Below are 227,070 nucleotides of genomic sequence, written 5' to 3' on the forward strand. Positions count from 1 at the left end.
TACATTCAACTGCCGGAGATCGGCGAAACCTTCAAGGCCAAGATGGACACCGGCGCGCTGACCGCCTCGCTGTCGGCCCGCGACATCGACACCTTCACCCGTGATGGCGATGACTGGGTGCGCTTCCGTCTCGGCGGCAAGGACGCCTCCGATAAGGTCTACGAACACAAAGTCTCGCGCATCAGCAAGATCAAGAGCCGCGCCGACGAAGACGACGACAAGGACGAAGCCAGCGTCGCCAAGCGCCCGGTGATCGACCTGGAAATGTGTCTGGGCAACGTCAAGCGGACCGTCGAGGTCAACCTGACCGACCGCAGCAGCTTCAATTATCCGTTGCTGATCGGCGCCAAGGCCTTGCGTGAATTTGGCGCAGCGGTAAACCCGGCTCGTCGGTACACTGCCGACAAACCGGACTGCTGATTTGAACCCATGCCCCACATCCTGATTGTCGAAGACGAAGCGGCGATAGCCGACACGCTGATATTCGCCCTGCAAGGCGAGGGCTTTACCACCACCTGGCTGAGCCTCGGCCAGGAGGCATTGGCCCATCAGCGGCAGACGCCCGCCGACCTGATCATCCTCGACATCGGCCTGCCCGACATCAGCGGTTTTGAAACCTGCAAGCAATTGCGCCGTTTCACCGAAGTGCCGGTGATGTTCCTCAGCGCGCGCGATGCTGAGATCGACCGGGTAGTGGGGCTGGAAATCGGCGCCGATGATTATGTGGTCAAGCCGTTCAGCCCACGGGAAGTGGCGGCGCGGGTCAGGGCGATTCTCAAGCGGGTCGGCCCCGGCGTTGCACCGGCGGTGTTCCAGGTGGACCTGGAACGGATGCAGATCACCTATCGGGGCCAGCCCCTGAGCCTCACGCGCCATGAATTCCGCCTGCTGCAGAGCCTGCTTGAACAACCCGAGCGGGTGTTCAGCCGCGAGCAATTGCTGGATGCCGTAGGCGTACCGGCGGATGCCGGCTACGAGCGCAATATCGACAGCCATATCAAAAGCCTGCGCAGCAAACTGCGTAGCGTGGCGGCGGACGCCGAACCGATCCAGACCCATCGCGGCCTGGGCTACAGCTACAGCCCGAGCAACAGCTGATGCGCCTGGGGCTGCGGATTTTCCTGGTGTACGCGCTGTTTATCGGCCTCACCGGTTACTTCGTGCTCAGCACGGTGATGAAGGAAATCCGTCCCGGCGTGCGCCAGTCCACCGAGGAAACCCTGGTGGACACCGCCAACCTGTTGGCCGAGATCCTGCGCGATGACGTCAAAAACCGCACCCTCGGCCAAAGCCACTGGCAGGAATTGCTCAAGGCCTACGGGAACCGTCAGCCGGGCGCGACCATATGGGGCCTGCCGAAAAACCAGGTCAACCACCGCATCTATGTCACCGACGCCAAAGGCATCGTGTTGCTCGACTCCACAGGCGAAGCGGTGGGCCAGGACTACTCCAAATGGAACGATGTTTACCTGACGCTGCGCGGCGAATACGGCGCCCGCTCCACCCGCAGCCAACCGGATGACGCCACTTCATCAGTGATGCACGTAGGTGCACCGATCCGCGACAACGGCCAGATCATCGGCGTGGTCACCGTGGCCAAGCCCAACAGTTCATTGCAGCCTTATGTGGATCGCACTGAGCGGCGCCTGCTGTGGTACGGCGCCGGATTAGTCATCCTGGGCCTGCTGTTGGGCGCGCTGTTGTCGTGGTGGTTGAGCGTCGCGCTACGACGGCTGACGGCCTATGCCGAGGCGGTCAGCGAAGGCCGGCGCGCCGAGTTGCCTCACTACCGTGGTGGCGAGTTGAAGCAGTTATCCACTGCTGTGGAGCACATGCGCACGCAACTGGAGGGCAAGGCCTACGTCGAGCATTACGTGCACACCCTGACCCATGAATTGAAAAGCCCATTGGCGGCGATTCGTGGCGCGGCAGAGCTGTTGCAGGGTGATATGACCCGCGAGCAGCAGCAGCGTTTTGTCGGCAATATCGACAGTGAAAGCGCACGCCTGCAGCAGTTGATCGAGCGTTTGCTGAACCTGGCGCAAGTGGAACAACGCCAAGGCCTGGAAGAGCAGGTGAGTATCCCGCTGGCAGCCTTGGTCGACGACGTGCTCAAGGCCCAATGTGCGCGGATCGAAGGCGCCGGCTTGCAAGTGGAGCAGACGATTGCGGCGGATGTGAAGGTGTTCGGCGAGCCCTTCCTCCTTCGCCAGGCACTGGGCAATCTGCTGGAGAACGCCTTGGATTTCACCCCCCCTGGCGGCCTGTTGGCATTCGCTGCACAGACGCACCATAACGATGTGCAGGTGAGCCTGTTCAACCAGGCCGCACCGATTCCCGACTACGCGTTGCCGCGCCTGAGCGAACGTTTTTATTCCCTGCCACGCCCGGCCAGCGGACGCAAAAGCACGGGGCTGGGCCTCAACTTTGTCGAGGAAGTGATGAAGCTTCACGGCGGCGCATTGCAGATCGGTAACGTCCCCGGCGGCGTGCGCGTAGAACTGCATCTCCACACAGTCTCCACATTGCCCACATAAATCCCCCACATGCGCGGCCCACTCTCTCTCCATCAAAACAGGGAGAGACCCATGAACCGCAGCCTGCTTTTCAAACTTGGCGCGATTGCGCTGCTGATCCTGCTGTTGCTGATTCCGTTGCTGATGATCAACGGCATCATCAGCGACCGCCAGCAACTGCGCGACGGCGTACTGATGGACATCGCACGCAGCTCCAGCTACGCCCAACGCCTCACCGGCCCGGTGATGGTGGTGCCCTATCGCAAGACCGTGCGTGAGTGGAAGCTCAATGAAAAGCTCAACAAGCGCTACGAAGAAACCCGTGAAGTGCGTGGTCGTTTGTATTTCCTTCCGGAGCGTTTTGAACTCGACGGCAAGGTGCAGACAGAACTGCGCGCACGGGGCATTTACCAAGCTCGGCTGTTCCACGCCGACAATCGCATCAGCGGGCGTTTTGTGCTGCCGGAGCAATGGGGCATCACCGAGAACTATGCCGATTACCGCTTTGAACCGGCGTTTCTGGCGGTGGGCATCAGCGATATTCGCGGTATCGAAAACGCGCTGAAACTGGAGCTGGGCAGCCAGCGCCTGGAGTTCTCGCCGGGCAGTCAGGTCGGTTGGTTGGGTGAAGGTGTACACGTCGAACTGCCGGCGCAGGACAACAAGAAACCGGCCGCCATGGACTTCGCCTTTGACCTGCGCCTGCAGGGCACCGAGCAACTGCAAGTGGTGCCGGTGGGCAAGACCAGCCAGGTCTCACTCGCGTCCAACTGGCCACACCCGAGCTTTATCGGCAACTTCCTTCCGGCTCAGCGTGAGGTCACCGACCAGGGCTTCACCGCCAACTGGCAGACTTCGTTCTTCTCCACCAACCTTGAAGAAGCCCTGCGTGGCTGCTTGTCCGAAAACAGCTGTGAGGACTTCAACAGCCGCAGCTTCGGCGTGAACTTCATCGATCCGGTGGACCAGTACCTCAAGAGCGACCGTGCGATCAAATACGCGCTGCTGTTCATCGCCCTGACCTTTGCCGGCTTCTTCCTCTTCGAAGTGCTCAAGAGCCTGGCAGTGCACCCGATTCAATACGCCTTGGTGGGTGTGGCGCTGGCGTTCTTCTACCTGCTGCTGTTGTCGTTGTCCGAGCACTTGGGTTTTGCCCTGGCGTACCTGATCTCGGCGAGTGCCTGTGTGATGTTGATCGGCTTTTATGTGTGCCATGTGCTGCGCAGCGTCGCCCACGGCCTGGGGTTTTCGGCGGGGTTGGCGGCGTTGTACGGCTTGTTGTACGGGCTGTTGAGCGCCGAGGATTACGCGCTGCTGATGGGCTCGCTGCTGTTGTTCGGCCTGCTGGGAACAGTGATGGTGCTGACGCGCAAACTGGATTGGTACGGCGTGGGCAAGCGCAAGGTGGTCGAGCCGTTGGCGTTTGATCTGGAGGCGGTGCAATGAGTGGGTTACGAGAGGATCGGCAAGAGCGGTCGCAGTTGGTGGAGAAAATTAACGCGCTGTTTTCCGCTGTTGTGGTGAGTGAGGTTTGCGTGGTGAGCGGGCGGGCTGTGGAGAGTGAGCGGTCTGTGGTGAGTGAGCGGTCTGTGGTGAGTGGACGGTCTGTGGAGAGTGGATTTTTGGGGTGAAAGGGCTGTCTGTGGAGAGTGGATTTTTGGGGTGAAAGGGCTGTCTGTGGAGAGTGGATTTTTGGGGTGAAGGGGCTGTCTGTGGTGAGTGGATTTTTGGGGTGAAAGGGCTGTCTGTGGTGAGTGGATTTTGGGATGAAGGGGCTGTCTGTGGTGAGTGGATTTTTTGGGGTGAACGGGTTGTCTGTGGTGAGCGGGCTTGCCCCGCGCTGGGCTGCGAAGCAGCCCTAATCCAGACACCGCGTTTTTTCAGCAATACCCGATTGGCAGGTTTTGGGGCCGCTTCGCAGCCCAGCGCGGGGCAAGCCCGCTCACCACGGACAGCCCACTACCACAGACCGTCCACTCACCACAGGAAAGCTGAGCGGTTTGCTAGACCGGCGGCTGGGTCTCCAGCATCGAAGGTCGCTGGCTGACTTCGGCGTACCAGCCGGCAAGCTTAGGGTTGTCGACGCGCCACTGCATGTCCGGATGACGGAAGTCGAGGTAGCCCAGGGCGCAGGCCACGCTGATCGAAGCAATGTCGAAGTGGCTGGTCAGCTCGGCGATGGCATCCTGTTCCAGCTCGGCGAGGGCGCGGCGGATCTTGTTGCGCTGCTCGTCGAGCCAAGGCGCCCAATGTTTCTCCACCGGACGCAGGGTCGATTCATAACGCACCAGCACGGCGGCATCCATGATGCCGTCGGCCATCGAGGCCAGGGTCAGACGGCGCCAGCGGGCCGCGCCGTCGCGGGGGATAAGCGGGTTGCCCACATGCTGGTGGTCGAGGTAATCAAGGATCACCCGGCTGTCGTGCAACGTGCTGCCGTCCGCCAGGCGCAGGGCCGGGATCTTACCCACGGGGTTGCCTTGCACCACCTGCGCGTCCGGGTTGACCGGGGTCGGCATGCACCCTTGCAGGGCCACGCGATCCTGCTGGCCGGTTTCGATCAGCAGCACGCGGACCTTACGAACGAACGGTGACGCGGGGTTATGGAACAAGGTCATGCTGGGAGTGGACATGGGTAAACCTCAAAATTGACTGTGGCTAGCCTAGAGGGTTGCGCGGTGGCTAGCGAGGGGGAGTGCGGGTGTTTTTGAGGGCCTCATCGGGGCAAGTCGAATCGTCGCACCGCCCCTCCCACGGTCGACCGAGTTGTCATGACGAACGCGGAACACCTGTGGGAGGGGCTTGCCCCCGATAGCGCCCTCAGCCACGCCGCTTGAACAACGCCCACATGCCAATGGCGGCCGGTATCCCCAACCCCACCCAACTCAACGAATCCCACAGCCCATCACCCAGCAACGCCGCAAACAAACCGGCGGCGCTGAGCAGGCCAATCCCCAGCGGGATGCCAAATACCTTCCAGAAACTCGACTGCCTTGGCTTCATGCCTTGCCCGCCTTGCGCCGGACGATCCACAGATAAATCCCGCTGATCAGCACAACGATGGTCAACACATCCAGCACCGCCCACAGGATTTTCATCGGCATGCCGCCGTAGTCACCGAAGTGCAGCGGCTGAGACATGCCCATGGCGTCCATGTACCACGGCCGTTCGGCAACGGCGGTGACGGCCAGGGTGCTGGCGTCGATCAGCACCGGCGTGAGCAGGTGCGAGGTCAGGTGGGTGCTGCCTTTCATGAACACCGCGTAATGATGCTCGCTGGAAAAGCGTGTACCAGGAAAGGCGATAAAATCCGGCTGCATACCAGGGGCGGCCTTGGCGGCGATGGTCAGCAGTTCCGTTGCTGGGGCACGCTGGGTCAGCGGCGGGGCATTCTTGTACGGTTCGATCATCGCGCTGAGGCTGTCCTGACGCCACGCGGCGATGATCAGGTCGGCGCAGGCGCTGATCACGCCGGTCACGCCCACCACCAGCGCCCAGGTTAGGGTGACCACGCCGATCAGGTTGTGCAGATCCAGCCAGCGCAGGCGGGTGGATTTGTCCTGGCGCACAGTGGCGAACTTCAATCGGCGCATAAACGGCAGGTACAACACTGTGCCGGAGATGATCGCCAGCACAAACAACACGCCCATGAACGCCAGCAGCAACTTGCCCGGCAGCCCGGCGAACATGTCCACATGCAGACGCAGCAGGAACAGCGTGAAACCGCCATTGGCCGAAGGCATCTCCACCGACTCGCCGGTGCGAGCGTCGAGCATAAAAGTGTGGGACGAATTGGGCTCAGTGCCCGCAGTAGCGGCCATGATCGCGATCACACCGTTCTTGTCGTCCTCGTCCCACGCCAGGTATTGCATGGCTTCACCGGGGCGATGGGCCTGCGCCTTGGCGACCAGTTGCTCAAGGTTGAGCTGCGGCGTATCGGCAGGCATCTGCGCTAGTGTGGGCTCGTTGCCCAGCAGATGGTCGATCTCATGGTGAAACACCAGGGGCAGGCCGGTGAGGGCGAGCAGCAGGAGGAATACGGTGCAGATCAGGCTGGTCCAAGTGTGGATGAAGGACCAGCGGCGGATGGTTTTGCTTTTCATCACGGCTCCAAAAGGCAAAAGGGCCGCAGTTCAGGCGGCCCTTCATCAGCGGTTTTTCACCGTCTTAAAATTTGTAGTTCACGCTGGCGACCACGTTACGCTGGTCGCCGTAGTAGCAGTAGAAGCCGTCGCAGGTCGACAGGTAATCCTTGTTGAAGATGTTCTTGGCGTCGACCGCCACCGTCACACCTTTCATAGAACTGTTTACGCGGCCCAGGTCGTAGTGCACGGAGGCGTCATATACGGTGTAGGACCCCACATGACCGAGGTCGGTGTTGGCAGCATTGCCGTAGGTGTCGCCGACGTAGCGCACACCTGCACCCACGCCGAACCCGTCCAGCATGCCGCTGTGCCAGGTGTAGTCGGCCCAGCCTGTGGCTTGGTTGCGAGGCAACTGGTTCAGGCGATTGCCTTTTTCTGCCGCAACCCCTTCGGTGATTTCACTGTCGTTATAGGTGTAGGAACCTACGAGCTTGAGGCTTTCGGTGACGTCGGCACTGGCTTCCAGTTCAAGGCCTCGAACCCGTACCTCACCGACTTGGCGAGTGATGCTGCCTTCGGTGACCGAGGTGTTTTGTTGTGTCAGGTCGAACACTGCAGCGGTGAATAATGCTTTGGTGCCGGGAGGCTGGTATTTGATACCGGCTTCATATTGCTTGCCTTCGGTGGGCTTAAATGCTCCGGTGCTGGCTACTTGTGTACCCGAGCCGGCCTGGAATGATTCAGCATAGGACAGGTACGGAGTGATGCCGTTGTCGAAGACATAGCTCAGCGCCGCGTTACCGCTGAAATGTTTGTCACGCTGAGTATTGGTTGCGTCGTTGAGGTTATGAAACGTGGTGCCGGTATGGACCCAGTCTTCACGCCCGCCGAGGGTCAGGCGCCAGTTGTCGAGGGCCATTTGGTCTTGAAGGTAGAGGCCGGTCTGCTGGGTCTTCTGGTTGTAGTCATACATGGTGAAGTAGGTGACTTTCGAGAAGTCCTGCCCATACACCGGACGGTTGAAGTTGATGGTCGGCACGCCCGCCGATCCCCACAACCAGCGCGCATCGCTGTCGGAGCGCTGGTGGTCGAGACCCAGCAGCAGGGTGTGATTGATTGCGCCGGTCTTGAAGTCTGCCTGGAAGTTGTTGTCGACGGCGAATTGGCCGATGTTTTCATCGACCTTGCCAGCGGAACGACTCACGTTGCCATCGGCATCAACCGCAACTTCAGGCCCATTTGGAAAGAACGCGCCACCGGCGGTAATGCCCTGGAAGGACAGGTCATTCTTGGTGTAACGCAGGTTTTGGTGGAACTGCCAGGTGTCGTTCAGGCGCGTCTCGAACGCGTAACCCAGCGCGTAGTAAGTGCGGTCATAGAATTCCCAGTCCGGATCGCCAAGGTTTTTGTGGTGGGAAATCTTGCCGGCCGGTGAACTCAACTTGGTGCCTTGCAGTGGCAGGAACTGCCCGGTGATACCCGTATCGTCGCGGGTGAACTGGGTCAGCAGCGTGAACCTGGTGTCGTCGTTGATATTCCACGTCAGGCTGGGTGCGACGTTGTAGCGCTTGTCCGGGATGTGGTCGACGGCGGTGTTGCTGTCGCGCACCACGCCGCTTACGCGGTAGAGGAACTGTCCTTCATCGTCGATCTTGCCGGTGCTATCGAAGTTGATCTGTTTGTGGTTATTGCTGCCTGCCTGAACTTCAATTTCGTTCGAGCTTTCGGCCTGGGGGCGGCGACTGACCATATCCAGCAAACCGCCGGGTGGGGTTTGCCCGTAGACCGACGAGGCCGGACCTCGGAGGACTGCGATGCGTTCCAGGTTCCAGGTGTCAATCTTCGGCGTGGCGTAGTTGCCTTTGGGCAATGGCAGACCGTCAAGGAATTGGGTTGGGACAAACCCGCGTACCAGCAGCCAGTCACTGCGCGAGTCTGATCCGTAGCCACTGCTCTGCACGCCAGCGGTGTAACGCAGTGCATCGTTAAGGTTGAGAACGGAGCGGTCTTCCATTTGCTGGCGAGTGATCACCGTGACCGAGCGAGGCAACTCGGCGATAGGAGTATCGGTCTTGGTGCCAGCCGCTGTGCGGGTGGCGACATAACCATCCACCGGCCCCCATGCGCTTTCATAACTGCCCTGTCCGGTGATGCTGGTCTCTGGCAGCGCCACAACCCCCTCAGGAATCGCCACCAAGGTAAACGTCCCCGCACCACCCTGTTCCAATTGCAACCCAGTCCCACGCAACGCCTCGCGCAGTGCACCTTGTGCATCGAACTGGCCCTGGACCGGCGCCGAGGTCTTGCCGGCGGCCAGCGACGGGTTGAGGGTCAGCGCGAGGCCGGCCTGGCTGGCGATTTGGTTCAGGGTGGTGGCCAGCGGTGCAGCCGGCAGGTTGTAGGCGCGCACGCTGGGCGCTTGTTCGGCGGCAAACAGTGAAGGGCTGGCCAGCGGGGCGCTGAGGGCTATGGCCACGGCTAACAGGCTGGGGCGCAACAAGGTGTCTAGCGTGCGGGACATGGGGCGGCTCCTGAATGGAAGTAATTCGCAATTGCCTATGTGCCGAACGAGAATCGAGAAGTGATAGGGCAGGATCAAAATATTTTTGCGGTGGGTGTGAGGGCCTCATCGGGGGCGAGTCGAATCGTCGATAGCGATAGCCCAGCCACCCCAGAACCTATGGCTTACCCGTGACCGTTACCCACCACGGCGTGTGCTGCTCGATCCGCACCGGCAGGGTCGGCAGCAGAGCGTTGAGCGCAAGGGTGGTGTCGTGCAGCGGGAAGCTGCCGGTGATGCGCAGGTCAGCCACGCTTTTATCCACACCCAAGTAGCCGGTGCGGTAGCGGCTGAGCTCATCCACCACATCGCCCAGGCGGGCGTTGTCGACCACCAGCATGCCGCGGGTCCAGGCGTCGGTGGCAGGGGTGACGGCCAGTGCTGGGCCGAGGCCGTCGCCACGCATCAGCACTTGCTGGCCTTCCTTGAAAATCTGTTCTTGATGCAATGCTTGCGGCTGCGCCGCGACTGCCGATTGCAAGACGCTCAACCGCGTGGCGTCGTCTTCGCGCCTGACGATAAACCGCGTGCCCAGCGCCCGCAGGCTGCCGTCGCGGGTTTGCACGTAGAACGGGCGCGCGTCGTTGTGGCCGGTCTCGACGAGAATTTCGCCTTCCTGCAACACGATCAGCCGGCGTTTTTCATCAAAGCGTACGTCGATGGCGCTGTGGGTATTGAGGTTGATCTGCGTGCCGTCCGCCAGTTTCAGCGTGCGCTGTTCGCCAGTGGCGGTGCGTTGGTCGGCCAGCCAATAGTGGATCGGCACATAACGCTCGCCGGCAAACAACGCCAAACCGCACACCAGCGCGATACTCGCCAGGCCAGTACCGAGCTTGCGCACCCGTTGGCGAATACCTTCACGCGATTGCAACAACGCCGCCCGCGCCGGGCCCGAGGCTACGCCAAAACGCTGGTCGAGCATCCCCAACTGGCGCCAGGCGCGAGCGTGTTCTTCATTACTGGCCAACCATTTGCTGAACTCTTCACGTTCCACCGCGCTGCCGTCGCCGGAATCCAGGGACAGCTGCCAGGCAATCGCCGCATCCAGCACACGGGCCGAGACCGGTTTTGAGCTGATCGCACTCACAACGGTTCGCCATACAACGCGATGTAGCACTGGCGAATGCCCTGGGCCAGGTATTGGCGCACACGGGGTACTGACACGCCGAGGCGCTGGGCGATTTCCGCGTGGCCCAGGCCGTCGAGGCGGTTATAGAGGAACGCGGCGCGGGCCTTGCTCGACAGCTTGCCGAGCAGGCGGTCGATGGCCTTGAGGTCTTCCAGGATAAGTTGCTGTTCTTCCGCAGAAGGGTGTTCGCTTTCCGGGACTAGCATTAATTCGGCGAGATAGGCCTGTTCCAAGGCGGCGCGACGGAAGTAGTCGAACAGCAAGCCTTTGGCGATCGCCACCAGAAATGCCCGTGGCTCGCGGGGGGCGCGCAGCTCGTCACGGCCCAGCAGGCGCATGAAGGTGTCCTGACTCAGGTCTTCGGCGCGACTCGGGCAGGCCACATTACGCCGCAGCCAGGCCAACAGCCAGCCACGATGGTCGCGATACAACGCGCCAACAAGCTCACTGTGTGGGTTCTGGACCGACGACAAGGCATCACCGAATAAACAAGGGGTTTAAACTAACGAGAATTATTCGCGATTGTGTCAGAGGCGTGGGATGGGCGCAATTGGCGTCCGTCGGGTTGAAGGCTTAATGACATCTCATTGGTAGATGAGCGTTGCCTGGTGAGACGGGCTCTTTGTGGTGAGGGCTTTCTGTGGTGAGCAGGTTTTCTGTTGTGAGGGGGCTTTCTGTGGTGAGTAGGTTTTCTGTGGTGAGCGGGCTTGCCCCGCGCTGGGCTGCGAAGCGGCCCCAACACCTGTCAATGGGTTATGACTGAAGAAACGCGGTGCCTGGATTGGGGCTGCTCCGCAGCCCAGCGCGGGGCAAGCCCGCTCACCACAATGAAAGCTCATTCACCTAAAGGTCATTTATTTAAGTGGTTAGAAAGAGGCGCTTGCTTGCGCCGTTTCCATTGGCTCAAGCGTGGTGAGGGGGCTTTCTATGGTGACTGGGCTTTCTTTGGTGAGTAGGCTTTCTGTGGTGACTAGATTTTCTGTGGTGAGCGGGCTTGCCCCGCGCTGGGCTGCGAAGCGGCCCCAACACCTGCCAATGGGTTATGACTGAAGAAACGCGGTGCCTGGATTAGGGCTGCTCCGCAGCCCAGCGCGGGGCAAGCCCGCTCACCACAATGAAAGCTCATTCACCTAAAGGTCATTTATTTAAGTGGTTAGAAAGAGGCGCTTGCTTGCGCCGCTTCCATTGGCTCAAGCGTGGTGAGGGGGCTTTCTTTGGTGAGCAGGCTTTCTGTGGTGACTAGATTTTCTGTGGTGAGCGGGCTTGCCCCGCGCTGGGCTGCGAAGCGGCCCCAACACCTGCCAATGGGTTATGACTGAAGAAACACGGTGCCTGGATTGGGGCTGCTTCGCAGCCCAGCGCGGGGCAAGCCCGCTCACCACAATGAAAGCTCATTCACCTAAAGGTCATTTATTTAAGTGGTTAGAAAGAGGGCGCTTGCTTGCGCCGTTTCCATTGGCTCAAGCGCTCCTGAAGCGCCTTCGGGGAGTCGATCTGCTGTTGTCGCGCACGACTGAACAAGATAAGCATCAGCTCCGCCGTGGCCAGGGCGTCGGCGCTGGCGTGATGGCGTTCGCCCACGTGCAGTTTGAAATGGTTTATCCAGTCGTCCAGCCCGGCTTCGCGGATAGGCGCCTCGGGGCACAGCAGTGGGGCGATGTCGGCCACATCCAGAAACGGATGCGCCAGGCGATAACCCAGGCTGTCCTTGAGTGCGCGGCCGAGCATGTGCTGGTCGAACGGTGCATGGAATGCCAGCAATGGGCTGTCGCCGACAAATGCCATGAAGTCCAGCAGCGCTTCCACCGGATCACTGCCAGCGGCGATGGCGCTGGGCCCCAGACCATGGATCAACACGCTGGGGCTGAGCTTTGTTTCGGCGCGCTGCAGGGTGCGTTCGAACAGCTGTGAAAAGTCCACCGCGCCGTCTTCGATCACCACCGCGCCGATGGACAGCACTTGGTCACGGTTGAGATTCAGGCCGCTGGTTTCCAGATCCACCACCACCCAGCGTTGGGTACGCAGTGGGTTATCGCCCAATGCCGCGGGCTTGGACAGTTGCTCCAGGCGCCGTTGTTGCGCGGCATCAAGGCCAGGTTTTTTCGCACGTAACCAGTCGAATAAACTCACAGTTGATACCGCAACGTCAGGCTGCTTTGCAGGCGTTGGGCCTGGCGCAGGGATTCGCGCAGAATGCGGCGGTCCAGGTGGTTGAGGCTATCGGGGTCGACGCGGTTGGAATACGGCTGGTTCTCGCGGGTCTGTAACTGGTGCTGCTGCATGCGGGTTTGCTGGATAAAGTGGTACGCCTCCTCATACGCGGCGCCGTCCAGCGGTTCGATGACTTCCTTGGCCACCAACTGGCGCAGACGCTCCAGGGTGTTGTTGGCGTGGATGCCATTGGCCAGCGCCAGCAGGCGCGCGCCGTCGACAAACGGTGTGAGGCCCTGCACCTTGAGGTCGAGCGTGGCTTTTTCACCGCTTTTGCGTGTCAGCACGAATTCGCGGAAACGTCCTACAGGTGGCCGTTGGCGCAAGGCGTTCTCGGCAAGCATGCGTTGAAACAGCCGGTTATCTGCGACCTGATCCAGGACGTTTTGGCGCAAAAAATCGCCCCCCTGTTCATCGCCCCACACCACCCGCAGATCAAAATAGATGCTCGAACCCAACAGGTTCTCCGGCGTTGCTTCACGAATAAACGCCGCAAACCGCCGCGCCCATTCCGCCCGCGATAGGCACAGCTCGGGGTTGCCGGCCATGATATTGCCCTTGCACAGGCTGAACCCGCACAGCGCCAAGCTCTGGTTGATCTGCTGCGCCAGGGGCAGCAACCGACCGCGAATCTCGGCGGCCTCCACCGCGTCCTTGGCCTCGAACAGAATGCCGTTGTCCTGGTCGGTGTACAGCGTCTGCTCGCGGCGGCCTTCGCTGCCGAAACACAACCAACTGAACGGCACGCCGGGGTCGCCTTTTTCGGCGAGGGTCAACTCGATTACTCGACACACCGTGTGATCGTTGAGCAGGGTAATGATGTGAGTGATCTGGGTGGATGACGCGCCATGGGCGAGCATCCGCTCGACCAACTGGCCAATCTCGCCGCGAATTGCCACCAGGTTCTCCACCCGGGGCGCATTGCGGATGGTGCGGGCCAGGTGCACCAGATCGACCCGTTGCAGGGAAAACAGATCGCGTTCGGATACCACGCCACACAGGCGCTGGTCCTTGACCAGGCACACATGGGCGATATGCCGTTCGGTCATGGCGATGGCGGCGTCGAATGCGCTGTGGTCCGGGGTCAGGAAAAACGGCGCCTGGGTCATGTGACTGTCGATCGCCTGGGTGAAATCGCTGGTGCCGTCGGCGACCACTTGGCGCAGGTCGCGCAGGGTAAAAATCCCCAGGGGCGACTGATGGACGTCGACGATCACAATGCTGCCCACCTGTTGCTCGTGCATCAGCGTCACGGCTTCGCGCAGCGGCGTGTCCGGGCTGCACATTACCGGGTGGCGCATGGCCAATTCGCCCAGACGGGTATTGAGCGAATACTGCGTGCCTAGGGTTTCCACGGCTTTTTGCTGCACTTGCTGGTTGACCTGATCCAGCAGGCTGCTGACGCCGCGCAGGGCAAAGTCGCGAAACGGGCTGGAGAGGGCAAACAGTTTGATAAAGGCGGGCTTGTTCAGTTGCAGGCAGAAGGTGTCTTCGGCGGCTTTATGCTCGGTGCGCGTGGCTCGTTCACCTAAAAGCGCAGCAAGGGGGAAGCACTCGCCAGTGGTGATTTCGAAGGTGGTTTCTGCCGAGTCCGGTCGTTCGCCCACGACGCGGCCTTGTTTGACGATGTAAAAGTGCTCCACCGGCCCGCCCGACGGCTTGAGAATGCTCTCGCCAGGGCCGAAGAAACGTAATTGACACTGTTCAACCAGAAATGCCAGGTGCGCATTTTCCATTTGATTGAATGGCGGGAAACGTTGCAGGAATTGCAAAGTGCCGTGGATGTTCTGCAACACGGCGGTTTTACCCGCCTGCGTGAAAGCATCAGCTTTACTCATAACAGTGACCGCAGTTTTTTTGTCGTTATCGTCCTGCATGGTCGACTCCTACGCGATAGGTGCCCATTGGACGTAAGTCTAGGTCGATGAAAACAGCGTAGAGCTAGGGAAAAACCTTACATGAATATCGTCCAAACCCCGTGGAACACCCACTAGTCAAACTTTCCGACGAAGTGCACATTGATCGCCCTTCCGCAGATGTCTGACGAGTGTGCTGGGAGATTGATGAAAATTGTTGAGAACCGTATGTCCGACCACGATATTTTGAGTGATGCCGAGCGCGAGGCCCTGAGCGCCGTGATGCTGGAGCCTGATTTACCGCCGCAACGCGTGCTGATTGTCGATGACGACAAGGATGCGCGAGAACTGCTGGCGGAGATCCTTGCTCTGGACGGTATTCGCTGCATGACTGCCGAGAGTGGTGAGGCAGCGTGGAATTTGTTGAAATCCAGCAGCTCCATCGGTTTGCTGATCACCGACTTGCGCATGGCACCGAGCAATGGCCTGGAGTTGATCCGCAAAGTGCGCGAATCCACCCGCGCGGCGCTGCCGATCATCATCATGTCGGGGGACGCCGAAGCGCCGGATGTGATCGATGCGATGCATTTGAGTGTGGTGGACTTTTTGCTCAAGCCGATCGACAGCGTGAAGTTAGCGAAACTGGTCAAGCGTGAGTTGGGGATGGCTTCCTGATTTTTGCGGTATCTGCACGGGCTTCATCGGGAGCACGCCCCGTCCCACAGTTGACCGCGTACATCCACAACACAGCCCCAAAGAAAAAGCCCTGATCTCTCGATCAGGGCTTTTTCATTTACAGGCCGTTTTTAGCCTTGAACTCCCGACGCCGACGGTGCAACACCGGCTCGGTGTAACCGTTGGGTTGCTTGGTTCCTTCAATCACCAACTCCACCGCTGCCTGGAACGCGATGTTGCTGTCGAAGTCCGGGGCCAGTGGGCGATACAGCGCGTCCCCTGCGTTCTGACGGTCCACCACTGGCGCCATGCGCTTGAGGCTTTCCATCACCTGGGCTTCGTTGACGATGCCGTGGCGCAACCAGTTGGCGATGTGCTGGCTGGAAATACGCAGGGTGGCGCGGTCTTCCATCAGGCCCACATCGTTGATGTCCGGCACTTTGGAGCAGCCGACGCCTTGGTCGATCCAGCGGACCACGTAGCCGAGGATGCCCTGGGCGTTGTTGTCCAGCTCGTTGCGGATTTCTTCCTCGGACCAATCGGTGTTGCTGGCCAGGGGGATGGTCAGGATGTCGTCCACCGAGGCGCGCTCGCGCGTGGCCAGTTCGGCTTGGCGGGCGAATACGTCAACCTTGTGATAGTGCAGGGCGTGCAGCGCAGCCGCCGTAGGCGACGGTACCCAGGCGGTGTTGGCACCGGCCAATGGGTGAGCGATTTTCTGTTCGAGCATCGCGGCCATCAGGTCGGGCATCGCCCACATGCCTTTACCGATCTGTGCGCGGCCTTGCAGGCCCGTGCTCAAGCCGCTATCGACGTTCCAGTTCTCGTAGGCGCCGATCCATTTTTCGGCTTTCATGGCGGCCTTGCGCACCATCGCGCCCGCTTCCATGGAGGTGTGGATTTCGTCGCCGGTACGGTCCAGGAAGCCGGTGTTAATAAACACCACGCGCTCGCTGGCCGCCTTGATGCAGGCCTTGAGGTTGACCGTGGTGCGGCGCTCCTCGTCCATGATCCCGACCTTGAGGGTGTTGCGCGGCAGGTTCAGCACGTCTTCGATGCGACCGAACAGCTCGTTGGTAAACGCGGCTTCTTCCGGACCGTGCATTTTCGGCTTCACGATGTACACCGAGCCGGTGCGGCTGTTCTTGCGGGTGTTGTTGCCGTTGAGGCTGTGGACCGCCGCCAGGCTGGTGACCAGGCCGTCGAGGATGCCTTCCGGCACTTCATCGCCGTTCTTGTCGAGGATCGCGTCGATGGTCATCAAGTGACCAACGTTGCGCACGAACAATAGCGAACGGCCATGCAACGTCACGTCCTGACCGTCGATGCCGGTGTAGACACGGTCAGGGTTCATGGTACGGGTGAAGGTCTTGCCGCCCTTGGCCACTTCTTCGGCCAAGTCGCCCTTCATCAGGCCGAGCCAGTTGCGGTAGATCACCACTTTGTCGTCGGCATCCACGGCGGCGACGGAGTCTTCGCAGTCCATGATGGTGGTGAGCGCAGCTTCCATCAGTACGTCTTTCACGCCGGCAGCGTCGGTCTGGCCGACCGGGGTGCTGGCGTCGATCTGGATTTCGAAGTGCAGGCCGTTGTGTTTGAGCAGGATCGCAATCGGCTCGGCCGCCGGGCCCTGGAAGCCGATCAGCTGCGCATCGTCACGCAGGCCGCTGTTGCTGCCGCCTTTGAGGCTGACGATCAACGTGCCGTCGACGATCTTGTAACCGGTGGAATCGACGTGGCTGCCGGCGCTGAGCGGCGCGGCTTCGTCGAGGAAGGCACGGGCGAAGGCAATCACTTTGTCGCCACGCACTTTGTTGTAGCCCTTGCCCTTCTCGGCGCCGTCGGCTTCGCTGATGGCGTCGGTGCCATACAGCGCGTCGTACAGCGAACCCCAACGCGCATTAGAGGCGTTGAGGGCGAAACGGGCATTCATCACCGGCACCACCAGCTGTGGGCCGGCCATACGGGCGATTTCGTCATCGACGTTTTGGGTCGAAGCCTGGAAGTCTGCGGCTTCTGGCAGCAGGTATCCGATGTCTTGCAGGAAGGCTTTGTAGGCCACCGGGTCGTGAGCCTGGCCGGCATGGGTCTGGTGCCAGGTATCGATGCGCGCCTGGAAATCGTCGCGTTTGGCGAGTAGGGCTTTGTTCTTCGGTGCCAGGTCATGGATGACCTTGTCGGCGCCGGCCCAGAACTGGTCGGCAGTGATGCCGGTACCGGGAATGGCTTCGTTGTTCACGAAGTCGAACAGGACTTTGGCGACCTGCAGGCCACCGACTTGAACGTGTTCAGTCATTGCTTGCCTCACTCTGCGGAGCTTATGCGCTTTTTCAGATTTTCATTATGTAGTGCACGGTTGCGCATACTACATGATGACTTGCGGTTGTGAAAATTAGACTAAATACGTCGTTTAGCGACCCACTTTGGTCGTACGGTCACAGCGGAGAACAGGATGTTCTCAAAAAACTATTGGATTGTTCCAGATAAATATAAAAATGGTACACGATTTGTTTTCGTGGGCCCCCGGGTCCACCTTGTAGATTGAATTCAGAGGGCTTCGCCATGGACCATCTTGTACTCACAATTATCGCCGCCGACAAACCCGGCCTGGTCGAGCGCATCGCGCAGAACATTGCCGCCCACGGTGGCAACTGGCTGGAAAGCCGCATGGCCCATATGGCCGGGCAGTTTGCCGGGATCCTGCGGGTCAGCGTACCTACGGAAAGCCGTCAGGCGTTATTGGGGGCGCTGGAGGACTTATCCACACACGGCATTCGCGTGCTGGTGGGTGAGGGCAGCACTGGGCAGGCCTCGGCGTCCAAACCAATTGTGATGACATTGGTGGGCAATGACCGTTCGGGCATCGTGCGTGAGATCACAGCGTTATTGAGTCAGCAGGGCGTGAACCTGGAGCGCTTGAGCACGGATGTGCGCCCGGCCCCTATGAGTGGCGACCCGCTGTTCACGGCTGAAGCGTTGTTGCAGGTGCCACCATCGTTGTCCTTGGAGAGCTTGCAGCAATCCCTGGAAACCTTGGCCGATGACTTGATGGTGGAGCTGCGTAACGAGGAATAACTTGTCCACAAGGTTATGCATGGAAATCTTGCATGGGCCTGTGGATAACCTTGGGGTGAATGCCTGCAAGCCATGCCGGCTGTGGCTTGCAGGATGCTGTACGTTATTTGATCAGCGTTTGCGCACGGTCAGCCAGGCGTCCACGCTGTAGACCACCAACCCAGCCCAGATAAAGGCGAAGGCAATCAGCGTGCTTGGCGCCAGGTGTTCGCCGAACAGCAGTACGGCTTCGAGCAACACCAGGGTCGGCGCGACGTACTGCAAGAAACCTAGCGCGGTGTACGGCAAATGCCGTGCGGCGGCGTTGAAGCACACCAGCGGGATGAGCGTTACCGGACCCGCGGCCACCAGCCACCAGGCTTCGGACGTACTCCAGAACGCCAGTTGCGCACTGTGGGCGGAGGGGTTGAACAGCAGCCACGCGACGGCAATTGGCACCAGCATCCAGGTTTCCACCACCAGCCCTGGTAGCGCCTTGACCGGTGCCTGTTTGCGGATCAGGCCGTAGAACCCAAAGGTCAGCGCCAGCACCAACGACACCCACGGCAAACTGCCCACTTGCCACACCTGTTGCGCCACGCCCACTGCGGCCAGGCCCACGGCAGCCCATTGCAGGCGACGCAAGCGTTCGCCGAGAAGCAACATGCCCAGCAGTACATTCACCAACGGGTTGATGTAGTAACCCAGGCTGGCTTCCAGCATGCGGCCACTGTTCACCGACCACACATACGTCAGCCAGTTACCGGCAATCAACGAACCGCTGAGGGCAAGGATCGCCAGACGCTGGGGGTTGTCGCGCAGCTCGCGGAACCAACCGGGATGCTTCCACACCATCAACAGCAAACCGCCGAACAACGCCGACCACAGCACACGGTGAACGATGATCTCGGCGGCGGGTACGCTGGCGATGGCTTTGAAGTAGAGCGGGAACAAGCCCCAGATGACATAGGCGCTCAGGCCCAGGATGTACCCCTTGCGGGGGTTGGCGGCGTGCATTGCAGAATCCTTGCTTAGGCAGCTAACAAAGCGCGATTGTAAGGATATTTGTCAGGCAATGGGACTGGCTTGGTAATGCGGTCTGCTTTGTGTAGGAGGGTGCAAGCCCCCTCCCACGTTCGAAAGCAATCAGAAGAGTTTGAGCGGCTCTTCATTGAGCGCCGAAAGCTGCTCGCGCAGTGCCAGCACCTGATCACCCCAATACCGCTCGCTGCCGAACCACGGGAAGCTGTGGGGGAAGGCGGGATCGTCCCAACGCCGCGCCAGCCAAGCGCTGTAGTGCATCAGGCGCAGGGCGCGCAGCGGTTCGATGAGTGCCAATTCCCGCGGGTCGAAATCGTGGAACTCCTGATAGCCGTCCATCAACTCGGACAGTTGGCCCAGGCATTCCTGACGGTCGCCAGCGAGCATCATCCACAGGTCCTGCACCGCCGGTCCCATACGGCAGTCATCCAGGTCGACGATATGGAACATCTCGTCGCGGCACATCATGTTGCCGGGGTGGCAATCGCCGTGCATGCGGATGTTCTTGTGCGGTGTGGCCTTGTAGACCTCTTCCACACGCTTGAGCAGGTCGCGGGCAACGGACTCGTAGGCCGGCAGCAGGCTTTTGGGAATGAAATTGCCTTCAAGCAGCGTGTTGAGTGAATCGTGACCGAAGTTCTTCACGCCCAGGGCTTCACGGTGTTCGAACGGGCGGGTCGAACCCACCGCGTGCAAACGGCCGAGCAGTTGCCCGAGTCGATACAGTTGATCAAGGTTGCCGGGCTCTGGCGCACGGCCGCCACGGCGAGGGAACAAGGTGAAGCGGAAACCGGCGTGTTCGAACAGGCTCTCGCCGTTGTGGATCAATGGCGCGACTACTGGCACTTCGCAGTCGGCCAGCTCGAAGGTGAAGCGGTGTTCTTCAAGGATCGCGTCGTTGGTCCAGCGTTGAGGGCGATAGAACTTGGCGATCAGCGGTTCACCGTCTTCGATACCCACCTGATACACGCGGTTTTCGTAGCTGTTGAGCGCCAGAACACGAGCATCGCTGAGGAAACCGATGCTTTCGACGGCGTCGAGCACGAGGTCAGGGGTGAGGGTTTCAAACGGATGGGCCATGGGAACTCCTGCGGGCAGCAGGGCGCCGCTTCCGGCCGGGTATGGTAACGCACCAGGCTTGAGATAGGGGGCGCCTGTGCCATTGTCATCGGGGGCAAGCGCCCTCCCACAGGTGACCGCGTTTATCCTGTAGGAATGCGGTCTGATGTGGGAGGACGCTTGCCCTCGATAGCGGCCTATCAGGCGCCGACAATCCCGCCATCATCTCGCCGAATCGCTATCACCGACGAACGCGGCTTGCCATTCGGCAGATGCTCCGGCCAAGTCGAGCCGCCGGTTTCCCCCGGATGCTGAATCCCCACAAACAACGTCTTCTGATCCGGTGAGAAGCTGATACCCGTCACTTCACACGCCACCGGCCCGACCATGAAGCGGCGGATTTCTCCGGTGACTGGGTCGGCGCAGAGCATCTGGTTGTTGCCCATCCCGGCAAAGTCGCCCGCGTTGCTGTAATCGCCATCGGTGAGGATCCACAGGCGTCCGGCCTTGTCGAAGCCCAGGCCGTCGGGGCTGTTGAACATGTTCTGCGGGTTGATGTTGGACGATCCGCCCTTGGGCTTGCCCGCGTGCACCCCGGGGTTGCCGGCGACCACAAACAAATCCCAGCTGAAATCGGCCGCACCGTGGTCATCGGCATTGGCTTTCCAGCGCAGGATCTGGCCGTAGACGTTCTTTTCCCGTGGGTTGGGGCCGCCTACCGGTTGGCCGTCTTCGCCGCGCTTGGCGTTGTTGGTCAGGGTGCAGTAAACCTGGCCATCGGTGGGGCTGACCACGATCCATTCCGGGCGGTCCATGCGCGTGGCTTTGACCACACTGGCGGCCAGGCGCGCGTGGATCAGCACTTCTGCCTGGTTGGCGAAACCGCTGCTGGCATCGATACCGTTTTTTCCATGGGTCAACTCGACCCACTGGCCTTTGCCCTTGGGATGATCGGCATCGCCGTTGCCCGCGTCGAAGATCGCCACGTACAAGGTGCCGTGGTCGAGCAAGTCTTTGTTGGCCTTGGGGTTCTTGTGGTTGATCTTGTCGCGGCTGACGAACTTGTAGATGAACTCACCGCGCTCGTCGTCGCCCATGTACACCACCGCGCGGCCGTCGCGGGTTTCAGCGAGGGCGGCGTTTTCGTGTTTGAAGCGGCCCAGCGCCGTGCGTTTGGCCGGGGTGGATTGCGGGTCGAATGGGTCGATTTCCACCACCCAGCCATGACGATTGAGTTCGTTGGGGTTCTTGGCCAAGTCGAAGCGTGGGTCGTGCTGGTGCCAGTTGATGTCTTTACTGGCGGCCACCACGCCGTAGCGTTTCTGTGCGGCGTCGAAGGTTTGTTGTGGGTCGCTGCTGCCGAAGCAGTCGGTGAAGTTTTCTTCACACGTCAGATAAGTGCCCCAGGGTGTCTTGCCGTTGGCGCAGTTCTGGAAGGTACCGAGGGCTTTCTTGCCGGATTTGTCGGCGCTGGTTTTCAGCCAGTCGTGGCCAGCAGCAGGGCCGCTCAGGCGGATTGGCGAGTTGCCGTGGATACGGCGGTTGTAACGCGAGTCCTGGACGAACTGCCAGGTGTCACCCTTGCGCCGCACTTCAATTACCGACACGCCTTCGCTGGCCTGGGCCTTGTGCACATCTTCCGCCGATTGCGGCGCGCCGCCGTGGGCGTAGAGATAGCGGTAATTGGTGTATTCGTTGTTGATCGCCATCAGCGCGCGGTTGTCGTCGCCGGGGAAGGCGAACAGGCTCATGCCATCGTTGTTGTCGCCGAATTGTTGTTCCTGGGCCTTGGCCGTGCCGTTGCCGGAAGGGTCGAAGGCCGGCGCGCTTTTGTGCAGCGGCTGGCCCCAACTGATCAGCACCGAGGCGCTGTAGCCCGGCGGCAAGGTGATGGTGTCGCTGGTGGCGGCAACGATGCTGGCAAACCCCAGCAGCGGGCTGGCGGACGCGGCGTTCACGGCCAGGGCGCTGCGGCTCAGCAGGTTGCCGCCCAGGAACATCGCGGCACCGCACAGGGCGCCGGCGCCGATGAAGCGGCGGCGGGTGAGGCCAACCATCTGTTCAAGGTCGGTGGCTTGGTTTTCTTCTAATAGGCTCATCTCAGGCTCCCTGCGGTTTTTGCAGACACCATAAGGAGCGGGTGTGACGAAGTTGTTGCAGTTTGAAGAACTCTGCGGCTCAGACCGGTGTGCCGAGCAGCACATGACTGGGGGCAAATTGCACTTGGATCGCCTGGCCTTCGGCGGCGTCCAGGGCGATGAGTACGTCGGGCTGCGCCAGGGCGCATAAAACCTGGCCATTGGGCAGGGCGATACGCACTTCGCTGGGACCGTCCTCGGCGTGGAGAATGGCGTCTAGTGTCCCGCTCATACAATTGTGTCCGAGTGTTACGGCGCCATCCGGTGCCAGCAATTCCAGCCAGCCAGCCTTGATCAGCGCGACGACTTCCACGCCGATCTCCAGCTCCAGCCGTTGTGTGCTGTCGTGGGTGATTTGCGCGGCGAGGGTCAATCCACCCGCGAGTTGCAAATGAATCAGGTCGTTGCGGCCATGGCTTTCAATTCTGATGACCAGGCCATGCAACTGATTGCGCGCGCTGGTTCGTAGCATCAGACGGCCCAGCAGATTGAAGTCACTGGCGGCTTCGTCCGAGCCCAGCACCTCAGCCTGCAAGGCTTGCAGGCGTTGATAGAGGCGCAATACCCGTTCCCCTTCAGCCGTGAGCCTGGCGCCGCCGCCGCCTTTGCCGCCGACGCTGCGTTCTACCAGCGGTTTTTGCGCGAGGTTGTTCAGTTCATCAATGGCATCCCAAGCGGCCTTGTAGCTCAAGCCAGCACTCTTGGCGGCGCGGGTGATGGAGCCCTGTTCGGCGATATGCCCCAGCAGGGCGATGCGTTGGGGGCGGCGGACGATATGTTGGCTCAGTAAAGTCGGAAGAGACATGGGCATACGCTGTGTTGGGATGAGCGGACGTTGCGGCTGTGAGGCATGAGAGTCAAGTGCCGGGCTTGGGTGTGCGGGCCAAGCAGTACACGTCCACCTGTCGCGCGCCGGCGTTGATCAACAGCCGCGCCAGGCTGTGGGCGGTGGCGCCGGTGGTGAGCACGTCGTCCACCAGCGCCAGGTGGCGGCCTTGTACAAGGGCGTCAGGGGTCAGGGCGAAGGCGTTGAGCAGGTTGCGTTTGCGCGCCTTGGCGTCGAGGGTCTGTTGCGCCATGGTTTCATGGGGGCGTAATAACAGGTGTTCATCGTAGGGGATATTCAGGTCGGCACTGAGCCAGCGCGCCAGCATCAGCGCCTGGTTATAACCACGCTCGCGCAAGCGCTGGCGGGCCATGGGTACCGGCAGCAGAACGTCTGGGCGGGTGAGTTCGTTGTTGTCGAAGCGATCCCGCAGGTGTTGCCCCAGCAAGTGCCCCAGTAGATGCCCGAGGGGCCAGCGCGCCTGGTGCTTGAAGCGACTGATCAAGGTGTCCACGGGAAAGCTGTAGGTCCAGGGGGCGATTACTTGTTTAAAGGCGGGGGGGTGTTTCACGCATTGGCCGCAGATCAAACCGTCCATCGCCAAAGGTAGCGCGCAGGTCTGGCAGTGCTCCATCAGCCAGGGCAGCTCGGTTTCGCAGACGTTGCACACACAATCGTCTGTTTCTGTGGCCTCATCGCAGATTAAACAGGTGCGTATGTTTTTTAACCAGATGTAAACTTCGTGTTTGTATCTTGGTTGACAGTGCATGAATCTTCCTTAAATATGCCGAGCATCCGTGTCGCGCCTGTGGGTATTGCCCTTCCCGCAGCGTTTGCCAAAGCATAATCAAGGAATCGCCCATGAGCGCCAGCATCACCGCCACCTTGCGTCACGATTGGTCCCTGGCTGAAGTCAAAGCACTGTTTGTGCAGCCGTTCAATGACCTGTTGTTCCAGGCGCAGACCGTACACCGTGCGCATTTCGACGCGAACCGTGTGCAGGTGTCGACCCTGCTGTCGATCAAAACCGGCGCCTGTCCGGAAGATTGCAAATATTGTCCGCAGTCGGGCCACTACAACACTGGCCTGGAAAAAGAAAAGCTGATGGAAGTGCAGAAGGTCCTCGAAGAGGCTGCCCGCGCCAAGGCCATCGGTTCGACGCGCTTCTGCATGGGCGCCGCCTGGAAACACCCGTCGGCCAAAGACATGCCGTACGTGCTGCAGATGGTCAAAGGCGTGAAGGCCATGGGCCTGGAAACCTGCATGACCCTCGGCCGTCTTGACCAGGACCAGACCGAAGCCCTGGCCCAGGCCGGCCTCGACTACTACAACCACAACCTGGACACCTCGCCGGAGTTCTACGGCAGCATCATCACTACCCGCACCTACAGCGAGCGCCTGCAAACCCTGGCCTATGTACGTGATTCGGGGATGAAGATCTGTTCCGGCGGCATCCTCGGCATGGGCGAGTCCCTCGACGACCGTGCCAACCTGCTGATCCAGTTGGCCAACCTGCCGGAGCATCCGGAGTCGGTGCCGATCAACATGCTGGTGAAAGTGGCCGGTACGCCGCTGGAAAACGCCGAAGACATCGACCCGTTCGACTTCATCCGGATGCTCGCCGTGGCGCGCATCCTGATGCCTCAGTCCCATGTGCGGCTGTCCGCCGGCCGTGAAGCCATGAACGAGCAGATGCAGGCCCTGGCGTTTTTCGCCGGCGCCAACTCGATTTTCTACGGCGACAAACTGTTGACCACCGCCAACCCGCAGGCCGACAAGGACATGCAACTGTTCTCGCGCCTGGGCATCCTGCCGGAAGCCCGTGAAGAGCACGCCGATGAAGTGCATCAAGCGGCGATTGAGCAGGCGTTGGTCGAGCAGAAGAGCAGCGAGCAGTTCTACAACGCTGTCGTCTGATTGAAATGAAAGGCCAATGTGGGAGGGGGCTTGCCCCCGATTAGGGAGTGTCAGTCGATAAATAAAGTGACTGGCCCACCGCTATCAAGGGCAAGCCTCCTCCTACAATTTGATCGAGTTAATCCTGCTAGTCCGAGGCCTGCATGTCTTTTGATCTATCCGCGCGCCTCGCTGCCCGCCGTGCCGAACACCTTTACCGTCAGCGGCCACTGCTGCAGAGCCCCCAAGGCCCTGAAGTGGTGGTCGACGGCCAACCGTTGCTCGCCTTCTGCAATAACGACTACCTGGGCCTGGCCAATCATCCTCAAGTGATCGAAGCCTGGCGTGCCGGTGCGTCCCGTTGGGGCGTGGGCGGTGGCGCATCGCATTTGGTGGTCGGGCACGCCACGCCGCACCATGAACTGGAAGAGGCCCTGGCTGACCTGACCGGTCGCCCCCGTGCGCTGCTGTTTACCACGGGCTACATGGCCAATATGGGCGCAGTCACGGCGCTGGTGGGGCAGGGCGATACGGTGCTGCAAGACCGTCTCAATCACGCGTCCTTGCTGGATGCGGGCTTGCTGTCCGGTGCGCGGTTCAATCGCTACTTGCATAACGACGCCGCCAGCCTGGCCAAGCGCCTGGAGAAAGCCACCGGTAATACGTTGGTGGTCACCGATGGCGTGTTCAGCATGGACGGCGATTTGGCCGACTTGCCCGCGCTGGCCCGTGAGGCCAAGGCCAAAGGCGCCTGGCTGATGGTGGACGACGCCCATGGTTTCGGCCCGTTGGGGGCCAACGGCGCAGGGATCGTCGAGCATTTTGGCTTGAGTCAGGAAGACGTGCCGGTACTGGTCGGCACCCTGGGCAAAGCCTTCGGCACCGCCGGCGCGTTTGTGGCTGGCAGTGAAGAATTGATCGAAAGCCTGATCCAGTTCGCCCGGCCGTATATCTACACCACCAGCCAACCACCCGCGTTGGCCTGCGCCACGTTGAAAAGCCTGGAGCTGCTGCGCACCGAACATTGGCGGCGTGAGCACCTCAATGGCCTGATCCGCCAGTTCCGACAGGGCGCCGAGCAGCTCGGCCTGGACTTGATGGACAGCTTTACGCCGATCCAACCGATCCTGATCGGCGACAGCGCCAGAGCCGTGCGTTTGTCCCAGATGCTGCGCGAGCGCGGCTTGATGGTCACCGCGATCCGACCACCAACGGTACCCGTCGGCAGCGCCCGTTTGCGCGTGACATTGACGGCGGCCCACAGCGAGGCGCAGGTGCAGCTATTGTTAAACGCATTGGAAGAGTGTTTCCGCTTGCTAGGCGCCCTGGAGCCCGACCATGCGTGATCGACTGATATTGCTGCCCGGCTGGGGCCTCGGAGTATCGCCGCTGGAACCTTTGGCCGCCGCATTGCAAGGGCTGGACGAACACCTGCACGTACAGATCGAGCCGTTGCCGGTGCTGGACTCCAGCGATCTCGGCGAATGGCTGGATGAACTCGACGCCATATTGCCGGATGACGCCTGGCTCGGCGGCTGGTCCCTGGGCGGCATGCTGGCTTCGGAATTGGCGGCGCGACGTGGCGAACGCTGCTGCGGGTTGCTGACCCTGGCGAGCAATCCATGTTTTGTCGCCCACGAGGGTTGGCCGAGTGCGATGCCTGCGCAGACGTTCGATTCCTTCCTCGCCGGCTGCCACGCCGATTCCCAGGTCACCCTCAAGCGCTTCGGATTGTTGTGCGCCAAAGGTGCCGAAGACCCTCGCGGGCTGGCGCGTTTGTTGGTCAGCGGCGCGCCGCAGACGCCGTCCGGCGCGTTGATGACCGGTCTTGAACTGCTTGCGCAATTGGACACCCGCGAAGCCTTGCTGGCCTATCGCGGCCCGCAGTTGCATCTGTTTGCCGGTATGGACGGGTTGGTGCCTGCCGAAGCCGCCAGCGACCTGCTGACGCTGCTCCCCGATGTTGAAATCGGTCTGATTGAACAGGCCGGTCACGCTTTTCTTCTGGAGGACCCCCACGGAGTAGCGGGGGCCATCCAGGCTTTTTTGCATGAGTGCGTTGATGACTGATTTATCCCACCCCCCTCTGCCGGGTGCCTTGCCGGACAAGCGCCAAGTAGCGGCGTCGTTTTCCCGTGCGGCGGCCAGTTACGACAGCGTCGCCGAGCTGCAGCGAGCGGTGGGGCATGAACTGCTGTCGCGCCTGCCGTCAGCGTGCGCGCCACGACGTTGGCTGGATATGGGATGCGGCACTGGGTATTTCAGTCGCGTGCTGGGTGAGTTATTGCCGACCAGCGAGGGCGTGGCGCTGGATATCGCTGAGGGCATGCTCAACCATGCGCGGCCTTTAGGCGGCGCGGCGCATTTCATCGCGGGAGATGCCGAGCGTTTGCCCGTGCACGATGCAAGCTGCGGGCTGATCTTCTCCAGCCTTGCGGTGCAATGGTGTGCCAACTTCGATGCAGTGCTCAGCGAGGCCCATCGCGTGCTGCAACCGGGCGGGGTATTGGCCTTTGCCAGTTTGTGTGTGGGTACATTGGATGAACTGCGCGAAAGCTGGCGCGCCGCCGATGGCCTGGTGCACGTCAATCGCTTTCGCACCTTTGAGGCTTACCAGCAACTGTGTGCGGCCAGCGGCCTGCGTGTGGTCAGCCTGGAGCGCCAGCCCCATGTGCTGCATTACCCGGATGTGCGCAGTCTGACCCATGAATTGAAGGCTCTTGGTGCACACAATCTCAACCCCGGACGCCCCGGAGGGCTGACGGGCCGCGCGCGAATTGTTGCACTGGTCGAGGCTTATGAGCGATTCCGCCAGTCCCAAGGCCTGCCGGCGACTTATCAAGTGGTGTACGCCGTACTGGAGAAACCTCTATGAACGCCGCTTATTTCATTACGGGCACCGACACCGATGTCGGCAAGACCACCATCGCCGCCGGCCTCCTGCATGCAGCCGGCCAAGCCGGCAAAAGCACCGCCGCTGGTAAACCTGTCGCCTCCGGTTGCGCAGTAACCCCCGAGGGCCTACGCAATGCCGATGCACTGGCGCTGCTGGCCGAATGTTCATTGCCGTTGAGTTATGCCGAGGTCAATCCGGTGGCTTTCGAGCCCGCCATCGCCCCGCACTTGGCGGCAAGGGAGGCAGGGGTTTCGCTGACGGTGCAATCGCTGCTCAAGCCCATGCAGCAGATTCTGGCGCGGCAAGCGGATTTCACCTTGATCGAGGGCGCAGGTGGCTGGCGCGTGCCGTTGGCTGACCAAGCCAATCTGTCGGACCTGGCCATCGGGCTCAAACTGCCGGTGATCTTGGTGGTAGGCGTGCGCCTGGGTTGTATCAGCCATGCTTTGCTCACCGCCGAAGCCATCGCAAGGGATGGTCTGTCGCTGGCGGGCTGGGTGGCGAACATCATCGATCCCAAGACCTCCCGTCTGGAAGAAAACCTCGCCACCCTGGCCGAACGACTGCCTGCTCCGTGCCTGGGTCGAGTGCCGAAACTCAAGCACGCCAGCGCCGAAGCCGTGGCGCAATACTTACAGTTGGACTTGCTTGACTGATTTTGGCTATCGCTAAGGCATTATGCCATTAGTGTTTTTGACGGGCGTTTTGCCAGGTTCTCTGCTTCAATCAGCATTCACGATTCTCTAAAGGCAGGCTTACGCCATGGAAATCTCTGGAAGCAGCGCGTTTTATTCGGGCCTGAACACCATTCAGTCCGGGCAGAGCCGTGTCGACCAGGCCGCTGGCAAGATCGCCAGCGCAGCCACCAGCCAACCTTCCGATGCCCAGAATGATCGCTTGCAGGCGATCAACCGTGGCCAGCCGACCGATTCCGCCAGCAATATGGTGGAACTGGCAGAAGGCAAGTTTCAGGTGGAGCTAGGCGTCAAGGTCGCCAAGGCTTCCGACGAAATGCTCGGCACCTTGATCGACACCTACGCCTGATCTGCTGGCGCTCGAAATGTGAGAGGGGCTCGTCCCCCTCCCACATTTGTCCTGTTTTATTCTGATCCCTCTCTACACTCTCCCCGATGTGGCATCTCGCCTCAGGCCTTGTTGCGCCTGGGTTGACGTGCGTCATGACAGACGGCATCTGCCCGACGCTTGACATCCCCAGGTCGTAAACGTATGTTTCAAACACCTGTTTGACCGCCACAACAAATCCACGCGGTTGTTCATTCCAGCTACATCAGCAGAGGTTTATCGCTATGCCTGACTACAAGGCCCCCTTGCGTGATATTCGCTTCGTTCGTGACGAACTGCTCGGTTATGAAGCGCACTATCAGAGTCTGCCGGCTTGCCAGGACGCTACTCCGGACATGGTTGACGCCATCCTTGAAGAAGGCGCCAAGTTCTGTGAACAAGTGCTGGCACCGTTGAACCGCGTGGGCGACATCGAAGGGTGCACCTGGAGTGAGTCAGGCGTTAAGACGCCGACGGGTTTCAAAGAAGCCTACAAGCAATTCGTCGAAGGCGGCTGGCCTAGCCTGGCCCACGACGTGGAGCACGGCGGCCAAGGCCTGCCGGAATCCCTGGGTCTGGCCGTGAGCGAAATGGTCGGCGAAGCCAACTGGTCGTGGGGCATGTACCCAGGCCTGTCCCATGGTGCGATGAACACCATCTCCGAGCACGGCACCCCCGAGCAGCAAGAGGCCTACCTGACCAAGCTGGTATCGGGCGAATGGACCGGCACCATGTGCCTGACCGAGCCACACTGCGGCACCGACCTGGGCATGCTGCGCACCAAGGCCGAGCCTCAGGCCGACGGCTCCTACAAAGTCTCCGGTACCAAGATCTTCATCTCGGCCGGTGAACACGACATGGCCGACAACATCGTCCACATCGTATTGGCCCGCCTGCCGGACGCACCGGCCGGCACTAAAGGCATCTCGCTGTTTATCGTGCCCAAGTTCATGCCTAACGCCGACGGCTCGGTGGGTGAGCGCAACGCGGTGACCTGTGGTTCCCTGGAACACAAGATGGGTATCCACGGCAACGCCACCTGCGTGATGAACTTCGACGCGGCCACCGGTTTCCTGATCGGCCCGGCGAACAAAGGCCTGAACTGCATGTTCACCTTTATGAACACCGCTCGCCTGGGCACTGCGCTGCAAGGCCTGGCCCATGCCGAGATCGGCTTCCAGGGCGGCCTGAAATACGCCCGCGATCGCCTGCAAATGCGCTCCCTCACCGGCCCGAAAGCACCGGACAAGGCCGCTGACCCGATCATCGTGCACCCAGACGTGCGCCGCATGTTGCTGACCATGAAAGCCTTCGCCGAAGGCAATCGTGCAATGGTGTACTTCACGGCCAAGCAAGTGGATATCGTCAAGTACGGCACCGATGACGAAGCCAAGAAACAGGCCGATGGCCTGCTGGCTTTCATGACGCCAATCGCCAAGGCATTCATGACCGAAGTTGGTTTTGAATCGGCCAACCATGGCGTGCAGATCTACGGCGGTCATGGCTTCATCGCCGAGTGGGGCATGGAGCAGAACGTTCGCGACAGCCGCATTTCGATGCTGTACGAAGGCACCACCGGTATCCAGGCGCTGGACCTGCTCGGCCGTAAAGTGCTGATGACCCAAGGCGAGGCGCTCAAGGGCTTCACGAAGATCGTGCACAAGTTCTGCCAGGCCAATGAAGGTAACGCGGCCGTTCAGGAGTTCGTTACACCGCTGGCTGCACTGAACAAAGAGTGGGGCGAGTTGACCATGAAGGTCGGCATGGCCGCGATGAAAGACCGTGAGGAAGTCGGTGCCGCTTCGGTGGATTACCTGATGTATTCCGGTTACGCCTGCCTGGCTTACTTCTGGGCCGACATGGCACGCCTGGCGGCCGAAAAACTGGCTGCCGGCACGACCGAAGAGGCGTTCTACACCGCCAAGTTGCAGACTGCGCGCTTCTACTTCCAACGCATTCTGCCGCGTACTTTGGCGCACAAAGCCACCATGCTATCGGGCGCCAACAACCTGATGGACATGAAAGAGGAAGACTTCGGCCTGGCTTACTAAGCCTCACCGGGCTTCCCTGAACCGCCGCTTCCCTTGGAAGCGGCGGTTTTTTATGGGCGATAAAAAACACAGCGCAGCGCTCAGGGATTGTCGCCGCCTGCCGTTAAAGTGATGGCAATGTGATACGTGACAGGCAGGGTGTGCTTAACTGTCCGCGCTAAGGCACATAGCCATCATTTTTGCGGGTCGGAGTTCTACCCTTGTCACGCGTGTCCGCTGTTCGTTTCAGTCATTTCCTCCCTTCGTTGCTGCTCTTGCTGGCCGGGCTCTCGGCTGCGTACGTCAAGGACCTCAACGTCTTCTTCACGTCACTGTTCAATGTGTTGCCAACCTTGGTGCTGTTGCTCGGCGGTTCGTACTGCGCTGTGTATCGGCGCCAGCGTGAGCTGTTTTTGATGATCACGGTGTACATCGCCTACTTCCTGCTCGATACCCAGACCGATTTCTATCGCGACAACGGCCGCGTGCGCGAAGACGCTGCCGTGGTGTTTCATCTGTGTTGCCTGCTGTTGCCGCTGCTGTTCAGCATCTACGCGCTGTGGCAGGAGAAAACCCATCTGTTCCGCGACTTCGTGGCCCGTTGCGCTGTGGTACTGGCGATAGGCAGCGTGGCGCTGGCCCTGGAGCAAAGTTATCCCCAAGCGGTGTTGAACTGGCTGGCGGAGATTCGCTGGCCGGCGCTGCACGGGACCTGGATGAGCCTGATCCAGTTGTCGTATCCGATGTTCCTGATCGGTTTTCTCACCCTCGCCGCCCAATACTGGTACCAGCCGCGCCCGCTGCACGCGGCGCAATTGGTGGGATTGCTGGGGCTGTTCTGGATGCTGCCGAAAACTTTCATCCTGCCGTTCACCCTGAACATCATGTGCAGCCAGGTGATGTTGATGATCGCGGCCGGCGTGGCCCATGAGGCCTATCAAATGGCGTTCCGCGATGAGCTGACCGGCCTGCCGGGACGCCGCGCCCTCAACGAGCGCATGCAGCGGCTGGGGCGCAACTATGTGTTGGCGATGACCGACGTCGACCACTTCAAACGGTTCAATGACACCCATGGTCACGATGTGGGTGACCAAGTGCTGCGCCTAGTGGCGAGCAAGTTGTCCAAGGTCAATGGCGGTGGACGCGCCTACCGCTACGGCGGTGAAGAGTTCGCCGTGGTGTTTGCCGGCAAAACCCTGGATGAGTGCATGCCGCACCTAGAGGAAATCCGCGAAATTATCGCCAACTATGACATTAAGCTGCGCAACTCGGACCGTCCCCAGGATGATCAACAAGGCCGTCAGCGCCGGGCGGGCAGCGGCGCGACGAGTGTGTCGGTGACGGTCAGTATCGGCGTGGCCGAACGCCAGGCCGAGCAGCGCAGCTCCGAAGAAGTCCTCAAGTCCGCCGACCAGGCGCTGTATGCGGCCAAGGGCGCCGGGCGTAACTGCGTGATCGCCGCCGGGCAGACGCGCCGTGGCGCGGTGCGTATGGACAGCGCTGCCGGTTAAGTAATGGCGGTGTATTCAGCGGTTCTACAGTGATTGTTTGCGACGCTGGCCAGCAGTAGGTTGAGACCATCTGCTGCCGGAGACATGACCATGCCTGAGTACAAAGCTCCCCTGCGCGACATGCGCTTTCTGATCGACAACGTATTTGATTTCCACGGTCACTACGCCACGCTGGGCGCAACCGACGCCAGCCCGGACATGGTCAGCGCTATCCTCGAAGAGGGCGCCAAATTCTGCGAGAACGTGCTCTCGCCACTCAACCGCAGCGGTGATGAAGAGGGCTGCCATTTCGACAATGGCGTCGTGACCACGCCCAAGGGCTTCAAGGAAGCCTTCGCCCAATACGTCGAAGGCGGTTGGCACGGTGTGGCGTCGGATCCGGCCTACGGCGGCCAGGGCTTGCCGCAATCGTTGGGCCTGGTGCTCAGCGAGATGATCGGCTCCAGCAACACCTCATGGGGCATGTATCCGGGCCTGACTCACGGCGCGATGTCGGCGATCCACGCCCACGGGACGGAAGAGCAGAAGGCCACGTTCCTGGGCAAACTCACCGCAGGCGAATGGACCGGCACCATGTGCCTCACCGAAGCCCATTGCGGCACCGACCTGGGCCTGATCAAGACCCGCGCCGTGCCCCAGGCCGATGGCAGCTATGCGATCACCGGCAGCAAGATCTTCATCTCGGCCGGTGAGCACGACATGAGCGCCAACATCATCCACCTGGTGTTGGCCAAACTGCCGGATGCACCCGCGGGCACCAAAGGTATCTCGCTGTTTATCGTGCCCAAGTTCCACGCTGACTCCGGCGAACGCAACGCGGTGCACTGCGGCTCCATCGAGCACAAGATGGGCATCAAGGCCTCGGCCACCTGCGTGCTGAACTTCGACGGCGCCAAGGGCTTTTTGATTGGAGAGGCCAATAAAGGCCTCAATTGCATGTTCACCATGATGAACCACGCGCGGCTGGGTACCGGCATGCAGGGCCTGTGCAACGGCGAGGCGAGCTTCCAGGGCGCGATCAAATACGCCAACGACCGCCTGCAAATGCGCTCCCTGACTGGCGCCAAGGCGCCGAACAAAGCCGCCGACCCGATCATCGTGCACCCCGATGTGCGTCGTATGCTGCTGACCATGAAAGCCTTCAACGAAGGCAATCGCGCGCTGACCTACTTCACCGCGCAATTACTCGACACTGCACACCTGAGCAGCGACGCCGCTCAACGCCAGGAAGCCGAAGACCTGCTGGCGTTCCTCACGCCGATCTGCAAAGCCTTTATGACCGACACCGGGCTGGAAGTGACCAACCACGGCATGCAGGTATTTGGCGGCCATGGCTATATCCGCGAATGGGGCATGGAGCAGTTGGCTCGCGATGCGCGGATTGCGCCGATCTATGAAGGCACCAACGGCATTCAGGCACTCGACCTGCTGGGGCGCAAGGTGCTGGGCAGCCAGGGCAAGTTGCTGCGCGGGTTTACCAAGATTGTGCATAAGTTCTGCGCCGCGAATGCCGAACATCCGCAGTTCAAGGCCTATGTGGCGCAGCTCAATCAGTTGAACCAGGAGTGGGGCGAGTTGACCACCCAGGTCGGCATGGCCGCGATGAAAAATCCCGACGAAGTGGGCGCCGCTGCCGTGGATTACTTGATGTACAGCGGTTACATCGTCCTTGCCTACCTGTGGCTGCGCATGGCGATTGCGGCGCAGGCCCATGACGATGTCGAGTTTGCCAAGGCCAAGCTGGCCACGTGCGAGTTCTACTTCAAGCGTCTGCTGCCGCGTACCACAACCCACCGCGCCGCTGTGCAAGCGGGCAGCGAATGCCTGATGAGTCTGCCAGCGGAGGCATTTGCACTGTAGTGACTTAAAAATACCAATCAGTCACAAGTGGACCCTATGTGTCTGAAAAGTTGTTCGGGTACACTCGGAGCCTGTAAAACCGATCCTATCGAATCACTTTTCCCGTTCTCACGAGGTTTGCCATGGCTGATTACAAAGCGCCGCTGCGTGATATGCGCTTCGTCCTCAACGAAGTTTTTGAGGTCGCCAATACATGGGCCCAATTGCCGGCATTGGCAGACAGCGTTGACGCCGAAACTGTCGAGGCGATCCTCGAGGAAGCCGGCAAAGTCACCGCCAAATCCATCGCCCCGCTGAGTCGCGGTGGCGATGAGCAAGGCTGCCGCTGGGACAACACGGCGGTGTTTACCCCGGACGGTTATCCACAGGCCTACAAAACCTACGCTGAAGGCGGCTGGGTCGGTGTCGGCGGCGATCCGGTGTTTGGCGGTATGGGCATGCCCAAGGCGGTGTCGGCCCAGGTTGAAGAGATGATCAACTCGTCGAGCCTGGCGTTTGGCCTGTATCCGATGTTGACGTCTGGCGCGTGCGTATCGATCAACACCCATGCCAGCGAAGAGCTCAAGGCTGCCTACCTGCCGAAGATGTATTCCGGTGAATGGGCCGGTTCCATGTGCCTGACCGAGGCCCATGCCGGCACAGACTTGGGGATTATCCGGACCAAGGCCGAGCCTCAGACGGACGGCTCCTACAAAATCAGCGGGACCAAGATCTTTATCACCGGTGGCGAGCACGACCTCACCGAAAACATTATCCATCTGGTCTTGGCCAAGCTGCCGGATGCGCCGGCCGGGCCTAAGGGGATCTCGCTGTTCCTGGTGCCCAAGTTCATGGTCAATGCCGACGGCAGCCTCGGCGCGCGCAACCTGGTGAGCTGTGGTTCCATTGAACACAAGATGGGTATCCAGGCGTCCGCTACTTGCGTGATGAACTTCGACGAAGCCGTGGGTTACCTGGTGGGCGAGCCTAACCGTGGGCTGGCGGCGATGTTCACCATGATGAACTACGAGCGTCTGGGTGTGGGTATCCAGGGCCTGGCGTCCGGCGAGCGTTCCTATCAAAACGCAATTGAATATGCGCGTGATCGTCTGCAAAGCCGCTCACCGACAGGCGCTCAGGCGAAAGACAAAGCCGCTGACCCGATCATCGTCCATCCGGACGTGCGCCGCATGCTGCTGACCATGAAAGCTGCGAACGAAGGCGGCCGCGCGTTCTCCACCTACGTGGCAACGCAGCTGGATATCGCAAAGTTCAGCGAAGACGCCGCAGCCCGTGAGCGTGCGGATAACCTGGTGGCATTGCTGACGCCGGTGGCCAAAGCGTTCCTCAGCGACCTGGGCCTGGAAACCACGGTGCTCGGCCAGCAGGTGTTTGGTGGCCACGGGTACATCCGCGAGTGGGGCCAAGAGCAATTAGTGCGTGATGTGCGTATCACCCAGATCTACGAAGGCACCAACGGCATTCAGGCCCTGGACTTGATGGGGCGCAAGATCGTGGGCAGCGGCGGGGCGTTCTACACCTTGTTTGCCGACGAGATCCGCCAGTTCATTGCTCACTCGAACGCCGACCTGGCTGAGTTCACCAAACCGCTGAGTGCGGCGGTGGACAACCTCGATGAGTTGACGGCCTGGGTGCTGGATCGCGCCAAGACCAACCCGAACGAAATCGGTGCGGCCTCAGTGGAGTATTTGCATGCGTTTGGATACATGGCCTACGCCTACATGTGGGCGCGTATGGCCAAGGCCGCGTTGGGCAAAGCGGCTGAAGAAGACTTCTACGCCAGCAAGCTGGGGACCGCGCGCTTCTACTTTGCGCGCCTGCTGCCGCGTATTCACTCGCTGAGTGCGTCGGTAAAGGCCGGTAGCGAATCACTGTTTTTGATGGATGAGGCACTGTTTTAAGGGGGGCGAGGGCGTGTAAGCATTCTCTTACATGACGTGCTGCTATTCGTCCTCTATCGCCAAATTGGATCCACGGATAATCTACTTCACATGGACGTCGCGCAGGAAGCGCAAAGAAACAACACGGACACGTAGGATTCTGCCAGGACGGCGGAGTGAAATGGATGTCAGGGAAACAGTCTGCAAAGCCCCGCTTCGGCGGGGTTTTCTTTTGCCCGCGAAAAAGTCAGGCCGGCGCCTGCGGGGCATTCATCACGTCTTCAAGCAAGGTGCGCAGCAGCGCCACTGTTGCTTGCTGGCGCTGCACGTCACGGCACACCAAGCCTACTTTCAGCGGCACCCTCGGTTCACTCAAGGGTTTCCACAGCAGCATCTGGCTGTTGTGTTCGTCCTGGGAGCGCCCCGGCAGCACCGTTGCCAGTTTGGTATGGGGCAGGCTGTCGAGAATCCCCACCATGGTGTTGAGCTCAGCCTGGACTTGTGGCCGTCGCCCAAGGTTGGCGAGTTGGCCCTGCCAGATCTGCCTGATTTGAAACTCTTCCCCCAGCAACAACATCGGCAACTCGGCCGCCTGTTTCAGCGAGACTTTCTTGAATTCGCGCAGGGGATGATCGTCCGGAATGACCACTTTCAACTCATCTTCATACAGCAGCACGCCATGTAATCCCGGCTGACGGGGTGGCAGGTAACTGATGCCGATGTCCAGCGAACCATTGAGCAGCCGCCGTTCAATCTCAAGCCCGGTCAATTCGTAAATCTGCACCACCAGATGCGGCTGGGCCTTGCGTACGCGCTCAAGCATCTGCGGCACCAGGCTGGTGTGCACGGTTTGCAGCACGCCGATAGCCAAGGTGCGCAGGGCCTGGCCCTTGAAGTTGCGCAGCGCTTCGACGGCTTGCTGCATGCCATCTATCAACGGCAACGCGTGGTTGTACAGCGTGTGAGCGGCCAGGGTTGGCAGTAGACGTTTGCTGCTACGCTCGAACAAGCTCACATCCAGGTTCTGCTCCAGTTGGCGAATCTGTTGCGACAAAGCTGGTTGGGAAATCGACAGACGTTCGGCGGCACGGCCTACATGGCCCTCTTCATACACCGCGACGAAATAACGCAGTTGCTTGAAATCCATAAGTCTTTCTTATCGAAAAAGCTGAAAAATCGAAATGGCTGTTAGCCCTTTAGGCGCCTAGTCTAGCGCCTATTCGCAGGGCTTACAGGGCCAGATCAGGCAATGAACAGTGTTTGTGTTGATAGCGTTTACATAGGCAACTCAAAAAATTCACAGGCAGTCTTCGCGACTTGCTCGGTTGCTATCGCGGGGGATCTGTGAATTTGTTCTCTATTCGCCGCCCCGCGCCTAGCCTGGACGATTTGGTCTTGGATACGCAGCACGATGATCCTTCCAGCGAATCCTTGATGCCCACGGTGGCGAGGCCGCCGCAAGTCTTCGTGCGTGGCCAAGGTTCCTGGTTGTGGGACAGCGACGACCGCGCTTACCTGGACTTCAGCCAAGGCAATGGCGCCAATAGCCTCGGCCATAGCCCCCAGGTGTTGATCAAAGCGCTGAGTGACCAGACCCAAGCGTTGATCAACCCCGGCGTGGGTCTGCATAACCGTGCCCAACTCAGCCTCGTCGACCGTTTGTGTCACCGTACCGGCAGCGACCAGGCTTATCTGCTCAACAGTGGCGCGGAAGCCTGTGAAGCGGCGATCAAGCTGGCGCGCAAATGGGGTCAGCTGCATCGTGGTGGCGCGTACCGCATCATCAGTGCCAGCAACGGTTGCCATGGCCGCAGTTTCGCGGCGCTGGCTGCATCGGCCGGTACTTTGGAAAACCGTTTCGAACCGCAATTGCCTGGTTTCAGCCATGTGCCTTTCAACGACCTGCCGGCGCTGCACGCTGCTGTCGATGCTCAAACCGTAGCCATCATGCTCGAACCGATCCAGGGTGCCGGCGTAACCCCTGCGACGGAGCGCTACCTCAAGGGCGTTGAGCGCTTGTGCCGTGAACTGGGGATCCTGCTGATCCTTGACGAAGTGCAGACAGGCCTCGGTCGTTACGGAACGTTGCTGGCTGAACAACAGTACGGTGTACGCGCTGACATCATCACCCTCGGCAAAGGTCTGGGCGGCGGCGTGCCCCTGGCGGCGCTGCTGGCGCGTGGCAAGGCGTGTTGTTTCGAAGTAGGCGAATTGGAAGGCACGCATCACGGCAATGCGTTGATGGCGTCAGCCGGCGCGGCGGTACTCGATACAGTGCTGGAGCATGGCTTTCTTGAGCATGTGCGCGAGTCCGGCTTTTATCTTGGCGAAGGCCTCACTCGTCTGGCCTATCGCTACGACCACGGCCAACTGCGCGGCCAGGGCCTGATGTGGGGGCTGACGTTGTCGGATGATTCTGCCGATGCTGTAGTAAGCGCCGCACTGCAAGAAGGCCTGATCCTCAACGCCCCGCAACCTGACTGCCTACGCTTCACGCCAGCGCTGACGGTGAGCAAAAGCAACATTGACGAAATGCTCCTGCGCCTTGCTCGCGCCTTCTCCCGCGTGCGTACCGCACAGCTGCAATGCCGCAAGGGCATCGCTGTTTAACCCCATTTTTCTGAACCGTCTCGCGGTATACGCGGCGCCTCCAGCCTGATTCTTTTGGCTGGGGGCGTTTTTTTGCCTGCTCGTTACAGGATGGCTCAATGCCAGAATTCACTGAACCCTCACGAATGGCAAAGGTCGATTAGCTACACGGCTCACACGAGCCGATTTTTTGGAGCTGACCCATGGACATCATTCGTATCATCATCGCCATTCTGCTGCCGCCACTGGGTGTGTTTCTGCAAGTGGGCTTCGGCGGCGCGTTCTGGCTGAATATTCTGCTGACGTTGTGCGGTTACTTCCCTGGGATCATCCACGCGGTGTACATCATCGCCAAGCGCTGAGGCTGTTAGCCTTTTGCGATGAGCCTTGAATTGCGCTCATTGCGAAAGGCCAGTTGCTCGATGGTCTGGGTGGCGTGTTCGGCCTCTTCCCGCGCTTGCAGGATGATGCCGTGCTGCTCGGACTTGCTGCACACTGGGTCGGCATTGCTCGCATCCCCCGTGAGCATGAAGGCCTGGCAACGGCAGCCGCCGAAGTCCTTTTCCTTCTCGTCGCATGAGCGGCATGGCTCCGGCATCCAGTCGTAGCCGCGAAAGCGGTTGAAGCCAAACGAGTCGTACCAGATGTGTTGCATGCTGTGGTCGCGCACATTCGGAAACTGCACCGGCATCTGTCGGGCGCCGTGGCAGGGCAGGGCGGTTCCGTCTGGCGTGACTGTAAGAAAGATACTGCCCCAACCGTTCATGCAGGCTTTCGGGCGTTCTTCGTAGTAATCCGGCGTCACGAAGATCAGCTTGCACGGATGGCCTTCGGCTTCGAGCTTGGCGCGGTATTCGTTGGTGATGCGCTCGGCGCGCACCAACTGCTCCTTGGTTGGCAACAGCCCAACACGATTGAGCTGCGCCCAGCCGTAGAACTGGCAGGTCGCGAGCTCAACAAAGTCCGCTTCCAGCGCGATGCACAACTCGATGATGCGGTCGATCTTGTCGATATTGTGACGATGGGTGACGAAGTTCAGCACCATCGGATAGCCGTGGGCTTTCACCGCACGAGCCATTTCCAATTTTTGCGCGAAGGCTTTTTTCGAGCCGGCCAGCAGGTTATTTACCTGTTCGTCGCTGGCCTGGAAGCTGATCTGGATATGGTCCAGGCCGGCCTTCTTGAAGTCGCTGATCTTCTGCTCGGTGAGGCCGATGCCGGAAGTGATCAGGTTGGTGTAGAACCCCAGTTTGCGAGCCTCGGCGATCAACTCGGCCAAGTCCTGACGCACCAGCGGTTCACCGCCGGAAAACCCCAGCTGCGCGGCGCCCATTTCCCGGGCTTCGCGAAATACCTTGATCCACTGCTCGGTGCTCAGTTCCTTGCCCTGCTCGGCAAAGTCCAGCGGGTTGGAGCAATACGGGCACTGCAGCGGGCAGCGGTAAGTCAGCTCGGCCAGCAGCCACAGCGGCAGGCCAATGGCCGGCTTTTCAGGCAAGGGTGATCCAGTGCTCAGCACGGGCGACCTCCATGAATTGCTCGATGTCATCACCGAGCTCAGGCACACCTGGGAATTGTTTATCCAACTCGGCGATGATTGCGGCCACGTCGCGCTCGCCGTCGATCAAACCACCGATCAACGCGGCGCTGTCATTGAGCTTGATCATGCCCTCTGGGTAGAGCAGCACATGGCCCTTTTGCGCAGGCTCGTACTGGTAGCGATAACCCTGGCGCCAGGTCGGTGTTCTGCTGCGATCAAAGCTCATAGGGTGATCCCTTTATGCCAGACCCGCTGCTCGGTCACGCTGTGATACGGCGGGCGTTTGAGTTCGTAGGCCATGCTCATCGCATCCAGCATGCTCCACAGGATGTCCAGTTTGAACTGGAGAATTTCCAGCATGCGCTCCTGGCCTTCGCGGGTGGTGTAGTGCTGCAGCGTGATCGCCAGGCCGTGCTCCACATCGCGACGGGCCTGACCCAAGCGAGTGCGGAAATATTCGTAGCCGGTTGGGTCGATCCACGGGTAATGCTGCGGCCAACTGTCGAGGCGCGACTGGTGGATCTGCGGCGCGAACAGTTCGGTCAACGAGCTGCTGGCGGCCTCCTGCCAACTGGCGCGACGGGCAAAGTTGACGTAGGCGTCCACCGCAAACCGTACGCCGGGCAGCACCAATTCCTGGGAGCGCAGTTGGTCCGGGTCGAGGCCGACTGCCTCGCCCAGGCGAAGCCAGGCTTCGATACCGCCGTCCTCACCGGGAGCACCATCGTGGTCGAGCAAGCGCTGGATCCACTCGCGACGGATCTCGCGGTCCGGGCAGTTGGCCAGAATCGCGGCGTCCTTCAGGGGAATGTTCACTTGATAGTAGAAGCGGTTGGCGACCCAGCCCTGGATTTGTTCGCGGCTGGCACGGCCTTCGTACATCGCCACATGGTAAGGGTGATGGATATGGTAGAAGGCGCCCTTGGCGCGCAAGGCGGCTTCGAATTCGGCGGTAGTCAACGGTGTGTCAGTCATGTCGTCTGCTCCTACAATTCAATGCTCAAGCCGTCGTAAGCCACTTCGACATTGCGCCGCACCAGCTCCGCCCGCTCGGGAGAATCTTCATCGAGGATCGGGTTGGTGTTGTTGATGTGGATAAGCACCTTGCGCTGCTCCGGCAGTTGCTCCAGCACTTCCAGCATGCCGCCGGGGCCGTTTTGCGCCAGGTGGCCCATCTCGCGACCGGTGCGGGTACCGACGCCACGGCGCTGCATTTCATCGTCGTCCCACATCGTGCCGTCTACCAGCAGGCAGTCGCTGCCGGCCATGATCTCCAACAGTGGCGCGTCGACTTTGCCCAGGCCCGGGGCGTAGAACAGTTTGCCGCCGGTGCGCAGGTCTTCAACGATCAGGCCAATGTTATCGCCGGGGTGCGGGTCGAAACGGTGCGGCGAGTAAGGCGGCGCAGCGCTGCGCAGTGGCAATGGAGTGAAGCGCAGATTCGGGCAGGCCGGGATGGTGAAGCTGGCGTCCAGTTCGATGCGGTTCCAGGCCAGACCGCCGTTCCAGTGGGTGAGCATGGTGAACAGCGGGAAGCCGGTGCTCAGGTCTTCATGGACCATGTCCGTGCACCACACCTGGTGCGGGCAGCCTTCGCGCAGGCTCAAGAGGCCCGTGGTGTGGTCGATTTGGCTGTCCATCAGGATGATCGCACTGATGCCGGTGTCGCGCAGGGCACGGCCCGGTTGCATCGGCGCAAAGCCTTGCAGCTGTGCGCGAATATCCGGGGAGGCATTGCACAGCACCCAATTCACACCATCGTCGGAGATCGCGATGGACGACTGGGTACGTGCCTGGGCCCGCAGGCTGCCATCACGAAAACCTGCGCAGTTCACGCAGTTGCAGTTCCACTGCGGGAAACCACCGCCGGCGGCGGAACCTAGAATCTGGACGAACATGGTTACTCCATCACGCAAAGCTCAAAACAAAAACGCCCCGGGCGAACCGAGGCGTTGTATTACCCAGCGGATTAACGGCTGGCGAAGTACATGGTGACTTCGAAACCGATGCGCAGATCAGTGTAAGCAGGTTTGGACCAAGTCATATTCTTACTCCTACGAAGTGATGGGACGTTTACTACCAAGTAATACATATAGTCCACCTCCAGTCGGAGATGTTCAGATGTGTGCGTAGGAATGTTACTCAATTCTTGTCAGGTTAGCGCTGTCTTGGTGGAAAAAGCCTGTTGCAGGGTTGGCAATGATCAGCCTGCTGGCGTTCAGGCGCTCAACGTCTCCGGGCCGTTGGCTACGTAGCGCCAGCCACCTAGGGCGTCATTCAATTGCTGGGCGGCCCGCAGCAGGTCTTCACGGCTAACGCTGTGGATCAGTTGCTGAATGTGCGTGAGATAACCCGACGGATGGCCGGCCAAGTGTGCGTGCCACAGCAGCTCGGCAGCTTGGGCGACCGGCAACGCCTGAGGTGAAAATTGTTGAGCCAGGGCAAGGTTGCCCAGATCTTCGAAACTGCCGACCAACGCAGGCAGTTGGGCCAGGAAAGTTTCCAGGTGTTCAACGATGCCTTCCAGGGACACGCTGGGAGACTGCACGCCAAACAACAGGCCGGTTTGCCCGTTTATCTGTCGGACTGCGCTGAATACTGCGTAGCCCAACTGCAGCTCAACCCGCAGGCGTTGGTAGAAAGGAGCTTGGAGCAGGTGTCCAAGCAGTCGCCACGACGCTTCATCGGCCAGGGATTGGCTCGGGGTCGGGCAAAACAGCAGCAAGGCGGCTTCGGTGGAGCTGGTTTTTATCTCATGCCACACGCGTTGACCACTGAGGTTTTGCAGTGTTTGTTCGATGTGGGCAGGTTGCCCAGGCAGACGGGCGGCGGCCGCTTTGATCAACGCTTGAGTTGCGATGGGTAAACCCAGGCCCAGGCCATGCCAGCGTGCGGTGGCCCAGGATGCAGGCTGCTCGTGGGGGGCGACATTACCAGCGGCGCAGCACGAGGGCAGCGCCTTGAGCAACGCTCGGATTGGGATCATGGGCGGTGGCGCGATGACAGCTTCTTGCGGCTGATTCAGGCTTTGCGCCAAGACCTCCAGCACGGCCGGCATGGGCTCGTGCAGGCCGGTCATTTTCACCAGCCAGTCACTACCGGTGGCTTCAAAGGACACTTCAACACCCGCCTGACGTGCATTTTCAAGCAAGGGCTGCAAGCTGCTTTCCACCCCGGCGGCAACTGGCGAGCCAAACCGCCATTGCAGGTACAGCGCGCCTTCGTCGCTGTCATCCGCCAAGGCCTGGCTGAATGTTAGCGCCGCTACCTCCCGGCGACCCCGCGAGCGATCCTGGGCAAAGGTTCGCAGCCCTCGGTGGGCGCTGGTTTGGCCGCGGATCAGGCCTGCGCGCTCTTGCTTGACCGGTGGGCGCAGGAACGGATTGTTCGATGGGAGTTGCCAGCGATGTTCAGCGGGCGGTAGTTGCAGTGATTCAAGCAGGGCCTTGAGCGCGGCGATGCCTTGTTCACCCAGATCGTCGCTGTCGTTTCGGGCCAATGTCAGGGCGCCTTGGATCTGTTGTTGTCGCACGTTCAGCAGCGCGAACTCTTCGCGCAGCGGAGTCCAGTCGCTGTGTGAGAAAAAGCTCAGCCAGTCGTGCAACAGTGCCTCAATGTGTGTCGCCGGTTTGTCTGCGGTCCCGAGCGTAAATTCGATATCCAGCACTGCTTGTCCGACGGCGTGGTACAGGACTGACGCCTGCAGTGCGCTGACCAATTGCCGTGCTTTCAACTCAGCGAGCAGCCCGCCCGGTGCAGAGGCGTTTAGCCAAGTGCAGAGGAAATCCAGTGCTTCGCGGGGTACGTCACAGGTGATGACGTGGTGCAGGTGGTCGCCTTCGGTGTGCTGATACCGCCGAGCCTGGCCTTGCATCAGGGCCGGTGGCGACGCCTGCGGATGTTGCGGGCCAGAGACCAGTTGCACACTGAACTGCTGCGCCAGGGCTTCCAGCTCTTGCAGCGACTGCGGACCGGCAAGGCTCAAAGTCATCTGCCCGCTCTGATAGAAATGTGTGTGGAATTCCCGCAAGGCTTGTTGAAACGCCTCGCGCTCCACCGGCAGGCTGTCGCGGTTCCCGGCATGAAAACCACGCAACGGATGATCCGCCGCCAAGCCTTCGAACAGCGCCACCTGTTGCTGAGCCTTGGCATCTTGAGACCAGGCGACAAACTCTGCGTGCAGCACTTCGCGCTCGCGCAGTTGATCCTCCAGCGTCAGGCGCGGATGGGTCAGCATGTCGGCCAGCCGTTCAAGTCCCTCTGCAAAGGTCGGAACGGGCAGTTCAAAGAAGAAGTCTGTGGTGCGTTCGCGGGTGCTGGCATTCACTTGGCCACCGTGACGTTGTACGTAGGCCATCAACCCTTCGCCGCTGGGAAACCGCTCGGTGCCGAGAAACAACAAATGCTCAAGAAAATGCGCCAGACCCGGCCAAGCCAACGGTACGTCATGGCTGCCGGCAGCCACCCTTAACGCTGCGGCGCAACGCTTCAAACGTGGCGCATGGCGCAGGCAAACCCGCAGGCCGTTGGCCAGGGTCAAATGAACGGGATAAGGGTGGGCCGGGACAGGCATGGGCACTTCCAGAACGGGGCAAGTGCCTATGCTAACAAACCCATCGGATCAGGGCTTGTGCAGCGGGCCGTAAAGCTCGGGGCGACGGTCTTGCAGGTAGTGATTGGCGGCGCGGGCGTCGAGGATCGATTGGTGATCCAACGTGCCGACAATCAAGGCTTCATCCAGACCGGCCTGGGCGATGCGCTGGCCATCCGGTGCGGCGATGCTGCTTTGGCCACAGTACTGAATCTCGCCTTCGTGCCCGCAATAGTTGGCATAGGCCACGTAGCACTGGTTTTCAAAGGCCCGCGCCCGCACGGTGACGTCGGCAACGAAATCGAACGGCACCATGTTGGCGGTGGGCACCAGTATTAATTCGGCCCCGGCCAAGGCCAGGCGCCGGGTGTTTTCCGGGAACTCCAGGTCGTAGCAAATCAGGAATCCCAGCTTCCAACCGTTGAGCTCCACCAGTGGGAAGTCATCGTCGCCGGCACTGAACATCGAATGGTCCAGATCCCCGAACAGATGGGTCTTGCGATAGTTGCAGAGGCGCTGGCCGTTGGCGTCTATCAGCTGCACGGCGTTGTAGATCTGCCCATCGTCGGCCCGCTCAGGATAACCATACAAAATGGCCAGTCCGGCGCTTTGCGCGATGTCGGCAATGCTCTGGGCAGACTCGCCATCCTGCGCTTCGGCCAATGCCCCGACGGCTTCTGCGCCGATGTTGTAACCGGTCAGGAACATCTCCGGCAGCACTAGCACATCGGCGCCGGTCGCTTCGTGTGCGAGCTGGCGCAGGCGCTTGAGGTTGCCCGCCACTTCCAGTGGCAGCGGCGGGCATTGGTACAGGGCGACACGCATGGCGTAACTCCTTATTCGGCCAGGGCGATTGGTCCGATGTCATCGAACACGTCGCCCGGCCCTGGGTTCTCGGCGTGAGTACTGCCACCGAAGTGGGTCATGATGCCCCACACCGCGTTCAGCGAGGTTTGTACTGCGCCTTCCACCCACGCAGGTGTCCAGGAAACGTCGTCGCCGGCGATAAAAATCCCACGCTGTTCGGCCGGCATGTCCTTCTGCATAAAGTGCGCATACATACGCTGGTTGTAACGATAGTGGCCAGGCAGCGCGCCTTTGAAGGCCCCGAGGAAATGCGGGTCGGCCTCCCAGGACACGGTGATCGGATCACCAATGATGCGCGCCTTGATATCGACTTTCGGGTAGATCTTGTTCAAGGCATCCAGGGCCAGCTTTACCCGCTTTTCGATAGGCTGCGGAAGCATTTTCAGCGCGTCGCTCATCCACGAGTACGACAAGCAGATCACCCCTGGTTTGTCGTCGCCGTTGTCGAACAGGTAAGTGCCGCGGGTGAGGCGGTCGGTGAGGGTCATGCTCATGAGGTCGCGGCCGGTTTCCGGATCTTTGTCTTTCCAGAAGGGGCGGTCGACCATCACGAAGGTTTTCGAGGATTGCATGTAGCGGGTGCGGTCCAGGGCCATCCACATCTTTTGCGAGAACAGGGTTTCATCGCATTCGATTTGGGTGGTCAGCAGCCAGCTTTGGCAGGTGGTGAGGACGGCGGCATATTCGCGGGTGTCGCCGTAGTTGTCGGTCACCGCGAAACGGCCATCGGCTGCGTGTGCAATGCGCTTGACCCCGGCTCTCGGCGCGCCGCTGTGCAACGAGCTGAGGCTGGTGCCGGCCGGCCAGTGGGCGCAGCGTTCCGGTACATGGCGCCAGATACCCATTGGCACTTGGGCCACGCCACCGACCACCAGGTGTTGGTGGTCGTCGCAGTTGGTCATCACTACGCGGAAGATTTCCAGCATCGAGTTGGGAAAGTCCGAGTCCCAGCCGCCGGTGCCGAAACCGACTTGCCCAAACACTTCACGGTGATGAAACGACAACTTGGCGAACGCCTTGGACGTGGCGACGAAATCGTAGAAGGTGCGGTCGTCCCACAGGGGCACCAGCTTATTCCACAGCGCTTTGAGGCGCGGTACGTCGCGGTCGCGAATGGCTTGCTGGATATCACCGAACTGCGAGCCGGCTTCCAGGGCGTCGGCCCAAGCGTCAGCCACTTCCTGGAACAGTGCAGGCAAGTCGGACAGCTTTTGTGCGTAGTGGGTTTGGCCTTCGAGGTCGATCACGGTGCTGCCGGAGGCCGGCGTCAGTGGGTTGGGGAACGGTTTGGTTTCCAGTCCCAGCTTGTCCACATAGTGATAGAAGGCGGTGGACGACACCGGGAAGCGCATGCCGCCCAGCTCGGCGATGATGCCTTCGGCACCTTCGAAAGCCTGGGAGCGCAAACGGCCACCCATTTTCGAGGCTTCGTACACCACGGGTTTGAGGCCCAGCTTCATCAGCTCATAGGCGGCAACCAGCCCGGCGATACCTGCGCCGATGATGGCTACTTCTGCACCATGGTTGGCGGCGGGGATGCTGCCCAAGCCTGCGGGGTGCTCGATCCAGTCATCAAAGGCAAACGGAAAATCCGGGCCGAAGATGGTGATGGGCTTTTTACCGTCTGCAGGGTGGCGACTGTTTTTGTTCGACGTATTCATGGCTGACCTGGCTGGATACCCGGCGGGGCACGACCCGCTGAGTATAGGAAAAGATGGCAGCCAGTTTAGGGAGCGTTGCGCTCGTTAATAAGACGCAATGTGTCGTCGGAATGAATTGTTTTCAGTCGAAGTGACGAGGTTGCTGGTCATATTGGTTGTCCGCGATCCAATTTGTTACTGAGGATGATCGAGGTGGTGGTTTTCTCTACACCATCGACACTGCCGATCTGGTCCAGTAACTGATCCAGTTGCTCCGGCGAATCCGTCCGTAGCCAAGCCACGTAATCAAACTCGCCGCTCACCGCGCACAACTGTTGCACCTGAGCCATGGCACTCAGCCTGCGCAACACTTCTTTGCCTGAGCGAGGTTGCACAGTGATGCCCACGTAGGCCTGCAAACCACCGTCCGCCACCCGTTGGCCCAAGCGCACGCCATAACCGGTGATCACTTGGGTTTTCTCCAGGCGCGCCAGGCGGGAGGTCACCGTGGTGCGCGCGATGCCCAACTGCCGCGCAAGCATGGCTACGCTTTCGCGGGCGTTGATCTGCAAGGCGGCGATCAGTTGGCGATCGATTTCATCGAGGACAGGCAAGGGAGGCTCCGTGACGGGCTGCAATGGGAACGCATGTTACAGGCTTGAATCGTCCAGCAGGCAGCGGGCAAACAGTTGTGGCACTGGTAAGTGCCGTTGGCTATAGCGACTCAGTAGGATGACCTCTCGGTAAAACGTCAGGTTGCCCAGCGGGATTATTCTTACTTGGGGCGAGCGCTCCAGCCACAGTCAGAGTTTCTTCGGCCACCCATTGGTCATCCCCGAACATCCGAAAACCGCCTTCCAGGACGCGGCCCACACCAATGCCGTCGACGTCCACGATGTCCCCGTGCCGTATTTCGGCGTGGTATTGGGCTGTGAAGATTGGCACGTACTGGCGGAACGCTTGCAGGCGCGAGGTACGACGTTTGCGCTGGAGTTGCATATTTGGTTCAAGGGCCAAGTAGGAGGGTGGCGACATTGTTCCTGTTTGACCCGTGCGTTAATGCGCTTGATTTCAAAGCATCCAGGGATATTGGTCCGTTGTTTGCGAAGTGAGGCGGTGGACGTTGTGTGGACAGTCCGGACACTGAGAGTGGGTCTTCAGACACACAAAAGCCGCGCAATGCGCGGCTTTGGAGTTGGTGGGCCCACACGGACTTGAACCGTGGACCAAAGGATTATGAGTTGCTGGACGAGGTGATATGCCTAGAGAAATCGTTCGTAGGTGAACGTAAGTTGGCATAGCTGGAGGCCCCGTAGTACGTGGTGTTAAGCGTAATTTTGAAAAGGTTGCTCAAGCTGAGTACTGTACCGTGGTTGTACTGATTTTGCGCCCTTTGAGTTTCGCAATTTGCCCCGCAGTGAATTCTTCGCCCACGATCTTCTGTAGTGCCCCCGGGCTAATTCTCTTGCATCTCAAAACCACGTTCCATTCACAGATCGAGAAGCAAAGCGCGACTTGGCCTAAGGCATGCGTATAGTCTGACTTTAAAAGGTTGGCGATTGCGGTGACCTTTCATGTGCGCTAGATCCGTGCTTTCTAGGATCAGAATTAGGCCGCGCCCGCAGAGTTGGCGAGGCTGGTCAATGTGGCATTACACATTTCCGACTGCACCTGGTCTGCGTTACAGCCGCCACCCATCATTTATCAGTGATTTTGGCGGCATCTAACCTACGTTAGGAGTTACCAGTATGTTCAAAGTAACCCCCCAATCCGCTTGCAAGGTCCAACGCTAAGATTATCGATCAACGCGCTGTTGATCGACTGTTGTCCCATATGATTTTGGGTCAGAGACGGCACCGAGAAATCGTGCCAGGGCTTCAGTCCCCCCCCGTGAACCGCCGCCGCGTCAGGAAAAGCACCACGCCCAGCGGCACGGCCAGCAGTGCTAGCAGCTCCAGGTCAAAGCCCAGCACCTGCTGCTCACCAACCTTGAAGATGCTGACCAAGCCCGTTGCCAGCAGCGCCAAACCCAGCCACTTGCGCAGCGGGTATGGTTTCAGAAACTGAACGAGGATCGCGCCCAGCACCAGAAGGAAGACAGTTTGCATGATGTAGGGCATGTGCAGTTCCTCAGACCTTGATGACCAGCGTCACGACAGAGCGCTGTGGGCCAATCCCGCCATGTACCTCTCCCTCGATGCTGACCAGCACGTCACCTGCATGAAGGTTCGGTAGGGCCCCTTTGAGGTACCAGTTGACACCTGTCGTCACGACTGCACCTGAAGCCCAACCAATGAGCGGCCCGCCCAACGCACCTACCTTCCCGGCAACGCCACCTGAGGCCGCAGCAATTCCCTTGGCGACGTTGCCGCGCATAGTAGTGATAGCGTCGGCCTGCTGCCGGGTCAGGGGATTGGAAATGCAGACTGTCAGCAGGCATGGCAGGTTTCGAGCCTGCATTCGGTCGTACATATCGACGACGATGCTGTTGACTTGGTAATGGGCGCGTTTCGCTTCGCCAAAGTGCAGCTCGCGCAGGCGACCTCGGTCGCTTTCCATGAGGGTGATTTGAGACAGATTGAAGACGATCCCTTCCTCGGACCTGTACTGCGTGGTCTTCTCGAACTTCATGCGCGTATCCATTCGTGCAAAAAGACGATGATTTTCTACAAGCGGTGACTAAGATGCAAACGGTCTGTGATGTGAGGCCCCGGGGAATTTGACGTCTGCACGGGTCTCATCGCCAGCAAGCCAACTCCCCGGTAACAACACATCGAGCGCGTCGGTTTTGGAGACGTTAGGCCGAGGCGCCTCCGCACGAGGCACTGGCCGGGGTATGTTGTGACCGTGTAAAGCTCCGTCGACAACTTCTGCATTGCGCTGAGGGTTAAGGGCGTGCAATCAAACTGCAATCGCGGAATCCCGCCGCACCTCTCTCACGAGCCTGAAGGCGGCGGGTGATAATCGGGGTGCCCCTCGGTGCGCTCACCACGTGCAGAAGCCCAGAAGTATTTCGCGTGATGCTTGTAGACGTCGGTGACTTCCGATAGGTCTAAGCCCAGACCTTGAACCAAACTCTGTTGTCGCTGATGCCCAATTGACCCGGCTACCGAAATTTGGCTGACCCAAGCCTTGGCGTTGTAAGTATTAGCAGGTCTGACTTTGAGCGGATCACTGATGGAGCGGCTTTAAGTCGGCATCTGGGTTAATTCTGCATCAGCGATAACAAATGGTGGGTTTCTTGGTGGGGGTTATGCCGCTCAGATAGCGCTTGAGTGCAGCCTCTAGCGTCATTTTCTCCGAGCCGCTACGTCGGATGTACACGCCACGCACCATTTCTTCTTCGGTACGCCTCGACCAGTCCTCCGCATCACGCTTTGTGCGGAAGGTTTTGGAGACTGTGGGCCAGCCATTTTTACGAATGAGCGCCTTCAGGTGCCGGAAGGAGTTTTGACGAGAGTAGCCATGAGAGGGTGCTCCTAGGCGGCTGGCGAACCAGCACTGTACCTAAATTGTACCCTTGGACCATAGGACTGTATCTGTGGTGGACCAGCCAGAAACGCGAAAGCCGCGCAATGCGCGGCTTTGGAGTTGGTGGGCCCACACGGACTTGAACCGTGGACCAAAGGATTATGAGTCCTCTGCTCTGACCAACTGAGCTATAGGCCCTTAACAGGTCGCGGATTATAACGATGGTTTCTTCTGTGTGCTATCCGAAAAATCCTCAATGCTCATACGAAGGAAGGTAGCGACAAAAAGCTCCGGCGGCAGTGGCAAGCTGACGATGTAGCCTTGCATCTGTTCGCAGCCCTCAGCTGCCAGGAAGGCTTGCTGCGCGGGGTTCTCCACGCCTTCGGCGATGATGGTGAATTGCATGCTGTGGCCCAGGGCGATGATAGCGCGCACGATGGCGGCGTCGTGGGGGTCGTCCGGCAGGCCGCGGACGAAGGATTGGTCGATCTTCAGGAAATCCAGCGGTAGCCGTTTGAGGTAGCTGAGGGACGAGTAGCCAGTGCCGAAGTCATCAATTGCCAGCTGCACGCCCAGTTGTTTGAGTTGGTGTAGCACCTCAAGTGCTTCTTCGGCCTGGCTCATGATGAAATTTTCAGTGATCTCCAGTTGCAGGTGACCTGGGTCGAGGTGGTAGTCGCGCAACAGTTGTTCTATTCGACTCAGCAAGCCGGGATGGCGTAGCTGCGCACCGGCGAGGTTGACCGACAGCGGGCCGAAATCTTCGTAGGTGCCCTGCCACGCGTGCAGTTGTCGGCAGGCCTGTTCCAAGACCCAATCGCCAATTTGCAGGATCGTGCCGTTCTCTTCGGCCAGGGCAATAAAGTGTTCTGGCGGTACGTCGCCAAAGGTGGGGTGATGCCAGCGGATCAGGGCTTCGGCACCGATCAGTTCTTGTGTTACCAGGCTCAGTTTCGGCTGGTAATACAGGCTCAGCTCTTTACGTTCGATGGCTCGCCGCAGTTCATGCTCCAGTGCCACACGCTCGTTGGCCTGAGCCGTCAGGTCGCGGGTGTAGCTTTCGACCCGGTTACGTCCCTTGGCTTTGGATCGATACATCGCAGCGTCGGCATTCTTGACCAAGGTGGCGACATCCGTACCGTCCTGCGGGTAAAGGCTGGTGCCGATGCTGGCGCTGATGAAGAACTCGTGCTCGCCAGCCTGGAATGGCGGGGTGAAGCAGGTCAGTAACTTGTTGGCCAATTGCTCGGCGTCATTGGCGTGTTGCAGGCCGGGCAGCAGGATGATGAATTCATCGCCGCCCAGGCGCGCTACGGTATCGATGTCTCGCAGTTGGTCCTTGAGGCGCACGGCAATGTCTTTGAGCAGCAGATCGCCGATCGGGTGGCCGAGGCTGTCGTTGATGTGTTTGAAGCGGTCCAGATCGAGGAACAACACCGCGCCCTGTTTGCCAGTCTCTTGATGGCCGTTTAGGGCTGCCTGCAACCGGTTTTCAAATAGAGTGCGGTTGGGCAGCCCGGTCAGTGGATCGTGGTGCGCCTGATAATCGAGGCGCGCCTGGGCCAGTTTGAGGCTGGAGATGTCTGCAAACACCGCCACAAAGTGAGTGATCAATTGATCCCGGTTGCGCACGGCGCTGATGGTCAGCCAACTGGGGTACAGTTCGCCGTTCTTTCGACGGTTGGAAATCTCGCCCTGCCAATGACCTTGGGCCGTCAATTGGTGCCACATCGCGGCGTAAAACGCGCTGTCATGCAGGCCAGAGGCGAGGAGGCGGGGTGTTTGGCCGAGGGCTTCGGCTTCGCTGTAGCCAGTGATTTCGCTGAAGGCGCGGTTGACGGCGCTGATGTTCTGCCGGGTGTCGGTGATCAACACCCCTTCAGCGGTACTCTCGAATACCGTCGCGGCCTGTTGCAGTTTTTCCTGCATCAATTGACGTTCGGTGATGTCGCGGGCGATGGTCAGCATGCAGTCTTCCCCGGCGATCGGCAGCGGGCGACTGGACACTTCACACATCCGAATTTCACCGTCGCTACGGCGTATGTGGCAGATGAAATCACGCACAAAGCCATCTCGCTGCATCAGTTCCAGCATGTGTTTGCGTTCGTTGAGATCGACCCAGATGCCCAGTTCCAGTGTTGATTGGTCGAGAGAGGTGGCGCTGGTGTAACCGGTCAGGCGGCTGAAACCTTCGTTGACTTCAATCAGCAGGCCGTCGCGTTGGCGGCTCAGCAGCAAGCCGTCGGGCGAAGCATGGAAGGCTTTGGCGAACTTCTCTTCGGAGGTTTGCAGCAGTTGCTGGGTTTCCTTGAGTTGGGTGATATCGCGCACCACCACCACGATGGCTTCAATCGCGTCGAGCTGGAAGGGCTCCGCGGAGATAAGCCCGGTGAAGGCTTGGCCGTTGCTGCGCAAAAACGGCATTTCAAGGTTGCGAATACTGGTTGTCTGGACGCGTTGCAACAACTCCGGACCGATGCCCGGGATGCCCCATATCTCCAGTTCCGTGCCGGTTCTGCCGATCACTTCCTCGGCGGTCAGGCCGATTTGATCTTCGAACGCTTTATTGACCTCCAGCAGACAGCCATCGGAAAGCCGCGCGATCACCAGGATGTCGGGGCATTGCTGGAAGACCGAGGCAAACTTCTGCTCGGATAGCTGCAGCGCCTCCTCGGTGCGCTTGGCCTCGCTGATATCAATCATCAAGCCGCGCAGCACCGGCTCATGGCCGTGTTCGATCAGGCTGACAATATCGCGTACCCACAAACAGCGGCCGTCGGCGGTGATCACTCGGTAATCAATGCTGTGGTCGCGGTTGGCGCGGGTTTCGCGATAGCAATAGGCTTCGGTGCGGATCAGGTCGGCGGGGTGAATGATGTTGCGCCAGAAGCCCGGAATCAGCCAATGGGCTCGTGGGTAACCCAGCAGGTCCTCGGCGTGGGGCGACACGTAACTGTAGGTGAAATCGGTGATGCTGGCTTCCCAGGCAATAGCGGACAAGCTTTCTACCAGGCCGCGATAGTGGTACTCGCTGCTGCGCAATTCTTGTTCAAGCGCGACGCGGCGGGAAATTTCCGAACTCAGCCGGCGATTGATCCGAATCACGACGGCCAATACGGCGATTAGCAGCAGCACGGCGGGCAGGCCGTACATCAGCAGGTCGCGCCAGAACGTGCGGTTATCCGTGAAGTTGCCTACCCAGTGCTGTTGGATGGCATTGGTTTCATCGGGGCTGAGGTCGGCCAGGACTTTATCCAGGATGCCCACCAGTATTTTGTCGTCCCGTGGCACTCCCATCGCCAATTGATAACGGTAAGGGGTATCGCCGCTGACGTATAGACCATCGAGTTTTAGTTCGCGCAGGCTCCAGACGCTGGACGCCAGGTCGCTGACCACGGTATCGACTTCGCCGGTCGCCAAGGCCTGCAGCGTGGAACTGACGTTGGGCATCGCGACCAGGTTGAGGTCAGGATGGTGGGTGCGCAGCAACTCGTGAGGGGCGTAGTTCTCCACCACGGCAACCTTCAATCCGTAAAGGTCCTTGAGATTACGCGGCCGTGCCCCGCCTTCGTGGGCAAGAATCACCATCGGGAAGTCGATGTAAGGCCGGGTGAAGGCCAGATAATTCTGGCGCTCCGGTGTCGACATGATGCTGGGGATAAGGTCGAGCTGATTGCTTCGAGCCATCTCCAATACGGCACCCCAGCTCGGCGGCTCGATTATCTTGACCCTGACGCCCAGGCGATCCTGGATCAGACGCACGTAATCCGCCGACAAGCCTTGGTATCGACCATTTTCATCACGGTATTCGAAGGGTGGCCACGAGGGGTCCACTCCCAGTCTCAGCTCCTGATGGTCCGCCAGCCAGCCACGCTCATCATCAGTAAGAGTCAACGCGCCAGCCGTTGCGGTCCAGTTCAGCAGCGACAGCAGTATCACGGTCGGCAATCTGGGCATAACGGTCTCGTTATGGCACGGGGGAATGTGTCGAGTGTAGACGGGCATTGCGGGGGGAGTGGGGCAGTACGGGATTTTATCTATGCAAAACAAAACCCCCGGCATGGGCCGGGGGTTCTGGTATCACTCGTCGAGGAAGGAGCGCAGATGCTCGCTTCGCGTCGGGTGGCGCAATTTGCGCAGCGCCTTGGCTTCGATCTGACGGATCCGTTCACGGGTCACGTCAAACTGCTTACCGACTTCCTCAAGGGTGTGGTCGGTATTCATGTCGATGCCGAAACGCATGCGCAGTACCTTGGCTTCACGGGCAGTGAGGCCGGACAGTACGTCGCGAGTCGCTTCTTTCAAGCTCTCAACTGTGGCGACATCGATTGGCGACTGCATAGTCGAGTCTTCGATGAAGTCACCCAGGTGGGAGTCTTCGTCATCACCGATCGGGGTTTCCATGGAGATCGGCTCTTTAGCGATCTTCAATACCTTACGGATTTTATCCTCAGGCATTTCCATGCGTTCGCCCAGCTCTTCCGGGGTCGGTTCGCGACCCATTTCCTGCAACATCTGCCGGGAAATACGGTTGAGCTTGTTGATCGTCTCGATCATGTGCACCGGAATACGAATGGTGCGGGCCTGGTCGGCGATCGAGCGAGTGATCGCTTGACGGATCCACCAGGTGGCATAAGTCGAGAACTTGTAGCCGCGACGGTATTCGAACTTGTCCACAGCCTTCATCAAGCCGATGTTGCCTTCCTGGATCAGATCGAGGAATTGCAGGCCACGGTTGGTGTACTTCTTGGCGATGGAGATCACCAGACGCAAGTTCGCTTCTACCATCTCTTTCTTCGCGCGGCGGGCTTTAGCCTCACCGATCGACATGCGACGGTTGATGTCCTTGATCTCGGCAATCGTCAGACCGGTTTCGGTCTCAAGTGCAGTCAGCTTCTGCTGGCAGCGGATGATATCCGGCTGCAGGCGACCAATGGCTTCAGCATACTTCGCCTTGCCTTTGGCCAGAGCGTCGCTCCAGCTTTCGTCAACTTCGTTGCCCGGGAACTGGCGCAGGAAGTCAGTACGCGGCATGCGAGCATCACGAACACAGAGCTGCATAATCGCACGCTCTTGTGCGCGCAGACGCTCAAGGGCGCTGCGAACGCGTTCAACCAGGCCTTCGAATTGCTTCGGAACCAGCTTGATTGGCATGAACAGCTCAGCCAGCGCCAGCAGCTCGGCAATTGCCAGCTTGTTGGAGCGACCGTGCTTTTTCAGGGCCTTGCGGGTGACTTCCATTTGATCGGAAACCGCACCGAAACGCTGGGCGGCGATGATCGGGTCTGGACCGCTTTCGACTTCTTCTTCGTCGTCGGTGCTGGCTTCAGCCTCGTCGTCTTCGGAGTCGTCGTCCGCTTTCGCGGCTTTCGCATCGACAGGCGGCGGTACTTCGGCAGCAGGCGGCGCAATACCGTCGTCCGGGTCGATATAACCGCTCAGGACGTCGGACAGGCGGCCACCTTCGGTGGTGACGCGAGTGTACTCGGAGAGAATGTGGTCAACCGTGCCAGGGAAGTGCGCGATTGCGCCCATCACTTCACGGATGCCCTCTTCGATACGCTTGGCGATTTCGATCTCGCCTTCGCGTGTCAGCAACTCGACGGTACCCATTTCACGCATATACATGCGCACAGGGTCAGTCGTGCGACCGATGTCGGTCTCCACCGCGGCCAACGCAGCAGCGGCTTCTTCAGCGGCTGCCTCGTCGGTATCGGCGTCGGCCAACATAAGGGCGTCCGCATCCGGAGCACTCTCGTGTACGGGGATCCCCATGTCATTAATCATGCGGATGATGTCTTCCACCTGCTCAGGATCTGAAATATCCTCAGGCAGGTGGTCGTTGACCTCTGCGTAAGTCAGATACTTCTGCTCACGACCAAGGGTGATCAACTCTTTGATACGAGACTGCTGTTGCGCTTTTCCGGACATAACACCCTATCCACTGAAGGTCTTGGCGGGCAAAAAACAAGCCGAGGATTATACCCGAGCTATGACCTCACACGCCAGCTGAGGTCGGGTTTGATGCGGAAACATTCTGTTTTAAGAGGTCGCGCATCTGTTTTGCTATCTGAATTTGCTCTTCAGCCGATAATCCTGGCTGCCTTGCTCTTTTGATGAGTTCATCGAGGGTTTGCGTATGCTGACCCGCAGATAACCTAGTAATGGTGTCTAAAAACTGTTGTTCAAGGTTATCGCCGTCAATTAGCCACTCCTTTTCCGCAAGTGCTTTCAACAAGCGCCCTTGTTCTGTGCCGTGCCAGCGTGCCATCAGCTGAATTGAGTTTAGCTTAGGATTTTTCTGCACGGCTTCGATCAGCGCGATCAGCACCTGAGCGTAGGTATTGCTCGCATTGGCAAAATGGTCGGCACTTTCGACCTTGCCCGCCAGTTGCGGGTGGTGAATGAGCGTGCGCAGGGCGATCAGCGTGGGCGCTTCTACGGCAACTGGCGTGCGTGGGGCGTAGGCCTCATCGCGATCGCCACGCTTGCCGTTCTTGCTCCACGGTTTCTTGTCCCATTTCTTGCCGCCGGCACCGGGCTTCTTCGGCGTCCATTCCTGCTGGGGCGCGTAGGCCTCCTGCGGCTGGAAGTCGGCATAGTCCGGCATGGCGTCGTAATCCATGCCCGGGTCGTAGGCGGGCGGAGCATCCTGCGGTGCGCTGTGCACCAGCTGACTGACGGCTTCGCCGCTTAGCCCGGTAATTTCCAGCAGGCGTTGGCGCATCAGGGTGCGCAGGTTGGCGCCAGGCACCTTGTCGATCAGCGGCGCTGCGAGGGTGGCCATATGGGCCTTGCCTTCAAGGGAGCGCGGATCGGCTTCCTCAGTCAGTTGCTGGAAAAAATAATCGGCCAGCGGCTGCGCATGTTGGTTGATGCGTGCGCGGAATGCGTCAGTGCCTTCGGAGCGCACCAGGGTGTCCGGGTCCTCTCCCTCGGGCAAGAACAGGAAGCGCGCGCGGCGCCCATCCTGCAGGCTCGACAGCGTGGCTTCGAGTGCGCGCCAAGCGGCGTTGCGGCCAGCCTGGTCGCCGTCGAAGCAGAACAGCACGCTGGGCACGACGCGAAACAGGCGCTTCAGATGTTCTTCGCTGGTGGCGGTGCCAAGGGTGGCGACGGCGTTGCGCAAGCCTTGCTGGGCCAGGGCGATCACGTCCATATAGCCTTCAACCACGATGATTTCATCGAGGTTGCGATTGTTCTTGCGCGCTTCGAACAGGCCGTAGAGTTCCTGGCCTTTGTGGAATACCGGGGTTTCCGGGGAGTTCAGGTACTTGGGTTTGTCGTCGCCCAGTACGCGGCCACCGAAGGCGATGATACGGCCGCGGCTGTCACGGATAGGGAACATCACGCGGTCGCGGAAGCGGTCGTAGCGCTTGCCGGTCTCGGCGTTTTCCACCAGGAGGCCTGCGTCGATCATCGCTTTTTGCTGCAGAGTGTCGCTGCTCAAATGTTTGTACAGGTTGTCCCAGCCGGGTGGCGCGAAGCCGAGACCAAAGTCGCGAGCGATTTCACCGGTAAGGCCGCGGCCCTTGAGGTAATCGACTGCTGCCTTGCGCTGAGGATGACTCTTCAGTGCCTGCCGGTAAAAGTCGGCGGCCGCAGTGAGCAGCGGGTATAGCGGCGAATCGGTGGGTTGCCGTGGTTTGTGCGGGCGGCCACTTTCTTCGCGGGGGACTTCCATGCCGGCGGCTTTCGCCAGGTCCTCGATTGCCTGGGGGAAGTCCAGGTTGTCGTGGTCCATCAAGAAGCCGAGGGCGTTACCGCCTGCGCCGCAGCCAAAGCAGTAATAGAACTGCTTGTCTGGGCTGACGCTGAACGACGGGGTTTTTTCTTTGTGGAACGGGCAGCAGGCGGTGTAATTCTTGCCGGCTTTCTTCAATTGCACGCGCGAGCTGACAACATCGACGATGTCGGTGCGGTTCAGAAGGTCGTCAATAAAGCTCTGGGGAATTAGCCCGGCCATGGCGTTCTCGTCATCACTGCGTGTAAATGAGGGCCCGTGAAGTGCTCAAGCGCTTGGGTCGAGTGGCTCGACCATCAATCGTCTGCTTGGGCTGTATGGAAGTGTATCTGCCGAACATTCACTGACGTTAATTTCTATCAGTCTTCGGCGAAGAAATGTTGCCCCTGGCTCCGGTCTTGGCCGCTGGCGGCCTCGGAAGCTCATCGATGGGCACAGCCGACCGTTGATCGCCTGTTTACAGAATAAGTGTGCTCGTCAGTAGCCTTGTTAGGCTCGTCAGAAGAGACGTGCACCGCTGGCAAAAGAGCCAGTCCTGACGTGTGAAGCAGTTGTCTCAGTCGCATGTGCGGCTTCGACGATGAAGCATCAAGCGATATCTGCAAATGCCAATAGCCCGGCTGAAGGGCCGGGCTTGGCAGAAGCTTGCTACGAACGTCTGTGTATTAGTACAGACGAACGGCGCGGCGCTGCTCGCGCTGAACTTTCTTGGCGTGACGCTTAACAGCGGCTGCTGCTTTACGCTTACGCTCAGAAGTTGGCTTCTCGTAAAATTCGCGGCTACGAACTTCGGCCAGTACACCGGCTTTTTCGCAGGAGCGCTTGAAACGACGCAGAGCTACGTCGAAGGGTTCGTTCTCTTTAACTTTGACGGCTGGCATCCAGAGCTACCTTCTTTCATTACCGGGATCAACGTTCTCGTCGCAAAAAATTCGCGGCTGAGGTCGTCGGTTTTTAAGGGTTGCGGATGTTAACCCCTCATTGACCGGAATGCAAAGCCTCTGATCGAAAACCGCTAGTCGGGAGGGGGAGTGGCGACTATTATGCGCGCCTTCGAATTTAGCCTCTACAAGGCGCAAACCCATGCTAGTACTGGGACTTGAAACCTCCTGCGACGAAACCGGTGTCGCACTTTACGACAGTGAACGCGGGCTTTTGGCCGATGCACTGTTCAGTCAGATCGACCTGCACCGCGCTTATGGCGGCGTGGTGCCGGAGCTGGCCAGCCGTGATCACGTCAAGCGCATGCTGCCCTTGATTCGCCAGGTGCTGGACGAGGCCGGTTGTGTGCCGACCGAGATCGACGCGATTGCCTACACGGCGGGCCCTGGATTGGTCGGAGCCCTTCTGGTTGGGGCCTCTTGCGCACAGGCGCTGGCTTTCGCCTGGGGTATTCCAGCCCTGGGTGTGCACCATATGGAAGGCCATTTACTGGCGCCGATGCTGGAAGAAAACCCGCCGCAGTTCCCGTTCGTCGCTTTGTTGGTTTCGGGGGGGCATACGCAGCTGGTTCAGGTCGACGGAATCGGTCAATACACGCTTTTGGGCGAGTCGCTGGACGACGCCGCCGGCGAAGCTTTCGACAAGACTGCGAAGATGATGGGCCTCAATTACCCCGGCGGACCGGAAATCGCCCGTCTCGCCGAAAAGGGCGTTGCTGGTCGCTACACCTTCCCGCGTCCGATGTGCGATCGCCCCGGTTTGATGTTCAGCTTCAGCGGTTTGAAAACCTCTGCGCTGAATACCTGGCAGCACAGCGTCAGCGCCGGGGACGACAGCGAGCAAGCCCGTTGCGACATCGCTCTGGCGTTCCAGCAGGCCGTGGTGGAGACTTTGACCATCAAGTGCAAGCGTGCTCTGAAACAGGCTGGCATGAAGCGTCTGGTGATCGCTGGCGGCGTCAGCGCCAACAAGGCGCTGCGCAGTTCATTGGAAAAAATGCTCGGTGATATGAAGGGGGATGTGTTCTACGCGCGCCCTGAGTTCTGCACCGACAATGGCGCCATGATCGCCTATGCCGGTTGCCAGCGTCTGCTGGCGGGGCAGCACGAAAGCCTGGCGATCAGCGTGCAGGCACGTTGGCCGATGGAGCAGCTGCCGCCGTTGTAGGCCGTTATTTGGGCGCGACGTGAGCCAGGTTCATCTGGGGGATTTAAAAATGCCGTTCGCGCCCGGCAAACAGGTCGCGTAAATTGCCCCGATGGCGCCAGACGATCAGCAATGTCAGCACGCTCATCGGCAGCAGCGCCGCCGGTTCCTGCCAGGCCAGCAATGGCAGGGTGAGCGGCGTGGCGATCAGTGCCGCCAGTGAGCTGGTTCGGGTCAGGTAGAACGTCAGCAGCCAGGCAAGCACGGCCAGTAGTGCCGCCGGTGGGTAGATCCCCAGCAGCATACCGGCCGCCGTGGCGACACCTTTGCCGCCGCGAAATCGGAAGTACAGTGGAAACAGATGGCCCAGGACGGCGCACACGCCCACCCAGGCCTGCTGTTGCAGGGTAAGGCCGGCGGTGCTGGCGATCAGCACGGGCAGCAAGCCCTTGCACAGATCGCCCAGCAGCGTCAGCACGGCGAGCTTCTTGCCGGCCAGGCGCAACATGTTGGTGGCGCCAGCATTGCCGGAACCACTCATTCGCGGGTCGGGGTTTCCCGTCAGGCGGCTGAGCAAAATGGCGAAGGACAGCGAGCCGAGCAGGTAGGCGAGAATCGCCAGTGACCAAAACATGCTAACTATTCCGGGCGAGGACGCCCTGATTCTAACGGGGCATCGCGCCCTTGTCGTGCTGCGGAGAAGAGCTTGGACAGAGTGTTTATCGAAGGCCTGGAAGTCGACACCGTGATCGGGGCCTACGACTGGGAGCGCGGGATCCGCCAATGCCTGCGTCTGGACCTGAGCTTTGCGTGGGATAACCGCCCGGCCGCCGCAGGTGACGACCTGACCTTGGCGCTGGATTACGCCAGCGTTTCGGCGCGTATCCAGGCGTTTGCCGAACAGTCCCAGTACCAACTGGTGGAAACCTTTGCTGAGCGCTTGGCCCAAGTGTTGATGAGTGAGTTCCAGATTCCCTGGCTGCACCTCAAGCTGACCAAGCCCGGCGCAGTACCGGCCGCCAAAGGTGTGGGCGTGGAGATTGAGCGCGGATGTCGCTAACTCAGGTTTACCTTGGCCTCGGTAGCAATATCGAGCGCGAGCTCCATCTGTGCGCCGGGCTCGACGCGTTAGCGAGCTTTCTGACGGATATGCGCTGCTCGGCGGTGTTTGAAAGCCAGCCGGTGGGCATCAAAAGCGGGCCGTTCTTCAATCTGGTGGTGTCGGCCTATACCGACCTGTCGTTGACAGAATTGGACCGCCGTCTTAAGACCATCGAAGCTGAAAACGGCCGCTACGCGCCGGACCGCAAAGGCCTGCCATTGGACATCGATGTGCTGCTGTACGGCGAGTTGGTGGGGGATTTCGACGGTTTGATTCTGCCCCGTGCGGAAATCCTGAAAAACGCCTTTGTTTTGTGGCCACTGTCGTTGATGGCGCCGGACCGCGTGCATCCTGAGGTGGGTAAAACGATGGCTGATCTGTGGCGGGATGCGCAGATCGATCAGTTGCTGGCGCCTGTCGCCTTTGAGTGGCAGGGCCAGCACCTGACGCCGAATGCGCTTCTAATTCGATAGGGCGCGTTGTTCCTTGTAGGCCTGCAACGCCTTGAGCCGTTCGCGCTTCAAGGCTTCGCCCAGCTCAGGGCCTTTGAAACCCTTCTCCACCAATGGCGCCACCGCCACCTCGCGTGCTGTCTGCGCCGCACCGCGCAAATAATCTGCCTGTGGATAACTGCGTTGCTCGAAGCCCTTGCGGCCCCGGGCATCCATTTCACAGGCGACCACAAACTCCTCAAAGCGCTGCGGTCGGCGATATACGTCAAAACTTTGCAGTAACTCCAGCAGCGTCGAGGCTTTCAGCTCCAGCGCTCGATGGCCGTGGGTGTGATATTGACCCACCAGCAGCGCCAACTCCTGGCAATCCCTTGGCACTTTGAAACGTTCATTGACTGCCTTGATCAACTTCAAGCCCCGATGCTCATGGGCGATATGCTGTGGCAACTTATCCACAGGCGTTAGACCTTTGCCCAGGTCATGCAGCAGGCAGGCCCAGCGCACGGTCAGTGGCTGTTTGTGCAAGGCGGCCTGCTCCAGCACGCTCAAGGTATGCACGCCAGTGTCTATCTCGGGGTGGTGGGCCTCGGGTTGGGGGACGCCGAAGAGTGCATTCACTTCCGGCATCAAGGTTTTCAGTGCGTCGCAGTCGCGCAGGACCTGAATAAACACCTGAGGCTGATCTTCCATCAGCGCTCGGGAGATTTCCTTCCAGCTGCGCTCCGGCGTCAGGGCTTCCAATTCGCCTGACTCGCTGAGTTGACGCATCAGTTCCAGAGTCTGCGGTGCCACTGTAAAACCAAGATGTGCATAGCGAGCGGCAAAACGTGCGACGCGCAGAACTCGCAGGGGATCTTCGGCGAAAGCGGGGGAAACATGGCGCAGAACGCGGGCTTCGAGGTCACGCTGGCCGTTGTAGGGGTCGGTCAGGTTGCCGTCATCGTCTTCAGCCATTGCGTTGATGGTCAGGTCGCGACGGATCAGGTCTTCTTCCAGCGTGACCTCGGGGCTGGCGTGAAAGACAAAACCGCCATAGCCCCGGCCGCTCTTGCGTTCAGTGCGGGCCAAAGCATATTCGTCGCCGTTCTTCGGGTCCAGGAACACCGGGAAGTCAGCGCCTACCGGCTTGAAGCCCTTCGCCAGCATCTCCTCGGTGGTCGCGCCGACAACGACGCGGTCGATATCAGTGACCTTGATGCCCAGCAGGCGGTCACGCACGGCGCCGCCGACTTTGTAGATTTTCATGAAAAAGCCTCCATTAGCGGCACAGGATACCGCCTGTGCCTGACCAATGGAGGCTTTGCTGTTTCAGAGGTGAACGACGGCCATGTCCAGGCGACCATAGTCGTTATCGTTGTGATCACTGCGCGGTGGAACATGGTGAGTTTTCATCACCTGATCGCCTTGCAGTGTTTCCAGATGGATGTCGAAGCCCCACAACCGGTGTAAGTGCTTGAGTACTTCCTCGGTGGATTCGCCCAGGGGTTTGCGGTCATGTTGCTGGTGACGCAAGGTCAGCGAGCGGTCGCCGCGGACATCAATGCTGTAGATCTGTACGTTGGGCTCCCGGTTGCCCAGGTTGTACTGCGCGGCCAAGGTTTCACGGATGATGCGGTAGCCGGGCTCATCGTGGATGGCCGGGACCACCAAATCGTCCTTGAGATCGTCATCGAGGATGCTGAACAGCTTGAGGTCGCGGATCACCTGGGGTGACAGGTACTGCAGGATAAAACTCTCGTCCTTGAAGCTGCTCATGGCGAACTTGATGGTGGACAGCCAGTCGCTGCCGGCGATTTCCGGAAACCAGCGGCGGTCCTCTTCGGTCGGGTGTTCGCACATGCGCCGGATGTCGCGGTACATGGCAAAACCCAGAGCGTAAGGGTTGATGCCGCTGTAATACGGGCTGTCGAAGCCAGGCTGAAATACCACACTGGTGTGGGAGGTGAGGAACTCCATCATGAAGCCGTCGGTGACCAACCCCTCGTCGTACAGGTCGTTCATGAGCGTGTAGTGCCAGAACGTCGCCCAGCCTTCGTTCATCACTTGGGTTTGGCGCTGTGGATAAAAGTACTGGGCGATTTTGCGCACGATGCGCACGATTTCCCGTTGCCATGGTTCCAGCAGTGGGGCGTGTTTTTCCAGGAAATATAGGATGTTTTCCTGAGGTTCGGCGGGGAAGCGTGCATTGTCCTTGTCGCTGTTTTTGTCGGCGCGTTTAGGAATAGTGCGCCACAGGTCGTTGATTTGCTTCTGCAGGTGCTCTTCGCGCTCCTTCTGACGCAGGCGTTCTTCCTCCGCGGAAATCGGGTACGGGCGCTTGTAGCGGTCGACCCCGTAGTTCATCAGGGCATGACAAGAGTCGAGCAAGTCCTCCACTGCGTCGATCCCGTGGCGCTCCTCACACTGCATGATGTACTGCTTGGCGAACACCAGGTAATCGATGATCGAACTCGCATCGGTCCAGGTGCGGAACAGGTAGTTGCCTTTGAAAAAGCTGTTATGCCCATAGCAAGCGTGGGCCACCACCAATGCCTGCATGCAGATGGTGTTTTCTTCCATCAAGTAGGCGATGCATGGGTCGGAGTTAATCACAATCTCGTAGGCCAGCCCCATCTGGCCACGGGTGTAGGACTTCTCGGTGCTGAGGAAGTGTTTACCGTAGGACCAATGGTGATAACCCAGCGGCATACCGACAGACGCGTAGGCATCCATCATCTGCTCAGCGGTGATCACTTCGATCTGGTTGGGGTATGTGTCCAGGGCATAACCCGCCGCGATCCGACTGATTTCCTTGTCATAGGCCTGGATCAGCTCAAAGGTCCACTCGGAGCCGGTGGAAATGGGTTGGCGCTTAGTCTCTTTTTTGGCGGTCATGTCACTAACCTGCGCTGGAAGAGTTCACGGAAGACCGGATAGATATCGCCGGCCGAGACCAGTTGCTGCTGGGCGAACGTGTCGGCAAAAGCTTCGCCGATGCGCTCATATTCGAACCACAGGGCCTGGTGCTCACGGGGGGTAATTTCAACGTAAGTGTAGTACTGCACGAACGGCATGATCTGGTTGATCAGAATGTCGCGGCAGATGGGCGAATCATCATTCCAGTTGTCGCCGTCAGAGGCTTGAGCGGCGTAGATATTCCATTCGTTGGCCGGGTAGCGCTCGGCCATGATCTCCTGCATCAGCTTCAGGGCGCTGGACACGATGGTGCCGCCGGTTTCCCGCGAGTAGAAGAACTCTTCTTCGTCGACTTCCCGGGCGCTGGTGTGATGGCGGATGAACACTACGTCGATCTTGTCGTAGTTTCGCTTCAGGAACAGGTAGAGCAGGATGAAGAACCGTTTGGCGATGTCCTTGGTGGCCTGGGTCATGGAGCCGGAAACGTCCATCAGGCAAAACATCACCGCCTTGGAACTGGGGTTCGGTTGTTTGACGAGCAGGTTGTATTTCAAGTCGAAGGTGTCGAGGAACGGCACACGATGGATGCGCGCACTGAGTTTCTCGATTTCCGCCTCGATTTCCTGGATATCGCCGAAGTTATCCGGTTCTTCGCGCTTCAAGCGCGCCAACTCTTCCTTGGCCTCTTTCAATTTGGCGCGGCTGCTGCCCGACAGGGCGATACGCCGTGCATGGGCCGAGCGCAGGGTACGGATGATATTGATCCGTGACGGGTTGCCCTCGTTACTGATACCTGCCCGCACGGTCTTGAAGGTGTCGGTACCGGTCAGGTTTCGTTTGACGAGGTTGGGCAATTCCAAGTCCTCGAACATGAATTCGAGGAATTCCTCCTGGGTAATCTGGAACACAAACTCGTCCATGCCTTCGCCAGAATTGCCGGCTTTGCCTGGACCTTTGCCGCCACCACCGCCTTGAGGTCGCTGGATATGTTCGCCGGTGGTGAACTCCTTGTTACCAGGGTGCACGACGGTCTGTTTGCCGCCGCGGCCATGGTGCAGGACCGGTTCGTCGATGTCCCGTCCGGGAATGCTGATTTGCTCACCATGCTCCATGTCGGTAATGGAGCGGCGGCTGACGGCCTCTTCGACGGCCTTTTTGATGTGGTCACGGTAACGCCGCAGGAAACGCTGGCGGTTTACCGTGCTCTTGTTCTTGCCATTGAGGCGTCGGTCGATCACATAGCTCATGAGGAGCCCTCCGGGCAGCTTCACGTTACAAGCTTCAAGCGGCGAGCTGGAAGCTTAGAGACAAGCGGTCAACTGCCAGGCCCATGACCTGGCAGTGCACGCCTATCGCTGCCTTACTGCGATTTGCGAACCCGCAGATACCACTCGGAGAGCAGTCGTACCTGTTTGTCGGTGTAGCCACGCTCGACCATTCGTGTGACGAAGTCGTTGTGTTTTTGCTGGTCCTCCTTGCTGGCCTTGGCATTGAAGCTGATGACCGGTAGCAGATCCTCGGTGTTGGAGAACATTTTCTTCTCGATGACCACCCGCAGCTTCTCGTAGCTGAGCCAGGTAGGGTTCTTGCCGTTGTTGTTGGCACGGGCACGCAGTACGAAGTTGACGATCTCGTTGCGGAAATCCTTCGGATTGCTGATGCCAGCGGGTTTCTCGATCTTTTCCAATTCCTCGTTGAGGGCTACGCGGTTGAGGATCTCGCCGGTTTCCGGGTCGCGGTATTCCTGGTCCTGGATCCAGAAGTCCGCATACAGCACATAGCGGTCGAAAATGTTCTGGCCGTACTCGCTGTAGGACTCCAGGTAAGCGGTCTGGATTTCCTTGCCAATAAACTCGATGTAGCGTGGCGCGAGGTACTCCTTGAGGAAGCGCAGGTAGCGTTCACGGGTTTCCGCCTGGAACTGTTCCTGTTCGATCTGCTGCTCCAGCACATAGAGCAGGTGCACCGGGTTGGCGGCGATCTCGTGCGGGTCGAAGTTGAAGACTTTGGACAGGATCTTGAACGCAAAGCGCGTCGATAGGCCGTTCATGCCTTCATCCACGCCTGCCGTGTCGCGGTATTCCTGGATTGACTTGGCTTTAGGATCGGTGTCCTTGAGGTTTTCACCGTCGTACACGCGCATCTTAGAGTAGATGTTCGAGTTCTCCGGCTCCTTGAGGCGCGACAGCACGGTGAACTGGGCGAGCATCTTCAGGGTGTCGGGTGCGCAATGGGCCTTCGCCAGGGAGCTGTTGAACAGTAGCTTGTCGTAGATCTTGATCTCATCGCTGACTCGCAGGCAATAAGGCACCTTGACGATGTAGATCCGGTCGATGAAGGCTTCGTTGTTCTTGTTGTTACGGAAGGTGTGCCATTCCGATTCGTTGGAGTGGGCCAGCAGGATCCCGGTGAACGGAATCGCGCCCAAGCCTTCGGTGCTGTTGTAGTTACCTTCCTGGGTCGCGGTAAGCAGTGGGTGCAGCACCTTGATCGGAGCCTTGAACATTTCCACGAATTCCATCAGGCCTTGGTTGGCCCGGCACAGTGCGCCCGAGTAGCTGTAGGCGTCGGCGTCGTTTTGCGGGAATTCTTCGAGTTTGCGGATATCGACCTTGCCCACCAGCGCCGAAATATCCTGGTTGTTCTCATCGCCCGGCTCGGTCTTGGCAACGCCGATCTGGTTGAGGATCGAGGGGTAGAGTTTCACCACGCGGAACTGGCTGATGTCACCGCCAAACTCGGCCAGGCGCTTGGTGGCCCAGGGCGACATGATGGTGTTGAGGTAGCGGCGTGGGATGCCGAAGTCTTCTTCGAGGATCGCGCCATCTTCCGTGGCGTTGAACAGGCCCAGTGGCGACTCGAAGACCGGCGAGCCCTTGATCGCGTAGAAGGGCACTTTCTCGATCAGCTGTTTGAGCTTTTCGGCCAGGGACGATTTACCGCCGCCGACAGGGCCGAGCAGGTAGAGGATCTGTTTCTTCTCTTCCAGGCCTTGGGCGGCATGGCGGAAGTAGGAGACGATCTGATCAATGCATTCTTCCATTCCGTGGAAGTCTTCAAAGGCCGGGTAGCGGCGGATCACCTTGTTGGAGAATATTCGCGACAGGCGCGAATTATTGGCGGTTTCCACCAGCTCCGGCTCACCAATCGCCAATAGCAGGCGCTCGGCGGCAGATGCGTAGGTGCTGCGGTCCTGCTTGCACAGCTCAAGATACTCTTGCAGCGTGAGTTCTTCCTGCTGTGTGGACGCGAAGCGTTGTTGGAAGTGGCTAAAGATACTCATGACGTCGTCACCTCGCTCGATACGTGGAGCCGACGCCGGATCTATCAGTCGATGCTGGCAGTCATTGACGATCGCCAATGGCCGTTTTCCCCCCAGAACACCCTAAACGCTACCGATGACCCGCACGCCGGTGTACCGGCTCTCCCCTGATTCGGATGGCCTGCGCTTAAGGATAGTTCGGAATCTGGGAGGTCAAGGCGTGATACGCAATTAGTTTGCCTGCGCCGTTCGTCAGAAACGGCGCGAGCCCAAGCGTCACGCGGGGTAGCGGGGTTTGAAAATATTTATTGCGAATCGCCCGAAGAAATTTCTGCAGGATAAGTCGTACGCCACAGCTCAAAACCACCGTCCAGGCTGTAGACGTCGGAGAAGCCTTGGCTGATCAGGTAGGCGGCGGCGCTTTGGCTGGAGTTGCCGTGGTAGCAGGCCACGATCAGTGGCGCGTCGAGGTCGGCGGCGCGGATGAAGTCGGCGATGTTAACGTTATCCAGATGCTGGGCGCCGGTGATATGGGCTGCCGAGTAAGTAGGCTGGTCGCGGATATCAACCACCACCGCGCCTTGCTCGCGCAGGGCTTGGGCTTGTTCGGGAGGGATACGTTTGAATTCGCTCATGGCGGGCTCCTTGTCTTGGCGGTGCTTAGCGTCTAGCGCTTGGCGGCAGCCGGCAGTGTAATGGGAAGGGGAGATTCACACTGGCAGCTGTGGCGCTCGCCAGTGTCGATGTTCATCAGGGTCATGGCGCCGCCCCACACGCAACCGGTGTCGAGGGCGAATACGCCGGGTTCGTTGCACTTGCCTTCCAGGGCGGCCCAGTGGCCGAAGATGATCTTCGTATCACGGGTCTTGCGTTCCTTATGGGCAAACCACGGCTTGTAGCCGGGCAGGGCGGTGTCGGCACCTTCTTTGCTCTTGAGGTCCAGCTTGCCCTCGGCGGTACAGAAGCGCATGCGTGTGAAGTAGTTGGTGATCACCCGCAGGCGGGCGACGCCCGTCAGGTCGTTATCCCACTTCACCGGTTCGTTGCCGTACATGCCGTCCAGGTAGGTGGTGTACAGGCTGTCATCGGCCAAGGCACTTTCGACTTCGGCTGCGCACTTAAGGGCTTTCTTCAGCGTCCATTGCGGCGGGATACCCGCATGCACGAGGGCCATGTTGCGGCCTTCGTCGTAATGCACGATCTTTTGCCGGCGCAGCCAGTCGAGCAGCTCGGCTCGGTCGGGCGCTTCGAGAATTTCCCGCAGGGTGTCGCCCTTTTTCAGGCGCTCGATATTATTGCCGGCCGCCAACAAGTGCAGGTCATGGTTGCCCAGCACGCACACCAGGGAATCACGCAGGCTATATAAGTAGCGCAGGGTTTCCAGGGACTCAGGGCCGCGATTGACCAGATCACCGACTAACCAAAGCCGATCATTGGCCGGGTCGAAGGCCACGCGCTCAAGCAGGCACTTGAGCGGCTCCAGGCAGCCTTGCAGGTCGCCGACTGCGTAGGTCGCCATCAGTGCAGGGCTCCCGGTACGGCAAGGCGAAATGGCTTGATGATGGCGTCGAACAGTTGGCCATCGGTGGCTTTCATCTGATACGAGCCTTGCATGGTGCCGACCTTGGAGGTCATCACCGTGCCGCTGCTGTAGGTGTGGCTGGCGCCAATGTCGATCAGCGGTTGCTGGCCAACCACGCCTGCGCCGCGCACTTCTTCCACTTGGCCGTCACCGTCGGTGATTACCCAATGGCGTGATAGCAACTTGGCCGGCACCTGCCCGTTGTTCTTCACCGTGATGGTGTAGGCAAAGGCAAAGCGGTTCTGTTCAGGTTGCGATTGGTCCGCCAGGAAGCGGGTCACGACGCTGACGTCGATCTGGTAGCGAGGATCGGACATGCAAGAGGCCTTAAAAGCAAAAGCGGAGGACAGCAGATGCGGATCAGTCTAGGCCAAGAGGTGGGCACTAGGCCAGACATGTGTCTGGCCATGCCTGGGTGCTTCAGTCGACTGCTGGAGCAGGCTGGATGGCAAGCTGGTCTGCCAGGCGCACGAACGCGGCCAGGTCCAGTTGCTCGGGACGCAGGCTACCGTCGACGCCGGCGGCTTCGATTTCAGCTTGGCTCAATAGGGCCTTGAGCGTGTTGCGAAGGGTCTTGCGGCGTTGGTTGAACGCTTCGCGCACGACACGTTCCAGCAACTTGTGGTCCTTGGCCGGGTGGGGCAGAACGGCATGCGGTATCAGGCGAACAATGGCCGAGTCGACCTTTGGCGGCGGGTTGAATGCACCCGGACCCACGTTGAACAGGTGTTCAACGCGGCAGTGGTACTGAACCATGATCGACAGACGGCCCCAATCACCACCACCTGGGCCTGCGGCCAGGCGTTCCACCACTTCTTTCTGCAGCATGAAGTGCATGTCGCGGATGATCCCGGCGTTGTTCAGCAGGTGGAAAATCAGCGGTGTGGAGATGTTGTACGGCAGGTTACCGACCACGCGCAGGCTGTTAGGCGCGGCGTTGAGGGAGTTGAAGTCGAACTTCAGTGCATCGCCCTGGTGCAGGTTGAAGTTGGATTTTCCGGCGAACTGCTGGTTGAGGATAGGGATCAGATCCTTGTCCAGTTCAACCACGTCCAGCTGGCCACCGCTGGCCAGCAGGCCTTGGGTCAATGCGCCCTGGCCTGGGCCGATTTCCAGCAGGCGGTCTTCGGGCTTGGCATGGATGGAGCGCAGTATGCGGTCGATCACGCCAGCGTCGTGCAGGAAGTTTTGCCCGAAGCGCTTGCGCGCCCGGTGTTGGTAATGCTCAGTCATATACGGGTCTCGGCCATCTGATAGGCGGTTTCCAGGGCCACGTGCAGGCTGCCGGTATCGATCTTGCCGCTGCCCGCCAAGTCCAGGGCAGTGCCATGGTCGACGGAGGTGCGGATGATCGGCAGGCCCAGTGTCACGTTGACGGCGGCGCCGAAGCCTTTGTATTTCAGCACCGGCAGCCCCTGGTCATGGTACATCGCCAACACTGCGTCGCAGTGCTCCAGATATTTGGGGGTAAACAGAGTGTCCGCTGGCAGTGGGCCACGCAGGTCCATGCCTTCTTGGCGCAGACGCTCCAGGGTTGGTTCGATGATGTCGATTTCTTCATGGCCCAAGTGCCCGCCTTCACCTGCATGGGGGTTGAGCCCACAGACCAGGATACGCGGTTGAGCGATGCCGAATTTTTGCTGCAGGTCGGCGTGCAAGATGCGCGTGACGCGCTCCACGCGTTCGGCGGTGATGGCGTCTGCGACGTCACGCAGCGGCAGGTGCGTAGTCACCAGGGCGACACGCAGGCCGCGTGTGGCCAACATCATCACGACTTGTTCAGTGTGTGTCAGTTCGGCGAGGAATTCGGTGTGGCCGGAAAAGGCGATGCCGGATTCGTTGATCACGCCCTTGTGGACCGGTGCGGTGATCATGCCGGCGAAGTCACCGTCGATGCAGCCTTGCCCCGCACGAGTCAGGGTTTCGAGCACAAAAGCCGCATTGGCCTTGTCCAGTTGCCCTGCAACCACCTTGGCCTGCAGTGGGGTGTCCCACACATAGAGGCTGCCCGCGGGCGCCGGCAGGTCAGGCCAGTTGCCCGGCGCCACGTCCAGCAGGTTGATAGCCACACTCAGTTGCGCGGCCCGCTCAAGGAGCAGGTCGCGGCTGGTAATGGCAATCAGGGGGTATGGCTGAGGCTGCGAGGCGAGCAGCAGGCAAAGGTCTGGACCAATGCCGGCCGGCTCGCCGGGTGTTACCGCGAAACGCTGGGGTTTCACTGTGCTGCCTGGTCGGTGCCTGTTTGCTCGGCGCCTGGCAGCTTGTTTTCCACGTAGGCTTCGTCACGGATCTGACGCAACCAGGTTTGCAGCTCTTCGTCGTACTTGCGGTTACGCAGTACGTTCAGCGCTTGTTGCTCGCGGGCCTGGCTGGTGTTGTCAGTGGCGCGGCGGCCAAGGACTTCCAGTACATGCCAGCCATATTGGGTCTTGAACGGCTTGGACAGTACGCCTTGCGGAGTATCGGCCATTACCTGTTGGAACTCGGGCACCAGCGCTTTCGGATCGATCCAATTCAGGTCGCCGCCGTTGAGGGCTGAACCTGGGTCTTCCGAAAAGCTCTTGGCCAAGGTGGCGAAGTCTTCACCGCTTTCGATGCGGTCATAGATCTTCTGGGCCAGCTCCTTGGTTTGCGCCTCGGTACGGATTTCGCTTGGTTTGACCAGGATATGACGAACATGAACCTCGTCTTTCAGCGAGGTCTCGCCACCGCGACGTTCCAGCAACTTCAGGATAATGAAGCCACCTGGGGTGCGGGCTGGCTGGGTGATACCGCCCACTTCCATGGCACTCAGTTCACGGTCGAACGGAGGTGGCAGTTGAGCGGCTTTACGCCAGCCCATATCGCCGCCTTCAAGGGCGTTGTCGCTGCCGGACTGGGCAATGGCCATCTGAGCAAAGTCAGCACCGCCTTTCAGGCGATCATAGATAGCTTGGGTTTTCGCCGCCGCCGCATTCAGTTGCTCGGAGTTGGCACTGTCCGGGGTCGGGATCAGGATATTGGCCAGGTGCAGTTCTTCGGAAAGCTGCATCTTGCCCAGGTCGGAGGCCAGGAAGTTCTTCACTTCCTGCTCGGACACCTGCACTCGCTCGGCAACACGACGCTGACGCACACGGCTGATGATCATCTCGCGGCGGATCTGGTCGCGGGCGTCTTCGTACGAAAGACCGTCGCGGGCCAGGGCTGAGCGGAACTGGTCGATGCTCATGTTATTGCGTTGAGCGATGGTGCCGACGGCCTGGTTCAGCTCTTCGTCCGAAATACGAATACCGGAACGATCACCGATCTGCAGTTGCAGGTTTTCGACGATCAAGCGTTCAAGTACCTGTTGGTCCAGGACGCTGGTAGGCGGTACACCACCGCCACGCTTGGCGATGGTTTGCTGAACTTCCTTGACCCGTTGGTCCAGTTGGCTCTGCATGATCACGTCGTTATCGACGATGGCCACTACCTTATCCAGCTGTTGAACCGCAGCGTGTGCCGATGCGGTCCCCAGGAACAGTGCGCCCAGCACTAGCGGGCGCAGACAATCAGAAAGCTTGGTCTTCACGTTCACGATAACCTTCAATGCCTTTGTCGAGGAAGCTCTCTACCTTGGCGCCGGTCAGGCCGCCGAGTCCTTTGAGGACGATCTGCAGGAAGAGCCCGTGGTCACCCTTTTCGTTCAGCGGGGCGATCTGGCTGTATTCGTCGTTGGAAACCCAGTAACGGTTGATGACGCGCAGTTTCCAGCAGCAGTTGTCGTACTCGAAACCACCAAAGGCTTCCAGGGTACGGTTGCGTGCGTAGTCATACTGCCAGCGGGTGATCAGGTTCCACTGGGGAATGATCGGCCACATCATCGAGAAGTCGTGTTGTTGGATTTTGTAGTAATCCTTCACGTAGTTCTGGTCGCCTGGCTGACCGTAGTCGCCACCGAACTGCCACTTACCGGTCAACTGGTTGTAGACAACCTGGTCGTTACGATAGCGGTAACCAACGTTGATGATCTTGTTCGGGTTGTCTTCCGGCTGGTAGTGAAGCATCGCGCTGCCGGAGCGAGGGCTGTGCTCTTCGGTGTCCCAGTTGTAGTCGGCCGTGGCGCGCCAGTCGCGGTTGAAGCGGAACTCGTAGTCCAGGGCAACCGGGGACACGTCGGACTGTGCATCGGCACGGTCGGCAGCCAGGATGCCTGGCAGTTGAACTTCACGATCCTTGAAGTACACCGCCTGGCCCACGGACACGCGTTGACGCTCGAAGCCGTTTTCTTCGATCCAGCGGCTGGTCAAGCCAAGGGACAGCTTGTTTTCGTCGCCGATACGGTCGGAGCCGCTGAAGCGGTTGTCGCGGAACAACGACGCGTAGCTGAACGAGTACTCGCTGGTGTCGAACACCGGAATATCGCTTTGGTCCTTGTTCGGCACGTACAGGTAGAACGCGCGCGGCTCAAGGGTCTGGCGATAGTCTTTGCCGAACCAGTTGGTATTGCGATCGAAGTACAGGCCGCTGTCGACGCTGGCCACAGGAATTGCGCGGTCCTGGGAGCTTTTGAACGTGCCGCCGGCATACGGATTAGCTGCAGTCGCGTTTGCCTGGGCAACAACAATGTCGTTCTTGCCTTTGCTGTCCAGATCAAGATCGTACTTCGTGTATACGTACTTGAGCTTCGGCGTCACAAAGCCGTAGGTCCAGTTCATCGGGTATGAAACGGCTGGCGCTACGTTCAGGCGAGTACCGTTTGCACGGGTCAGGCCGTTGACGTAAGTGTCCAGGCGACGCTCGGAATCACCGTTTTCATTGATAAAGTTGCCGCTTTCCAGGCTGCGTTCAAACCGAACTGCTTCGGTTTCGTAGCTGAAGTTCAAACCACCTGGGTGGTATGGCAACTGACCATTGAAGGTGATCTGTGGCAGTCGGTCATACGGTGTGATCTGGGAGATCGTGGCCAGCTGGTAAGCCTGGACATTCAAGCGCGCCTGGTAGGAGTCGCCGCGATAACTCACGGAGCCCTGCTGGTTGACGTAGTCCCGGCTCTCGACACCTTCCTGATAGGACTTGAGGTCCTGGAAGTAATAAGGGTCGCTGATTTTGGTGTAGTCGACCTGGGTCAGTACACGCGAATCCAACCCGCCTTTATGCTGCCAATTGAGCATGTAGCGGGTTTTTTCGTAATCGGTCTGCAGTTTGCGTTCGTCGTTGTCGTCGTTGAGGTACGCGCCGCCGAACTGGCCTTCGCTGGACTTGGTGAGGTAGCGGAATTCGCCTTCCATCATCATGCCGCGCTTGGTCATGTATTGCGGGTACAACGTGGCGTCGTAGTTCGGCGCCAGGTTGAAGTAGTACGGCGTAACCAGGGTGAAGCCGGTTTCGCTGCCGGTGCTGAAGCTCGGCGGCAGGAAGCCGGACTGACGACGGTCGTCGATCGGGAAATAGATGTAAGGGGTGTACAGGATCGGGATGTTCTTGATCCGCAACGTCGCGTTGGTGGCCGTACCGAAACCGGTGGCTGGGTTCAACGTGATGTTGTTGCCCCGAAGCTGCCAGGCGTTGCTGTCCGGCTCGCAGGTGGTGTACGTACCGTCCTTGAGACGGATGATCGCGTTTTCGGCGCGCTTGGCGTACAGCGCGTTACCGCGGATACGCGACTTGTGCAGCACGTATTCGGCGTTGTCGATCTGGGCCGCGCCGGTGTCCAACTGAACCTGAGCGTGGTCGCCGACGATCAGTGCACCGTTGTCACGCAGTCGTACGTTGCCGTTCAGCTCGCCGCGGCTTTCGGCCTGGTACAAGCTGGCTTCTTCGGCTTCAAGCTGCATGCTGCCCTGACGCATGACGACGTCACCTGCCAGGGTCGCGACTTGTTGTTCCTGCTCGTAACGAGAGGCCTTGGCACCGATGAAGGTGGGCGCATCGCTCTTGTTCGTCTTGTCGTTCATGCCAGGACGAGTCGGCTCGATGTACGCACCGCCGCAATAAGGACCGGTTTCGGCCAACTGGGCTGCGGTCAACTTTTCGCGAGGTACCCAGTCCAAGTGGCTGTAGTCGGCGCTGCGTGAGCGCAGGCCACGGCCCTTGGATTCTGTGACCAGTGCGGTCTTGGGTTCGGCCGCGGCAGTGCCACCAGCTTCGGCCTGTGCCGTGCTGTTGGCCGAGCTGACGGCAGCGCCGTCATGCACCGGGCGCGGTGGCAATGGGGCTGCGGCGGTTTTCGGCGCGCAATCCCAGGCACCCGAAGCAGAGACTGAGCAGTCATACTGTTCCGCGGCGACCACGAATGAGGTGGCGAAGGGTTGCATGGCCAGCAGACTGCCGGTTACCAGCAACGGAAATTTTCTACGAAACGCGGGGGATTTCAATGCCATCTTATTAGTCCGGGCTTCCTGCGTGCCATCTGCCCGCGGTTTGGGCCGCACGCCTCTCGATGGTCTGAAAAAGATGCGTGATAATAAAGCATGACCCGCTTGACGGCTAGCGCCGTCGGAGACCCTTGTAATGCCTGAGCAAGATCTACGTTTACAACAGCTGGAAGTCTGGCTGGATGAGCAGTTGCCGATCCTTTTCAACGCTCAAGACTGGGGCTCCGTACCCCCGGCCACACTGACTGCGGCCAGCAGCGACGCGAGTTTCAGGCGTTACTTCCGTTGGGAGGGTGGCGGCCGGACTTTCGTGGTGATGGACGCTCCACCCCCCCAGGAAAACTGCAAACCCTTCGTCGATATCGCCCATTTACTGGCGAAGTCGGGCATAAATGTTCCAAAAATTTATGCAGAAGATCTGTCGCGCGGCTTTCTTTTGCTCAATGACCTGGGCAGAAAAACCTACTTGGACGTGATTGACGAACAAAACGCCGATCAGCTGTTTGCCGACGCCATCGACGCCTTGCTGGCATTCCAGCAGTTGCCGATGGACGCACCACTGCCCAGTTATGACGTTGCCTTGTTGCGCCGCGAGCTGGAACTCTTTCCCGAGTGGTACGTACGGCGCCATTTGGGTGTCGAGTTGGATGCAGAACAACAATCCCTCTGGCAGCGCGTCAGCGACCGACTGATCGACAGCGCCCTGGCGCAGCCGAAAGTGCTGGTGCATCGCGACTATATGCCGCGCAACTTGATGATCAGCGAGCCGAACCCCGGCGTGCTGGATTTCCAGGACGCGGTCTACGGCCCGGTCACTTATGACATTACCTGTCTGTTCAAGGACGCTTTCCTCAGTTGGCCCCAGGCGCGCGTACGCGATTGGCAGCGCGGTTATTGGGAGCGTGCGGGCCAAGCGGGCATCCCGGTGCAACCGGATTTTGATGACTTCCTGCGTGCCAGCGACCTGATGGGTGTGCAGCGCCACCTCAAGGTCATTGGCATCTTCGCGCGTATTTGCCATCGCGACGGCAAGCCACGCTACTTGGCCGACGTGCCGCGCTTCTTTGCTTATATAGAAGCAGTGCTCGCCGATCGCCCGGAGTTGAGCGAATTGGCTGAGCTGCTGACCAGTCTGCGCCAACCCGCTGAGGCCAGCGTATGAAGGCCATGATCCTGGCCGCCGGCAAAGGTGAGCGGATGCGTCCGCTTACCTTGCACACGCCCAAGCCGCTGGTGCAGGCCGGCGGCAAGCGTCTGATCGAATACCACCTGGAGGCGCTGGCCAAGGCCGGCTTCACCGATATCGTGATCAACCACGCCTGGCTCGGCCAGCAGATCGAGAGCTATTTGGGCGATGGTGCGCAGTTTGGCGTACGCATCCGTTACTCCCCGGAGGGCGAACCGCTGGAAACCGGCGGTGGGATTTTCCAGGCGTTGCCGTTGCTGGGGGACGAGCCTTTTCTGGTGGTCAATGGCGATATCTGGACTGACTACGACTTTACCCAACTCAAGCAACCGCTCAGCGGCCTGGCTCACCTAGTGATGGTCGACAACCCAGCGCATCATCCCTCGGGCGGTGATTTCTTCCTTGATGAGGGTCTGCTTCATGATGCGACGCCCGGTGCCGATAACCTGACCTTCAGTGGCATTTCAGTGCTCGACCCCCAGTTGTTCGCGGGTTGCAGTGCCGGTGCCTTCAAGCTGGCGCCGCTGCTGCGTGCGGCGATGGCCAAGGGTCAGGTAACGGGGGAACACATGGCGGGACGCTGGATTGATGTCGGCACGCTGGAGCGCTTGGCGCAAGTCGAAACCCTGCTGACAGCGGGGCAGTAGCATGTTGTGGCCAGGGACGCTGATCGGCGCCGGGGCTGGCTTTGCCATTGCCAGTATTCCGGGGGCCTTGTTGGGTGCATTGTTGGGACAGGCGTTGGACCGCCGAATGCAACTGCGCAGCTGGGCTCAGTTGCGCGAGCGCATGGGCGGCCGCCCGGTGCTGCGCAATGATGAGTTGTTGTTTGTATTGCTCGGGCGCCTGGCCAAAAGCAACGGGCGCGTGGTGGACGGGCATATCCAGCAGGCGCGTCAGGAGATGCGCTCGCTGGACATGACCGAGTCCGCCCAGCGCCGCGCGATTGCGGCGTTCAATCGCGGTAAATCGGGCTCCGACCGTATGCGCAGTTATCTGCGCGTGCTCAAGGCTCAGCCCCATGCGGCGGAAGGTGTGTTGCGCGCCTGTTGGCGGATGGTGTGGGCGGACGGCAAGGCGGATGATGCCGAGCGCGACTTGATCAACCTGTGGGGCAAGTGGTTGGGCTGGACGCCGCAGCAGCTTCAGGCCTTAGCGGCCGACTACACGCCTGAGCGCAAGCCGCTGGTCAATCGAGGCACGACCTACCAGGAAGCGTTGCGACTGCTCGGCGTCACCGCTACCACCGAGCCGTCGGTCATCAAACGTGCCTATCGCCGCCTGCTGAGCCGTCACCATCCGGACAAGGTGGCCGGCAGTGGCGCCAGTCTCGCGCAAGTGCGTGAGGCGACCGAGCGAACCCGTGAATTACACAATGCTTACTCGTTGATTCGCGAGCGCCGGGATTTTCGCTAGATGCCGCTCTTTCACGGATAATCACATTCCGATGTGGGAGAGGGGCAAGCCCCTCCCACATTGTTTTTGTGCTGTTCTTCAGTCGGCGCTGGCCTGCGGGCTCAACCACCCGCGAATCCTGCGATACAACTGCTCCTGCTCGGCTGCGCTATTGCCGGGCACGGTTTTCAATGACACCTGCTTATAGCCATCATTCTTCAATCGCTTGGCAGCCTGCGCACGGGCCTGAGCGTTTTTGCGTGCCTGCGCGTTGTCTTGATAGAAGACATCGGCAGTCGGCAGTTTCAGGCCGGGCGCCAGTTGCTGCACGTCCGGATGGCGTCCGTTAGGCGTCTGCGCCGCGACCATCACAAATTTCTGCACCTGGGACGGTTGTTTCTCGGTGAGATAACGCGCGGCCCACCAGGCGCCTGTGCCATGACCCAGCAGCACCACACTGCGTGCGTTCTGCGTCTGGGCGAAGGCTACGGCAGCGTCGATGCGGTCGAAGATGCGCGAGGCGTCGGTCTTGTCCTGCTCGTCGGGGCCCGGCACCACTGACGGATCGGTGCCCTCGGCTTCGGCGCTGGCGGCTTGTTCGATCGGTTTGTCGGCGGTGCTCGCTTCTTTGCTGCTGGTGTCGACAGTGGCTTTGGGTGCTTCCATAACGCGCGGCGGCAGGGTATCTACGCTCACATCCGGCAATGACAGGCTGAGGCTGCCCCAATTGGCGTCGGGAAATTTGCGCCGCAACGGGCCGATTGCTTGCGGCCAGTCAGCACTTTCACCGCTGCCCGGTACGATAATCACCACACCTTCGGGTTCGGCGCTGTTGGCCGGTTTCCACAGGGCGAGGAATGAGTCGCTGCCAGCCTGCAATTGTTGCTGTTCCTGCTGAGGGATGGTGCGCTCCAGCGCGGTGGCGTCTTCCTGGCTGCGCTCAAGCAGAGGCTGGCGCTCGACGGGTTTTTCGTCGGCCGGCGCGGGGGCGTCGGCGGCCTGTACAGAAAAGGCACTGGTAAACAGCAGCGACAGGCACAATGCTGGCAGTGCCGAACGGTTTCGATAGGGCATCGTAGATTTCCGGCCAGAAGAGATTCCAGCAGCCTAATGGGTTGGTCAGTTTTTGTCAGTGATGTGAGACGTGGATCATGGGTTTTCGCTGTCTGCTGGTTATCGGCTGTTTGTGCGTCGCCTTGATGGCGAACGCCTCCCCTACGCCTGCCGCCCCGCAGGCGCAGCTCAATGCGCAGCAGCGCGAATGGCTGGCCCAGCACCCGGAATTGCGGGTGGGCGTAGTGCTGCAGTTGCCTTACGCGCAGTACGACCGTCGCTTGCAGCGCTTGTCCGGGGCCAATGTGGAGTTGATGCAGTGGCTGGCCAAGGCGCTGAATATCGAGCTGACCTGGCGCAATTTCCCCAACCAGGAGCAACTGGAAGCCGCCGTCCGCGACGACGAAGTGGACATTGCCCCCGGCCTGCAACAAACCCCAGCCGGTTTGCGCCTGTGGTTATTCAGCGACCCATATATGCGTGTGCCCCAGCATATCGTCGGCATCCGCGAGGGCGGCGGCGCGGTTGAGCTGGAAAAACTGGACGATCAATCCCGCGTCGCCGTGCGCATGCCCAGCGCCGTGGCCGATTACTTGCGCAGCACTTATCCCAACCTCAACCTGCAAGGTGTGCCCATTGAGCGCCAGGCCTTGCAGTTGTTGGTCAGCCAGCAAGCGCGTTATGCCGTGGTAGATGAAGCGCAATTAAGCCGATTATCCGGCGAGGCCGAGTTCGCCGGTTTGGCGGTGGTGGGGGACATCGGTCTGCCGCAATTGTTGCGGGTGGCCACACGGCGCGATTGGCCCGAACTGGCGGGCATCATGGAAAGTGCCTTGGGCGCTATCCCCGCCCGAGACCTTGACCAACTGCATAGCCGCTGGCTGCAACCCAAATACCCACGGTTATCGGAGTCGCCTGGGTTGTGGCAGAACCTCAGCCTGTTACTGAGCCTGCTGCTGCTCGCCAGTTTGGCGACCGTGTTCTGGCAGCGCCGCCAGCAACGAGTGTTGGAGCATGGCCTGCTGGCCGCCCGTGAAGAAAGCGCCGCCCGCGCTGCCGGTGCCGAAGCGCTGCGGTTGACACAGTTTTCCATCGACCAAAGCACCGTCGGCATCCTGTGGGTCAACTGGGACAGCCATGTGCGCTACGCCAACCACGCCGCCGAAAGCATGCTCGGTTATGCTCCTGGCGCACTGATCGAGCGGCCGCTGGTTGACCTTGACCCGACCCTGGACATGGACCGCTGGCTCAATTTGTGGAAGCGCGCACGGGCCAGCGAAGAGGGGCCACAGAACTTCGCCACCGATTGTTTGCGCGCCGACGGGAGCATCCTGCCGGCCAACGTGTCCTTGAGCTTTTTGCGGTTTGCCGAGGCTGAGTACTTGGTGGTTTACCTGAACGACGTCACCGAGTTGCGCCGCACGCTGGCCGCGTTGATGCAAAGCGAAGCGCAACTACGCGAACTGTCGGCCCACCTGGAAACCGTGCGCGAGGAAGAAAAAGCCCGCATCGCCCGGGAAGTGCATGACGAACTCGGTCAGATGCTCACTGTGCTCAAGTTGGAAACGTCCATGTGCGAGCTGGCTTATGCGCAACTGGACCCTGGCCTGCACGAGCGCTTGAACAGCATGAAGCGCCTGATTGCTCAACTGTTCCAACTGGTGCGGGACGTCGCGACGGCGCTGCGCCCACCGATTCTCGATGCTGGCATTGCCTCCGCCGTTGAATGGCAAGCCCGTCGTTTTGAAGCGCGCACGCAGATTCCCTGTCTGGTTCAGGTGCCGGATAACCTACCGACCCTGAGCGACGCCAAGGCCATCGGCCTGTTTCGTATCCTGCAGGAGGCGCTGACCAACGTGATGCGCCATGCCCAGGCGCATACTGTGGAGCTGACGCTGGCTATAGAAGGCTCGGATTTGCGGTTGACCATCAGCGACGACGGCGTGGGGTTCGTCCAGCCTGAAGGGCGTGCGGTATCGTTTGGCCTGGTCGGTATGCGCGAGCGGGTGCTGATCATGGGCGGGCAATTGAGCCTGCACAGCGAGTTGGGGGAGGGCACCACCCTGAGTGTGACGGTGCCGCTGGATGCATAACGCCAAGAGGAAGTCCCTGTGATCCGTGTACTGGTAGCCGAAGACCACACCATCGTTCGTGAAGGCATCAAACAACTGATCGGCCTGGCCAAAGACCTGCTGGTGGTGGGGGAGGCTAGCAATGGCGAGCAGTTGCTGGAGACGTTGCGCCACGTGCCGTGCGAGGTGGTGTTGCTGGACATCTCGATGCCCGGCGTCAACGGCCTGGAAGCGATTGCGCGCATCCGTGCGTTGAGCAACCCGCCGGCGATCCTGGTGCTGTCGATGCACGACGAAGCACAAATGGCCGCCCGTGCCCTGAAGGTCGGTGCCGCCGGTTACGCCACCAAGGACAGCGACCCGGCGCTGTTGCTGACGGCGATCCGCAAAGTCGCGGCCGGCGGGCGTTATATAGACCCGGACCTGGCCGACCGTATGGTGTTTGAAGTCGGTCTGACCGACGCCCGGCCATTGCATTCGTTGCTGTCGGAACGGGAGTTCTCGGTGTTCGAACGCTTGGCGCAGGGCGCCAACGTCAATGACATCGCCCAGCAACTGGCGCTGAGCAGCAAGACCATCAGCACTCACAAGGCGAGATTGATGCAAAAGCTCAATATCACCTCCCTGGCTGAGCTGGTGAAGTACGCCATGGAACACAAGCTGTTGTGATGACATGCCTGTTTGCGACCTGCTTCAAACCCCGCTGACGCCATTCCCGGCGCTTCGCACTGCAGCACTGTTCCATCCCCGCCATACGTGTAGGGCAATCCCTACCCCCAAGCTTCCATCCTGCTGATGCAATTCTCTCCTGGCCCCCGATTTCCGGGGCCTCGCGCCTGGACTACGCTTGTGCCACAGCAGTCCAAAACACAAAGGTGCGGGTATGAGCGAGGTGGATTCAAATGATGTGCTGGTCAGCTTTCGTGGCGTGCAGAAGAGCTACGACGGCGAGAACCTGATCGTCAAAGACCTCAACCTGGAAATTCGCAAGGGCGAGTTCCTCACCTTGCTCGGGCCTTCCGGTTCGGGCAAGACCACCAGCCTGATGATGCTCGCCGGGTTTGAGACGCCGACTGCCGGTGAAATCCAGCTGGCCGGGCGCTCCATCAACAACGTGCCGCCGCACAAGCGCGACATTGGCATGGTGTTCCAGAACTACGCGCTGTTCCCGCACATGACCGTGGCCGAGAACCTGGCGTTTCCCTTGTCCGTGCGCGGTTTGAGCAAGACCGATGTCAGTGAGCGGGTCAAGCGCGTACTGAGCATGGTCCAGCTCGACGCGTTCGCCCAGCGCTACCCGGCGCAACTGTCCGGCGGCCAGCAACAGCGTGTGGCCCTGGCCCGCGCGTTGGTGTTCGAACCGCAACTGGTACTGATGGACGAACCGCTCGGCGCTCTCGACAAGCAATTGCGCGAACACATGCAGATGGAGATCAAGCACCTGCACCAACGTCTCGGCGTGACAGTGGTGTACGTGACCCATGACCAGGGTGAAGCCCTGACCATGTCCGACCGCGTGGCGGTGTTCCATCAGGGCGAGATCCAGCAGATCGCCCCGCCGCGCACGCTGTATGAAGAACCGAAGAACACCTTCGTCGCTAACTTTATTGGCGAGAACAACCGCCTCAACGGCCGCTTGCACAGCCACACCGGCGACCGCTGCGTGGTCGAGCTGGCGCGCGGCGAGAAGGTTGAAGCACTGGCGATCAATGTCGGCCAGATCGGTGGCCCTGTAACGCTATCGGTGCGTCCGGAACGGGTCAGCCTCAATGGCTCCAGCGAAAGCTGCATCAACCGCTTCTCCGGGCGGGTGGCCGAATTTATCTACCTGGGCGACCACGTGCGTGTGCGCCTGGAAGTCTGCGGCAAGACCGATTTTTTTGTGAAACAACCGATTGCCGAGCTGGACCCAGCACTGGCGGTCGGCGACGTGGTACCGATTGGCTGGCAAGTCGAGCACGTTCGCGCACTCGACCCACTTCTAGAGGCGAATTGATCGCCCCATGGCTTCACCAACCCTGCACGTGGAGAGAACAACAATGTTGAGATCCCTGAAGTATTCCGTCCTGGCCTTGAGCTTGATGGGCGCGACACAGGCCATGGCCGGCCCGGACCTGACCGTCGTGTCCTTTGGTGGCGCGAACAAGGCTGCACAGGTCAAGGCCTTCTATGCACCGTGGGAAAGCGCGGGCAACGGCAAGATCGTCGCCGGTGAGTACAACGGTGAGATGGCCAAGGTCAAAGCCATGGTCGACACCAAAAGCGTGTCCTGGGACCTGGTAGAAGTGGAATCGCCGGAACTGTCCCGCGGTTGTGACGAAGACATGTTCGAACCGCTGGACCCGAAACTGTTCGGCGACAGCGCCAACTACGTGAAGGGTGCGATCCAGCCATGCGGCGTGGGTTTCTTCGTGTGGTCGACTGTGTTGGCGTACAACGCCGACAAACTGGCTTCCGCGCCAACCAGCTGGGCGGATTTCTGGGACACCAAGAAATTCCCGGGCAAGCGCGGCCTGCGCAAAGGCGCCAAGTACACCCTGGAATTCGCCTTGATGGCCGACGGCGTAGCGCCGAAGGACGTGTACAAAGTGCTGGCCGGCAAAGATGGCCAAGACCGTGCGTTCAAGAAACTCGACGAACTCAAGCCGTCGATCCAATGGTGGGAAGCTGGCGCACAACCGCCGCAGTACCTCGCATCGGGTGACGTGGTGATGAGCTCGGCTTACAACGGCCGAATCGCTGCCGTGCAGAAAGAAAGCAACCTGAAAGTGGTGTGGAACGGCGGCATCTACGACTTCGATGCATGGGCGATTCCAAAAGGTCTGGCCAAGGATCGCGCAGAAGCGGCGAAGAAATTCATCGCCTTCTCGGTCGCACCGCAGCAGCAGAAGACCTACTCGGAAAACATCGCCTACGGCCCGGCCAACACCCAAGCCGTACCGTTGCTGGCCAAGGACATCCTCAAGGACATGCCGACTACGCCAGAGAACATCGCCAACCAGGTGCAGATCGACGTGAGCTTCTGGGCGGACAACGGCGAGCAGCTTGAGCAGCGCTTCAATTCTTGGGCTGCCAAGTAACCCGCCTGCTGTGTTCAATGGGCTTTTGTGGTGAGCGGGCCTGCCCCGCGCTGGACTGCGAAGCAGTCCCAAACCAGGCGCCGTGTTCTGTCTGAAAGAACGCGGTGACTGTCAGAGGGGCCGCTTCGCCACCCTGCGCGGGGCATGCCCGCTCAACACAGCGTCTGAGCCCAGGCACAGGTTTGTCGTCACTTTCAGATTTTCGGAGTTAGCCATGGCCATCGCCGTTCCCTCGAACGAGGTCAACAGCCCCACCCTCAAGCAGCGCCTGGCGCGTGCCGAGCGGGTCAATCGCTGGAAGGCCCAGGCCTTGATTGCACCGCTGGTGCTGTTTTTGCTGCTGGTGTTTCTGGTGCCGATCGTCGCGCTTTTGTTCAAGAGCGTCGGTAATCCGGAAGTGGTGGGCGGCCTGCCGCGTACCGTGGTGGCGGTGACTGCCTGGGACGGCCGTGGTCTGCCGGGTGAACCGGTGTATCAGGCTCTCAGTGAAGACCTGGGCGAGGCGCGCAAAAACCAGACCCTGGGCGATCTGTCTAAACGCTTGAACATGGAGCTGGCCGGCTATCGTAGCCTGCTGACCAAAACCGCGCGGGCGCTGCCGTTCACCGAAGCGCCTGCCTCCTATAAAGAAGCGCTGGAAACCCTCGACGAACGCTGGGGCGACCCGGCGTACTGGCAAGCGATCCGGCGTAATACCAGCAGCCTGACACCGTTCTACCTGCTGGCGGCCGTCGATCACCGCATCGACGACCTCGGCGAAGTGGCCCCGGCAACCCCGGATCAGGCGATCTATCTGGATATCTTTGCCCGTACCTTCTGGATGGGCCTGGTGATCACCGTGATCTGCCTGTTGTTGGCCTATCCCCTGGCGTATCTGCTGGCCAACCTGCCGGCGCGTAAAAGCAACCTGCTGATGATTCTCGTGCTGCTGCCGTTCTGGACCTCGATCCTGGTGCGAGTTGCAGCGTGGATCGTGCTGTTGCAATCCGGCGGTCTGATCAACAGTGCGCTGATGGGCATGGGGCTGATCGATAAGCCCCTGGAGTTGGTGTTCAACCGCACCGGTGTCTACATCTCCATGGTGCACATCCTGCTGCCGTTCATGATTCTGCCGATCTACAGCGTGATGAAAGGCATCTCGCCGACCTACATGCGTGCGGCGATTTCCCTGGGCTGCCACCCGTTCGCCAGTTTTTGGCGCGTGTACTTCCCGCAGACCTACGCCGGCGTTGGCGCTGGTTGCCTGTTGGTGTTCATCCTGGCGATTGGTTACTACATCACCCCGGCACTGTTGGGCAGCCCGAACGACCAGATGGTCAGCTACTTCGTGGCCTTCTACACCAACACCAGCATCAACTGGGGCATGGCGACGGCGTTGGGCGGCTTACTGCTGCTGGCGACCGTGGTGCTGTACCTGATCTACAACCGTTTGGTCGGCGCCAGCCGCCTGCGCCTGAGCTGAGGAGACCTTGCGATGCTGAGCCCTTATATGTCGCCCGTTGAGCGGGTTTGGTTCTACAGCTTGCGGATCCTCTGCGGCTTGATTCTGCTGTTCCTGATCTTGCCCGTGCTGGTGATCATCCCGCTGTCGTTCAACAGCGGCAGTTTTCTGGTGTACCCGTTGCAGGGCTTCTCGCTGCACTGGTACCAGGACTTCTTCGCTTCAGCTGAATGGATGCGAGCGCTGAAGAACAGCATCATCGTCGCCCCGGCGGCCACCGTGCTGGCCATGGTGTTTGGTACGCTGGCGGCGATTGGCCTGACCCGTGGCAATTTCCCCGGCAAAGCACTGGTCATGGCGCTGGTGATTTCGCCGATGGTGGTACCGGTGGTGATCATCGGCGTGGCCAGCTACCTGTTTTTTGCGCCGCTGGGTTTGGGTAACAGCTTTTTCTCGCTGATCGTGGTGCACGCGGTGTTGGGTGTACCGTTTGTGATCATCACGGTGTCGGCGACGTTGCAGGGGTTTAATCACAATCTGGTGCGTGCTGCGGCCAGCCTGGGGGCTTCGCCACTGACTGCGTTTCGTCGGGTGACCTTGCCGTTGATTGCGCCGGGGGTGATTTCCGGGGCGCTGTTTGCGTTCGCGACCTCGTTCGACGAGGTGGTGGTGACGCTGTTCCTCGCCGGCCCTGAACAAGCGACCCTGCCACGGCAGATGTTCAGCGGTATCCGCGAAAACCTCAGCCCCACTATTGCGGCGGCTGCGACGTTGCTGATTGCCTTCTCGGTGTTGCTGTTGCTGACCCTGGAATGGCTGCGCGGCCGTAGCGAGAAACTGCGTACTGCCCAAGTCTAAAGCCCAGCACAGAACCCGTGTGGGAGGGGGCAAGCCTCCTCCCACACGGGTTCTGTGACCATTCAGCTGCTGAATGAAAGACAACCTGTTTCGGTCAGCTACTCTTGTGCCAGCCCATCGACTAATAAGAGGCCGCGCACATGAGTACTTCCTCATTCAAGATCGCCCACAAATTGCTGACCGGCGCTGGCGCCATCGAACAACTGGCCTTTGAACTCACGCGCCTGGATGTGGATAACCCGCTGATCGTGACCGACGCCGTGCTGGTCAAATCCGGCACCGTGGCGCTGGCGCTTGAACACCTGGGTGAACGCCCCTACGAAATTTTTGATCGCGTGCTGCCCGACCCGGAAATCGCCATCGTCGAAGACTGCATGCAGGCTTATCGCGACGGCGGGCACGACGGCCTGATTGGGCTGGGCGGCGGCAGTGCCATCGACATCGCTAAAAGTGTGGCCGCCTACGCCGGTTACCATGGCGCCCTGGCCGACTTGTTTGGTGTCGACCAGGTACCGCGCAAGGGCCCGCCGCTGATCGCCATCCCGACTACGGCCGGCACCGGCTCGGAGGTGACCAATGTGGCGATCCTCTCCGACAAGGCCGCACAGCTGAAAAAAGGCATCGTCAGCGACTACCTTTTGCCGGATGTGGCGCTGATCAGCCCGCAAATGACCCTGACCTGCCCACGCAGTGTCACCGCCGCCAGTGGTGTAGATGCGCTGGTGCATGCCATTGAGTCCTACCTGTCGCTGAATGCCTCGCCGATCACGGACGCCTTGGCCATCGGCGCAATCAAGCTGATCGCCAAGGCGCTGCCCAAGGCCTACGCCAACCCCGCCAACCTCCAGGCCCGCGACGACATGGCCACCGCCAGCCTGATGGCCGGCATGGCGTTCGGGAATGCCGGGGTGGGTGCGGTGCACGCGTTGGCTTATCCACTGGGCGGGCGTTTCAATATCGCCCATGGCGTGAGTAACGCGCTGTTACTGCCCTATGTGATGCACTGGAACAAGCTGGCGTGTGTCGAGCGGATGCAGGACATTGCCCAGGCCATGGGCGTGAATATCACTGGGTTAAGTGCCAATGACGCGGCCGACCAGGCGGTCGAGGCGATGACGCGACTCTGCGCCGCAGTGGAGATCCCGGAAGGGCTTCACAGTTTCGGGATTCCCGAAGGCGCAATTCCCACCATGGCTGCCGAAGCGGCAGGTATCGAACGGTTGATGCGTAACAACCCGCGCAAGCTCAGCGTGGCGGATATCGAGAAAATCTACCGGACCGCTTACTAGCCATTGAGCCAGGTCACGGTGCGCGCAGCAAAGCATGAGGTATACAATGCGCGCCATCGTGATTTAGCTCAAAAAAGGTGCGTCATGCAGCCCTTCGTCATTGCTCCATCGATTCTCTCCGCCGATTTTGCCCGCCTGGGTGAGGAAGTGGACAACGTGTTGGCCGCCGGTGCCGACTTCGTGCACTTCGATGTCATGGACAACCACTACGTGCCCAACCTGACCATCGGTCCGATGGTCTGCGCAGCGTTGCGCAAATACGGCGTTACCGCGCCGATCGATGCGCACCTGATGGTGAGCCCGGTAGACCGCATCATCGGCGACTTCATCGAAGCCGGTGCAACCTACATCACCTTCCACCCGGAAGCCTCGCTGCACGTCGACCGTACCTTGCAACTGATCCGCGAAGGCGGCTGCAAGGCGGGCCTGGTGTTCAACCCAGCTACCCCGTTGGACGTGCTCAAGTACGTGATGGACAAGGTCGACATGGTGTTGCTGATGAGCGTCAACCCAGGTTTCGGCGGGCAGAAGTTCATCCCCGGCACCCTCGACAAGCTGCGCGAAGCCCGCGCGCTGATCGATGCGTCCGGTCGTGATATCCGCCTGGAAATCGACGGTGGGGTCAACGTCAACAATATCCGTGAAATCGCAGCGGCTGGCGCCGATACGTTCGTGGCCGGTTCGGCGATCTTCAACGCGCCGAACTACCAGGAAGTCATCGACAAGATGCGTGCCGAACTGGCGCTGGCACGTCCATGAGCGGCTTTGAGCAGCTGTTTCCCGGCAAACTGCCACGGTTGGTGATGTTCGATCTGGACGGTACGCTGATCGACTCGGTGCCAGACCTGGCGGCGGCGGTGGACCAAATGCTGCTCAAGCTGGGACGCAAGCCGGCGGGGATCGAGTCTGTACGCGAATGGGTTGGCAATGGCGTGCAGATGCTGGTGCGCCGGGCCCTGGCTAACCATATCGACGCTGAAGGCGTCGATGACGTGGAAGCCGAGCATGCGCTGGAGTTATTCAATGTTGCTTATGAGGACGGCCACGAACTGACCGTGGTTTACCCCGGCGTGCGCGACACCCTCAAATGGCTGCACAAACAGGGCGTGGAAATGGCCCTGATCACCAACAAGCCGGAGCGCTTCGTAGCGCCGCTGTTGGACCAGATGAAAATCGGCCGGTATTTCCGCTGGATCATCGGTGGCGATACCTTGCCACAGAAGAAACCCGACCCGGCGGCGCTGTTTTTCGTGATGAAAATGGCCAATATCCCGGCGTCCCAGTCGCTGTTTGTCGGCGACTCGCGCAGTGATGTGCAGGCGGCAAAAGCCGCGGGTGTTCAGTGTGTAGCCCTAAGCTACGGTTATAACCATGGCCGGCCGATTGCCGAAGAGTCGCCGGCGCTGGTCATTGATGACCTGCGACTGCTAATCCCCGGTTGCTTGGGAGCGGGCGCTGAGATAACGTTGCCCGACATCGATAAGTCCCCTTCTGGAAATTCCATCGTGGTGGTCACTCGCAAACTCTGGATGAAAGTCATCAAGGCCCTGGCCCGCTGGCGTTGGCGCGCCTGACTGATCCTGGCCGCGCCCTGCGGCACGTTTGCATACCTGACTGTTAGACCCTCACGCCACGAGGCACATCATGATCCGCGAAGAATTCCTGCGTTTGGCCGCTGCCGGCTATAACCGTATCCCCCTGGCCTGCGAAACCCTGGCCGACTTCGACACGCCACTGTCGATCTACCTGAAACTGGCCGACGAGCCCAACTCCTATCTGCTGGAGTCGGTACAGGGCGGCGAGAAGTGGGGCCGTTACTCGATCATCGGCCTGCCATGCCGCACGGTGCTGCGGGTACACGACCATCATGTGAGCATTACCCATGATGGCGTCGAGATCGAAAGCCATGACGTTGAAGACCCGCTTGCCTTCGTCGAAGCCTTCAAGGCGCGCTACAACGTGCCGACCATTGCGGGTCTGCCGCGTTTTAACGGCGGGCTGGTGGGTTACTTCGGCTACGACTGCGTGCGTTACGTGGAAAAACGCCTGGGCAAATGCCCGAACCCGGACCCGCTGGGCGTGCCGGATATTCTGCTGATGGTGTCTGACGCGGTGGTGGTTTTCGACAACCTCGCCGGCAAGATGCACGCGATTGTGCTCGCTGACCCATCCCAAGCTGACGCCTTCGAACAGGGCCTGGCCAGCCTGGAAGCCCTTCTGGAAAAACTGCGGCAGCCGATCACCCCGCGTCGCGGCCTGGACCTCAGCCGTCCGCCGGCGGCTGATCCGGTGTTCCGCTCCAGCTTTACCCAGGATGACTATGAGCGCGCGGTCGATACCATCAAGGAATACATCCTCGCCGGTGACTGCATGCAGGTGGTGCCGTCGCAACGCATGTCCATCGACTTCAAGGCTGCGCCCATTGACCTGTACCGGGCGCTGCGCTGCTTCAACCCGACGCCGTACATGTACTTCTTCAACTTTGGCGACTTCCACGTAGTGGGCAGCTCGCCGGAAGTGCTGGTGCGTGTCGAGGATAACCTGATCACCGTGCGCCCGATCGCCGGCACTCGTCCGCGTGGCGCGACTGAAGAAGCGGATCTGGCGCTGGAAGAAGACCTGCTCAGCGACGATAAGGAAATCGCCGAGCACTTGATGCTGATCGACCTGGGCCGTAACGACACCGGGCGCGTTTCGGAAATTGGCTCGGTGAAGCTGACCGAGAAGATGGTCATCGAGCGTTATTCCAACGTGATGCACATCGTGTCCAACGTCACCGGTGAACTGAAAGCCGGGTTGACGGCAATGGACGCACTGCGGGCGATTCTGCCGGCGGGCACGTTGTCGGGCGCGCCGAAGATTCGCGCGATGGAAATCATCGACGAGTTGGAACCGGTCAAGCGTGGTGTCTACGGCGGCGCCGTGGGGTATTTCGCCTGGAACGGCAATATGGACACCGCTATTGCGATCCGCACGGCAGTGATCAAGGACGGGGAGCTGCATGTGCAGGCCGGTGGCGGGATCGTCGCCGACTCGGTACCGGCCCTCGAATGGGAAGAAACCCTGAACAAGCGCCGCGCGATGTTCCGCGCTGTTGCGCTGGCTGAACAGACCCCCAATTCCTGAGGTTTCCCCATGTTGCTGATGATTGATAACTACGATTCCTTTACCTACAACGTTGTGCAGTACCTGGGCGAACTCGGTGCCGAGGTCAAGGTGGTGCGCAACGACGAGCTGACCGTGGCCGAGATCGCCGCGCTGAATCCCGAGCGCATCGTGGTTTCGCCGGGCCCGTGCACGCCGACCGAGGCGGGTATTTCTCTCGAAGCCATCAAGTACTTCGCCGGCAAGCTGCCAATCCTGGGTGTATGCCTGGGCCACCAATCCATTGGCCAGGCCTTTGGTGGTGACGTGGTGCGTGCGCGCCAAGTGATGCACGGCAAGACCAGTCCGGTGTTCCATAAGGACCTGGGCGTATTCCAGGCACTCAACAACCCGGTGACTGTGACTCGCTACCACTCGCTGGTGGTCAAGCGCGAAACCCTGCCGGAATGTCTGGAGCTGACTGCCTGGACACAGCTGGAAGACGGCTCGGTCGACGAGATCATGGGCCTGCGTCACAAGACACTGAACATCGAAGGGGTGCAATTTCACCCCGAGTCGATCCTGACCGAGCAGGGCTACGAGCTGTTCGCCAACTTTCTCAAGCAGAGCGGCGGCACGCGCTAAGGACTTTCCATGGATATCAAGACTGCCCTGAGCCGTATCGTCGGCCATCTGGACCTGAGCACCGCTGAAATGAGCGATGTGATGCGCGAGATCATGACCGGCCAATGCACTGACGCGCAGATCGGCGCGTTTATGATGGCAATGCGCATGAAGAGCGAGAGCATCGACGAGATCGTCGGCGCGGTTTCGGTGATGCGTGAGTTGGCCGACAAGGTCGAGCTTAAAACCCTCGACGGTGTGGTCGATGTGGTTGGCACCGGCGGCGACGGTGCGAATATTTTCAACGTGTCGACGGCTTCATCCTTTGTGGTCGCGGCGGCGGGCTGCACCGTGGCCAAGCACGGTAACCGTGCGGTGTCCGGTAAGAGCGGCAGTGCCGACCTGCTGGAAGCGGCCGGCATCTACCTGAACCTGACACCGGTACAAGTGGCGCGCTGCATCGACAACGTCGGCATCGGCTTTATGTTTGCCCAGTCCCATCATGGTGCAATGAAGCACGCCGCCGGTCCGCGCAAAGACCTTGGCCTGCGTACGCTGTTCAACATGCTCGGCCCGCTTACGAATCCGGCCGGTGTAAAGCACCAGGTGGTGGGCGTATTCAGTCAGGCGTTGTGCAAACCGTTGGCTGAAGTGCTGCAACGCCTGGGCAGCAAGCATGTGCTGGTGGTGCATTCCAAAGATGGCCTGGATGAATTCAGCCTGGCCGCGCCGACCTTTGTGGCGGAGCTGAAGAATGACCAGATCACCGAGTATTGGGTCGAGCCAGAAGACCTGGGCATGAAGAGCCAGAGCCTGCATGGCTTGGCGGTAGAAAGCCCGGCGGCGTCCTTGGAGTTGATTCGCGATGCCCTGGGGCGGCGTAAGACTGAGAACGGTCAAAAAGCTGCGGAAATGATTGTTCTGAATGCTGGCGCGGCACTTTACGCTGCCGACCATGCCTATAGTCTTAAGGAAGGTGTCGAATTGGCCCACGATGCGCTGCACACCGGTCTGGCTCGTGAAAAGCTCGAAGAGCTGGGAGCATTCACCGCTGTATTCAAGATGGAGAATGAAGGATGAGTGTTCCGACCGTTCTGGAAAAGATCCTGGCCCGCAAGGCTGAAGAAGTCGCCGAACGCCGTGCCCGTGTGAGCCTGGCCGAGCTGGAAGCCCAAGCGAAAGCCGCTGACGCACCGCGTGGATTTGCCAATGCACTGATCGCCCAGGCCAAGCTCAAGCATCCGGCGGTGATCGCGGAGATCAAGAAGGCTTCGCCGAGCAAGGGTGTTATCCGCGAGCACTTTGTGCCAGCGGAAATCGCGGTCAGCTACGAAAAGGGCGGGGCGACATGCCTGTCCGTATTGACTGATATCGATTATTTCCAGGGTTCCGACCTGTTCCTGCAGCAGGCCCGTGCGGCGTGCAAGTTACCGGTGATCCGCAAGGATTTCATGGTCGACCCGTACCAGATCGTCGAAGCCCGTGCCTTGGGCGCCGACTGCGTTCTGCTGATCGTCTCCGCTCTGGATGACGTGAAGATGGCCGAGCTGGCGGCCGTGGCCAAAAGCGTCGGCCTGGACGTGCTGGTGGAAGTGCACGACGGCGATGAGCTGGAGCGCGCACTCAAAACCCTCGACACACCGCTGGTGGGGGTCAACAACCGTAACCTGCACACCTTTGAAGTCAGCCTGGAAAACACTCTCGACCTGCTGCCGCGTATTCCACGCGACCGCCTGGTGATCACTGAGAGCGGCATTGTTAACCGCGCCGACGTGGAGCTGATGGAAATCAGCAACGTGTACTCGTTCCTGGTGGGCGAGACCTTCATGCGCGCCGAGAACCCGGGGGCGGAACTGCAGCGTCTGTTCTTCCCGGAGCGTGGCGTGGCGGTCAGCGGTTCAACTCTCGATTGATTTGACCCACGGTCAATATTTGAAATGCAGTCAAATGTGGGAGGGGGCTTGCTCCCGATAGCGGAGTGTCAGTTGACTTGTTCATCAACTGACAGAATGCCATCGGGAGCAAGCCCCCTCCCACATTGGGTCCTGTGGTTATGCCGATAGGTAGGTGTTAGATGACTCAGCCAGTAAAGATGACCGTCGAAGCAGGCCTTGCCGCCGAGCAAGCCTTGTTGGCTGCCGTTTGTGCTGGTGACCAGGAGTTCGGCCTGCTGTTCTGGCAACCCAGTGATCAAGCCTTGGTGATGCCGCGTCGTCTGAGTCGGTTGCCGGCATTCGAAGCCGCCAGCCAAGTCTCGGCCGATTACGGTTGGCCGGTGTTGCTGCGTGAGACCGGTGGCGAACCGGTGCCGCAGTCCAGCGCTACGGTCAATATCGCCCTGGTCTACGCTCCGCCGCGCAGTGAAGGCGATCAAGGCCGCATCGAAACCGGTTACCAGCGCCTATGCCAGCCGATCTGCGATTTACTCATCGAGTTGGGCGGCGATGCCTCCGTCGGGGAAATCGAAGGTGCATTCTGCGACGGTCGTTACAACGTCAACCTGAACGGGCGCAAAATGGTCGGCACGGCCCAGCGCTGGCGGCAAAGCGGTGGCCGACCGGTAGGGTTGGTGCACGGTGCGTTGTTGCTGGATAACGATCGCGAAGAACTGATCGCGGCGGTCAATCGCTTCAACGAAGCCTGCGGTCTGGAGCAACGGGTTCGTGCCGACAGCCATATCGCCTTGCACGAAGCTTTCCCCGCGCCGGATGCCATCAGCCGATTGGATACCTTGTACCGTCAGATGCTGGCCAGCTTCCTGCCGGGTTAGCGAGTACCGAACACCACCATTGTCTTGCCTTTGACGTGGACCAGGTTGCGCTCTTCCAGGTCCTTGAGCACGCGGCCGACCATCTCTCGTGAACAGCCGACAATTCGCCCGATTTCCTGACGGGTGATCTTGATTTGCATGCCGTCGGGATGAGTCATTGCATCGGGCTGTTTGCACAGCTCCAGCAGGCAACGGGCCACGCGACCGGTAACGTCGAAGAATGCCAAGTCGCCGACCTTGCGCGTGGTGTCACGCAGGCGCTGGGCGATCTGACCGCTGAGTGCGTAGAGAATGTCGGGATCGTGTTGAGCCAGCTCGCGAAATTTGGTGTAACTGATCTCGGCCACTTCGCACTCGACCTTGGCCCGCACCCAGGCGCTACGCTCCTGTTCCTTGCCGGCTTGCTCAAACAGCCCCAGTTCCCCGAAGAAATCCCCCGTGTTCAGGTAGGCGATGATCATCTCGCGGCCGTCTTCATCCTCGATCAGAATGGTGACTGAGCCCTTGATAATGAAGAACAACGTTTCGGAGCGCTCGCCGGCGCAGATGATGTTGTGCTTGGCCGGGTAACGTCGGCGCTGGCAATGCATCAGCAGCTTGTCGAGATTCTTGATCTTGGGTATGGGCGTCAGAGCAACCATGGTTGTATCCCGAAAGGCAGCGCGAGGTGGTTGGAATTGTTGTACTCGGCGGTATCGGCATTGATACACGCTTTATAAAGGGTGGCAATGCGCCACTCATTTGGCGTCAGCTTAACAGACACATTCTGACTCGATTAGCCAATTTACCGAGCAAGCCCCGTTATTGATCACATAGATGGGAAACGCTGTCGCGCTCAGGCCCTGTGCTAAGCTGGCGACCCTTTTTTAGCAGTGGAGTCTGGGCGATGAAGGCACGCATCCAATGGGCGGGCGAAGCCATGTTCCTCGGTGAGTCGGGCAGTGGCCATGTAGTGGTCATGGATGGCCCGCCTGAAGCCGGTGGCCGCAACCTGGGCGTACGTCCGATGGAAATGCTCCTGCTGGGCGTGGGCGGTTGCAGCAATTTCGACGTGGTCAGCATCCTGAAAAAATCCCGACAGGCCGTGGAAAGCTGTGAAGCCTTCCTGGAAGCCGAGCGCGCCACTGAAGATCCCAAGGTGTTCACTAAGATCCATATGCACTTCGTGGTGAAGGGCCGAGGGCTGAAGGAGGCTCAGGTCAAGCGCGCCATCGAGCTGTCGGCAGAGAAGTACTGCTCGGCGTCGATCATGCTCGGTGCGGCCGGCGTGGCCATTACCCATGACTACGAGATTATCGAGTTGGGTTAATCGTCGATTGGCAAAAGAAAAGGGCGCTTTGAAAGCGCCCTTTTTTTCGGCTGCAGGTTTGCTCAGACGCGGTAGGTGCTTTTGGTCATGACCTTGGCAAGTAGGCTCATGCCGAAACGCACTGGCGCCGGGAAGCGGAAGCCGCCTGCATCCAGTGCGCTTTCAGCGTGGTGTTCTTCATCGATACGCATCTGCTCAAGAATGGCCCGGGATTTTTCGTCTTCGGCCGGCAATTGTTCCAGGTGTTCATCCAAGTGCTTGCACACTTGATGTTCAGTCGCGGCGACAAAACCGAGGCTGACCTTGTCACTGATCAAGCCGGCAGCAGCGCCAATGCCGAACGACAAACCGTAAAACAGTGGATTCAGCACGCTGGGATGGCTACCCAGTTGACGGATGCGTTGCTCGCACCAGGCCAGGTGGTCGATTTCTTCCTCGGCCGCGTGCTCCATGGCGGCGCGTACCTGCGGCAGCTTGGCAGTCAGTGCCTGGCCTTGGTAAAGCGCCTGGGCACAGACTTCGCCGGTATGGTTGATGCGCATCAGGCCGGCGACATGACGAGTGTCGGTCTCGCTCATCTGCGCGTCAGGTTGCAGGATGGCGGGCGACGGACGGTACGGTTGGCCACTGAAGGGCAGGAGTGTGCGCATGGCCGTGTCGGCTTGCAGCAATAGGCGATCAATCGGCGAGTAGTGACGTTGGGTAGTCATGCTGACCTCCGGGAAGAATCTCGGCGGCCAGTTTACCGCAAGAGATGGGCAAGCGTTTGCCCTGAGTCAATTTGCCTTTGTGGCGAGGGAGCTTGCTGCCGTCCGGCTGCGTCGCAGTCGCAAACTCCCCAATAATCCTCAGCCCGGTGGCCAGTTCATCTGGCGCTGACCCAGCACGTGCATATGGATGTGATAGACAGTCTGTCCGCCATCCTCATTGCAGTTCATTACTACGCGAAACCCTTTCTCGCAGCCTTGTTCCACGGCGAGGCGCTGGGCGGTAAACAGAATGTGCCCGGCCAGGGATTTGTCATCTTCCGTGAGGTCATTGAGGGTGCGGATAGGCTTCTTCGGGATCACCAGAAAATGCACTGGTGCCTGCGGGGCAATATCGTGAAAAGCGAGGACTTGATCATCTTCGTAGATGATCTTCGCGGGTATTTCTCTGTTGATGATCTTGGTGAACAGAGTATCCACAGCTGTTTCTCCATTATGAGCGTGCAGGGGTGAGTGTACCCACGCGGTCAGCGTGGGCAATAGGCCTTGTTGATGGCACCGGCTATTTTGCGCGTCAGCCAGCGCGGGCTTAGACGTGGGCTGAAGGCCAGCCAGCGATTACGGCGGCCGGGGATGATGATGGCTTTGTTCTTTTCCAATGCGCGTACGGTGTAGAGCGCGACCTCTTCCGGGCTCATCAGTTGTTCGCTGCGATCAAGCTTGGCGGTGTCCATTTGCGCGGTACCGAAGAACGCGGTGCGTGTCGGGCCAGGGCAAAGGACCGATACCTTGATGCCGCAGGTCTTCAGTTCTTCGCGCAAACCCTCGGAGAAATGCAGCACATAGGCCTTGCTGGCGTAGTAACTGCTCATCCACGGACCGGGTTGAAACGCGGCAATCGACGCAACGTTAAGAATTTGTCCGCCGCCCTGCAGCGCCATGGTATTGCCCAGGGCGTGACACATGCGGGTGAGGGCGAGGATGTTGACTTCAATAAGGTCTTGCTCGGTCATCCAGTCCTGGGCCAGGAATGGTCCGCTTGTGCCGATGCCGGCGCAGTTGACCAGCAAATCAATCTGCCGCTCGCCTTCTTCAAGCTCCAACAGGAATCCGGACAAGCGCAGCGGCTCGCCCAGGTCGCAGGCACGAAACAGCACCTCGACGCCGAAGCGCTGAGTCAATTCGAGTGCAATGCTTTCCAACTGATCACGCTGGCGGGCCACCAGAATCAAGCTGCGGCCGCGACGGGCCAGGGCTTCTGCCAAGGCGAGGCCAATGCCGCTGGAGGCACCGGTGATCAGAGCGTAACGGGTCATGCCTTTCTCCATCGCAACGCCCCCATCAATGATGGAGGCATCACGGATGGGGGCGTTTCTTTACTGTTCTTCTGCAGAGTCTACAGGTTCGGCCGCTTCGTCAGCACTTTGGGCGTCTTCTTCATCAACGATGACGCTTTGATCGGCGTCTTCATCGGAGGTGATGGAGCTGCTTTCGTAGCTGCTGTCGACGTTGGATTCGAGTTGGTCCAGGTAGCCGTTCATGCCCAGCGACACGACGAGGATGAGCATCAGAGGAATGAATGCCAGCCACAGAGAGGCCAGAACCTTTACCGCAGTGGAGTTACGCGGTGGCGGTGCGCCGTATTGGTTGGCACCCGAGTTACCTGGCACTACCAGCAGCAACAGCGGGAAAATGCTGTTTACCAGCGGCACGAGGTTCAGCAGGTACAGCCAGCCAGACCAGCCCAGGTCGTGCAAGCGCTGGACCCCGATTTGCACACTCACGACTACAACCGCAACGAACAGCGCTAAACCGAGCAGCGAGCCAACAATGATGGCTATCGTCGGTGACGCGGTCGCGATGGCGAAGCCTACAGTACTAAGGATGCCTGCTGCGACGAGCATTGCGACGGTCAGTACCAGCGTCCATGCCAAATACCGCAGACGGCCAATACGGCCATTGATCGTGAAGATCTTGAGATCGGCGTATTCAGGGTGGCTGTCACCCACGGCAGCACGCGGAGGCGCGTACGGTGAAGCGGCTGGGCGAGAGAAGTCTGTTGCACCAGAGCTCGTCTCGTGTGTTTCGGCAAGGCTGAAGGCTACGGGCTGTTCGGCCTCGATGCGCGCGTCGACGCCAGCGTTCTTCAGAGCGGTGAGGTAGGTTTCGGCGTCGGGGCGTGACAGGTCGCGTTTTAGTGCAACCGGGCGACCGGTGAAGAGTTTCTCGATGTCCTCGACGGTGCTTTTGAACAGCTCAGCCAGGTTCAGCTTGGCCGTGGTGCTTTCGACACCCGGGAGCAAGGCTCCATCAAAAACAATCTTGAAGCGGTTGTCGCTCATGCGGGCTTCCTTGTCACTTATTCAGGTGGGGGTGCGGGCCTGCTCAATTGGCAGGCCTGTCGGTTGGGTCAGCGTGGCCAGCGCAATTGTGCGGCCTGCTCGCGCGCCTTGCGGTATTCGGCATCGAGGCGGGCAACGAGTTCATCGACGCTGGGCAAATCATTAATCTCACCGACGCCTTGGCCGGCGGACCATACGGTCTTCCATGCTTTGGCTTCGTCGCTCAGCGGTTTGAGCTTGGAACCGAAGTTCACTTCGCCTTTGCCTTGCAGGGCGGCGAGGTCGAACCCGGCATTTTCCAGGCTTTGGCGCATAAAGCTAGCGGGAACGCCGGAGACTGCGGGAGTGTGCACGATGTCGGCGGCGCGCGATGTGAGCAGCATCTCTTTATAGGCATCTGGGGCGTGGCTTTCGGCGGTACCGATGAAGCGCGTGCCGAAATATGCCAGGTCTGCGCCCAGTAACTGGGCGGCGAGGATTTCGTGTCCATGATTGAGGCACCCGGCCAGCAGCAGGGTTTTGTCGAAGAACTGTCGAATCTCGGCAATCAGCGAGAACGGGCTCCAGGTGCCGGCATGGCCACCGGCACCGGCAGCCACAGCAATCAGGCCATCTACACCGGCTTCAGCGGCTTTTTCGGCATGGCGCCGGGTGGTGACATCGTGGAACACCAGCCCGCCGTAGCTGTGCACGGCATCTACCAACTCCTTCACCGCGCCCAAACTGGTGATCACGATCGGCACCTTGTGCTCAACGCAGATCGCCAGATCCGCCTCCAGGCGAGGGTTACTGTTGTGCACGATAAGGTTGACGGCGTACGGCGCTGGATTGTCCAACTGCGCAAGGCCCGCTTCGATTTCCTCCAGCCAGGCTTTGAAGCCACTGCTCTCGCGCTGGTTGAGCGCAGGAAAGCTCCCGACCACGCCATTGCGGCAGCAGGCCAGGACCAGTTGTGGATTGGAAATCAGGAACATCGGCGCAGCCACCACGGGCAGGCGCAGACGTTGTTCAAGCAGAGCGGGCAGCGACATTGGAGGTACCCCGAGTAATTGAAGTTAGAACGGTTTGACTACGACCAAAATTACGATAGCCAGCAATATCAGAACCGGGACTTCATTGAACCAGCGATAAAAGACATGGCTGCGGGTGTTTTCGCCACGGGCGAAACGTTTTACCTGTGCGCCACACATGTGGTGATAGCCGATCAACAGTACAACGAGGGTCAGCTTGGCGTGGATCCAGCCGCCGGACTGAAAGATGCCGGGGTTGAGGGCAATCAGCCAGATGCCGAATGCCAGGGAGGCAATCATCGCCGGGCCCATGATGCCGCGGTACAACTTGCGCTCCATGATGCTGAAGCGCTCCTTGCTGACGGTGTCCTCGCTTTGGGCGTGGTAGACGAACAGGCGCGGCAGGTAGAACAGCCCGGCAAACCAGCAGACGATGCTGATGATGTGGAAGGCTTTGACCCATAGATAAAGCATTTTTAGTTATTCCCAGGTTCACGGTAGCGAAGATAGTAGTGGCTCATGCGCCCATACGTCACGTTGACGGTTGTCGCAGGGCGATACGGCCCCTATTATCGACGGCTTTCCAGTGGTTCGTTGAGGGCAGGTTTATGGTCAAGGTCGGTATCGTCGGCGGCACGGGTTACACCGGTGTCGAATTGCTGCGTCTGTTGGCTCAGCATCCGCAAGCTGAGGTGGTGGTCATCACCTCTCGATCCGAGGCAGGCCTGGCTGTGGCCGATATGTACCCGAACCTGCGAGGCCACTACGACGGCTTGGCGTTCAGTGTTCCGGACATCAAGACCCTTGGCGCCTGCGACGTGGTGTTCTTCGCCACGCCACATGGTGTTGCCCATGCGCTGGCCGGTGAGTTGCTGGCAGCTGGCACCAAGGTCATTGACCTGTCGGCAGACTTCCGGCTGCAGGACGCCGATGAATGGGCCAAGTGGTACGGTCAGCCACACGGCGCGCCGGAGTTGTTGGAAGAGGCGGTGTACGGCCTGCCTGAAGTCAATCGTGAGCAAATCAAGCAGGCGCGCCTGATCGCGGTGCCGGGTTGCTACCCAACCGCTACGCAGTTGGGCTTTCTGCCGTTGCTTGAAGCTGGGTTGGCGGATGCGTCGCGCTTGATTGCAGACTGCAAGTCTGGCGTCAGCGGTGCAGGCCGTGGTGCCGCGGTAGGGTCGCTGTACTCCGAGACTTCGGAAAGCATGAAGGCCTATGCGGTAAAAGGGCATCGCCACCTGCCGGAAATCCGCCAGGGCCTGCGCCGTGCTGCCGGTAAGGATGTGGGCTTGACCTTTGTGCCACACCTGACGCCAATGATCCGTGGTATCCACTCCACGCTATACGCAACCGTGGTCGATCGTTCGGTAGACCTGCAGGCGTTGTTTGAAAAGCGCTACGCGAATGAGCCGTTCGTCGACGTAATGCCGGCGGGCAGCCACCCGGAAACCCGTAGCGTGCGTGGCGCCAACGTGTGCCGGATTGCTGTGCACCGTCCGCAGGACGGCGACCTGGTGGTCGTGCTGTCGGTGATCGATAACCTGGTCAAGGGCGCGTCGGGCCAGGCTGTGCAGAACATGAACATCCTATTCGGCTTGGATGAGAAGTTGGGCTTGTCCCATGCCGGCATGCTGCCTTAAGGCGGTTTGTTGATTGCGCAAAAGGCCCGTTGATCGGGCCTTTTGTGTTTCTAATGGCGGCGATGCAGATTGATATACCGTAACAATAGTTGACCGATTTTCTAGGAGAAGCGGATAATGCCCGCCATTACGCATATGGCGGCTCTACGCCGGGAGATTATCAGCATGAGCGTTGAATCCTTCACCCCCACGGCTTTGCAATTCACTCACGGTGCTGCGCACAAGGTGAAGAGCCTGGTCGATGAAGAGGGTAATGATCGCTTGAAGCTGCGCGTATTCGTTACGGGCGGCGGTTGTTCAGGGTTTCAGTACGGCTTTACCTTCGATGAAGATGTGGCTGACGATGACACTATCGTTGAGCGCGAGGGCGTGAGCCTGGTTGTAGACCCGATGAGTTTCCAGTACTTGGCGGGCGCCGAGGTGGATTATCAGGAAGGTCTGGAGGGTTCGCGTTTCGTGATCAAGAACCCTAATGCCACCACTACATGTGGTTGCGGGTCTTCGTTCTCGATCTGATCGAGAGTGGATACAAAAACGCCGCTTGGCTTTCATGGGCCACGCGGCGTTTTGCTGTCTGCGGATTAGTCAGGCGGGGTAGATTGCGCCCAGTAACCGCAGTCCGCGCGCGCCAGTGACGCTGGGGCGGTTGGCGGCAATGCCTTCCAGGCAGCAATGGGCCAGCCAGGCGAAGGCCATGGCTTCGACCCAGTCGGGGTCTACGCCGTGAGTGGCTGTGCTGCTGACCTGGGTGGATGGCAGCAGGGCGGCCAGTCGCTTCATCATTGCGGTGTTATGGGCGCCGCCGCCACAGATCAACAGCGTTTCTGTCTGCGATTGTGCGGTTTGCAGGGACTCAACGATGGTCAGGGCGGTCAGTTCCAGCAAGCTGGCCTGCACGTTCTGGGGTTCGAAGGCTGGCAGGCGGCTAAGGTGCTGTTGCAACCATCCCAGGTTGAACACTTCTCGGCCGGTGCTTTTTGGGCCTTTTGTCAGGAAAAACGGGTCGCCGAGCAGAGCGTTGAGCAACTGAGGTTCTACTTTGCCGCTGGCTGCCCACTGGCCGTCGCGATCAAAGTGTTCGCCGCGTTGTAGATGAATCCAGGCATCCAACAGGACATTGCCCGGGCCGCAGTCGAAGCCGGCTACAGGTTTGCCGGTCTCAATCAGGCTGAGGTTGCTGAAACCGCCTATATTCAACACCGCACGGTTGCCGGTGCTTTCGCCAAACAATGCTTCATGAAACGCAGGGACGAGCGGTGCACCCTGGCCGCCGGCGGCTACATCGCGGCTGCGAAAGTCGCTGACCACGGTGATGCCCGTCAGCTCAGTGAGCAAGGCCGGGTTTCCGATCTGCACCGTAAAACCTCGGGCGGGTTCGTGGCGGATAGTCTGACCATGGCTGCCGATCGCGCGGATATCTTGAGGCTTGAGGTTTTGCTGGTCGAGCAGTGTGTGAATGCCTTGAGCGGCGAGGGTAACCCAATGCTGCTGGGCGATCGCTGAACGGGCAATCTCATCCGGGCCGCTAGCGCACAGGCTTAGCAGCTCTGCGCGCAGGGTGTCCGGCATCGGAGTGTAGTGGGTGGCGATCAGATTGACCGCTGCACCTTGTTCGATCAGGGCGATATCCAGGCCGTCGAGGCTGGTTCCGGACATCACACCTATATAGAGCGGCATGACTTAACGCTTCGCCGAAGCCAGAAGGGTGGAACGCTCCTGGTCCATACGTGCCATCAGGGGCTGGCTTTGTTGCATGAAGCGCGCGCGCTCTGCTTTGGCGATTGGGTCGGCCATCGGCAGTTTCTGGCCCAGTGGATCAACGTGTACGCCATTGACCTGGAACTCGTAGTGCAAATGCGGTCCGGTGGAGAGGCCGGTAGTGCCGATATAGCCGATCACCTGACCTTGCTTCACATTACCGCCCGTCTTCACGCCCTTTGCGAAGCCTTGCATGTGGCCATACAAGGTTCGGTAGGTGTTGCCGTGCTGAATGATCACCGTGTTGCCGTAACCGCCGCGACGGCCGGCCAGCAGGACCTTGCCGTCTCCCGCTGCCTTGATAGGCGTACCACGAGGAGCTGCGTAGTCGACGCCCTTGTGTGCGCGGATTTTGTTCAGGATTGGATGCTTGCGCCCCATGGAGAAACGCGAGCTGATGCGAGCGAAGTCCACTGGGGTGCGGATGAACGCTTTGCGCATGCTATTGCCATCAGCCGTGTAGTAGCTGCTATTGCCTTGCTTGTTGGTGTAGCGCACAGCGGTGTAGGTCTTACCGCGGTTGGTGAAGCGTGCAGAGAGAATATTGCCAGTGCCGACCACTTTGCCGTTGGCGACCTTCTGCTCGTAGATCACGTCGAATTCGTCACCTTGGCGGATGTCTTGGGCGAAGTCGATGTCGTAGCCAAATACGCTGGCCATGTCCATGGTCATGCTATGCGACAACCCCGCGCGCGCAGCGGATTGCGACAGCGAGCTGTTGATCACGCCGTGAACGTAGGCGGAGCGCATCACTGGTTTGGTGGTGATGCGATTGAACGCGAAACCTTTAGCGCCCTTAGTCAGGGAGATGCTTTCGAGGTCGCTGACGTTGCTGTGCAGGTTGTTCAACTGGCCGTCAGGCGTCAATTCGAACTCAAGCTTCTGGCCGTGTTTCAGTTGGGTGAACTGCTTGGCTTGTTTGTCGCTGGCCAGCACGTCGTTAACGGTGGCGGCAGGAAGACCAACCTTCTCGAAAAGGGTAGAAAGCGTATCGCCTTTTGCGACGATCACTTCGCGGTGCTGAGGATTCTTAGCTGCGTCTGCGACTGGCTTTTGCAGTTCCTTTGCCGCTTGCTGGGTATCTTCGGGCGTGTTTTCTATCTGGGCAAACGGCGATTCAGATGGGGCATTTGTGGCTTGTTGAGCGTCGGCAGCGTCTTGATCTTGTGTCAGTTGTTCAACTGGACTCTCCAAGTCGAGGCTCAGGGATGTTCGTTTGGCTTCTACGTCACTGGAAGGGAATACCAGGAGTGCCAGGCTAAGAAGGGCGGCGATACCACTTGCGGCGAGCAGGTGGGTCTTCGGGTAAAGCGGCGGCGCTTTAGACGGTTCAGTGGTCATAGGTAATTTGACTTTGAAGATGAAATGGAAAAGATGAATGACATGATGAAGATGAAATAACTGTATAAAATATAACCAAATCATCTGTGGCGCAAGCTCGCGAATGCTGGGCTTGCTGAACGGTGTCCGTGCGCAGGGCAAAACTTGTAATTAGTCCCTGATCTTGTATGGTTGGTTCCCTTTTGAATCTGAGCCTTGCGGGTCTGTTATGAAGTCGGTTGAAGAGCAGCTAGCGCTGATAAAACGTGGTGCGGAAGAACTGTTGGTTGAGGCCGAGCTGATCGAAAAGCTCAAGCGTGGCCAACCCCTGCGTATTAAGGCTGGTTTCGATCCGACAGCGCCGGACCTGCACCTGGGTCACACCGTGCTTATTAATAAGCTACGTCAGTTCCAGGAGCTGGGGCATCAGGTCATCTTCCTTATAGGTGACTTCACTGGGATGATCGGCGACCCGAGTGGCAAAAGCGCTACGCGCCCGCCGCTGACCCGCGAGCAGGTTCTCGACAACGCCGAGACCTACAAGACCCAAGTATTCAAGATTCTTGATCCGGCTAAGACCGAGGTGGCGTTCAACTCCACCTGGATGGATCAGATGGGGCCGGCCGACTTTATTCGTCTGACATCTCAGTACACCGTTGCGCGAATGCTTGAGCGCGACGACTTCGATAAGCGCTACTCCACCAATCAGCCGATCGCTATTCATGAGTTCCTGTATCCGCTAGTCCAGGGTTATGACTCGGTGGCGCTGCGTGCCGATGTGGAGCTGGGTGGTACCGACCAGAAGTTCAACCTGCTGATGGGGCGTGAGCTTCAGCGTGCGTATGGGCAAGAGGCTCAGTGCATTCTGACCATGCCATTGCTGGAAGGGTTGGATGGCGTCAAGAAGATGTCCAAGTCTCTGGGTAACTATGTAGGTATCCAAGAGGCGCCAGGCGTGATGTACGGCAAGCTGGTTTCCATTCCTGATGCGCTTATGTGGCGTTACTTTGAGCTGTTGAGCTTCCGCTCGATGGACGAGATCAATGCGTTGCGCGCTGACGTCGAGGCTGGCGCCAATCCGCGTGATGTGAAAATCAAGCTGGCAGAAGAGATTGTTGCTCGGTTCCATGGTGAAGAGGCAGCGGCCAGTGCTCACCGCGCGGCGGGCAACCGCATGAAAGATGGCGAGTTGCCGGATGATCTTCCTGAGGTTGAGCTGACTGCTGCTGAGGCGATGCCGATTGCGGCCGTTCTTAATAAGGCGGGCTTGGTGAAAAACTCCGCCGTGGCTCGTGACCTTCTGGGTTCGGGTGGTGTGCGTATAGATGGTGAGGTGGTAGATCGCACCTTTATATATGAGCTCGGAGCGACCCACGTTTGTCAGGCGGGGAAGAAGGCCTTTGCACGCATTACGCTCAAATCTGAATAAGGCTGAAATTAAGTGTTGACGGCGAATTATATCTGTCTATAATTCGCCCCACTTCCGGTGCAGTCGAAACGGAAAACTCCTTGGTAAACAACGAGTTACGCAGTTTTCGGCGGTAAGTTGCTTCAGTTCATCGAAGCCAAAAGGAAGTTGAAAAAGAGGTGTTGACAGCAGCGTGTAACGCTGTAGAATTCGCCTCCCGCTGATGAGAGATCAGAAGCGCAAGTGGTTGAAGTTGTTGAAGAAATCTTCGAAAGCTTCTGAAAATAATCACTTGACAGCAAATGAGGCTGCTGTAGAATGCGCGCCTCGGTTGAGACGAAAGATCTTAACCAACCGCTCTTTAACAACTGAATCAAGCAATTCGTGTGGGTGCTTGTGGAGTCAGACTGATAGTCAACAAGATTATCAGCATCACAAGTTACTCCGCGAGAAATCAAAGATGTAACCAACGATTGCTGAGCCAAGTTTAGGGTTTCTTAAAAACCCAAAGATGTTTGAACTGAAGAGTTTGATCATGGCTCAGATTGAACGCTGGCGGCAGGCCTAACACATGCAAGTCGAGCGGTAGAGAGAAGCTTGCTTCTCTTGAGAGCGGCGGACGGGTGAGTAATGCCTAGGAATCTGCCTGGTAGTGGGGGATAACGTTCGGAAACGGACGCTAATACCGCATACGTCCTACGGGAGAAAGCAGGGGACCTTCGGGCCTTGCGCTATCAGATGAGCCTAGGTCGGATTAGCTAGTTGGTGAGGTAATGGCTCACCAAGGCGACGATCCGTAACTGGTCTGAGAGGATGATCAGTCACACTGGAACTGAGACACGGTCCAGACTCCTACGGGAGGCAGCAGTGGGGAATATTGGACAATGGGCGAAAGCCTGATCCAGCCATGCCGCGTGTGTGAAGAAGGTCTTCGGATTGTAAAGCACTTTAAGTTGGGAGGAAGGGCAGTTACCTAATACGTGATTGTTTTGACGTTACCGACAGAATAAGCACCGGCTAACTCTGTGCCAGCAGCCGCGGTAATACAGAGGGTGCAAGCGTTAATCGGAATTACTGGGCGTAAAGCGCGCGTAGGTGGTTTGTTAAGTTGGATGTGAAATCCCCGGGCTCAACCTGGGAACTGCATTCAAAACTGACTGACTAGAGTATGGTAGAGGGTGGTGGAATTTCCTGTGTAGCGGTGAAATGCGTAGATATAGGAAGGAACACCAGTGGCGAAGGCGACCACCTGGACTGATACTGACACTGAGGTGCGAAAGCGTGGGGAGCAAACAGGATTAGATACCCTGGTAGTCCACGCCGTAAACGATGTCAACTAGCCGTTGGGAGCCTTGAGCTCTTAGTGGCGCAGCTAACGCATTAAGTTGACCGCCTGGGGAGTACGGCCGCAAGGTTAAAACTCAAATGAATTGACGGGGGCCCGCACAAGCGGTGGAGCATGTGGTTTAATTCGAAGCAACGCGAAGAACCTTACCAGGCCTTGACATCCAATGAACTTTCTAGAGATAGATTGGTGCCTTCGGGAACATTGAGACAGGTGCTGCATGGCTGTCGTCAGCTCGTGTCGTGAGATGTTGGGTTAAGTCCCGTAACGAGCGCAACCCTTGTCCTTAGTTACCAGCACGTAATGGTGGGCACTCTAAGGAGACTGCCGGTGACAAACCGGAGGAAGGTGGGGATGACGTCAAGTCATCATGGCCCTTACGGCCTGGGCTACACACGTGCTACAATGGTCGGTACAGAGGGTTGCCAAGCCGCGAGGTGGAGCTAATCCCATAAAACCGATCGTAGTCCGGATCGCAGTCTGCAACTCGACTGCGTGAAGTCGGAATCGCTAGTAATCGCGAATCAGAATGTCGCGGTGAATACGTTCCCGGGCCTTGTACACACCGCCCGTCACACCATGGGAGTGGGTTGCACCAGAAGTAGCTAGTCTAACCTTCGGGAGGACGGTTACCACGGTGTGATTCATGACTGGGGTGAAGTCGTAACAAGGTAGCCGTAGGGGAACCTGCGGCTGGATCACCTCCTTAATCGACGACATCAGCTGCTCCATAAGTTCCCACACGAATTGCTTGATTCATTGAAGAAGACGATAAAGAAGCAGCCCGAAATTGGGTCTGTAGCTCAGTTGGTTAGAGCGCACCCCTGATAAGGGTGAGGTCGGCAGTTCGAATCTGCCCAGACCCACCAATTTTGTGTGGGAAACGCCTGTAGAAATACGGGGCCATAGCTCAGCTGGGAGAGCGCCTGCCTTGCACGCAGGAGGTCAACGGTTCGATCCCGTTTGGCTCCACCACTACTGCTTCTGTTTGTTGAAAGCTTAGAAATGAGCATTCCATTGTGATGATGGTGAATGTTGATTTCTAGTCTTTGATTAGATCGTTCTTTAAAAATTTGGGTATGTGATAGAAAGATAGACTGAACGTTACTTTCACTGGTAACGGATCAGGCTAAGGTAAAATTTGTGAGTGGCTCGAAAGAGCCAAATCGAATTTTCGGCGAATGTTGTCTTCACAGTATAACCAGATTGCTTGGGGTTATATGGTCAAGTGAAGAAGCGCATACGGTGGATGCCTTGGCAGTCAGAGGCGATGAAAGACGTGGTAGCCTGCGAAAAGCTTCGGGGAGTCGGCAAACAGACTTTGATCCGGAGATGTCTGAATGGGGGAACCCAGCCATCATAAGATGGTTATCTTACGCTGAATACATAGGCGTAAGAGGCGAACCAGGGGAACTGAAACATCTAAGTACCCTGAGGAAAAGAAATCAACCGAGATTCCCTTAGTAGTGGCGAGCGAACGGGGACTAGCCCTTAAGTGGCTTTGAGATTAGCGGAACGCTCTGGAAAGTGCGGCCATAGTGGGTGATAGCCCTGTACGCGAAAATCTCTTAGTCATGAAATCGAGTAGGACGGAGCACGAGAAACTTTGTCTGAATATGGGGGGACCATCCTCCAAGGCTAAATACTACTGACTGACCGATAGTGAACTAGTACCGTGAGGGAAAGGCGAAAAGAACCCCGGAGAGGGGAGTGAAATAGATCCTGAAACCGTATGCGTACAAGCAGTGGGAGCCCACTTTGTTGGGTGACTGCGTACCTTTTGTATAATGGGTCAGCGACTTATTTTCAGTGGCGAGCTTAACCGAATAGGGGAGGCGTAGCGAAAGCGAGTCTTAATAGGGCGTCTAGTCGCTGGGAATAGACCCGAAACCGGGCGATCTATCCATGGGCAGGTTGAAGGTTGGGTAACACTAACTGGAGGACCGAACCGACTACCGTTGAAAAGTTAGCGGATGACCTGTGGATCGGAGTGAAAGGCTAATCAAGCTCGGAGATAGCTGGTTCTCCTCGAAAGCTATTTAGGTAGCGCCTCATGTATCACTGTAGGGGGTAGAGCACTGTTTCGGCTAGGGGGTCATCCCGACTTACCAAACCGATGCAAACTCCGAATACCTACAAGTGCCGAGCATGGGAGACACACGGCGGGTGCTAACGTCCGTCGTGAAAAGGGAAACAACCCAGACCGTCAGCTAAGGTCCCAAAGTTATGGTTAAGTGGGAAACGATGTGGGAAGGCTTAGACAGCTAGGAGGTTGGCTTAGAAGCAGCCACCCTTTAAAGAAAGCGTAATAGCTCACTAGTCGAGTCGGCCTGCGCGGAAGATGTAACGGGGCTCAAACCATACACCGAAGCTACGGGTATCACGTAAGTGATGCGGTAGAGGAGCGTTCTGTAAGCCTGTGAAGGTGAGTTGAGAAGCTTGCTGGAGGTATCAGAAGTGCGAATGCTGACATGAGTAACGACAATGGGTGTGAAAAACACCCACGCCGAAAGACCAAGGTTTCCTGCGCAACGTTAATCGACGCAGGGTTAGTCGGTCCCTAAGGCGAGGCTGAAAAGCGTAGTCGATGGAAAACAGGTTAATATTCCTGTACTTCTGGTTATTGCGATGGAGGGACGGAGAAGGCTAGGCCAGCTTGGCGTTGGTTGTCCAAGTTTAAGGTGGTAGGCTGAGATCTTAGGTAAATCCGGGATCTTAAGGCCGAGAGCTGATGACGAGTTAACTTTTAGTTAACGAAGTGGTTGATGCCATGCTTCCAAGAAAAGCTTCTAAGCTTCAGGTAACCAGGAACCGTACCCCAAACCGACACAGGTGGTTGGGTAGAGAATACCAAGGCGCTTGAGAGAACTCGGGTGAAGGAACTAGGCAAAATGGCACCGTAACTTCGGGAGAAGGTGCGCCGGTGAGGGTGAAGGACTTGCTCCGTAAGCTCATGCCGGTCGAAGATACCAGGCCGCTGCGACTGTTTATTAAAAACACAGCACTCTGCAAACACGAAAGTGGACGTATAGGGTGTGACGCCTGCCCGGTGCCGGAAGGTTAATTGATGGGGTTAGCTAACGCGAAGCTCTTGATCGAAGCCCCGGTAAACGGCGGCCGTAACTATAACGGTCCTAAGGTAGCGAAATTCCTTGTCGGGTAAGTTCCGACCTGCACGAATGGCGTAACGATGGCGGCGCTGTCTCCACCCGAGACTCAGTGAAATTGAAATCGCTGTGAAGATGCAGTGTATCCGCGGCTAGACGGAAAGACCCCGTGAACCTTTACTATAGCTTTGCACTGGACTTTGAATTTGCTTGTGTAGGATAGGTGGGAGGCTTTGAAGCGTGGACGCCAGTCTGCGTGGAGCCAACCTTGAAATACCACCCTGGCAACTTTGAGGTTCTAACTCAGGTCCGTTATCCGGATCGAGGACAGTGTATGGTGGGTAGTTTGACTGGGGCGGTCTCCTCCTAAAGAGTAACGGAGGAGTACGAAGGTGCGCTCAGACCGGTCGGAAATCGGTCGTAGAGTATAAAGGCAAAAGCGCGCTTGACTGCGAGACAGACACGTCGAGCAGGTACGAAAGTAGGTCTTAGTGATCCGGTGGTTCTGTATGGAAGGGCCATCGCTCAACGGATAAAAGGTACTCCGGGGATAACAGGCTGATACCGCCCAAGAGTTCATATCGACGGCGGTGTTTGGCACCTCGATGTCGGCTCATCACATCCTGGGGCTGAAGCCGGTCCCAAGGGTATGGCTGTTCGCCATTTAAAGTGGTACGCGAGCTGGGTTTAGAACGTCGTGAGACAGTTCGGTCCCTATCTGCCGTGGACGTTTGAGATTTGAGAGGGGCTGCTCCTAGTACGAGAGGACCGGAGTGGACGAACCTCTGGTGTTCCGGTTGTCACGCCAGTGGCATTGCCGGGTAGCTATGTTCGGAATAGATAACCGCTGAAAGCATCTAAGCGGGAAACTAGCCTCAAGATGAGATCTCACTGGAACCTTGAGTTCCCTAAAGGGCCGTCGAAGACTACGACGTTGATAGGTTGGGTGTGTAAGCGCTGTGAGGCGTTGAGCTAACCAATACTAATTGCCCGTGAGGCTTGACCATATAACACCCAAGCAATTTGCTTGCTTCGAGCTGAAAAGCGAAAGAGCACCAGATTGCGGTGTGTGAAGACGAAATGAACCGAAAGTTCGACTCTTGCAAACACCGAAAGCTATCACATACCCAATTTGCTGAAGCGAGGCCAGCTGGTCGCGACTCAGTACCCGAATTTCTTGACGACCATAGAGCATTGGAACCACCTGATCCCATCCCGAACTCAGTAGTGAAACGATGCATCGCCGATGGTAGTGTGGGGTTTCCCCATGTGAGAGTAGGTCATCGTCAAGATTAAATTCCGAAACCCCATTTGCGAAAGCAGATGGGGGTTTTGTTTTGGGCGGGCGGAAAGTGCCGGCAGGTTTTCTCATGGACGCCTTCAGGGCTAAACGCCTGCCTTTCTATGCAATGGTCTTTCGCATGGCTATCATGCGTTCCTCATTGTGAGGCGATACTTGCATGCTGACGTTGTTAGAACTTCTGAAAGATGGCCGATTTCATTCCGGGGAAGCACTTGGCGCCGCCCTGGGCGTCAGTCGCAGTGCTGTCTGGAAGCAACTCCAGCACCTTGAGGCCGAATTGAATCTGCCTGTTCATAAGGTTCGTGGAAAGGGGTATCAATTAGCATCCCCATTGGTTTTCTTGAGTGCTGCGGAAATTGAGCAGCATGCCCCTGATTTAGCATGGCCTATCCATATCTACGATTCCATTGACTCAACAAATGCCGAAGCTTTGCGTCTTGCTGGGGTTGAGTGCGCGACGCCCTTTCTGGTGCTTGCGGAGCAGCAAACGGCGGGAAGAGGCAGGCGTGGTCGAAAGTGGGTCAGTCCATTTGCCCAGAATGTCTATTACAGCCTTGTATTGCGTATTGAGGATGGTCTTCGGCAGTTGGAAGGCTTAAGTCTTGTGGTTGGATTGGCGGTCATGCAAGCCCTGCGTGAGTCTGGAGTTCAGACTGCGACTTTAAAATGGCCAAACGACGTTCTCGTAGGGCAAAAGAAAATTGCCGGGATTTTGCTGGAGCTCGTAGGGGATCCTGCTGATATCTGTCACGTTGTCCTTGGAATAGGCATCAACGTCAATATGCAGAAGGCTGACGAGGTTGATCAGCAATGGACATCAGTGCAGTTAGAGACGGGTTTTCCTGTTGATCGAAACGCCCTGATTGCCCGGCTGGGTTTGCAGTTGCAAGGCTACTTGGGTCGACACCGGGTGCTAGGTTTTGCCGAGCTTCAGAATGAGTGGGAGAAAAATCACGCTTGGCAGGGGAGGGCTGTGTCGCTTATAGCCGGTGTCAACCAGGTCGATGGAGTGGTGCTGGGTGTTGATCGTCAAGGTGCTTTGCGTTTGAGTGTTGATGGTGTTGAGAAAATATACAGTGGTGGTGAGCTAAGCCTGAGGTTGCGTGATGATTCTTGAGCTCGACTGTGGGAATAGCTTTATCAAATGGCGTGTGCTTGATTCGAGCGGGGTGAACGCCTCGGCTGAAGGTGTTGCAGGTTCGGATGCTGCCTTGATTGATAGCCTGCTGGCGCTGCCTGAGTTGTTGCTGACGCGTTGCAGGTTGGTGAGCGTCCGTGCGCAGGAAGAGACGGAAAAACTGGTTGAAGCGCTTGTGGAGACATTTGGTGTTGTTGTTACCAGTGCTGCTTCAGCTCGTGAAGTGGCTGGGGTACGTAACGGCTACGAAGATTTTGAGCGCCTTGGTCTGGATCGCTGGTTGGCAATGCTCGGTGGATTTAAATTGGCCTCGGGTGCCTGCTTGGTGCTCGATTTTGGCACTGCGGCGACTGCAGATTTTATAGCTGAGGATGGCGAGCACCTGGGAGGCTTTATTTGTCCGGGCATGTCTCTCATGAGGAATCAGCTGCGTACACATACACGAAAGATAAGGTATGGCGATGCCGCTGCTGAAAGGGCTTTGGAGTGCCTCTCACCAGGTCGTACAACAGTTGAGGCAGTAGAGCGAGGCTGTGCGTTGATGCTTCGAGGATTTGTTCTGACCCAGGTAGAGCTCGCGCGCAGCTACTGGGGCGATGACTTCAGTATATTCCTGACTGGCGGAGATGCTGATTTGGTATTGGGCTCTGTGCCGCAGGCTCGACTCGTTCCTGATTTGGTTTTCGTTGGTCTGGCGATGGCGTGCCCGTTATCTTGAGGTGTTTATGCGTTGGCTGTTTTTGCTTTTACTGATCCTCAACGCCTTTTACTACATATGGCACCAGCAAGAGGCCCCGCTGCGCGCTAAAGACGTTACTCCTCTGAGTCTCTATCGAGGTGCTCAGCAGGATATTCGTCTGCTGAGTGAATCTTCGGATGCAGTGATCCGCAGGGAGCGGGCAAAGGTATCTGATTCGCAAAATACCTGTTTGTACATTGGTGGATTTACAGACCAGCGCCAAGCGCAATCTGTCGAGCAGCGTCTCACTAGCTTGGATATAAAGGTCAAGGTTCAACTGCTGAGTACGCCAGATGCTCAAGGTTACTGGCTCCGGGTGGCCCCGGAAAGCCGGCGCCTGGCTGAAGATCTGCCCTTTGAAAACCTTGTTAAGGAATTCAATGAGTTAAAACATAAAATAATGCTGTGCGAAGGCATTGCAACTGTCGAATAGTTTGCATAGAATGGCGCCCGCTTCGCAGTGAAGACCTTTAGGGGGATTTAATGAGATGCGGCGTCAATGCAGCTAACCTCATAATTTAAATGAGAAAATGCTTGACAGAAGGTCGGCGTAATGTAAAATGCCGGCTCGCTTAGGAGGGGTTCCCGAGCGGCCAAAGGGATCAGACTGTAAATCTGACGTCTACGACTTCGAAGGTTCGAATCCTTCCCCCTCCACCATTTTTAGCGTGAGCTGCAAGCTCCGCGGGTATAGTTTAGTGGTAGAACCTCAGCCTTCCAAGCTGATGATGCGGGTTCGATTCCCGCTACCCGCTCCAAGTTTGCAGGTTGTGCATGTGTTTTGCTCTTGTAGCTCAGTTGGTAGAGCACACCCTTGGTAAGGGTGAGGTCAGCGGTTCAAATCCGCTCAAGAGCTCCATATAACAAGGCAGATATGAAAATATCTGCCTTTGTTTTAACAGCTGCCTCGGCTTGAGTGTTTTGTATCTGGTGGTTTTGCCAGGTTGTATCAAGTCTGTTGGGGTTGGTTGTTGTAAAGTCTTTTTCAGGCCTGCATAATGGTCGGCCTGATTTTGTTTTAGGTCAGTAGCTCAATTGGCAGAGCGACGGTCTCCAAAACCGTAGGTTGGGGGTTCGATTCCCTCCTGACCTGCCAGATTCACGTGGTGTGTCTGGCTTTCTTTTCACAGGATCTTCATAGATGACTCCTAAGGCTGAAGCTCAAAGCTCTCGTTTCGATCTCGTCAAGTGGCTAGTTGTTGTAGCGTTGGTGGTCGTAGGCGTAGTTGGCAATCAGTACTATTCTGCTTCGCCGATCCTGTACCGTGTGCTCGCTTTGCTTGTTATTGCTGTTGTGGCTGCCTTTGTGGGCTTGCAGACTGCTAAAGGCAAGTCTTTTGCGGTACTGGTAAAGGAAGCTCGCACCGAAATCCGTAAAGTCGTTTGGCCGACTCGCCAAGAAACCACGCAGACCACGTTGATTGTTGTGGCTGTTGTTCTGGTTATGGCGTTGCTGTTGTGGGGGCTTGATTCCCTGCTCGGTTGGCTTGTTTCCTTGATTGTTGGCTAAGGGTGTCCCGTGGCTAAGCGTTGGTACGTTGTTCATGCTTACTCGGGTTACGAGAAGCATGTTATGCGCTCTTTGCTAGAGCGCGTGAAGCTGGCAGGCATGGAAGATGGCTTCGGCGAAATTCTGGTTCCCACTGAAGAAGTGGTTGAAATGCGGAATGGTCAGAAGCGTAAAAGTGAGCGTAAGTTCTTCCCTGGCTATGTTTTGGTTCAGATGGACATGAATGAAGGTACTTGGCATTTGGTCAAGGATACGCCTCGTGTCATGGGTTTCATTGGCGGTACCGCTGATAAGCCTGCTCCGATCACTGATAAAGAGGCAGAAGCAATTCTGCGTCGCGTTGCTGATGGTAGTGACAAGCCTAAGCCGAAGACTTTGTTCGAGCCGGGTGAGGTTGTTCGTGTTACAGATGGTCCGTTTGCTGATTTTAACGGCACTGTCGAAGAGGTTAACTACGAGAAGAGCCGGATCCAAGTGGCAGTGCTCATTTTCGGTCGCTCTACTCCTGTAGAGTTGGAGTTCAGCCAGGTCGAGAAGGTCTAGCTGGCTAAGCATCCCAACCCCGCAGCCTTAGGCTGTGGGGTTTTGTCGTCACTGGGATAAACGCGCAAGTAACCGGGGAGCCTTTCGAGGCGTTTGAACCCGTAATTGGAGTGCCTCATGGCCAAGAAAATTACCGCTTACATCAAGCTGCAAGTGAAGGCCGCTCAGGCCAACCCAAGCCCACCTGTTGGTCCAGCTCTGGGTCAGCATGGCGTGAACATCATGGAATTCTGCAAGGCCTTCAACGCCCGTACTCAGGGTCTTGAACCAGGTCTGCCGACTCCAGTGATCATCACTGTATACAGCGACCGTAGCTTCACTTTCGAAACTAAGTCGACCCCGGCTTCGGTTCTGCTGAAGAAGGCTGCTGGTCTGACTAGCGGTTCCGCTCGTCCTAACACCGTTAAAGTCGGCACTGTAACTCGTGCTCAGCTGGAAGAAATCGCGAAAACCAAAAACGCGGATCTGACTGCAGCTGATATGGATGCAGCCGTGCGTACCATCGCCGGTTCTGCTCGTAGCATGGGCCTTAACGTGGAGGGTGTGTAATGGCTAAGCTGACCAAGCGCCAAAAGGCTATCGCCGGCAAAATCGAAGCAGGCAAGGCCTACAGCTTTGTAGACGCTGCAGCCCTGTTGACCGAGCTGTCGACTGTCAAATTCAGCGAGTCCGTTGACGTTGCTGTAAACCTGGGTGTGGACCCGCGTAAGTCCGACCAAGTCGTTCGTAGCGCTACTGTGCTGCCACACGGTACTGGCAAGACTGTACGTGTAGCCGTCTTCACCCAAGGCCCGGCAGCTGAAGCTGCTCTGGCCGCTGGCGCTGATCGCGTTGGCATGGACGACCTGGCTGCCGAAATGAAAGGCGGCGACCTGAACTACGACGTAGTTATTGCCTCCCCGGATGCAATGCGTGTTGTAGGTCAGTTGGGTCAGATCCTTGGTCCACGTGGCCTGATGCCTAACCCTAAAGTCGGCACTGTAACGCCAGACGTAGCTACCGCGGTTAAAAACGCCAAGGCTGGTCAGGTTCGTTATCGCACCGACAAAAACGGCATCATTCACACCTCCGTTGGCAAGGTCGGTTTCGACGCCGTCAAGCTGAAGGAAAACGTTGAAGCCCTGATCGCTGATCTTAAGCGTATCAAGCCAGCTTCTTCTAAAGGTATCTACGTCAAGCGCGTTACCCTGAGCACCACTATGGGCCCAGGTCTGGTCATCGACCAAGGCTCGCTGGACGTATAAGACACAGATTGACGCAAGCGATTGCGTCAATTGAAAAAATTGGGGTCCCTGCCTGGCGGGGGCTATCCAAGACCGTAGGCGACGCAAGTCTTAAACCAAAAGCCTACGCAGATGGTGCTCCCGGTTCCTTACCGAATCAGACACCAAAACGACATCCGGCCTAGGCCAGATGAAACGGTAACAAGCAGGAGTTAAACCCGTGGCAATTAATCTCGAAGACAAGAAGGCCATCGTCGCTGAAGTCAACGAGGCTGCCAAAGCTGCCCTGTCCGCTGTCGTGGCTGATGCCCGTGGTGTGACAGTAGGCGCTATGACCGGACTCCGTAAAGAGGCTCGTGAAGCTGGCGTATACGTACGTGTTGTACGTAACACCCTGCTCAAGCGCGCTGTTGCTGACACTGAATACAGTGTTCTCAATGACGTGTTCACCGGCCCGACTCTGATCGCTTTCTCCAAAGATCATCCAGGCGCTGCTGCCCGTTTGTTCAAGGAATTCGCCAAGAGTCAGGATAAGTTCGAGATCAAGGCAGCTGCGTTCGAGGGCAAGTTCCTCGCAGCTAACCAAATCGACGTACTGGCAACATTGCCGACCCGCGACGAAGCCATTTCGCAGCTGATGAGCGTGATTCAAGGCGCTACCAGCAAGCTGGCTCGTACTCTGGCTGCAGTTCGCGAGCAAAAAGAAGCTGCCGCAGCCTAAGGCTGAGCGACTTCTCTCGCGTATTTTTGTTTATTTCGATGGCCGCGTAGGCCGTCCCCCAATTCAGGAAATACAGCAATGTCTATCTCCCAAGACGATATCCTCAACGCCGTAGCTGAAATGTCGGTTCTGCAGGTTGTTGAGCTGATCAAAGCTTTCGAAGAAAAATTCGGCGTTTCCGCTGCCGCTGCTTCCGCTGGCCCAGCAGTTGCTGCTGTTGCTGCTGAAGAGCAAACCGAATTCAACGTCATGCTGCTGGAAGCTGGCGAGAAGAAAGTAAACGTGATCAAGGCAGTACGTGAACTGACCGGTCTGGGCCTGAAAGAAGCCAAGGCTGTAGTTGACGGCGCTCCTGCCCAGGTTCTGGAAGCAGTGTCGAAAGACGCAGCTGACAAAGCCAAAGCTACTCTGGAAGAAGCAGGCGCTAAAGTCGAGCTGAAGTAAGCATCGACTTTGCGTCTCCAGCCCAAGCGTTAAGCTGAAGGCTGATGGCTGGTGGCTCTTGCCACCGGCCTTTTTCCGTTATTGGCTGTCGACTCGGTCGCCGCCATTAACGCGCTGTAGCCATCCGAAGCGGTGGTGCAAACCATGGGGTTTGCAAGATTTTCTGGCTGCTCCCGTCGGAGGGGCCAAACAAGCAGGTGACCAAGCTGGGGAACGCTGATGGCTTACTCATATACTGAGAAAAAACGTATCCGCAAGGACTTTAGCAAGTTGCCGGACGTCATGGATGTCCCGTACCTTCTGGCTATCCAGCTGGATTCGTATCGTGAATTCTTGCAGGCGGGAGCGACCAAAGATCAGTTCCGCGACGTGGGCCTGCATGCGGCCTTCAAATCCGTTTTCCCGATCATCAGCTACTCCGGCAATGCTGCGCTGGAGTACGTCGGTTATCGCCTGGGCGAACCGGCATTTGATGTCAAAGAATGCGTGTTGCGCGGTGTTACGTACGCCGTACCTTTGCGGGTAAAAGTCCGTCTGATCATTTTCGACAAAGAGTCGTCGAATAAAGCGATCAAGGACATCAAAGAGCAAGAAGTCTACATGGGTGAAATCCCACTGATGACTGAAAACGGTACCTTCGTTATCAACGGTACCGAGCGTGTTATCGTTTCTCAGCTGCATCGTTCACCGGGTGTGTTCTTCGACCACGACCGCGGCAAGACGCACAGCTCCGGCAAACTCCTGTACTCCGCGCGGATCATTCCGTACCGCGGTTCGTGGTTGGACTTCGAGTTCGATCCTAAAGACTGCGTGTTCGTGCGTATCGACCGTCGCCGCAAGCTGCCAGCTTCTGTGCTGCTGCGCGCGCTCGGCTATACTACCGAGCAGGTGCTGGACGCTTTCTACACCACCAACGTATTCAGCCTGAAGGATGAAACCCTCAGCCTGGAGCTCATCGCATCGCGTCTGCGTGGTGAAATTGCTGTCCTGGATATCCAGGATGAGAATGGCAAGGTAATCGTTGAGGCTGGCCGTCGTATTACTGCGCGCCACATCAACCAGATCGAAAAGGCCGGTATCAAGTCGCTGGAAGTGCCTCTGGACTACGTCCTGGGCCGCACTACCGCCAAGGTCATCGTTCACCCGGCTACAGGCGAAATCCTGGCTGAGTGCAATACCGAGCTGAACACTGAGATCCTGGCCAAAATCGCCAAGGCTCAGGTTGTTCGCATCGAGACCCTGTACACCAACGATATCGACTGCGGTCCGTTCGTCTCTGACACGTTGAAGATTGACTCCACCAGCAACCAACTGGAAGCGCTGGTCGAGATCTATCGCATGATGCGTCCTGGCGAGCCACCAACCAAAGACGCTGCTGAGACCCTGTTCAACAACCTGTTCTTCAGCCCTGAGCGTTACGACCTGTCTGCGGTCGGTCGGATGAAGTTCAACCGTCGTATCGGTCGTACCGAGATCGAAGGTTCGGGCGTGTTGTGCAAAGAAGACATCGTTGCGGTACTGAAGACTCTAGTCGACATCCGTAACGGTAAAGGCATCGTCGATGACATCGACCACCTGGGTAACCGTCGTGTTCGCTGCGTAGGCGAAATGGCCGAGAACCAGTTCCGCGTTGGTCTGGTGCGTGTTGAGCGTGCGGTCAAAGAGCGTCTGTCGATGGCTGAAAGCGAAGGCCTGATGCCGCAAGACCTGATCAACGCCAAGCCAGTGGCTGCGGCGGTGAAAGAGTTCTTCGGTTCCAGCCAGCTCTCGCAGTTCATGGACCAGAACAACCCTCTCTCCGAGATCACCCACAAGCGCCGTGTTTCCGCACTGGGCCCGGGCGGTCTGACCCGTGAACGTGCTGGCTTTGAAGTTCGTGACGTACACCCGACGCACTACGGTCGCGTTTGCCCGATCGAAACACCGGAAGGTCCGAACATTGGTCTGATCAACTCCTTGGCGGCCTACGCGCGCACTAACCAATACGGTTTCCTCGAGAGCCCGTACCGTGTGGTGAAAGACGCTCTGGTCACTGACGAGATCGTGTTCCTGTCCGCCATCGAAGAAGCTGATCACGTGATCGCTCAGGCTTCGGCCACGATGAACGACAAGAAAGTCCTGATTGACGAGCTGGTAGCTGTTCGTCACCTGAATGAGTTCACCGTCAAGGCGCCGGAAGACGTCACTTTGATGGACGTTTCGCCGAAGCAGGTAGTTTCGGTTGCAGCGTCGCTGATCCCGTTCCTGGAGCACGATGACGCCAACCGTGCGTTGATGGGTTCCAACATGCAGCGTCAAGCTGTACCGACCCTGCGCGCTGACAAGCCGCTGGTAGGTACCGGCATGGAGCGTAACGTAGCGCGTGACTCCGGCGTTTGCGTCGTGGCTCGTCGTGGCGGCGTGATCGACTCTGTTGATGCCAGCCGTATCGTGGTTCGTGTTGCTGATGATGAAGTTGAAACTGGCGAAGCCGGTGTCGACATCTACAACCTGACCAAATACACCCGCTCGAACCAGAACACCTGCATCAATCAGCGTCCGCTGGTGAGCAAGGGTGATCGCGTCCAGCGTAGCGACATCATGGCCGACGGCCCGTCCACCGACATGGGTGAACTGGCACTGGGTCAGAACATGCGCATCGCGTTCATGGCGTGGAACGGCTTCAACTTCGAAGACTCCATCTGCCTGTCCGAGCGTGTTGTTCAAGAAGACCGCTTCACCACGATCCACATTCAGGAACTGACCTGTGTGGCACGTGACACCAAGCTTGGGCCGGAGGAGATCACTGCGGACATCCCGAACGTGGGTGAAGCTGCACTGAACAAGCTGGACGAAGCCGGTATCGTTTACGTAGGTGCTGAAGTTGGCGCAGGCGACATCCTGGTTGGTAAGGTCACTCCGAAAGGCGAGACCCAACTGACTCCGGAAGAGAAGCTGTTGCGTGCCATCTTCGGTGAAAAAGCCAGCGACGTTAAAGACACCTCCCTGCGTGTACCTACTGGTACCAAGGGTACTGTCATCGACGTACAGGTCTTCACCCGTGATGGCGTTGAGCGTGATGCTCGTGCGCTGTCCATCGAGAAGACTCAGCTCGACGAGATCCGCAAGGACCTGAACGAAGAGTTCCGTATCGTTGAAGGCGCGACCTTCGAACGTCTGCGTTCCGCTTTGGTAGGCCACAAGGCTGAAGGCGGCGCAGGTCTTAAGAAAGGTCAGGACATCACCGACGAAATCCTCGACGGTCTTGAGCACGGCCAGTGGTTCAAACTGCGCATGGCTGAAGATGCTCTGAACGAGCAGCTCGAGAAGGCCCAGGCGTACATCGTTGATCGCCGCCGTCTGCTGGACGACAAGTTCGAAGATAAGAAGCGCAAACTGCAGCAGGGCGATGACCTGGCTCCAGGCGTGCTGAAAATCGTCAAGGTTTACCTGGCAATCCGTCGTCGCATCCAGCCGGGCGACAAGATGGCCGGTCGTCACGGTAACAAAGGTGTGGTCTCCGTGATCATGCCCGTTGAAGACATGCCGCACGATGCCAATGGCACTCCGGTCGACGTGGTCCTCAACCCGCTGGGCGTACCTTCGCGTATGAACGTTGGTCAGATCCTTGAAACCCACCTGGGCCTCGCGGCCAAAGGTCTGGGCGAGAAGATCAACCGTATGATCGAAGAGCAGCGCAAGGTCGCAGACCTGCGTAAGTTCCTGCACGAGATCTACAACGAGATCGGCGGTCGCAACGAAGAGTTGGACACCTTCTCCGACCAGGAAATCCTGGATCTGGCGAAGAACCTGCGCGGTGGCGTTCCGATGGCTACCCCGGTGTTCGACGGTGCCAAGGAAAGCGAAATCAAGGCCATGCTGAAACTGGCAGACCTGCCAGAAAGCGGCCAGATGCAGCTGTTCGACGGCCGTACCGGCAACAAGTTTGAGCGCCCGGTTACTGTTGGCTACATGTACATGCTGAAGCTGAACCACTTGGTAGACGATAAGATGCACGCTCGTTCTACCGGTTCGTACAGCCTGGTTACCCAGCAGCCGCTGGGTGGTAAGGCTCAGTTCGGTGGTCAGCGTTTCGGGGAGATGGAGGTCTGGGCACTGGAAGCATACGGTGCTGCTTACACTCTGCAAGAAATGCTCACAGTGAAGTCGGACGATGTGAATGGTCGTACCAAGATGTACAAAAACATCGTGGACGGCGATCACCGTATGGAGCCGGGCATGCCCGAGTCTTTCAACGTGTTGATCAAAGAAATTCGTTCCCTCGGCATCGATATCGATCTGGAAACCGAATAACACGTGACGCGAATCGAGAGCGGGGCTGTTTAGCCCGCTCTCTGCTCCGCCAGGAGGAAAGGCCTTGAAAGACCTACTGAATTTGCTGAAAAACCAGGGTCAAGTCGAAGAGTTCGACGCCATCCGTATTGGGTTGGCATCGCCTGAGATGATCCGTTCGTGGTCGTTCGGTGAAGTTAAAAAGCCGGAAACCATCAACTACCGTACGTTCAAACCTGAGCGTGACGGCCTGTTCTGCGCCAAGATCTTTGGCCCGGTAAAGGATTACGAGTGCCTGTGCGGTAAGTACAAGCGCTTGAAACACCGTGGTGTGATCTGCGAGAAGTGTGGCGTTGAAGTTGCACTGGCCAAGGTTCGTCGTGAGCGCATGGCGCACATCGAACTGGCTTCCCCGGTTGCCCACATCTGGTTCCTGAAATCGCTGCCGTCCCGTATCGGTTTGCTGATGGACATGACCCTGCGTGATATCGAGCGCGTTCTCTACTTCGAGAGCTATGTCGTTATCGACCCAGGCATGACCACCCTTGAAAAGGGTCAGTTGCTGAACGACGAGCAGTACTTCGAGGCGCTTGAAGAGTTCGGCGACGATTTCGATGCCCGCATGGGTGCCGAAGCGGTCCGCGAACTGTTGCACGCTATTGACCTGGAACACGAGATTGGCCGTCTGCGTGAAGAAATTCCGCAAACCAACTCCGAAACCAAGATCAAGAAGCTGTCCAAGCGTCTGAAGTTGATGGAAGCCTTCCAGGGTTCCGGCAACTTGCCAGAGTGGATGGTGCTGACCGTTCTGCCGGTTCTGCCGCCAGACCTGCGTCCGCTGGTACCGTTGGACGGCGGTCGTTTTGCGACCTCCGACCTCAACGACCTATACCGTCGCGTGATCAACCGTAACAACCGCTTGAAGCGCCTGCTTGATCTGTCCGCTCCGGACATCATCGTGCGCAACGAAAAGCGTATGTTGCAAGAAGCGGTTGATGCCCTGCTCGACAACGGTCGTCGTGGTCGCGCTATCACGGGTTCCAACAAGCGTCCTCTGAAATCCCTGGCCGACATGATCAAGGGTAAGCAAGGTCGTTTCCGTCAAAACTTGCTCGGTAAGCGTGTTGACTACTCCGGTCGTTCGGTAATTACCGTAGGCCCGACCCTGCGTCTGCACCAGTGCGGTCTGCCTAAGAAGATGGCTCTCGAGCTGTTCAAGCCGTTCATCTTCGGCAAGCTGGAAATGCGCGGTCTCGCGACCACCATCAAAGCGGCCAAGAAAATGGTCGAGCGCGAACTGCCAGAGGTTTGGGACGTTCTTGCTGAAGTGATTCGCGAACACCCGGTCCTCCTCAACCGTGCACCGACCCTTCACCGTCTGGGTATCCAGGCGTTTGAACCGGTACTGATCGAAGGTAAGGCTATTCAGCTGCACCCTCTGGTCTGTGCTGCGTACAACGCCGACTTCGACGGCGACCAAATGGCCGTGCACGTACCGCTGACGCTGGAAGCCCAGCTGGAAGCGCGTGCGTTGATGATGTCGACCAACAACATTCTGTCGCCAGCCAACGGTGAGCCAATCATCGTTCCGTCGCAGGACGTTGTATTGGGTCTGTACTACATGACGCGTGAAGCGATCAACGCCAAAGGCGAAGGTCGTGTATTTGCGGACTTGCAGGAAGTTGACCGTGTGTTCCGTGCCGGCGAAGCCGCATTGCACGCCAAGGTCAAGGTGCGGATCCACGAAACCGTCAACGATCGTGATGGCGGAAGCGTGAGCAACGTTCGTATCGTCGACACTACTGTCGGCCGTGCACTGTTGTATCAAGTTGTGCCAAAAGGTCTGTCGTACGATGTCGTCAACCTGCCGATGAAGAAAAAAGCGATCTCCAAGTTGATCAACCAGTGCTACCGCGTGGTTGGTTTGAAAGAGACTGTTATCTTCGCTGACCAGTTGATGTACACCGGTTTTGCTTATTCGACCATTTCCGGCGTTTCCATCGGTGTTAACGACTTTGTTATCCCGGATGAAAAAGCCCGCATCATCAGTGCTGCTACTGACGAAGTGAAAGAGATCGAAAGCCAGTACGCCTCGGGCCTGGTAACACAGGGCGAGAAGTACAACAAAGTGATCGACCTTTGGTCCAAGGCGAACGATGAAGTTTCCAAGGCGATGATGGCCAACCTCTCGAAAGAGAAAGTCATCGACCGTCATGGCGTCGAAGTCGACCAGGAGTCCTTCAACTCGATGTACATGATGGCCGACTCGGGCGCACGGGGTTCTGCTGCGCAGATCCGTCAGCTCGCCGGTATGCGTGGCCTGATGGCCAAGCCGGACGGTTCCATCATCGAAACGCCGATTACTGCGAACTTCCGTGAAGGTTTGAGCGTACTTCAGTACTTCATCTCCACTCACGGCGCTCGTAAAGGTCTGGCGGATACCGCGTTGAAAACCGCTAACTCCGGTTACCTGACACGTCGTCTGGTAGACGTTGCACAAGATCTGGTTGTAACCGAGATCGATTGCGGCACCGAGCACGGCCTGCTCATGACTCCGCACATTGAAGGCGGTGACGTTGTAGAGCCGCTGGGTGAGCGCGTATTGGGTCGTGTTATTGCGCGTGACGTGTTCAAGCCAGGTACTGAGGAAATCATCGTTCCTGCCGGCACTCTGGTTGATGAGAAGTGGGTCGAGTTCATCGAACTCAACAGCATCGACGAAGTGATTGTTCGCTCGCCGATTAGCTGCGAAACCCGCTACGGTATTTGCGCCAAGTGCTATGGCCGTGACTTGGCTCGTGGTCACCAGGTGAATATCGGTGAAGCGGTCGGCGTTATCGCTGCCCAATCCATCGGTGAGCCGGGTACCCAGCTGACCATGCGTACGTTCCACATCGGTGGTGCGGCAAGCCGGACCTCCGCAGCTGACAGCGTTCAGGTGAAGAATGGCGGTACTGTCCGTCTGCACAACCTGAAGCACGTTGAGCGAGTGGATGGTTGTCTGGTTGCGGTATCCCGTTCCGGTGAGCTGGCAATCGCTGACGACTACGGTCGTGAGCGTGAGCGTTACAAGCTGCCGTATGGTGCTGTGATTTCGGTTAAAGAAGGTGACAAGGTCGACGCTGGCGCAATCGTGGCCAAGTGGGATCCGCACACTCACCCAATCGTTACCGAAATGAAAGGTACCGTGACCTACGTGGGCATGGAAGAAGGCATCACGATCAAGCGTCAGACTGACGAATTGACCGGTATGACCAACATTGAAGTACTCGACGCGAAAGATCGTCCCGCTGCCGGTAAAGACATCCGTCCTGCCGTTAAGATGGTCGATGACAACGGCAAGGACTTGTTGCTGCCAGGCACTGACGTAATCGCTCAGTACTTCCTGCCAGCTAACGCCCTGGTCGGTGTAGCGGATGGTGCGAAGATTGCGATCGGTGATGTTATCGCTCGTATCCCGCAAGAAACTTCGAAGACCCGTGACATCACCGGTGGTCTGCCGCGTGTTGCCGACTTGTTCGAAGCTCGTCGTCCGAAAGAAGCATCGATTCTGGCTGAAGTCAGCGGCACCATCGCGTTCGGTAAAGAGACTAAAGGCAAGCGCCGTCTGGTTATTACCCCGAACGACGGTAGCGATCCGTACGAAGAGCTGATTCCGAAGTGGCGTCACCTGAACGTCTTCGAAGGCGAACAGGTAAACCGCGGCGAAGTTATCTCCGACGGCCCGAGCGATCCACACGACATCCTGCGTCTGCTGGGTGTGAGTGCGCTGGCCAAGTACATCGTTAACGAGATCCAGGATGTTTATCGTCTGCAAGGCGTGAAGATCAACGATAAGCACATTGAGACCATCCTGCGTCAGATGCTGCGTAAAGTTGAAATCGCTGAATCCGGCGATTCCAGTTTCATCAAGGGCGACCAGATGGAACTGACTCACGTACTGGTAGAGAACGAGCGTCTGGCTGGCGACGAGAAATTCGTATCCAAGTTCACTCGTGTCCTGCTGGGTATCACCAAGGCGTCGTTGTCCACTGAGTCGTTCATCTCGGCGGCCTCTTTCCAGGAGACCACTCGCGTACTGACCGAAGCAGCGGTAACCGGCAAGCGCGATTACCTGCGCGGCCTGAAAGAAAACGTGGTCGTGGGTCGTCTGATCCCGGCTGGTACCGGTTTGGCTTACCACAGCGAGCGTAAGCGCCGCCGTGATGCTGACAAGCCGCTGCGCGTAAGCGCCAGTGAAGTGGAAGCTGCACTGACCGAAGCGCTGAACTCAAGCGGTAACTGAGTTCTGCAATAAATAAGTCTGGGCCCTGGCAGTCCCATTCGTCGGATCGAGGCAATTCTGCCCCGGTTCGACGAGAGGGGAGGTCGGGGCCTTGCCTTGACTGGGGGCAAGATCCTCTTTAGACTCTTGTACCCCTAAATTTGGCGGGAACTCGTTCCTGCCATTTTTGCTTTTCTTGCAAGACAATAGCGTCGCAAGACAACAGTGGAGCTAGTAGATGGCAACTATCAACCAGCTGGTACGTCAGCCGCGTAAGCGTATCGTCGAGAAATCCGACGTGCCTGCGCTGCAGAACTGCCCGCAACGTCGTGGCGTATGCACTCGCGTGTATACCACTACGCCGAAAAAACCTAACTCGGCACTGCGTAAAGTGTGCCGTGTGCGTCTGACCAACGGTTTCGAGGTTTCCTCGTACATCGGCGGTGAAGGCCACAACCTGCAAGAGCACAGCGTGGTGCTGATTCGTGGCGGTCGTGTAAAAGACTTGCCAGGTGTTCGTTATCACACCGTACGTGGCTCCTTGGATACTTCCGGCGTTAAAGGTCGTAACCAGGGTCGTTCGAAGTACGGTACCAAGAAGCCTAAGTAGTAGCGGCTTTTTGTAAAACTGAACCATCTTATTTTCTGAGTCGATAAGAGTAAGGTCGGAGGCGTCCCGAAAGGGCACTGATTCCGAGCGAACCTGAAGACCGTTTGAGGGCTTATCCATGCCAAGAAGACGCGTAGCAGCCAAGCGCGAAGTGCTTGACGATCCAAAATACGGAAGCCAAATCCTGGCCAAGTTCATGAACCACGTGATGGAAAGCGGCAAGAAAGCCGTTGCCGAGCGTATCGTTTATGGCGCGCTGGAAAAGGTTAAAGAACGCAAGAACAGCGACCCCCTGGAAATCTTCGAGAAAGCTCTCGACGCCATCGCTCCGCTGGTCGAAGTGAAGTCGCGCCGTGTGGGCGGCGCTACTTATCAGGTTCCGGTTGAAGTTCGTCCGTCCCGTCGTAACGCCCTGGCAATGCGCTGGTTGGTAGACTTCGCCCGTAAGCGTGGCGAGAAGTCTATGGCTCTGCGTTTGGCTGGCGAACTGTTGGACGCTGCTGAAGGTAAAGGTGCTGCTGTTAAGAAGCGTGAAGACGTGCACCGTATGGCTGAAGCTAACAAAGCTTTCTCGCACTACCGCTTCTAATCTTAGCTTCACTAATTTTGCGAGGGCTTTATGGCTCGTACTACTCCGATTAGCCGCTACCGTAACATCGGTATCGTTGCTCACGTGGATGCTGGTAAAACCACCACCACCGAGCGCGTACTGTTTTACACCGGCAAAAGTCACAAAATGGGCGAGGTGCATGATGGCGCCGCGACCACAGACTGGATGGTTCAGGAGCAGGAGCGTGGTATTACCATTACTTCTGCTGCTATTACCGCCTTCTGGAAAGGTTCTGAGAAGCAGTACAAAGACGAGCATCGCTTCAACGTAATCGATACCCCGGGCCACGTAGACTTCACCATTGAAGTTGAACGTTCCCTGCGCGTACTCGATGGCGCTGTCGTTGTGTTCTGTGGTACTTCGGGTGTTGAGCCTCAGTCGGAAACCGTATGGCGTCAAGCCAACAAATACGGCGTTCCACGTCTTGTTTACGTAAACAAGATGGACCGTGCTGGTGCCAACTTCCTGCGCGTGATCGGTCAGATCAAGCAGCGTCTGGGTCACACTCCGGTGCCAATCCAGCTGGCTATCGGTTCCGAGGACAACTTCCAGGGTCAGATCGATCTGATCAACATGGAAGCGGTCTACTGGAATGATTCCGACAAAGGTATGGTTCCTGTTCGTAAGCCTATCCCTGCTGAACTGCAGGAACTGGCTGACGAGTGGCGCAACAACATGGTTGAGGCTGCTGCCGAAGCCAGCGAAGAGCTGATGAACAAGTACCTCGAAGGTGAAGAGCTCACCAACGTGGAAATCAAGGCCGCTCTGCGTCAGCGTACTATCGCTGGTGAGATCGTCTTGGCTGTTTGCGGTTCCTCGTTCAAGAACAAGGGTGTTCCCCTGGTTCTCGATGCTGTGATCGACTACCTGCCTGCTCCAACCGACATTCCTGCTATCAAGGGTACCAACCCTGATAACGAGGAAGAGGAAATGGAGCGTCATGCAGACGACAGCGAGCCGTTCTCGGCCCTGGCGTTCAAGATCGCTACCGACCCATTCGTGGGTACCTTGACTTTTGTCCGCGTTTACTCGGGCGTGTTGGCGTCCGGCGACGGTGTGATCAACTCGGTTAAAGGTAAGAAAGAGCGCGTGGGTCGTATGGTGCAAATGCACGCAAACGCCCGTGAAGAGATCAAGGAAGTGCGCGCTGGTGACATCGCGGCCCTGATCGGCATGAAGGATGTCACCACTGGTGAGACTTTGTGCGACGCTGCTAAGCCAATCATCCTGGTTCGCATGGACTTCCCGGAGCCGGTTATTTCGGTTGCCGTAGAGCCTAAGACCAAGGATGACCAGGAAAAAATGGGTATCGCTTTGGGCAAGCTTGCTCAGGAAGATCCATCTTTCCGCGTTAAGACTGATGAAGAGACTGGTCAAACGATCATCTCTGGCATGGGCGAGCTGCACCTGGACATCCTGGTTGACCGGATGCGCCGTGAGTTTAACGTCGAAGCCAACATCGGTAAGCCTCAGGTTTCCTATCGTGAGCGCATCACGAAAAACTGTGAAATCGAAGGCAAGTTCGTTCGTCAGTCCGGTGGTCGTGGTCAGTTCGGTCACTGCTGGATCCGTTTTGCTCCTGCTGACGAAGGTCAGGAAGGTCTGCAATTCGTGAACGAAGTAGTGGGTGGTGTTGTTCCTAAGGAATACATCCCTGCTATCCAGAAGGGTATCGAAGAGCAGATGAAGAACGGTGTTGTTGCCGGCTATCCGCTGATCGGCCTGAAAGCAACCGTTTTTGACGGTTCTTACCACGACGTCGACTCCAACGAGATGGCGTTTAAGGTGGCTGCTTCCATGGCAACCAAGCAACTGGCCCAAAAGGGCGGTGGTGAGTTGCTTGAGCCAATCATGGCGGTAGAAGTTGTTACACCTGAAGACTATATGGGTGATGTCATGGGCGACCTTAACCGTCGTCGCGGCATGATCTTGGGTATGGAAGACACGGTTTCCGGCAAAGTGATTCGCGCCGAGGTTCCGTTGGGTGAGATGTTCGGTTATGCGACCGACGTTCGCTCCATGTCCCAGGGTCGCGCAAGCTACTCTATGGAATTCAAAAAATACAACACAGCTCCGGCGCACATCGCTGAAACTGTATCTAAAAAACAAGGCTGATTCAGTCCTTTAGGCAAGGAGTTAATTGTCGTGGCTAAAGAAAAATTTGATCGTTCCCTACCGCACGTCAACGTTGGCACCATCGGTCACGTTGACCACGGTAAAACCACTCTGACTGCTGCTCTGACTCGCGTTTGCTCCGAAGTGTTCGGTTCCGCAATCGTTGATTTCGATAAAATCGACAGCGCACCAGAAGAAAAAGCTCGTGGTATCACCATCAACACCGCGCACGTTGAATACAACTCGCTGATCCGTCACTACGCTCACGTTGACTGCCCAGGTCACGCTGACTATGTGAAGAACATGATCACCGGTGCTGCTCAGATGGACGGTGCAATCCTGGTTTGCTCGGCCGCTGATGGTCCGATGCCGCAAACCCGTGAGCACATCCTGCTGTCCCGTCAGGTTGGCGTTCCGTACATCGTGGTTTACCTGAACAAGGCTGACCTGGTAGACGACGCTGAGCTGCTGGAACTGGTTGAGATGGAAGTGCGCGATCTGCTGAGCACTTACGACTTCCCAGGTGACGACACTCCGATCATCATCGGTTCTGCTCGTATGGCTCTGGAAGGCAAAGACGACAACGAAATGGGCACCACGTCCGTTCGTAAACTGGTTGAGACTCTGGACAGCTACATCCCAGATCCAGTTCGTGTTATCGACAAGCCGTTCCTGATGCCAATCGAAGACGTATTCTCGATCTCCGGTCGTGGTACTGTTGTGACTGGTCGTATCGAGCGCGGTATCGTTAAGGTTCAAGATCCACTGGAAATCGTTGGTCTGCGTGACACTACCGTCACCACCTGCACCGGTGTTGAAATGTTCCGTAAGCTGCTCGACGAAGGTCGTGCGGGCGAGAACTGCGGCGTTCTGCTGCGTGGTACCAAGCGTGACGACGTTGAGCGTGGCCAGGTTCTGGTTAAGCCGGGTTCGGTTAAGCCGCACACCAAGTTCGAAGCTGAAGTGTACGTGCTGAGCAAAGAAGAAGGCGGTCGTCACACTCCGTTCTTCAAAGGCTACCGTCCACAGTTCTACTTCCGTACTACCGACGTTACTGGTAACTGCGAACTGCCGGAAGGCGTAGAAATGGTAATGCCAGGCGACAACATCAAAATGGTTGTCACCCTGATCAAAACCATCGCTATGGAAGACGGTCTGCGCTTCGCAATCCGTGAAGGCGGCCGTACCGTTGGTGCTGGCGTTGTAGCTAAAATCATCGAGTAATTATCTCTTCTGAGATAGCTCTGATGTTTTGAGGAGGCCCCCGCTTAGCGGGGGCCTTTTTTATTGGGTTGACACCCATCTGGGCCGTCTATAGAATTGCGCCTCCTTTTAACGGGCGTATTGCGCTCGGTGGGAATAGCAGCCGGAGTCTGAAATCCAATGCAAAATCAGCAAATCCGTATCAGGTTGAAGGCTTTTGACCATCGCCTGATCGACCAATCCACCCAGGAAATCGTGGAAACCGCGAAACGTACTGGTGCTCAAGTGCGTGGTCCAATTCCACTGCCTACCCGTAAAGAGCGGTTCACCGTTCTGGTCTCCCCGCACGTCAACAAAGACGCGCGTGACCAGTACGAGATCCGTACTCATAAGCGCGTACTGGACATCGTCCAGCCAACGGATAAAACCGTTGATGCACTTATGAAGCTTGATCTGGCGGCCGGTGTGGAAGTTCAGATCAGCCTCGGCTAAGACTTGGGTCTTAGTCGTGTAACGCTCTGAAATGGGCGGCCATAGCGGGTGAAAGCCCCGTACACTCATGAGGTTTACAACATGACTATTGGTGTAGTCGGTCGTAAATGCGGTATGACCCGTATTTTCACCGAAGAAGGTGTCTCCATTCCGGTTACGGTCATTGAGATCGAACCGAATCGCGTCACCCAGTTCAAAACTGAAGAGACCGATGGCTATCGTGCAGTGCAAGTCACTGTCGGCGAGCGTCGTGCTTCGCGCGTGACTGCTGCTCAAGCAGGTCACTTCGCTAAAGCAAACGTTGCAGCTGGTCGCACTGTTATGGAGTTCCGTCTTGAAGATGGCGACTACCAGGCTGGCGATCTGATCAACGCTGAAATCTTTGCCGCTGGTCAACTGGTTGATGTAACCGGTCAGTCCAAAGGTAAAGGCTTCCAGGGTACGATCAAGCGTTGGAATTTCCGTGGTCAAGATAACACTCACGGTAACTCCGTCTCCCACCGCGTCCCGGGCTCTATTGGCCAGTGCCAGACTCCTGGTCGTGTATTCAAGGGCAAAAAAATGTCCGGTCATATGGGCGCTGAGCGCGTGACCGTGCAGTCCCTCGAAGTAGTGCGCGTCGACGCTGAACGCAATCTGTTGTTGGTCAAGGGTGCTGTTCCTGGCGCTACTGGCGGCAACCTGGTTGTACGTCCAGCGGCCAAGGCTCGCGGTTAAGGGGAAGCTGACATGCAATTAAATGTAAATGACGCTCAAGCGATCGAAGTTTCCGAACTGACATTTGGCGGCGAATTCAACGAGACGCTCGTTCACCAAGCAGTCGTGGCCTACATGGCCGGCGGCCGTCAAGGTAGCAAGCAGCAAAAGACCCGTTCCGACGTTCGTGGTGGCGGTAAGCGCCCATGGCGTCAGAAAGGCACTGGCCGTGCTCGTGCCGGTACTATCCGTAGCCCAATCTGGCGTGGCGGCGGTACCACTTTCGCAGCTCGTCCACAGGATCACACTCAGAAGCTCAACAAGAAGATGTACCGCGCAGCTCTGCGCTCCATCCTTGCTGAGCTCGTGCGTACTGATCGTCTGGTCGTGGTTCAGGACTTCGCTGTTGAAAGTCCAAAAACCAAAGATCTGCTGGGCAAACTGAACAACATGAGCCTGACCGATGTTTTGATCGTGTCTGAAGCTGTTGATCAGAACCTGTACCTGGCTGCTCGCAACCTGCCACACGTTGATGTACGTGACGTGCAAGGTTCCGATCCAGTTAGTCTGATCGCATACGACAAGGTGTTGATCACCGTGTCGGCCGTGAAGAAATTCGAGGAGCTGCTGGGATGAACCAGGAACGCGTATTTAAAGTTCTGCTTGGCCCGCACGTTTCCGAAAAGGCTACGGTTCTGGCTGACAAGAAAGGCCAGTTCGTTTTCAAGGTTGCAACTGACGCAACCAAGCTGGAAATCAAGAAGGCCGTCGAAAGCCTGTTCAGCGTGAAAGTAGAGCGTGTTACTACCCTGAATGTTCTGGGTAAGAGCAAGCGCACTGCTCGCGGTCTGGGCAAGCGTAATGACTGGAAGAAGGCAGTTATCTCCCTTCAGCCAGGCCAAGATCTCGATTTCAGCAGCAGTGCTGAGTAAGGAAGGGGTGCATCATGGCAATCGTTAAATGCAAACCGACTTCCCCTGGCCGCCGTTTTGTGGTCAAGGTGGTCAACCAGGAGCTGCATAAAGGCGCTCCTCACGCACCGCTGCTCGAGAAAAAATCGAAGACTGGTGGTCGTAACAACAATGGTCGTATTACCACTCGTCACATCGGTGGTGGCCATAAGCAGCATTATCGTTTGGTCGACTTCCGTCGCAACGACAAAGATGGCATCACTGCCACTGTTGAGCGTATCGAATACGATCCAAACCGTACTGCTCACATCGCTCTGCTGCTGTACGCAGATGGCGAGCGTCGCTACATCATCGCACCTAAAGGTGTGAGTGCTGGCGACCAGCTGATCGCAGGTGCCTTGGCGCCGATCAAGCCGGGCAACGCTCTGCAGCTGCGTAACATTCCAGTTGGTAGCACCGTACACGGCATCGAATTGAAGCCAGGTAAAGGCGCGCAAATCGCTCGTTCCGCTGGTGCTTCGGCTCAGCTGATCGCTCGTGAAGGTGTCTACGTGACCCTGCGTCTGCGTTCTGGTGAGATGCGTAAAGTTCTGGCTGAATGCCGCGCGACCCTAGGTGAAGTCTCGAACTCCGAGCACAGCCTGCGTTCGCTGGGTAAAGCTGGTGCCAAGCGCTGGCGTGGCGTTCGCCCAACCGTTCGTGGTGTTGCCATGAACCCGGTTGACCACCCACACGGTGGTGGTGAAGGTCGTACCTCTGGTGGTCGTCATCCGGTATCGCCATGGGGCTTCCCGACTAAGGGCGCGAAGACTCGTGGTAATAAGCGTACCGACAAAATGATCGTCCGTCGTCGCAAGTAAATAGAGGGATACGACAGTGCCACGTTCTCTGAAAAAAGGTCCTTTTATTGATCTTCACCTACTGAAGAAGATCGAAGTGGCGGCGGAAAAGAACGATCGCAAACCGGTGAAAACCTGGTCGCGTCGTTCGATGATCCTGCCACAAATGGTCGGTCTGACCATCGCTGTACACAACGGTCGCTTGCACGTCCCAGTTCTCGTGAACGAAGACATGGTCGGCCACAAACTAGGCGAGTTTGCCGGTACCCGCACTTATCGTGGGCACGTGGCAGACAAGAAAGCCAAGCGTTAAGGGGTTAGGAAATGGAAGTAGCCGCTAAGTTGTCGGGCGCTCGAATCTCCGCCCAGAAAGCCCGCTTGGTCGCCGACCAGATCCGCGGGAAGAAGGTGGGCGAAGCGCTCAACCTGTTGGCTTTCAGCAGTAAGAAAGCCGCCGAGATCATGAAGAAAGTGCTGGAGTCGGCCGTAGCCAACGCCGAGCATAACGAAGGCGCAGACGTTGATGACCTGAAGGTCAGCACCGTTTTCGTCAACGAAGGGCGTTCGCTGAAGCGCATCATGCCACGTGCCAAAGGCCGTGCTGATCGCATCGTCAAGCGGTCTTGCCATATCACTGTCAAGGTTGCTGACAAGTAACGGAGTCGAAGAGATGGGTCAGAAAGTACATCCCATTGGCATTCGCCTGGGAATCGTCAAGGAGCACACCTCCGTCTGGTACGCAGACGGTCGGACTTATGCGGACTATTTGTTCGCTGATCTGAAGGTGCGTGAGTATCTCCAAGACAAACTAAAAAGCGCGTCCGTAAGCCGTATCGATATCCATCGTCCGGCACAAACTGCACGTATCACCATCCACACCGCTCGTCCAGGTATCGTTATCGGGAAGAAAGGTGAAGATGTTGAGAAACTGCGTCAGGACCTGACCAAGCAAATGGGTGTGCCTGTGCACATCAATATCGAAGAGATCCGTAAGCCGGAGCTCGACGGTATGCTGGTTGCGCAGAGCGTAGCTCAGCAGCTGGAGCGTCGCGTAATGTTCCGTCGCGCTATGAAACGCGCCGTACAGAACGCCATGCGCATTGGTGCCAAAGGCATCAAAATCCAAGTGAGCGGTCGTCTCGGCGGTGCTGAAATCGCACGTACTGAATGGTATCGCGAAGGTCGTGTGCCACTGCACACCCTGCGTGCCGACATCGACTATGCCAACTACGAAGCTCACACCACTTATGGTGTGATCGGTGTAAAGGTTTGGATCTTCAAAGGCGAAGTAATTGGTGGTCGCCAAGAAGAACTGAAACCACAAGCACCAGCGCCTCGTAAAAAAGCTGCTAAGTAAGGGGTACGCCAAATGTTGCAACCAAAGCGTACGAAGTTCCGCAAGCAGATGACAGGCCACAACCGTGGTCTGGCTCAGCGCGGTAGCAAAGTCAGCTTCGGCGAGTTCGCGCTGAAGTCTGTAGCTCGTGGTCGTCTCACCGCTCGTCAGATCGAGTCAGCGCGTCGTGCACTGACCCGTCACGTTAAACGTGGCGGCAAGATCTGGATCCGTGTATTCCCGGACAAGCCGATCTCCAAAAAGCCCCTCGAAGTTCGGATGGGTAAAGGTAAGGGTAACGTGGAATACTGGGTAGCCCAGATTCAGCCAGGCAAAGTCCTGTATGAAATCGAGGGTGTAACTGAAGAGCTGGCGCGTGAGGCTTTTGCCCTGGCTGCTGCAAAGCTGCCGCTCGCCACCGCCTTTGTTAAACGGACGGTGATGTGATGAAAGCGAATGAACTTCGTGAAAAATCCGCACAGCAGCTGAACGAGCAACTGCTCGGCCTGCTGCGCGACCAGTTCAATCTGCGTATGCAGAAAGCAACTGGCCAGTTGGGGCAGTCTCATCTGCTCTCGCAAGTTAAGCGTGACATTGCTCGCGTGAAGACTGTGCTCAACCAGCAGGCAGGTAAGTGATCATGGCTGAAGCCGAAAAGACTGTCCGTACGCTGACTGGCCGTGTTGTCAGCGACAAGATGGACAAAACCATCACCGTTTTGATCGAGCGTCGCGTTAAGCACCCGATCTACGGTAAATATGTTAAGCGTTCGACTAAGCTGCACGCGCACGACGAAACCAATCAGTGCCACATCGGCGACAAGGTCACTATTCGTGAAACTCGTCCGCTGGCCAAGACCAAGTCTTGGGCGCTGGTTGATGTTCTCGAACGCGCTGTGGAAGTCTAAGGACTAGGGGTCGGAGAAATTATATGATTCAGACTCAATCCATGCTCGATGTGGCCGATAACAGCGGCGCTCGCCGTGTTATGTGCATCAAGGTGCTGGGTGGCTCCCATCGTCGTTACGCTGGTATCGGTGACATCATCAAAGTTACCGTGAAGGAAGCAATTCCTCGCGGTAAGGTGAAAAAAGGCCAAGTGATGACTGCTGTTGTAGTCCGCACTCGTCACGGTGTACGCCGTGCAGACGGCTCTATTATCCGCTTTGATGGCAACGCTGCTGTTCTTCTGAACAACAAGCAAGAGCCGATCGGCACCCGTATCTTTGGGCCAGTGACGCGTGAACTTCGTACTGAGAAGTTCATGAAGATCGTCTCGCTCGCCCCAGAAGTGCTGTAAGGAGATCCGACATGCAAAAGATTCGTCGTGACGACGAGATCATCGTGATCGCCGGCAAAGACAAAGGTAAGCGCGGTAAGGTTCTTAAGGTTCTCGCTAATAACCGTCTGGTTATTGGTGGTCTGAACCTGGTTAAGCGCCATACCAAGCCTAACCCTATGTCGGGCGTGCAGGGCGGTATCGTCGAAAAAGAAGCTCCTCTGGACGCTTCTAACGTCGCCATTTTCAACGGCGAAACCAACAAGGCTGACCGCGTTGGTTTTAAAGTAGAAGATGGCAAGAAAATTCGTGTCTTCAAGTCGACCCAAAAAGCGGTTGATGCTTGAACACTGCTAGGTAGAAGACCATGGCACGACTAAAAGAGATTTACTGGAAAGAAATCGCACCGAAGCTTAAGGAAGAACTTAAGCTCTCGAACGTGATGGAAGTTCCACGCGTTACCAAAATCACCCTGAACATGGGTTTGGGCGAAGCGGTCGGTGACAAAAAAGTCATCGAGCACGCTGTTGCTGACCTGGAAAAGATCACCGGTCAAAAAGTCGTTGTGACTTACGCTCGGAAATCCATCGCTGGCTTTAAAGTCCGTGAAGGTTGGCCGATCGGCGTCAAAGTGACTCTGCGCCGTGAGCGTATGTACGAATTCCTGGATCGTCTGCTGTCGATCTCCCTGCCTCGGGTTCGCGACTTCCGCGGCCTGAATGCCAAGTCCTTCGATGGTCGTGGTAACTACAGCATGGGCGTGAAAGAGCAGATCATCTTCCCGGAAATCGACTACGACAAGATCGATGCTCTCCGCGGTCTGGACATCACCCTGACCACCACTGCCAAGAACGATGATGAAGGTCGCGCTCTGTTGCGTGCTTTCAAATTCCCGTTCCGCAACTGATTGGAGTAGGACCATGGCCAAGATGAGCATGAAAAACCGCGAGCTGAAGCGTCAGCTCACGGTTGCCAAGTACGCCAAGAAGCGTGCAGCACTGAAAGCAATCATCGTTGATCTGAACGCAAGTCCAGAAGCGCGTTGGGAAGCTACAGTTGCTTTGCAGAAGCAGCCACGTGACGCAAGCGCTTCGCGCATGCGTAACCGCTGCCGCCTGACCGGTCGTCCACACGGCGTTTACCGCAAGTTCGGCCTCGGCCGTAACAAACTGCGTGAAGCGGCAATGCGTGGTGACGTACCAGGTCTGGTTAAAGCTAGCTGGTAAGTACTTTCAGCGTCTAGGGGGTCTGCATCGCAAGATACTGACCGCCGGTGACCTTGAATCTGGAACAAGCCCCTTTTGGGGCTTGTTTCATTTCCTGAGTGTGTCTAAAATACGCGGCTCGCCTGAGCCCGTGTTTTTTACGCTCGGAGATTCTCGGCGACATATGTAGCCGCAAGGCTAATTTTTTTGTATTAGGAGCGTCTAGCCCATGAGTATGCAGGACCCGTTAGCGGACATGCTAACTCGTATCCGTAATGCCCAGATGGCTGAAAAGTCCGTCGTAAGCATGCCATCTTCCAAGTTGAAGGTAGCTGTTGCCAAAGTCCTGAAAGACGAAGGCTACATTGCGGGTTATCAGATCAGCAGCGAAACCAAGCCACTGCTGTCCATCGAGCTGAAGTACTTCGAAGGCCGTTCGGTCATCGAGGAAGTGAAGCGCGTTAGCCGTCCAGGCCTGCGTCAGTACAAGTCCGCTGAAGATCTGCCGAAAGTTCGTGGCGGTCTTGGCGTGTCTATCGTCTCCACCAACAAAGGTGTGATGACGGATCGTGCTGCGCGCGCTGCCGGTGTCGGCGGCGAAGTTCTTTGCACTGTGTTCTAAGGGGGGATAAGCATGTCTCGCGTCGCTAAGAACCCCGTTAAGCTGCCAGCCGGTGTCGAAGTCAAATTCGCAGGCCAACAGCTTTCGGTGAAGGGTGCCAAGGGCACTCTTGAACTGAACATCCATTCGTCCGTTGAGATCGTTGAAGAAGCTGGTGAGCTGCGTTTCGCTGCTCGCAATGGCGATCAACAAACTCGCGCAATGGCCGGTACCACGCGTGCGTTGGTAAACAACATGGTCCAAGGCGTAAGCCAAGGCTTCGAGCGCAAGCTCCAGCTGGTCGGTGTTGGTTACAAAGCGCAAGCAAAAGGCACGGTTTTGAACCTTGCCCTTGGCTTCTCGCACCCAGTGGATTACGAACTGCCGGAAGGCATCACCGCTGAGACCCCTAGCCAAACCGATATCCTGATCAAGGGTATTGATAAGCAGCTGGTAGGTCAGGTGGCCGCTGAGATCCGCGACTTCCGTCCACCAGAGCCTTACAAAGGCAAAGGTGTGCGCTACGCGGACGAAGTCGTCCGTCGTAAAGAAGCCAAGAAGAAGTAGGGCATAGCAAATGACCGACAAAAAAGTTACTCGACTGCGTCGCGCTCGCAAAGCACGCCTGAAAATGCACGAACTCGAAGTCGTGCGTCTCTGCGTGTACCGCTCGTCGCAGCACATCTACGCCCAGGTCATCTCGGCCGACGGCAACCAAGTCCTGGCAAGCGCCTCGACTTTGGATAAAGAACTGCGTGATGGTGCCACTGGCAACATCGACGCGGCCACTAAGGTTGGCCAGCTGGTCGCTACGCGTGCTAAGGCCGCGGGCGTCTCGCAAGTGGCTTTCGACCGCTCTGGCTTCAAGTACCACGGCCGCGTGAAAGCGCTGGCTGATGCTGCTCGTGAAGCTGGGCTGGAGTTCTAAGTTATGTCAAATAACGACCAAAAGCGCGACGAAGGCTACATTGAGAAGCTGGTTCAAGTTAACCGCGTAGCTAAAACCGTTAAAGGCGGCCGTATCTTCACTTTCACTGCGTTGACCGTGGTAGGTGATGGTAAAGGGCGCGTTGGCTTCGGCCGTGGCAAGTCACGTGAAGTGCCTGCTGCGATCCAGAAGGCAATGGAAGCTGCTCGTCGCAACATGATCCAAGTTGATTTGAACGGTACCACTCTGCAGTACGCAATGAAGTCCGCCCATGGCGCTTCGAAGGTGTACATGCAGCCTGCCTCTGAAGGTACCGGTATCATCGCTGGCGGCGCTATGCGTGCTGTCCTCGAAGTTGCTGGTGTTCAGAACGTTCTGGCCAAGTGCTACGGCTCGACTAACCCTGTAAACGTGGTTCACGCCACTTTCAAAGGTTTGAAAGCCATGCAATCTCCTGAGTCCATCGCTGCTAAGCGTGGTCTGACTGTCAAGGAGATCTTCTGATCATGGCTACCGTTAAAGTAACGCTGATCAAAAGCATGACCGGCCGCATTCCTAACCACAAACTGTGTGTTAAAGGTTTGGGTCTGCGTCGCATCGGTCACACTGTAGAAGTCCAGGATACTCCCGAGAATCGCGGGATGATCAATAAGGCTTACTACATGCTGCGTGTAGAGGGTTAATCGATGAAACTCAATGATCTGAGTCCAGCGCCGGGCTCCCGTCGCGAAAAGCATCGTCCGGGCCGTGGTATCGGTAGCGGTTTGGGTAAGACTGGTGGCCGTGGTCACAAAGGTCAAACCTCCCGCTCCGGTGGCACCATTGCTCCAGGCTTTGAAGGCGGTCAACAGCCGCTGCATCGTCGCCTGCCTAAGTTCGGTTTCGTATCCCTGAAAGCTATGGATCGCGCAGAAGTGCGTCTGTCCGAGCTGGCTAAAGTGGAAGGCGACATCGTTACTGTGCAGACCCTGAAAGATGCCAACGTGATCAACGTCAACGTACAGCGTGTGAAAATCATGCTGTCCGGTGAAGTGACTCGCGCTGTCACTATCGGCAAGGGAATCGGCGCCACCAAAGGTGCGCGTTCGGCTATCGAAGCAGCTGGCGGCAAGTTCGAGGAATAAATGGCTAAGCAAGGTGCTCTCTCAGCGCTCGGCAAAGGCGGTATGTCTGAACTTTGGGCTCGTCTGCGTTTTCTGTTCCTGGCGATTATCGTCTACCGAATAGGCGCACACATCCCGGTTCCAGGTATCAACCCGGACCGACTCGCAGACCTGTTTCGACAGAATGAGGGGACCATTCTTAGCTTGTTCAATATGTTTTCCGGCGGCGCGCTGGAGCGGATGAGCATCTTTGCACTGGGGATCATGCCGTATATCTCGGCATCGATCATCATGCAGTTGATGACCGCCGTCAGCCCGCAGCTGGAGCAGTTGAAGAAGGAAGGTGAAGCTGGCCGTCGCAAGATTAGCCAGTACACCCGCTACGGCACTGTTGCTCTCGCTCTGGTTCAGGCTATCGGCATGTCCGTTGGCCTGGCTGGGCAGGGCGTTGCGTTCACTGGTGACTTTGGCTTCCATTTCGTCGCGGTATCCACATTTGTGGCTGGTGCGATGTTCATGATGTGGCTGGGTGAGCAGATTACTGAGCGCGGTGTTGGTAACGGTATCTCGATGTTGATTTTCGCAGGTATCGTCGCCGGTCTTCCGAGAGCGATTGGGCAGTCTTTCGAGTCTGCACGTCAGGGTGATATCAATATCTTCGCCCTAGTTGCTATCGGTTTGCTGGCAGTAGCGATTATCGGTTTTGTGGTGTTCATTGAGCGTGGCCAGCGTCGTATTGCTGTTCACTACGCCAAGCGTCAGCAGGGCCGTAAGGTCTTTGCTGCGCAGACTAGCCACTTGCCGCTGAAAGTGAATATGGCCGGTGTTATTCCGGCAATTTTCGCGAGCAGCATTTTGCTGTTTCCGGCTTCGTTGGGTACCTGGTTTGGCCAGTCTGAAAATATGGGCTGGCTGCAGGACCTCTCTCAGTCGATCGCTCCTGGTCAGCCGTTGAATATTCTGCTGTTTAGTGCAGGGATTATTTTCTTCTGCTTCTTCTATACGGCGTTGATGTTCAATCCGAAAGACGTAGCGGAAAACCTGAAGAAGTCCGGTGCCTTTATTCCGGGTATCCGTCCAGGTGAGCAGTCTGCGCGCTACATTGATGGCGTTCTGACTCGTTTGACCCTGTTCGGTGCTCTATATATGACGGCCGTCTGCCTGTTGCCCCAGTTCCTTGTGGTTGCAGCAAACGTTCCGTTCTACCTTGGCGGGACCTCGTTGCTGATCGTGGTCGTGGTTGTGATGGACTTCATGTCCCAAGTACAATCGCACCTCGTTTCGCACCAGTACGAATCCCTGATGAAGAAAGCCAACCTGAAGGGTTACGGCAGCGGCATGTTGCGCTGAGTACCCATAAGGTTCGAGGAGTTGGTGATGAAAGTTCGTGCATCGGTGAAAAAGCTGTGCCGTAACTGCAAGATTATTCGCCGCGAAGGTGTTGTTCGAGTAATTTGCAGCGCGGAACCGCGTCACAAACAGCGCCAAGGCTGAGTGTGATCCGCTTGAAGCCCGGCAGCTAGTGCGCTGCCGGGTTGATTATTTGTTATTACAGCGATATTATCTCGCGCCCTATTTCTTGGCTTCCGGGGCGTAGGTAGCTGTCAATTGGAGTCCCACTGAATGGCCCGTATTGCAGGCGTTAACATTCCAGATAACAAGCACACTGTTATCTCGCTGACCTACATCTATGGTGTTGGTCGCACTACTGCGCAGAAAATTTGCGCAGACACTGGGGTAAACCCAGCCGCTAAGATCAAGGATCTGAGCGACGAGCAGATTGAGCTGTTGCGTGGCGAAGTGGCGAAGTTCACCACTGAAGGTGACCTGCGTCGCGAAATCAACATGAAAATCAAGCGTTTGATGGACCTCGGTTGCTACCGTGGTCTGCGTCATCGTCGTGGTCTTCCAGTACGCGGTCAGCGTACCAAGACTAACGCGCGTACCCGTAAAGGTCCGCGTAAGCCGATCCGCAAGTAATCGCCCACGCGAATCGACAGGAAATTAATCATGGCAAAACCTGCTGCTCGTCCTCGTAAAAAAGTTAAAAAGACAGTGGTTGATGGCATCGCCCACATCCATGCATCTTTTAACAACACAATCGTGACCATCACCGACCGTCAAGGTAACGCGCTTTCTTGGGCTACCTCCGGTGGTTCGGGTTTCCGCGGTTCCCGCAAGTCCACCCCGTTTGCTGCTCAAGTAGCTGCTGAACGTGCTGGTCAAGCTGCGCTGGAATATGGCCTGAAAAACCTCGACGTTAACGTCAAAGGTCCAGGTCCAGGTCGTGAGTCTGCTGTCCGTGCTTTGAACGGCTGTGGCTATAAGATCGCCAGCATCACCGACGTGACGCCAATCCCGCACAACGGGTGCCGTCCGCCGAAGAAGCGCCGCGTGTAATCCAGGAGATTGTAAAGAATGGCTCGTTACATTGGTCCAAAATGCAAACTCGCTCGTCGCGAAGGCACCGATCTCTTCCTGAAGAGCGGCGTGCGCGCGATCGAATCGAAGTGCAACATTGAAGCAGCACCTGGTATCCACGGCCAACGCCGCGGTCGCCAGTCCGATTACGGCACCCAACTGCGTGAAAAGCAGAAGGTTCGTCGTATCTACGGCGTTCTCGAGCGTCAGTTCAGCGGCTACTACAAAGAAGCTGCTGGCAAGAAAGGTGCAACTGGTGAAAACCTGCTGCAACTGCTCGAATGCCGTCTGGACAACGTTGTATACCGTATGGGCTTTGGTTCGACTCGTGCCGAATCCCGTCAGCTGGTATCGCACAAGTCGATCAGCGTTAACGGTCAGACCGTAAACGTTCCGTCTTATCAGGTTCGTGCTGGTGACGTGGTCGCAGTTCGCGAGAAAGCAAAAAACCAACTTCGCATTGTCCAAGCTCTCGATCTGTGTGCCCAACGTGGCCGCGTAGAATGGGTAGAAGTAGACACTGAGAAGAAGTCGGGCGTTTTCAAGAACGTTCCTGCTCGCAGTGATCTGTCCGCCGACATCAACGAAAGCCTGATTGTCGAGCTCTACTCCAAGTAAGGGCTAGAAAATAGGTGCATCCATGCAGATTTCGGTAAATGAGTTCCTGACACCCCGCCACATTGATGTGCAGGTTGTCAGTCCAACCCGCGCCAAGATCACACTCGAGCCTCTCGAGCGTGGTTTTGGCCACACCCTGGGCAACGCGCTGCGCCGCATCCTGTTGTCCTCAATGCCCGGCTGTGCAGTAGTCGAGGCCGAGATTGACGGTGTGCTCCACGAGTACAGCGCCATCGAAGGTGTACAGGAAGACGTAATTGAAATCCTGTTGAACCTTAAAGGTCTGGCTATCAAGCTGCACGGCCGTGACGAAGTTACGCTGACCTTGTCGAAGAAGGGTTCGGGGGTGGTTACCGCTGCCGATATTCAGCTGGATCATGATGTCGAGATCGTTAATCCCGATCACGTAATCGCTAACCTGGCGTCTAACGGCGCCCTGAACATGAAGCTCACTGTAGCTCGTGGTCGTGGTTATGAACCGGCCGACTCGCGTCAGAGCGATGAAGACGAAAGCCGCAGCATTGGTCGCTTGCAGCTCGACTCTTCGTTCAGCCCGGTTCGCCGTATCGCATACGTGGTGGAAAACGCCCGTGTCGAACAGCGTACTAACCTGGACAAGCTGGTTATTGATCTGGAAACCAACGGTACTCTGGATCCTGAAGAGGCTATCCGCCGCGCTGCAACCATTCTGCAACAGCAGTTGGCTGCGTTCGTCGACCTCAAAGGTGACAGCGAACCAGTGGTAATCGAGCAGGAAGACGAGATCGATCCGATCCTGCTTCGCCCGGTTGACGATCTGGAACTGACTGTACGTTCGGCTAACTGCCTTAAGGCGGAAAACATTTACTACATCGGCGACCTGATTCAGCGTACCGAAGTAGAACTGTTGAAGACTCCGAACCTGGGCAAGAAATCCTTGACTGAAATCAAGGACGTTCTGGCCTCCCGCGGTCTGTCCCTCGGCATGCGCCTCGACAACTGGCCGCCTGCAAGTCTTAAGAAGGACGACAAGGCGACTGCCTGATCGTCGTAATCACCGAACGTGAGTTTGGTAAGGAATGAACCATGCGTCATCGTAAAAGTGGTCGTCACCTGAGCCGTACCAGCTCGCACCGCAAGGCCATGTTTCAAAACATGGCGGTGTCGCTGTTCGAGCACGAGCTGATCAAAACTACACTGCCGAAAGCTAAAGAACTGCGTCGCGTTTGCTGAGCCGCTGATTACTTTGGCTAAGACAGACAGCCTGGCTAACCGCCGTCTGGCTTTCGACCGTACTCGTTCGAAAGCTATCGTTGGTAAGCTCTTCAACGACCTGGGCAAGCGTTACGCTACCCGTGAGGGTGGCTACCTGCGCATCCTCAAGTGCGGTTTCCGCGCTGGTGACAACGCGCCTATGGCGTACGTTGAGTTGGTTGATCGTGCTACTGCCGGCGAAGCTGTAAGCGCCGAGTAAGACGACAAGCTGTAACAAAGAACCGGGCCTAGTGCCCGGTTTTTTGTGCGCGTAACAAAAGCGCGATTTGTACAAGTTTTCGGGGTAGGGGCTTGGCACTATGCTGTTGAGGTTGTTGGTAGTAATTTTCTATTGATGCGTGAAATTTAATGAATTTGTACGTGTCATGTTGCTGATCAATAATCCTCCCAAGCCGATTAGCCGGCAGTTCTAAGTCCGACCTGAGGAAAATTGAGCATGAGCCAGAATAAAATCCTTACTACCGCCAGCGGTGCTCCCGTTGCAGATAACCAGAATTCCCGTTCTGCTGGCCCGCGTGGCCCGCTGTTGCTCGACGATTTCCATCTGATCGAGAAGCTCGCTCACTTCAACCGTGAAAACATTCCTGAGCGCCGCGTACACGCCAAAGGGTCGGGTGCCTACGGAACGTTTACAGTCACCCAAGACATCACTCAGTACACAAGCGCCAAGCTGTTTGAATCTGTGGGTAAGCAGACCCCGACCTTCCTGCGCTTCTCAACTGTGGGAGGTGAGCGTGGTTCTGCTGATACTGAGCGCGACCCACGTGGTTTTGCCTTGAAGTTCTACACTGAGGAAGGCAACTGGGACATCGTGGGGAACAACACTCCGGTGTTCTTCATTCGCGATCCGCTGAAATTCCCTGACTTCATTCACACTCAGAAGCGTCTGCCGCAAAGCAATCTCAAAAGCGCACAGATGATGTGGGACTTTTGGTCGCACTCCCCTGAGGCGCTGCACCAAGTGACCATCTTGTTTTCGGACCGTGGCATTCCAGACGGCTACCGTCACATGCACGGCTTTGGCAGCCACACTTACAGCCTGATCAATGCTAATGGTGAGCGTCACTGGGTGAAATGGCACTACAAAACCAAGCAGGGGATCAAGAATCTGGCTCCAGCCGATGCTGCACGCTTGGCCGGTTCCGACCCCGATTACGCCCAGCGTGATCTGTTCGGTGCGATCGAGCGCGGTGATTTCCCGAAATGGCGCGTCTGCATCCAGATCATGACTGAAGCCCAGGCTAACGCTCACTACGAGAATCCTTTCGACGTGACCAAAACCTGGTCGCAGAAGGAATTTCCGTTGATCGAAGTTGGTGAGCTTGAGCTCAATCGCAACCCGCAAAACTACTTTGCTGAAGTTGAGCAGGCAGCATTCGGCCCGAGCAATATGGTCCCAGGTGTTGGCCTGTCCCCAGACCGCATGCTGCAAGGTCGGGTTTTTGCCTACGCTGATGCCCACCGCTACCGTGTTGGCACCAATCACCAGCAGTTGCCGGTAAATGCGCCGCGCAACCCGGTAAATAGCTACCAGCGTGACGGGTCGATGGCTTTCGGCAACAACGGTGGTGCCGCCCCTAACTACGAGCCAAACAGCTACGCCGATGCACCTAAGCAAGCTCCGCAGTACGCCGAGCCAGCCTTGGCCCTGAGCGGTGCCGCTGATCGTTACGATCATCGGGAAGACACTGACTACTACAGCCACGCCGGTGCGCTGTTCCGCCTGATGAACGATGATCAGAAAGCCCTGCTCACCGATAACATCGCGGGTGCAATGGCTGGGGTTTCCAATGATGTGGTTCAGCGTCAATTGGCGCACTTTTACAAAGCGGACCCTGCATATGGAGAAGCAATCGCAAAGGCATTGGGTGTATCGCTTAACTGACTCTAAACGATAAGCAGAACCGCCCTCATTTGGGCGGTTTTTGCGTTATTTCCGCTACTTTTCTCCGGAAATCTTCACTTTTATGCCGTTAGTCCCGTGACCTCCGAGTCATCATGGTTCAAACTACAGACTTTCAAGCAGGGAGATGTAGGGCGATGCAAGGTCACCCCGACGTAATCGATTACCTCAACACGTTGCTGACGGGCGAACTGGCAGCTCGTGACCAATATTTCATCCACTCGCGTATGTACGAAGACTGGGGTTTTACCGAACTCTATGAGCGTATCAACCACGAGATGGAAGAAGAGGCACAGCACGCTGACGCGCTGATGCGTCGTATCCTGATGCTCGAAGGCACGCCGCGCATGCGTCCCGATGATCTGGACGTGGGCACCAGCGTACCTGACATGCTCGCAGCCGATCTTCGCCTTGAATACAAGGTGCGTGCTGCGCTCTGCAAGGGCATCGAGCTCTGCGAGCAGCACAGCGACTTCGTCACGCGGGAAATCCTGCGTGTGCAGTTAAACGACACCGAAGAAGATCACACCTACTGGCTGGAAAAGCAGTTGGGCCTGATCAAGTTGGTAGGGCTGGAGAATTATCTGCAATCGCAGTTCTGATTTCCGGCTACTAAAAAGCCCCTGTCACCGCAAAGTGACAGGGGCTTTTTTATGGGGCATACATCAGGCCCGATCACGCTCCAACAGCGGCTTCAAGTAGTAACCGGTGTGGGACTGCGGCATTTCGGAGACTTGCTCCGGTGTACCTACCGCGATGATCTGGCCACCCTTGGAACCGCCTTCCGGCCCCAGATCCACCAACCAGTCAGCAGTCTTGATCACATCAAGGTTGTGCTCAATCACGACCACAGTGTTGCCGTGGTCGCGCAATCGGTGAAGCACGTCCAGCAGTTGCTGGATATCTGCGAAGTGAAGGCCCGTGGTCGGCTCATCGAGGATATACAGAGTCTTGCCCGTATCGCGCTTGGACAGCTCGCGAGAGAGCTTCACCCGCTGCGCCTCACCCCCGGACAGCGTGGTCGCCGACTGTCCCAGCTTGATATACGACAGGCCTACATCCATCAGTGTTTGCAGCTTGCGCGCCAATGCTGGAACCGCGTCGAAGAACACGCGAGCTTCCTCGATGGTCATCTCCAGGGTTTCGTGGATGTTCTTGCCCTTGTACTTGATCTCCAGGGTTTCGCGGTTATAGCGCTTGCTCTTACATACGTCGCACGGCACATAAATATCCGGCAGGAAGTGCATCTCCACCTTAATCAGGCCATCGCCTTGGCACGCCTCACAGCGCCCGCCCTTGACGTTGAACGAGAACCGGCCAGGACCATATCCACGCGAGCGTGACTCCGGAACACCGGCGAACAGCTCGCGAATCGGTGTAAACAGCCCAGTGTAGGTCGCTGGGTTAGAACGCGGCGTGCGGCCAATCGGGCTTTGGTCGATGTCGACGACCTTGTCTAAATGCTCCAGGCCTTTGATGCTGTCATGTGCCGCCGCTTCCAGGGTAGTTGCACCGTTCAGGGCGGTTGCGCTCAGTGGGAACAGGGTGTTGTTGATCAGTGTCGACTTGCCCGATCCGGAAACACCGGTCACGCAGGTCAGCAAGCCCAGAGGAATTTCAAGATCGACATTACGCAGGTTGTTCCCGCGTGCGCCTTTGAGGTGTAGCGCCATCTTCTTGTTGCGCGGCGTGCGTTTAGCCGGTACTTCAATCTTCACGCGGCCAGACAAGTACTTGCCGGTCAACGAGTCCGGGTGAGCCATGACTTCGGCCGGCGTACCCTCGGCAACAATATGCCCACCATGTACGCCGGCACCTGGGCCAATATCGACCACATAATCCGCCAGGCGAATCGCGTCTTCGTCGTGCTCGACTACGATTACCGTGTTGCCGATATCCCGCAGGTGTTTCAGCGTACCCAGCAGTCGGTCGTTATCCCGTTGGTGCAAACCAATGGACGGCTCATCAAGGATGTACAAAACGCCTACCAGCCCGGCACCAATCTGGCTGGCCAGGCGAATACGCTGCGCCTCACCGCCGGACAGTGTATCGGCACTGCGATCCAGCGAAAGATAATCCAGGCCCACGTTAACCAGGAACTGCAACCGCTCACGGATTTCCTTGAGGATTTTGTCGGCAATCTCCCCACGGCGTCCTGTCAGCTTGAGGACACCGAAGTATTCACAGGCATCGCCAATCGGCAGATTGGTCACTGCCGGCAGCGTCTTCTCACCCACCCATACATGCCGCGCCTCACGACGCAGGCGAGTGCCACGGCAATCCGGGCAAGGTTGAGTGCTGAGGAATTTCGCCAATTCTTCGCGCACGCTCGCCGATTCGGTCTCGCGGTAGCGCCGCTCCAAGTTCGGCACGATGCCTTCGAACGGGTGGGAGCGCTTGACGATGTCGCCACGGTCGTTCAGGTATTTAAAGTCGACGTTCTGCGAGCCACTGCCATTAAGGATGACCTTCTGCTGATCTGCCGGCAGTTGGTTGAATGGCACTTCAAGGCTGAATTTATAGTGAGACGCCAGTGAACCCAGCATCTGGAAGTAGTAGACATTACGCCTGTCCCAGCCGCGTATTGCCCCCTCCGCCAACGTCAGCTCGCCGTTGACCAGGCGTTTGATGTCGAAGAATTGCTTCACCCCAAGACCATCGCAGGTCGGGCAAGCGCCGGCCGGGTTGTTGAAGGAAAAAAGCTTGGGTTCCAGCTCGCTGATGGCGTGGCCACAGATCGGGCAGGCAAAGCGTGCGGAGAAGATGATCTCTTCACCCGGCTCGTCATCCATCGGCGCCACCAGGGCAATACCGTCCGCCAGTTTCAGCGCGGTTTCGAATGACTCGGCCAGACGCTGCTGCAGGTCGGCGCGCACTTTGAAACGGTCGACCACTACATCGATCGAATGCTTCTTCTGCTTGTCGAGCTTTGGCGCTTCATCCAGCTCATACAGCTTGCCGTTGATGCGTGCGCGTACAAAACCCTGGGCACGCAGCTCTTCGAAAACAGAAAGGTGCTCGCCCTTACGCTCGCGAATCACCGGGGCCAGCAGCATCAGCTTGGCGCCTTCCGGCTGGGCCAGTACCAAGTCGACCATCTGGCTGACGGTCTGGGCTTCCAGCGGAATGTCGTGGTCCGGGCAGCGGGGAATACCTACCCGCGCGTACAGCAGGCGCAGGTAGTCGTAGATTTCGGTGATGGTGCCCACGGTGGAGCGTGGGTTGTGGGAGGTCGACTTCTGTTCGATGGAAATCGCCGGCGACAGACCTTCGATGGTGTCGACGTCAGGCTTTTCCATCATCGACAGGAACTGCCGGGCATAGGCCGACAGCGATTCCACATAGCGGCGCTGACCTTCGGCATACAGCGTGTCGAACGCCAGGGACGATTTGCCCGAGCCGGACAAGCCGGTGATGACAATCAGTTTGTCCCGGGGCAGGGTCAGGTCGATGTTCTTCAGGTTGTGGGTTCTAGCCCCACGAATCAGGATCTTGTCCAAGATGGCCTCGCACGGCGGGCGTAAATAATGCCGGAGTATACGGCTAAAGACTGGATGAATATACACTGTCAAAGTGCCGGGTGCAGCCTTACATGAAAGCTGCGCGGCAAAGCGCCGCATATACCCTCTCAATCGATGGGACTGGTAGAATCGCCGCCGGTTCACACGAGGTTTTTCCATGCACGATCCCCACAGCGAACGCATGAGTAGCGGCGAGACCCGAGCAGCAAGCGGTCTGGCCCTGGTGTTCGCGTTCCGTATGCTTGGCATGTTCATGGTGTTGCCGGTACTGGCGACCTATGGAATGGATCTGGCAGGCGCGACCCCCGCACTGATCGGCCTGGCGATTGGCGCCTATGGCCTGACTCAGGCGATTTTTCAGATCCCCTTTGGGATCATTTCCGACCGCATTGGCCGTCGTCCGGTGATTTACCTCGGGCTGATCGTCTTCGCCCTCGGCAGTGTGCTCGCGGCGCAGTCCGATTCCATCTGGGGTGTGATCGCCGGGCGTATCCTGCAGGGTGCTGGGGCGATTTCCGCTGCGGTGATGGCGCTCCTCTCTGACCTGACCCGCGAACAACACCGCACCAAGGCCATGGCCATGATCGGCATGACCATTGGCCTGTCGTTTGCGGTGGCCATGGTGGTCGGTCCCTTGCTGACTCGTGCTTTCGGCCTGCACGGCTTATTCCTGGCCACCGGCGGCATGGCGTTGTTCGGGATCGTGATCGTGGCCTTTATGGTGCCGCGCTCCACCGGCACGTTGCAGCACCGGGAGTCGGGTGTCGCACGCAAGGCGTTGTTGCCGACGCTCAAGCACCCAGACCTGCTGCGCCTGGATTTAGGTATCTTCGTATTACACGCAATGCTGATGTGCAGCTTCGTCGCCTTGCCCCTGGCCCTGGTGGAAAAAGCCGGGCTGCCCAAGGAGCAGCACTGGTGGGTCTACCTCACTGCTCTGCTGATTTCGTTCTTCGCCATGATTCCGTTCATCATCTACGGCGAGAAGAAACGCAAAATGAAACGAGTTCTCCTGGGTGCCGTCGCGACATTGATGCTCACTGAACTATTCTTCTGGCAGTTCGGCGACAGCCTTCGGGCGCTTGTGATCGGGACGGTGGTGTTTTTTACCGCGTTCAACCTGCTGGAGGCTTCATTGCCTTCGCTGATCAGTAAAGTTTCACCGGCGGGTGGCAAAGGCACGGCCATGGGGGTGTATTCCACCAGCCAGTTCCTTGGCTCGGCGTTGGGCGGCATCATGGGCGGCTGGATGTTCCAGCATGGCGGTTTGTCGGTTGTGTTCCTCGGATGCGCCGGGCTTGCTGCACTTTGGCTGGTCTTTGCTGTTACCATGCGCGAACCTCCCTACGTCACAAGTCTGCGTTTGCCGCTATCGCCTGAGGCGATCCGTGAAAGCGGTCTGGTAGAGCGCCTGAAGGCAGTCGTAGGGGTAACAGATGCAGTCGTGGTCGCTGAAGAGGCGGCCATTTACATCAAATTGGACACCGAATTATTGGATCGCGCGACGCTTGAGCAACTGGTCAATCCAGTGCCGACAGCGCGCCCAGCTTAGGAGAACGTTATGGCCCGTGGGGTTAACAAAGTCATATTGGTCGGTACATGCGGCCAGGATCCCGAAGTTCGCTACTTGCCTAACGGTAACGCCGTGACCAACCTGAGTCTGGCGACCAGCGAACAGTGGACCGACAAGCAAACCGGCCAGAAGGTCGAGAAAACCGAGTGGCACCGTGTGTCGATGTTTGGCAAGGTTGCAGAGATCGCCGGCGAATACCTGCGCAAAGGTTCGCAGGTCTACATCGAAGGCAAACTGCAGACCCGCGAGTGGGAAAAAGACGGCATCAAGCGTTACACCACTGAAATCGTGGTCGACATGCAAGGCACCATGCAACTGCTGGGCGGTCGTCCACAAGGCGATCAACAGGGCCAGGGCGGCATGTCCAACTCGGCACCGCGTCCACAGCAGTCGCGTCCACAGCCAAGCCAGCAGCCACAGCGTGAGTCGCGTCCGGCGCCACAACAGGCCGCTCCGCAACCGGCTCCGGATTTCGATAGCTTTGATGACGATATTCCTTTCTAGGATATCGCTCGGAGCAATCCGTTAAGCTTTCCCGAAAAGCCCCATGAGCCCTGCTCTTGGGGCTTTTTTGTTTGTAGGTTCGCATTGAGAACCGCCGACCCACACAGTCATGGATGAACATCGTGTCGAACACACTGCTGCGCTACGTATTGGCCGTCGTTTTGGCGGCCGGCTGCACCGCGTTACACGCTGAGCCAAAGGCTTCTAAAAACCTGATTGTCGGCCTCTGGGCCATGCAGGCATTGAACGAAGGTCAAACGACCGTGGCTGAGTTCAGGTCCGATGGCCAATTGTTGATGCACGCTTTCGACTGCGTGAAATCAACTCGGGAACCGACGAACGTGGTCGCTTATTCCGTGGCTGACAATGGGGACGTAATCAACATGATATTACCGACCAAAACCATTGAGCTGAAGGTGCTGACCTTTTCTCCCGAGGCCATGCAGTTCACTTCCCGAACGGATGGCATGGAAATCAGGTACGACCTTGAAAAAGTCGACAGCATCGATTCTGTGTGCGAACGCTACCCTCAGCTCAAGGCCGAGCAGGCCCGGAGTACGCCCTACACCGACAGTGATTTCGTCGCTGCCCCAGCCATTCCCGACCATCCGGGTATGGACCGCTACGTCGGCAAATGGAGCTCCAGTAATTTTGTGATGTATGAAATTACCCGAGATGTGAACGGGGTTTTTTACCTGAGTACGCCCAGTGACAAAAACTGGCATTACCTCTACAACGACGTCCACTGGATAGGCAATGCACTGCATTTCCAACGGTATACCTACTCGGACCATGAACAGGCGTTTCGTCTCCCAAAGCACAAATTACTCACCCCTACCAGTCTTGAACCCATGCTTGACGGCCGGATGCGCGAAGACTTCATCCTCAATGGCGATCCGTACATGAGTTTTCTGAAGCGGATGAAATGACGGCATAGAAGATCTCCGGCCCTGGCATTTGTCCTCATGGGTCACACGATTTAGGCTGTAGCCCCTTCCAAAGAACAAGGAAAGCCGCGATGACCTGGTCTGCCAAGCAGTACACGATGTTCGAGCAACAACGCACCCGTCCGGTCCGTGACTTGGTTGCAGCCATTCCAAATAGTGACGTGAAAACCGCCGTTGACCTGGGTTGCGGCCCTGGCAACTCCACTGAAGTGCTGGCCGAGCGCTTCCCTCAAGCACATGTCATCGGCATGGACAGCTCCGACGATATGTTGATCGACGCCCGCAAACGCCTGCCGGAATTGAGCTTTGAACTGGCCGATATCGGCGCCTGGAGTCCCGCGCAAAAATTCGACGTGATCCTGGCCAACGCTTCGCTGCAATGGGTGCCCAACCACAGCACGCTTTACCCTCATCTGGTCAACCAACTGACGCCCGGCGGCACGCTGGCAGTGCAAACCCCGGACAACCTCGATGAGCCTGCACACCGGCTTGCGCGTGAAGTCGCGGCTGAGGGCCCGTGGTCTGCAAAGCTTGGTACGGTCAAACACAATGAGCGGTACGCGGCGAGCTACTACTACGAGTTGCTGAGCAAGCACTGCGCTGCCGTTGACGTATGGCGCACGACCTACCTGCACCCGTTGGCGGATCACGGGGCTGTGGTGGAGTGGTTCAAGGGCACGGGATTGCGTCCATTCCTTGCGCCTTTGACCGATGGTGAAAAAGCCGCCTTTCTACAGGAATATCAGGCGCGGATTGCCCAGGCGTATCCAGCCCTGGCCGATGGCACCGTGTTACTGCCGTTCCCGCGCCTCTTTATTATCGCGACCCGCTAAAACACCCAGGCAAGCAGCGTTTACGCCGCCGCTGCTTGCGCCTTCAAATACTCCTCCGCCGACACCACGCCCGCATACCCAAACGCCAACGAGGCCATGTACGCGCCATGCACCTGCGCGGCCGGAATCACCTGCCCGTTGAACTCCTGATCGCGGGTGGCGCAGGCATCATGAATCACCGTGACCTTGTAGCCCAGATCCGCTGCGGCCCGCACCACGGCATCGACGCACATATGGCTCATGCTGCCGACCACCACCAGTTCGGTGATGCTGCGTTGTTCCAGCAAGGCGCGCAGATTGGTTTCACGAAACGAGTTCACGAAATGTTTAAGCACCACAGGCTCATTGCTTTCGTTCAGTACCTTTGGATGCAACTGCGCGCCTTGTGACCCAGGCGTGAAGAACGGTGCATCTTCGGACGTGAATTCATGGCGCACATGAATCACCGCATCACCTGCCTGGCGGAACGCCTTGAGCACCTGCGCAGCCTTGTCCGCCGCAGCTTCCACACCATCAAGCGGCCACTTGCCCTGGGGGAAGTAGTCGTTCTGGATATCGATTAGGATGAGCGCTTGCTTGGCCATGGGTATTGCCTCGTGATGGGTTGATGGGCCCAGTATCTTAGCTGGCGCCGGCGCCGGGGATTGGCTGCACCGACAATAACAGGGGGAAAACTGACAATGGCTGTTGTTGAGCTGGGCGTGTTGATCTACGAAGGGGCGCAATTGGCCGCCGTGCATGGCCTGACCGACCTGTTCGGCGTGGCCAACCGGATTGCGGCCGAGCATCAGTCTGCACAACTGCCGCTGCTGCGTATCAGTCATTGGCAGGTAAGTGCCGATGGCTCGCCGAAAAGGGTATTCGACAGCCACCCAGGCCCCGACCAGCCGATGATGGCCGTGCTGGTGCCCCCGTCGATTGGTGAGTTCACCGAAGAACAAGCGCCGCCTGCGCTGCTGGAGTGGCTTCGTCAGCAGCACGCGACGGGGACCGTACTCGGTGGCGTCTGTATCGGCTCGATCATGCTGGCGCGCAGTGGCTTGCTGGATGGGCGCAGCGCTACTACCCATTGGTCTTCCGCCAAGTCTTTTGCCGCACGTTACCCCTCCGTGCGCCTGGAGGCGGACAAACCTATTGTCGATGACGGCGACCTGATTACTACGGCCGGGCTGATGGCGTGGTCCGAACTGGGCCTGCGTCTGGTTGACCGTCTCATGGGGCCGAGCATCGCTGCCGACACCGCGCGGTTCTTGGTCATCGAACACAGCGACAGCGCCAGCCAGTGCGGCAGTAACTTTGCGCCGATCCTCGGTCATGGCGACGCGGCCATTCTCAAGGTCCAACATTGGTTGCAAGCCAGCGGGGCGGTAGATGTGTCCGTCGCGACCATGGCGCAAGAGGCGGGGTTGGAAGAACGTACTTTCCTGCGGCGCTTTCGCGGCGCCACTGGCTTGAAACCCACCGAATACTGCCAGCACCTGCGTGTGGGCAAGGCGCGGCAGATGTTGGAGTTCACCAACGGCACCATCGACCATATCGCCTGTACCGTGGGCTATCAGGATCCCAGCGCCTTTCGCGCCATTTTCAAGAAAATCACAGGTCTGGCGCCCAGTGATTATCGCAGCCGTTTTGGCGTGTGAATCGTGCAGAACGCCGCGCACTTGACGCCTCGTCGTGCAGAATAAAACAGGCCAAATGCCATCGGTTTTTCAGTAACTGATTGATTTCAAAGCGGTCCCGCCCCTCCGTGTTTTGGCCTGATCCCTGCAGCCTTCTTGATACACACATGGCCGGACGGCCAAGGGGGACGCATGACCCCGACACAACGCAAAAAATGGGTGGTCGCTTACTCCACACGAGAGGGCGCACCTCAGCATGAAGTGGACACAAACCTCGCCCTGGCCCGCTGGCTGGCGCAAATTCTGGGGCTTAAATTCGGCGGCAGCTACGATCCGCAAAAACATGCTGGCCGTGAGCTGTATTTACTGCCCACGCAAACCCTTGTGGGCCCGGCGCAGGCCCGCGCCCTTAACGTCAAAGGCCCCGAAGATCTGTGGGGCGGCTATGTCGATCACGACTTCATCTGCACCAAAGCCATCAGTCATGGCTTGCTAAGCCCTGAGGCCAAGGCGCCAAAGGGATGGTCGCCGTTGTTCTGCGAGCGGGTAAAAAAAGTCGTGTTGGAAGGCCTCAGTGTATTCGCGCTCGAAGACGCACTGCCCGCTGCCACCCGTTTGCTCAACGATGGGCCCATTCGCCTGAAACCAGTGCACGCCTGCGCTGGACGCGGCCAGGAAGTTATCCACAGCCTCGATGCCTTCAAAGACGTGCTGGCGCGGCCTGAGGCTATGCAGTTGTTCGACGAAGGCGTGGTGTTGGAGCAGGACCTGCATGATGTGGTCACCCATAGCGTGGGCCAGAGTTTTATCGGCGATCACGTGTTCAGCTATTGCGGCGAGCAATACCTGACCGAAGATGGGGAGGGCGAAGGTGTCTATGGCGGATCCGACCTGCTGGTCGTACCCGGTTATTACGAAGACTTGCTTAAGCTCGATCTGCCCGAGGACGTACGCCTGGCCATCGAGCAAGCGCAGGTCTTCGACACGGCAGCTGATGAAGCCTACCCCGGCTTCTATGCCTCACGGCGCAACTACGACATCGCTCAAGGCTTGGATAGCCATGGCCAGCGTCGCAGTGGCGTGCTCGAACAATCCTGGCGCATGGGCGGCGCCAGCAGCGCGGAAGTCGCGGCGCTGCAGAGCTTCATCAACCACCCGGGCCTTAAAGCCATTCATGTGTCCTCGGTAGAGACCTACGTGGACCAAGCGCTGCCGGCGGATGCCATTGAGGTGTACCGCGGCCCCGCGGAAAACAGCGAATTTCTTCTCAAGTACGTGACGGTTAAATCTTATGACGGCTAGAAGTGAAACCATTTCCATCGATATCGACGACGAACAAATGAGCGGCACGTTTCTGAGCCCTAAATCCAAAGTGCCGGGCGTGTTGTTTGTGCACGGCTGGGGCGGTAGCCAAGAGCGGGATCTGGAGCGGGCCAAAGGCATCGCCGGCCTTGGGTGTGTGTGCCTGACCTTCGACCTGCGCGGTCATGCTGGCAACGGTATTCCATTGAACCGCGTCACCCGCGAAGACAACCTGCGCGACCTGCTGGCGGCGTACGACCGGCTGCTCGCCCATCCTGCCATCGACACCTCGGCGGTGGCGGTCGTGGGCACCAGTTATGGCGGCTACCTGGCTGCAATCCTCACCTCGCTGCGCCCGGTACGCTGGCTGGCGCTGCGTGTGCCGGCGTTGTACCGCGATCAGGAATGGCTCAAGCCCAAGCGCGATCTGGATAAGGTCGATTTGATGGATTACCGCAGCACCCTGGTGCATGCCGAGACCAACCGCGCCTTACATGCTTGTGCGGCGTTTACCGGTGATGTGCTGATTGTCGAATCGGAAACCGATGACCATGTGCCCCACGCCACCATCATGAGTTACCGCGCCGCGTGCCAGCAGACCCATTCCCTGACTCACCGCATCATCGATGGCGCTGACCACTCCCTCAGCGATCCGGTGTCCCAACAGGCCTACACCTCGATCCTGGTGGACTGGATCACCGAGATGGTGGTCGGCGAGCGGTTGAGCATCCTCCAATCCCAGTAGTTCGTTCAGGCGGGTGTTTTCTTCACCCGCAACGCCTTGGCCTTGGCTTCCACGCCCAAGTACATCACCAGTGCAATCAGCAGTGGGCAGATGAAGTAGATCGCCCGATACGCAATCAACCCCGCCAGCAAACTGCCCCGCGACGCCTCATGCTGTAACAGCCCGATAAACACCGCTTCCAGCACCCCAAGCCCGGCTGGGATATGGGTGACTACGCCGGCAATCGCGCTGATCAACAGCACACCCAGTACCAGCGGATAGTCCAACTTGGCGGGCAGCAGGGTAAAAATCACCGCCGCCATCAGCGACCAGTTCAACGCGCCCAACGCCAGTTGCAAGCAGGCCATGCGCAGCGATGGGAGGTTGATCTCGATGCCTCGGATCGACCACGCGCGTTTTTTCGAAAATTGGCAGGCCGCCAGGTAGCCCAGGCTGGCCAACACCAGCAATACACCCACCCCTTGCAGCGCGCCGCTGCTCAGCTTCCAGCCCGGCGGCATGGTCACCAGCCCGCTGCTGAAAACCGCGCCCGCCAGCGCCATGTAGCCAAACCAATTGGTGGCCAGGCTCAGGCCCAGAATCTTGGCGATATTGCCGGTGCTCACGCCCAACCTTGAATACAGCCGATAGCGCATGGCGATGCCGCCGACCCACGCGCTGAGGTTGAGGTTGAACGCGTAGCTGATGATGCCCACCGGCAGAATCTGCTTCCAGCGCAATGGCTGGCGGATGTAGGTGCGGCCGATCAGGTCGAAGCAGGCGTAGACGATAAAGCTGCACAGGGTCAACGCGCCTGCTATCAGCAAGGTACGCAGTTTGAAATCACCCAGCGTCTGGACCACCTCGCTCCAGTCGATCCTGCGGGCGAGCAGGGTGAACAGCACGATCAGCAGCAGGAAGAAGGCGATGGTCAGGGGCTTCTTCCAACGCTTGAAACGCTCAGCTTTCATGGCGCTGTTCCTCATGCACGAAGGGTTTCAAGCGCGGTTTGTGCGCAGGCAGCCAACCGGTCAGCGCGGGGAAATGGCGCATCACATGGAACACCAGGAAGCCGACGGTCAATCGCCACAACCACAGGCGTGGCTTGCGGTTTTCCGGCATGGTCTGGCAGTGATTTTTACTGAGCACTTCGAGGCGCTCGTACAGTTGCTGATTAAACGCGCGGTCGCGAATCAACACGTTGGCTTCCAGGTTCAGTGCCAGGCTCAAGGGGTCCAAGTTGCTCGAACCTACAGTGCTCCACTCGTCATCCACCAATGCGACTTTGCCGTGCAGCGGTCGCTGGCAGTATTCGTGAATCACTACGCCGTCTTTGAGCAGGTAGTCGTAGAGCATGCGTGCTGCCAGTTTGGCCAGCAGCACGTCGGGTTGGCCCTGCATGATCAACTGCACATGCACGCCGCGGCGCGCGGCGTTGCGGATTTCCCGCAGCAGGCGGTAGCCGGGGAAGAAATACGCGTTGGCGATCACCGCTCGGTGTTGGGCCTTGCTCAGGGCATGGATATACGCTTCTTCGATATCGTCGCGGTGTTGCAGGTTGTCACGGTAAATCAACCGTACCATGCCGTCGCCGTGCTCGCTCGACCACGCTGAAGGCCGCTGCTGGCGCCGTCGCCACCCGCGCCGCGTGCGCACCTGGCGGCCACTTTGTGCCAAGGCAAAGTGATGCAGGTCTGCCACCGCCGGGCCAATTACCTGCACCGCGTAATCCTGTTTGGCCTCGGGGCCGAAATCCCCCAAGTGATCAGCAGAGAAGTTGATCCCGCCGATAAACCCCACGGTGGCGTCCACCACCACAATCTTGCGGTGCAGGCGGCGGAACCAGTTTGTGCGAATCCCCAGCGTCTTGGACGCCGGATCGAACATCTGCACCGTCACGCCGGCTTCGGCCAGCTCACCGAGAAACCCCGCGCTCAGCTCGCCGCAGCCAAAGCCATCCAGGCTGACCACGACCTTGACCCCACGCTGCGCCGCCTCGATCAGGATACGTTGCAGCTCATGGCCAACCTTGTCTTCGAAAAGGATAAAGGTCTCCAGCAGGATCTCGCGCCGGGCTTGGCGCAGCGCCTCGAATACCTTGGGAAAGTACGCTTCGCCGTTCTCCAGCAACTCGACCTGATTACCGCTTTGCCAACCGTAATCCAGGTCGCGTGCCTTGGTTTCGTCCGGCGGCTGGTCGGTAGAGATGTGCTCGACCGCAACGTTCATAGCTCAATCTCCACCGACAGCGGCACGTGGTCTGAAAGATGGGACCACGGCCGTGTGGTCAGCACCTGTGGGTTGTGAACCTTCACGTTGCGCACATAAATGCGGTCCAGCGGCAGCAACGGCAGGCGTGCCGGGAAGGTGCGCGCCGGTTTGCCAAGGGTGTGCACGAACACCTCGGTGAGGCCGCTTTGGCTCAAATCGGCCCGCTGGCGCCAGTCGTTGAAATCGCCGGCGACCACCAACGGCGCATCGGCGGGAATCTCGCGGATGCGCTGCTCCAGCAAACGCAATTGCTGCTGGCGATGCACCTCGCGCAAGCCCAGGTGGATACAGATTGCGTGCACTTCCTGCCCGCTGCCCGGCAAGCGCAACACGCAATGCAGCAGGCCACGGTTTTCATGGCCGCTTTGGGAGATGTCGAGGTTGTCGTAGCTCACGATCTGGAATTTCGACAGCAGCGCATTGCCGTGGTCGCCATGGGGATAAACCGCGTTACGCCCGTAAGCGAACTGCGGCCAGATACTGTCGGCCAGAAACTCGTACTGCGGCATGTTCGGCCAGTCGCTGTAGCGCTGCGGATGGCGCTCGTGGGTGCCATGGATTTCCTGCAGGAACACCATGTCTGCGCCCACGCTGCGCACCGCTTCTCGCAGCTCGGGCAGGATGAAGCGTCGGTTCAGGGCGGTGAAGCCCTTGTGGATATTGACCGTCAGCACTGTAAAGCGCGTGATGGCGACGCTGGGGGTAACGGGCACCCAGTCGGGGATCGCAGTCATGTGTATTCCTGTGAAGAGTGGGGCTTGGCTTCATGTAATGGCTGACTGCTGGCGGCTGGAGAAAGTTTCGAGCGTCCTACGGACGGTTCTGAAGGACGCATGGAGTTACAAATGCTGTTGAATTGCCATCACTGACGTGATCCAATCCCGCGCTATTTACCCCATTCAACGATTGTGCAGGGCCTGTTCATGGATGATGCAGTTGGCGCGTATTCGGCGTTGGCAGTGGGTCGGCGGCTCTTTTCATGAAGGCCGGAACCCATCAAGTGAATACCTCCTTTACCCGAAAAATCAGCCTGCTTGCTGGCGCCGTGGCGCTCAGCGGCTGCGCGACGCTTAACGACGCCGGCAAAAACTACGGCACGGCCATCGGTTGCGCCGGTGGTGCATTGCTCGGTGCAGGCCTGACGTATGCGATCACGGGCGATGCCAAAAAGGCGATCGTCGGCGGTGGTGTGGGCGCGGCGGCCGGTTGTGTGGCGGGTAACTTGTGGCAGAACCGTTTGCAGGAACTGGAGCGGATCGCCAAGGAAGAGAACCTGAATATCCAGGTGCAAACCCTGCAAAGCCAGGAGGTCGCCAGCGGAAACGCCCGCGCGCCGGCACCGACTGAAGCGGGCATCGTTGCCCAAGTGCAGGATGAAGGCATGTTCGCCACCGGCAGCGCGCAGTTGAGCGCCAATGGTCAGCGCCAGGTCCGCAAGTTGGCCGCCGCGTTCGCGCCCAAGCAGGGCCAGAACAGCCAGGCGGCTATTCTGGTCGTCGGCCACACCGACGCTACCGGCAGCGCCGCCACCAACCAGCGGTTGTCCGAGCAACGTGCCCGCGCCGTGGCGTCGATCCTGGCCGAGCAAGGCATCGCCCCGCAGCGTATGTTTTTCCAGGGGGCGGGGGCTTCGCGGCCAATCGCCGACAACAGCGATGTGCAGCAACGCGGCAAGAACCGTCGGGTTGAGATCGTTGAAGTGACCGACCGCAACATGCTGGTCAAGCGGGTCAACGCCGAACAGAACAACTCCAAATACCTGGCGCACGGTACCTCGACCGAGCCTGCGCGCACCGTCGCCCGCGCGCCGAAAAACAAGCCTGCTGCCACCACCAAACCGGCTGCCGAGAGCAAGCCCGCCGATGCCGGTACCGCCCTGGTCGACTTTGGCGGCCAGCCGGCCAGCGACACGCGTTGGACCCTGGCCCAAGGCATCGCGCCGAAAAAGGCCGGGTTCGCTCTGGTCAGCAGCGCGCAAGCCAACGATCTGCCCAACAGCAGTTGCGAAGCCGACCGCCCGCGAGAAACCGGCAAGGTGTTCAACCTCGCCAGCGGCAAGGCGCTCGACACCCAAGTCACCACCGAGTACCTGCCGGGCTACAACAACCGCGTGTGGGCCAATGTGGTCAATGGCCACCTGGTGACGCTGTCGCCGGTTTCGATCCTGCGTGACGGCGCCAGCGTCGACCGCCAACCCTTCATCGAAGTGGTCCAGGGCTACAAGGACGGCAACCGCAAGTCGATCAAAAGCAAAGCCGTGGCCAACACCTACGAAGGTGAGGACCTGGTGCTCTATCGCGTTTTCATCCAAGACCCCAAGGCACCGGTGTCGTGTATCGACGTGGTGTTCAGCAAGAAAAACTCCGAAGCCACGGACGGTGCGTTGTTCTACCCGCGCAGCCGTGAAGCTTTCACTACCCGTTTCGTGCCGATTCGCGCGTAAGACTCAAGGACATACACCATGGAAGACTTCAGCTTTAATGCGCTGACGGCCCTGCTCTGGGCAAACAAGCTAATCACCGGCCTGGTGATTTCCACGCTGCTGGCGGCGATCCTGATTCAAGCGTATTGGGAAAAAGTGGGTTATTTCGTCATGCGTGTTTGGCACGGCGTGCCCGTGATCGGCAAGGTGGCGCGCCTGTCCAAGCAGAGCCTGATGCTCGACGCTTATGGCTGGCCGAAATCCGAGAGCGAGCTGTGCGACGCGTACTACTCGCGCTATGAAAAAATCGGCGCGGAAGACGTCGACTTCTTTAATAAAAGCGAATCCTACCTGCGCACCATCGGCGAGCGTGGCCGCCGGGAGCGACCGTTCTGGGTGTTTGCCCTGATTTTTATGCTGATCATGTTCGAGGCCGTGGGTTTCGCCTACGTACTGGTGCCATTCATCAACCAGAACCTGTCGGCCAATGACCAAAGCTGGATGGGCTGGTTGTTCGCCTTCCTGCTGGCGGTCGCCTCGGCGATCCTGGCCGAAGTCACCGGCCGTGCCGCGCACAAGAACGCGCTGATCAGCAAGGCTCGCCACTGGTGGGAAAACGACAGCGACAGCGACCGCCCGAATCAGCTCAAGGAGTTGCCGGGCATCGGGATCAAAGACACCGAAAGCGATAAAGACGGCAAGGACTACAACCGCATCCTGGCGCGCATTAACACCAACCACACCGTGACACCAAGCCGTGGCTGGATGATCACCACCGGTATCTGGATCGCGATTATCGCTATTGCGGCGTTCGGTATCCGCACCATGCAGCTCAAAAGCATCGAGACCGAAATGGTCGGCAGCCCGCATGCCTTTGCCCAGCAGAATTACGACTCGGCCAGCCCGTTCGAACTGCCGGCCGATTCGGCGGCGATCAACGATCAGGCAGACAAGCAAACCCTGACCGACAAGATGGACGCGATCCGCAAAGCCTCGCTGATCACCTTCATCGTGCTGTCGGTGATCTACATCGCGATTCAGATCACCAGTATCTGGCTGGCGTCGATCTTCGGTTTTGCCGGGGTTGAGTCCAAGACTGCCTGGGAGCACACCCACAAGTTCTCCAGCGGCGAAGCCCTGGAAAACTGGATGCAGAGCCAGCGCGTGGAAATTGCCTCCCATGCCGATCACAAATTGAGCAAATTGCAGCTTAAGCTCGCCGGGCGCACCACCACCAACGCCCAGCAGCAGGCGGCGTTGACCACTGCACACAATCGCAGTTTCGAGACCTTCGTGGCGCGCAAACAGGCGTTGCCAGGGAATCCGCAACCGGCGGCCAAACCCGTCAATGTTCCGGTTGCTCCTGCCGCTCCTGCCGCACCGGCGGTAGCGGAAGTCGCAGCACCAGCACCAGCACCAGCACCAGCACCAGCACCAGCACCAGCCCCGGTGCAGGCGCCAGTGGCGGTGGCTGCCTCGGAAGGTCTCGACGCCCTGCGCGGCAAAGACCTGACGGCCTACACCGAAGAGCAATTGGCAACGATCAGCCGTGCCAAAGGCCACGCCCTGGAAGATGTGCTGGCGCTGCGTGCCGAACAGCAGTTGGTTAAAGACTTTGACGCAACAGGTGCCTGAATGATGATCCCGCGCTTTTTCTGTGCCCTGTTGCTGGCGCCCTTGATGGCGGTGGCCGGTGAGCGCAACGACATTCCGGATTGCTATCCGTACGCCAAGGTCGCTGAGTTTCGGCCCGTGTCTGCGGGGCGCGAGTTGACGGTGATCATTGATCAAACGATCCCGATGCCTGAGGTCATTCAGAAGGCCACTTGGGCCCAGGTGCAGCGCTTTGTACAGCCGGGCGATAAGGTCCGACTGTACAGCTTCTCGGCGTTTCTGCCGGGGCAGTTCATGCAATTGCGCTTTGCCGGTGAACTCAACCAGGGCATCGACGAGAAAGTCCGTGAGCGCGTGGGCATGCAATCGCTGCGCACCTTTGATACGTGCCTGGCCGAGCAGCGCAGCTTTTTCAACAAGACCTTTGGCAAGGTGTTTGTGACCACGCTGCGTGAAGCGTCCGAAGAGATTGCGCGCAGTGAGATCTTCCAGTCGTTGCGTGATATCGGCAAAGACCTGGGCCAGCAACCGGCTCAGGAACGTGTGGTGTTGTTGATTTCCGACATGCTGGAAAACAGCGACTTCGGCAGCTTCTACGCCAACAATCGGATTCGTGACCTGCAACCCGACGCCGAGCTGAAGCGGGTGGCCGACAAAGGCCTGTTCGCCGACCTGCAGGGCGCGCGCGTCTATGTGGCCGGTGCGGCGTTGGTGACCAAGGACGTCAAGCAGGCTTATCGCTCCGGCAAGACCATCCAAGCGCTGGAAGGCTTTTGGAAAGGCTATTTCGCCGGCTCTAACGCACAGTTGGTAGCGTTTGGCGCGCCAAGCCTGAATGTCGACCTGAAGTGAACCATCCCTGCTGAAACCCGTCAGTTCCTTACAGACCCTTCTGAAGGAACTCGGTGTTTTGCTGAATCTCAAGACTGCATTACTGCTCGGTGCGCTGCTGTTTTGCGGCAGTGGCGCACTGCACGCCGCGGCGGTTGCGCCCGAACCCGAGACGCCGGCCAAGCCAGAGTTGCTGGTGGAAGGCGGACTGCTCGGTGCCATCAGTTCCAGCATCGACGACGTGCAGGACAAGCTCGACCTCAATCAGAGCCTGATCGACGCCTGGCGCCTGCGTGCGGACAGGGCGGCGGATGAAGTAGGGCGGTTGGTCGACCAAACGTCAGAACGTTCGCCGTGGAGTGTGGCCGGGAATTTTCTGCTGCTGTCAGGTGTGTGGGTCGGCGCATTTACCGTGCTGACGTTGTTGGGGCGGTTTATCGTGCAGCGCTTGGGCCGACGGTCATTCGTCGCACAGCGCAAACGCCTGCATGCGGTGCTCGGGTATGTGGTGCCCTACACGATCCCGGCGCTGATCTGCCTGCCGCTGACCCTTTATGTCAGTCACTTCCTGCCCACTTCGGTGGGGCGCGCGTTGGCACTGTGTTTTGCCTATGCCACCAGCAGCGGGATCTTTTCCACCTCGATGCTGTTGTGCGTGATTGTCATGTTCAATTTCGGCCACAAGCGGCCGGCGGTGCAGATTATTCGCGATTACTGCCCCAAGCCGCTGTTCCTGATTGGCTTCCTCGCCGCCCTCAGCGATGCCCTGACCAGCCCGCAAATTGCCCGCCAGCTTGGCGGCAATATCACCAGCAGTATTGCGGTATTTACCGGCCTGTTCGCGGCGGTGATTTTCGGCGTGCTGGTGGTGCGCTTGCGTCGGCCGGTCGCCCATCTGATCCGCAATCGGCCACTGGCCCAGCGCCTTAAACATCCGGCGTTGCAGCAGTCTTTGCGGGTGTTTTCCGGCCTTTGGTACTGGCCGATTCTATTGATGGTGCTGGTCTCGGCAATCAACCTCATCGGTGCCGGTGACGATAACCAGAAAGCCCTGCGTTGCGCGCTGTTCACCACGATTCTGCTGATTGGCACCGTGTTCTTGAGCACCGTGCTGCAACACCTGTTCAAGTCCCGCAGCCAGGTAGCGATCCAGCGCAGCAGCGCCTATAAAGATCGCTTCTTGAGCCTGTTGCACGCGATCCTGCGCATTGTCATGGCGATCGCCTTTATCGAAATCCTTGGGCGGATCTGGGGCGTGTCCCTGTTCGAGTTTGCCCAGCGCAACTCGGTAGGGCGGGCAATCAGCGACTCTTTGAGCAGCATCGGTTTGATTCTGCTGATGACATGGTTGTTCTGGGTGGTGCTCGACACGGCGATCCAGGAAGCGCTGAAACCGCCGGTAAACAAACGCTCCAGTCGCCAGCCGAGCACGCGGGTGAAAACCATACTGCCGCTGTTGCGTAATGCGGTGAAGATCATCCTGGTGGTCATCTGCGCGATCACCACCATGGCCAACCTTGGCATCAATGTCGCGCCGCTGCTGGCGGGTGCTGGTGTGGTCGGCCTGGCCATTGGTTTTGGTTCTCAGCAACTGGTGCAGGATGTGATCACCGGGCTGTTCATCATCATTGAAGACACGCTGTCCATCGGCGACTGGGTGGTGCTCGACTCCGGCCACGCCGGCACCGTCGAGGGCCTGACTATCCGCACCCTGCGTCTGCGTGACGGCAAGGGCTTTGTGCATTCGGTGCCGTTCGGGCAGATCAAGGCGGTCACCAACCAGTCGCGGCAATTTGCCTATGCGTTCTTCTCGGTGCAGTTCACCTACGACACCGATGTGGACAAGGCCGTGGAGTTGATTCGTGAAGCCGGTCAGTCGATCCGCGACGATGTCTTCCTCAAGTACAACCTGCAAGGGCCGCTGGAAGTGTTTGGTGTCGACAAGATGGACCTCAATGGTGTGGTGCTCACAGCGCAGTTCCGCACGGTATCGGGTGGGCAATATGCTGTCAGTCGCGCGTTTAACCAGCGTCTGAAAAAGCTTGTGGATAACTGCCCCGAGGTGCACTTCGCGCAGACTTATCCACAGCAGGTCATGGTGCCCCAGCGTGCGGCGTTGGAGCATGAGCCCGCAGAGCCAGGCGTCAAGACACTTAATCCGTGACGGTTGCGCTACAAACCCGCAAAATGCAACGATTCTGGCAAATGCCAGCGGCAAGGCCCACGGGCCTGCCGACCATAGCCAACGTTCCAAACAGACCGGGCCTGCTCAATCTATGCGAATGCGCCTTATGTTATTGGGCGGCGGGAATGCCCTCGGGCAGGCGCTGATTCGCCTCGGTGCAGAGGAAGACATCGGTTTCCTCGCACCCAAACCGCCCCAAGACGGCTGGGATGCCGCGAGCCTTACCCAATTGCTCGACGACACCCGTCCCGATGCCTTGATCAATCTCGCCTATTACTTCGACTGGTTCCAGGCCGAAGCCGTCAGCGAAACCCGTTTGGCTTCGCAGGAGTTCGCTATCGAGCGCCTGGCCGAACTGTGCCAACACCACAACATCACCTTGCTGCAACCGTCCAGCTACCGCGTATTCGATGGCTCCCGTGCCACCGCCTACAGCGAAAAAGACGAGCCGGTGCCCTTGGGCCTGCGTGGCCAGGCGTTGTGGCGTATCGAACAGAGTGTGCGCGCCACGTGCCCGCAGCATGTGTTGCTGCGCTTTGGCTGGCTGCTGGATGACAGTGTGGATGGCACCCTCGGGCGCTTCCTGGCCCGGGCCGAGAAACCGGATGAATTGCTGATGGCGGATGACCGCCGTGGCAACCCGACGCCGGTGGATGATGCGGCGCGGGTGATCATTTCGGTGCTCAAGCAACTTGATTGCGCGGCGCCGCTGTGGGGCACTTACCATTACGCCGGCCAGGAGGCGACTACGCCGCTGGCGCTGGGTCAGGCGATCCTAACCGAAGCGCGCACTTTCCATCCGTTGGCCATTGAGTCGCCCACCGCCCAAGCCCACGCGGCCCGGCCGGATGCGACGGACGAGCCGCAGCACGCGGTGTTGGCCTGCAAGAAAATCCTGCATACCTTTGGCATCAAGCCGCGGGCCTGGCGGGCGGGGCTTCCGGCGCTATTGGATCGGTTTTACCGCCACAGCTGAACCCAACGCACAACCAACTGTGGGAGGGGGCTTGCTCCCGATAGCGGTGTACCAGTCATTGGTTTGTTGACTGATCCACCGTCATCGGGAGCAAGCCCCCTCCCACAGTTGTTTATGCAGTTTTGCTTAGAACTTGTAGCCGATACCCACCATGTAAACCATTGGGTCCACGTCCACATTGACCTTGGCACGAGTGCCCGGCGCCACGGCATTGTTTTCCACGGTAGCCTTGGTGCTGATGTCGATGTAACGCGCCTGGGCGTTGATCATCCACTTGTCGTTGATCATGTAGTCCGCGCCGATCTGCGCAGCCCAACCCCATGAGTTCTCGGCTTTGAAGTTGCTGAAGCCTGCGCCCTGGGCACGGCTGCCGACGTGTTCGTCGTAGATCCAGGTGTAGTTAATACCGGCGCCTACGTACGGTTGGAACGGGGATTTGTTGTCCAGCGGGTAGTACACGACGCTCAGGGTTGGCGGCAGGTGTTTCAGGGTACCCAGCTTGCCGTTGGCGCCGCCGAGGGCGGTGCCCTTGATCTTCACGTCATGCTCGAACGGCGTGGCGGCCAGCAGTTCGATACCCACGTGGTTGGTCAGCATGTAGGCGAAGTTGAGGCCCAGTTGGGTGTCGCTGCTCATGGTCGCCTTGCCGCCCAGGTTGGTACCGGCCAGCGGGCCCTGATCAACCTTGACGGTGCTGCTGTCGGCCTTCGGGTTCACGGTGATAGCACCGGCGCGAACCAGAATGTCGCCCGCTTCGTGAGCATGGGCAATGGGGGCGACGAGGGCGAGCGCGAAGAGGGACGCGCCGAGCAGAGACTTGTTCATGGGAGCTCCAAAGGACGTTTAAAAGTTGTACGTCCAATGGTAAAGATCGTTCCGTTCGGTCTGTTGACTCAGCTCAATGAAAGGACGATCAGCGTTATTCCTGCAGTTCGTACATGTAAATCTTCTCGGCATCCATCTGGTAACCGGCGTCCGCCAGTTCGCTGGTAGACGGCTTGACCTGCATCGCGCCTTCGATCCAATACGGCTGGTACAGCTCATCGAGCTTCACGCCGATTTCACTTTTCACATGCACGATCTGGTTCGACGGCGGCGGCGGTACGTGGATGCACGCGCCGAAATACGGCACCAGCAGGAACTCGGTGGTACGGCCTTCTTCGCTGACTTCCAGCGGCACGATATAACCCGGCAGGCGGATGTGCTGGCCATTGAGGCTCTGCACCACCGGCGCGTTGGGCAGGTCCTGCTTGGCCGCCGGCGCGGCTTCGACGGACAAGGCGTCGGCCATGTTCGACAGGTCGTGCAGTGGTTTCATATTAGGGACTTCTGGCGGCGCGTCCGGTGGGATCATCTCCTGCCAGGACAAATCCTTGGGCTGCTCATCGGCCCAGGCGGGTACCGCCACCAGCAACAACAGTGCAAACAGGGCACGACGCATCGAGTCCTTCCTCATAAACGTATGGACAGGCCATCGGCCAAGGATTGTCGGTAGGCGCGCCAGGCCGGCACGCTGCCCATCAACAGCGCAGCAGCCAGGATACCGGCGAGCAAGGTCCATTCATATTCGCTCGGCCAGGACATCGGCAGGTCCAGCCCGTAATTGGCTTGCAAATACCCACGCGACGCGGCAATGCACACATACAGCAAGCCCACGCCTGCGATCACGCCGGATAGGGCCAGGGCGAAGGCTTCGAAGATCAGCAACGTTGCGATATGCCACGGCCGTGCACCCACCGAACGCAGGATCGCCATTTCGCGGCGGCGTTCGTTGAGGCTGGTAAGGATGGCGGTGAGCATGCCGATCAAGCCGGTCAGCACCACAAACAGCGAGATCACGAACAGCGCTTTTTCGGCGGTGCCCATCATGCTCCACAGCTCTTGCAGCGCCACGCCGGGCAGGATCGCCAGCATCGGCTCGCCACGGAATTCATTGATCTCGCGCTGCAGGGCGAAGGTGGAAATCTTGTTATTCAGGCCGAGCATGAAGGCGGTAATGGCCTGCGGGGTCAGGTCCATATTGCGCGCCTGATCGGCGCTGATGCGGCCTTTGCCCTGGGCCGGCACACCGTTGTGCCAGTCGATATGGATAGCTTCCATGCCGCCCAGGCTGATGTGCAACGTGCGATCCACCGGCGTGCCGGTGCGCTTGAGGATACCGACCACGGTGAACGGCTTGTCATCGTGCTTGACCAGGCTGACCACCGCCACGCCGTGGGCCAGTACCAGCTTGTCGCCGAGCTTGTAGTGCAGGGCATCAGCGACCTCGGCACCGAGCACCACTTCGAACGGGTCGGTGGCAAAGGCACGGCCGCTGGCCAGTTCGAGGTTTTGCTTGCGGCCGTACTGGTAATGCTCGAAGTACGACTCGTTGGTACCCATCACCCGGTAGCCGCGATGGGAGTCGCCGAGGGAAATCGGGATCGCCCATTTCACCTGGGGGCTGGCGGCGAAGTGCTCGTAGCTGTCCCAGCGGATGTTGTTGGTGGCGTTGCCTATGCGAAATACCGAATACAGCAGCAGGTTGACCGAACCGGAGCGGGCGCCGACGATCAGGTCGGTGCCGCTGATGGTACTGGCGAAACTGTTGCGCGCCTCAACGCGAACCCGTTCCACTGCGAGCAACAAGCAGACTGAAAGCGCGATGGCAAATGCGGTGAGGATCGCGGTAAAGCGACGGTTAGCCAGGCTGGCCATGGCTAGACGAAACAAATACATCTCAAACCTCTGCGGGCGTGGCGGCGCGATTGAGTTCGGCCAGCGACAGGTTGCGGTCGAACAGCGGCGCCAGGCTCTGATCATGGCTGACAAACAACAGGCTGGCGCCGGCGTCGCGGCATTCAGCGAACAACAACTGAAGGAAAGCTTCGCGGGCGTCGTAGTCCAGGGCTGAGGTGGGTTCGTCGGCGATCACCAATTCCGGTTGGCCGATCAGCGCGCGTGCGGCAGCCACCCGTTGTTGCTGGCCGATGGACAGCGAATCGGCGCGGCGCTCCAGCAGGTGTTTATCCTTCAAGCCCAAATGCGCGAGCAATGTAGCGGCGGCCTGGTCGACACTGCCGTGGCGCTGCTTTGCCCGCTGCGCACGCAGTTTGGAAAAGTGGCAAGGCAACTCAACGTTTTCGCGCACCGACAGGAACGGCAGCAGGTTGAACTGCTGGAAGACGTAGCCCGTATGGTCGACGCGGAAACGATCACGGGCGCCGGCCGAGAGTTCGGTCAGCTCCTGGCCGAGCAAGCGAATGCTACCTCGGCTGGGTTTCTGCACGCCGCCCAACAGACCAAGCAGCGTAGTTTTTCCGCTGCCGCTCGGGCCCTTGAGAAACAGGGTTTCACCCGCTTCCAGGCGGAAGGCGGGGATGTCCAGCAACTGTGGGTGACCGGGCCAGTTGAAGCCCAGGTCAGACAGTTCGATCAGTGCTTGGGTCATGTGAACTCAGAACTTCAGGGTGGCTGCTGTGGCGGTGGCATCAACACCTTGCTGGCCGCTCGGGCCGATCAGTTGTACCTGAATTTTCTGAGTGGAGGGGAAGGTCTTGAATACCTGGGTCAGGTCCAGATTGCTCAACGCAGTCGGCGTGGCGCAGGTGAATTGGTAGTGGGCGTGGATTTCGCTGTGGTCGTGATGATGTTCGTGGGCGCCGTCTTTGGCGTCGTGATCGTGGTCATCGTCGTCGTGGTCGGCTTCCGGCTTGTCACCGAACAGCGGGCTGTTGAGCTCCTGGGAGCTGATCTCGCAACCGGCGGCCTTGGGCAGGTTGAACAGGGCCGATGGGTTTTCCAGCTGTTTGCGTGCAGCGGCGACTTTGGCCTTATCGGCAGCAGTGGTGGCGACGTGCTCAAAACCCACCAGATTCATTGCCGGGCTGTCCAGCTCAAGCTCCAGGGTCTGCCCGTCGAGTACGGCGTTGAGACGCCCGACGCCGTGCTCGTGCGCGCCGAGGCTGCCGTGTTCGTGGTCGTGATCATGGTCCTCAGCCGCATGGGCAATGGCCAGTGGCAGCAGGGCAAACGGCAAAGCGAGCAGCAGACGGCGCATGAGAGGGCTCCAGAACATGAAAGTTATGTTATGTGATCTTATAACAATAAGGCCGAGAGTTTGACCGTCTGCTTGGCGTTGCGCAAGCCGCATGGGAGCATGCCCGTCAGAAAAACTGCAGGAGTCAGGACGATGTTGCGAATTCGTGGAACCATCGGCGACCTGCCGGTGGACTTAACCCTGGAACTGGACGACGGCGATTGGGCAAAGTTGGGCGCGCAATTGCAGGCGGCGCCGGCAGCCAGCGCCGCCGCCGCGCCGGTAGCGCCGGTCAAACACAATGATGACCTGTGGCAGAACGCCCAGGACTTGTTGCGCAACGCCGGACAACTCAGCGGCCTGGAGTTGCTTGATCGATTGGAAGGTTTGGCGGGGGATGCTGCGGCGGGCAAGCGACTGTTGGTGCGCCTGCGCCACAGCGCTAAGGTCAAGGTGAGCAGCGGCGGGGATACGCCGCTGTACAGTTGGATCGGTGATTAGTACAGCGCGGCAAACAACTTGCGGCGGTACACGGTGACCAGCGGGTGGTCATTGCCCAGCAGTTCGAACACTTGCAACAGGGTCTTGTGCGGCAGGCCTTCGCTGTAGCCGCGGTTGCGGATAAACAACTTGAGCAAGCCTTCCAGCGCGGCGTCGTACTGCTGACGCGCTAGTTGCTGGATGCTCAACTGATACGCAGCTTCATCGTCCTGCGGGTTTTGCGCCAGACGGCTTTTCAAGTCGGCGGCGTCCGGCAGGTCGGCGGCTTGGCGCAGGAAAGTGATTTGCGCCTTGGCCCCGGCGAGCGCGGCTTTGTGGTCGTCGCTTTTCACTGCGTCGAGCACGGTTTGGGCTTCACCCAGCTCACCGCGTTCGGCCAGGCAGCGTGCGTACAGAATCAGCGCGGCGGCGTTGGTGTTGTCCTCGCCCAGCAGCGCGACGAGTACGGCTTCGGCGTCGCTGATGCGCCCTTCGGCAAACAACGTTTGTGCCTGTACCAATGGATCCGCCGCCTTCGGCGCGGGCATCTGCACATGCGGCGCCAACAGCGCTCGCACAGCCGACTCCGGCTGGGCTCCGGCGAACCCGTCTACCGGCTGGCCATCCTTGAACAGCACCACCGTCGGCAGGCTTTGAATACCAAAGCGCGCAACGATGTCTTGCTCGGCTTCGCAATCGACCTTCGCCAACAGCAACTCGCCCTGATAACTCTCGGCAATCTGCGCCAACATCGGCATCAAGGCCTTGCAGGGCGCGCACCACTCGGCCCAGAAATCCACCAATACGGGTTTTTCGAAGGAGTTCTGAATCACGGCCTGGTCGAAGTTGGCGGCGGTGACGTCGAAGATGTACGGCGTGGGCTCACTCATGGGGCGTCTCGAATAAAGCGGGAATGGGGCAACTATAAGGGCTGGCGCCGCGAATGGTACAGGCTCACCTTGCGAAACTCCCAAGGCTCGGCCAAGTCCGGCAACGTCAGCGCATCGAGGATTTCCAGGCGCTGATAAGCCGGGTGTTGGAAGTCGCGCACCCGTGAGTCCGCCACCAGTGCTTCGCGGCCGCGGCTGAGGAAATGATCCAGCAGTGGCAGGTTGGCGCGATCGTAAAGCACATCGGCTACCAGGATCAGGTCGAAGCGATCGGCTTCGGCGAAGAAGTCCGGCGAATAGGTTAATTCCACGTTATTGAGCTCGGCATTGGCGCGGCAAGATGCCAACGCCAGCGGATCCAGGTCGCAGGCAACTACTTCCACCGCACCTGCCTTAACCGCCGCAATCGCGGCCACGCCGGAACCGGCGCCGAAGTCCAGCACGCGCTTGCCCGCGACCCACTCGGGGTTCGCCGTCAAATACCGCGCCAATGCCAGGCCGCTGGCCCAGCAAAAACTCCAGTAGGGCGGCTCATGCAGAATGCGCCGGGTTTCTTCGGGACTGAAGGCGCGGTCCATGTTGTCCGCATCCAACAGCCACAACGAGAGTTCGGTGCCCGGCAGCGGGCAGGGCACCAGTTGAGCGTCGCCGATCAGCTCGCTCAGGGCGCGCTGCAAGTCCAACGGTGGCGTCATGGTGCCTTGACGAGTTCCAGGGGGCCGGTGGTCTGGGTGATTGCCTGGGTGATGCGTACGGCGGGCAGGTGCAGGATCAACTGACCGGACTGGCTGGCGCGGCCACGCAGCTCAACCCGTGCACCGGCCGGGAAAGCCTCTGGGTTAAAACGCAGGCGGAAGGCCACGGGCTTGCCGTTGCCGGTCAGTACGCTGCTGGCGAGCAGTTGTTGCGGGCGCGAACGGTCGTCGATCACCAGCAGGGCCATCTCGACTTCGGCGCCGGCGGGGACGTTGGTCAGGCTGCCGTTGATTTCACGTTGGTAGGCGGGTAGGGGGCCCAGGTCTTCAATGCCAGGGACTTTTTTCTCCTGCGCAGGCACCGGTTGGGGCGCAGACGGCTTGGGGGCTTCGCTGCTGCAGGCGACCAGGACACTGAACAGGGTGAGCAAAACAAGTGGTCGTAACTGCATGTACGGCTCCAGAAAGGACAAAATCCGTGGCTTGAAATGTAAGAAACATAATAGCCCGCCTGTATACCGTAAAGGCTATGGCTTGTCTTGCCACAGGGATGCGCTACCATGGCCCTCCCTTTTTTTGTTGCCTGCCACCATGCACTGTCCCTTCTGCGGTGCCAACGACACCAAGGTCATTGACTCGCGTCTGGTCGCCGAGGGCGATCAAGTACGTCGCCGGCGCGAATGCCTGGCCTCTGGCTGCGGTGAACGTTTCACCACCTTCGAAACCGCCGAACTGGTATTGCCACGTCTGATCAAGTCCGACGGCAGCCGCCAGCCTTTCGACGAAGAAAAACTGCGCGCCGGTATGCAGCGCGCGCTGGAAAAACGCCCAGTGAGTGTCGAGCGACTGGAAGCGGCGCTGGTGCATATCAAGCACAAGCTGCGAGCGACTGGCGAGCGCGAGGTCAAGAGCCTGGTGGTGGGAGAGTTGGTGATGGGCGAGCTGCAAAAGCTCGACGAAGTCGCCTATATCCGTTTCGCTTCGGTGTATCGACGCTTCCAGGACCTCAATGAGTTCCGCGAAGAGATCGACCGCCTGGCCCGTGAGCCGGTCAAACCATGATTCCTCCTTCTGCTGAACAAACTGTCCTCGACGCCCATTACATGGCCCGCGCCCTTGAACTGGCGCGCAACGGCCTGTACACCACCCACCCTAATCCGCGTGTTGGCTGCGTGATTGTGCGCGATGGGCAGATTGTCGGCGAAGGCTGGCATGTGCGCACGGGCGAGCCCCATGCGGAAGTGCATGCCTTGCGGGCTGCCGGCGATAAGGCCCGAGGCGCCACGGCATACGTCACCCTCGAACCGTGCAGCCACTATGGTCACACCCCGCCGTGCGCCGATGCGCTGGTGAGCGCCGGGCTGGCGCGGGTGGTTGCGGCGATGCAGGACCCTAACCCGGAAGTTGCCGGGCGCGGCATGCAGCGCTTGGCCCAGGCCGGGATCGAGGTGCGCAGTGGCGTACTGGAAGGTGAGGCGCGGGCGCTCAACAAAGGCTTTCTCAAACGCATGGAACACGGGTTGCCGTTCGTGCGGATCAAAATGGCGATGAGTCTGGACGGTCGTACCGCGATGGCCAGCGGCGAAAGCCAATGGATCACCGGTCCCGCCGCCCGCGCCGCCGTGCAGCGCCTGCGCGCCGAGGCCAGCGTGGTGCTGACTGGCGCCGACACGGTGTTGGCCGACGGTGCGCGGCTTACCGTCCGCGCGGCCGAGCTGGGACTGGATGAAGAAACCACCGCCCTGGCCATGTCGCGCCCGCCGTTGCGTGTGTTGATCGACGGCCGCCTGCGGGTGCCGCTCAACGCACCCTTCTTTAAGGCGGGCCCGGCATTGGTCATCACCTGTGTCACCCCGGAAAACCAGTTCCCCCGAGGCCCCGAGTGTCTGGTGGTGCCAGGCGTAGAAGGCCAGGTCGACCTGCGCTCGGCGCTGGTGGCGCTGGCCGCCCGTGGCGTCAACGAAGTCTTGGTGGAAGCTGGCCCAAGCCTGGCAGGGGCGTTTGCCCAGCAAGGTCTGGTGGACGAATACGTGATTTTCGTCGCCGGCAAGTTCCTCGGCTCCGCTGCCCGGCCTTTGCTGGACTGGCCGCTTGAGAAACTGGCCGACGCCCCCCAACTCAAGATCACTGAAATGCGCGCTGTAGGCGACGACTGGCGAGTCACTGCCATCCCTGTGCCAGCAGCGAGCGTATAATTCTGACCGGGCGCTCAAGTGCCCGCCCCGTTTTCCAGGAGAAGGCCATGTTCACCGGCATTATCGAATCCATCGGCAGCATTCGCGCCATGACCCCCAAGGGCGGCGACGTGCGCCTGCTGGTTGAAACCGGCAAGCTCGACCTCGGCGACGTCAAGCTGGGCGACAGCATCGCCGTCAGCGGCGTGTGCCTGACTGTCATCGAACTGCCGGGCAATGGCTTTGCCGCCGACGTCAGCCGGGAAACCCTGGACTGCACCGCGATGAATGACCTCAAGGCTGGCAGCCCGGTCAACCTCGAAAAAGCCCTGACGCCCACCACCCGTCTCGGTGGTCACCTGGTCAGCGGCCACGTCGACGGTGTCGGCGAAGTCGTTGCCCGCAGCGAAAATGCCCGTGCCGTGGAATTCCGCATCCGCGCGCCCAAAGAGCTGGCCAAATACATTGCCCACAAAGGTTCGATCACTGTCGACGGCACCAGCCTGACCGTGAACGCCGTGAATGGCGCCGAATTTGAACTGACCATCATTCCCCACACCCTGAGCGAAACCATCATGGCGTCGTACCAGCCTGGTCGCCGGGTGAACCTGGAAGTCGACTTGCTTGCCCGTTACCTGGAGCGCCTGCTGATGGGCGATAAGGCCGCAGAGCCTGCAACTGGGAACATCACTGAGAGTTTTTTGGCCGCTAACGGCTACCTGAAATCCTGACCAAGGGGGTGCCGCGTGGCGCTCAATAACATCGAAGAACTGGTTGAAGACATCCGCCAAGGCAAGATGGTCATCCTGATGGATGACGAAGACCGTGAAAACGAAGGCGACATCATCATGGCCGCCGAGGCCTGCAAGCCTGAGCACATCAACTTCATGGCCAAGCACGCTCGCGGGCTGATCTGCATGCCCATGAGCCGCGAGCGCTGCGAGCTGCTCAAGCTGCCGTTGATGGCGCCGCGTAACGGCTCGGGTTTTGGTACCAAGTTCACCGTGTCGATTGAAGCGACCACAGGCGTGACCACCGGCATTTCCGCCGCTGACCGCGCCCGTACCGTTCAAGCCGCTGCCGCCAAAGACGCCAAGGCCGAAGACATCGTCAGCCCAGGCCACATCTTCCCGCTGATGGCCCAACCGGGTGGCACCCTGGCCCGTGCCGGCCACACAGAAGCAGCCTGCGACCTGGCGCGCATGGCCGGTTTCGAGCCGAGCGGTGTGATCTGCGAAGTGATGAACGACGACGGCACCATGGCTCGTCGCGCCGAACTCGAAGCATTTGCCGCCGAGCACAACATCAAGATAGGCACCATTGCCGACTTGATTCACTACCGGATGATCCACGAACGTACCGTTCAGCGGATTGCCGAGCAGCCACTGGACAGCGAACTGGGCCAATTCAATTTGGTGACCTACCGTGATTCAGTGGAGGGCGATGTGCACATGGCCCTGACCCTGGGCACCATCAGCGCAGACGAACCGACCCTGGTGCGTGTGCACAACATGGACCCGCTGCGCGACCTGTTGATGGTCAAGCAACCGGGCCGTTGGAGCCTGCGCGCCGCGATGGCTGCGGTGTCCGATGCGGGCAGCGGTGTGGTGCTGCTGCTGGGTAACCCGGTGGACGGCGATGTATTGCTTGCCCATATCCGCGAGACCGCCGAGCAGACTCAGGTGAAAACACCGACCACCTACAGCATCGTCGGTGCCGGTTCGCAGATCCTGCGTGACCTCGGTGTGCGCAAAATGCGCCTCATGAGCGCACCGATGAAATTTAATGCGATATCCGGATTCGATCTGGAAGTTGTAGAATACGTGCCCTCCGAATAAAGGCTGGCGTCTTTTGCCCCTTGTTCGCGGTTAAATCATCACTGAGGGACGCACTTTTCGCGTCCCGGCTCTTTAAGAGATTTGTCGAATGACCCTGAAGACCATCGAAGGTACCTTCATCGCCCCCAAAGGCCGCTATGCCCTGGTGGTTGGCCGCTTCAACAGCTTCGTGGTTGAAAGCCTGGTAAGCGGTGCCGTGGATGCCCTGGTTCGCCACGGTGTGAGCGAAAGCGATATCACGATTATCCGTGCCCCTGGCGCCTTCGAAATTCCACTGGTTGCGCAAAAAGTTGCTCAGCAGGGTGAATACGCAGCAATCATCGCCCTGGGCGCTGTGATTCGTGGCGGTACCCCGCACTTCGAATACGTGGCCGGCGAATGCACCAAGGGCCTGGCCCAGGTGTCCATGGAGTTCGGCGTGCCAGTCGCTTTCGGCGTACTGACCGTTGATTCCATCGAACAAGCCATCGAGCGTTCCGGCACCAAGGCCGGCAACAAAGGCGCTGAAGCTGCTCTGTCCGCCCTGGAAATGGTCAGCCTGCTGTCGCAGTTGGAGGCCAAGTGATTTCCGACGAGAGCGATCGTTTCAACCCGCGCGACGAGCGTCCAGCGGACGCCGGCAAACCTTCGAAAGAGCGAAAAGCGCCGTGCTGCCCGTCAGCTCGCCACCCAGGCGTTGTACCAGCGCCATATGGCCGGTACTTCGCTGAACGAAATCGAAGCGCAATTTCGCGTCGACAACGACTTCACCTTTGCCGACCAGAGCTATTTCCACGACATCCTGCACGGCGTTCCGGCCAACCTGACCGAGATCGACGCTGCATTGACGCCGTGCCTGGACCTGACCCTTGAAGAGCTGGACCCGGTTGAACTGGCCGTACTGCGCCTGTCGACCTGGGAACTGCTCAAGCGCGTCGACGTGCCGTACCGCGTGGTGATCAACGAAGGTATCGAGCTGGCGAAAGTCTACGGTTCGACCGACGGTCACAAGTTCGTCAACGGCGTGCTCGACAAGCTGGCTCCGCGCCTGCGTGAAGCCGAAGTGAAGGAACACAAGCGCTAAGTTGCGCTTGAGTTCTCGATGGGCGAGTTTGAGCTGATCCACAAGTACTTTGCCGCCGCGCCCTGTGCGCAGGGCGGCGAGGGCATTGCCTTGGGGATCGGCGACGACTGCGCCCTGCTGGCGCTCCCTGCCGGGGAGCAACTGGCAATCTCCACCGATACCTTAGTGGCCGGCGTGCACTTTGCCGACCCTTGCGATCCGTTCCTGCTCGGCCAGCGTTCGCTGGCGGTGGCGGTGAGCGATCTGGCTGCCATGGGCGCCAACCCCCTCGCGTTTACCCTTGCACTCACTACGCCCACCGTCGATGCCGACTGGTTGCAACGCTATGCCCAGGGTTTGAACGCCATGGCGCTAAGCTGCGGCGTGGGCTTGGTGGGCGGCGACACCACGCGGGGGCCGCTCAGTTTGACCCTGACGGTGTTCGGCCGTGTGCCAGCGGGCCAGGCGTTGACGCGCAGCGGTGCGCAGCCGGGGGACCTGCTGTGCGTGGGCGGTGAGTTGGGCAATGCCGCTGGCGCCTTGCCACTCGTGCTGGGCCAGCGCAACGCCGATGCGGCCATCGCTGATCCTCTGCTGGCCCATTACTGGTCACCGCAGCCGCAGTTGGCTTTAGGGCTGGCGCTGCGGGGCAAGGCGACGGCTGCGATGGATATCTCCGACGGGCTGTTGGCCGATTGCGGGCATATCGCCAAGGCGTCGGCCGTCAGCCTGTTGATCGAGCGTCAGAAGCTTCCGCTGTCCAGCGCCTTGCTGGCGTTTGTCGGTGATGACCAGGCGCGGGTGGCTGCATTGAGCGGTGGCGACGACTACGTGCTGGCCTTTACCTTGCCGTCCGTCGAGTTGGCACCGCTGCTGGCCGCGGGTTGGCCGGTGCACGTTATTGGCCGTGTCCAGGCGGGGCAGGGTGTGACGCTCCTCGACGCCAACGGGCAGGACATCACTCCGGCCATCCGGGGTTATCAGCACTTTCGCGAGACGCCCTGAGTCGGCGTGCTGCGCTACCCTCTACTACGTCATTACACAAGCAAGGCATTGCAGGAGGTCGTACCCATGGATGTGCGCCACTGGCTGCTGACACTGCTGTGTGTCATTCCGGCGTGGGTCCTGGCGCAGGATGAGTCTGTTGTACCAGGCAAGATCATGCTTGCCAGTGAGGCTTGGGACGGCTACACCAATGCGGACGGCAGCGGTCTGGCCTGGGATGTGCTGCGGCAGGTCTTCGAGCCGGTCGGGATCACTCTGCAAACCCGCATCGAGCCCTATACCCGCTCGGTGGGCCTGGCCCAGCGCGGTGAGGTAGATGGTTGGGTCGGCTCTTACCGTGACGAGGTCACGGGCGTCCTTTACCCGCACTGGAAGTTGGACTCCGACGCTATCTACGCCCTTGGGCTGGCAACCTCCCCGACTCCGAGCGTCGCAACGCTGGGTGAATACCGCCTGGCCTGGGTACGCGGCTATCGGTACGAGGCGTACTTGCCCAATGTGCGACGTTTCAACCAGATCCAGCGGCGCGATGGGATTTTACCGATGCTCCAGCATGGTCGGGCCGATTTCTACATCGATGCCCTCAGCGAAACGCAATACGTCCTCAGACAGGCGCGAGACCCTTCCACGTTCAGGCTTACCCACATCATCGACCTGCCGCTATACGTTGGCTTTGCCGATACCGAGCGCGGCCGTTCGTTACGCACCGTGTACGATCAGCGCATGGCCGTGCTGGTCAAAAGCGGCGTGCTGAAGCCGATCTTCCAGCGCTGGAACCTGCCGTATCCCTTCTAACTGCATAGAACCGAGATGAAGGCCAATCGAACCGATTGATCTTTATCAGCGATCATTCAGCTTAAGCGTGTGCAGGAACCTGCTGTTACAATGCCCGCCTCTGTAAAATCTGAAATCAGGAGCACACGGTGCCCGTCGTTTTCGTCGCCGCTTCCAAGTTGCCTACCCCTTTTGCCACGTTCACCATGAACGGCTTTCTCGAAGAAGCCACCGGGCGTGAGCACGTTGTGCTCAGCCTCGGCGATATCGCGGATGGCGCGCCAGTACTGGGTCGTGTGCATTCCGAGTGCCTGACCGGCGATGCGTTGTTCAGCCAGCGCTGTGACTGCGGCTCGCAACTGGAGGCGGCCATGCGCGCCATCGCCCGTGAAGGCCGTGGCGTGCTGCTGTATCTGCGCCAGGAAGGCCGCGGTATTGGCCTGCTGAACAAAATCCGCGCCTACGAGCTGCAAGACGGCGGCGCTGATACCGTTGAGGCCAACGAGCGCCTGGGCTTCGCTGCAGACCAGCGTGACTACGCGATCTGCCTGCCAATGCTTGAGCACCTGGGCGTGAAATCCCTGCGTCTGATGACCAACAACCCGCGCAAGGTCAAAGCCTTGACCGAGATGGGCATCACCGTGGCCGAGCGTGTGCCGCTGCATACCGGGCAAAACCCCCACAACAAGCTCTATCTGGCGACCAAAGCCAGCAAGCTCGACCATATGATGGGCAACGAGCATCAGGGCGAGGTCGACCGCGCGTGACCCGTGGCCAGGTAAAGCGGCGACTGTCCTTCAACTGGTGGCAGTACCTGGCCTTGGCGCTGCTTCCGTTGTTCGTGCTCAACCTGGTGTTTGGCCAGGTAGCGCTGCTACCCGTGCTGGCGATGCCGTTCTTCATCGCTGGCGTGGCCTCGATGTTCCTAAGCCTGCGTTACTTCCACGGCTATAAACACGCGCTGATCGCCACCTCAAAAGCTCTCGATACTCCCGAAGAACCGGCTGCCTGGATCACCCTCGCGGCCCGCCGGCGCACGGCTTTGCTGGTGGCGGCGATTCCCGCGTGGGTGGGCGCGCTGGCGGTGTTCGTTGGCCTGGAAGCGGTGCCGCTGTTCCTGCTGGCGCTGTCGACGATGGTGCTGTTTTACCTCTACCGCATTCCCCGTCAACTCGGATGATGCACCGCTGGCTGGCGCTTCTGCTGCTGACACTGAGTGCACAGGCCTTGGCCGCCGAGCGGGTGGTGAGCCTGGCGCCATCCCTGTCTGAAATCGTGGTCGAACTGGGTGCTGCCGATCTGCTGGTAGGCGTGCTTGATGGCGGCGAACGGCCGGCCGAGTTGGTGAAGGTGCCATCGGTGGGGCATTACGGCCAGTTAGACATGGAGCGCCTGCTCAGCCTCAATCCCGACCTGATTCTGCTGTGGCCCGGCAGTGTTGGCCCGGCCCAGCGCGAGCAGCTGCAACGCCTGAATATTCCGGTGTACGTCGCCGAACCTCATAGCCTCGAACAGTTGACCACCCAAGTCCAGGCCATAGCCGAGCAATTAGGCCGTGCCGACGCCGGCCGGCAATTGGCCGCGCAACTGCGCGAGCGCTTGGCCGGGCTGCGCCAGCGTTATCAACGTGTCGAACCGTTGCGGGTGTTCTATCAGGTGTGGAACCAGCCGCTGTACACCGTGGGCGGTGGCCAGATCATCAGCGACGCGCTGAGCGTGTGCGGTGCGCGCAACGTGTTTGACGACCTGAAGCTACCCGCACCGCAGGTCAGCATCGAGTCGGTGTTGCAACGTAATCCCGAAATGATTCTGGTGGGCGATCAGGCTCAGAAGGACGCCTGGAAGGACTGGCCAAGCATGGCGGCGCGGGTACAGTTGGTTCCGGACAAAGGCCTGGAACGGCCCAGCGGGCAGATGCTGGAAGCGCTGGCGCGGCTGTGTCAGGTAATTGCCCCGAGCCGATGAAGCCAGTACCAGGCGACAATCAGATTTCAGGTGTCCAGGTCACACCAAGCATCCACGCCCGGCCCTCTTCACGGTAATCCTGATTGTTCAGAAATGCCGGATCGTTGTAGCTATAACGTGCCCGCGAATAGGATTTATCCAGCACGTTATCAACCTTCAGCGACAGCGCTACTTCTCGGCTAACCGCCCAACTGCTGCGCAACCCGAGCAATCCGTAGCCGCCCAGGCGCTGCGTGTTGTCTTCATTGTCGTAGCTATTGCTGATGGCCTGCCAACTGGCGCCCACGCCCACCTGATCGAATTGCCGATCCATATCCAGGCTCAATGTGCGGCGTGCACGACGGGCCAAGGTGTGGCCGCTGTCCCGGTCGCGCGGGTCGATGATCGAAACACCGAGGTTGCCCTGCCAGCCGAACAGTTCCTGTTTCAGCGCCGCTTCAAAGCCATCGATGCGCGCCGATGCCACATTCTGCGGTTTGTCGGTACGGTCGAGGATGATCGCATTGCTCAGGTCGGTGCGGTACACCGAGGCTTCCAGGCGCGTGCTGTCACTCAGTTGGCTGCGCCATTGCAGTTCGTAGCTTTTCGAGGTTTCGGGCTGCAGGTTGGGGTTGCTGTATTGCGTTTGCGGGTAATACAGGTCGTTGAAGCTCGGCGCACGGAATCCTTCGCTGTAACTCAGTAACAGGTCATTGTCGGGATTGACCGGCACGGTGAGCGTACCGCTCCAGCTGTTCTGGCCGCCAAACTGCTGGTTCTCGTCGTGGCGCAAACCCAGCTCTGTGGAGAACCGTTCGCTGCGGAAACGGTGCTGCACAAAGGCGGCGCGGTTCCAGCGGCTGTTTTCGGTGAAAGTGGTGGAGCCGTGGAAGCGGTCTTCGTACCAATCACCGCCCAAGATCAGGCTGTTCTGTTCATCCAGGGTCAGGTCGTTCTGCCAGTTGACGGAGTCGCGGTAGGTGTTGAATGCGCTGAAATAATCACTGAGGGTGTCGCGTTTGGTGTCACGGTTCTCGCTGTGGCCCAGTTCCACGCGCGATTGCCAGCGCTCACTGAACGTGGCGTCGATATAACCGCTGGCGCTGCTCACGGCGTAGTCGGTGTAGGGTTTTTGCCCAACAGTCTGCTTGGTGACGATGTCGTAGCGGCCGAAGCTGTTGTCGTACTCCGACTTGCCACGGTTATCCAGCAGGTTGAAACCCACCTCCAGCGCATCGCTGAACGAATGGCTGAGGTTCAGGCTCACCGATTGGTTGCGATAGGCATCATGGTCGCCGTCGCTGGGGAAGGATTCGTGGGTCGAATTGATCCCGGCAGTTTCATCCAGGCTCGCCCCGAGGTTGAAGCGCGTGTGTTCATCGCCACCCGAGAGACCGAGGCTGCGCTCCCAAGTGTTATTGCTGCCAAAACCCAGTTTCACGCGCGGTTGCAGGCCTTGCTCGGCGTTGCGCCGGGTAAACACTTGGATCACACCGCCGATGGCATCGCTGCCGTAGATCACCGAGCGCGAGCCGCGCAGGACTTCCACGCGCTCAATCTGGTCGATATTCAGGTATTGCAGGCCGCTGTCGCCGGACGTGGTGTTGGCGATGCGCTGGCCGTCCACCAGCACCAGGCTCTGGGCGGATTTAGTGCCGCGCAGGTAGATCCCCGGCAAACTGCCGCGCCCGCCGGTTCGCGCGACTTGCGCGCCGGGCACTCGGCTGAGCAGGTCAGTGAGGCTGGTGGGTTGCAGGCGATCGATGTCATCGCGGGTGAAGACGGAGTTGGCGGCGCTGCTGTCGTTGCGCGCCTGGACCTGACGGTTTGCGCTGATAACCACTTCGGGGAGCTTCAGGGCCTCGTCGCGGGTTTCGGCGAGCAATTCAGGGGAGGGCAGTAGCAGCAGGGTAAGGTACAGGCGATTCATAGACTGTTCACAGCTTTTGAAGGTGACACAAATCAAATGTGGGAGGGCGCTTGCCCCCGATGGCGGCCTGTCAGTCAGCATAGTTGTTGACTGAACTGCCGCTATCGGGGGCAAGCCCCCTCCCACATGTTGATCCGGTTTCTACAGGTCCAGCAGCGCCATTCGTGCGCGCACCGAAGCCTCGATCCCTGCTTCGTCCAAGCCGCACTCCGCCAGCATCTGCGCTGGCTTGGCGTGCTCGACGTACACATCCGGCAAGCCCAGGTGCAGCACCGACTTGAGGATATTCTCCCGTGCCAGGAACTCACTGACTGCCGCGCCGGCGCCGCCCATGATGGCGTTCTCTTCAACGGTCACCAGCAACTCATGGCTACCGGCGATCTCGCGTACCAAGGCTTCATCCAGCGGTTTGACGAAGCGCATATCGACCACGGTCGCGTCGATCTTTTCGGCGACTTTCAGTGCTTCGGCCAATTGCACGCCGAACACCAGGAACGCGACCTGGCTGCCCTGGCGACGCACGATGCCTTTGCCGATCTCGATCGGCTCCAGATCTTTTTCGATCACTGCATTCGGGCCATTACCACGCGGGTAACGCACGGCGGCCGGGCCGTTATACAGGTGGCCAGTGCTGAGCATCTTGCGCAGTTCGTTCTCGTCGCTCGGCGTCATTACCAGCATGCCGGGGATGCAACGCAGGTACGACAGGTCGAAGCTGCCGGCGTGAGTTGGGCCGTCTTCGCCTACAAGACCCGCGCGGTCGATGGCGAACAGCACGTCAAGGTTCTGCACCGCCACATCGTGAATGAGCTGGTCATAACCGCGTTGCAGGAACGTGGAGTAAATCGCTACTACTGGCTTGGCGCCTTCACAGGCCATACCGGCGGCGAAAGTCACCGCGTGCTGCTCGGCAATCGCCACGTCGAAATAGCGCAGCGGGAAACGCTCGCTGAACGCGACCAGGTCGGAGCCTTCCTTCATCGCCGGGGTAATGCCCACCAGGCGCGAGTCGGCAGCGGCCATGTCGCACAGCCATTCGCCAAACACACCGGAATACTTCGGCCCGCTGGCCTTTTTCGGCGCAGCGGCTGGGGCGTCCACAGGTTCCAGCTTGGTGATCGCGTGGTAACCAATCGGGTCGACTTCCGCCGGGGCGAAGCCTTTACCTTTCTTGGTGACGATATGCAGGAACTGCGGGCCTTTGAGGTCGCGCATGTTACGCAGCGTGGCGATCAGAGTGGGCAGGTCGTGGCCGTCAATTGGGCCGATGTAGTTCCAGCCCAGCTCTTCGAACAGGGTGCCGGGGACAAGCATGCCCTTGGCATATTCTTCGGTGCGTCGGGCAATTTCCCACGCGCCGGGCAGACGCGAGAGCACCTTCTTGCTGCCTTCGCGCATGCTGGCGTAGGTACGGCTGGAGAGGATTTTTGCCAGGTAATTGGACAGGCCACCGACATTGCGAGAGATCGACATGTCGTTGTCATTGAGGATCACCAACATGTTGGCGTTCACTTCAGGCGCATGGTTCAGCGCTTCGAAGGCCATGCCGGCGGTCAACGCGCCATCACCGATCACGGCAATCGCCTTGCGATCACTGTTTTGCAGGCGGGCGGCAATCGCCATGCCCAGCGCTGCACTGATAGAGGTGCTGGAGTGACCGACGCCAAAGGTGTCGTACTCGCTCTCGGCGCGGCGCGGGAAGGCGGCAACACCGTCCTTTTGGCGCAGGGTACTCATGCGCTCGCGTCGGCCGGTGAGGATTTTATGCGGATACGCCTGATGGCCCACGTCCCACACCAGCCGGTCGTCCGGGGTATCGAACACGTAATGCAACGCGATGGTCAGCTCGATGACGCCCAGGCCTGCACCAAAATGCCCACCGGTCTGACCGACCGTGTAGAGCAATTCCAGGCGCAGTTCATCGGCCAGGGTTTCCAGCTCGGCTTCACCCAGACGACGCAGGCCGTCCGGCGTGACAGCACGGTCGAGCAGGGGCGTGGACGGGCGCTTGCGGGGAATCTCTTGAAACGTCGTGGGCATCAGGCGAATCGTTATAGGTATAAGAAGAGGCGGCAGTTTACCTCAAGCATCGCAAACTGCCCACGCAGAGCGCCGAACTTGGCCGATATGCGGCTGCAATGGCCGCTGTTATCAGTGGCGGCGTTCGACGATATACCGCGCCAGGTCACGCAGTGGCGCGGCTGCCGCGTCGAAAGGTCGCAGGGCGTCCAGGGCCTGGTCGCGCAGTTCCAGGGCATATGCCTTGGCAGCGTCGAGACCAAGCAGCGCAGGATAAGTCGGTTTGTCCCGTGCGATATCGGCACCTTGGCGCTTGCCCAAGGTGGCCGTGTCACTTTCCACGTCGAGAATGTCGTCCTGCACTTGGAAAGCCAGGCCGATGGCGCGGGAATACGTCTGCAAGGCCGCCAACTGCGCAGCTTCGGCACGGCCACTGGCCAGGGCACCGAGGTGAACGGCAGCCTCGATGAGCGCGCCGGTCTTGTGGCGATGCATATGTTCCAGAGCTTTTTGATCCAGCTTGAGACTGACCGAACCCATGTCGATCGCCTGCCCACCGACCATACCGGCCGGGCCCGCAGCGTGGGCGAGGGCGGTGACCATGCGCAGGCGAGTCTCGGCGTTGACGCTGCTCAAGCCCGGGTCCAGCAATGCGCTGAACGCCAGACTTTGAAGGCCGTCACCGGCCAGAATCGCATAGGCTTCATCAAAGGCTTTGTGAGTGGTTGGCTGGCCGCGACGCAGATCGTCGTCGTCCATTGCCGGCAAATCGTCGTGTACCAGGGAATAAGCGTGGATCAGCTCCACCGCACACGCCGCGCCGTTGGCCTGCTCGGCAGGCGCACCGAGGGCTTCACACGCCGCATACGCCAGCAACGGGCGCACACGCTTGCCGCCATTCATCACGCTATAGCGCATGGCTGCATAGAGACGGTTCATTTCTGGGCTGGGCGCAACAAACAAGGGCTCCAGCGCCGCATTCACCCGGGCTTGGCTACTGGCCTGATACGCGTCGATCATTCCGGCTGTTCCGCATCGAAAGGTTCTTCGGCCAACTCCCCGTCACGCTCCAGCAACACCTGCACCTTCTGCTCCGCCTGCGCCAGCGCGCTCTGGCAGTCGCGAGTCAGGCCGATGCCTTGCTCAAACGCCGTCAGCGAGTCCTCCAGCGACAACTCGCCATTCTCCAGACGCTCGACCAGGGTTTGCAGGTCGGCGAGGGATTGTTCGAAATCGAGTGCAACTTTTTTGCGGGCCATGGCGGCTATTCCGGTAGACGGTAAACCGGCGGGACACTAGCAGACATGGGGGAGTGGGGCAAATGAGTGGTGGGAATTACGAGGTGGTAAATCGCACAGTCGATTGAACACAGGTGGTCCCGCAACACGCGGGATGGGGACGTTGCCGGCAGTTGCAAAACAGTTGCCAAGCCCCGAGCAAGTTGAGCGTGAACTGGCGGGTTACGCTCAGGTGAACACCGAAAGCCTGCTTTTCAAGGCAGGCTTATCGGGAATTTCGGCTGACTTATTTCTGATGGGCTGTCAGCGCCGCATAACCATTCATCAAGTTGCGATAGTTGGGAATACGCTGGGACAACAGATTGCCCAGGCCTTCGATATCGTTGCGCCAGTCGCGATGCAGCTCACACGCCACCGAGAACCAGTTCATCAACTGTGCACCGGCTTGCGTCATCCGGCTCCATGCCGCTTGTTGCACGGTGGTATTGAACGTGCCGGATGCATCGGTCACCACAAACACCTCAAACCCTTCTGCCAACGCCGACAAGGTCGGGAACGCTACGCACACATCCGTTACTACGCCGGCAATGATGATCTGCTTACGGCCGGTAGCCTTGATCGCCTTGACGAAGTCTTCGTTGTCCCACGCATTGATCTGGCCAGGACGAGCGATGTACGGCGCGTCCGGGAACATCTCCTTCAACTCAGGCACCAGAGGGCCGTTGGGGCCTTGCTCAAAGCTGGTGGTGAGGATGGTCGGCAGGTTGAAAAATTTGGCCAGGTCGGCCAGTGCCAGCACGTTGTTCTTGAACTCGTTGGGCGAGAAGTCTTGCACCAAGGAAATCAAGCCGGTCTGGTGGTCGACCAGCAGGACTACGGCGTCGTCTTTGTTCAAGCGGTTGTAGGTCGGAGTGCTCATGGTTGAATCCTTTTTTGTTTAAGTGGGTTTGGCGTTGCGTTCAACATGGGCACAGATTAATGGGTCGTGATTGGAGGATAAATCGGGCGAGGGGAGTCTTACTGTCAACTAAAAAGGGACAAAGGATGGAGGCTGGGCATGGGGTTGGGAGCGAGCGGAGGCAAAGAGGATGGGTGCACGTTGGCTTGATTTGCAGGGGGGGAGATTATTAGAGGCATTAAAAAGCCGGCTTGTGGCCGGCTTCTCGGGGACTGCCTCAGCTTGTTTTTGACAAACCTCACCAGCCTTCAAATCGCTCAGCCCACATTGCGTCGGGCTGAATAGTAGGGGCATCCGCGGGAACTCCTCCGCTTCGCCGAGCAGGGTGGTTAGCCTTAAGCCACCCCCTGCCAAATGTGCGGCGCATGATACCCACATTCACCTTAAATGCCCACCTCCGGTTCCGATTTAGAGCCTTCCCAGCCTAATAGGCGCTCATCCAGCGGAACGGGCGGGCGGCGGTTGTTGAGGGTGGACCACCAGAATATCCAGCCGACGATTTTGAAGTTCTGCTCGAAGCGTTCTTCATGGTTGAGGTATTCGTCCGGGTGTTCGCTGGCGTTGTGGCTTCGCATGCGCAACCCTCCCCCTGGACGGTTGTAGAGATATTTGATGCGCAGCATGCCGTCGTGTTCGACGGCGTAGATTTCGCCATCAATGATTTGGGTGCGGCCTTTGTCGATGGCGAGGGTGGCGCCCTGTTGGATGATGTCGATCATGCTGTTGTCGACCATGTAGGCGCCTACCGCGCGGTCAGGGTTGACGGTAAGGGTTTCGAGAGTATGCAGGGAGACGCGGATGCGCTCGGTCGAGGTGAATGTGGGGTGGAGGGGAATCTCCACGTCGAGTGGTTCCGGAGGGCAGGTTGGGCCTGTGAGGTACTTTCCGCCTCCTTCTCGGGTGCTGGGCAGTCCTTTCCGGGCGTCTGGGCCTTCCAGCAGGAAGTTGGCCGGTGGGTGTTTGGGGCCTTCGCCGGTGCGCAGCCAACGGCTGGAGACGCAGAGAAGTTCTGCAAACTCGTTGAGTCGGCCCATGGGTACACCGCGTTTGAACCAGTTGTTCACGTGTTGAGGCGTGACACCACGGTTTTTGGCGAAGTCGGATGCGGAAAGATGAACTTCCTGCAATAGCACTTTTAAACGATCACCTGATGTATTCATAAACGCAGAGTTTACTGGCCAAGAAAACCAATCAAATAAACCATGCGTTGAATTGCGCCTGTAGGTTTTTGCTTAGTTGTGGCTTGATCTTTCAGTTGTATCGCTTAGTTGAACGGCGTGTACTAATTTTTGAACTTGTTGTTTAGTTTTCCCACAAAAAAGCCCCGAATAATCGGGGCTTTTTAATTGCCGGGGCAATGAAGAGCGGGTATCAGCCTTTGTAGGCTGCAACCGACTTCATGATCTCGGCGCGGGCGGCGTCTGCGTTGCCCCAACCGTCGATCTTCACCCACTTGCCTTTTTCGAGGTCTTTGTAGTTCTCGAAGAAGTGCTTGATCTGTTCCAGCAGCAGTGGTGGCAGGTCGGTGTATTCCTTCACGTCCACATACAGCTGGGACAGCTTGTCGTGTGGGACTGCGATAACTTTGGCATCGCCGCCGCCGTCGTCGGTCATGTTCAGGATGCCGACCGGACGTGCGCGGATGACCGAACCAGGGGTGACCGGGTAAGGCGTTACGACCAGCACGTCGAGGGGATCACCGTCGTCAGCCAGGGTGTTCGGGATGAAACCGTAGTTGGCCGGATAGAACATCGGGGTGGCCATGAAACGGTCAACGAACAGGCAGTCGCTGTCTTTGTCGATTTCGTATTTGATCGGCGCGTGGTTGGCCGGAATCTCGATGGCGACGTAGATGTCGTTCGGCAGGTCTTTGCCAGCCGGAATCTTGCTGTAGCTCATTGGGCGTTGCCCCCGTAGTTGGCCATATGACATGGCCGGATTGGCCTAAAAGTGGCGGCGATTATAGGCATATTCTGACGGCGATGCCATGCGCCAGACGTCGTACGGTCATTCGTCTTGTGGCTGATAACGCGGGTCGTGGGCTTGCAGATGGGTCAGGCGGGCCAAGGGGTCTTGGCGATAAAAGCGACTGAGTTGGGCATACACCTGTGGATAAGTGCGGACCAGTAAATCCGGGGCGCTGAAAAAATATTCGCTGGTGACTGCGAAGAATTCCGCCGGGTTTTCTGCGGCGTAGGGGTCGATCTCGGTGTCGGCGTCCGGGTTGGCGTCCAACTGGCGATTGAGATCGTCATAAGCGCTTTGCATCACGCTGGCCCACTCCTGCACGCGCATGTCGTGGTGCAGCGGCGGGAGGCCGTTGGCGTCGCCGTTGAGCATGTCGAGTTTGTGGGCCAGTTCGTGGATCACCAGGTTGTAGCCCTCCCACTGGCCGCTGGCGAGTACGCCCGGCCAGGCGAGGATCACCGGGCCTTGCTGCCAGGCTTCACCGCTGTGTTCGCCGTCCCACTCGTGTTCGATACCGCTGCTGTCTCGATGGCGCTGGGGGCTCAGGAAGTCGTCGGGGTACAACACGATTTCGTGGAAGCCCTGATACCAGTCGAGGTCGCCGAGGTTCATCAGTGGCAATTGCGCCTGAGCGGCGAGCAGCAGGCGTTGTTCCTGGTGCAGTTCGACGCCCGGCAGGGCGGTGAGGTGTTTTTCGGCGAGAAACACCACGCAGGCTTCGCGCAACCACTGGTCCTGCTCGGCGCTGATACCGTCGAGGAAGGTCAGGTGGTGGCGCACCCGTTGCCAGGTTTCATCGGCAATCGGGTGCTTGGCCAGCAGGCGCCGGCGACGCCAGGCGCTGAGGGACCACATCGCAGGTTACTGCGGCTTGGCTTCGGAGGAAGTGCGGCCAAAACGGCTGCGGAACACACCAATGATCATCGGCACCAGGGACAGCAGGATGATGAACACCACCAGCAGCGACAGGTTTTTCTTGATAAAGGGCACGTTGCCGAAGAAGTAGCCCAGGGTCACCAGGCCGCCGACCCAGAGGATAGTGCCCAGCACGCTGAATCCGAAGAACCGTGGGTAGGGCATTCTCGCGATGCCGGCCACGAACGGCGCAAAGGTGCGCAGAATCGGCAGGAAGCGCGCCAGGGTCACGGTTTTGCCGCCGTGCTTGTCGTAGAAATCGTGGGTTTTTTGCAGATAGTCGCGGCGGAAAATCTTCGAGTTCGGGTTACTGAACAGGCGTTCTCCAGCTGTTCGTCCGATTACGTAGTTGGTGCTGTCGCCGAGGATTGCCGCCAACATCAACAGGCCGCCCAGCAATACCGGGTCCATGCCGCCACCTGCGGCGATGGCTCCGGCGATAAACAGCAAGGAGTCGCCTGGCAGGAACGGCATGACCACCAGACCGGTTTCGCAAAAGATGACCAGAAACAGAATGGCGTAGATCCACGGACCGTAATTGGTTACCAGCAGGTCGAGGTAGACGTCGAGATGCAGGATAAGGTCGAGCGGGTTGAAATCCATGGATGGCACCTGTGTGAACGGCCCGGCTCAGCGGGCCTGTGCGGAAGCTCGGGTAATAAGGCTACAAGTGTATGCCGCATTTCTTACAACCCTGAAAGGTCCGCATTATACGGATTGAGAGGTGAAAAGCGTGTTGGTTTTGTAGCGGGGGATGTCGTGGCGTGAGGTCTGAAGATCGCCAGAAATCAATGTGGGAGCGGGCTTGCTCGCGAAAGCGGTGGGTCAGTTATAAATAGTCTGACTGACAAGCCGCTATCGGGGGCAAGCCCCCTCCCACAAGGTGTCCACGGTGTCCGGGAGTCAGTCTTCGCTGATCGGCAAGGTGTAGTTCTTGAACTCGGTGTCTTCACGAAACCCGATTGACTCGTACGTCTTCTGCGCCACTTGGTTGTCACTGCTGGTCGACACCCGCAGCCGCACTGCGTGCGTCTCTTTGGCCATCTTTTTCGCGGTGCGCATCAGGTTATCCGCCACCAGCTGCCGACGCGCGTCTTCGGCTACGTAGATGTCATTGAGGATCCACACCCGCTTGAGCGAAAGCGACGAAAAGCTCGGATACAACTGACAAAAACCAAGCAACTTCTTGTCGTCATCATCGGCCAAGGCCAGGTAAATCACCGACTCCTTGCGGCGAAGGCGCTTTTCCAAAAAAGCCCGCGATGAGTCCGGGAACGGCAGGGCCCCATAAAACTCGCGGTATTTGACGAACAGCGGGGTCAACAGGTCCAGGTGTTCCAGGGTCGCTTGAGTAATCCGCATGCCAGGCCTCAACTTCCAAATGGGTATGACCACACGTGCGGCCGTGAATTGATGCTGCCTAAAGACGCCAAAAAGCGCAATCGTGCCGGGATCAGTCCTGCGGTGGGCTGAGCAGGAAATTACCTTTCATCAGGTTCGGGTCGTCGGACTCGATGGTCTGCAGCTGCGCCTCATCCTTGAGGTTTACCCCCGAGAGCTGCCGGCGACACGCCTCTTTCATCAAATACAGCAAACGATGGGCCGCCATCCCGTAACTCAAGCCTTCCAAGCGCACGTTGGAGATGCAATTGCGATAGGCATCGGTGAGTCCGATCTTAGGGTTGTATGTGAAATACAGCCCCAGACTGTCCGGCGAACTGAGCCCCGGCCGTTCGCCGATGAGGATCACCACCATTTTGGCGCCGAGCAGTTGCCCGATTTCGTCGGCCACCGCCACGCGCCCCTGTTCCACCAGGATCACCGGCGACAAGGACCACCCTTCGGCGTGGGTTTGTTCTTCCATGCGCGTAAGAAACGGCAACGTATGTTTATGCACTGCCAGCGCCGACAGACCATCAGCCACCACGACCGCCAGGTCCACGCCGCCGGGATGCGCTGCTGCGTAATCCCGCAGGCTCTGTGCCGATTCGTCGCTCAAGCGCCGCCCCAAATCCGGACGTTGCAAGTAGCTATGCCGGTCGGTTGCGGCGCTGTGCAGCAACAGGCTGTCACGCCCACGTTCGGCCAGTTGACTGCTAAGGCCAGCATGGTCGAAAGGCAGATGCACCGCGTCCCGCGCCTGGGCGTGGGCAAATTGGAAATCAAGCTGGGCGTTGGTAGGAATGCTGGTACCGGTACGGCCCAAGGCAATACGCGCCGGGGTCAGGCGCCGCAGTTCCAACCACGGGTTTTCAGGCAGGTCGAGTTGCACAGGCGGCTCCTTCATCCCAATTGCGCCAGGGCGTGGCGAAACGCCGGTGGCAGGCTGTTGCCGAAGCGCACCTTGCCGTCGGCTTGCGTAAAAATGCCCATTTTTGCCAGCCACTGTTCAAACTCCGGTGCCGGCTTTAAACCCAACGTCTGGCGAGCGTACAAGGCGTCGTGGAACGAGGTGGTCTGGTAGTTGAGCATGATGTCGTCGGAGCCGGGGATACCCATGATGAAGTTGATCCCGGCCACGCCCAGCAGGGTCAGCAGGGTGTCCATGTCGTCCTGGTCGGCTTCGGCGTGGTTGGTGTAACAGATGTCGCAACCCATCGGTACACCCAGCAATTTGCCGCAGAAGTGGTCTTCCAGGCCGGCACGGATGATCTGCTTGCCGTTGTACAGGTACTCGGGGCCGATAAACCCGACCACCGTGTTTACCAGAAACGGTTTGAAATGCCGTGCCACGGCATAGGCGCGGGTTTCGCAGGTTTGCTGGTCAACGCCAAAATGCGCATTGGCCGACAAGGCGCTGCCCTGGCCGGTTTCGAAATACATCAGGTTTTGGCCCAGAGTGCCCCGGTTCAAGCTCAAGCCCGCGTCGTAGCCTTCCTGCAGCACATTCAGGTTGATGCCGAAACTGGCGTTGGCCGCCTCGGTGCCGGCAATCGACTGGAACACCAGATCCAGCGGCACGCCGCGGTTGATGGCTTCGATGGAGGTGGTGACGTGGGTCAGCACACAGGCCTGGGTGGGGATTTCGTAGCGCTGGATAATGGCGTCGAGCATCTCCAGCATCGCGCAGATCGAGGCGATGCTGTCGGTGGCCGGGTTGATGCCGATCATGGCGTCGCCGTTACCGTACAACAGGCCGTCGAGAATGCTCGCAGCGATGCCCGCCGGCTCGTCGGTCGGGTGGTTGGGTTGCAGGCGGGTCGACAGGCGCCCGCGCAGGCCCATGGTGCCGCGAAACTGGGTGACGACGCGGATCTTCTGCGCCACGAGTACCAAGTCCTGCACGCGCATGATCTTGGACACGGCAGCAGCCATTTCCGGTGTCAGACCCGGCGCCAAGGCGCGTAGGGAATGTTCATCGGCAGCGTCGCTGAGCAGCCAGTCGCGCAGGCCACCGACGGTCAGGTGACTGACAACGGCGAAAGCCTGCTTGTCGTGGGTGTCGATGATCAGTCGGGTGACTTCATCGCTTTCATAGGGGATCAGCGCTTCTTCGAGGAAGTGTTTCAACGGGATATTTGCCAGCGCCATTTGCGCCGCCACTCGCTCACCGTCGTTCTGCGCGGCGACGCCGGCGAGAAAGTCTCCGGAGCGCGCGGGACTGGCCTTGGCCATCACGTCCTTGAGGCTGTCGAAGCGGTAGGTTTGTGCACCCACCGCGTGGGAAAAGCTTGCCATACAGTGTCTCCTTGACGACGCGGGCAGCAGCCCGCGTCGAGGTTTACGGCAGTTAGTGCAAGGCGGCCTCTGCGGCCTGGATCGCCGCGAATTCCTCTTCGGGCGTGCCTGCTACCAAGTGATGCCGGCTGTAGAAAGCAAAGTAAGCAATTAATACTCCATAGATGATCGCGGCGCCAATCACCACCCGTGGATCCACCAGAAAGCCCGCAACGACGGCCACGCAGGCGAGTACCAAGGCAACCCCTGAAGTGAAAATGCCACCCGGCGTGCGGTAAGGACGGTCCATTTTGGGGCGACGGATGCGTAGGGTGATGTGCGCGGCCATCATCAGTACGTAGGAAATGGTCGCGCCAAACACCGCCACCAGGATCAGCAAATCCCCCTGGCCGGTCAGCGACAGGCCGAAACCGATAATGCCGGGGATCACCAGCGCCAGTACCGGTGCCTTGCTCTTGTTGGTCTCAGACAGCTTGCGCGGCAGGTAGCCGGCACGGGACAAGGCGAAGATCTGCCGCGAATAGGCATAGATAATCGAGAAAAAGCTGGCGATCAGTCCGGCCAAGCCAACCAGGTTGACGAAGCTGCCCATCCAGGTCGAACCGCCGTAGGACAACGCCAGCGCTTCCACCAGCGGGTTCCCGGATTTGATCAGTGCGTAAGTGCCCGCGCCGCCCGGTGCAATCACCAGGATCAACAAGGCAAAGCTGGTCAGCACCACAATGGCGCCGATCAGGCCACGAGGCAGGTCGCGCTTGGGGTTCTTGGTTTCTTCGGCGGCCAGCGGCACGCCTTCTACGGCGAGGAAAAACCAGATCGCGTAGGGAATTGCCGCCCACACGCCGACGTAGCCAAACGGCAGGAAGGTGCTGGCGCCCTTGGCCTCGGTCACCGGAATATCCAGCAAGTTGGCGACGTTGAAGTGCGGCACCATCGACACCAGGAACACGCCCAGTGCAACCGCGGCGATGGCAGTGATGACAAACATCAGCTTCAAGGCTTCGCCAACGCCAAAGATGTGGATGCCGATAAAGATGATGTAGAACGCCAAGTAGATCATCCAACCGCCAATGCCGAACAGCGACTCGCAGTAAGCGCCGATAAACACCGCGATGGCGGCGGGGGCTATGGCGTATTCGATCAGAATGGCCGTGCCCGTGAGAAAACCGCCCCAAGGCCCGAAGGCACTGCGGGCAAAGCCGTAGCCACCGCCAGCGGTAGGGATCATCGAAGACAGTTCGGCCAGGGAGAAACACATGCACAGGTACATGGTGGCCATCAGCAATGTGGCGAGGAACATACCGCCCCAGCCACCCTGGGCGAGGCCAAAGTTCCAGCCGGCGTAGTCGCCGGAAATAACGTAGGCAACGCCGAGCCCAACTAACAGGACCCAGCCGGCGGCGCCTTTTTTAAGTTCGCGTTGTTGGAAGTATTGGGAGTCGACTTTTTCGAAGTCGACAGAAGATCCAGTCGGTTCGCTAGGCATGAAGAAGTACCTTTCGTTGTTATTGTTTTTAACTCGGCCTCTGTGTGCCGAATGCTATTCGCAAGTACTTGTGACGATCTAAGTGTGGGAGGGGAAAACCCCCTCCCATCATTGACCTTGTTTCAAAAGTGGGAGGGGATGTTAGTTAGAAGAAGCCCAGTGGATTAATGTCGTAACTCACCAGCAAGTTCTTGGTCTGCTGGTAGTGGTCCAACATCATCTTGTGTGTCTCGCGGCCCACACCGGACTTCTTGTAGCCACCGAACGCGGCATGCGCCGGGTACAGGTGGTAGCAGTTGGTCCACACTCGGCCCGCCTTGATCGCCCGGCCCATGCGGTAGGCGCGGTTGATGTCGCGGGTCCACACGCCGGCGCCCAGGCCGAACTCGGTGTCGTTGGCAATGGCCAGGGCTTCGGCTTCGTCCTTAAAGGTGGTGATGCTCACCACTGGGCCGAAGATTTCCTCCTGGAACACACGCATTTCGTTGGTGCCCTTGAGCAGCGTCGGCTGGATGTAATAACCGCCGGCCATGTCGCCGGTGAGCTGCTCCACCTTGCCGCCGGTGAGCAACTGCGCGCCTTCGCCCTTGGCGATTTCCAGGTAGGACAGGATCTTGTCGAACTGCTGCTCGGACGCCTGGGCGCCGACCATGGTGTCGGTGTCCAGCGGGTCACCGCGTTTGATCTGCTCGATTTTCTTCATCACCACTTTCATGAAGTCGTCGTAGATCGACTCTTCCACCAGCGCACGGGATGGGCAGGTGCACACCTCGCCCTGGTTGAAGAACGCCAGCACCAGGCCTTCGGCGGCTTTCTCGATGAAGGACGGTTCGGCTTTCATGATGTCGGCGAAGAAGATGTTCGGCGACTTGCCGCCCAGCTCAACGGTGGACGGAATAATGTTCTCCGCCGCCGCATGCATGATGTGCGAACCCACCGGGGTGGAGCCGGTGAAGGCGATCTTGGCGATGCGTTTGCTGGTGGCCAGAGCTTCGCCGGCTTCTTTGCCGAAACCGTGGACTACGTTCAGCACGCCCGGTGGCAGCAGGTCGCCGATGACTTCCATCAGCACGTTGATGCCCAGCGGGGTTTGTTCGGCGGGCTTGAGCACCACGCAGTTACCGGCCGCCAGGGCCGGGGCGAGTTTCCAGGCGGCCATCAGCAGCGGGAAGTTCCACGGGATGATCTGACCAACCACGCCCAGAGGCTCGTGGAAGTGATAGGACGCGGTGTGTTCGTTGATCTCGGCGCTGGTGCCTTCTTGGGCGCGGATGCAGCCGGCAAAGTAGCGGAAGTGGTCGGCGGCCAGCGGGATATCGGCGTTGAGGGTTTCACGCACGGCTTTGCCGTTGTCCCAGGTTTCGGTAATGGCCAGCAGTTCGAGGTTCTGTTCGATGCGGTCGGCGATTTTCAGCAGCACCAGCGAGCGGTCCTGGGCCGAGGTCTTGCCCCAGGCGTCAGCGGCGGCGTGGGCGGCGTCGAGGGCCTTGTCGATGTCTTTGGCAGTGGAGCGCGGGAATTCGGCGATGGGTTTGCCGTTGACCGGCGAGGTGTTGGTGAAATAGTTGCCGTCGACCGGCGCAACGAATTCGCCACCAATGTAGTTGCCGTACTTGGCCTTGAACGAAACGATCGCGCCTTCAGTACCGGGGTGTGCGTAACGCATGGTGGGTATCTCCTGGCTTTTATGTTTATTGGAGTGCAGCGCTCAAGCGCTTGGTAAAGCGTAGAGCAAAGGTCGGGCCACTGCCTTGAGGGCCAGGTAAATCAAGGGGTTGAGGTTTGTTGAAAGGCATTGCTGTCACACGCCTGGCACAGCCTGGGTGACACTTTGTGCCATAAACGGTACAGCCTGTGACCGGTGGGTCTGCACGGGATTGCATCTCTTGCAGGGCTGGGGGATGCTGGACGCTCTCACGCAGGGAGAATAATAAGAACATGCACAACGATCATTTCAGTCGCCATGCCCAGCAAGTCCTCACCGTGGCACGTGGCCGTGACCCCTCCAGCGATCCGTCCATCGCCCGTTCCTGGCTGCGGTGCCTGGAGGATTACCACCTGGATCCCGCGCAGACCATCGCACCCACCGTGCTTGAACACGGGCGCCTGTTGGAAAGCCGCGAGCGTCTGCAGCAAGTGCTGCACATCGCCGGCAGTGAGATGAATAGCCTGCACCAGCAGCTCTCCGGTGCCGGCCACGCGGTACTGCTGACCGATGCGCGCGGAGTGATCCTCAACTGTGTCACTGCGCCGTCCGAGCGCAAGATTTTCGAGCGCGCCGGTCTGTGGCTCGGTGCCGATTGGAGTGAAGCCTGCGAAGGGACCAATGGCATCGGCACCTGCCTGGTGGAGCGTCAGTCCCTGACCATTCATCGCGATGAACACTTCCGTGGCCGCCACACCGGGCTGACCTGCTCGGCGAGCCCGGTGTTCGACCCCCATGGTGAATTGCTGGCGGTGCTGGACGTGTCGTCAGCCCGGGAAGCGGTATCGCGCCAGAGTCAGTTTCACACCATGGCGCTGGTGAACCTGTCAGCGAAGATGATCGAGAGCTGCTACTTCCTGCGCCATTTCGAGCATCACTGGCTGTTGCGCTTTCATCTGCAGGCCGAGTCCGTGGGCCTGTTCAGCGAAGGGTTGCTGGCGTTCGATGGTGAAGGGCGCATTTGCGCGATGAACCAGAGCGCGCTGAATCTGCTGGGGCAGGTTCGAGGCAACCTGCTGGGTCAGCCGGTGGAGGCGTTCTTCGACTGTTCTCTGGATCAATTACTCGGTCGCGCCAGTGCCAATGCGACCGCCAGTTGGCCACTGCGCACCCGCGATGGGCGGCGCTTGTTTGCCGCACTGCGTGGTCAGCCACGCAGTGTGTCTTTACCCATCGCGAAGGCTGAGCCCGCCCGCCTGGCTGGCATCTGCCTGGGTGATCCTGCGTTGCAAAATGATTTTCGCAAGGCGCTGCGGGTATTCGAGCGAGATGTGCCGCTACTGATTAATGGGGAAACCGGCAGCGGTAAAGAAGCCTTCGCTAAGGCCGTGCACCATGCCAGCCAGCGTGCCGACAAAGCCTTCGTCGCCCTCAACTGTGCCGCCATCCCGGAAAGCCTGATCGAAAGCGAGCTGTTCGGTTATCGCGGCGGCAGTTTCACTGGCGCGCGGAAGGAGGGCATGCAAGGTAAGTTGCAACAGGCCGACGGCGGCACTCTGTTCCTCGATGAAATCGGTGATATGCCTCTGGCTCTGCAAACCCGCTTATTAAGGGTTCTGGAGGACCGCATGGTGGTGCCTATCGGCGGTGAGCCCCAGGCGGTTAACGTCAGAATTATCAGCGCGACGCACCGCAACTTGCTGGGGCGTGTCCAGGACGGCAGTTTCCGTGAGGACTTGTATTACCGGCTCAACGGCCTGGAAGTTGGTTTGCCTCCACTGCGTGAGCGCAGCGATAAATCTCAGTTGCTGGATTTTCTGCTGGCTGAAGAGGCGGGCGGGCAGACTGTACAACTCGACCCGGCGGCGCGTTCGGCGTTGTTGACCTTTGCCTGGCCCGGTAACGTCCGACAACTGCGCACGGTGCTGCGTACGTTGGCGGCGCTGTGTGACGACGGGCGCGTGGGCCTTGAAGATTTGCCCGCGTCGATCCGCCAGGCCCGGCCGCAACCGGTGGTTGAGGCTAAGCCCGCCGAGTCGCCCCTGGAAGACGCCGAGCGACTTGCCTTGCTAACGGCCTTGGAACAACAGCGCTGGCACATGTCCCATACGGCGGAGCAACTGGGGGTCAGCCGCAATACGTTGTATAGAAAGCTGCGCCGGCACGGCATCGCACGCGCGTCTCTGCCCGGGTGATCGTGGTTTGGTCCTACAGCTAAAGAGTGCGATTTTCGCCCCCCTGCGCTAACCTGCCTCGATGTTTACGAGGTCGACTATGCACATTCATATTCTTGGTATTTGCGGCACCTTCATGGGTTCGATGGCGGTTCTGGCTAAAGAGCTGGGCCATCACGTGACAGGCTCCGATGCCAATGTTTACCCGCCCATGAGCACGCAACTCGAAGCGCAGGGCATTGAACTGACCCAGGGTTACGATCCGGCGCAATTCGACCCGGTGCCGGATCTGGTGGTGATCGGCAATGCCATGTCCCGTGGCAACCCGGCCGTCGAGTACGTGCTCAACAAAGGTTTACCGTACGTTTCCGGCCCGCAATGGCTGGCCGATCATGTGCTGCAAGGCCGCTGGGTACTGGCCGTTGCCGGTACCCACGGCAAGACCACTACCAGCAGCATGCTGGCCTGGGTGCTGGAGCACGCGGGCATGAGTCCTGGCTTCCTGATCGGCGGCGTGCCACAAAACTTCTCGGTCTCCGCGCGCCTGGGCGACACGCCGTTCTTTGTGATCGAAGCTGACGAATACGACAGCGCCTTCTTCGACAAGCGCTCCAAGTTTGTCCACTACCGTCCGCGCACGGCGATCCTCAATAACCTTGAGTTTGATCATGCGGACATCTTCCCCGATCTGCCCGCTATCGAGCGGCAGTTCCACCATTTGGTGCGGACCATCCCAAGCGAAGGCCTGGTCATTTACCCGACTACCGAGCCGGCTTTGCAGCGCGTGATCGAGATGGGCTGTTGGACACCGGTGCAAACCACCGGTGCGGGTGGGCAATGGCAGGTCAAGTTGCTCAGTGAAGACGGTTCCAGGTTTGAAGTGCTGTTTGAGGGTGAGGCCCAAGGCATCGTCGAGTGGGACATGACTGGTCAGCACAACGTTGCCAATGCCTTGGTCACCCTGGCTGCCGCACGGCATGTGGGCGTGGTGCCTTCCATGGGTATTGCTGCGCTGAGCGCATTCAAAAGCGTAAAACGCCGCATGGAAAAAGTCGCCGACGTGAATGGGATTACCATCTACGACGACTTTGCCCACCACCCAACCGCCATTGCCACCACCCTTGACGGACTGCGCAAGCGCGTTGGCGATGCCCCGATCATTGCTATTGTCGAGCCGCGCTCAAACTCCATGAAGCTCGGTGCACACCGCGACGGCCTGCCGGAAAGCGTCAACGATGCCGACCAGGTGGTGTGGTACGCCCCGACCAATCTTGGCTGGGACTTACCGGCGATTGCGGCCCAGTGCACGGTGCCGTCGAAAGTCTGTGATTCCATCGAGGGCATCATTGAGTTCGTCAAGCAGCAGGCCAAGCCTGGCACCCATGTGGTGGTCATGAGCAACGGCGGCTTCGGCGGCTTGCACGGCAAACTGGCCGAGGCGCTGAAATGAGCGGGCCGGAACGCGTCACCCTGGCGATGACCGGTGCCTCGGGCGCGCCCTACGGCCTGCGTCTGCTTGACTGCCTGGTGCGTGAAGATCGCGAGGTGCACTTTCTGATCTCCAAGGCCGCGCAGTTGGTGATGGCGACCGAGACCGACGTGGCACTGCCTCCCAAGGTGCAGATGATGCAGGCCTTCCTCACCGAGTACACCGGTGCGGCGCCGGGGCAGATCAAGGTTTACGGCAAAGAAGATTGGATGTCGCCGGTGGCCTCGGGCTCCGGTGCACCGGCGGCAATGGTTGTTGTGCCGTGCTCCACCGGCACCTTGTCGGCGATTGCCACCGGGGCCTGCAATAACCTGATCGAGCGCGCGGCAGACGTGACATTGAAGGAGCGCCGCCAGTTGATCCTGGTGCCGCGCGAGGCGCCGTATTCGAGCATTCATCTGGAACACATGCTCAAGTTGTCGAACATGGGCGTGACCATCTTGCCTGCGTCGCCGGGCTTTTATCATCAGCCGCAGACCATCGATGACCTGGTGGATTTTGTGGTGGCGCGCATTCTCAACCTGCTGAATATTCCACAGGACATGCTGCCGCGTTGGGGCGAACACCATTTGAGCAGCGATGAATAAGGCACTGTTGGTGATACTGGCGTTGCAATTGGGCGGCTGCGCCACCGCGCGTACGCTGGACGCTGCGCAGCCCGGCGCGCCGGTGGTGTATGCCGGCACGCGGTTGGACTTGTACGCAATGAATGGAGGTTGCTGCGCCAAGGATCGGTTTGGTGCTGAGGCGCCGAGCTACCCCGGTGTCGACCTGCCGGCCAGTGCGTTGCTCGACACTTTGCTGTTGCCGCTGTCGGTGTTAACGGTGCTAGGAGTGGGATTTAACGCCACAGGCGGGCTCTAGCGCTCACCCGAAGGCAATACAAAACCAATGTGGGAGGGGGCTTGCTCCCGATAGCGGTGTATCAGTCACCCAATATGTTGACTGACCCTCCGCCATCGGGAGCAAGCCCCCTCCCACATTTTGCTTCGTGTTCGGCTTTATTTACCGAGCTTGCGCAGTTCGTCCGACTCTACGATCCGCACCCCATTCTGCTCTTCCAGCGCCAGGCGCCACATGGCCCGGGCCAGTTCACACACTTCGATGCCTCGGTACTTGCCTGGAATCAGTCGTGACAGCGGCCCTGCCAGTTGTTCGGCCAAACGGGGTTCCAGCCGCTCCCCCAATAACAGCGACGGTCGCACGATGGTCAGTTGCGGCCAGTCTTGGGCCTTGAGTGCCTGCTCCATTTCCCCTTTGACTCGGTTGTAGAAAATCGAAGATTTCGGATCGGCGCCAATCGCGCTGATCACGATCAGGTGCCGTGCGCCCATTTCCCGTGCGCGCTTGGCGAAGGCGACGACCATCTCCAGGTCAACCGCACGGAAAGCCTCTTCCGAGCCCGCTTTTTTGATTGTGGTGCCCAGGCAGCAGAAGGCGATATCCACCCGGCCGCTCAGTTGCGGCAGGAACACCGCTGGGTCGCCCACCGGGTTTTCCAGGTGTGGATGTTCGGCCAATGGCTTGCGGCTCGGCGCGAGCACGCGGGTCACGGTGGGTTCGTTGAGCAGGCGGTCGAGCAGGTGTTCGCCAGTGAGGCCGGAGGCCCCTGCGAGCAAGATATGCTGAGGTGTCAGGTACATAGTGTTTCCCCCTTGTTACACGTTGCAGCTTAGTTGCCTTTGGCTTCCTTGCTATTCATTGAGACGCTTTCGAGCGCCTTTCGTGCCTGCTGTTTACGTAAAAGTTGCCAGTGGGCAATCACGCCTTTGGGGGCCCAGATCTGCGGTTCGGACGCTTCGAAATTGTCGGCCTGTTCGCGCTCGCTCACATGCAGCTGTGCCAGCTTGAAGGCTTGCTGCAAATCGTCGGTCTGGTTGAAGGCTTGGGCGAAGAGGGCGTCGCCGAAGTAGGTGAAGTCGGCTTCTTCGGAGCAACCGAAGGACACGCGGTCGGCGCGGGAGGCGGTCATGATCAGCGTACGGTCGTCTTTGAGTGCCGGGATAAAGCCGCCGGAATAGCAGGCGGAAATTACGATGATCTTGTCGCGGTTTTTCAGCGGTGTCAGCACGGCGGCCAGCTCATCGGCGGGCAAATCGGCCAGCTCCATGCGCGGCTGATCCAGCACCAGTTCGTGTTCGTGGGTGCCGTGGCTGGTCATGTAGATAAACACCAGGTCTTCCGGGCCTGTGCGCTCGGCCAGGGTTTGCACGGCACGGCGCAAGCTTTCGCGGGTGGCCAGGGGGCGGTCGGCGATATGGTCGCGGTGGTTGACCAAACGGATCTGCCCACGTGCGCCGAAGCGGGTGGCGAGCATGTTGCTGACGTAATCGGCTTCGCGCAGGAACACGCTTTGTTTGCCGTCGCCGGCCACCGCCAGGGTGTACAACTCCACGGCAGGGGTGGAGGCGGGCACGGCGGCAAAGGCAGCATCGAGCAAATGCCCTTGGGCCAGCACGCCGATCTCCAGTGGGTCAGGCAACAATGTGCCGTCCGCGTCACGCACGCGCATGCCGTTGACCCAGGTACCGGCCTGCACCGTGCCGTCGGTGAGGACCAGCGTGCCGCGGCCCTGATAGTTGTCGCTGTCGAAGCCGCCGATGTAGAAGCTGCCGTCGGTCAGGTTCAGGCGACCTTCTCCGGTAAAGCGCCAATCGCTGAAATAGCCGACGTAGTGGCTGCCATCCACGCCGATCAGTTCGCCCTTGCCGCTGAGCGCGCCTTCCTTGAACTGGCCGATCCACACGTCGCCGTCAGCGTTTTCATAGCGGCCCTTGCCGTTGAGTTGGTTCTGCTTGAACTGACCGACATAGATGTCGCCGTCGGCGCTGTTGAAGGTGCCGTTGCCCTCCAACTGGCCATCGACGAAGCGACCACTGAACTGATTACCGCTGTCGTCGTTGCGCTGGCCTTCGCCATTCGGCTTGCCGTGGGCGAACTGGCCCTGGTATTGGCTGCCGTCGGCCAACTCCAGGCGGCCGAGACCGGAATACTGATCGTCTTTGAATTCGCCGCGATAGGTCATTTGCCCCTCTTTGAGGGTGCCTTCGCCGTTGCGCCGACCGTTGCGGAACCCGCCGACATACTGGCTGGCTGCGGTGGTCAGGCTGCCCTGTCCATCGAACAGACCTTGCCGGAACTGGCCTTTATAGACTTCGCCGTTGCTGCCATGCCACTCGCCCTGGCCGTGCCACTGGCCTTTGTCGAACGCGCCGGCGTACCAACTGCCGTTGGGGTAGTCCACACGGCCCTGGCCTTGCAGCAGGCCGTTGACCACATCGCCCCGATAGCGGCCGCCGTCGGGCAGGCGCGCATCGGGCGGCAACAGCGATTCGCCGTCTCCGCAAGCGGTGAGCAACAGGGCAAGGGCAAGGGGGGCGAGTGGGCGCATAGCGGGATCCGGATATTTGAGCGCCGAGTATGCCGCAGCTGCGAGTTTCATACATAAATTTACATACCCCGTGGTGAGTTTCAGCCTCTCACCACAGGGATGGCCTTACACGAAACAGAGTGAAAGCGACTCGGCAATGTAGGCCGGTTTTTCCTGGCCTTCGATCTCCAGTGTGGCAGTGGCCTTTAACAGCCACTGGCCGGGCTTTTTCTCGGTGACGTCAGTGAGGATCACGTTCAAGCGCACCTTGGAGTTGACCTTGACCGGCTGGATAAAGCGCACGGTGTCCAAGCCATAGTTGACCGCCATCTTAAGGCCTTCGGGCATGATCAGGATGTCTTCCATCAGCTTGGGTATCAGCGATAGCGATAGGAAACCGTGGGCAATGGTGCTGCCGAACGGCGTTTGCGCAGCCTTGACCGGGTCGACGTGGATGAACTGATGGTCGCCAGTGGCTTCTGCGAACAGGTTGATACGTGCCTGGTCGATGGTGAGCCATTCGGAACGTCCCAGTTCCTTGCCGACATAATCTTTGAGCTGCGCTACAGGTACATAGGGCATTGCGTCTCTCCTTGGTTCATCGATGCTGTTTTTATGGATTACAGAGAACCAATGTAGATCATCACGGGCAACCAGCCCGGTCAACCCACCATGCTTTTGGCGAATGCCGATGCATAGGGCCGGCATGCTTATAATGCGGGCGAGTTCAGAGGGGGGAGAAAGCGGATGCTGTTACGTGGTCTGACATGGCTGGTGTTGTTTCAGTTGATCGGTACGGCGATCAATCATTTGCTGTTGCCGGTTCTGCCGGGGCCAATCATTGGCCTGCTGCTGATGCTGGGTTTCCTGATCTGGCGTGGCGAGGTGGGCGAGCCGTTGAGCCTTGCAGCTGGCAGCCTGTTGCGGTATCTGCCACTGCTGCTGGTGCCGCCGGCAGTCGGCGTGATGGTGTACGCCAAGGACATCGCGGCTGACTTTTGGGCCATCGTCGGCGCGCTGGTGTTGTCACTGGTGATCGCCATGGCATTCGTTGGCGTACTGATGCAGCAGATGGTCAAGCGCAAGGAGAAGGATCAATGATCTTCGACTGGCATGGCGCGTGGACGTCCGTGATTCATCACCCGCTATTCGGTATCGGTATTACCCTGGGCGCCTATCAACTGGTGCTGGCGGGGTTCGAGAAAACCCGCTGGATCTTCCTGCAACCGGTACTGGTCTCCATGCTGCTGGTGATCGGCGTGTTGCTCACCTGCGGCCTGAGCTATGCCGAGTACCGCAAGAGCACCGAGATCATGGGCATTCTGCTGGGGCCTGCCACGGTGGCGCTGGCGGTGCCGCTTTATCTGAATCTGCGGCGCATTCGCCAATTATTTTGGCCAATTTTTACTACGCTGGTGATAGGCGGTGTATTGGCTACCGGCCTGTGTGTGCTGCTCGGCTGGTGGTTCGGCGCTGAACACATGATGCTGATGACCATGGCGCCCAAGTCGGTGACCTCGCCGATCGCCATGCTGGTGGCCGAGCAGATCGGCGGCGTGGCGGCACTGGCCGCGGTGTTTGTGCTGATCACTGGGGTGGTGGGGGCGATGGTGGGGCCGGCGTTACTTTCGCGCCTGGGTGTGCACAGTCCCGAGGCGCGTGGCATGGCGTTGGGCATGACCGCCCACGCGGTCGGCACCTCGGTGGCCCTGCAGGAGAGCGAAGAGTGTGGCGCCTTTGCGGCGCTGGCCATGAGTCTGATGGGCGTGGCCACGGCGGTGTTCCTGCCGTTGGCTGTGTCAGTGATTGTTTAAACCAGGTTTAAGGAAACCTTTATGAGTCTGGCGCTGTTCCCGCTCAATACCGTGCTGTTCCCTGGCTGCACCCTCGACCTGCAACTGTTCGAGGCGCGCTACCTGGACATGATCAGCCGTTGCATGAAAAAGGGCGAAAGCTTCGGCGTGGTGTGCATCCTTGACGGCAAGGAAGTAGGCATGGCTCCGGACGGCTACGCGCTGATCGGCTGTGAAGCGCTGATTCGCGACTTCAAGCAGCAGGACAATGGCCTGCTGGGGATTCGTGTTGAAGGCGGGCGGCGCTTTCGCGTGCTCGATACGGGCGTGCAAAAAGACCAGTTGCTGGTGGCCGAGGTGCAATGGCTGGATGAGCAGCCGGACCAGCCGTTAGACGAAGAGGACGCTGATCTGTTGGCATTGCTCCAGGCCCTGGCCGAGCATCCGATGGTCTCTTCGCTGGACATGGACGCTCACGCCGAGGGCCAGCAAGCCTTGGGCAATCAGCTTGCTTATCTCTTGCCCTTTACCGAGGCCGACAAGATCGACCTGCTGCAACTCGACGACCCGCAGCAGCGCCTGGATGCGATCCAGATGCTGCTTGATGAGCTACAGGAAGAGCTTTTCACTCAGTAGGCGTAGCGCAGCAGTGCGTGGGATGTGCCGGTGAGTGCAATAAAGCTCAAGACTGCCACTATGGCAGGCAGCAGCAGCCACCATGTTTTTTTGCGCAAGGGTGGCAGTGGGCTGCGGTGCTGGATGGCTGTCAGGCTGAACGCACACACCGTCATCGCCAGGAGCGTGCCGGCCAGGATGTCCGAGGGCCAATGGGCGCCCAGGTAAACCCGGGACAAGGCGATAAAGGCGGCGGGAATGCAGCCCAGCAGTATCCACGTCAGTCGCAGTCGTGTCGGTTGGCCACAACCTGCCAGCACCGCCAGCGCCAGGAAAAACGCGAAGGCGCCGGAGGCATGGCCGCTGGGCATGCTGAAACTGGTCAGGGGGTCGGTAAGGATTTCTGGGCGGCCACGGGCGAAAAATAATTTGCTCCCGGTGTTGATTACCGCCGATCCGGCCAGTGTGGCGCCCACAAAGATGGCGTGGCGCCACTGTCGAGCCAGTAGCAAAAGCCCGGTGAAGACGGCGCTGGCGACAAACATCTTCTTGAACTCACCCAATTGGGTGACCATCACCATGGCTTCATCCAGCCAGGCGCTGCGATGCTCCTGCACCAGTGCGCTCAGACCCTGATCGAAATCATTCAGGTGTGGATAACCGATAAACAGTGCGATCAACAACGTCAGGCTGGCGCAACCTATCCACAAGGTGGTGCGCCGGTGGTCGCGCAGGCTGCTGTTCAAACCCAGCCCCAGCAGTACCGCCAGGCACGCCGTGACAACGCCGGCCTCAGGCCAGAAGCCTTCCGGTAATGGCAGGCGGAACGCGGCGCCGGTGGCCCAGCCCGGCAGCAAGTAGGCCACCGACCAGCCGGCTGCGGCGAGGACGCTCACTGCCGCAAAGCGTGGGAACGGCATATCGCACATGCCGGCCACCATCGGCAGCATCGGGCGCAAGGGGCCGATGAAGCGTCCGACCAGCAGGCTGGCGATGCCGTACTTGTGGAAGTAGGTCTCTGCACCGTTCATCCATTCGGGGTGGTGGCGCAGACCGGGCAGGCGGCGGATGTTCTGGTGGAAATGTCGGCCCAGGAAGTAGGAAACCCCATCGCCCAGCAAACCGCCGAGAAAGCCCAGCAACAGCGTTTCACTCAATGACAGCGCGCCGCTGCCGGCCAATGCGGCAATGGCGAACAGCAATACCGTGCCCGGTACGATTAAACCGGCAATCGCCAGGCATTCCACGCACGCGACGATAAACACCGCCACCGCCAGCCATTGTGGGTTCAGGGTCAGCCAGCCGGTAATGCTATCGAGCCATTGGCCCATAAACGTCACTCCATCACCACAAAATTCAAATCAGAAAATAGTCGCGGCCTTCGACCTGGCCTCGGCGCAGCGGGTTCCGTGTGCAGTACGGTGCATAGCCTGCATCGACAAAACGGTACATCAGGTGTTCATCGCGGCCACTGGGGATGCCCAGGCGGGTCGTCTGGATGATTTGCGTCGGTACCTGGCCGACATCTTCCACATACAGCCTTTCCTGGTCGAAGCGCTTGGCGTCCCACATCGGCACTTTGAGCCCCAGCGCTTTGCACAACAACGTTTGGCCGGCGCACAGCTTCTGCGAGGTGCGCGGGCTGCCATCGGCATTCGGGTTGTTCAACTGCATCTGCGCGAGGCTCGCCTGGCCGGAAAGGTCATCGACCCACGGATAGGCCGATTTGATCAATACGGCATTGCCCGGTCCATGTGCGCTGAAGTTCAGGGAGTCGCCGCCACGGGCGTAGTACATGTAGATATGGCCGCCATCCAGAAACAAAGCCTTACGCTTTTCTGTGTAGCCGAGTGAAGCGTGGCTACCTTTTTCGGCCACGTAATAGGCTTCCGTTTCAATAATTCGAGCCGAAAGCCAGATTTCGCCGACGCGATGGCGTACAACTTTGCCGAGCAGTTCCCGCGCAAGAATTTGCGCATCACGGTCGAAGAAGCCGTCGGGCAGGGCGCTGGCGGGGCGTTGGGGCGATGAGCTGGGCATGGCGGTCAGGGGAAATGCGGCTAAATGTGACGGAATCATAACAACTCCCACCTTAATTACCGCTGAACCCCAGGTTTTTACAGTTCATTTCGACCATCCGCCCCTCACCGCTGTCAGTCGGGCGGCGTCACAGCTATAATCTGCCGCTTTCCTCTTTGCCAAGACTCCCTGACCATGACTGAGTCCGTTCTTGACTACATGACCCGCCTGGGTCGCGCTGCCCGTCAGGCCTCGCGGTTGATCGCCCGTGCGAGCACCGCGCAGAAGAACCGTGCCTTGCTGGCCGCCGCTGATGCTCTGGATGCTTCGCGCTCCGAACTCGCCGCGGCCAACGAACTGGACCTGGCCAACGGCCGCGCCAATGGCCTGGAACCGGCCCTGCTGGACCGTCTGGCGCTGACCCCGGCACGTATCGACGACATGATCGAAGGCCTGCGTCAGGTGGCCAAGCTGCCTGACCCCATCGGTGAAATCCGCGATATGCGTTACCTGCCGTCCGGTATTCAGGTCGGCAAGATGCGCGTGCCCCTGGGCGTGATCGGCATCATCTATGAGTCGCGACCTAACGTGACCATTGACGCCGCGAGCCTGTGCCTCAAGTCCGGCAATGCCACCATCCTGCGTGGCGGTTCCGAGGCGATCAATTCCAACCGCGCAATTGCCGCCTGCATCCAGCAAGGCCTGGCCGTGGCCGAACTGCCGGCCGAAGTGGTGCAAGTGGTGGAAACCACCGATCGCGCGGCCGTTGGCGCGCTGATCACCATGCCGGAATTCGTCGACGTGATCGTGCCGCGCGGTGGCAAGAGCCTGATCGAACGCGTCAGCCGTGATGCCAAGGTTCCGGTCATCAAGCACCTGGACGGCGTATGCCATGTGTTCATCGACATCGCCGCCGATATCGACAAGGCCATTCGCATCGCCGACAACGCCAAGACCCATCGCTACGCCCCGTGCAACACCATGGAGACTCTGCTGGTGCACGTCGGCATTGCCGATCGCGTGCTGCCGCCGCTGGCTGCCATCTATCGCGACAAGGGCGTGGAACTGCGCGGCTGCGAACGCACCCGCGCGCTGCTGGGCGCCGACGTGATCGAAGCGACTGAACAGGACTGGTACACCGAATACACGGCGCCGATCCTGTCAATCCGCATCGTTGATGACCTGGATCAGGCCATCGAACACATCAACACATACGGCTCCAAGCACACCGACGCGATTGTCTCCGAGCACTTCAGCGATGCGCGTCGCTTCCTCAACGAAGTGGATTCCGCTTCGGTGATGGTCAACGCCTCGACGCGCTTTGCCGACGGCTTTGAATACGGGCTGGGCGCCGAGATCGGCATCTCCACCGACAAGCTTCACGCACGCGGCCCGGTTGGCCTGGAAGGTCTGACCAGCGAGAAGTACGTGGTGTTCGGCGACGGTCATGTGCGCACTTGATGGCTAAACGCATCGGGCTGCTCGGCGGTACTTTCGACCCCGTGCACATCGGCCATTTGCGCAGCGCTCTCGAAGTCGCAGATGCCCTTACACTGGACGAGTTGCGCGTGATGCCCAACGCGCGGCCGCCCCATCGCGATACGCCGCAGGTGTCACCGCAACAACGTCTGGAAATGGTGCGCCTTGCCGTAGAAGGTATACCGCCGCTGGTGGTGGACGACCGCGAACTCAAACGCGATAAACCGTCCTACACTGTCGACACCCTGGAGCTGATACGCGCCGAGTTGGCCGTAGATGACCAGTTGTTTCTGCTTTTGGGCTGGGACGCATTTTGCGGCCTGCCCTCTTGGCATCGCTGGGAGGAACTCCTCCAGCATTGCCACATCCTGGTTTTGCAACGCCCGGATGCCGACAGCGAACCGCCGGATGCCTTGCGCAACCTGCTGGCCGCGCGGTCGGTAAGTGACCCCTTGGCCCTGACCGGGCCGAACGGGAATATTGCATTCGTCTGGCAGACCCCGCTTGCGGTGTCTGCCACCCAGATCCGTCAACTGCTGGCCAGCGGGAAGTCGGTACGTTTCCTGGTGCCTGACGCGGTCCTGGCCTACATCGATGCGCACGGGCTTTACCGTGCGTCGAACTGAAAAGGCGCGCTTGAACGCACGAACAGTCGTGCAGCGAGCGCCCGAACATATGAGCAAAACGAGTTTTTTATGACGAACAAAGACGTAAGCAAAGTAAAACGCAAAGGCACGTTCAAAAGCGCCCCGCTGCCGGTTGAAGCCCACGTTGGTCCGGAACTGGCTGGCGAAGAGCTGGTAAAAGTCGCCGTTGCCGCCCTGGAAGACGTGAAGGCCCAGGACATTCAGGTTCTGGACGTACGCGACAAGCAGAGCATCACCGACTTCATGATCATCGCCACTGGTACTTCCAACCGCCAGATCGGCGCGATGCTGGACAAGGTCCGCGAAGCCGTCAAAGCCCAAGGCGTCAAGCCACTGGGTGAAGAAGGTAAGGGCGACAGCGACTGGGTGCTGCTGGACATGGACGACGTGATCGTTCACATGATGACCTCCAACGCCCGTCAGTTCTACGACCTGGAGCGTCTGTGGAAAGGCGCCGAGCAGAGCCGTGCCGCTGATGGCAAGCACCACAGCCCGGAAGTGGGCCACGCGCACTTCGACAAGCTCAACAAAGACCAGGAATAAGGAACGGCTGTGCGCCTGCGTCTGATCGCTGTCGGTTCACGCATGCCCAAGTGGGTGGAAGAAGGCTGGCACGAGTATGCCAAGCGTCTGCCCGCTGAGCTGTCGCTGGAACTGGTGGAAATACCGCTCAACACCCGGGGCAAGAATGCCGACGTAGCGCGCTTTATCCGTCAGGAAGGCGAAGCCATGTTGGCCAAGGTCGGCCCCAACGAGCGCATCGTCACCCTCGAAGTGCACGGCAAACCCTGGAGCACCGAGCAACTGGCGGTGGAACTGGATCGCTGGCGCCTGGACTCGCGCACCGTCAACTTCATGGTCGGTGGCCCGGAAGGGCTGGCGCCGGAAGTCTGCGCGCGAGCCGACCAGCGTTGGTCGCTGTCGGCACTGACGTTGCCGCACCCGTTGGTAAGGATTCTGATCGGTGAACAGCTGTATCGCGCCTGGACAGTTCTGTCCGGGCACCCTTACCACAAATAGTCTGCGCCCCTCCCGATGACCCAGCCGATCCGCATCAAGGACCACGAGAAAGACGCACGTCTGGTACGCGCTCGGGTCGTGTTTGGTGCGATTCTGGTCGTCGGGCTGATGTGTGTGCTGATCGCCCGCCTGTATTTCCTGCAGGTGATCCAGTACGAGTACCACTCCACGCTGTCGGAAAACAACCGGGTGCATGTGCAGCCGATTCCGCCGACCCGTGGGCTTATTTTCGACCGCAACGGTGTGGTGGTCGCGGATAACCGGCCCAGCTTCAGCCTGAGCATGACCCGCGAGCGTTCCGGCGATTGGCAGCAAGTCCTCGATGTTATCGTCGAGGTGCTGCAACTCACGCCGGAAGACCGAGTGATTTTCGAAAAGCGCATGAAGCAGGGGCGTCGGCCCTTTGAGCCGGTGCCGATCCTGTTTGAGTTGACCGAAGAGCAGATCGCCCGCATCGCGGTAAACCAGTTCCGGTTGCCGGGTGTGGAAGTGGTGGCACAGTTGGTACGTCATTACCCGCAGGGCGCGCACTTTGCGCACTCGGTCGGCTACATGGGGCGGATCAACGAAAAAGAGCTCAAGAGCCTCGACCCGGTCAATTACAGCGGTACCCACCATATCGGCAAGACCGGCATCGAGCGTTTTTACGAGCCGGAACTGCACGGCCAGGTGGGTTACGAAGAAGTAGAGACCAATGCCCGTGGCCGCGTATTGCGCGTGCTCAAGCGCACCGACCCGATTCCCGGCAAGGACATTGTGCTGAGCCTGGACATCAAGCTGCAGGAAGCGGCGGAGATGGCCTTGGGTGGGCGGCGTGGCGCGGTGGTGGCACTGGACCCGAAAACAGGCGAGGTCCTGGCCATGGTCAGCCAGCCAAGTTTCGACCCTAACCTGTTTGTGACCGGGATCAGCTTCAAGGCCTACGCCGAGTTGCGCGATTCCATCGACCGACCGCTGTTCAACCGCGTGCTGCGCGGCCTGTATCCGCCCGGTTCGACCATCAAGCCCGCGGTGGCGATTGCTGGCCTGGATGCAGGTGTGGTCACTGCTTCCAGTCGCGTGTACGACCCGGGCTACTACATGCTGCCCAACTACGATCACAAATACCGTAACTGGAACCGCACCGGTGACGGCTACGTCGACTTGGACACCGCGATCATGCGGTCCAACGACACCTATTTCTATGACCTGGCCCACAAGCTGGGGATCGACCGGCTGTCTGCCTACATGGGCAAGTTCGGCCTCGGTCAGAAAGTTTCCCTGGATATGTTCGAAGAATCTCCTGGCCTGATGCCGTCCCGGGAGTGGAAGCGTGCGACCCGTCGTCAGGCGTGGTTCCCGGGTGAAACCCTGATCCTCGGCATCGGCCAGGGCTATATGCAGGCCACCCCGTTGCAGCTGGCCCAGGCTACCGCGCTGGTGGCCAACAAAGGTATCTGGAATCGCCCGCACTTGGCCAAGACCATCGAGGGCGAGAAACCGGTGGATGACAACCCGATCCCGGACATCGTGCTGCGCGACTCGTCCGACTGGACCAAGGTCAACCATGGTATGCAGCAAGTGATGCACGGCGCCCGTGGCACCGCGCGAAAAGCCGCAATCGGTGCGCAGTACCGCATTGCCGGCAAGAGCGGTACGGCCCAGGTGGTCGCGATCAAGCAGGGCGAGAAATACGACCGCACCAAGGTCCAGGAGCGCCACCGCGACCACGCCTTGTTCGTCGGTTTTGCTCCGGCAGACGACCCGAAAATCGTCGTGGCCGTCATGGTGGAGAACGGCGAGTCCGGCTCCGGTGTTGCCGCCCCCGTGGTGCGCCAGGTGATGGATGCCTGGTTGTTGGCCGACGACGGCAGGCTCAAGCCCGAATATGGCGGCCCCCCTTCAAATCCCGAGGTTACGGCCAGTGAAGAGTAATTTTGACCGCATCCTCTCCAGCGAGGATGTGATGCGTCGCCGCGCGACGTTGCTGCAGCGCATGCACATTGATGGCCCGTTACTGATCCTGCTGCTGACCCTGGCCGCCGGGAGCCTGTTTGTGCTGTATTCGGCCAGCGGCAAGAACTGGGACCTGCTGATCAAGCAAGCGTCGTCTTTTGGCCTGGGCCTGCTGTCCATGGTGGTGATTGCCCAGTTGGAGCCGCGTTTCATGGCGCGGTGGGTGCCGCTTGGCTACGTCGCCGGTGTATTGCTGCTGGTGGTGGTGGACGTGATGGGCCACAACGCCATGGGCGCAACCCGCTGGATCAACATTCCGGGGGTGATTCGCTTCCAGCCGTCGGAATTCATGAAGATCCTGATGCCGGCCACCATTGCCTGGTACCTGTCCAAGCGCACCTTGCCGCCGCAGCTTAAACACGTAGGCATCAGCCTGATTCTGATTGGCGTACCGTTCATCCTGATCGTTCGTCAGCCGGACCTCGGCACCTCGCTGCTGATTCTCGCCGGCGGTGCGTTCGTGCTGTTCATGGGTGGCTTGCGCTGGCGCTGGATCCTCAGTGTGCTGGCTGCGGCCGTACCGGTGGCCGTGGCCATGTGGTTCTTCTTTATGCACGACTACCAGAAGCAACGGATCCTCACGTTTCTCGATCCGGAAAGCGACCCGCTCGGCACCGGCTGGAACATCATCCAGTCCAAGGCAGCCATCGGTTCCGGCGGCGTGTTTGGCAAGGGTTGGCTGCTGGGCACCCAGTCGCACCTGGACTTTTTGCCAGAGAGCCACACCGACTTCATTATCGCGGTGATGGGCGAAGAGTTCGGCTTGGTAGGCATCTGCGCACTGTTGCTGATCTATTTGCTGCTGATCGGGCGCGGCCTGGTAATTACCGCACAGGCACAGACGCTGTTCGGCAAATTGCTCGCAGGCAGCCTGACCATGACTTTTTTTGTTTACGTTTTCGTCAACATCGGTATGGTCAGTGGCCTGTTGCCGGTGGTTGGGGTGCCGTTGCCGTTCATTAGCTACGGCGGAACTTCGCTGGTGACATTGCTGTCAGCGTTTGGGGTTTTGATGTCGATTCATACGCATCGCAAGTGGATCGCACAGGTTTGAATAAGGTGAAGATGTCAATGCAAGTAATGCGCGGCTGGGCCACTCGGCATGCGTCCTGGATGGGCCTGATTGGGCTACTGGGCGCAACGCAAGAGGCGCAGGCCGGTGACTACGATGGTTCACCCCAGGTCGCCGAATTTGTCGGTGAGATGACCCGCGACTACGGTTTCGCAGGTGAGCAGCTGATGGGCGTGTTCCGCGAAGCCCAGAAAAAGCAGGCGATCCTCGACGCCATCTCCCGCCCCGCCGAACGCGTGAAGCAGTGGAAGGAATATCGCCCGATGTTTCTCACCGACGCCCGCGTGGCGCGCGGTGTGGACTTCTGGCGCCAGCATGAAGCCGTACTGGCCCGCGCCGAGCAGGAATACGGCGTGCCGGCCCAGGTAATTGTTGCGATCATCGGCATTGAAACCTTTTACGGGCGCAATACCGGCAGCTATCGGGTGATCGACGCCTTGTCGACCCTGGGCTTCGATTACCCGCCTCGCGCCGACTTCTTCCGCAAGGAGCTGCGCGAATTCCTCCTGTTGGCCCGCGAAGAGCAGGTCGACCCGCTGACCCTCAAAGGCTCCTACGCCGGGGCGATGGGCTTGCCGCAGTTCATGCCGAGCAGCTTTCGCGCCTATGCCGTGGATTTTGACGGTGACGGCCACATCAACATCTGGAGTAATCCCGACGACGCCATTGGCAGCGTGGCCAGCTACTTCAAGCGCCATGGCTGGGTGGGCGGCGAGCCCGTAGTGATTCGCGCCGACGTCAGCGGGGAACGTGCCGATGAAGGCCTGACCCAGGGCATCGAGCCGGCCAAGACGGTCGGGGAGTTGCGGGCGCTGGGCTGGTCGAGTCAGAATGCGCCACGCGATGATATGCCGGTCACGGCGTTCCGCCTGGAAGGCGAAAATGGCCCTGAATATTGGATGGGCCTGAAGAATTTCTACGCAATCACGCGTTATAACCGCAGTGTGATGTACGCCATGGCCGTGCATCAGCTGTCAGACATGCTGGTCCAAGCACGGGGCAACAAGTAATGCGGGCATCGCCGTTCAATCAACCGCTCAAGCTGGTGGCGTTCGCCGCGTTGTCCCTGCTGGTCGTCAGTTGTTCCACAAGCCGTGGCCCGGCACCACAGAAGTCCGGCGGTACCGCCGTACGTTCCCAGCCAGGCCTGGACATCAACCGCGCGCACAAAGACGGCGCGCCGTGGTGGGATGTCGATGTGTCGAAAATCCCGGATGCCACGCCCACCTTGCACACCGGCCCTTACAAGGCCAACCCCTATACCGTGCTGGGTAAATCCTACTTTCCGTTGCAGGAATCCAAGACCTACGTGCAATCGGGCACGGCGTCCTGGTACGGCACCAAGTTCCATGGTCAGAACACTGCCAACGGCGAGGTCTATGACCTGTATGGCATGAGCGCAGCGCATAAAACCTTGCCGCTGCCCAGCTATGTGCGGGTGACCAACCTGGACAATAACCGCACGGTGATCCTGCGGGTCAACGATCGTGGGCCGTTCTATTCGGACCGGATCATCGATTTGTCCTACGCCGCCGCGAAGAAGCTCGGCTATGCCGAAACCGGTACGGCACGGGTCAAGGTCGAAGGTATCGACCCGGCGCAGTACTGGGCCCAGCGTGGCAAGCCCGCCCCGCTGATGCTCAATGAACCGCAGAGTGCGCAGCCGCAAGTGACGGCATCCACCGGCAAGATCGAACAGTGGACACCGCCACCGCAGCAACACGCACCGGACACGGTGGTCGTACCCCACGCAGCGCCGGGTGCTTCGGTCGCTGGCGGGCAATACCTGCAAGTGGGCGCTTTCGCCAACCCGGATGCGGCAGAACTGTTAAGGTCCAAGCTCAGCGGCATGGTCAACGCGCCGGTCTTTATCAGCTCCATCGTGCGTAACCAGCAAACCCTGCACCGCGTGCGCATGGGCCCGATCGGCTCGCCGAGCGAAGTGGCGCAAGTACAGAACAGCGTGCGCATGGCCAACCTGGGACAACCCAGCGTGGTCACCGCTGAATAACAAAGAATTGATGGTTCAGGCCCGTGCGCGGGTTTGAGCTGTGGTTGTTGGCTCGTTGAACAATAAAAACCCAGGGGCAAGGGGTGAGCGGGCAACCGAACACGTGACAGTCTGGTAGCGGGCTGTCTGAATAAGTTTTGCCCGCGAGGGCAAGTTTCCATAAGCAATTTCGAGAGACGGATGAACATCACCACCTTAGCCAAACGCACGTGCCTGCTTATCTCGCTGATCATCACCCCGGCCGCCTGGGCGGTTGAAATGGTGCCGGCTTCACCGCAACTGGCCGCTAAGGCGTGGGTCCTGATGGATGCTGCCAGCGGCAACGTGCTGGTAGAGAGCAACGGTGACCAACGCCTGCCGCCAGCCAGCCTGACCAAGCTGATGACCGCCTACATCGCGACCCTGGAAATCCGTCGCGGCCAGATCGGCGAGAACGACCCGGTGACCGTCAGCGAAAATGCCTGGCGTACCGGCGGTTCGCGCATGTTCATCAAGGTGGGCTCGCAAGTCACCGTAAGTGACCTGCTGCACGGCATCATCATCCAGTCCGGTAACGACGCCAGCGTCGCGCTGGCCGAGCACATCGCCGGCAGCGAAGATGCATTCGCCGACATGATGAACAAAACCGTCGCCGACCTGGGCATGACCAACAGCCACTTCATGAATCCGACTGGTTTGCCAAACCCTGAGCACTACTCGTCGGCTCACGACATGGCGATCCTGGCCCGCGCGATCATTCGTGTTGACCCGGTGCACTACGCGATTTATTCCCAGAAGGAGTTCTTCTGGAACAACATCAAGCAGCCTAACCGCAACCTGTTGTTGTGGCGTGACAAGACCGTTGATGGTCTGAAAACCGGCCACACCGAAGAGGCTGGCTATTGCATGGTGTCGTCCGCTGTTCGTGACGGCCAGCGCCTGATTGCAGTGGTATTCGGCACAAACAGCGAGCAGGCCCGTGCGGCCGAAACGCAAAAGCTGCTGACCTATGGTTTCCGCTTCTTCGAAACCCAGACCTTCTATCAGAAGGGTGCTGAACTGGCGACCGCGCCGGTATGGAAGGGCGCAACCTCTCAAGTCAAGGCCGGCCTGGCTGAAGACCTGACCCTGACCATGCCTAAAGGCCAGCTGAAAAAGCTCGCTGCCAGCATGACCATGAACCCGCAATTGGTTGCTCCAATCGCCAAGGGTGACGTGATCGGTAAAGTCGAAGTGAAACTGGACGACAAGGTGGTGCACAGCGCTGACCTGATCGCGCTGGACGCTGTCGACGAAGGTGGTATCTTCCGCCGCGTGTGGGATAGCATCCGTCTATTCTTCTACGGCTTGTTCAACTGATAGTGTGCACCTGCAAAGCCCCGCGTTGATCCGACGCGGGGCTTTGCCGTCGCCACGGCTTACCGCTTACGAGGCCGTTACGCCATGACCGATACCGAAGTAAAGGCACCCAAGATCGAATTCCCGGTGGTCGATTACCCGATCAAGGTGATCAGCGACACGGGTGTTGGCCGCAAGGACACGATTCTTGAGATCGTGCGTAAACACGCGACGATCAACGATAACCGAGTGGATGAGCGATCCAGCACCACCGGTAAATACACGACTATCCAGTTGCACATCGTTGCGACCGGCCAGGACCAGCTCTACGACATCAACAGCGAACTGCGGGCCACCGGCTTCGTGCACATGGTGCTGTGATGCCAGAGGTCCTGGGCTTTCGCGAGCTCGGCCAGATGGCCTACGAGCCTGTCTGGCACGCCATGCAACGGTTCACCAACGAGCGTGGCACCTCGGCCCCCGATGAGATCTGGCTGGTGGAACACCCGCCGGTGTTCACCCAGGGCCAGGCTGGCAAGGCTGAGCATTTGCTGCTGCCGGGGGATATTCCGGTGGTGCAGGTCGACCGAGGTGGCCAAGTGACTTACCATGGCCCCGGCCAGTTGGTCGCTTATCTGTTGCTGGACGTGCGCAAGCTGGGATTTGGCGTGCGCGATCTGGTCAGCCGGATAGAGGCTTGCCTGGTCGAGTTGCTGGCCAGTTATGGCGTGACCGCCGCGGCCAAGCCTGATGCTCCCGGTGTGTATGTGGATGGCGCGAAAATCGCCTCCCTGGGGCTTCGGATTCGTCACGGATGTTCCTTTCATGGCCTGGCCCTGAACGTGGACATGGACTTGGCCCCGTTTCGGCGGATCAACCCGTGCGGCTATGCCGGGTTGGCGATGACCCAACTGAGCGAACACGCTACACCGATTAAATTTGCCGAGGTAAGTGCCCGGCTGCGCGCGCAGCTCGTCAAACACCTCGACTATGCTGAGCAGACGACCCTAACGGGCGGAATCGACTGATTATGACTACTGATGCAGTGCAAACCATGATCCCGACGCTGGACGTTACCGAGCGTCCGGCCCCGGCCCCGCGTGCCAAGGTGGAAGCCGGCGTCAAGCTGCGCGGCGCCGAGAAGGTTGCACGCATCCCGGTGAAGATCATTCCGACCACCGAACTTCCGAAGAAACCCGACTGGATTCGCGTACGTATCCCGGTTTCGCCGGAAGTCGACCGTATCAAGGCCCTGCTGCGCAAACACAAGCTGCACAGCGTATGCGAAGAGGCCTCTTGCCCGAACCTGGGCGAATGCTTCTCCGGCGGCACCGCCACGTTCATGATCATGGGTGACATCTGCACCCGTCGTTGCCCGTTCTGCGACGTTGGCCATGGCCGGCCGAAGCCACTGGACGTGAACGAGCCGGAAAGCCTGGCCATCGCCATCGCCGATCTGAAACTCAAATATGTAGTGATCACTTCGGTGGACCGCGACGACTTGCGTGACGGCGGTGCACAGCACTTTGCCGACTGCATCCGCGAAATCCGCAAACTGTCGCCGAACGTGATGCTCGAAACCCTGGTCCCGGACTACCGTGGCCGTATGGACGTGGCGCTGGAAATCACCGCCGCCGAGCCACCGGATGTGTTCAACCACAACCTGGAAACCGTGCCACGCCTGTACAAGGCCGCGCGTCCGGGTTCGGACTACCAGTGGTCGCTGACCCTGCTGCAGAAATTCAAGCAGATGATGCCGCACATTCCGACCAAATCCGGCCTGATGCTGGGCCTGGGCGAAACCGACGAAGAAGTCATCGAAGTCATGAAACGCATGCGCGAACACGACATCGACATGCTGACCCTGGGCCAGTACCTGCAACCGTCGCGCAGCCACTTGCCGGTGCAGCGTTTCGTGCACCCGGACACCTTCGCCTGGTTCGCCGAGGAAGGCTACAAGATGGGCTTCAAGAACGTCGCCTCGGGCCCGTTGGTACGCTCTTCGTACCACGCTGACGAACAAGCCAAGTTGGTCAAGGCAAGCCTGGTTTCCTGATAGGGGTTTAGATCCAGTGTGGGAGGGGGCTTGCCCTCGATTGCGGTATGTCAGTGGCTACATGTGCTGGCTGATCCACCGCAATCGGGGGCACGCCCCCTCCCACATTTCGTTCCGCGCTAGTTAGGGAGAGTTGTGTATGACAGCAGCCGTTCCAGCCCTTCGTTCTGAAGGCACCATCGCCCTGATCGCACCTGCCGGCCCCGCCGTGCTGGACGTTGAAAGGGTTGGCCAATGGATGCGCACGCGCGGCTACGATCTGCGAATTTCCCCCGGCGTCTATGAACGCGACGGCTACCTCGCCGGCAGCGATGCAGTGCGCCTGCGTGACCTGCACGCCGCCTTCGCCGATCCGCAAATCGACGCTATCTTCTGTCTGCGCGGTGGTTACGGTACGCCACGGCTGCTCGACGCGCTGGACTTCGACCTGCTGCGGGCCAATCCCAAGCCGTTCGTGGGTTACAGCGACATCACCGCGTTGCATCTGGCGATCAACCGCTACGCCGGCTTCGTGACCTTCCACGGCCCGATGCTCAATGCCGACCTGCTCGGCGACAAGCAACAACCTACCGAATCGTCATTGTTCAGCCTTCTGCGCGGCCAGCTGGGCGCCGGCAGTGTGCTGTCGCACCCGGTGGCGTACCCGCTGACCACGATCGAGCCTGGCATTGCCTGTGGGCGCTTGCTGGGAGGTAACCTGTCGATGATTGCGGCGGTCATGGGGACGCCTTACGAAATCGACGCTGAAGGCATCATCCTGTTTATCGAAGACGTCAACGAGCCGATCTACCGCATTGACCGGTTGCTGACGCACTTGCGCCTGGCCGGTAAATTGGCCCAGGTTGCGGGTGTGCTGGTGGGGGATGTGGCGGGGGTGGATAACGCTGCGCTGGAGCGCCTGCTGAAGCAGACGTTCGAGCCTTTGTGTATACCGGTGTTGGCCGGCTGGCGCAGTGGGCATTGCGATCCGAACCTGACGCTGCCAATGGGCGCGTTGGTGCGTTTGGATGCAGGGGAGAAGCGGGTGGTGTTGGAGCAGGATGTGGTGTTCAAACCCTGAATCTGTTGGTGCCTGCCAAACCGCCATCGGGGGCAAGCCCCCTCCCACACTTGAATGTATTCACAAATCAAAATGTGGGAGGGGGCTTGCCCCCGATAGCGATAGTCGCCATAAGCAGATCTAACGGTTCTGCAGCGACTCCAGCAATTTCACCGTCGGATACCCATCCGCCGGCCAGCCCAGCGCCTGCTGCGCCGCACGAATCGCCTTACGGGTGTTGGCGCCGATAATCCCATCCGGGTTGCCCGCGTCATAGCCATTGGCACTCAACGCCGTCTGCAAATCAATGCGCTGGGATCGGCTCAGTGGCAGCTCATCTTTCGGCCACTCGCCACGAATCACGCCACCGCCACCAAACCGCTCCGACAACAGGCCAACCGCCAGCGCGTAGGACGATGAGTTGTTGTACTTGAGGATGGCGCGGAAGTTATCCAGCACCAGGAACGCCGGGCCGCGATAGCCCGCAGGCAGCAGCAGGGCGGCGGAGAGTTGGTCGACATTGCTTGGCATGCTGGCGCCCGGCGGCAGCTGCACGCCCAGTTTCAGCCACTCAGCGACGGTTTTGCGGGTGCCGCCATCGGCCAGGGCGTAATCGAAGTTCGCTGGCAGTTGTTTCACCTCGAACCCCCAAGGCTGGCCTTTCTGCCAGCCGGAGCTTTGCAGGTAGTGCGCGGTGGAGGCGAGGGCGTCGGCCGGGCTATTCCAGATATCGCGGCGACCGTCGCCGTCGAAGTCCACGGCGTGGGTGTTGTAGGTGGTCGGGATAAATTGGGTCTGGCCCATAGCGCCTGCCCAGGAGCCTTTCATCTGGTCGGCCTGGATATCGCCGTGTTGGATGATCTGCAGTGCCGCCAGCAATTGCGCCTGTGCAAAGGCTGGGCGTCGGCCTTCATAGGCCAGGGTCGCGAGGGAGCGGATTACCGAATTGTTGCCCTGGAACTGGCCGAAGTTACTCTCCATGCCCCACACCGACACCAACGCTTGGCGGTCGACGCCATAACGTTGCTCGATGCTTTGCAGGATGTCGGCATATTTGATTAGCAGTGCCTGGCCATTACGCACACGCAACGGCGATAGGGCACCGTCGAGGTATTCCCACACCGGGCGGGAAAACTCCGGCTGGCTGCGGTCGGCGCGGATCACCGCCATGTCGGGGGTGACATTGGCGAAGGCATTGTCGAACACGGCGGCGGTAATGCCGGCCTGCAGGGCTTGCGCGCGGAAACCCGCCTGCCATTCGGCGAAGGTTTGGGTCGGTTGGATATCGAGATTGTCCAAGGCCAGCGGGGCCACGACGGCGGGCGCTACAACGGGTGCGGTTTGGAGCTTTGGCAACGGTTGGGCGTCGGCGGCGGTAGGTTTTTCCGCACAGGCGACAAGCAGAATGAGGCTGGAGGCAGCGATCAGTTGGCGAAGGTGCCAATGACGGGAAAGACGAGAGGGCATGCACAGGTCCAGGGATTACAAATCAGACGCTGACCTTATCATGCCAGAGGGGCGCTTGCCTTCAGGCAGCCAGAAAGTAAGAAGCCTCCCAGCTATTAGACTGGAAGGCTTCGCGGCGGTAGCTGCCCTTGCCCTTGCCGGCGCGTTCCTGACGGTTGCGGAACAGTGGCTGGGCGATGATGGATTTGGCCTTGTTGGGGCCATGCTTGGATGGCTTTTTGCTCATGGTCGATGCTCTCCTCAGATGTGATGCAGCGGTGCAAATCATCTGCCGAAGTTGGACAGCTGTAAAGCCCGGCGGCGGGTAGGAGATTTCATTGCGTACGCGATAGGACATGTGGGAGGGGGCTTGCCCTCGATGGTGGTGTTTCAGTCAATACATGTGTCGACTTCAGCGCCGCCATCGGGAGCAAGCCCCCTCCCACATTGGTTCTGTGGTGTTTGGAAACTAGGATTATTCGGCTGGAAGTGTCAGGCGCTGACCGGCCATCAACAACGACAAACGGCTGAGGCTCATCCACGGTGAACCCGCCGCCTGGCCCTTGATCTGTGCATCAATGCGCTGCGCCTCCAGCAACAGTTGTGCCCAGCGTTGCGCCGAGTGCCGTTGAAGGGCTTTGCTCATCAGGGGTTTGCGCTTGTCCCACACCGGTGGCCGAGCCTGGCTGAAGCACTTGTCCAGCGGCGTGCCTTGGCTGTACTGCAGGGCAATATTGGCCAATACCCGAAGCTCTCGGGCCAGGGCCCAGAGAATCACTGGTGGCTCGACCCCTTCGCCACGCAGGCCTTCGAGCATGCGCAGGGCGTGGGCGGGTTCGCCGTTGAGGATTGCATCCACCAGCCCGAATACGTCAAAACGTGCACTGTCCGCCACGGCGCCTTGTACCGTTTCGACGGTAATCTGCCCGTCTTCGGCCATCAGCTTGAGCTTTTCGATCTCCTGAGCAGCGGCAAGCAAGTTGCCCTCGACCCGGGCGGCGATCAGCTCAACGGCGTCTTGCGTTGCGGCCAGCCCCGATTGGGACAGGCGCTGGCGAATCCACTGCGGCAGCTGATTGCTGTCCACCGGCCATATCTGGATGAACTGGGTCTGCGCCCCTTCTACCAAGGCCTTGCCCCACTTGGTCTTCTGCGCGCTGCCGTCGAGTTTGGGCAGGCTGATCAGCAAGACCGTATCTTCAGCGGGACGTGAGCAGTATTCCATCAGTGCCGCCGCGCCTTTATCTCCAGGCTTGCCCGATGGCAGACGCAGCTCAAGCAGGCGTTTTTCGGCGAATAGCGACATGCTCGCGCCGGCTTGCAGCAGCGTGCCCCAGTCGAAACTGGCGTCGGCGCTGAATACCTGGCGTTCATCGAAGCCCTGCTGGCGTGCGGCGGTACGGATGGCGTCGGCGGCTTCCTGGCACAGCAGCGGGTCATCACCGCTGACGATGTAGACAGGCGCGAGGCCACCTTGCAGGTGTTTGGCGAGTTGGGCGGGGGCGAGTTTCATAGGCAGGTAGAGCGGGGCGCCTGGGGCGCCCCGTCTGGCTTACTCGACAGGTACTTCAACAGGCGATTGTTTCGGCGTGTTGTCTTCGTACTCTTTCGCAGCTTTCAGTGCATCGGCGTCAGCCTTGGCCTTGTTGTCAGCGGCTTGCTGCAAGGTTTCCAGCTTCTCCGGGGTCAGCATCGACAGGCGCAAGACTACGCGTTGCACCAGATCACGACGCATTTCCTTGCGGACCTGGATGATTTCGGCATCCGAGCCCACCAGGTTGTTGCCATCGTGGCTGACGATTTTCTGCACCTGGATGTTGTCACCCATCAATGGCAGGTGGTCGCGGCCCTGGATTTCAAAGCTGAGCACAGTGCTCAGTTCGATATCCGACGCGCGCCCTGCGCTGGCGTAGCTCAGGTTGCGCTGGGTTTCTTTTTCGTTCGCCAGAAACAGCTTGTAGGTTGCGCCGGTGTAGACGTGTACC

At 58.9% G+C, this 227,070-nt stretch carries 217 protein-coding genes, 7 tRNA genes, 3 rRNA genes and 5 pseudogenes (2 of these 232 cut by a window edge); 141 read left to right on the forward strand and 91 right to left on the reverse strand.

What is annotated here, in order from left to right:
- The 4 genes in view from rloA2 to creD are tightly spaced (at most 51 nt apart) and all read left to right on the forward strand, a layout consistent with a single transcriptional unit that may run on beyond the window.
- On the forward strand, window positions 1–420 hold the 3' portion of the coding sequence (gene rloA2 / locus ACVWXD_RS27575; protein WP_032883961.1) for a retropepsin-like aspartic peptidase RloA2. Its footprint begins 81 nt before the window's first position; only the last 420 of its 501 coding nucleotides appear in the window; the start codon falls outside the window, past its left edge; it ends in the stop codon at window positions 418–420.
- Between the two features lie 9 nt (window positions 421–429).
- Entirely contained in the window at window positions 430–1,098 is a 669-nt protein-coding gene (gene creB, locus ACVWXD_RS27580; RefSeq protein ID WP_032883959.1) for a two-component system response regulator CreB, read from the forward strand.
- A complete protein-coding gene (creC, locus tag ACVWXD_RS27585; RefSeq protein ID WP_032883957.1) occupies window positions 1,098–2,537 on the forward strand; it encodes a two-component system sensor histidine kinase CreC in 1,440 nt (479 codons plus the stop codon). The genes creB and creC overlap by 1 nt, the downstream gene beginning before the upstream one ends.
- Window positions 2,538–2,588: 51 nt before the next feature.
- Window positions 2,589–3,962, forward strand: a complete 1,374-nt coding sequence (gene creD / locus ACVWXD_RS27590) for a cell envelope integrity protein CreD (protein WP_099601655.1) — start codon at window positions 2,589–2,591, stop codon at window positions 3,960–3,962.
- Window positions 3,963–4,519: 557 nt separating this feature from the next.
- On the opposite strand, the gene ACVWXD_RS27595 is transcribed toward creD, so the two are convergent.
- The 8 genes from ACVWXD_RS27595 to ACVWXD_RS27630 all read right to left on the reverse strand — a co-directional run bounded on the left by ACVWXD_RS27595 (window position 4,520) and on the right by ACVWXD_RS27630 (window position 14,339).
- Complete coding sequence (locus ACVWXD_RS27595) at window positions 4,520–5,149, reverse strand: glutathione S-transferase (protein WP_457371533.1); 630 nt, start codon at window positions 5,147–5,149, stop codon at window positions 4,520–4,522.
- Window positions 5,150–5,336: 187 nt separating this feature from the next.
- A complete protein-coding gene (locus ACVWXD_RS27600) occupies window positions 5,337–5,519 on the reverse strand; it encodes a hypothetical protein (RefSeq protein ID WP_457371534.1) in 183 nt (60 codons plus the stop codon).
- Window positions 5,516–6,619 (reverse strand): PepSY-associated TM helix domain-containing protein, encoded by a 1,104-nt coding sequence (locus tag ACVWXD_RS27605; protein ID WP_032883945.1) that lies wholly within the window; start codon window positions 6,617–6,619, stop codon window positions 5,516–5,518. Before ACVWXD_RS27605 ends, ACVWXD_RS27600 begins: the two co-directional genes overlap by 4 nt.
- 64 nt (window positions 6,620–6,683) lie before the next feature.
- Window positions 6,684–9,122, reverse strand: a complete 2,439-nt coding sequence (locus ACVWXD_RS27610) for a TonB-dependent siderophore receptor (protein WP_260367970.1) — start codon at window positions 9,120–9,122, stop codon at window positions 6,684–6,686.
- Between the two features lie 157 nt (window positions 9,123–9,279).
- Window positions 9,280–10,248: a FecR domain-containing protein gene (locus ACVWXD_RS27615; RefSeq protein WP_095185065.1), complete on the reverse strand. Its 969-nt coding sequence runs from the start codon at window positions 10,246–10,248 to the stop codon at window positions 9,280–9,282.
- Window positions 10,245–10,763: an RNA polymerase sigma factor gene (locus tag ACVWXD_RS27620; protein WP_032883939.1), complete on the reverse strand. Its 519-nt coding sequence runs from the start codon at window positions 10,761–10,763 to the stop codon at window positions 10,245–10,247. Before ACVWXD_RS27620 ends, ACVWXD_RS27615 begins: the two co-directional genes overlap by 4 nt.
- A 949-nt stretch (window positions 10,764–11,712) precedes the next feature.
- Window positions 11,713–12,420, reverse strand: a complete 708-nt coding sequence (locus tag ACVWXD_RS27625; protein ID WP_032883937.1) for a 3'-5' exonuclease — start codon at window positions 12,418–12,420, stop codon at window positions 11,713–11,715.
- The gene (locus ACVWXD_RS27630) at window positions 12,417–14,339 is read right to left on the reverse strand and encodes a putative nucleotidyltransferase substrate binding domain-containing protein (protein WP_177434275.1); all 1,923 of its coding nucleotides are present in this window, start codon (window positions 14,337–14,339) and stop codon (window positions 12,417–12,419) included. Before ACVWXD_RS27630 ends, ACVWXD_RS27625 begins: the two co-directional genes overlap by 4 nt.
- Before the next feature lie 246 nt (window positions 14,340–14,585).
- Between ACVWXD_RS27630 and ACVWXD_RS27635 the strand changes: the two genes are divergently transcribed.
- Window positions 14,586–15,032, forward strand: a complete 447-nt coding sequence (locus ACVWXD_RS27635) for a response regulator (RefSeq protein ID WP_457371604.1) — start codon at window positions 14,586–14,588, stop codon at window positions 15,030–15,032.
- 118 nt (window positions 15,033–15,150) lie between these two features.
- Here ACVWXD_RS27635 and ACVWXD_RS27640 read toward each other — a convergent pair whose 3' ends face one another.
- Complete coding sequence (locus ACVWXD_RS27640) at window positions 15,151–17,328, reverse strand: malate synthase G (protein WP_457371535.1); 2,178 nt, start codon at window positions 17,326–17,328, stop codon at window positions 15,151–15,153.
- A gap of 266 nt (window positions 17,329–17,594) precedes the next feature.
- On the opposite strand from ACVWXD_RS27640, the gene ACVWXD_RS27645 reads away from it, so the two are divergent.
- Window positions 17,595–18,107 (forward strand): glycine cleavage system protein R, encoded by a 513-nt coding sequence (locus ACVWXD_RS27645; protein WP_032883932.1) that lies wholly within the window; start codon window positions 17,595–17,597, stop codon window positions 18,105–18,107.
- 111 nt (window positions 18,108–18,218) lie between these two features.
- Here the strand turns inward: ACVWXD_RS27645 and rarD are convergent, their stop codons facing one another.
- The 5 genes from rarD to ACVWXD_RS27670 all read right to left on the reverse strand — a co-directional run bounded on the left by rarD (window position 18,219) and on the right by ACVWXD_RS27670 (window position 23,919).
- The gene (rarD, locus tag ACVWXD_RS27650) at window positions 18,219–19,103 is read right to left on the reverse strand and encodes an EamA family transporter RarD (protein ID WP_032883928.1); all 885 of its coding nucleotides are present in this window, start codon (window positions 19,101–19,103) and stop codon (window positions 18,219–18,221) included.
- A gap of 129 nt (window positions 19,104–19,232) precedes the next feature.
- The gene (locus tag ACVWXD_RS27655) at window positions 19,233–20,207 is read right to left on the reverse strand and encodes a serine/threonine protein kinase (RefSeq protein WP_032883927.1); all 975 of its coding nucleotides are present in this window, start codon (window positions 20,205–20,207) and stop codon (window positions 19,233–19,235) included.
- Window positions 20,208–20,386: 179 nt separating this feature from the next.
- On the reverse strand, window positions 20,387–22,285 hold the full coding sequence (locus ACVWXD_RS27660; RefSeq protein WP_457371536.1) for a PhoX family protein: 1,899 nt from the start codon (window positions 22,283–22,285) through the stop codon (window positions 20,387–20,389).
- A 79-nt stretch (window positions 22,286–22,364) separates the two neighbouring features.
- On the reverse strand, window positions 22,365–23,129 hold the full coding sequence (locus tag ACVWXD_RS27665) for a TOBE domain-containing protein (protein WP_095185062.1): 765 nt from the start codon (window positions 23,127–23,129) through the stop codon (window positions 22,365–22,367).
- Between the two features lie 52 nt (window positions 23,130–23,181).
- Entirely contained in the window at window positions 23,182–23,919 is a 738-nt protein-coding gene (locus tag ACVWXD_RS27670) for a ComF family protein (protein WP_095185061.1), read from the reverse strand.
- A gap of 92 nt (window positions 23,920–24,011) precedes the next feature.
- Here ACVWXD_RS27670 and bioB point away from each other — a divergent pair, with 92 nt between their 5' ends.
- From bioB to ACVWXD_RS27720, 10 genes are all read left to right on the forward strand, one after another.
- Window positions 24,012–25,067: a biotin synthase BioB gene (bioB, locus tag ACVWXD_RS27675; RefSeq protein WP_032883922.1), complete on the forward strand. Its 1,056-nt coding sequence runs from the start codon at window positions 24,012–24,014 to the stop codon at window positions 25,065–25,067.
- Window positions 25,068–25,210: 143 nt separating this feature from the next.
- Window positions 25,211–26,392 (forward strand): 8-amino-7-oxononanoate synthase, encoded by a 1,182-nt coding sequence (gene bioF / locus ACVWXD_RS27680; protein WP_032883921.1) that lies wholly within the window; start codon window positions 25,211–25,213, stop codon window positions 26,390–26,392.
- Complete coding sequence (locus tag ACVWXD_RS27685) at window positions 26,385–27,116, forward strand: alpha/beta fold hydrolase (protein ID WP_457371537.1); 732 nt, start codon at window positions 26,385–26,387, stop codon at window positions 27,114–27,116. The genes bioF and ACVWXD_RS27685 overlap by 8 nt, the downstream gene beginning before the upstream one ends.
- Window positions 27,109–27,921 (forward strand): malonyl-ACP O-methyltransferase BioC, encoded by an 813-nt coding sequence (bioC, locus tag ACVWXD_RS27690; RefSeq protein WP_095185059.1) that lies wholly within the window; start codon window positions 27,109–27,111, stop codon window positions 27,919–27,921. Before ACVWXD_RS27685 ends, bioC begins: the two co-directional genes overlap by 8 nt.
- Window positions 27,918–28,598 carry a dethiobiotin synthase gene (bioD, locus tag ACVWXD_RS27695; protein ID WP_032883918.1) on the forward strand — a complete coding sequence of 227 codons (681 nt, stop codon included), beginning with the start codon at window positions 27,918–27,920 and terminating at the stop codon, window positions 28,596–28,598. Before bioC ends, bioD begins: the two co-directional genes overlap by 4 nt.
- A 106-nt stretch (window positions 28,599–28,704) precedes the next feature.
- Window positions 28,705–28,986, forward strand: a complete 282-nt coding sequence (locus ACVWXD_RS27700) for a hypothetical protein (RefSeq protein WP_032883917.1) — start codon at window positions 28,705–28,707, stop codon at window positions 28,984–28,986.
- A gap of 263 nt (window positions 28,987–29,249) precedes the next feature.
- The gene (locus tag ACVWXD_RS27705; protein WP_032883916.1) at window positions 29,250–31,055 is read left to right on the forward strand and encodes a phenylacyl-CoA dehydrogenase; all 1,806 of its coding nucleotides are present in this window, start codon (window positions 29,250–29,252) and stop codon (window positions 31,053–31,055) included.
- A 200-nt stretch (window positions 31,056–31,255) separates the two neighbouring features.
- Window positions 31,256–32,545: a GGDEF domain-containing protein gene (locus ACVWXD_RS27710; RefSeq protein WP_179179810.1), complete on the forward strand. Its 1,290-nt coding sequence runs from the start codon at window positions 31,256–31,258 to the stop codon at window positions 32,543–32,545.
- Between the two features lie 90 nt (window positions 32,546–32,635).
- Complete coding sequence (locus ACVWXD_RS27715) at window positions 32,636–34,405, forward strand: acyl-CoA dehydrogenase C-terminal domain-containing protein (RefSeq protein WP_095185057.1); 1,770 nt, start codon at window positions 32,636–32,638, stop codon at window positions 34,403–34,405.
- Between the two features lie 122 nt (window positions 34,406–34,527).
- Window positions 34,528–36,306, forward strand: coding sequence for an acyl-CoA dehydrogenase C-terminal domain-containing protein (locus ACVWXD_RS27720; RefSeq protein WP_457371538.1), 1,779 nt, complete (start codon window positions 34,528–34,530; stop codon window positions 36,304–36,306).
- A gap of 226 nt (window positions 36,307–36,532) precedes the next feature.
- On the opposite strand, the gene ACVWXD_RS27725 is transcribed toward ACVWXD_RS27720, so the two are convergent.
- Window positions 36,533–37,432, reverse strand: a complete 900-nt coding sequence (locus ACVWXD_RS27725) for a LysR family transcriptional regulator (protein WP_032883909.1) — start codon at window positions 37,430–37,432, stop codon at window positions 36,533–36,535.
- 197 nt (window positions 37,433–37,629) lie between these two features.
- Between ACVWXD_RS27725 and ACVWXD_RS27730 the strand changes: the two genes are divergently transcribed.
- Window positions 37,630–38,895 carry an aspartate aminotransferase family protein gene (locus ACVWXD_RS27730; RefSeq protein WP_457371539.1) on the forward strand — a complete coding sequence of 422 codons (1,266 nt, stop codon included), beginning with the start codon at window positions 37,630–37,632 and terminating at the stop codon, window positions 38,893–38,895.
- Between the two features lie 182 nt (window positions 38,896–39,077).
- Entirely contained in the window at window positions 39,078–39,236 is a 159-nt protein-coding gene (locus ACVWXD_RS27735) for a YqaE/Pmp3 family membrane protein (protein WP_003194776.1), read from the forward strand.
- A 5-nt stretch (window positions 39,237–39,241) separates the two neighbouring features.
- On the opposite strand, the gene pqqE is transcribed toward ACVWXD_RS27735, so the two are convergent.
- From pqqE to ACVWXD_RS27785, 10 genes and pseudogenes are all read right to left on the reverse strand, one after another.
- On the reverse strand, window positions 39,242–40,372 hold the full coding sequence (pqqE, locus tag ACVWXD_RS27740; protein ID WP_095185055.1) for a pyrroloquinoline quinone biosynthesis protein PqqE: 1,131 nt from the start codon (window positions 40,370–40,372) through the stop codon (window positions 39,242–39,244).
- Window positions 40,365–40,640, reverse strand: coding sequence for a pyrroloquinoline quinone biosynthesis peptide chaperone PqqD (pqqD, locus tag ACVWXD_RS27745; RefSeq protein WP_095185054.1), 276 nt, complete (start codon window positions 40,638–40,640; stop codon window positions 40,365–40,367). The genes pqqE and pqqD overlap by 8 nt, the downstream gene beginning before the upstream one ends.
- Window positions 40,637–41,389 carry a pyrroloquinoline-quinone synthase PqqC gene (gene pqqC / locus ACVWXD_RS27750; RefSeq protein ID WP_099601639.1) on the reverse strand — a complete coding sequence of 251 codons (753 nt, stop codon included), beginning with the start codon at window positions 41,387–41,389 and terminating at the stop codon, window positions 40,637–40,639. The genes pqqD and pqqC overlap by 4 nt, the downstream gene beginning before the upstream one ends.
- 11 nt (window positions 41,390–41,400) lie before the next feature.
- Window positions 41,401–42,312: a pyrroloquinoline quinone biosynthesis protein PqqB gene (gene pqqB / locus ACVWXD_RS27755; protein ID WP_457371540.1), complete on the reverse strand. Its 912-nt coding sequence runs from the start codon at window positions 42,310–42,312 to the stop codon at window positions 41,401–41,403.
- A 71-nt stretch (window positions 42,313–42,383) separates the two neighbouring features.
- A complete protein-coding gene (gene pqqA, locus ACVWXD_RS27760; RefSeq protein ID WP_003194766.1) occupies window positions 42,384–42,458 on the reverse strand; it encodes a pyrroloquinoline quinone precursor peptide PqqA in 75 nt (24 codons plus the stop codon).
- Window positions 42,459–42,632: 174 nt separating this feature from the next.
- Complete coding sequence (gene pqqF, locus ACVWXD_RS27765; protein ID WP_457371541.1) at window positions 42,633–44,987, reverse strand: pyrroloquinoline quinone biosynthesis protein PqqF; 2,355 nt, start codon at window positions 44,985–44,987, stop codon at window positions 42,633–42,635.
- 48 nt (window positions 44,988–45,035) lie between these two features.
- Window positions 45,036–45,830 (reverse strand): carbon-nitrogen hydrolase family protein, encoded by a 795-nt coding sequence (locus tag ACVWXD_RS27770; RefSeq protein ID WP_122681314.1) that lies wholly within the window; start codon window positions 45,828–45,830, stop codon window positions 45,036–45,038.
- An 11-nt stretch (window positions 45,831–45,841) separates the two neighbouring features.
- Complete coding sequence (locus ACVWXD_RS27775; protein WP_032883896.1) at window positions 45,842–47,533, reverse strand: flavin monoamine oxidase family protein; 1,692 nt, start codon at window positions 47,531–47,533, stop codon at window positions 45,842–45,844.
- Between the two features lie 146 nt (window positions 47,534–47,679).
- Complete coding sequence (locus ACVWXD_RS27780) at window positions 47,680–48,126, reverse strand: Lrp/AsnC family transcriptional regulator (protein ID WP_032883895.1); 447 nt, start codon at window positions 48,124–48,126, stop codon at window positions 47,680–47,682.
- 36 nt (window positions 48,127–48,162) lie between these two features.
- Window positions 48,163–48,315 (reverse strand): annotated as a pseudogene (locus tag ACVWXD_RS27785) (LysR family transcriptional regulator); the annotation flags it as partial.
- A 4-nt stretch (window positions 48,316–48,319) separates the two neighbouring features.
- Between ACVWXD_RS27785 and ACVWXD_RS27790 the strand changes: the two are divergent.
- Window positions 48,320–48,624: pseudogene (locus ACVWXD_RS27790) on the forward strand (VOC family protein); the annotation flags it as partial.
- 765 nt (window positions 48,625–49,389) lie between these two features.
- Here the strand turns inward: ACVWXD_RS27790 and ACVWXD_RS27795 are convergent.
- The 8 genes and pseudogenes from ACVWXD_RS27795 to rpsU form a co-directional block, all read right to left on the reverse strand.
- Window positions 49,390–49,632, reverse strand: coding sequence for a hypothetical protein (locus ACVWXD_RS27795; protein ID WP_181642913.1), 243 nt, complete (start codon window positions 49,630–49,632; stop codon window positions 49,390–49,392).
- Window positions 49,633–49,642: 10 nt separating this feature from the next.
- Window positions 49,643–50,143 (reverse strand): hypothetical protein, encoded by a 501-nt coding sequence (locus ACVWXD_RS27800; protein ID WP_177434271.1) that lies wholly within the window; start codon window positions 50,141–50,143, stop codon window positions 49,643–49,645.
- A gap of 600 nt (window positions 50,144–50,743) precedes the next feature.
- Window positions 50,744–50,979, reverse strand: a pseudogene (locus ACVWXD_RS27805) (site-specific integrase); the annotation flags it as partial.
- 125 nt (window positions 50,980–51,104) lie between these two features.
- Window positions 51,105–51,181, reverse strand: a tRNA-Ile gene (locus ACVWXD_RS27810).
- Between the two features lie 15 nt (window positions 51,182–51,196).
- Window positions 51,197–54,940, reverse strand: coding sequence for an EAL domain-containing protein (locus ACVWXD_RS27815; protein ID WP_095185048.1), 3,744 nt, complete (start codon window positions 54,938–54,940; stop codon window positions 51,197–51,199).
- Window positions 54,941–55,063: 123 nt separating this feature from the next.
- The gene (gene rpoD / locus ACVWXD_RS27820; protein WP_095185047.1) at window positions 55,064–56,914 is read right to left on the reverse strand and encodes an RNA polymerase sigma factor RpoD; all 1,851 of its coding nucleotides are present in this window, start codon (window positions 56,912–56,914) and stop codon (window positions 55,064–55,066) included.
- A gap of 67 nt (window positions 56,915–56,981) precedes the next feature.
- Window positions 56,982–58,949 carry a DNA primase gene (gene dnaG / locus ACVWXD_RS27825; protein WP_032883872.1) on the reverse strand — a complete coding sequence of 656 codons (1,968 nt, stop codon included), beginning with the start codon at window positions 58,947–58,949 and terminating at the stop codon, window positions 56,982–56,984.
- Between the two features lie 443 nt (window positions 58,950–59,392).
- A complete protein-coding gene (gene rpsU, locus ACVWXD_RS27830; protein WP_002551877.1) occupies window positions 59,393–59,608 on the reverse strand; it encodes a 30S ribosomal protein S21 in 216 nt (71 codons plus the stop codon).
- A gap of 202 nt (window positions 59,609–59,810) precedes the next feature.
- On the opposite strand from rpsU, the gene tsaD reads away from it, so the two are divergent.
- Entirely contained in the window at window positions 59,811–60,836 is a 1,026-nt protein-coding gene (tsaD, locus tag ACVWXD_RS27835; RefSeq protein WP_032883871.1) for a tRNA (adenosine(37)-N6)-threonylcarbamoyltransferase complex transferase subunit TsaD, read from the forward strand.
- Window positions 60,837–60,879: 43 nt separating this feature from the next.
- Here the strand turns inward: tsaD and plsY are convergent, their stop codons facing one another.
- Window positions 60,880–61,449 carry a glycerol-3-phosphate 1-O-acyltransferase PlsY gene (gene plsY / locus ACVWXD_RS27840; RefSeq protein WP_032883869.1) on the reverse strand — a complete coding sequence of 190 codons (570 nt, stop codon included), beginning with the start codon at window positions 61,447–61,449 and terminating at the stop codon, window positions 60,880–60,882.
- A 72-nt stretch (window positions 61,450–61,521) separates the two neighbouring features.
- On the opposite strand from plsY, the gene folB reads away from it, so the two are divergent.
- Entirely contained in the window at window positions 61,522–61,875 is a 354-nt protein-coding gene (folB, locus tag ACVWXD_RS27845) for a dihydroneopterin aldolase (RefSeq protein WP_032883867.1), read from the forward strand.
- Complete coding sequence (gene folK / locus ACVWXD_RS27850; RefSeq protein WP_095185045.1) at window positions 61,866–62,390, forward strand: 2-amino-4-hydroxy-6-hydroxymethyldihydropteridine diphosphokinase; 525 nt, start codon at window positions 61,866–61,868, stop codon at window positions 62,388–62,390. The genes folB and folK overlap by 10 nt, the downstream gene beginning before the upstream one ends.
- On the opposite strand, the gene ACVWXD_RS27855 is transcribed toward folK, so the two are convergent.
- From ACVWXD_RS27855 to ACVWXD_RS27905, 11 genes are all read right to left on the reverse strand, one after another.
- Complete coding sequence (locus tag ACVWXD_RS27855) at window positions 62,379–63,614, reverse strand: multifunctional CCA addition/repair protein (RefSeq protein WP_099601627.1); 1,236 nt, start codon at window positions 63,612–63,614, stop codon at window positions 62,379–62,381. The genes folK and ACVWXD_RS27855 overlap by 12 nt on opposite strands.
- 63 nt (window positions 63,615–63,677) lie before the next feature.
- Window positions 63,678–65,243: a SpoVR family protein gene (locus tag ACVWXD_RS27860; protein ID WP_032883861.1), complete on the reverse strand. Its 1,566-nt coding sequence runs from the start codon at window positions 65,241–65,243 to the stop codon at window positions 63,678–63,680.
- Complete coding sequence (locus ACVWXD_RS27865; RefSeq protein WP_016977872.1) at window positions 65,240–66,511, reverse strand: YeaH/YhbH family protein; 1,272 nt, start codon at window positions 66,509–66,511, stop codon at window positions 65,240–65,242. Before ACVWXD_RS27865 ends, ACVWXD_RS27860 begins: the two co-directional genes overlap by 4 nt.
- Window positions 66,512–66,624: 113 nt before the next feature.
- Window positions 66,625–68,547 (reverse strand): PrkA family serine protein kinase, encoded by a 1,923-nt coding sequence (locus ACVWXD_RS27870; protein WP_003194732.1) that lies wholly within the window; start codon window positions 68,545–68,547, stop codon window positions 66,625–66,627.
- 284 nt (window positions 68,548–68,831) lie between these two features.
- The gene (glpE, locus tag ACVWXD_RS27875; RefSeq protein WP_032883859.1) at window positions 68,832–69,161 is read right to left on the reverse strand and encodes a thiosulfate sulfurtransferase GlpE; all 330 of its coding nucleotides are present in this window, start codon (window positions 69,159–69,161) and stop codon (window positions 68,832–68,834) included.
- Window positions 69,162–69,193: 32 nt separating this feature from the next.
- Window positions 69,194–70,045: a symmetrical bis(5'-nucleosyl)-tetraphosphatase gene (locus ACVWXD_RS27880; protein ID WP_099601626.1), complete on the reverse strand. Its 852-nt coding sequence runs from the start codon at window positions 70,043–70,045 to the stop codon at window positions 69,194–69,196.
- Entirely contained in the window at window positions 70,045–70,425 is a 381-nt protein-coding gene (apaG, locus tag ACVWXD_RS27885; protein ID WP_032883857.1) for a Co2+/Mg2+ efflux protein ApaG, read from the reverse strand. The genes ACVWXD_RS27880 and apaG overlap by 1 nt, the downstream gene beginning before the upstream one ends.
- Window positions 70,426–70,528: 103 nt before the next feature.
- Complete coding sequence (gene rsmA, locus ACVWXD_RS27890) at window positions 70,529–71,341, reverse strand: 16S rRNA (adenine(1518)-N(6)/adenine(1519)-N(6))-dimethyltransferase RsmA (protein ID WP_457371542.1); 813 nt, start codon at window positions 71,339–71,341, stop codon at window positions 70,529–70,531.
- The gene (gene pdxA / locus ACVWXD_RS27895) at window positions 71,338–72,327 is read right to left on the reverse strand and encodes a 4-hydroxythreonine-4-phosphate dehydrogenase PdxA (RefSeq protein ID WP_122756335.1); all 990 of its coding nucleotides are present in this window, start codon (window positions 72,325–72,327) and stop codon (window positions 71,338–71,340) included. Before pdxA ends, rsmA begins: the two co-directional genes overlap by 4 nt.
- On the reverse strand, window positions 72,324–73,664 hold the full coding sequence (locus ACVWXD_RS27900) for a peptidylprolyl isomerase (protein WP_032883854.1): 1,341 nt from the start codon (window positions 73,662–73,664) through the stop codon (window positions 72,324–72,326). Before ACVWXD_RS27900 ends, pdxA begins: the two co-directional genes overlap by 4 nt.
- The gene (locus ACVWXD_RS27905) at window positions 73,639–76,449 is read right to left on the reverse strand and encodes an LPS-assembly protein LptD (protein WP_260367991.1); all 2,811 of its coding nucleotides are present in this window, start codon (window positions 76,447–76,449) and stop codon (window positions 73,639–73,641) included. The genes ACVWXD_RS27900 and ACVWXD_RS27905 overlap by 26 nt, the downstream gene beginning before the upstream one ends.
- Window positions 76,450–76,579: 130 nt before the next feature.
- Between ACVWXD_RS27905 and ACVWXD_RS27910 the strand changes: the two genes are divergently transcribed.
- The 3 genes from ACVWXD_RS27910 to ACVWXD_RS27920 are packed head-to-tail and all read left to right on the forward strand — an operon-like array spanning window position 76,580 to window position 79,045.
- A complete protein-coding gene (locus tag ACVWXD_RS27910) occupies window positions 76,580–77,605 on the forward strand; it encodes an aminoglycoside phosphotransferase family protein (protein WP_260367992.1) in 1,026 nt (341 codons plus the stop codon).
- Window positions 77,602–78,276, forward strand: a complete 675-nt coding sequence (murU, locus tag ACVWXD_RS27915) for an N-acetylmuramate alpha-1-phosphate uridylyltransferase MurU (RefSeq protein ID WP_032883851.1) — start codon at window positions 77,602–77,604, stop codon at window positions 78,274–78,276. The genes ACVWXD_RS27910 and murU overlap by 4 nt, the downstream gene beginning before the upstream one ends.
- A gap of 1 nt (window position 78,277) precedes the next feature.
- Window positions 78,278–79,045, forward strand: a complete 768-nt coding sequence (locus tag ACVWXD_RS27920) for a TerB family tellurite resistance protein (RefSeq protein ID WP_032883850.1) — start codon at window positions 78,278–78,280, stop codon at window positions 79,043–79,045.
- Between the two features lie 78 nt (window positions 79,046–79,123).
- Here ACVWXD_RS27920 and ACVWXD_RS27925 read toward each other — a convergent pair whose 3' ends face one another.
- Window positions 79,124–80,098: an alpha/beta hydrolase family protein gene (locus ACVWXD_RS27925; RefSeq protein ID WP_457371543.1), complete on the reverse strand. Its 975-nt coding sequence runs from the start codon at window positions 80,096–80,098 to the stop codon at window positions 79,124–79,126.
- 77 nt (window positions 80,099–80,175) lie between these two features.
- Between ACVWXD_RS27925 and ACVWXD_RS27930 the strand changes: the two genes are divergently transcribed.
- The 14 genes from ACVWXD_RS27930 to ACVWXD_RS27995 all read left to right on the forward strand — a co-directional run bounded on the left by ACVWXD_RS27930 (window position 80,176) and on the right by ACVWXD_RS27995 (window position 95,295).
- Window positions 80,176–82,170, forward strand: coding sequence for a PAS domain-containing sensor histidine kinase (locus ACVWXD_RS27930; RefSeq protein ID WP_032883848.1), 1,995 nt, complete (start codon window positions 80,176–80,178; stop codon window positions 82,168–82,170).
- Between the two features lie 18 nt (window positions 82,171–82,188).
- Entirely contained in the window at window positions 82,189–82,818 is a 630-nt protein-coding gene (locus tag ACVWXD_RS27935) for a response regulator (protein ID WP_032883847.1), read from the forward strand.
- Window positions 82,819–83,032: 214 nt separating this feature from the next.
- Complete coding sequence (locus tag ACVWXD_RS27940; protein WP_032883846.1) at window positions 83,033–84,145, forward strand: ABC transporter ATP-binding protein; 1,113 nt, start codon at window positions 83,033–83,035, stop codon at window positions 84,143–84,145.
- A gap of 43 nt (window positions 84,146–84,188) precedes the next feature.
- Window positions 84,189–85,229 (forward strand): ABC transporter substrate-binding protein, encoded by a 1,041-nt coding sequence (locus ACVWXD_RS27945; RefSeq protein WP_032883845.1) that lies wholly within the window; start codon window positions 84,189–84,191, stop codon window positions 85,227–85,229.
- Window positions 85,230–85,443: 214 nt separating this feature from the next.
- Complete coding sequence (locus ACVWXD_RS27950) at window positions 85,444–86,691, forward strand: ABC transporter permease (RefSeq protein WP_032883844.1); 1,248 nt, start codon at window positions 85,444–85,446, stop codon at window positions 86,689–86,691.
- 12 nt (window positions 86,692–86,703) lie between these two features.
- Window positions 86,704–87,528 carry an ABC transporter permease gene (locus tag ACVWXD_RS27955; RefSeq protein WP_017739612.1) on the forward strand — a complete coding sequence of 275 codons (825 nt, stop codon included), beginning with the start codon at window positions 86,704–86,706 and terminating at the stop codon, window positions 87,526–87,528.
- A 140-nt stretch (window positions 87,529–87,668) separates the two neighbouring features.
- Entirely contained in the window at window positions 87,669–88,817 is a 1,149-nt protein-coding gene (locus ACVWXD_RS27960) for an iron-containing alcohol dehydrogenase (RefSeq protein WP_457371544.1), read from the forward strand.
- A gap of 84 nt (window positions 88,818–88,901) precedes the next feature.
- A complete protein-coding gene (gene rpe / locus ACVWXD_RS27965) occupies window positions 88,902–89,576 on the forward strand; it encodes a ribulose-phosphate 3-epimerase (RefSeq protein WP_032883842.1) in 675 nt (224 codons plus the stop codon).
- Window positions 89,573–90,391, forward strand: coding sequence for a phosphoglycolate phosphatase (locus ACVWXD_RS27970; RefSeq protein WP_032883841.1), 819 nt, complete (start codon window positions 89,573–89,575; stop codon window positions 90,389–90,391). Before rpe ends, ACVWXD_RS27970 begins: the two co-directional genes overlap by 4 nt.
- A gap of 70 nt (window positions 90,392–90,461) precedes the next feature.
- A complete protein-coding gene (trpE, locus tag ACVWXD_RS27975) occupies window positions 90,462–91,943 on the forward strand; it encodes an anthranilate synthase component I (RefSeq protein WP_179179817.1) in 1,482 nt (493 codons plus the stop codon).
- A gap of 9 nt (window positions 91,944–91,952) precedes the next feature.
- Window positions 91,953–92,546: an aminodeoxychorismate/anthranilate synthase component II gene (locus ACVWXD_RS27980; RefSeq protein ID WP_024077700.1), complete on the forward strand. Its 594-nt coding sequence runs from the start codon at window positions 91,953–91,955 to the stop codon at window positions 92,544–92,546.
- A 9-nt stretch (window positions 92,547–92,555) separates the two neighbouring features.
- Window positions 92,556–93,605, forward strand: coding sequence for an anthranilate phosphoribosyltransferase (gene trpD / locus ACVWXD_RS27985; protein WP_032883837.1), 1,050 nt, complete (start codon window positions 92,556–92,558; stop codon window positions 93,603–93,605).
- Entirely contained in the window at window positions 93,602–94,438 is an 837-nt protein-coding gene (gene trpC / locus ACVWXD_RS27990) for an indole-3-glycerol phosphate synthase TrpC (RefSeq protein ID WP_095185035.1), read from the forward strand. The genes trpD and trpC overlap by 4 nt, the downstream gene beginning before the upstream one ends.
- A gap of 161 nt (window positions 94,439–94,599) precedes the next feature.
- Window positions 94,600–95,295, forward strand: coding sequence for a lipoate--protein ligase family protein (locus ACVWXD_RS27995; RefSeq protein WP_032883833.1), 696 nt, complete (start codon window positions 94,600–94,602; stop codon window positions 95,293–95,295).
- Here the strand turns inward: ACVWXD_RS27995 and crp are convergent.
- Window positions 95,292–95,936 carry a cAMP-activated global transcriptional regulator CRP gene (gene crp, locus ACVWXD_RS28000; RefSeq protein ID WP_032883832.1) on the reverse strand — a complete coding sequence of 215 codons (645 nt, stop codon included), beginning with the start codon at window positions 95,934–95,936 and terminating at the stop codon, window positions 95,292–95,294. The genes ACVWXD_RS27995 and crp overlap by 4 nt on opposite strands.
- A 245-nt stretch (window positions 95,937–96,181) precedes the next feature.
- On the opposite strand from crp, the gene ACVWXD_RS28005 reads away from it, so the two are divergent.
- Window positions 96,182–96,604, forward strand: a complete 423-nt coding sequence (locus ACVWXD_RS28005) for an OsmC family protein (RefSeq protein ID WP_003176451.1) — start codon at window positions 96,182–96,184, stop codon at window positions 96,602–96,604.
- Between the two features lie 62 nt (window positions 96,605–96,666).
- Here ACVWXD_RS28005 and coq7 read toward each other — a convergent pair whose 3' ends face one another.
- From coq7 to hemJ, 6 genes are all read right to left on the reverse strand, one after another.
- Complete coding sequence (coq7, locus tag ACVWXD_RS28010; protein ID WP_122681328.1) at window positions 96,667–97,314, reverse strand: 2-polyprenyl-3-methyl-6-methoxy-1,4-benzoquinone monooxygenase; 648 nt, start codon at window positions 97,312–97,314, stop codon at window positions 96,667–96,669.
- 138 nt (window positions 97,315–97,452) lie between these two features.
- Entirely contained in the window at window positions 97,453–97,791 is a 339-nt protein-coding gene (locus ACVWXD_RS28015) for a histidine triad nucleotide-binding protein (RefSeq protein ID WP_032883829.1), read from the reverse strand.
- 47 nt (window positions 97,792–97,838) lie between these two features.
- Complete coding sequence (locus ACVWXD_RS28020; protein ID WP_181642903.1) at window positions 97,839–98,627, reverse strand: SDR family NAD(P)-dependent oxidoreductase; 789 nt, start codon at window positions 98,625–98,627, stop codon at window positions 97,839–97,841.
- A gap of 60 nt (window positions 98,628–98,687) precedes the next feature.
- Window positions 98,688–99,653, reverse strand: coding sequence for a DUF805 domain-containing protein (locus tag ACVWXD_RS28025; RefSeq protein WP_032883827.1), 966 nt, complete (start codon window positions 99,651–99,653; stop codon window positions 98,688–98,690).
- Window positions 99,654–99,721: 68 nt separating this feature from the next.
- Entirely contained in the window at window positions 99,722–100,684 is a 963-nt protein-coding gene (locus tag ACVWXD_RS28030) for an NAD(P)H-dependent flavin oxidoreductase (protein WP_099600893.1), read from the reverse strand.
- Window positions 100,685–100,708: 24 nt separating this feature from the next.
- Window positions 100,709–101,137 carry a protoporphyrinogen oxidase HemJ gene (hemJ, locus tag ACVWXD_RS28035; RefSeq protein ID WP_032883825.1) on the reverse strand — a complete coding sequence of 143 codons (429 nt, stop codon included), beginning with the start codon at window positions 101,135–101,137 and terminating at the stop codon, window positions 100,709–100,711.
- 134 nt (window positions 101,138–101,271) lie between these two features.
- Between hemJ and argC the strand changes: the two genes are divergently transcribed.
- Window positions 101,272–102,306: an N-acetyl-gamma-glutamyl-phosphate reductase gene (gene argC / locus ACVWXD_RS28040; RefSeq protein ID WP_010206935.1), complete on the forward strand. Its 1,035-nt coding sequence runs from the start codon at window positions 101,272–101,274 to the stop codon at window positions 102,304–102,306.
- A gap of 165 nt (window positions 102,307–102,471) precedes the next feature.
- Window positions 102,472–102,822, forward strand: coding sequence for an iron-sulfur cluster insertion protein ErpA (gene erpA / locus ACVWXD_RS28045; RefSeq protein WP_003176443.1), 351 nt, complete (start codon window positions 102,472–102,474; stop codon window positions 102,820–102,822).
- Between the two features lie 69 nt (window positions 102,823–102,891).
- Here the strand turns inward: erpA and ACVWXD_RS28050 are convergent, their stop codons facing one another.
- Both ACVWXD_RS28050 and ACVWXD_RS28055 read right to left on the reverse strand, forming a co-directional pair.
- Window positions 102,892–103,983, reverse strand: coding sequence for an anhydro-N-acetylmuramic acid kinase (locus ACVWXD_RS28050; protein ID WP_122754300.1), 1,092 nt, complete (start codon window positions 103,981–103,983; stop codon window positions 102,892–102,894).
- A 3-nt stretch (window positions 103,984–103,986) separates the two neighbouring features.
- Window positions 103,987–105,405 (reverse strand): peptidoglycan DD-metalloendopeptidase family protein, encoded by a 1,419-nt coding sequence (locus ACVWXD_RS28055; RefSeq protein ID WP_181642902.1) that lies wholly within the window; start codon window positions 105,403–105,405, stop codon window positions 103,987–103,989.
- Window positions 105,406–105,613: 208 nt separating this feature from the next.
- Here ACVWXD_RS28055 and tyrS point away from each other — a divergent pair, with 208 nt between their 5' ends.
- The 55 genes and pseudogenes from tyrS to bfr all read left to right on the forward strand — a co-directional run bounded on the left by tyrS (window position 105,614) and on the right by bfr (window position 148,126).
- Window positions 105,614–106,813, forward strand: coding sequence for a tyrosine--tRNA ligase (gene tyrS, locus ACVWXD_RS28060; protein WP_017739632.1), 1,200 nt, complete (start codon window positions 105,614–105,616; stop codon window positions 106,811–106,813).
- A gap of 496 nt (window positions 106,814–107,309) precedes the next feature.
- Window positions 107,310–108,846, forward strand: a 16S ribosomal RNA gene (locus ACVWXD_RS28065).
- An 83-nt stretch (window positions 108,847–108,929) separates the two neighbouring features.
- Window positions 108,930–109,006: transfer RNA gene (locus ACVWXD_RS28070), tRNA-Ile, on the forward strand.
- A gap of 30 nt (window positions 109,007–109,036) precedes the next feature.
- A tRNA-Ala gene (locus tag ACVWXD_RS28075) sits at window positions 109,037–109,112 on the forward strand.
- 247 nt (window positions 109,113–109,359) lie between these two features.
- Window positions 109,360–112,251, forward strand: a 23S ribosomal RNA gene (locus tag ACVWXD_RS28080).
- A 169-nt stretch (window positions 112,252–112,420) separates the two neighbouring features.
- Window positions 112,421–112,536: ribosomal RNA gene (rrf, locus tag ACVWXD_RS28085) — 5S ribosomal RNA — on the forward strand.
- Together the 16S, 23S and 5S rRNA genes with 2 tRNA genes alongside form the textbook arrangement of a ribosomal RNA operon.
- A 168-nt stretch (window positions 112,537–112,704) precedes the next feature.
- Window positions 112,705–113,664, forward strand: a complete 960-nt coding sequence (gene birA / locus ACVWXD_RS28090; protein WP_095186172.1) for a bifunctional biotin--[acetyl-CoA-carboxylase] ligase/biotin operon repressor BirA — start codon at window positions 112,705–112,707, stop codon at window positions 113,662–113,664.
- The gene (locus ACVWXD_RS28095) at window positions 113,654–114,403 is read left to right on the forward strand and encodes a pantothenate kinase (RefSeq protein WP_095186173.1); all 750 of its coding nucleotides are present in this window, start codon (window positions 113,654–113,656) and stop codon (window positions 114,401–114,403) included. The genes birA and ACVWXD_RS28095 overlap by 11 nt, the downstream gene beginning before the upstream one ends.
- Window positions 114,404–114,410: 7 nt before the next feature.
- On the forward strand, window positions 114,411–114,857 hold the full coding sequence (locus ACVWXD_RS28100; RefSeq protein ID WP_095186174.1) for a hypothetical protein: 447 nt from the start codon (window positions 114,411–114,413) through the stop codon (window positions 114,855–114,857).
- A 142-nt stretch (window positions 114,858–114,999) separates the two neighbouring features.
- Window positions 115,000–115,084: transfer RNA gene (locus tag ACVWXD_RS28105), tRNA-Tyr, on the forward strand.
- Between the two features lie 24 nt (window positions 115,085–115,108).
- A tRNA-Gly gene (locus tag ACVWXD_RS28110) sits at window positions 115,109–115,182 on the forward strand.
- Between the two features lie 25 nt (window positions 115,183–115,207).
- Window positions 115,208–115,283 (forward strand) — tRNA-Thr (locus ACVWXD_RS28115).
- 161 nt (window positions 115,284–115,444) lie between these two features.
- Window positions 115,445–115,520: transfer RNA gene (locus ACVWXD_RS28120), tRNA-Trp, on the forward strand.
- Between the two features lie 45 nt (window positions 115,521–115,565).
- Window positions 115,566–115,934, forward strand: coding sequence for a preprotein translocase subunit SecE (gene secE, locus ACVWXD_RS28125; RefSeq protein WP_181643757.1), 369 nt, complete (start codon window positions 115,566–115,568; stop codon window positions 115,932–115,934).
- Between the two features lie 9 nt (window positions 115,935–115,943).
- Window positions 115,944–116,477: a transcription termination/antitermination protein NusG gene (gene nusG / locus ACVWXD_RS28130; RefSeq protein WP_003176436.1), complete on the forward strand. Its 534-nt coding sequence runs from the start codon at window positions 115,944–115,946 to the stop codon at window positions 116,475–116,477.
- Window positions 116,478–116,594: 117 nt separating this feature from the next.
- Entirely contained in the window at window positions 116,595–117,026 is a 432-nt protein-coding gene (gene rplK, locus ACVWXD_RS28135) for a 50S ribosomal protein L11 (protein WP_003176435.1), read from the forward strand.
- Entirely contained in the window at window positions 117,026–117,721 is a 696-nt protein-coding gene (rplA, locus tag ACVWXD_RS28140) for a 50S ribosomal protein L1 (RefSeq protein ID WP_032884532.1), read from the forward strand. The genes rplK and rplA overlap by 1 nt, the downstream gene beginning before the upstream one ends.
- A gap of 199 nt (window positions 117,722–117,920) precedes the next feature.
- Window positions 117,921–118,421, forward strand: a complete 501-nt coding sequence (gene rplJ / locus ACVWXD_RS28145) for a 50S ribosomal protein L10 (protein ID WP_003232405.1) — start codon at window positions 117,921–117,923, stop codon at window positions 118,419–118,421.
- A 78-nt stretch (window positions 118,422–118,499) separates the two neighbouring features.
- Complete coding sequence (gene rplL, locus ACVWXD_RS28150; RefSeq protein WP_003176432.1) at window positions 118,500–118,865, forward strand: 50S ribosomal protein L7/L12; 366 nt, start codon at window positions 118,500–118,502, stop codon at window positions 118,863–118,865.
- 219 nt (window positions 118,866–119,084) lie between these two features.
- Entirely contained in the window at window positions 119,085–123,158 is a 4,074-nt protein-coding gene (rpoB, locus tag ACVWXD_RS28155) for a DNA-directed RNA polymerase subunit beta (RefSeq protein ID WP_032884533.1), read from the forward strand.
- Window positions 123,159–123,222: 64 nt separating this feature from the next.
- Complete coding sequence (rpoC, locus tag ACVWXD_RS28160; protein WP_032884534.1) at window positions 123,223–127,422, forward strand: DNA-directed RNA polymerase subunit beta'; 4,200 nt, start codon at window positions 123,223–123,225, stop codon at window positions 127,420–127,422.
- A gap of 217 nt (window positions 127,423–127,639) precedes the next feature.
- Window positions 127,640–128,011 (forward strand): 30S ribosomal protein S12, encoded by a 372-nt coding sequence (gene rpsL, locus ACVWXD_RS28165; protein WP_002555494.1) that lies wholly within the window; start codon window positions 127,640–127,642, stop codon window positions 128,009–128,011.
- Window positions 128,012–128,129: 118 nt separating this feature from the next.
- Window positions 128,130–128,600 carry a 30S ribosomal protein S7 gene (gene rpsG / locus ACVWXD_RS28170; RefSeq protein ID WP_002555493.1) on the forward strand — a complete coding sequence of 157 codons (471 nt, stop codon included), beginning with the start codon at window positions 128,130–128,132 and terminating at the stop codon, window positions 128,598–128,600.
- A gap of 30 nt (window positions 128,601–128,630) precedes the next feature.
- Window positions 128,631–130,736, forward strand: coding sequence for an elongation factor G (gene fusA / locus ACVWXD_RS28175; protein WP_010206921.1), 2,106 nt, complete (start codon window positions 128,631–128,633; stop codon window positions 130,734–130,736).
- 30 nt (window positions 130,737–130,766) lie between these two features.
- Window positions 130,767–131,960, forward strand: coding sequence for an elongation factor Tu (tuf, locus tag ACVWXD_RS28180; protein ID WP_003176426.1), 1,194 nt, complete (start codon window positions 130,767–130,769; stop codon window positions 131,958–131,960).
- 159 nt (window positions 131,961–132,119) lie between these two features.
- Window positions 132,120–132,431: a 30S ribosomal protein S10 gene (gene rpsJ / locus ACVWXD_RS28185; protein WP_003186070.1), complete on the forward strand. Its 312-nt coding sequence runs from the start codon at window positions 132,120–132,122 to the stop codon at window positions 132,429–132,431.
- Between the two features lie 81 nt (window positions 132,432–132,512).
- Window positions 132,513–133,148 (forward strand): 50S ribosomal protein L3, encoded by a 636-nt coding sequence (rplC, locus tag ACVWXD_RS28190; RefSeq protein WP_003194649.1) that lies wholly within the window; start codon window positions 132,513–132,515, stop codon window positions 133,146–133,148.
- Between the two features lie 12 nt (window positions 133,149–133,160).
- Window positions 133,161–133,763 (forward strand): 50S ribosomal protein L4, encoded by a 603-nt coding sequence (gene rplD / locus ACVWXD_RS28195; RefSeq protein WP_017135963.1) that lies wholly within the window; start codon window positions 133,161–133,163, stop codon window positions 133,761–133,763.
- Window positions 133,760–134,059, forward strand: a complete 300-nt coding sequence (rplW, locus tag ACVWXD_RS28200) for a 50S ribosomal protein L23 (RefSeq protein ID WP_002555488.1) — start codon at window positions 133,760–133,762, stop codon at window positions 134,057–134,059. The genes rplD and rplW overlap by 4 nt, the downstream gene beginning before the upstream one ends.
- A gap of 14 nt (window positions 134,060–134,073) precedes the next feature.
- Entirely contained in the window at window positions 134,074–134,898 is an 825-nt protein-coding gene (rplB, locus tag ACVWXD_RS28205; RefSeq protein ID WP_032884535.1) for a 50S ribosomal protein L2, read from the forward strand.
- 16 nt (window positions 134,899–134,914) lie between these two features.
- A complete protein-coding gene (rpsS, locus tag ACVWXD_RS28210; protein WP_003232420.1) occupies window positions 134,915–135,190 on the forward strand; it encodes a 30S ribosomal protein S19 in 276 nt (91 codons plus the stop codon).
- Window positions 135,191–135,201: 11 nt separating this feature from the next.
- The gene (rplV, locus tag ACVWXD_RS28215) at window positions 135,202–135,534 is read left to right on the forward strand and encodes a 50S ribosomal protein L22 (protein WP_003103908.1); all 333 of its coding nucleotides are present in this window, start codon (window positions 135,202–135,204) and stop codon (window positions 135,532–135,534) included.
- Between the two features lie 13 nt (window positions 135,535–135,547).
- Window positions 135,548–136,234, forward strand: coding sequence for a 30S ribosomal protein S3 (gene rpsC, locus ACVWXD_RS28220; protein ID WP_003176422.1), 687 nt, complete (start codon window positions 135,548–135,550; stop codon window positions 136,232–136,234).
- 12 nt (window positions 136,235–136,246) lie between these two features.
- Window positions 136,247–136,660: a 50S ribosomal protein L16 gene (gene rplP / locus ACVWXD_RS28225; RefSeq protein WP_003232424.1), complete on the forward strand. Its 414-nt coding sequence runs from the start codon at window positions 136,247–136,249 to the stop codon at window positions 136,658–136,660.
- The gene (rpmC, locus tag ACVWXD_RS28230; RefSeq protein ID WP_002555481.1) at window positions 136,660–136,851 is read left to right on the forward strand and encodes a 50S ribosomal protein L29; all 192 of its coding nucleotides are present in this window, start codon (window positions 136,660–136,662) and stop codon (window positions 136,849–136,851) included. Before rplP ends, rpmC begins: the two co-directional genes overlap by 1 nt.
- A gap of 2 nt (window positions 136,852–136,853) precedes the next feature.
- Window positions 136,854–137,120, forward strand: coding sequence for a 30S ribosomal protein S17 (gene rpsQ, locus ACVWXD_RS28235; protein ID WP_003176419.1), 267 nt, complete (start codon window positions 136,854–136,856; stop codon window positions 137,118–137,120).
- Window positions 137,121–137,143: 23 nt separating this feature from the next.
- Window positions 137,144–137,512 carry a 50S ribosomal protein L14 gene (gene rplN, locus ACVWXD_RS28240; RefSeq protein ID WP_002555479.1) on the forward strand — a complete coding sequence of 123 codons (369 nt, stop codon included), beginning with the start codon at window positions 137,144–137,146 and terminating at the stop codon, window positions 137,510–137,512.
- 11 nt (window positions 137,513–137,523) lie between these two features.
- Window positions 137,524–137,838: a 50S ribosomal protein L24 gene (rplX, locus tag ACVWXD_RS28245; protein WP_003176416.1), complete on the forward strand. Its 315-nt coding sequence runs from the start codon at window positions 137,524–137,526 to the stop codon at window positions 137,836–137,838.
- A gap of 20 nt (window positions 137,839–137,858) precedes the next feature.
- Window positions 137,859–138,398, forward strand: a complete 540-nt coding sequence (rplE, locus tag ACVWXD_RS28250; protein ID WP_003176415.1) for a 50S ribosomal protein L5 — start codon at window positions 137,859–137,861, stop codon at window positions 138,396–138,398.
- 13 nt (window positions 138,399–138,411) lie between these two features.
- Entirely contained in the window at window positions 138,412–138,717 is a 306-nt protein-coding gene (rpsN, locus tag ACVWXD_RS28255; RefSeq protein WP_003176414.1) for a 30S ribosomal protein S14, read from the forward strand.
- A gap of 208 nt (window positions 138,718–138,925) precedes the next feature.
- Window positions 138,926–139,318, forward strand: a complete 393-nt coding sequence (gene rpsH, locus ACVWXD_RS28260; protein WP_010566853.1) for a 30S ribosomal protein S8 — start codon at window positions 138,926–138,928, stop codon at window positions 139,316–139,318.
- 12 nt (window positions 139,319–139,330) lie between these two features.
- A complete protein-coding gene (gene rplF, locus ACVWXD_RS28265; protein ID WP_003176412.1) occupies window positions 139,331–139,864 on the forward strand; it encodes a 50S ribosomal protein L6 in 534 nt (177 codons plus the stop codon).
- A 10-nt stretch (window positions 139,865–139,874) separates the two neighbouring features.
- On the forward strand, window positions 139,875–140,225 hold the full coding sequence (rplR, locus tag ACVWXD_RS28270) for a 50S ribosomal protein L18 (RefSeq protein WP_003176410.1): 351 nt from the start codon (window positions 139,875–139,877) through the stop codon (window positions 140,223–140,225).
- A 3-nt stretch (window positions 140,226–140,228) separates the two neighbouring features.
- Window positions 140,229–140,729, forward strand: a complete 501-nt coding sequence (gene rpsE / locus ACVWXD_RS28275; RefSeq protein ID WP_003176409.1) for a 30S ribosomal protein S5 — start codon at window positions 140,229–140,231, stop codon at window positions 140,727–140,729.
- A 2-nt stretch (window positions 140,730–140,731) separates the two neighbouring features.
- Entirely contained in the window at window positions 140,732–140,908 is a 177-nt protein-coding gene (gene rpmD, locus ACVWXD_RS28280; protein WP_003176408.1) for a 50S ribosomal protein L30, read from the forward strand.
- Between the two features lie 3 nt (window positions 140,909–140,911).
- A complete protein-coding gene (rplO, locus tag ACVWXD_RS28285) occupies window positions 140,912–141,349 on the forward strand; it encodes a 50S ribosomal protein L15 (RefSeq protein WP_003176407.1) in 438 nt (145 codons plus the stop codon).
- Window positions 141,350–142,678 carry a preprotein translocase subunit SecY gene (secY, locus tag ACVWXD_RS28290; RefSeq protein ID WP_017736663.1) on the forward strand — a complete coding sequence of 443 codons (1,329 nt, stop codon included), beginning with the start codon at window positions 141,350–141,352 and terminating at the stop codon, window positions 142,676–142,678.
- A 27-nt stretch (window positions 142,679–142,705) separates the two neighbouring features.
- Window positions 142,706–142,822: a 50S ribosomal protein L36 gene (rpmJ, locus tag ACVWXD_RS28295; protein ID WP_002555468.1), complete on the forward strand. Its 117-nt coding sequence runs from the start codon at window positions 142,706–142,708 to the stop codon at window positions 142,820–142,822.
- Window positions 142,823–142,951: 129 nt separating this feature from the next.
- The gene (rpsM, locus tag ACVWXD_RS28300; protein WP_003210063.1) at window positions 142,952–143,308 is read left to right on the forward strand and encodes a 30S ribosomal protein S13; all 357 of its coding nucleotides are present in this window, start codon (window positions 142,952–142,954) and stop codon (window positions 143,306–143,308) included.
- Window positions 143,309–143,338: 30 nt separating this feature from the next.
- The gene (gene rpsK, locus ACVWXD_RS28305) at window positions 143,339–143,728 is read left to right on the forward strand and encodes a 30S ribosomal protein S11 (protein WP_002555466.1); all 390 of its coding nucleotides are present in this window, start codon (window positions 143,339–143,341) and stop codon (window positions 143,726–143,728) included.
- Between the two features lie 18 nt (window positions 143,729–143,746).
- A complete protein-coding gene (gene rpsD, locus ACVWXD_RS28310) occupies window positions 143,747–144,367 on the forward strand; it encodes a 30S ribosomal protein S4 (protein ID WP_003176404.1) in 621 nt (206 codons plus the stop codon).
- Between the two features lie 22 nt (window positions 144,368–144,389).
- Entirely contained in the window at window positions 144,390–145,391 is a 1,002-nt protein-coding gene (locus tag ACVWXD_RS28315) for a DNA-directed RNA polymerase subunit alpha (RefSeq protein ID WP_003176403.1), read from the forward strand.
- A 41-nt stretch (window positions 145,392–145,432) separates the two neighbouring features.
- Window positions 145,433–145,820, forward strand: a pseudogene (rplQ, locus tag ACVWXD_RS28320) (50S ribosomal protein L17).
- Between the two features lie 237 nt (window positions 145,821–146,057).
- Window positions 146,058–147,506 (forward strand): catalase, encoded by a 1,449-nt coding sequence (locus tag ACVWXD_RS28325; RefSeq protein WP_457371545.1) that lies wholly within the window; start codon window positions 146,058–146,060, stop codon window positions 147,504–147,506.
- 155 nt (window positions 147,507–147,661) lie between these two features.
- A complete protein-coding gene (bfr, locus tag ACVWXD_RS28330) occupies window positions 147,662–148,126 on the forward strand; it encodes a bacterioferritin (RefSeq protein WP_032884537.1) in 465 nt (154 codons plus the stop codon).
- A gap of 63 nt (window positions 148,127–148,189) precedes the next feature.
- Here bfr and uvrA read toward each other — a convergent pair whose 3' ends face one another.
- Window positions 148,190–151,024 carry an excinuclease ABC subunit UvrA gene (gene uvrA, locus ACVWXD_RS28335; RefSeq protein ID WP_032884538.1) on the reverse strand — a complete coding sequence of 945 codons (2,835 nt, stop codon included), beginning with the start codon at window positions 151,022–151,024 and terminating at the stop codon, window positions 148,190–148,192.
- A 178-nt stretch (window positions 151,025–151,202) separates the two neighbouring features.
- On the opposite strand from uvrA, the gene ACVWXD_RS28340 reads away from it, so the two are divergent.
- The 4 genes from ACVWXD_RS28340 (at window position 151,203) to tam (ending at window position 154,902) form a co-directional block, all read left to right on the forward strand.
- Window positions 151,203–152,597, forward strand: a complete 1,395-nt coding sequence (locus ACVWXD_RS28340) for an MFS transporter (protein ID WP_095186176.1) — start codon at window positions 151,203–151,205, stop codon at window positions 152,595–152,597.
- Between the two features lie 9 nt (window positions 152,598–152,606).
- Window positions 152,607–153,122, forward strand: coding sequence for a single-stranded DNA-binding protein (locus tag ACVWXD_RS28345; RefSeq protein WP_003232445.1), 516 nt, complete (start codon window positions 152,607–152,609; stop codon window positions 153,120–153,122).
- A gap of 122 nt (window positions 153,123–153,244) precedes the next feature.
- Window positions 153,245–154,051, forward strand: a complete 807-nt coding sequence (locus ACVWXD_RS28350) for a hypothetical protein (RefSeq protein ID WP_143499437.1) — start codon at window positions 153,245–153,247, stop codon at window positions 154,049–154,051.
- 89 nt (window positions 154,052–154,140) lie between these two features.
- Complete coding sequence (gene tam / locus ACVWXD_RS28355) at window positions 154,141–154,902, forward strand: trans-aconitate 2-methyltransferase (protein WP_095186178.1); 762 nt, start codon at window positions 154,141–154,143, stop codon at window positions 154,900–154,902.
- 20 nt (window positions 154,903–154,922) lie between these two features.
- On the opposite strand, the gene ACVWXD_RS28360 is transcribed toward tam, so the two are convergent.
- Entirely contained in the window at window positions 154,923–155,486 is a 564-nt protein-coding gene (locus ACVWXD_RS28360; RefSeq protein ID WP_032884542.1) for a cysteine hydrolase family protein, read from the reverse strand.
- Between the two features lie 96 nt (window positions 155,487–155,582).
- On the opposite strand from ACVWXD_RS28360, the gene ACVWXD_RS28365 reads away from it, so the two are divergent.
- The 3 genes from ACVWXD_RS28365 (at window position 155,583) to ACVWXD_RS28375 (ending at window position 158,568) form a co-directional block, all read left to right on the forward strand.
- Window positions 155,583–156,542 (forward strand): GlxA family transcriptional regulator, encoded by a 960-nt coding sequence (locus ACVWXD_RS28365; protein ID WP_457371546.1) that lies wholly within the window; start codon window positions 155,583–155,585, stop codon window positions 156,540–156,542.
- Between the two features lie 171 nt (window positions 156,543–156,713).
- Window positions 156,714–157,823: a DUF3182 family protein gene (locus ACVWXD_RS28370; protein ID WP_457371547.1), complete on the forward strand. Its 1,110-nt coding sequence runs from the start codon at window positions 156,714–156,716 to the stop codon at window positions 157,821–157,823.
- Entirely contained in the window at window positions 157,813–158,568 is a 756-nt protein-coding gene (locus tag ACVWXD_RS28375) for an alpha/beta hydrolase family protein (protein ID WP_181643752.1), read from the forward strand. The genes ACVWXD_RS28370 and ACVWXD_RS28375 overlap by 11 nt, the downstream gene beginning before the upstream one ends.
- A 5-nt stretch (window positions 158,569–158,573) precedes the next feature.
- On the opposite strand, the gene ACVWXD_RS28380 is transcribed toward ACVWXD_RS28375, so the two are convergent.
- Genes ACVWXD_RS28380 through ACVWXD_RS28390 form a run of 3 tightly spaced genes read right to left on the reverse strand, consistent with a single transcriptional unit; the run spans window position 158,574 to window position 161,552 of the window.
- Window positions 158,574–159,518, reverse strand: a complete 945-nt coding sequence (locus ACVWXD_RS28380; RefSeq protein ID WP_099603296.1) for a lysylphosphatidylglycerol synthase domain-containing protein — start codon at window positions 159,516–159,518, stop codon at window positions 158,574–158,576.
- The gene (clsB, locus tag ACVWXD_RS28385; protein ID WP_099603295.1) at window positions 159,508–160,776 is read right to left on the reverse strand and encodes a cardiolipin synthase ClsB; all 1,269 of its coding nucleotides are present in this window, start codon (window positions 160,774–160,776) and stop codon (window positions 159,508–159,510) included. Before clsB ends, ACVWXD_RS28380 begins: the two co-directional genes overlap by 11 nt.
- Window positions 160,773–161,552, reverse strand: coding sequence for an endonuclease/exonuclease/phosphatase family protein (locus tag ACVWXD_RS28390; protein ID WP_032884548.1), 780 nt, complete (start codon window positions 161,550–161,552; stop codon window positions 160,773–160,775). The genes clsB and ACVWXD_RS28390 overlap by 4 nt, the downstream gene beginning before the upstream one ends.
- Before the next feature lie 266 nt (window positions 161,553–161,818).
- Here ACVWXD_RS28390 and ACVWXD_RS28395 point away from each other — a divergent pair, with 266 nt between their 5' ends.
- The 5 genes from ACVWXD_RS28395 (at window position 161,819) to ACVWXD_RS28415 (ending at window position 168,846) form a co-directional block, all read left to right on the forward strand.
- Complete coding sequence (locus ACVWXD_RS28395) at window positions 161,819–163,261, forward strand: OmpA family protein (protein WP_032884764.1); 1,443 nt, start codon at window positions 161,819–161,821, stop codon at window positions 163,259–163,261.
- Between the two features lie 18 nt (window positions 163,262–163,279).
- A complete protein-coding gene (locus tag ACVWXD_RS28400; RefSeq protein ID WP_181643751.1) occupies window positions 163,280–164,875 on the forward strand; it encodes a hypothetical protein in 1,596 nt (531 codons plus the stop codon).
- Window positions 164,876–165,706: a hypothetical protein gene (locus ACVWXD_RS28405; protein ID WP_122753004.1), complete on the forward strand. Its 831-nt coding sequence runs from the start codon at window positions 164,876–164,878 to the stop codon at window positions 165,704–165,706.
- A 58-nt stretch (window positions 165,707–165,764) separates the two neighbouring features.
- A complete protein-coding gene (locus ACVWXD_RS28410) occupies window positions 165,765–167,849 on the forward strand; it encodes a mechanosensitive ion channel family protein (RefSeq protein ID WP_122756015.1) in 2,085 nt (694 codons plus the stop codon).
- A 112-nt stretch (window positions 167,850–167,961) separates the two neighbouring features.
- Entirely contained in the window at window positions 167,962–168,846 is an 885-nt protein-coding gene (locus tag ACVWXD_RS28415) for a sugar nucleotide-binding protein (RefSeq protein WP_032884551.1), read from the forward strand.
- Window positions 168,847–168,972: 126 nt separating this feature from the next.
- On the opposite strand, the gene ACVWXD_RS28420 is transcribed toward ACVWXD_RS28415, so the two are convergent.
- The 5 genes from ACVWXD_RS28420 to ACVWXD_RS28440 all read right to left on the reverse strand — a co-directional run bounded on the left by ACVWXD_RS28420 (window position 168,973) and on the right by ACVWXD_RS28440 (window position 172,885).
- Window positions 168,973–169,671 (reverse strand): OmpW/AlkL family protein, encoded by a 699-nt coding sequence (locus ACVWXD_RS28420; protein ID WP_095186186.1) that lies wholly within the window; start codon window positions 169,669–169,671, stop codon window positions 168,973–168,975.
- Between the two features lie 94 nt (window positions 169,672–169,765).
- A complete protein-coding gene (locus ACVWXD_RS28425; protein WP_457371548.1) occupies window positions 169,766–170,287 on the reverse strand; it encodes a DUF3299 domain-containing protein in 522 nt (173 codons plus the stop codon).
- A gap of 11 nt (window positions 170,288–170,298) precedes the next feature.
- The gene (locus ACVWXD_RS28430) at window positions 170,299–171,564 is read right to left on the reverse strand and encodes an ABC transporter permease (RefSeq protein ID WP_027605183.1); all 1,266 of its coding nucleotides are present in this window, start codon (window positions 171,562–171,564) and stop codon (window positions 170,299–170,301) included.
- A 1-nt stretch (window position 171,565) separates the two neighbouring features.
- Entirely contained in the window at window positions 171,566–172,276 is a 711-nt protein-coding gene (locus ACVWXD_RS28435) for an ABC transporter ATP-binding protein (RefSeq protein ID WP_032884554.1), read from the reverse strand.
- A gap of 6 nt (window positions 172,277–172,282) precedes the next feature.
- Window positions 172,283–172,885, reverse strand: coding sequence for a DUF2796 domain-containing protein (locus tag ACVWXD_RS28440; protein WP_457371549.1), 603 nt, complete (start codon window positions 172,883–172,885; stop codon window positions 172,283–172,285).
- A 132-nt stretch (window positions 172,886–173,017) separates the two neighbouring features.
- On the opposite strand from ACVWXD_RS28440, the gene ACVWXD_RS28445 reads away from it, so the two are divergent.
- A complete protein-coding gene (locus ACVWXD_RS28445) occupies window positions 173,018–173,365 on the forward strand; it encodes a hypothetical protein (protein ID WP_032884556.1) in 348 nt (115 codons plus the stop codon).
- Here ACVWXD_RS28445 and trxA read toward each other — a convergent pair.
- From trxA to ACVWXD_RS28460, 3 genes are read right to left on the reverse strand one after another with little or no spacing between them, the layout of a single operon-like run.
- Window positions 173,362–174,234, reverse strand: coding sequence for a thioredoxin (trxA, locus tag ACVWXD_RS28450; protein WP_032884557.1), 873 nt, complete (start codon window positions 174,232–174,234; stop codon window positions 173,362–173,364). The genes ACVWXD_RS28445 and trxA overlap by 4 nt on opposite strands.
- 32 nt (window positions 174,235–174,266) lie before the next feature.
- Window positions 174,267–174,929 carry a class I SAM-dependent methyltransferase gene (locus ACVWXD_RS28455; protein WP_181643750.1) on the reverse strand — a complete coding sequence of 221 codons (663 nt, stop codon included), beginning with the start codon at window positions 174,927–174,929 and terminating at the stop codon, window positions 174,267–174,269.
- Window positions 174,926–175,381 carry a YbaY family lipoprotein gene (locus ACVWXD_RS28460; protein ID WP_032884559.1) on the reverse strand — a complete coding sequence of 152 codons (456 nt, stop codon included), beginning with the start codon at window positions 175,379–175,381 and terminating at the stop codon, window positions 174,926–174,928. Before ACVWXD_RS28460 ends, ACVWXD_RS28455 begins: the two co-directional genes overlap by 4 nt.
- Before the next feature lie 139 nt (window positions 175,382–175,520).
- On the opposite strand from ACVWXD_RS28460, the gene nrdR reads away from it, so the two are divergent.
- From nrdR to ACVWXD_RS28515, 11 genes and pseudogenes are all read left to right on the forward strand, one after another.
- The gene (gene nrdR, locus ACVWXD_RS28465; protein WP_160385008.1) at window positions 175,521–175,991 is read left to right on the forward strand and encodes a transcriptional regulator NrdR; all 471 of its coding nucleotides are present in this window, start codon (window positions 175,521–175,523) and stop codon (window positions 175,989–175,991) included.
- A complete protein-coding gene (ribD, locus tag ACVWXD_RS28470; protein WP_122681787.1) occupies window positions 175,988–177,124 on the forward strand; it encodes a bifunctional diaminohydroxyphosphoribosylaminopyrimidine deaminase/5-amino-6-(5-phosphoribosylamino)uracil reductase RibD in 1,137 nt (378 codons plus the stop codon). Before nrdR ends, ribD begins: the two co-directional genes overlap by 4 nt.
- A gap of 47 nt (window positions 177,125–177,171) precedes the next feature.
- Window positions 177,172–177,834, forward strand: a complete 663-nt coding sequence (locus ACVWXD_RS28475) for a riboflavin synthase (protein ID WP_032884562.1) — start codon at window positions 177,172–177,174, stop codon at window positions 177,832–177,834.
- A 15-nt stretch (window positions 177,835–177,849) separates the two neighbouring features.
- Window positions 177,850–178,941, forward strand: a complete 1,092-nt coding sequence (gene ribBA / locus ACVWXD_RS28480; protein ID WP_457371550.1) for a bifunctional 3,4-dihydroxy-2-butanone-4-phosphate synthase/GTP cyclohydrolase II — start codon at window positions 177,850–177,852, stop codon at window positions 178,939–178,941.
- 88 nt (window positions 178,942–179,029) lie between these two features.
- The gene (ribH, locus tag ACVWXD_RS28485; protein WP_003176356.1) at window positions 179,030–179,506 is read left to right on the forward strand and encodes a 6,7-dimethyl-8-ribityllumazine synthase; all 477 of its coding nucleotides are present in this window, start codon (window positions 179,030–179,032) and stop codon (window positions 179,504–179,506) included.
- A pseudogene (gene nusB / locus ACVWXD_RS28490) lies at window positions 179,503–180,004 on the forward strand (transcription antitermination factor NusB). The gene ribH and the pseudogene nusB overlap by 4 nt, the downstream one beginning before the upstream one ends.
- 18 nt (window positions 180,005–180,022) lie before the next feature.
- Complete coding sequence (thiL, locus tag ACVWXD_RS28495) at window positions 180,023–180,988, forward strand: thiamine-phosphate kinase (protein WP_032884565.1); 966 nt, start codon at window positions 180,023–180,025, stop codon at window positions 180,986–180,988.
- Window positions 180,989–181,054: 66 nt separating this feature from the next.
- On the forward strand, window positions 181,055–181,783 hold the full coding sequence (locus ACVWXD_RS28500; protein ID WP_260367999.1) for a substrate-binding periplasmic protein: 729 nt from the start codon (window positions 181,055–181,057) through the stop codon (window positions 181,781–181,783).
- 128 nt (window positions 181,784–181,911) lie between these two features.
- Window positions 181,912–182,529, forward strand: a complete 618-nt coding sequence (gene ribA / locus ACVWXD_RS28505) for a GTP cyclohydrolase II (RefSeq protein WP_032884567.1) — start codon at window positions 181,912–181,914, stop codon at window positions 182,527–182,529.
- The gene (locus ACVWXD_RS28510; RefSeq protein WP_095186193.1) at window positions 182,526–182,942 is read left to right on the forward strand and encodes a nuclear FMR1 interacting 1 family protein; all 417 of its coding nucleotides are present in this window, start codon (window positions 182,526–182,528) and stop codon (window positions 182,940–182,942) included. The genes ribA and ACVWXD_RS28510 overlap by 4 nt, the downstream gene beginning before the upstream one ends.
- Window positions 182,939–183,727, forward strand: coding sequence for a cobalamin-binding protein (locus ACVWXD_RS28515; RefSeq protein ID WP_181640279.1), 789 nt, complete (start codon window positions 182,939–182,941; stop codon window positions 183,725–183,727). Before ACVWXD_RS28510 ends, ACVWXD_RS28515 begins: the two co-directional genes overlap by 4 nt.
- Before the next feature lie 19 nt (window positions 183,728–183,746).
- Here the strand turns inward: ACVWXD_RS28515 and ACVWXD_RS28520 are convergent, their stop codons facing one another.
- The 14 genes from ACVWXD_RS28520 to exaC all read right to left on the reverse strand — a co-directional run bounded on the left by ACVWXD_RS28520 (window position 183,747) and on the right by exaC (window position 199,564).
- Window positions 183,747–185,636 carry a TonB-dependent receptor domain-containing protein gene (locus ACVWXD_RS28520; protein WP_457371551.1) on the reverse strand — a complete coding sequence of 630 codons (1,890 nt, stop codon included), beginning with the start codon at window positions 185,634–185,636 and terminating at the stop codon, window positions 183,747–183,749.
- 141 nt (window positions 185,637–185,777) lie between these two features.
- On the reverse strand, window positions 185,778–187,676 hold the full coding sequence (gene dxs, locus ACVWXD_RS28525) for a 1-deoxy-D-xylulose-5-phosphate synthase (RefSeq protein WP_095186196.1): 1,899 nt from the start codon (window positions 187,674–187,676) through the stop codon (window positions 185,778–185,780).
- 111 nt (window positions 187,677–187,787) lie between these two features.
- The gene (gene ispA / locus ACVWXD_RS28530) at window positions 187,788–188,675 is read right to left on the reverse strand and encodes a (2E,6E)-farnesyl diphosphate synthase (protein ID WP_032884572.1); all 888 of its coding nucleotides are present in this window, start codon (window positions 188,673–188,675) and stop codon (window positions 187,788–187,790) included.
- On the reverse strand, window positions 188,672–188,914 hold the full coding sequence (locus tag ACVWXD_RS28535) for an exodeoxyribonuclease VII small subunit (RefSeq protein ID WP_003176346.1): 243 nt from the start codon (window positions 188,912–188,914) through the stop codon (window positions 188,672–188,674). The genes ispA and ACVWXD_RS28535 overlap by 4 nt, the downstream gene beginning before the upstream one ends.
- Before the next feature lie 265 nt (window positions 188,915–189,179).
- Entirely contained in the window at window positions 189,180–189,812 is a 633-nt protein-coding gene (gene ycaC / locus ACVWXD_RS28540) for an isochorismate family cysteine hydrolase YcaC (protein ID WP_027605204.1), read from the reverse strand.
- Between the two features lie 422 nt (window positions 189,813–190,234).
- Window positions 190,235–191,011, reverse strand: a complete 777-nt coding sequence (locus ACVWXD_RS28545; protein ID WP_457371552.1) for a LexA family transcriptional regulator — start codon at window positions 191,009–191,011, stop codon at window positions 190,235–190,237.
- A gap of 211 nt (window positions 191,012–191,222) precedes the next feature.
- On the reverse strand, window positions 191,223–191,750 hold the full coding sequence (gene ppa, locus ACVWXD_RS28550; RefSeq protein WP_003176323.1) for an inorganic diphosphatase: 528 nt from the start codon (window positions 191,748–191,750) through the stop codon (window positions 191,223–191,225).
- Between the two features lie 108 nt (window positions 191,751–191,858).
- Entirely contained in the window at window positions 191,859–192,674 is an 816-nt protein-coding gene (locus ACVWXD_RS28555; RefSeq protein WP_032884574.1) for a M90 family metallopeptidase, read from the reverse strand.
- 6 nt (window positions 192,675–192,680) lie between these two features.
- The gene (locus tag ACVWXD_RS28560) at window positions 192,681–193,337 is read right to left on the reverse strand and encodes a DedA family protein (RefSeq protein WP_122752993.1); all 657 of its coding nucleotides are present in this window, start codon (window positions 193,335–193,337) and stop codon (window positions 192,681–192,683) included.
- A gap of 300 nt (window positions 193,338–193,637) precedes the next feature.
- Window positions 193,638–194,096 (reverse strand): GNAT family N-acetyltransferase, encoded by a 459-nt coding sequence (locus ACVWXD_RS28565; protein ID WP_032884576.1) that lies wholly within the window; start codon window positions 194,094–194,096, stop codon window positions 193,638–193,640.
- A gap of 91 nt (window positions 194,097–194,187) precedes the next feature.
- The gene (gene eutC / locus ACVWXD_RS28570; RefSeq protein WP_032884577.1) at window positions 194,188–195,021 is read right to left on the reverse strand and encodes an ethanolamine ammonia-lyase subunit EutC; all 834 of its coding nucleotides are present in this window, start codon (window positions 195,019–195,021) and stop codon (window positions 194,188–194,190) included.
- Window positions 195,018–196,412 carry an ethanolamine ammonia-lyase subunit EutB gene (locus tag ACVWXD_RS28575; protein ID WP_099603283.1) on the reverse strand — a complete coding sequence of 465 codons (1,395 nt, stop codon included), beginning with the start codon at window positions 196,410–196,412 and terminating at the stop codon, window positions 195,018–195,020. Before ACVWXD_RS28575 ends, eutC begins: the two co-directional genes overlap by 4 nt.
- A 52-nt stretch (window positions 196,413–196,464) precedes the next feature.
- Window positions 196,465–197,898: an ethanolamine permease gene (gene eat / locus ACVWXD_RS28580; RefSeq protein WP_032884579.1), complete on the reverse strand. Its 1,434-nt coding sequence runs from the start codon at window positions 197,896–197,898 to the stop codon at window positions 196,465–196,467.
- Window positions 197,899–198,043: 145 nt separating this feature from the next.
- Entirely contained in the window at window positions 198,044–199,564 is a 1,521-nt protein-coding gene (gene exaC, locus ACVWXD_RS28585; protein WP_032884580.1) for an acetaldehyde dehydrogenase ExaC, read from the reverse strand.
- Between the two features lie 272 nt (window positions 199,565–199,836).
- Between exaC and ACVWXD_RS28590 the strand changes: the two genes are divergently transcribed.
- The 4 genes from ACVWXD_RS28590 (at window position 199,837) to ACVWXD_RS28605 (ending at window position 204,070) form a co-directional block, all read left to right on the forward strand.
- A complete protein-coding gene (locus tag ACVWXD_RS28590; protein ID WP_181640284.1) occupies window positions 199,837–201,738 on the forward strand; it encodes a sigma-54-dependent Fis family transcriptional regulator in 1,902 nt (633 codons plus the stop codon).
- A 79-nt stretch (window positions 201,739–201,817) separates the two neighbouring features.
- Window positions 201,818–203,167: a UDP-N-acetylmuramate:L-alanyl-gamma-D-glutamyl-meso-diaminopimelate ligase gene (gene mpl, locus ACVWXD_RS28595; protein ID WP_032884582.1), complete on the forward strand. Its 1,350-nt coding sequence runs from the start codon at window positions 201,818–201,820 to the stop codon at window positions 203,165–203,167.
- Window positions 203,164–203,793, forward strand: a complete 630-nt coding sequence (gene ubiX, locus ACVWXD_RS28600) for a flavin prenyltransferase UbiX (RefSeq protein WP_032884583.1) — start codon at window positions 203,164–203,166, stop codon at window positions 203,791–203,793. Before mpl ends, ubiX begins: the two co-directional genes overlap by 4 nt.
- Window positions 203,786–204,070 (forward strand): YceK/YidQ family lipoprotein, encoded by a 285-nt coding sequence (locus tag ACVWXD_RS28605; protein WP_032884584.1) that lies wholly within the window; start codon window positions 203,786–203,788, stop codon window positions 204,068–204,070. Before ubiX ends, ACVWXD_RS28605 begins: the two co-directional genes overlap by 8 nt.
- 137 nt (window positions 204,071–204,207) lie before the next feature.
- On the opposite strand, the gene ACVWXD_RS28610 is transcribed toward ACVWXD_RS28605, so the two are convergent.
- From ACVWXD_RS28610 to ACVWXD_RS28620, 3 genes are all read right to left on the reverse strand, one after another.
- Window positions 204,208–204,849 carry an oxidoreductase gene (locus tag ACVWXD_RS28610; RefSeq protein ID WP_122681778.1) on the reverse strand — a complete coding sequence of 214 codons (642 nt, stop codon included), beginning with the start codon at window positions 204,847–204,849 and terminating at the stop codon, window positions 204,208–204,210.
- 29 nt (window positions 204,850–204,878) lie between these two features.
- Window positions 204,879–206,597: a C13 family peptidase gene (locus tag ACVWXD_RS28615; protein WP_181643744.1), complete on the reverse strand. Its 1,719-nt coding sequence runs from the start codon at window positions 206,595–206,597 to the stop codon at window positions 204,879–204,881.
- A gap of 105 nt (window positions 206,598–206,702) precedes the next feature.
- On the reverse strand, window positions 206,703–207,158 hold the full coding sequence (locus ACVWXD_RS28620; protein WP_032884587.1) for a MaoC family dehydratase: 456 nt from the start codon (window positions 207,156–207,158) through the stop codon (window positions 206,703–206,705).
- Window positions 207,159–207,323: 165 nt separating this feature from the next.
- Between ACVWXD_RS28620 and ACVWXD_RS28625 the strand changes: the two genes are divergently transcribed.
- Genes ACVWXD_RS28625 through ACVWXD_RS28635 form a run of 3 tightly spaced genes read left to right on the forward strand, consistent with a single transcriptional unit; the run spans window position 207,324 to window position 209,005 of the window.
- A complete protein-coding gene (locus ACVWXD_RS28625; RefSeq protein WP_032884588.1) occupies window positions 207,324–207,677 on the forward strand; it encodes a CidA/LrgA family protein in 354 nt (117 codons plus the stop codon).
- Window positions 207,674–208,390 carry an LrgB family protein gene (locus ACVWXD_RS28630; protein WP_032884589.1) on the forward strand — a complete coding sequence of 239 codons (717 nt, stop codon included), beginning with the start codon at window positions 207,674–207,676 and terminating at the stop codon, window positions 208,388–208,390. The genes ACVWXD_RS28625 and ACVWXD_RS28630 overlap by 4 nt, the downstream gene beginning before the upstream one ends.
- Before the next feature lie 21 nt (window positions 208,391–208,411).
- A complete protein-coding gene (locus ACVWXD_RS28635; protein WP_095186203.1) occupies window positions 208,412–209,005 on the forward strand; it encodes an LON peptidase substrate-binding domain-containing protein in 594 nt (197 codons plus the stop codon).
- On the opposite strand, the gene ACVWXD_RS28640 is transcribed toward ACVWXD_RS28635, so the two are convergent.
- Together ACVWXD_RS28640 and ACVWXD_RS28645 are read right to left on the reverse strand one after the other, a co-directional pair.
- Window positions 208,999–210,315, reverse strand: coding sequence for a bifunctional DedA family/phosphatase PAP2 family protein (locus ACVWXD_RS28640; protein WP_032884591.1), 1,317 nt, complete (start codon window positions 210,313–210,315; stop codon window positions 208,999–209,001). The two genes, ACVWXD_RS28635 and ACVWXD_RS28640, sit on opposite strands and share 7 nt — an antisense overlap.
- A 25-nt stretch (window positions 210,316–210,340) precedes the next feature.
- Window positions 210,341–211,024, reverse strand: a complete 684-nt coding sequence (locus tag ACVWXD_RS28645; protein ID WP_095186266.1) for a DNA-3-methyladenine glycosylase — start codon at window positions 211,022–211,024, stop codon at window positions 210,341–210,343.
- A 174-nt stretch (window positions 211,025–211,198) separates the two neighbouring features.
- On the opposite strand from ACVWXD_RS28645, the gene ACVWXD_RS28650 reads away from it, so the two are divergent.
- The 13 genes from ACVWXD_RS28650 to ACVWXD_RS28710 all read left to right on the forward strand — a co-directional run bounded on the left by ACVWXD_RS28650 (window position 211,199) and on the right by ACVWXD_RS28710 (window position 223,660).
- The gene (locus tag ACVWXD_RS28650) at window positions 211,199–212,464 is read left to right on the forward strand and encodes a glutamate-5-semialdehyde dehydrogenase (protein ID WP_032884592.1); all 1,266 of its coding nucleotides are present in this window, start codon (window positions 211,199–211,201) and stop codon (window positions 212,462–212,464) included.
- Window positions 212,464–213,108: a nicotinate-nucleotide adenylyltransferase gene (gene nadD, locus ACVWXD_RS28655; RefSeq protein ID WP_260367996.1), complete on the forward strand. Its 645-nt coding sequence runs from the start codon at window positions 212,464–212,466 to the stop codon at window positions 213,106–213,108. The genes ACVWXD_RS28650 and nadD overlap by 1 nt, the downstream gene beginning before the upstream one ends.
- Before the next feature lie 69 nt (window positions 213,109–213,177).
- Complete coding sequence (rsfS, locus tag ACVWXD_RS28660; protein WP_003176298.1) at window positions 213,178–213,672, forward strand: ribosome silencing factor; 495 nt, start codon at window positions 213,178–213,180, stop codon at window positions 213,670–213,672.
- Between the two features lie 9 nt (window positions 213,673–213,681).
- Window positions 213,682–214,149, forward strand: coding sequence for a 23S rRNA (pseudouridine(1915)-N(3))-methyltransferase RlmH (rlmH, locus tag ACVWXD_RS28665; protein ID WP_003176297.1), 468 nt, complete (start codon window positions 213,682–213,684; stop codon window positions 214,147–214,149).
- Between the two features lie 15 nt (window positions 214,150–214,164).
- On the forward strand, window positions 214,165–216,063 hold the full coding sequence (mrdA, locus tag ACVWXD_RS28670) for a penicillin-binding protein 2 (protein WP_032884594.1): 1,899 nt from the start codon (window positions 214,165–214,167) through the stop codon (window positions 216,061–216,063).
- Between the two features lie 31 nt (window positions 216,064–216,094).
- Window positions 216,095–217,198: a rod shape-determining protein RodA gene (rodA, locus tag ACVWXD_RS28675; protein ID WP_050442794.1), complete on the forward strand. Its 1,104-nt coding sequence runs from the start codon at window positions 216,095–216,097 to the stop codon at window positions 217,196–217,198.
- Window positions 217,199–217,215: 17 nt separating this feature from the next.
- Entirely contained in the window at window positions 217,216–218,226 is a 1,011-nt protein-coding gene (gene mltB / locus ACVWXD_RS28680) for a lytic murein transglycosylase B (RefSeq protein ID WP_032884595.1), read from the forward strand.
- Entirely contained in the window at window positions 218,226–219,227 is a 1,002-nt protein-coding gene (locus ACVWXD_RS28685; protein WP_032884596.1) for a septal ring lytic transglycosylase RlpA family protein, read from the forward strand. The genes mltB and ACVWXD_RS28685 overlap by 1 nt, the downstream gene beginning before the upstream one ends.
- 180 nt (window positions 219,228–219,407) lie before the next feature.
- Window positions 219,408–220,565, forward strand: coding sequence for a D-alanyl-D-alanine carboxypeptidase family protein (locus ACVWXD_RS28690; protein WP_032884597.1), 1,158 nt, complete (start codon window positions 219,408–219,410; stop codon window positions 220,563–220,565).
- Window positions 220,566–220,649: 84 nt separating this feature from the next.
- A complete protein-coding gene (locus ACVWXD_RS28695; protein ID WP_032884598.1) occupies window positions 220,650–220,925 on the forward strand; it encodes a DUF493 domain-containing protein in 276 nt (91 codons plus the stop codon).
- A complete protein-coding gene (gene lipB / locus ACVWXD_RS28700; RefSeq protein WP_032884599.1) occupies window positions 220,925–221,572 on the forward strand; it encodes a lipoyl(octanoyl) transferase LipB in 648 nt (215 codons plus the stop codon). The genes ACVWXD_RS28695 and lipB overlap by 1 nt, the downstream gene beginning before the upstream one ends.
- Before the next feature lie 26 nt (window positions 221,573–221,598).
- The gene (gene lipA / locus ACVWXD_RS28705; RefSeq protein ID WP_162163623.1) at window positions 221,599–222,600 is read left to right on the forward strand and encodes a lipoyl synthase; all 1,002 of its coding nucleotides are present in this window, start codon (window positions 221,599–221,601) and stop codon (window positions 222,598–222,600) included.
- Between the two features lie 139 nt (window positions 222,601–222,739).
- On the forward strand, window positions 222,740–223,660 hold the full coding sequence (locus tag ACVWXD_RS28710) for a S66 peptidase family protein (protein WP_457371553.1): 921 nt from the start codon (window positions 222,740–222,742) through the stop codon (window positions 223,658–223,660).
- Window positions 223,661–223,780: 120 nt separating this feature from the next.
- On the opposite strand, the gene ACVWXD_RS28715 is transcribed toward ACVWXD_RS28710, so the two are convergent.
- From ACVWXD_RS28715 to ACVWXD_RS28730, 4 genes are all read right to left on the reverse strand, one after another.
- A complete protein-coding gene (locus tag ACVWXD_RS28715) occupies window positions 223,781–225,106 on the reverse strand; it encodes a lytic murein transglycosylase (RefSeq protein ID WP_457371554.1) in 1,326 nt (441 codons plus the stop codon).
- A 61-nt stretch (window positions 225,107–225,167) separates the two neighbouring features.
- Window positions 225,168–225,332 (reverse strand): alternative ribosome rescue factor ArfA, encoded by a 165-nt coding sequence (arfA, locus tag ACVWXD_RS28720; protein ID WP_419708411.1) that lies wholly within the window; start codon window positions 225,330–225,332, stop codon window positions 225,168–225,170.
- A gap of 228 nt (window positions 225,333–225,560) precedes the next feature.
- A complete protein-coding gene (gene holA, locus ACVWXD_RS28725; protein ID WP_005791737.1) occupies window positions 225,561–226,598 on the reverse strand; it encodes a DNA polymerase III subunit delta in 1,038 nt (345 codons plus the stop codon).
- Between the two features lie 39 nt (window positions 226,599–226,637).
- On the reverse strand, window positions 226,638–227,070 hold the 3' portion of the coding sequence (locus ACVWXD_RS28730; RefSeq protein WP_032884603.1) for an LPS-assembly lipoprotein LptE. Its footprint extends 173 nt past the window's final position; the window shows 433 of its 606 coding nt (coding positions 174–606); its start codon lies beyond the right edge, outside the window — the gene reads right to left on this strand; it ends in the stop codon at window positions 226,638–226,640.

The organism is Pseudomonas sp. TE3911, assembly GCF_054062775.1.

Bases quoted from the DNA above. Each gene is read 5' to 3' on its own strand.
- rpsH (WP_010566853.1), top strand. From the start codon at position 138,926: ATGAGTATGCAGGACCCGTTAGCGGACATGCTAACTCGTATCCGTAAT.
- ACVWXD_RS28390 (WP_032884548.1), bottom strand. From the start codon at position 161,552: ATGACTGCGATCCCCGACTGGGTGCCCGTTACCCCCAGCGTCGCCATC.
- ACVWXD_RS27815 (WP_095185048.1), bottom strand. From the start codon at position 54,940: ATGCCCAGATTGCCGACCGTGATACTGCTGTCGCTGCTGAACTGGACC.
- ycaC (WP_027605204.1), bottom strand. From the start codon at position 189,812: ATGAGCACTCCGACCTACAACCGCTTGAACAAAGACGACGCCGTAGTC.
- mrdA (WP_032884594.1), top strand. From the start codon at position 214,165: ATGACCCAGCCGATCCGCATCAAGGACCACGAGAAAGACGCACGTCTG.
- rplP (WP_003232424.1), top strand. From the start codon at position 136,247: ATGTTGCAACCAAAGCGTACGAAGTTCCGCAAGCAGATGACAGGCCAC.
- ACVWXD_RS27670 (WP_095185061.1), bottom strand. From the start codon at position 23,919: ATGCACTGTCAACCAAGATACAAACACGAAGTTTACATCTGGTTAAAA.
- ACVWXD_RS27725 (WP_032883909.1), bottom strand. From the start codon at position 37,432: ATGGATTTCAAGCAACTGCGTTATTTCGTCGCGGTGTATGAAGAGGGC.
- ACVWXD_RS28625 (WP_032884588.1), top strand. From the start codon at position 207,324: ATGCTGTTACGTGGTCTGACATGGCTGGTGTTGTTTCAGTTGATCGGT.
- ACVWXD_RS28460 (WP_032884559.1), bottom strand. From the start codon at position 175,381: ATGCAGTTACGACCACTTGTTTTGCTCACCCTGTTCAGTGTCCTGGTC.
- ACVWXD_RS28420 (WP_095186186.1), bottom strand. From the start codon at position 169,671: ATGAACAAGTCTCTGCTCGGCGCGTCCCTCTTCGCGCTCGCCCTCGTC.
- dnaG (WP_032883872.1), bottom strand. From the start codon at position 58,949: ATGGCCGGGCTAATTCCCCAGAGCTTTATTGACGACCTTCTGAACCGC.
- rsmA (WP_457371542.1), bottom strand. From the start codon at position 71,341: ATGACTGAGCATTACCAACACCGGGCGCGCAAGCGCTTCGGGCAAAAC.
- rpsU (WP_002551877.1), bottom strand. From the start codon at position 59,608: ATGCCAGCCGTCAAAGTTAAAGAGAACGAACCCTTCGACGTAGCTCTG.
- ACVWXD_RS27720 (WP_457371538.1), top strand. From the start codon at position 34,528: ATGGCTGATTACAAAGCGCCGCTGCGTGATATGCGCTTCGTCCTCAAC.
- lipB (WP_032884599.1), top strand. From the start codon at position 220,925: ATGCCAGAGGTCCTGGGCTTTCGCGAGCTCGGCCAGATGGCCTACGAG.
- ACVWXD_RS28030 (WP_099600893.1), bottom strand. From the start codon at position 100,684: ATGTCGCTGCCCGCTCTGCTTGAACAACGTCTGCGCCTGCCCGTGGTG.
- hemJ (WP_032883825.1), bottom strand. From the start codon at position 101,137: ATGCTTTATCTATGGGTCAAAGCCTTCCACATCATCAGCATCGTCTGC.
- ribH (WP_003176356.1), top strand. From the start codon at position 179,030: ATGACCCTGAAGACCATCGAAGGTACCTTCATCGCCCCCAAAGGCCGC.
- folK (WP_095185045.1), top strand. From the start codon at position 61,866: ATGTCGCTAACTCAGGTTTACCTTGGCCTCGGTAGCAATATCGAGCGC.
- trpC (WP_095185035.1), top strand. From the start codon at position 93,602: ATGAGTGTTCCGACCGTTCTGGAAAAGATCCTGGCCCGCAAGGCTGAA.
- holA (WP_005791737.1), bottom strand. From the start codon at position 226,598: ATGAAACTCGCCCCCGCCCAACTCGCCAAACACCTGCAAGGTGGCCTC.
- rplX (WP_003176416.1), top strand. From the start codon at position 137,524: ATGCAAAAGATTCGTCGTGACGACGAGATCATCGTGATCGCCGGCAAA.
- trpD (WP_032883837.1), top strand. From the start codon at position 92,556: ATGGATATCAAGACTGCCCTGAGCCGTATCGTCGGCCATCTGGACCTG.
- creD (WP_099601655.1), top strand. From the start codon at position 2,589: ATGAACCGCAGCCTGCTTTTCAAACTTGGCGCGATTGCGCTGCTGATC.
- ACVWXD_RS27920 (WP_032883850.1), top strand. From the start codon at position 78,278: ATGTTGTGGCCAGGGACGCTGATCGGCGCCGGGGCTGGCTTTGCCATT.
- nrdR (WP_160385008.1), top strand. From the start codon at position 175,521: ATGCACTGTCCCTTCTGCGGTGCCAACGACACCAAGGTCATTGACTCG.
- nadD (WP_260367996.1), top strand. From the start codon at position 212,464: ATGGCTAAACGCATCGGGCTGCTCGGCGGTACTTTCGACCCCGTGCAC.
- ACVWXD_RS28475 (WP_032884562.1), top strand. From the start codon at position 177,172: ATGTTCACCGGCATTATCGAATCCATCGGCAGCATTCGCGCCATGACC.
- ACVWXD_RS27700 (WP_032883917.1), top strand. From the start codon at position 28,705: ATGGAAATCTCTGGAAGCAGCGCGTTTTATTCGGGCCTGAACACCATT.
- ACVWXD_RS27685 (WP_457371537.1), top strand. From the start codon at position 26,385: ATGCGTGATCGACTGATATTGCTGCCCGGCTGGGGCCTCGGAGTATCG.
- ACVWXD_RS28425 (WP_457371548.1), bottom strand. From the start codon at position 170,287: ATGCGTCGTGCCCTGTTTGCACTGTTGTTGCTGGTGGCGGTACCCGCC.
- ACVWXD_RS28100 (WP_095186174.1), top strand. From the start codon at position 114,411: ATGCGTTGGCTGTTTTTGCTTTTACTGATCCTCAACGCCTTTTACTAC.
- lipA (WP_162163623.1), top strand. From the start codon at position 221,599: ATGATCCCGACGCTGGACGTTACCGAGCGTCCGGCCCCGGCCCCGCGT.
- ACVWXD_RS28615 (WP_181643744.1), bottom strand. From the start codon at position 206,597: ATGCGCCCACTCGCCCCCCTTGCCCTTGCCCTGTTGCTCACCGCTTGC.
- ACVWXD_RS27855 (WP_099601627.1), bottom strand. From the start codon at position 63,614: ATGAAAATCTACAAAGTCGGCGGCGCCGTGCGTGACCGCCTGCTGGGC.
- rpsC (WP_003176422.1), top strand. From the start codon at position 135,548: ATGGGTCAGAAAGTACATCCCATTGGCATTCGCCTGGGAATCGTCAAG.
- ACVWXD_RS27910 (WP_260367992.1), top strand. From the start codon at position 76,580: ATGCCTGAGCAAGATCTACGTTTACAACAGCTGGAAGTCTGGCTGGAT.
- ACVWXD_RS27925 (WP_457371543.1), bottom strand. From the start codon at position 80,098: ATGCCCTATCGAAACCGTTCGGCACTGCCAGCATTGTGCCTGTCGCTG.
- glpE (WP_032883859.1), bottom strand. From the start codon at position 69,161: ATGAGCGAATTCAAACGTATCCCTCCCGAACAAGCCCAAGCCCTGCGC.
- ACVWXD_RS28605 (WP_032884584.1), top strand. From the start codon at position 203,786: ATGAATAAGGCACTGTTGGTGATACTGGCGTTGCAATTGGGCGGCTGC.
- eutC (WP_032884577.1), bottom strand. From the start codon at position 195,021: ATGAAGGAGCCGCCTGTGCAACTCGACCTGCCTGAAAACCCGTGGTTG.
- ACVWXD_RS28640 (WP_032884591.1), bottom strand. From the start codon at position 210,315: ATGGGCCAATGGCTCGATAGCATTACCGGCTGGCTGACCCTGAACCCA.
- ACVWXD_RS27870 (WP_003194732.1), bottom strand. From the start codon at position 68,547: ATGAGTATCTTTAGCCACTTCCAACAACGCTTCGCGTCCACACAGCAG.
- rpoD (WP_095185047.1), bottom strand. From the start codon at position 56,914: ATGTCCGGAAAAGCGCAACAGCAGTCTCGTATCAAAGAGTTGATCACC.
- trpE (WP_179179817.1), top strand. From the start codon at position 90,462: ATGATCCGCGAAGAATTCCTGCGTTTGGCCGCTGCCGGCTATAACCGT.
- ACVWXD_RS27960 (WP_457371544.1), top strand. From the start codon at position 87,669: ATGAGTACTTCCTCATTCAAGATCGCCCACAAATTGCTGACCGGCGCT.
- ACVWXD_RS27605 (WP_032883945.1), bottom strand. From the start codon at position 6,619: ATGAAAAGCAAAACCATCCGCCGCTGGTCCTTCATCCACACTTGGACC.
- ACVWXD_RS27665 (WP_095185062.1), bottom strand. From the start codon at position 23,129: ATGTCTCTTCCGACTTTACTGAGCCAACATATCGTCCGCCGCCCCCAA.
- ACVWXD_RS28315 (WP_003176403.1), top strand. From the start codon at position 144,390: ATGCAGATTTCGGTAAATGAGTTCCTGACACCCCGCCACATTGATGTG.
- plsY (WP_032883869.1), bottom strand. From the start codon at position 61,449: ATGTTTTGGTCACTGGCGATTCTCGCCTACCTGCTCGGCTCGCTGTCC.
- ACVWXD_RS27795 (WP_181642913.1), bottom strand. From the start codon at position 49,632: ATGCCCTACATCATGCAAACTGTCTTCCTTCTGGTGCTGGGCGCGATC.
- rplN (WP_002555479.1), top strand. From the start codon at position 137,144: ATGATTCAGACTCAATCCATGCTCGATGTGGCCGATAACAGCGGCGCT.
- pqqC (WP_099601639.1), bottom strand. From the start codon at position 41,389: ATGACTGACACACCGTTGACTACCGCCGAATTCGAAGCCGCCTTGCGC.
- ACVWXD_RS28055 (WP_181642902.1), bottom strand. From the start codon at position 105,405: ATGACCACTGAACCGTCTAAAGCGCCGCCGCTTTACCCGAAGACCCAC.
- ACVWXD_RS27715 (WP_095185057.1), top strand. From the start codon at position 32,636: ATGCCTGAGTACAAAGCTCCCCTGCGCGACATGCGCTTTCTGATCGAC.
- ACVWXD_RS27980 (WP_024077700.1), top strand. From the start codon at position 91,953: ATGTTGCTGATGATTGATAACTACGATTCCTTTACCTACAACGTTGTG.
- ACVWXD_RS28340 (WP_095186176.1), top strand. From the start codon at position 151,203: ATGCACGATCCCCACAGCGAACGCATGAGTAGCGGCGAGACCCGAGCA.
- ACVWXD_RS27735 (WP_003194776.1), top strand. From the start codon at position 39,078: ATGGACATCATTCGTATCATCATCGCCATTCTGCTGCCGCCACTGGGT.
- bioD (WP_032883918.1), top strand. From the start codon at position 27,918: ATGAACGCCGCTTATTTCATTACGGGCACCGACACCGATGTCGGCAAG.
- ACVWXD_RS27995 (WP_032883833.1), top strand. From the start codon at position 94,600: ATGACTCAGCCAGTAAAGATGACCGTCGAAGCAGGCCTTGCCGCCGAG.
- ACVWXD_RS28375 (WP_181643752.1), top strand. From the start codon at position 157,813: ATGACGGCTAGAAGTGAAACCATTTCCATCGATATCGACGACGAACAA.
- rplO (WP_003176407.1), top strand. From the start codon at position 140,912: ATGAAACTCAATGATCTGAGTCCAGCGCCGGGCTCCCGTCGCGAAAAG.
- rpsN (WP_003176414.1), top strand. From the start codon at position 138,412: ATGGCCAAGATGAGCATGAAAAACCGCGAGCTGAAGCGTCAGCTCACG.
- coq7 (WP_122681328.1), bottom strand. From the start codon at position 97,314: ATGACTACCCAACGTCACTACTCGCCGATTGATCGCCTATTGCTGCAA.
- ACVWXD_RS28610 (WP_122681778.1), bottom strand. From the start codon at position 204,849: ATGTACCTGACACCTCAGCATATCTTGCTCGCAGGGGCCTCCGGCCTC.
- erpA (WP_003176443.1), top strand. From the start codon at position 102,472: ATGAGCGTTGAATCCTTCACCCCCACGGCTTTGCAATTCACTCACGGT.
- crp (WP_032883832.1), bottom strand. From the start codon at position 95,936: ATGGTTGCTCTGACGCCCATACCCAAGATCAAGAATCTCGACAAGCTG.
- ACVWXD_RS28020 (WP_181642903.1), bottom strand. From the start codon at position 98,627: ATGACCCGTTACGCTCTGATCACCGGTGCCTCCAGCGGCATTGGCCTC.
- eat (WP_032884579.1), bottom strand. From the start codon at position 197,898: ATGCCTAGCGAACCGACTGGATCTTCTGTCGACTTCGAAAAAGTCGAC.
- bfr (WP_032884537.1), top strand. From the start codon at position 147,662: ATGCAAGGTCACCCCGACGTAATCGATTACCTCAACACGTTGCTGACG.
- ACVWXD_RS28380 (WP_099603296.1), bottom strand. From the start codon at position 159,518: ATGAAAGCTGAGCGTTTCAAGCGTTGGAAGAAGCCCCTGACCATCGCC.
- rpsE (WP_003176409.1), top strand. From the start codon at position 140,229: ATGTCAAATAACGACCAAAAGCGCGACGAAGGCTACATTGAGAAGCTG.
- ACVWXD_RS28650 (WP_032884592.1), top strand. From the start codon at position 211,199: ATGACTGAGTCCGTTCTTGACTACATGACCCGCCTGGGTCGCGCTGCC.
- rpsK (WP_002555466.1), top strand. From the start codon at position 143,339: ATGGCAAAACCTGCTGCTCGTCCTCGTAAAAAAGTTAAAAAGACAGTG.
- ACVWXD_RS28635 (WP_095186203.1), top strand. From the start codon at position 208,412: ATGAGTCTGGCGCTGTTCCCGCTCAATACCGTGCTGTTCCCTGGCTGC.
- trxA (WP_032884557.1), bottom strand. From the start codon at position 174,234: ATGAGTGAGCCCACGCCGTACATCTTCGACGTCACCGCCGCCAACTTC.
- tyrS (WP_017739632.1), top strand. From the start codon at position 105,614: ATGAAGTCGGTTGAAGAGCAGCTAGCGCTGATAAAACGTGGTGCGGAA.
- creB (WP_032883959.1), top strand. From the start codon at position 430: ATGCCCCACATCCTGATTGTCGAAGACGAAGCGGCGATAGCCGACACG.
- ACVWXD_RS27945 (WP_032883845.1), top strand. From the start codon at position 84,189: ATGTTGAGATCCCTGAAGTATTCCGTCCTGGCCTTGAGCTTGATGGGC.
- rpsQ (WP_003176419.1), top strand. From the start codon at position 136,854: ATGGCTGAAGCCGAAAAGACTGTCCGTACGCTGACTGGCCGTGTTGTC.
- arfA (WP_419708411.1), bottom strand. From the start codon at position 225,332: ATGAGCAAAAAGCCATCCAAGCATGGCCCCAACAAGGCCAAATCCATC.
- pqqD (WP_095185054.1), bottom strand. From the start codon at position 40,640: ATGAGCTTTGATCGCAGCAGAACACCGACCTGGCGCCAGGGTTATCGC.
- rodA (WP_050442794.1), top strand. From the start codon at position 216,095: ATGCGTCGCCGCGCGACGTTGCTGCAGCGCATGCACATTGATGGCCCG.
- mltB (WP_032884595.1), top strand. From the start codon at position 217,216: ATGCAAGTAATGCGCGGCTGGGCCACTCGGCATGCGTCCTGGATGGGC.
- rplC (WP_003194649.1), top strand. From the start codon at position 132,513: ATGACTATTGGTGTAGTCGGTCGTAAATGCGGTATGACCCGTATTTTC.
- ACVWXD_RS28710 (WP_457371553.1), top strand. From the start codon at position 222,740: ATGACAGCAGCCGTTCCAGCCCTTCGTTCTGAAGGCACCATCGCCCTG.
- ACVWXD_RS28575 (WP_099603283.1), bottom strand. From the start codon at position 196,412: ATGGCAAGCTTTTCCCACGCGGTGGGTGCACAAACCTACCGCTTCGAC.
- rplB (WP_032884535.1), top strand. From the start codon at position 134,074: ATGGCAATCGTTAAATGCAAACCGACTTCCCCTGGCCGCCGTTTTGTG.
- ACVWXD_RS27640 (WP_457371535.1), bottom strand. From the start codon at position 17,328: ATGACTGAACACGTTCAAGTCGGTGGCCTGCAGGTCGCCAAAGTCCTG.
- ppa (WP_003176323.1), bottom strand. From the start codon at position 191,750: ATGAGCTACAGCAAGATTCCGGCTGGCAAAGACCTGCCGAACGACATC.
- ribD (WP_122681787.1), top strand. From the start codon at position 175,988: ATGATTCCTCCTTCTGCTGAACAAACTGTCCTCGACGCCCATTACATG.
- creC (WP_032883957.1), top strand. From the start codon at position 1,098: ATGCGCCTGGGGCTGCGGATTTTCCTGGTGTACGCGCTGTTTATCGGC.
- ACVWXD_RS27865 (WP_016977872.1), bottom strand. From the start codon at position 66,511: ATGAGCTATGTGATCGACCGACGCCTCAATGGCAAGAACAAGAGCACG.
- rplR (WP_003176410.1), top strand. From the start codon at position 139,875: ATGACCGACAAAAAAGTTACTCGACTGCGTCGCGCTCGCAAAGCACGC.
- ACVWXD_RS27950 (WP_032883844.1), top strand. From the start codon at position 85,444: ATGGCCATCGCCGTTCCCTCGAACGAGGTCAACAGCCCCACCCTCAAG.
- ACVWXD_RS27610 (WP_260367970.1), bottom strand. From the start codon at position 9,122: ATGTCCCGCACGCTAGACACCTTGTTGCGCCCCAGCCTGTTAGCCGTG.
- rplF (WP_003176412.1), top strand. From the start codon at position 139,331: ATGTCTCGCGTCGCTAAGAACCCCGTTAAGCTGCCAGCCGGTGTCGAA.
- bioF (WP_032883921.1), top strand. From the start codon at position 25,211: ATGTCTTTTGATCTATCCGCGCGCCTCGCTGCCCGCCGTGCCGAACAC.
- rpmJ (WP_002555468.1), top strand. From the start codon at position 142,706: ATGAAAGTTCGTGCATCGGTGAAAAAGCTGTGCCGTAACTGCAAGATT.
- ACVWXD_RS27655 (WP_032883927.1), bottom strand. From the start codon at position 20,207: ATGGCCCATCCGTTTGAAACCCTCACCCCTGACCTCGTGCTCGACGCC.
- rpe (WP_032883842.1), top strand. From the start codon at position 88,902: ATGCAGCCCTTCGTCATTGCTCCATCGATTCTCTCCGCCGATTTTGCC.
- ACVWXD_RS27645 (WP_032883932.1), top strand. From the start codon at position 17,595: ATGGACCATCTTGTACTCACAATTATCGCCGCCGACAAACCCGGCCTG.
- pqqB (WP_457371540.1), bottom strand. From the start codon at position 42,312: ATGTTCGTCCAGATTCTAGGTTCCGCCGCCGGCGGTGGTTTCCCGCAG.
- dxs (WP_095186196.1), bottom strand. From the start codon at position 187,676: ATGCCCACGACGTTTCAAGAGATTCCCCGCAAGCGCCCGTCCACGCCC.
- rplA (WP_032884532.1), top strand. From the start codon at position 117,026: ATGGCTAAGCTGACCAAGCGCCAAAAGGCTATCGCCGGCAAAATCGAA.
- rpsM (WP_003210063.1), top strand. From the start codon at position 142,952: ATGGCCCGTATTGCAGGCGTTAACATTCCAGATAACAAGCACACTGTT.
- fusA (WP_010206921.1), top strand. From the start codon at position 128,631: ATGGCTCGTACTACTCCGATTAGCCGCTACCGTAACATCGGTATCGTT.
- ACVWXD_RS27630 (WP_177434275.1), bottom strand. From the start codon at position 14,339: ATGAGTAAAGCTGATGCTTTCACGCAGGCGGGTAAAACCGCCGTGTTG.
- ACVWXD_RS28430 (WP_027605183.1), bottom strand. From the start codon at position 171,564: ATGTATTTGTTTCGTCTAGCCATGGCCAGCCTGGCTAACCGTCGCTTT.
- ACVWXD_RS28370 (WP_457371547.1), top strand. From the start codon at position 156,714: ATGACCCCGACACAACGCAAAAAATGGGTGGTCGCTTACTCCACACGA.
- rpsD (WP_003176404.1), top strand. From the start codon at position 143,747: ATGGCTCGTTACATTGGTCCAAAATGCAAACTCGCTCGTCGCGAAGGC.
- rpoB (WP_032884533.1), top strand. From the start codon at position 119,085: ATGGCTTACTCATATACTGAGAAAAAACGTATCCGCAAGGACTTTAGC.
- tsaD (WP_032883871.1), top strand. From the start codon at position 59,811: ATGCTAGTACTGGGACTTGAAACCTCCTGCGACGAAACCGGTGTCGCA.
- ACVWXD_RS28360 (WP_032884542.1), bottom strand. From the start codon at position 155,486: ATGGCCAAGCAAGCGCTCATCCTAATCGATATCCAGAACGACTACTTC.
- tam (WP_095186178.1), top strand. From the start codon at position 154,141: ATGACCTGGTCTGCCAAGCAGTACACGATGTTCGAGCAACAACGCACC.
- ACVWXD_RS28515 (WP_181640279.1), top strand. From the start codon at position 182,939: ATGATGCACCGCTGGCTGGCGCTTCTGCTGCTGACACTGAGTGCACAG.
- ispA (WP_032884572.1), bottom strand. From the start codon at position 188,675: ATGATCGACGCGTATCAGGCCAGTAGCCAAGCCCGGGTGAATGCGGCG.
- ACVWXD_RS28050 (WP_122754300.1), bottom strand. From the start codon at position 103,983: ATGCCGCTCTATATAGGTGTGATGTCCGGAACCAGCCTCGACGGCCTG.
- ACVWXD_RS28535 (WP_003176346.1), bottom strand. From the start codon at position 188,914: ATGGCCCGCAAAAAAGTTGCACTCGATTTCGAACAATCCCTCGCCGAC.
- rplL (WP_003176432.1), top strand. From the start codon at position 118,500: ATGTCTATCTCCCAAGACGATATCCTCAACGCCGTAGCTGAAATGTCG.
- ACVWXD_RS28685 (WP_032884596.1), top strand. From the start codon at position 218,226: ATGCGGGCATCGCCGTTCAATCAACCGCTCAAGCTGGTGGCGTTCGCC.
- rplW (WP_002555488.1), top strand. From the start codon at position 133,760: ATGAACCAGGAACGCGTATTTAAAGTTCTGCTTGGCCCGCACGTTTCC.
- ACVWXD_RS28455 (WP_181643750.1), bottom strand. From the start codon at position 174,929: ATGACGCCACCGTTGGACTTGCAGCGCGCCCTGAGCGAGCTGATCGGC.
- ACVWXD_RS28555 (WP_032884574.1), bottom strand. From the start codon at position 192,674: ATGTGGTCCCTCAGCGCCTGGCGTCGCCGGCGCCTGCTGGCCAAGCAC.
- argC (WP_010206935.1), top strand. From the start codon at position 101,272: ATGGTCAAGGTCGGTATCGTCGGCGGCACGGGTTACACCGGTGTCGAA.
- ACVWXD_RS28520 (WP_457371551.1), bottom strand. From the start codon at position 185,636: ATGAATCGCCTGTACCTTACCCTGCTGCTACTGCCCTCCCCTGAATTG.
- ACVWXD_RS27860 (WP_032883861.1), bottom strand. From the start codon at position 65,243: ATGACCGCCAAAAAAGAGACTAAGCGCCAACCCATTTCCACCGGCTCC.
- secE (WP_181643757.1), top strand. From the start codon at position 115,566: ATGACTCCTAAGGCTGAAGCTCAAAGCTCTCGTTTCGATCTCGTCAAG.
- ACVWXD_RS28645 (WP_095186266.1), bottom strand. From the start codon at position 211,024: ATGCCCAGCTCATCGCCCCAACGCCCCGCCAGCGCCCTGCCCGACGGC.
- ACVWXD_RS28500 (WP_260367999.1), top strand. From the start codon at position 181,055: ATGGATGTGCGCCACTGGCTGCTGACACTGCTGTGTGTCATTCCGGCG.
- mpl (WP_032884582.1), top strand. From the start codon at position 201,818: ATGCACATTCATATTCTTGGTATTTGCGGCACCTTCATGGGTTCGATG.
- rplE (WP_003176415.1), top strand. From the start codon at position 137,859: ATGGCACGACTAAAAGAGATTTACTGGAAAGAAATCGCACCGAAGCTT.
- ACVWXD_RS27970 (WP_032883841.1), top strand. From the start codon at position 89,573: ATGAGCGGCTTTGAGCAGCTGTTTCCCGGCAAACTGCCACGGTTGGTG.
- secY (WP_017736663.1), top strand. From the start codon at position 141,350: ATGGCTAAGCAAGGTGCTCTCTCAGCGCTCGGCAAAGGCGGTATGTCT.
- ACVWXD_RS28565 (WP_032884576.1), bottom strand. From the start codon at position 194,096: ATGCGGATTACTCAAGCGACCCTGGAACACCTGGACCTGTTGACCCCG.
- bioB (WP_032883922.1), top strand. From the start codon at position 24,012: ATGAGCGCCAGCATCACCGCCACCTTGCGTCACGATTGGTCCCTGGCT.
- rplD (WP_017135963.1), top strand. From the start codon at position 133,161: ATGCAATTAAATGTAAATGACGCTCAAGCGATCGAAGTTTCCGAACTG.
- ACVWXD_RS28325 (WP_457371545.1), top strand. From the start codon at position 146,058: ATGAGCCAGAATAAAATCCTTACTACCGCCAGCGGTGCTCCCGTTGCA.
- ACVWXD_RS28365 (WP_457371546.1), top strand. From the start codon at position 155,583: ATGGCTGTTGTTGAGCTGGGCGTGTTGATCTACGAAGGGGCGCAATTG.
- rsfS (WP_003176298.1), top strand. From the start codon at position 213,178: ATGACGAACAAAGACGTAAGCAAAGTAAAACGCAAAGGCACGTTCAAA.
- ACVWXD_RS28715 (WP_457371554.1), bottom strand. From the start codon at position 225,106: ATGCCCTCTCGTCTTTCCCGTCATTGGCACCTTCGCCAACTGATCGCT.
- ACVWXD_RS28560 (WP_122752993.1), bottom strand. From the start codon at position 193,337: ATGGATTTCAACCCGCTCGACCTTATCCTGCATCTCGACGTCTACCTC.
- rpsJ (WP_003186070.1), top strand. From the start codon at position 132,120: ATGCAAAATCAGCAAATCCGTATCAGGTTGAAGGCTTTTGACCATCGC.
- ACVWXD_RS28695 (WP_032884598.1), top strand. From the start codon at position 220,650: ATGACCGATACCGAAGTAAAGGCACCCAAGATCGAATTCCCGGTGGTC.
- ACVWXD_RS28690 (WP_032884597.1), top strand. From the start codon at position 219,408: ATGAACATCACCACCTTAGCCAAACGCACGTGCCTGCTTATCTCGCTG.
- ubiX (WP_032884583.1), top strand. From the start codon at position 203,164: ATGAGCGGGCCGGAACGCGTCACCCTGGCGATGACCGGTGCCTCGGGC.
- ACVWXD_RS28545 (WP_457371552.1), bottom strand. From the start codon at position 191,011: ATGAATACATCAGGTGATCGTTTAAAAGTGCTATTGCAGGAAGTTCAT.
- exaC (WP_032884580.1), bottom strand. From the start codon at position 199,564: ATGCGTTACGCACACCCCGGTACTGAAGGCGCGATCGTTTCGTTCAAG.
- rplK (WP_003176435.1), top strand. From the start codon at position 116,595: ATGGCCAAGAAAATTACCGCTTACATCAAGCTGCAAGTGAAGGCCGCT.
- ACVWXD_RS27770 (WP_122681314.1), bottom strand. From the start codon at position 45,830: ATGCGTGTCGCCCTGTACCAATGCCCGCCGCTGCCACTGGAAGTGGCG.
- ACVWXD_RS28435 (WP_032884554.1), bottom strand. From the start codon at position 172,276: ATGACCCAAGCACTGATCGAACTGTCTGACCTGGGCTTCAACTGGCCC.
- ACVWXD_RS27705 (WP_032883916.1), top strand. From the start codon at position 29,250: ATGCCTGACTACAAGGCCCCCTTGCGTGATATTCGCTTCGTTCGTGAC.
- ACVWXD_RS27940 (WP_032883846.1), top strand. From the start codon at position 83,033: ATGAGCGAGGTGGATTCAAATGATGTGCTGGTCAGCTTTCGTGGCGTG.
- ACVWXD_RS28025 (WP_032883827.1), bottom strand. From the start codon at position 99,653: ATGAGCGACAACCGCTTCAAGATTGTTTTTGATGGAGCCTTGCTCCCG.
- rpmC (WP_002555481.1), top strand. From the start codon at position 136,660: ATGAAAGCGAATGAACTTCGTGAAAAATCCGCACAGCAGCTGAACGAG.
- ACVWXD_RS28620 (WP_032884587.1), bottom strand. From the start codon at position 207,158: ATGCCCTATGTACCTGTAGCGCAGCTCAAAGATTATGTCGGCAAGGAA.
- clsB (WP_099603295.1), bottom strand. From the start codon at position 160,776: ATGAACGTTGCGGTCGAGCACATCTCTACCGACCAGCCGCCGGACGAA.
- ACVWXD_RS27955 (WP_017739612.1), top strand. From the start codon at position 86,704: ATGCTGAGCCCTTATATGTCGCCCGTTGAGCGGGTTTGGTTCTACAGC.
- rpsL (WP_002555494.1), top strand. From the start codon at position 127,640: ATGGCAACTATCAACCAGCTGGTACGTCAGCCGCGTAAGCGTATCGTC.
- ACVWXD_RS27595 (WP_457371533.1), bottom strand. From the start codon at position 5,149: ATGTCCACTCCCAGCATGACCTTGTTCCATAACCCCGCGTCACCGTTC.
- ACVWXD_RS28590 (WP_181640284.1), top strand. From the start codon at position 199,837: ATGCACAACGATCATTTCAGTCGCCATGCCCAGCAAGTCCTCACCGTG.
- ACVWXD_RS28005 (WP_003176451.1), top strand. From the start codon at position 96,182: ATGAAGGCACGCATCCAATGGGCGGGCGAAGCCATGTTCCTCGGTGAG.
- birA (WP_095186172.1), top strand. From the start codon at position 112,705: ATGCTGACGTTGTTAGAACTTCTGAAAGATGGCCGATTTCATTCCGGG.
- ACVWXD_RS28405 (WP_122753004.1), top strand. From the start codon at position 164,876: ATGATGATCCCGCGCTTTTTCTGTGCCCTGTTGCTGGCGCCCTTGATG.
- ACVWXD_RS28630 (WP_032884589.1), top strand. From the start codon at position 207,674: ATGATCTTCGACTGGCATGGCGCGTGGACGTCCGTGATTCATCACCCG.
- ACVWXD_RS28400 (WP_181643751.1), top strand. From the start codon at position 163,280: ATGGAAGACTTCAGCTTTAATGCGCTGACGGCCCTGCTCTGGGCAAAC.
- ACVWXD_RS27905 (WP_260367991.1), bottom strand. From the start codon at position 76,449: ATGGCATTGAAATCCCCCGCGTTTCGTAGAAAATTTCCGTTGCTGGTA.
- rpmD (WP_003176408.1), top strand. From the start codon at position 140,732: ATGGCTACCGTTAAAGTAACGCTGATCAAAAGCATGACCGGCCGCATT.
- ACVWXD_RS27930 (WP_032883848.1), top strand. From the start codon at position 80,176: ATGGGTTTTCGCTGTCTGCTGGTTATCGGCTGTTTGTGCGTCGCCTTG.
- ACVWXD_RS27600 (WP_457371534.1), bottom strand. From the start codon at position 5,519: ATGAAGCCAAGGCAGTCGAGTTTCTGGAAGGTATTTGGCATCCCGCTG.
- pqqF (WP_457371541.1), bottom strand. From the start codon at position 44,987: ATGCCTGTCCCGGCCCACCCTTATCCCGTTCATTTGACCCTGGCCAAC.
- ACVWXD_RS27635 (WP_457371604.1), top strand. From the start codon at position 14,586: ATGTCCGACCACGATATTTTGAGTGATGCCGAGCGCGAGGCCCTGAGC.
- ACVWXD_RS28095 (WP_095186173.1), top strand. From the start codon at position 113,654: ATGATTCTTGAGCTCGACTGTGGGAATAGCTTTATCAAATGGCGTGTG.
- ACVWXD_RS27660 (WP_457371536.1), bottom strand. From the start codon at position 22,285: ATGAGCCTATTAGAAGAAAACCAAGCCACCGACCTTGAACAGATGGTT.
- ACVWXD_RS28415 (WP_032884551.1), top strand. From the start codon at position 167,962: ATGCGAATGCGCCTTATGTTATTGGGCGGCGGGAATGCCCTCGGGCAG.
- rplV (WP_003103908.1), top strand. From the start codon at position 135,202: ATGGAAGTAGCCGCTAAGTTGTCGGGCGCTCGAATCTCCGCCCAGAAA.
- ACVWXD_RS27880 (WP_099601626.1), bottom strand. From the start codon at position 70,045: ATGGCGACCTACGCAGTCGGCGACCTGCAAGGCTGCCTGGAGCCGCTC.
- bioC (WP_095185059.1), top strand. From the start codon at position 27,109: ATGACTGATTTATCCCACCCCCCTCTGCCGGGTGCCTTGCCGGACAAG.
- apaG (WP_032883857.1), bottom strand. From the start codon at position 70,425: ATGTCCGATCCTCGCTACCAGATCGACGTCAGCGTCGTGACCCGCTTC.
- ACVWXD_RS27775 (WP_032883896.1), bottom strand. From the start codon at position 47,533: ATGAATACGTCGAACAAAAACAGTCGCCACCCTGCAGACGGTAAAAAG.
- ACVWXD_RS28345 (WP_003232445.1), top strand. From the start codon at position 152,607: ATGGCCCGTGGGGTTAACAAAGTCATATTGGTCGGTACATGCGGCCAG.
- rpsG (WP_002555493.1), top strand. From the start codon at position 128,130: ATGCCAAGAAGACGCGTAGCAGCCAAGCGCGAAGTGCTTGACGATCCA.
- ACVWXD_RS28445 (WP_032884556.1), top strand. From the start codon at position 173,018: ATGTTGCGAATTCGTGGAACCATCGGCGACCTGCCGGTGGACTTAACC.
- ACVWXD_RS28440 (WP_457371549.1), bottom strand. From the start codon at position 172,885: ATGCGCCGTCTGCTGCTCGCTTTGCCGTTTGCCCTGCTGCCACTGGCC.
- rarD (WP_032883928.1), bottom strand. From the start codon at position 19,103: ATGCACGCCGCCAACCCCCGCAAGGGGTACATCCTGGGCCTGAGCGCC.
- thiL (WP_032884565.1), top strand. From the start codon at position 180,023: ATGGGCGAGTTTGAGCTGATCCACAAGTACTTTGCCGCCGCGCCCTGT.
- ACVWXD_RS27800 (WP_177434271.1), bottom strand. From the start codon at position 50,143: ATGAAGTTCGAGAAGACCACGCAGTACAGGTCCGAGGAAGGGATCGTC.
- murU (WP_032883851.1), top strand. From the start codon at position 77,602: ATGAAGGCCATGATCCTGGCCGCCGGCAAAGGTGAGCGGATGCGTCCG.